The sequence below is a fragment of the Alkaliphilus sp. B6464 genome (assembly GCF_018141165.1).
GTDB lineage: Bacteria > Bacillota > Clostridia > Peptostreptococcales > Natronincolaceae > Alkaliphilus_B.
Window position 1 is genome coordinate 1,787,814 of the sequence record NZ_CP058557.1, and the last position, 230,686, is coordinate 2,018,499.

The following is a 230,686-nucleotide window of genomic DNA, read 5'->3' on the forward strand; positions in this document are numbered from 1 at the left end:
CAGACAGGGAAATATATTCACAAAAATCCTTATTCAAATTTTAGAGCATATTCACTAATTTTGCTTTAGCATAGTGATAAAAAAGGGCACATCCCGATGTTTCTTTGATATGCAACGCAAAGTTGACAGGAAGAAACGCTAACTTGGTTGTATATTCATGCTGTGTTATTTATAATTTAAGTACAGAAAAGGGGGTGAACATATATGACATTTGGCGAAAAATTAAAAGCTCTTAGAAAAGAGCATGGATATTCACAAGAGGAATTTGCACAGCATTTAGATGTATCGCGCCAAGCCGTGAGTAAATGGGAAAGCGACAGGGGGACACCGGAAACAGAAAAATTATTGCGGATTAGTACAATATTTGGTGTTACTTTAGATTATCTTCTGAAAGATGAACATACAGAGGATAATCAATATAATGGAGGGTATTATGTCAGTCGTGAAATGATAGACGGATTTCTCTCTTATAAACGTCAGGGAGCCAAAAGAATTGCAGTGGGTGTTGGATTGATAGTTCTGTCAAATATCTTCGGTTGTGTTCCTGTTTACAGGCAAGTTGCACTGGTATTCTACTGGGTAACAATGGCATTGGGAATAGCTGTATTGGTATGGCATATTTTTCAGCCTAAACGTTATCAAGAGATAGGGGAAAAAACGCTTTTGTTTGATGACACAACAATCAAAGAGTTTAGGATAGAGCATGAAAAGAATAGAAAAAGATATGCTTTGCTGATAATTCTTGGAGTTATTATCTTAATTCTAAGTCCGCAAATTACCTTGATTGCCGAAAATTATTTTGACAGCGATGTAAGAAATGGATTGTCATGGATTTTGCATACTGCTTGGGCGGCCCTCTTTATCCTGTCAGGGCTTGCACTTCGTGCGGAAAATGTGATTGCACAAAACGCAAAGTATATCTCTAAAAAAAACAGCAAAGGTTGGTTTGCATGGGTCTATATAGCCCTGCCTGTTACTGTAATAGCAGTGGTAATCGGGATAGTTACAAATGCTTGGAGTCCAATTATACCTATAATTGCCTTGTTTTGTATTTTGTTGGCAACAGTATGTAAATTGTTGATAGAGGGGAGAAATTCTAAATGAACAAAAAAATAATTATTACCATAGCATTGTCACTAATTACTATTTTAAGCGGTTGTTCTATTGGTACAACTACAAATGATAAAGAATATACTTCTCAGGACTTGCAACGCCTTTCCTGTATAGAGGTCTATTCGGCAGAAGATAATGTATTGATTAACACTATTGAAGATAGCGAAGTGCTATTCCAGTTCAATGAGTTAGATAGTGAAGTTTCAGGCTTTGCAGGTAAAGGGAAAGAAATAGAGAAAATGCTGGAAGATAGCATACCAATGTATAAGATTGTAATTTATAAAACTCCTGCCGCAACTTATAATGACGGCAAACTAGAAAAAATAGTTACAATTACAACCTATAAAGATATAAACATGATTAAGACGGAAGTGTCAGCGGAAACAATCAAGTCCTTTTCTGTGCCATCCAAATACTTAACATTTTATGAGGATATTACGGACGAAAAAATGGAATTTCTTGTTTCGTTGGCAAGTTTTTAACCCAAGAATGATGAATCAGACGATATGGAGGGTGCTAAACAATCCTATCACTTAGGAAATCCTAATATTGCTAAAATTGAAATTTATTCTGAAAACATCTTGATTAAATCGATTACAGACCAAGATAAATGTGCTGAATTTCAAGATAAGTCAGCCGGTTCTGAAAGCAACTATAAAAATGACAAATTTTATGATGTGCTTTCCGACTTAAATCAAGAATATGTTTTTGTTGTCTACAAAGAGGAAAAAACACTATTAGGGGATTCTCAGTATGAAAAGATGTTTGAATTAACAGTTTATGAGAGTTCTACTGTTATGAAAATGTATACTCCCCAAGAAGCCTCCCCATTTGGTTTGCAATTGTCGGAAAAAGAAAAAAACGTTGCTCGATGGTAGTCAGTTGTGCCCTAATACTGTTCTAGTCATGACCGCCAGCTAAGCCGGCGGTCATGATTACCATTTCATAAAACCTTTAATGATGATCAGATTAGGGATATTGTGCCTCTAATAAGCACAACAGGTTAAACATGCTTAATTAATTATTATTTTATGTTGTGATACTGAGACAAAAGTTGATCAAGTAATTCGCTCAGTTTAACTACCTCTGAGTCAGTGAGATTGTATTGTTTTTTACATATCAAGTCATGTAGTTCAACCTTAACAATTTCTATTTCATTGATTAATTCTATCAATTTATTTTTGTTACACAAAATACATACCCCTTTTCGATAATTATTACATTTAACCTGTTGTACTATGGAAATTTTACAGTAGAAATAAGGTAAAATATAGGAATATAAATAAAAAACTAAAAAATACTTAGGCCACAGCAGAAGATGGATATAAATGAACTAATACTTATGCTGATTCAATTTCTAAATTTGATCTATTGACAATTCTACTTGAATATGATATTCTTTATCAATAAGAGCGAGATGAGTATATAATGTAAGAAGGGACGAGATTGTGATGTTATTATCAAAAGCAAAGATCGGCCAGACATTTAATATTAAACAAGTTGAAGGTAAAGAAAATATAAAAAAGTTTCTTTTTACTTTGGGATGTTTTGAAGGGGAAGAGATTACTCTTATTTCCAAACTTGCAGGTAATTATATAGTTAATATTAAAGACAGTAGATATGCACTTGATGAAAAAATGGCAAAATCTATTGTGTTAGAAGCATAATGTTTAGTTTTGTATTAAATATTACATCATAGATATGCTATGTATCATAGCATATTATATTTGTTCTGTTATTGATAATGATTATTAATATTAAACAAACTTTTATAATGAGGGGGATTCACTATGAAAATAGCATTAGCGGGTAATCCTAATTCAGGGAAAACTACGTTGTATAATGCAATTACAGGGAAGGCTGAGTCTGTAGGAAACTGGCCTGGTGTTACTGTAGCAAAAAAAGAGTCAGATCTTAAAAAAAAGTATAATCCGAATGGAATTGATGTAAGAATTGTTGACCTTCCGGGTACATACTCTATTTCGCCATTTACTGGCGAAGAAGCAATTACTAGAGACTTTATCTTAGGGGAAGAGCCAGATGTAATTATTAATATTGTCGATGGAGCTAACGTTAGTAGAAGTTTATTCTTTACAACTCAGCTTTTGGAATTAGGGATTCCTGTCATTATTGCCCTTAATAAGAATGATATTGTATCTAAAAGAGGAGATATTGTAGATCAAAATGCTTTAAGTAAAGCTTTAAATTGTAAAGTCGTGGCTACTACTGCTACATCAGAAAATGGATTATTAAATTTAATTAGTGAAGCTATTAAACTTGGCAAGGAAAAGAAACCTCAAATTGAACCTAATTTTGTAGGTAAAGATTCCAAAGACCCTGATACCGCACGACAAAAATTTGTGGATGAAATTGTTAAAAAATGTCAAGTTAAAAAAAGAGATGCTAGCCAAGTTACTTTTTCTGATAAAGTTGATAGAATTGTAGCACATAAATGGTTAGGATTACCGATATTTTTCTTGATAATGTGGGCAGTATTCTCATTTTCTATAGAAGGACTTGGTGGATATTTATCAGAGTATTTTAATGAAACCCTATTTGGAGAAATAGTACCAGATTTAGCAAATGGTTTGTTAGAAGGACTGGGAGTTAGTCCGCTTTTGCAAGCTCTTATTGTAGACGGCGCTATTGGCGGGGTCGGAGCTGTTATAGGCTTTTTACCTCTAGTTATGGTATTGTTTTTTTGCCTATCACTACTTGAAGATTGTGGATATATGGCTAGAGTAGCAGTAGTAATGGATCGATTCTTCAAAAAAATCGGATTGTCTGGTAAATCTATTATACCAATGATCGTAGGTTCTGGTTGTGCCATTCCTGGTGTTATGGCAACAAGAACAATTGAAGATGTTAATGAAAGAAGAATGACCACAATTCTTACTCCTTTTGTACCTTGCGGTGCTAAACTTCCAATTATAGCTCTTTTTGCAGCAGTATTTTTCCCGGAAAATATTTGGATTGGACCTAGTATGTATATTATTGCTATTGGAATGATTGTAGTTGGTGGACTTTTATTAAAGAAAATTTTTGTGTGGGAGAATACATCTCAATTTATTATGGAGCTTCCAGAATATAAATTACCTAGTTTTAAATATGCTTTTCTACAAATGATAGATAAAGCAAAGGCTTTTATTTATAAAGCTACAACTATTATACTTGTATGTAATACACTTGTATGGTTTGCACAGGCATATAGTTGGGGACTTAGACCAGTAGAAGACCAAAGCTTAAGTATACTTGCTTCCATTGGAACATTAATTGCTCCTATTTTGATTCCACTTGGATTTGTTGGATGGCAACTTGCGGCAGCCGCAATAACAGGTTTTATTGCAAAAGAAAATGTTGTTGCTACGTTTGCAGTGCTTTTAGCTGTGGCTTCAGAAGAGGCTCTGCATTTACCAGGAGGTGCTTTAACAGAATTTTTTACACCTGTAACAGCATTTGCTTATCTTGTGTTTAATCTATTTACTCCGCCTTGTTTTGCAGCAATTGGAGCTATGAATTCAGAAATGGGTTCTAAAAAATGGTTATTTAAAGCTTTAGCTTTCCAATTTGCTGTGGGATATATTTTAGCTATGTTAGTAACTCAAGTTGGCTCTTTAATAGTGTATGGAACGCCAGCAGTAGGGTTCGTACCAGCTATAATTATAGCTGCTATTACTGTAATTTATCTTATTATAACTATTAGAAAAACGGATTCCAAACGTGCTGAATTAGGAGTTGAGGTATAATGTCAGGAAATATAATAGTTGGTTTAATTTTTGGAGGTATTTTAATATTTGCTTTAAGAAAAGTATATAATGACGCTAAAAATAATAAATGTAGTTGTGGAAGTAGTTGTTCCGATAAAAGCAAATGTAACAAATATTAGTTAATATCTAGAAAAAAGGGGCTACGGATCAAAAATTTGATTCATAGTCTCTTTTTTATTAAATTTCAAGATTTTTTTAAATATATAGCTTACTGCGATGTGAGCTTTTTTATCATAAAGCAAAAGAACAATAAATTATTGACAAATATATTTCTGTCATTTATACTGATAATAACAATCATTATCAATTACGAAATGAAGGTGAGTAAATGTTAGAGTGTAATAAAAATTGCTTGTTTTTTAATCAAGATCAGAACGATGGATTTGAAAAGTGGATCGTTCAACTGCTAGGACCTGTTTTATTAGGAGAGAAACCTGCAGAAATTGTTAGTTTTCCTAAAAAAGATAATTTAGAACTTAGGAGAATTAAAGATATTTTTAGTAAGTGTAATAAAGTATCCTATAAGGAATTTGTAGCTTTTAATGGATGCAAAAAGATACTATTTTATAATAGTAAGCTATTAGATTCGACCTTGTTGGATTTAAGGAACTTAGTGTTTTTAAAAAAGTTGGGATATGGAGAGGAATATTCTTTAGACAACTATTTAGGACATTTAATAAACAAAATGGAAGAAGATAGCATACCTCATGAAATTGGTGTTTTTTTAGGATATCCTTTAAAAGATGTTATCGGATTTATGGGTCATCCTTCTTTAAAACTTACTAAAATAAATGGTTGGAATGTATATGGAGATAGCAGGTTATCTGATGAAAAATACATAAAATTTAATAATGCAAAACAACAAATACGTAGGATGTTAGAAAAAAGCTCACCTGAAATGATTGTACAGTCAGCATAATAAAAGCTGATTTTAAAAGTATGTTTGAATTAATGGTTTAAATTCTATATTTGTGAAAGCTACATATTTAGCAATATATAATATAAGAGGAGGCTTATTTAAAATGAAAAAAGTAACTGTTATTTATTGGAGTGGTACAGGTAATACTGACAAAATGGCTGAGGCAATTGCAGAAGGTGCTAAAGTAGAGGGCATAGATGTAATCTTAAAGAATGTTAGCGAAGCATCTTCAGAAGATATTTTCGATGCAGATGCTGTAGCTTTAGGATGCCCATCTATGGGAGCAGAAGAGTTAGAAGATAGTGAAATGGAACCATTTGTAGAATCATTAAATAATGACAAAATTAAAGGAAAGCCCGTTGTTCTTTTTGGTTCCTATGACTGGGGAGATGGAGAATGGATGAGAAATTGGGAAGAAAGAATGAAGGGATATGGAGCTAATGTAATAGCGGAAGGACTTATTATTAACTTAACTCCAGAAGAAGACGGATTGAACAAGTGCAAGCAGTTAGGAGAAAACTTAGCTAGATATTAGACTTTGTGAACTTAATAATATCGAGAATATATTTTATATTAGAATAAAATATATTTGTACAAAACCTGTAATCATACTGATACAGGTTTTATTTTTATTACAAGATGTTTGGGAAATAACAAACTTTATTGCCCTCCTACCTATATTATTATAGAATATAAGTATATATTGAAACATTGAATAAAATATTTAAGTATTAGTATCGTAAAATAAATTAAAAAAATGACAGATTGTTTGTATAAAGGGAGATTAACTAATGAAGAAAAGAATGATATTCGTGTCTTTATTTATAATTTGCATAGCTATCTTGATATTGTATTATTCTACGTATATACAAATAAATGCTGAAGAAAAAGAATGTGAAGTCTATAAAATAGGTGTATTGACCGTTACTGATGAAAGACTAGTTAAAGTAGAAGGGATGTATGAGGGATTAAAACAATACGGTTTCTCAGAGGATAATGTAGATATTATTATAAAGAATGCTTCAGGAGATGTTGAAATCTTAGATGAGCTAGCACAAGAAATAATGGACATTGGAGTAGATGCAATTGTGACTACAGGCACTTCTGAAACTGCTGCAGCAAAAAAAGCTACTATGAACAAGGAAATAAACAAAGAAATTCCAGTAGCATTTATTGGCGTTGGATGTACTGTAGAGCTCGGTTTTGTGGAAGGTAATATTTCTACTGCCTGTAATATTACTGGAGTAGATAGTCATTATGTTCAATTATCAGGAAAACGACTTGAATTTTTAAAAAGGTTAGTTCCAGACACTGAAGAGGTATTAGTCTTATATAATCCAGAAACAACACCATTTGGACCCAGCTCTGAATTTTTATATGATGCTGCCGAAAAATTAAGTATACAATTGGATATTGTTCCTGTAACTAGCCAGAAAGAGGTCGTCGAAGTTTTAAATGAAAAAAGTGATTATGTAGATGGCGTAATGCTAATGTGTAGTTTGTTATTTGAATCTATGATAGATTCGATAGTTGAAATTACTCTTGAAAATCAAGTGCCAGTTATGGGAATTACTGATCGACAGGTGGAGAAAGGCATATTGGCATTTTACGGAAGCACTAGTCAAAATGAAGGGATACAGGCTGCCAGAATAGTGGCGAATATGCTAAAAGGACAAGATCCTAGGATAATACCAATAGAATCTCCAGAGAAGTTAGAACTGTATATTAATGTAGACACAGCTAGGCAATTGGGGGTAGATATTGAAACCACAAAAATGCCGTTTGTAGACCACTTTGTACACAACAGCGAAAGGTAATTTATTATGAAAAAACAAACTAGAAGTTATTGGTATAATAGCATCAAATTAAGACTGATGCTTATGATGATAATTATTTCCATAATTCCTTTATTATTCTTAGGTTTTTATAATATGAAAATTATCAAAAAAGAGGTAGAAGCATCTATTCACAAGCAGCATGCTTTAACTGCATCTAGAGTTTCCTATGCAGTTTCTGATTTGGTCAAAACTTTACAAACGTCTCTAGAAACTATTTCTCTAACTAATTCTGAAGTCTTTGATGGAGATGATGTAAAACAAAAGGAAAATCTTCTTTATAGTGTATTAAAAAACTTTCCACATTTAGAGGAAATTGTAATGGTATCATCTCATGGTGAGGAAGTAGTAAAGGTTTCAAAGAGATATGCTATTTCTTCTAAAGACCTAAAATTAATGCCTGAGGAAGTTCAGTTTCAAAAACTTAAACAAGGAAAATTTTTTATCGGAAGTCCTAAAATAGATATAGATAATCAAATTGTTTTTGATTTAGGAGTACCTGTTGGAGGCATTAATGAAGATTTTAGAGGAGGATTTATTGCTAAAATTAGTTTAAGACAAGTAATGCAGGAAATATCATCTATAGAGATTTCAGATGGAAGTTATATTATGTTGGTTGATGAAAAAGGAGAATTAATAGGACATTCTGACTATAGTCAGGTGTTGAGAAGACAGGATGTATTTAAAAGCAAGGGAGTAGGAAATTTACTAAAAAGTAAAACTGATGATGGAAGTCATTTTAAAACGCTGGAATTTAATCCAATAACCTATAAGTCTTATACAGGGGAAGATGTTTTAGGTGTGTATGGATTAATCCCAATGGTTGGTTGGGGTGTAGTAGTAGAACAACCTCTAGTAAACGCCTATGCTACCCTTAGTACAATGCTTTCTCAACTAAATTTGGTTTTGTTTCTTATTATTCTCACAATTACAAGTTTAGGACTATTTTTTATATTTCAATTTATTAGGCCGGTAGAGGAATTAGCTGCAGGTGTAGCTTCTGTTAAAAGAGGAGATTTAGATTATCAAATTCCTAAACAGTCAAATGATGAATTAGGATTAGTAATAGAGGCATTTAATGAAATGATTGGGGAAATTAAGAAAAAGCGTGATAATGAAAAAGTAGCAATCCAAGCTGAAAAAAGAGCTGCTGTAGGAGTTTTAGCCGCTGGTGTAGCCCATGAAATTAATAACCCTATGAACAATTTAGGGTTTTATGCTGATGATTTATTAGAACGTTTAGAAACAGAAAATATAGATGAGCTTAAAGAAGAAGGGGTATTTAAGGAATATTTACTAAGCATAAGAGAACAAATACACCGATGTACGGATATAACTCAAAGTTTGTTAAACTATTCTAGGGAAGTAAAATCACAGGACAAAGAAGTCTATATTCCTCATATAGTGAATGAAGTATTAAAGTTAGTTAAATACCCTATTAATAAACAAAATATAGAAGTAGATTTACAATGGCAGGAGCCCTTACCTTATGTTTTTGTAGATGAATCCCAGTTACAGCAAGTTATATTAAATTTAGTTACTAATGCTTTGGATGCAATGTCTGGTGGAGGTGTGTTAACCATTAGGCTAATATATGAAGGAAAATTAATTGGTATAGAAGTAGTTGACACAGGAGAAGGAATTTTAGAGCAAAATTTAAAGCATGTTTTCGATCCGTTTTATACTACTAAACCTGTTGGGAAAGGTACGGGTCTAGGTCTTGCCATTAGTCAAGTTATTGTAGAAAGAATGGGAGGCATTATTAGTTTGGAAAACAACAAAGAAGTAGGTATAAAGGCCAATGTTTGGTTACCGATAGCAGCCGAGGTGATAAAAAATGAGACCATTTAGGGTTTTACTAGTAGATGATGAAGAAAAATTTATTACATTATTACAACAAAGGCTAACCAGAAAAGGTTACTCAGTAGAGGTTTCTAATTGTAGTTTAAAAGCACTAAGTATTATTGAGGAGACTGAATTTGATGTGGCTCTGTTTGACATAATGATGAGTGGCATGGATGGATTGGAGTTATTAGAAAAGGCTAAGAAAGTTCAGCCTAATCTGGAAATAATTATGCTTACTGGCTATGCAACTGTAGACACTGCGATTGAAGCAATGAAAAAGGGTGCTTATGATTACTTAACAAAACCAATTAAGCCTATTGAACTGGAGCTAATCTTACAAAAGGCAATAGATAGGAAGAAATTGCAGGAGTATAGTAACAACCTAATTGAAACTATTCAAAGAACAAATAGAAAACGTGAGATAATAGGAAATAGCGATGTTATGATTAATTTGAAGTATATGATTGACAGGGTATCTGATAGTCCATTGCCAGTTCTTATTTTAGGTGAAAGTGGTACGGGAAAAGAGCTGGTTGCCAATGCTTTACATTATAGTAGCTGCCGTGCACATCACCCATTCGTGCCTATAAATGCCAGTGCTATTCCTAATCAATTATTGGAAAGTGAACTATTTGGACATGTAAAGGGAGCTTTTACTGGTGCTCAGGTCAATAAGAAAGGGTTAGTTGAATTAGCAAATGAGGGGACTTTATTCTTAGATGAAATTGGAGATATGGAGGCTTCTCTACAGGTTAAATTGTTAAGGTTTCTAGATACAGGAGAGTTTAGACCAGTAGGTGGAACGGTAACCAAAAAGACAAATGTAAGGGTTGTAGCCGCAACTAATATTAATTTAGAACAAGCGATAGAAGAAGGGCGATTTCGAGAAGATTTATATTATAGATTAAGTGTTGTAACATTAAGCGTTCCTCCACTACGGGATAGAGGGAGAGATGCCTTATTATTAGCTGAACATTTCTTAAGACAGAGTAATACTAAGAAAAAGTTAAGTAAAGAAACAGAAATATTTTTATTGAACTATAATTTTCCTGGTAATGTAAGGGAGTTAGCAAATTTGATTGAGAGAGGAATTCTACTATCAAAGGAAAAAGAGGTAATGCCTCAAGATTTTTTCGCTGGAGAAATTTGTGGTAAAAATAATGTTAAAAGTCTAGCTTTAGAGGATATAGAGAAGGAGCATATAGGTCAAGTTCTTGATAAAACAGGATGGAATAAAACTGAAGCGGCAAAAATATTAAAGATTGGATTAAGGACCTTATATAGGAAAATTGAGGAATATGAACTACGACAATAAGCTAGATTGGATCTGCATCTTGTCGTTTTGGTAGAACATTTTGTCATTTTGGCAGGGCGCTTTGTCATTATGACATAACGAGCATTGCTTTTATTGGATAATAGATATTAAAGAAATAAGTCTAATTTTATCTGATTTTGTCTAAAAATCAACATTAGAGCTCAAGGTTTTGAAAGGAATTATTATAGGAAAATATATCTTTTAAAGTTGGCATGGAGGTTGCATATTATTTAACAATGTATGGTTATGATAATATATCAATGTCGAGGTGATAAAGTTGAAACGAAGGACGTTTTTAAAGCTTTCAGCACTTACTGTAGGTGCAACCGCTTTAGGTCTAGGAGTAACTGGATGTAGTAAAGAAACCGATGTTTCTATTGATGGGTTTCCAGATATGCCTGAAACTTTAGGACAAGAGGTGGAGGCAACAGTAGATTTACAAAGTGGAGAGGTTAAAATAAACTCTGATATTTTAGTTAAAAGCAGCGTATGCATGGGGTGTTATAGCTCCTGTGGAGTTAGAGCTAAGATTGATAAGAAGACTGGAAGAATTATGAAGCTTACTGGTAATCCATATCATCCTAAATGTGCAGAGCCAGCACTTCCTTATGATACAACGATAAAGGAATCTTATCAGGCTTTCAGCTTACATGGTGATAAGGGACTTACTCATAGAGCTACAGTCTGTGCTAGAGGAAACTCTACTTTTGAACAGGTATATGATCCAATGAGGATTACAACACCACTAAAAAGGGCTGGAGAAAGAGGAAGTGGAAAATGGAAACCAATTTCTTGGGAACAGCTTATTGAAGAGACTGTAGAGGGTGGAAAAATCTTCGCCGAGTTAGGTGATGATACTGTAATTGAAGGTTTTAGAAAAATACATAATCAAGATGAATTAATTAATCCTGATTCTCCAGAGATGGGACCAAAGAGCAATGGTTTAGTTTGGATTAGCGGTGGTTCCTACGGACGTATTAACTTTGCTCAAAGATTTGTATTAAATAGTTTTGGATCAACCAACTTCTATGGACATACAGGAACGTGAGGTGGCGCATGGAGACCTGCGTGGCAGGTTTTATATGATAATGGTCCTGGTGGAGTATACAAACCAGACCTTCAAGATGCAGAATTCTGTCTGTATCAAGGAGCATATCCGGGACATAGTGGTATGAGCTTCCAAGCCTTAGCACGAAAGACAGTAAAGGGAGTCATGGAAAACAAATTAAAGTTGGCAGTAATTGATCCGTTTATGCAAGGGGGTACAGATATTCCTGGAAAAACAAAATGGATACCGATTAAGCCTTCTACAGATGGAGCCCTAGTATTAGGAATGATGCGTTGGATATTTGATAATGAAAAGTTCGATGGCAAATTCTTAGAATGTCCAAATGAAGAAGCAGCTAAAGCTATAGGATTTAAAAGCTATACTAATGCTACTCATTTAGTAATAGTAGATGAAAAACATCCAAACAATAGAAAATTCCTTAAGCCTGAAGATTTGGGTCTAGAGGGAGAAGAATTCTTTGTAATTGATAAGAAAACTGGAAAGCCAGAGCTTAATAGCAAGGCATCAGCTGGTAATTTACTTTATAATGGAGAAGTTCAAGGAAAAACAGGCACTATTAAAGTTGCTACTTCCTTATATTTATTAAAACAAGGGGTAGAGAGACACTCTATAGACGAGTATGCCGAAATTTGTGGTATATCCGCTAATCAAATAGCAGAAATTGCTAAGGAGTTTACAAGCCATGGTCATAAGGTTGCAGTAGATACCCTTGGTGGAACAAACTCAGTTAATGCATTACCTTTTACAGTTGCTTTATGGATATTGCCAGCATTAATGGGAGCTTATAATATGAAGGGTGGTATGGCAGGAAACGGACCATCTTTCAAAGCCTTTGCAGACGGACCTAAATACGATTTAGCAGCATTTGAAGGTCAAATTAAACCATCAGGAGTTAAAATAAGTAGAGAACAATTCCATTATGAAAATACAACAGAGTATAAGAACAAGGTAGCCCAAGGTAAAAAACCTTATCCTTCTAAATTGCCATGGCATACAAATGGTATGTCTTTAGATGGACAAGCAATGTTCTCTGCACTAAATAAGTATCCTTACCAATGTAAAATACTTGTAAACTGTTTTGCAAATCCAATATATGGAACACCATCTTTATATCAAGAGGCTATGCTGGAGGAACTTAAGAAAACATCTAATATACCTCTAATTATTAGTGTTGATATAGTAATGGGTGAAACTACTGCTTATGCAGACTATATTGTTCCAGATACATCTATTTATGAGCAATGGGCTATGGTTCCAGTAAGAGCTAATATTAATACAAAAATGACAGCTGTTAGATATCCAATTATTGAGCCAATGACTCCAAAGGTAGGCAGTAATAACCAACCAATTAGCATGGAAACCTATTTAATTGAGGTAGCTAAGAAAATAGGTATGCCAGGTTTTGGTGACAATGCTATTAAAGATGCTGATGGAAAAATGTGGCCTTTAAACACAAGAGAAGACTATTTTATTAAGGCTATTGCCAATATGGCATATGATGGTGATGCTGTAAATGGTATAACCGAAGAAGATGATAAGATTACGGGTCTAGACTCTATTCCATCAGATTGGCAGGCAGCAATTAAACCAGATGAGTTGTTTGTTGTTAAAAATATTATTGCTAAGGGTGGAAGATTTGAGGCCGACACAAATTATCATGACGGCGAATTTATGAAATATGGAGATCCAGTTAAGGTTTGCTTCTATAGTGAAAATCTTGCTAATAGTAGAAATAGTATTACTGGAGCTTATAATGAAGGTGCACCAGTGTGGACACCAGAGACATTAGCAGATGGAACTTTAGTAGATAAGGCTTATCCTTCTGAAGAATATCCATTTAGAGTATGTTCATCTAAGGCTAAGCTTAGAGGGGTTTCTATGTTAAATAACTGTCCTACTTTACAAGTTCTATCTGATACAAATTACATTGAAATTAATGCATCGGATGCTAAGGAACTAGGGCTTAATGATGGACAGGAAGTAATGGTAGAAACACCAAGCAATAAGGCTAAAGGAGTATTAAAAGTTAGACAAGGTGTTGCTAGAGGAAGTTTGGGAATTAGCTTTGGATATGGTAAATGGGAGTATGGTAGCAAAGATACTACTATAGATGGAAAGGTAATAACAGGAGAAAGTCTGAGAGCTACTGGAATCGCATCTAATCCTCTTGCCCTTATTGATAACTCTGTTAAAGGAAAATATGGATTATCAGAAGTTATAACTGGTACACATAATAGAAATGGTATTAGAGCAAAAATTGTTCCGCTATCCTAAAAAGTAGGGGGGAAGTACAATGGATAAAAATCAAATACAGTCCTTTGAAAGAGCAGCGTTATACGAGATGTTTGCTTCATTCTATTTGCAGATACCTACTATAGATACTGTACAAGGGATTCCGTCAATGCTAGAGGAAGCTAGTAAAGTACTATCTTCTGTTGATTTTAAACCATTGATAGAAGAAGCCCAAGGACGAAATAAGTTAGTGGATGACGATGATAAACATATTAAATTTCTTCAGCAACAATATTACGATCACTTTTTTATTCCTTCGACGAATAATTATATTCCTCCCTATGAATCGGCCGTTGTAGAGGCAGTTATAAAAGAGGGGAGAAAAAATACAAAATGGAAATATGGTAGTCTGTGGAGTAACTCCACCTACCATGTATCCATGTGTTATGATTCTGTAAGATTTAATCCATGGGATTTAAATATTGAAGAAGGATTAAAACAATCTAAAGTTCCTGATCATATAGGATTCCAATTAGCTTTCATGGCTTATTTGTGTCATAAAGAGACAATTTGTAATGAGCTAGCATTGGAAAATAACGCTAAAGTAGAGAAAGAAAAAGAAGCTGCAGAAAAGTGGAATAAATTACAGAAGCAGTTTTTAGAGGAACATTTACAGAAATTTGTATTGTCATATTATGAAATTGCTAAGGAAAAATGCAACCCATTCTATTTACAAGTAATTAATACTGTAAGAGATTATATAAAATGGGACTTAGCTGCTAGAGTAATTTAGGAGGTGAATGAAATGAGTAGAAAATGGGGAATGGTCATAGATGTAAGAAAATGCGTTGGTTGTCATGCTTGTTCTGCTGTTTGTAGAATTGAAAACAACGTAACTAAAGAAGGTAACAGATCTTGGGTAATAGAAGAAGAGGTAGGTATTTACCCTGAGGTACATACTTTAAAAGTACCTCAATTGTGCAATCATTGTGATGAGACTCCCTGTGTAAGTGCTTGTCCTGTAGGAGCTACAGCTAAAAATGAAGAGGGCATTGTTTTTATGGACAGAGAAAAGTGTATAGGATGTTTTGCTTGTGTAGGTGCTTGTCCATATGGTGCTCGTATTAAAGAAGAAGAGGCTAAGAAAGTAGATAAATGTGATTTCTGTGCTCATAGATTACAACATGGATTATTGCCAGCCTGTGTTACCACATGTCCAACACAAGCCAGATTCTTTGGGGATCTAAATGATAGCAATAGTTTAGTAAGTAAACTATTGAAGGAAAATAAATATGAAGTGTTATTGCCTGAAAAGAAGTTAGGTGCTAATATATATTATATTGGGGTTAATGAGTATAGAAGTCTAAATAAATAAATTAGCATAACTCTATGGATAAAGAGGAGGATATAGGATGTTTGGAAAATTAGGAACGTCTGAACTAATTGTTATTTTAGTTATTGCTCTTGTTATATTTGGGCCGGCAAAACTCCCAGAAATCGGGAAAATGTTTGGACAAGCTATAGGAGAGTTTAAAACTCATATGAAAAAAACCTCGGAAGATGTTCAGTTAGATGACAAGTAAATAATGCAAAAAAGGTGCTATATATAAATAGCACCTTTTTGCCAATATTATAATTAAACGGTATAGATTCAATCTTAAATTCATGAATTTAAAATTATAATGTATATAGAGATGGATGATAAAAATGGATAAAAAAAGGATTTCCGCAGTGGTTTTAGCAGGTGGGAATAGTACAAGAATGGGACAGAACAAGGCTCTGCTAGAATTAGGGTCCAAGACAATAATAGAGAGAGTAGTAGAAATATTAAAAACTACGTTTGAAGAGATTATTATAGTTACAAATACACCAAAAGTATATAGTATGTTAAAAGATGTACGATTTGTACCGGACTGCTTTGAATCAAGAGAAAAAAAATCAATAATCGGACTATATACTGGAATTTTTGAAGCTGAAAATAATTATGCATTTGTTGTGGCCTGTGATATGCCTTTTTTAAATACTGACTTAATTAATTATATGATAGATAATATAGGAGATGAAGATATACTTGTTCCTTATATAAATGGCTATTACCAACCACTACATGCAATTTATAATAAAAATTGCTTAAGGTCTATTCGGACTTTGATTGACTCGAAGAATTATAAAATCATTGATTTATTTAACTACTTTGATAATCTTAAAGTAAGAAAGATTAATGACGAAATTTTAGATAGATTAAATATAACAGATAGTTGCTTTTTAAATATGAATACCTACCAAGAATATATAAATATAAAAAAGACTTGCCCTAGCGACAAATAATATAATTAATAAATTTTATAAAAAGTATTATAATTATATAAATAATCTATTTTATAAATATAATACAGTATATAGGTTTCCTATAGAATAAACGTTATTAAGACAGAAAAATTGTACTTTTCATAACAAGTATTTTGGAAAGTGCTAAGGAGGATGAATATGAGAACTAATATATCTTTAGAAGAAGCACTAGATATACTTTTAAAAGAAAACAAGCAGACGGAACCTATTCATGTACCACTGTTAGATAGTCTAGGAAGCGTTTTAGCAGAAGATATACTATCAGATATGAATATGCCACCATTTGATAAATCTCCTCTTGATGGATATGCTGTACGAGCAGAGGATATACAAGGAGCTTCACAGGAAATACCTGTAACACTTCAAGTAATTGATTTTGTTCCAGCAGGTTATGTTTCTTCTCAGAAACTAGAAAAAGGAGAGGCCATGAGAATCATGACAGGGGCTAAAATTCCTGAAGGAGCTGATGTTGTAATTCGTTTTGAAGATACTGACTTCACTGAGAAACAGGTGAGAATATACACTCCTTTGTGTTCAAACTCAAATATTAGCAAATTGGGAGAGGATATGAAAATTGGGGATGTAGTTATGAAAAAGGGAATGCTTATTGATGCACCAGAAATAGGTATCCTTGCAACCTTAGGAAAAAGTTTTGTTCAAGTCTATCGTAAACCTCGAGTAGCAATCCTCTCTACTGGAGATGAGCTAGTAGATATACAGGATGTACTGACCGATGGGAAAATACGAAACAGTAATTCTTACACTATCGCTGCTCAAATCAAAAAAATAGGTGCTAAGCCATTGATGCTAGGAATCTGTGATGATGGAATAGAATCTATTAAAGAAAAATTAAAAGCGGCTTTAAGTTGGGCTGATATAATTATTACAACTGGTGGGGTTTCTGTGGGAGACTGTGACTTAGTAAAGGAAGCCTTTCAACAAGTAGGAGCAGAAATGTTGTTTTGGAGAGTAAGAATGAAACCAGGTACACCAATAGCTGTTGCCAAATATGAAAACAAGTTATTATTTGGACTCTCAGGTAACCCAGCCGCTGCCTATATTACTTTTGAGCAATTTGTAAGGCCTATTGTATTAAAGAAAATGGGCAGAGAAAAGTATAAGCTCATGAAGGTTGAGTCTGTTTTAGAAAGCAGTTTTTCAAAAATAAGTAATCAAAATCGTTTTGTGCGTGCCAATACGTATTATCGAGATGGAAAATACTATACACAATTTCCTAGTAAACATAGTTCAGGAGTGCTTTCGAGTTTATCTGGAACTAATTCTTTATTCTATATTCCAGCAGAAACAGGTCCGTACAAAGAAGGTCAAAAAATTACCGTTCAATTATTAGATTATCCAGAGGTGTTAAAATGATACCAGTATTTTCAATAGTAGGAAAAAATTCTAATACAGGTAAAACTACAGTGTTATGTAGTATTATTGGAGAATTAAAATCTCGGGGCTATCGTGTAGCTACAATTAAGCATGATGTTCATGGATTTGATATCGATCATCCGGGAAAGGACACTTGGAAACATGGACAAGCTGGTTCTGATATTGTTATGATTTCATCACCAAAAAAATTTGCTATGATTGAGAAGGTACAAGTAGAATACACACTAGATGAGGTACTTGAGAAAATTAGTAATGTTGATATTATAATTACTGAAGGATATAAGAGAGAAAACAAGCCAAAATTAGAGGTTTACAGAAAAGAAGCTGCAGACGAGCTTTTATGTGAAGATGATGAGCTATTTGGAATTGTTACAGATGTTCAATTTGATAAAGATATTCCTCAGTTTAGTTTTGAACAGGTGAAAGAAGTGGTGGATTTAATTGAAGGAAAATTTTTAAAAAAATAGTTTTAAGTTTGATGTTAGCATATAATTATAAACAAATAATAAACAAAACCTGTAACCTAATGATTACAGGTTTTATTATTTAATATTTTATTTAGCACATTTTTTTACTTACAGCATAATATAAATTAGAGTACATTATTTTTAAAGGGTCTAGCAAGATTTAGTAGAAGTAGCACCAATTGCTACCTGTCTGTTTTGTAAGATTTTAAGAGTAAGAGTTATAACCATCTTCTCTTCAATTTTTGTAAATAGCTTTTCTCCTACAGGTAGGTGCATATGATGTGGACGTTCACGGTGTAAAAATTCATCAAACTCAACGATTTTAGCACTTATTAATTCGCAGAATGGTAGTTCGTTGAAAAATTCAGTACTAATTTGATTAAATTCTGATAAATCTCCGGATAACAATCTATCTTTTTCAGCAAAGGTATTTGGTAGCTCGTTTGTTCTAAAAAATTCAAATTCACTGGATGTATTGTTAGCAATAGGTGCTGGATTTGTGCCATTAAATTTAACTACTGTTGTACATTCAAAAGGAACATCTACTGTACAATGACGGATATCTCCGCATATTCCATTATGACTTGAGCAATCTCTTGTTGCAAAGTCAATGTTTTTACGAACAAATCCTTTAATAAATAAAATGTCAGTATCTTGTATAAGCATACATTGAGTTACTTTTACCTTTTTCTTAATATTTTTAATTTCCATTGCTGGTTCAGGCAGATTAATTAATGAAGTAACATTAAAGCGAACTGCTAACTCAGCTAAAACAACTGGTATCTTAGCTACAGCACCTGTTGTAATTGGAGATAGTGATACTGGGCTATTGTCACAATCACCTAATGTTTCAGCTTTTACATCAACACAATATGATTTACATTCTGATTTTTCTTGTATATTAATATTATCAGATTTGACAGAATAAGCTGACATATCTATTTTATTAACAGAAACTTCTCTATTATCCATACTGATTTCCTCCTATTGATTTTTATGATATATGAAGACATCCTATATTCTTTCCTAGTACATCTTATTCCGTTATTGTATTTTTGTGAATATTTTTTAAAATTTTAATGATATTTAGTTGAAAAGATCATTAAAATTAATAAATATTTAAATGCTATACAGATGATATCGGGGGTATAATATACAAGGGAATAAGTTTTATACATAGGCTTAGCTTTAGATTTGATAAACATTAATATAATCTAAATAAAAAGGGAGTGGATATGGATGAAAGTTAGTAAAATAGGAATTTTTAAGAATAGAGTTCCTTTACTTTTAATTAGTATGTTATTAGCTATAACTATAACGGGTTGTAATATAAGTAAAGGGCCTACTCCTTCTGAAAAACCAGAAGATAAAATTGACAATAATATAGATAAGGATAAAGAAGCTATGGAATCAAGAAATACTATAGATGAAAGTATAAAGAATAAGATGAAAATAGTAGAGGAAGAGTCAATATTAGAAGCTGCTAAAGAGTGGTTCCATGAATTTGATAAAATAGAAGGCGCTTATGTTTTTCAGCACCCTGATGCTACCTATATTAGAATAAACTCTAAAGAGAGACCTACTGGAGGCTATTCTATTCATATAAAAGATTATTCAGGAGAAGAATATCATAGAGTTATTAAATTTGAAATAGTAGAGCCGAAGGAAGGGGAGATAGTTAGTCAAGCTATTACATATCCTTCAGTTATATTAGAAATTCCTTCAGATTCAGTCGGTCAATATGAAATAAGAACAAAAAATGAGGAAGTATTTAAATCTAAAGAAAAACTTATATTAGCAAAACTTGAATTGCCTAAAGAAAATGAAGGTATAAGCAATCCAGTAAGAATTAAAGGTAAGATTATTGCCTTTGAAGGTGCATTTTCTGTAAGAGTTTTAGATGATAAGGATAAAGTGATTTATGAAGAGCATTTACAGGCAGATGCAGGTGGACCTAATTGGGGGAAATTTGATACTGAAATAACTTATCCTAAGCCTAATAGTGAGTCTGGTAGTATAGAGATTGGAGAGTATACCGCAAAGGAAGGGGAATATGTAGCAAGGGACAGGGTTTCTATTAAATTTAGTGAATAGATGAAAGATATTGCTTCAAAATTTAAAGTGTGATTTAACCATTATATAGTAAAAAATAATTTTAGGCTGTTAGCAATATTAATTGCTGGCAGCCTAACTCGTATTGTCTAAGAAAACATAAAGTTTTTAATCTTTTACCTATACATATATTCTACAATACCTTCTGCTATTGCTTTTGCCATGATTTGTTGGTAATCATTAGTTTGTATAAGCTTATTATCTATAGGATTGGTTATAAAACCAGTTTCTATTATAACTCCTGGAGATTTAGATGTTCTCAATATATAATAATTACCAGTTGCTATTTCAGCCTTTACATTTGTTATATTTAAAAAGTCTTTAAAAACCATTTTGTTTACGCTATTACAAATACTTTGGGCTAGTTGTTTACTTTCCTCTGATTCGGAGTAATAGAATATTCTAACACCTCTTACACTGGACTTTTTATATGAATCCATATGGACACTTACGAAGGCTGTAGAATTATTACTATCTATAATTGTTCTCCTAGCATGTAGGTCTCTATTATATCTTGAAGACTTTAAATTGCTTTTAGACTCCAATGATACATCAGAATTTCTTGTCATAACAACATTTATACCCTTATCCTTTAGTATCTTTCTTAGTTTCAAAGAAACCTGTAAGTTTACAGTTTTTTCTAACAGACCCGCGCTACTAGATCCTCCATCTATGCCGCCATGTCCTGGATCTACCACTATAATTTTTCTGTTGGTATTAAATACAGCAATAGGATTGTTTGAAATAAAAAGAGGAATAAGAATTAATAGTAATATAAATACAATAATTGCTGTTACAATTTTTTTATTAACTTTAATAACTAGAAAAATTGTTTTGTTAAACATAATAAATCACCTTCTTAATAAAATCATATAATCCATTATACTCTTAGAAAGATTCATATAGAATTTAAAAGTAAAAATAAACTAAGTCATTATTAAGGGAAAACCCATAGTGCATCTAAAGGTTAAGTTATATAACTAATGAAAAGATTGACAATTTAAATAGCCCTGTTGTACGATGTAAAGGAAGGTTAAAATGTGCAAAAATTAAGAACATATATAGAAGGGGCATAAGTCTAAAATGAATGATATAATACTATATATTCTTATGGTTTTTATGGGATTAGGAGCATTGGATAGGGTATTTGGATATAAATTAGGGCTTGGGCAAAAGTTTGAAGAAGGGTTTATGGCAATGGGGAATTTAGCCTTATCAATTATAGGAATTTACTCCATAGCACCTCTATTATCTACAAGCTTAGAAAAAATAGTAGGACCTGTATTTTCTTTTTTAGGGGCAGATCCTGCAATATTTCCTGCATCTATTTTAGCTTCTGATATGGGAGGATATCTTTCTGCGATAAAAATGGCTGAAAATCAGGAAATTGGTCTTTTCGCAGGTTTAATATTATCTTCTAGTTTAGGCACAGCTGTTATTTTTACTATACCAATAGGGGCCGGACTTATTCAAAAACAAGATTATCCTTATTTTACAAAGGGAATATTAGCAGGACTTTTAACTGTTCCTATTAGTGGATTTGCAGGGGGCATATCTATGGGCTTACCAATAGGAATATTAGTTAAAAATCTTCTGCCTATTATTTTTATTGCACTTATTTTAGGTATAGGCTTAAGTAAATGGCCTCAAAAAATGATTACAGGATTTTATTGGTTTAGCAAGTCAATTGTAACCTTAGGGACATTAGGTCTTGTAATTTCAATTATACAAAATGTAACAGGAAAAATAATAATAACGGCTATGGAGCCTTTTGAGGAAGGACTTAAAATTGTTGGAAGTATTTCTATTATTTTAGCTGGTGCTTATCCTATGGTACTTGTTATGACCAATGTATTTAAAAAGCCTTTAGCAAAAATGGGTAATGCTTTGGGTATATGTGATAAGGCTACCACAGCTTTAATTATGAGCTTGGCAAACAATATACCGGGGTTTGCTAATATGCACGATATGCACGAAAGAGGAAAGGTAATGGTTTCGGCCTTTGCCGTAGGTGGAGCCTTTGTATTAGGTGGACAACTGGGATTTGTTGCAGGAATAGATAAGTCTATGCTTACACCTTTTATTGTAAGCAAAGTTGTTGGTGGTGTAGGGTCTATAACTATAGCATATCTGATTACAAAGCCAAATCAAAAAAATATATCTAATTATGAGGAAGAAAAAATATTGGAGTTAGCTATCGAATAAATGTGATCTTTTCTGCAATTGTTACAGGATATGGTAGGGGCATATCAGAAGTTGGTGCTATAATAATTGTAGGTGGTAATATAAATGGAAAGTTGTGTGAGTTGCACAAATTAAGAAACCTATTACTAGGTTGACAATGATATTGTAACTAAACTATAATAAGTTTATAATATAAAATTAAATAATTTCAAGGTGCTTTGTTTATAAAGTTAAAAGGGAAAGAGGTTGAAATCCTCTACAGCCCCCGCTACTGTGAGCAGGTATGAAATCTTCGTATCCACTGGGAAACTGGGAAGGGAAGATAGTAAATAGATCTGTAAGTCAGGAGACCTGCCTTGAAAAGGAAAGAATCACAGCTTCGGAGGGAAGTATGGAAGGTTCATCATATAATCATATCTAACTTTATCTTATCTGATGAATTCAACACATAGACACTCTATGTGTTTTTTTGTTTTCCAAGACAAAAGAAAAATAAAATCCTAAAGGAGGTGTCAAATTGGCTAAAAATATTATGCTTCAGGGAACATCCTCTTCAGTTGGTAAAACAATACTAACTGCTGCACTATGTAGAATTTTTAAGCAAGATGGTTTTTCAGTAGCACCTTTTAAATCTCAAAATATGACATCTAATTCATTTATAACTAAAGATGGTAAAGAGATTGCAGGTTCCCAAGCTATACAGGCAGAAGCGGCTGGAATTGAGGTTACAGTAGAAATGAACCCTATCTTATTAAAGCCCACCAGTGACAGAAAAAGCCAAGTAATAATAAATGGAGTTTTAACTAGTAATATGCCAGCTTCACTTTACCAAGAGAAAAAGATAGAACTAAAAAAGGTAATAAAGAATGCATATGATGTTTTAAGTAGTAAATTTGATATTTTAGTAATTGAAGGTGCAGGAAGTCCAGCAGAAATTAATTTAAGTAAAAATGATATTGTAAATATGGGGTTAGCAAACTTAGTAGATGCTCCTGTTATTCTTATCGGGGATATTGATAGGGGAGGTATTTTTGCTTCTATATATGGAACTATTATGCTCCTTAATGAAGAAGAACGAAATAGAATAAAAGGATTTATTATAAACAAATTTAGAGGAGATTTGGAGATTTTAAAACCAGGCATAAAAATGCTAGAGGATTTGGTGAACAAGCCCTGCTTAGGTGTAATTCCATACTTTGAAATTAATATTGAAGACGAAGATAGCTTGGTTGATCCTGAGGAAGCCGGTAGAAGAAAAGATATTAAAGAGAAATCCAGTGCAGAAGATTATAAAAAAATAAAGGAATTAGAATATGATAAGCTGGCTACTACTGTTAGAGAGAATATTGATATAGAAAATATTAGAAGTATTATGGGGATTAATAATGGACAATAGCATTTTGTTACTAATTGTAGTCGCATTAGACTTTGTATTAGGTGATCCACCAAATTGGCCTCATCCAATTAGGTGGATAGGATTGAGCATAAGTAGATATGAAAAAATCATCAGAAAAAGCGGATTAAATTTAAAGCTGGGAGGATTTATATTAGCTTTACTATCTTTAGCTACCGTTTTGACTGTGTCTACATTAATACTTAAAGTAACTCAGCTTATACATCCATTATTTGAAACCATAATTATGATATATTTACTCTACACTTCTATAGCTGCTAAATGTTTAGATGTGGAGGCAAAAAAGGTACACAAGGCAGTGTATGAAAAAGATATAGAAAAAAGTCGAAAAATGCTATCCTATTTAGTTGGAAGAGATACTTCCCAATTAGACTTTGAAGAAGTAATAAGAGGTGTTGTTGAAACAGTGGCAGAAAACACCATCGATGGAGTACTAGCTCCGCTATTTTACATGGGCATTGGATTTTACTTCGGAGTTCCAGTACAGTTTGCTCTGGGCTATAAAGTAATAAATACTTTAGACTCTATGGTTGGATATTTACAGGAGCCTTATATAGAAATAGGCTATGCATCTGCAAAACTAGATGACATAGCAAATTATATTCCTGCTCGTATAGGTAGTCTTTTTATGGTCTTAGCGGGAGGATTACTAGGCTACAATGTTAAGCAAGGCTTTAAAATTCTAATAAGAGATAGAAGAAACCATAAAAGTCCAAATTGTGGCTATCCAGAGTCGGCTGTAGCAGGACTACTTAAAATACAGCTTGGAGGAACTAATACATACTTTGGTCAAAGAGTATATAAACCAACTATAGGCGATGAAGATACTCCTTTAACAGCGAAACATATAATTAATACTATTAAAATTATGTATGGTGCAGAGTTTTTAATGGTAGTAGGATTTATTTTAATGAATATTTAAAGCTAAACATAGTATAGAAGGGGAGTCAGAAAATTGAATAAGCATGGGGGATATTTTGGTCACAAACAAAGAGAAGTAATAGACTTTAGTGTAAATATTAATCCTTTAGGGGTACCATCTAAGCTTATGAAAGAGCTAGAAAAGGAGCTACCAATGTTAATACGGTATCCGGAAATAGATGGTAAAACAGCTAAAGAAACTTTGTCTAAGTATTTGGACAAGGAAGCTGATAAAATAATTTTGGGAAATGGTGCGACGGAGCTTATTTATCTATTTGCTAGAGCTATAAAGGCATCTAAAGTTTTGTTGATACAGCCAACTTTTACAGAGTATGAAAGGGCTTTTCAAGTTTCAGGTAGTAGTATTTTTCATTTTTATACACATGAAAAGGCTGGATTTCGTATAGATATGCCAGAACTATTAGCGAGTATAGAAAATCTAAATCCCCAAGTAGTGGTACTTTGTAACCCAAACAATCCAACAGGTGTATTTTATGAGCCAGAGGAGCTTATGCCACTATTGGAAGTTATTAAGAAGAAAAATTGCTATCTATTTGTAGATGAGTCCTTTATAGATTTTACTGAAAAAATTTCTTTAAGTAGCTTTGTAGAAGAGTATCCAATTTTTATTTTAAGATCTATGACTAAAACTTATGGAATACCTGGTCTAAGACTAGGATATGGACTTGGAGACACAGATATTATTAAAGAACTTAACTATATAAAAGAGCCATGGACTATTAATAGTTTGGCCCTAAAGGCAGTAGATATTTTACTTATGGATAATGATTATTTTAATCGTACACAGAAATGGTACGAAGAAGAAAAAAACTTTTTATTAAATGGATTATCTTCGATTAATAATATAGATGTTTTTCCTAGTGAAGGAAACTTTTTTCTGTGTAAACTAAAGAATTCTTCTGGGGAGAATGTAAAAAGTACTCTACTGAATTATGGTATATATATTAGAACATGTACCGATTTTAAAGGATTAAACGATCAATTTATACGTCTTGCCGTAAGAGGTAGAGAAGAAAATGAAAAATTAATACATAGTTTGTATAACTTGATTTAGATTTGAATATTTTAGGAGGAAAATTAATGAAAAAAATATTAAGAATTACATCATTTACTTTAATGCTAGTTATGCTACTTACTAGTTTAAGTTTTGCTTCGGCAAGTAATTTTACAGTGGCTGGAAGTAAAAAGTCTGTTGTTATGGAGAACCTAAATGGAAGAACCTATATTGCAGGTAAAAGTCTTAATACATTAGGACTGAATATTTCTGTTAAAAATAATGTTGCTACAGTTAAAAATAACCAAGTTACTTTTGAGTTTACTATAGATACAAACCGTATTAAAGTAAATGGAGTTCCAATGACTTTAGATGCAAAAACCTATAAAAAAGGACAGGAAGTATATCTTCCTCTACGTTTTATTATGGAAACCCTTGGTTATGAGATTAAGTGGGATAATAATACAAGAGGGATTAGTGCTATTAAAACTAAAGAAATAACCTATCCTATAACCTTTGAAGGTGAAGGAAAGAAATATACAGTAACTAAGGCGCCGAAAACTATAGTATCTTTAGCACCAAGTGTAACAGAAACATTATTTGCAATAGGTGCAGAAAATATGATTAAAGGTAGAACTCAATATTGTACATATCCAGTAGCAGCAAAGTCAATTAAAGATGTTGGAACTATGAAAGATCCTAGCACAGAGGTTGTTGTTTCTATAGGAGCAGACTTAGTTATTGCAGGTACCCACTATAAAGAGGAAGTATTAAAGCAATTTGAAAAGGCAGGAATTAATGTAGTAGCTAAGAATTCTCCTAATACATTAGATGAAATGTATGATTATACTTTAAAAATGGGTGCTATTGTAGGGAAAAACTATGAAGCTAGGGCTTTAGTTTCTACTATGAAAGCTAAAGTTGATACTGTAGAAGCTTTTACAGCGAGAATTAAAAATAAGCCAAATGTGTATTATGTAGTTGGTACAGGGCAAGGTGGAGAGTACACAGCAGGGAAAGATACATTCATAGCAGATGTAATTAAAGTTACAGGTGGAGTTAACGTAGCTAATGATATTACAGGCTGGAAATATAGCTTAGAAAAGCTAGTGGATAATAATCCAGATATTATTTTTGGGCCAGCTGATGGATACAATACTATGGCAAGTAATCCTAATTATGCTGGACTAAAGGCTATAAAAAATAAAAAATATATTACAGTAGATAGAGATATATTTAGCAGACCATCTCCAAGACTAATAGATGAAGGGCTTAAAGTTTTAGTTAGAGCATTCCATGGAAATTTAGCTGATCTATTAAATTTCTAATAAGCTTGGACAAAAGTATTTAAGGTAAGGGATAATAAATGTCGAAAAAAAATGGCTTTAAAATAATAATATTATTAATAGCTTTATTTCTATGTATGATTATTGCAATAACATTGGGGGCAGTTAGAATTCCTGTAATGGATACAATAAATATTATTGGAAGTCGTATTGGAATTTTAAACTCTAAGATTGACTTAAGCAAAATAAAGGAATCTAATATATTTATTGTACTTAACATAAGACTTCCAAGAATTATATTAGCTGCATTGGTGGGAGCTATACTTGCTTCAGTAGGGGCTTCCTACCAAGCTATTTTTAAAAATCCAATGGCAGATCCCTTTGTCATGGGGGTATCCTCTGGGGCAGCTTTTGGAGCAACAATTAGCATTGTTTTAGGATTAAATCAAGGAATATTTGGCTTTGGGTTTACATCGATAGCCGCATTTCTAGGGGCATTGGCAACAACAGCTATAGTTTATAATTTGGCCCGTATTGGCCATAAAATATCAACCACTTCTATTTTGTTGGCAGGTATTGTTATGAGCTCCTTATTATCATCAGGAATTTCTATTATGATGATTTTTAATCAGGATGAACTAGCTAACATAGTTTCATGGACCATGGGGAGTTTTAATGGTGCCAATTGGAACCAAATTATTATAATTGTATTCCCAGTACTAATAGGGCTTTTATTTCTATCTTCCTTAGCCAGAGAAATGAATGCCATAGTTATGGGAGAGGAAGATGCGCAAAACATGGGAGTAAATGTAGAGTTAATTAAAAAATTAATCTTAGTGGTAGCATCCCTTCTTTCAGCATTAGCTGTTTCAGTTAGTGGTATTATTGGGTTTGCAGGAATTATTGTTCCGCATCTTTTTCGTATAATATTTGGGTCAGACCATAAAGTATTGATTCCAGTATCTGCAATAGGTGGAGGTATTTTTCTACTGCTTTGTGATACCTTAGCAAGGACAATTGTTCCAGGACGAGAATTACCTGTCGGAGTAATTACCTCAGTGTTAGGAGGACCTTTCTTTTTATATTTATTAAAGAAGGCAAGAAACAAAACCATGATGTAGCGAGGGATAAAATGAATTCAATTTTAAATGTGGAAAATGTAGAATTTAGTTATGATAAAGCACCTCTGCTAGAGGATATAGACTTTAATGTTCCGAGTGGAAGCTTTGTTAGTATACTTGGGCCAAATGGCTCTGGTAAAACCACACTACTTAAAAATCTATGTGGACTTTTAAGCCCTAGAAAGGGTACAATATCCCTAAGAAATAGAAAAATAGGTAGTTTTAAGCATAAAGAGTTTGCAAAGACTGTGGCGGTTGTACATCAATCAAGTAGCATGGGTTTTTCCTTTTCAGTTTTTGATACGGTGCTTATGGGAAGATTCCCATATGTAAAAAAGCTTCAGGGCGAAACGACCGAAGATATACAAGCTGCCGAGGAAGCTATGAAAAATACAGGCGTATGGCATCTAAGAGAAAAGGATATAAGGGAAATAAGCGGTGGTGAAAGGCAGAGAGTTATGATAGCTAGGGCATTAACTCAAGAGCCAGAACTTTTAATATTAGACGAACCTATTTCCAATTTAGATATAAAGTTTCAAATAAACATACTTCAGGTCTGCAAGAAGCTAAATAAGGAAAAAGGTATAACAATTGTTACTACACTACACGATATAAACTTAGCAGGGCAATATAGCGATTATATTTTACTTTTAAATAAGGGAAAATTAGTTTCACAGGATGAGCCTAAAAATGTTCTAACAGCAGAAAACATTGAAAAAGTATATGACATAAAGGTAGAACTATTAAATAGAGATGGACATGAGTTTCCATATATTGTTCCACAAACTAGCTTATAAGCAGGTAAAAATATATAACAAGGAGAACATAAATGAAGCCTTTAATATTAATTACGGGGGGAGCAAGGAGTGGGAAAAGCACTCTAGCAGAAAAAAAGGCATTGGAGCTTGGTAAAAATGTAGTTTATATAGCAACAGCCATAGCATTCGATGAAGGAATGAAGGATAGAATAAAAAAACATAGATTAGATAGACCGAAAAATTGGGCAACTGTAGAACTGTATAAAGGATTTTCAGCAATTGTAGAAGACGAAAGCTTTAAAGCAAGCGATCTAATTCTTTTGGATTGTATGACATTAATGGTAACAAATTTAATGCTAGAAAGCAATTTAGATTTTGATAATTGTTCTATGGAAGAAGTAGATAGACTAGAAAAAGATATATTTAAAGAAATAGATGAGCTGTTAAATATAATTATGGATAACAATAAAACAGCTATTATAGTTACTAATGAAGTAGGTATGGGCCTTGTGCCTTCCTATAGAATGGGTAATATATTTAGAGATATAGCCGGAAGAGTTAATCAATATATAGCCAATAAATCTAAGGAAGTATATTTTACAGTTAGTGGAATAGAAATAAAAATAAAGTGAGGAAATTATGAAGAGTTTATTGTTAATGATCACATTTTTTACAAGGATACCTGTTAATTATACATATGATTATGATGAAAGAGACTTTATAAAGGGAATAAAACTATTACCAATTATAGGATTGATGGTAGGAATATTTCTATATGTCCCAACTTTACTAGAAAATTATTTCCACCGATCTATTTTAATAGTATTTATTTGGACCATATATTTATTTATAACAGGTGGACTTCATATTGATGGTTTGGCAGATACTTTTGATGGTATATTTAGCTATCGTCAAAAGGAAGAGATGCTAAATATTATGAAAGATAGTAGAATTGGAACCTTTGGAGTTATAGGTATTCTTTGGTTATTATTATTAAATTTATCTCTATCATATTATATAAAAAACATATTTTTAATAATTGTTCCCATAGTAGGAAGAGCCTCAGCCTTGCTTTCTGCTAGTATTAGTAGCTATGCACGAAAAGAGGGAGGTATGGGGACTGCTTTCATAGAAAACTGCGGAATTAAGGAAGGTTTATTAGGTATTATATTATCTCTTGTTTTAGGATTTATAATAGGAGATTCTCCAATGATTGCATCATTATTGGCAACTTTTATTACTGTTATTATATTGACAAAGAATATATCTAAGAAGCTTGGCGGAATGACTGGAGATACTATAGGCGCAATTATTGAAATTTCACAGACTTTGTTCATGTTTTTCTGTTATATTGCAGAAATTTTTATCCGATAGCTACAGCTTTAATACTTGTCTGAAATAAGTCTTTGTTTAAATAAAAGGAGGATACGCCTATGAAATTTATTTTAGTTAGACATGGCGAAACAATGGCTAATATCGGTAAAATCTATAGTGGATGGTCTAATTATGACCTTACAGAAAAGGGAAAATTGCAAATAAAAATATTAGCCGAAGAATTGAAGGGCTACAAAGTAGATGCTATTTATGCAAGTTCTTTGGGAAGAACTATGGAGACTGCTAAAGAAATTGCAAGAATAATTGGCAAAGAAGTAGTGGTTAATGATAATTTAAGGGAAATAAACTTTGGTGTATTCGATGGAAAAACTGCTAAGGAAATAGAAGAAAATTATCCAAATGAGTGGGAAACATGGCTTAATGACTATGAATCCTACAGAATACCCGAAGGAGAATGTCTACAGGATGTGCTAAATAGAGCAAAGGGTTTTATTGACTCTATTAAGGAGAAGGATGGAACGTGTATTATAGTTAGCCATGGAGGTGTTATTCAGTCTATTATTACATATCTATTAGACCTAGAACTTAAAAAAATGTGGCACTTTCAATGTCCACCTGGTGGCTATGTAGAGATCGATTATACAGATAACTTTGGTTATTTAAGAAAATTAATTCCATCATATATTTAAGAAAAGGAGAATACATATGAAGGGTGATACTGAAAAAATAAGCATAGATAATATTAGGGTTATTACAAGAAGTGGACTATTAATAGCACTTTCAGCCATAGGTGCCATGATTAAAATACAGGGGACAATAGCCTTCGATTCTATGCCAGGATATTTTGCTGCTTTATTTATAAGTCCTATGGCTGGTGGTTTTGTAGCTGCTCTAGGTCATTTACTGACTTCCATTACTAGTGGATTTCCATTAACAGTTCCAATGCACTTAATTGTTGCACTAGAGATGGGGTTATTCGCATATATCTTTGGAATCCTAGGAAGAAAAGGCAATGGCGTTATTGCTTCTATTGTAGCTATATTATTAAATGGACCTATTGCAACCTTTGTTGCATCTATTACTGCAAAGATGTTAGGTTTACCATTTAATGGGCCTGCAATGTTTAATGCCCTTGTAATTCCTTTAACTATAGCTTCATCAGCTAATATTATTCTTGCTTATGTTATATTTAAGATAATAAACAAACAAAAAAGATAGGTGAATTTAGATGGTTAAATATAGAGATTTAACAATAGTTGATGTTACACCAGATCATAGGATAGTAATTTCCTGTGATTCCTCTGGTGGTATTGGGGACAAGGATATGGATGTTGTAAAGACAGACCCTGAAACTGTAGGATATTTTACAACCCAAGTAGCACTTATGGAGCTTTTAGCAACAGGAGCTACACCTGTTACTATTGTTAATACTTTAGGCGTGGAGATGGAGGAAACAGGACAAAAGATAATTAAGGGCATAAAAAAGGCATTAAAGCCTTTAAACTTACAAAATGATATTGTAATAACGGGAAGTACGGAGGAAAATATTCCTGTATGTCAAACCTCTATGGGGATTACTATAATCGGAACAATTGAAAAATCTAATTGGAGACGGAAAAAGGCTAGAAAAAGAGATTTAGCAGTTGTTATAGGAATACCGAAAGTAGGTCATGAGGTATTGGATGATAGAGGAAGAGAAACAATGTCCGTATCTATATTATTAGAATTACTTAACAAACCATACATAAATGATATTTTACCTGTAGGATCTAAAGGAATAGCTTATGAACTAAAAGAAATGGCAAATACTAACGGATTGAGTTGTAACATATACGATAAATCAGATATTAATCTAGATAAGTCAGCAGGCCCTGCTACCTGCGCTATCCTTGCTGTTGATAGAGAAGGCTACGAAGACTTAAAAAAATCTATTTCTATTCCGGTTAAATTTATTGGTATTTTTGTTTAGTTGGATATTGATGCAAACCAACCTCTTTTGATTTTCGTTAGAAGTATAAAATAAATGCTCTTTTCTGGTTTTTGTATATTCACATGTTCCAGATTAGAGCATTTTTTTATTCTTGTTCACTCCCTATACGAATAACTTCCTTCATTTTAGACATAACGTGATCATATCCACCTTCACTGTGGGGTAGGGTACAATTAGTACAATTTTTTATTCCACTATCTGTATATGTAAACCCACCACCACATTTATCTTTTAACATATAAAGTGGACAGTAGCAAAATAAACAATTGAATTTCGTTAAATCACTAACATTATGACAAGGGAAGAATTCACATCTACTATTTTGAACAAATTTATAGTTTTCTGTATTAGTCAAAATATCACCTCTAGTTTCATCATATTATATATTTAATATCTAAATAATATGATTCTCCAAAGACTTTGTAATTCCTGCTAATAAGCTATTCAAGAGTCTTAAAATATATAAGATTTTAAAACAAGTTAAAATTGCAGATTAGAACTAAAGTTCTATTTACTAGTTTAAGACATTGGATTTAGGATATATATTGGATTGTATATATACATAATCGATTTTGACATGGGGGATGGATATGATGAAAAGTATAAAGCTAAAGTTAATAGTTTATTTTGTATTAATATTACTAACTACATCTACAATATTGGGGAGTATTTCATATAGAAGTGCTTCAAAAGCTATTGTTAATGAAGCAAGCCATGCCGTAATAGACCTTGCGACATCAGCTTCCGCAGTAGTGAAAAGTAGAATTGAAAGTCGGTTAATAGAGTTAAAGTCAATTGCTAGAAAAAGTGAAATAGAGGGTATGCAGTGGGAGATTCAGAAAGAAACATTAGAGGATGAAAAGGAATATTTTGATTTTTTAGCATTGGGAGTCGTTTATCCTGATGGGACTACTTTATATAGTGATGGTTCAATAGCTCAGTTAGGTGATAGAGATTATGTAAAAAAAGCTTTTCAAGGAGAAACAAATGTTTCAGATCCAATATTAAGCAGGGTAACCAATGAAATGGTTTTAATGTTTGCAACTCCAATAGAGCACGATGGCAAAATAGTAGCAGTTTTAATTGGTAGAAAACCTGCAAATGCTTTAAAGGATGATATTGCTGATATGGGATATGGTAATAAAGGTTATGCGTATATTATAGGGAAAGATGGTACAATGTATGCCCATGAAAATCAGCAATTGGTACTAGAACAGCGAAATGTATTTAAAGATATAGAAACAGGCGGGGACTTTAAAGAACTTGGTCTAGCTATGAAGGACATGGATATGACATCTCGACAAATAGTTACATATGAATTTTTAGGAGATAGACGTTATATAGGAATGGCTCCAATAGAGAATACTGACTGGTTGGTCGCAGTCGGAGGATATGAAAGTGAAATATTAGGCGGTATCAATCCAATGAGGATAAAAATTTTAATTACATCTTTTTTAATTACTGTATTTGGTGGTATAGCAATATCTATAATAGGTGCTACAATTGTTAAACCTATAGTTTTGGCAGCTAAACATGCTGAAGAAATTGCAAATCTAGATATTCGCAGAGATGTACCAGTAAAGTATTTAAAGAACAAAGATGAGACAGGAATATTAGCAAGATCTATACAGTCCACAAGCGAAAACTTAAGACAGATTGTTGGTCAAGTTACAGAAGCTTCCCATCAAGTTGCTTCTTCTTCTGAGCAGTTAACGGCGACAACTCAAGAATCCGCTATGGTTTCTGAAGAAATAGCTAGAACTGTAGAGCAAATTTCTAGTGCGGCAGAGGAACAGGCCAGTGATACTGAAAATGGGGTCAATAATGCTAAGGTTCTAGGTAAAATGGTGAAAGAGAACCAAGAGCATGTTCGTAAGCTAAATACCTTTGCAGATGAGGTACTGGTGTTGAAAAATGAGGGAAATATTTTGATGGATGAATTAAATGAAAGGACTAAGGATAGTGATTTAGGAATTAAAAAAGTATACGAAGAAATTAAGAATACTACACTTAATTCTGCTAAAATTAATGATGCTAGTAATCTAATCAAAAATATTGCAGAGCAGACAAACCTACTAGCATTAAATGCAGCTATTGAGGCAGCTCGAGCAGGAGAGGCAGGAAGAGGATTTGCAGTTGTAGCTGAAGAGATTCGAAAGCTAGCTGAAGAATCTAAAACATCTACTATAGCTATAGAAAATATAGTTGATCAACTTCAACAAAGCACAAGTGATTCTGAAGCTACTATTAATGATGTAATAAAAGTGGTAGATATTCAGCAGAAAAGTCTTAAAGAAACAGAGAGTAAATTCATAGGCATTACTCATGCTGTAGATAGAATAAAAGAAATGATTAATCAGTTAGATGATGCTAGTGAGATAATAAATCAAAATCAAAATGATGTTATTGCGGCATTATATCATTTATCTGAGATAGCTGAAGAAAATGCAGCTAGTACTGAGGAAGTATCAGCCGCATCAGAGGAGCAAAGTGCTTCTATTCAAGAAATAGCTAATTCTAGTGAAGGGTTAAGTCATTTAGCTCAGGAAATGATAAATTTGGTGAATAAATTTAATATTTAAGGAAAAAGTGCCTATATTTTGAAGTATAGGTATTTTTAGAGAATCAAGAGAAAGCCTATTGTTCTACTCTTCGCCACAAGCATATGCTCCAATAATACAGCATTCAGAACATATGTTTGTGGCTATATATTATATTTAAGGTAGGAGTTATGGTAAACAATATATAAACAAAATAAAAAATAAGTTGTCTTTTATTAGTTTTTGTATAATAGAGTTAATCACATTTTATAGATAGCTGGAATATAATGGTTAGTAAAGATTAGTATTCGTCTCTATATCTATGATGCTTACATTTATGACGTTTATTCTTATGTTTACATCTATGATGTTTTTGTTCATCTTCACATCTATGATGTTTGTCTTCATCTTTACACTCAGCATTTTCATTTTCAATTTTCACATCAGAAAACCAGAAATTAAATTTTAAAAAGTCAGGACAACAACATTCTTTACATTCTTTATGTTTTCTATGATGTTCGCATCTGCAACGACGCTTTAATGGTATTGTTTCTTCTTGAAAATTAAATAATTGTCTTAATTTATCCCAATTATCAGCTACCGCTTCGATCATCTCAGGTGTTAACATTTTAGAAGTTTCTACTTCACGCATTAATAATCCTCCTTTAATTAATAATAATGTTTGTGTTTATCTTCACATTCAGCATTCTTGTTTATAATTTTAACATCACAAAAGAAGAAATCGAATTTTAAGAACTCAGGACAACAGCATTCTCTCTCTTTATGATGTTTGCAACATGATTTTTTATTTTTAAATCCAAAATCAGATTCATTAATAGCCCCTATAACATTTATCCTTGCCATATTTTCATCTCCCTCTCCCTTTGGTCAGTAATAAAATATGCAGGTTGTCGATATGTGTGCCAAGTATAAAAAATAAATTTAATATAAAAATGGCCTAAAACAAGTTTTGAAGAATTTAAAAATGGAAATTGACCAGATCTAGATCTGGCCAATTTCAGTCATATATTATATTTAAAGCAGGAGTTGTGACAAACAATATATGAACAAAACAAGTTGCCTTTTATTAGTTTTCGGATAATAGAGTTAATCACATTTCATAGATAGTTGGAATATAATAGTTAGTACAGATTAGTATTCGACTCGACATCTATGGTGTTTACATTTATGATGTTTGTGTTCATGTTCACATCTATGGTGTTCGTGTTCATCTTCACATCTATGATGTCTGTGTTCATCTTCGCATCTATGATGTCTGTGTTCGTCTTCACATCTATGACGTCTGTGTTCTTCTTCACATCTATGATGTTCGCGTTCATCTTCACATCTATGACGTCTGTGTTTATCTTTACATCTATCATCTTTGTTTTCATCTTCACACTCAGCATTTTCGTTTTTAATTTTCACATCAGAAAACCAGAAATTAAATTTTAAAAACTCAGGACAACAACATTCTTCACATTCCTTATGCTTTTTATGATGCTCGCATCTGTGATGACGTCTTTCTTCTTCAAAATCAAATAACCCTCTTAGTTTATCCCAATTATCCGCTACTGTTTCGATCATCTCAGGTGTTAACATTCTAGAAGTTTCTAATTCGCACATTAATAGTCATCCTCCAATTAATAATTTTTGTGTTTATCTTCTTCACATTTAGCATTCTTATTTATAATTTTAACATCACAAAAGAAGAAATCGAATTTTAAGAACTCAGGGCAACAGCATTCTTTCTCTTCATGATGCTTGCAACATGATTTTTTATTTTGAAATCCAAAATCAGATTCATTAATAGCCCCTATAACATTGATCCTTGCCATGTTTTCACCTCCCTCTCCCTTTGGTCAGTAATAAAATATGCAGGCTGTTGATATGTGTGCCAATTATAAAAAAATAATTTTTATATAAAAATATCCTAAAACAAGTCTTGGAGAATTTAATAGAATTATATAAAAATTCTTAATAAGGTAGGTTGCTACCATTATTTTTTACATTTCTTCTCATAGAATCCTCTTATTAAAATACTATTCACAAAAATAGAATAAGAGAATATTATGTACTAGGCAAAAGGCCAACAGAAGCTTATCATCATAAAAATTAATGGGAGGAAATAAAATTGGATAATAGAGAAGTTTTCATAAATAACAAAGATGTTGAGATTATTATTAAGAGCAAAAATGCAGAAGACTGCCATAGTAAATTTGAAAATACTATAGCACATAAAAAACCTGAAAGTAAGACATCTTGCGTTGAAGTTAAAGCTGAAACTCTAGGAGATTGTGACAATAATCCAGTAAGATTAAACCCAATTACAGCAGGTGTTGTAGCAAAAATACCAGTAGTTTTAGCTGAGTTAACAGTTCGGTTCAATGTTAATGCAAAAATTGATCTACCTGAGCCGGCTATTGAAATTAAAAGGATTAAGAAAAAGGTAAAAGTAGTTCAATGTATGCTTATACAAGGTACTGATATTTTATTTATTAAAGGATTTGTTCGTAAAAACATTGAATTTGCTACAAAAGAATGCTCACATCATCACGGAATGTGCGGAGACATTCGTCATTGCACAGTAGATGTTCCTTTTGAATGTACAACTGTTGTTAAATTTAATGGTACACGTCCAGCACCTCTTGTTACTAATACATCAGATGAGTTTGAATTTTTTACATCAAAAGAATTATCAAATGATTTTGCTGAAAAAGATAGACTATTATCAGGAGATCTATCAGAATTTAATCAAATCAGCACAGAATTCTTTAATGAACTAACATTTTGTGAATTAATAAGTGCTAAAGTTGTTGAATTCGATGAGTTTTTACATCGTGAACGTCCAAAGCATGCAGATTTACCTGTAGGAGAAAAACTATTCACAAAAATTGAAGAAAAAATGGTTATAGCTATTACGCTTAAGCTTTTACAAAATAGACAGGTTGCAATTGGTCCAACTCGTAGAGAGTGCCCAACAGAGCAAGAATGTCATAGACCTTGCTAAACATATCAAGAATAATATTTTATCAATAGGGTGTGTAAAACTGCATACCCTATTTTACTCTTATATAGAAAAGAACACTAGATAAAAATATATTGTACTTCCATACTATGTTGCATATAAAAATGTGTGAATGATTTGTTGAAAATATATTAAAGACAGAACAGGATATAGCTTAGGCTTTACCCTGTTTTTTATGCATATTTTTATTTGAAACGAGCTACAGAATTGAGCGTATTCAATTGTGTTATGCATATCTATATGCTATATCTTTTCAAGGATAAATTTACTTAAACCTGATTTTAGGACATTAAAGGCATATTTATAAAAATTAATAAATAAATTAATAAGAAAGTATCACTCAGAAATTGCATCCGTGGATATTCATACATCAATATATTTTAATATTAAATAATGAAGGAGTTGGGAATATGATCAACGTCATTTGGTTCTTGATGATTGCTGTAGGGGTAATTGTGGGCGCTGTTAATGGTAATATTCTTGCCGTAACAGATGCAGCCATTAATAGTGCAAAAACTGCAGTAGAAATCTCTATTGGACTAATAGGTGTAATGGCATTGTGGCTTGGAATAATGAAAATTGCGGAGGAATCAGGTCTGGTTAAATCATTAGCTAAAGCATTAAGATTTATAATGGTTCCGCTTTTCCCAGATGTACCAGAGGATCATCCTGCAATGGGAGCAATGATTATGAATATAGCCGCTAATATATTAGGGCTAGGAAATGCTGCTACACCACTCGGATTAAAAGCGATGCAGGAGCTTCAAGAACTTAATCCCACCGATGATACAGCTACCGATGCAATGGTTACTTTTTTAGCTATTAATACTTCCTCCGTTACACTGATACCTGCATCTGTTATAGCTATTCGTGCAGCAGCAGGATCTGCTAATGCAACAGAAATTATTGGGCCTACTATTGTAGCCACAACTGCTTCTACTGTGGTAGCACTTATAGCAGTAAAGCTACTACAAAAGTTACCAGTTTTTCAAATGAAACTTCAAAATCAAAAACTAAATAATTAGTAGGAGGAGAAAAATGCTAAAGTTTATTCAAATAATTTCTGATTTTGCAATTCCATTTATTTTATTAGCTATACCTGCCTATGGATTTTTTAAGAAGATAAAGGTATATGAAGTATTTACCGATGGAGCTAAAGAAGGCTTTCAAACTGCTGTTAGAATAATTCCATATTTAGTTGCAATGCTGGTAGCTATTGGGGTTTTTAGAGCATCAGGGGCTATGGATATACTTACATCAATATTAAAGCCAGTTACAGAATTAATTGGTATGCCATCGGAAACACTACCTATGGCATTCATGAGACCACTGTCAGGAGGTGGGGCTACTGGTATAATGACTGATTTAATTACAACACATGGACCAGATTCTTTAATAGGTCGCATAGCTTCTGTTATGATGGGATCTACAGAAACAACATTTTATGTAATAGCAGTTTATTTCGGAGCTGTATCTATTAAAAAAACAAGACATGCATTACCAGCAGGGTTAATAGCGGACGTTGTAGGATTATTGACAGCGGTAATTATAACTACATTAATATTTTGAAATTATTAGGAAAAAGGGGTTTTGAATCCCTTTTTTAATATATTAAAAGAAAATTAGCCTTAATATTGATAATAATGCTTATTTACCTATAGATATTACTTTTATAGATGAAAATAGCAAATATATGGGAACTGTGGAAGTTACACAAAACATTAAGCCTATACAGGGTATTACTGGAGAGAAGAGATTGCTTTCAGATATAGAATAGAAAAAAGGACTTGCAATTTAACTGCAAGCCCTTAATTTTTATTTTTTGGTCTTTAAATAGAAATAGAAAGGTAAGCCTAATAGCGCAATACCAATTCCTATAAGAGAATTTACTGGTGAACTTATTAATGTGCTATATAATATATAAGATCCTCCCAAAATACCTATTAAAGGAACTATAGGAAAAAGAGGAACCTTATAGCCTGCATTTGGAATATTTTTTCTTCTTCTTAATATAAATATACCGCATACAGTCATTACAAAGAATATCCATAATATAAAAATAGTTAAATCCGTTAGTGTGTTAAATGAACCAGATAATATATATAATACAGCTAAAAATGATATAGTAATTAATGAATTAGCTGGTGTATTTAATTTAGGATGGATTTGTTTTAAAAAATTAGAAAAAGGTAATTGTCCTCTTTCTCCCATAGCCAAAGGAACCCTTGCACCGGTTAATATATATCCATTTAATGCTCCAAATACAGAAACTAATATTCCTATAGTTACGAATGTAGCACCACCTTGTCCAAAAAGTATAGTAGCGGCATCGGAGGCTGGTTTTGAAGATTGGATAATTTCATCCATAGGCAAAACTTTCAAAAGGGCTAAATTAAATATTACATAAATTCCTATTACGGAAGATACTCCTAAAATAATTGCTCTAGGAAGTTCCTTGCTTGGATTTTTCAGCTCACCAGCTATAGTTGTTACACCAGCCCATCCGTCGTATGCCCATAATGTACCAAGTAAAGCTGCACCAAAACCTAGACTAGGAGCTGTAGTAGTACCTATAAAGCTAAAGTCATTGGCTGTTCCTTTTATTAGTCCAAATACAATAATAACAACAAGAGGAATAAGTTTGCCTATAGTTGAAATAAGCTGTATCATCCCACCAAATTTAGTGGCAATAACATTCATAATTACAACGAATATTAAAATAAATATTGCTAGTAGTTTTTGCTGTATATCAGTTAAAGGAACAAAAAACGTTGTAAATGTTGAGAAGGCTATGGCGAGTGCTGCGGCTGAGGCTGGGTAGGCTATTATAGTTTGTACCCAGCCTAAGAGAAATGCCCAAACATCCCCATATAATACTTTTAAATAAGTATATATTCCTCCGGTTTCAGGAATGGCGGAAGAAATTTCAGCTATTGTTAAAGCTGATGTTAGTGTAATAATACCTCCTACAAACCAAGCGATAACGCCAAGATAAGGTGATCCTGCATTCTGAAATACAGACCCTGTTTTTAGGAAAATACCAGAACCTATTATGACTCCTACAACAATAGAGATAGCTTGTGAAAATGTGATTGATTTTTTCAAGTTTTGCTGAGACAAATACTTCTCCTCCTTGTTTGGAAATTCTTCATTTAGTGATAAACTAAGGCTCAGTTTAGAGGGAGTTAAAATTAATACTGAACGCAAGTCGTGTTATCCAGGTACTATGTAATTCTAAATGTTTACTTATAATAGGTGAAGGTTTAGAATTACAGGTCAATGGGCAAATAAGTAAGAATATTACTATTATTATCTGTAATACAAGTTAAAATTATAACATTTGCTAATTTATTAAGCAATATATAATAAGGACCATTTTTGTAGATGAGTTATATAGAATTTAGAAAATATCAACAGAAATTATTAATAATAGTATTATTTTGCAAGTTTTATTTGAAAGTATGCAATAATTGTAGCTTTAGTGAAGCTAATAGAGAAAAAGATAGACTACATCAGTAAAATGGGATTATGGTCAAGATTACAGCTTATTATTAAAAACTAGAAGATTTACAACTATATTGGTGAAGAATATAATATATATAATTAAGATGAACTATGCTAGTTAACAATTAACAAAGCTTGAAATAGTAAATGTCCTTTGAGAGGTAGGATGAATTAAATGAAAAGTCTAGTGTATATGGGCTTAGATGTGGGATCAACGACTGTTAAATTAGTTATTTTAGATAAGAACTATAAAATTATATATAGCCGGTATGAAAGACACTTTGCTGACATTAAAAAGACAATACAGCAACTTATAAATGATGCCTACATTAATTTAAAAGACCGAGATGTAGTTATAATGACAACTGGATCTGGTGGATTGGCTGTTTCTAAATGGCTTGATATTTCCTTTATTCAAGAGGTAATTTCCAGCACAAAAGCAATAGAGCGGTTTTGTCCACAGACAGATATTGTAATAGAACTAGGTGGAGAAGATGCAAAGATCACCTATTTAGCAGGGCAAATTGAACAAAGAATGAATGGAACATGTGCAGGTGGAACTGGAGCCTTTATAGATCAGATGGCGGCCCTGCTTCATACCGATGCTATGGGTCTAAATGAATTAGCAAAAAAACACAATACGATATATCCTATTGCTTCTAGATGTGGGGTTTTTGCTAAAACTGATGTACAACCTCTATTGAATGAGGGTGCGGCAAAGGAAGATATTGCAGCATCAGTTCTTCAAGCAGTTGTAAATCAGACTATAGGGGGGCTTGCATGTGGAAAGCCTATTAAAGGAAATGTAGCCTTTTTAGGGGGACCTTTATACTTTTTATCAGAACTTAGGAAGCGATTTATAGAGACCTTACAGTTAAATGAAAAGGAAATAGTATTTCCGAAGGATTCTCAGCTTTTTGTAGCCATAGGTGCAGCACTAGCTTCAAAGGAAGAAAAGAGAATTTCATTTCATAATTTAATTGAAAGAGTCAGCTTATTAGAACATGAAATAAGTAATGAAGTTGGTACATTAAGACCACTATTTCAGAATGAAGATGAGCTTATAGAGTTCAAAAATAGACATAGTAATAATGTGGTAAAAAGAAATAATTTAGAAGAGTACAAAGGAAAGTGTTATTTAGGAATAGATGCAGGCTCAACTACTACAAAACTAGCATTAATTGGTGAGGACGGATCTTTATTATATTCTCACTATGGGAGTAATGGAGGAAGTCCATTTAGATCTACTGTAGATGTACTAAAACATCTTTATAATAGATTACCTGAGCAAGCTCAAATAGTTTACTCTGCAGTAACAGGGTATGGAGAAGCTTTGTTAAAGGCGGCTTTATCAATCGATATTGGAGAGATTGAAACGGTGGCCCACTACAAGGCATCGGAGTTTTTCTTGCCTGGGGTAGAGTTTATTTTAGATATCGGTGGCCAAGATATGAAGTCTATGAGGGTCAAGGATGGGATTATAGATAATATAATGCTAAATGAAGCATGTTCATCTGGATGTGGATCATTTTTAGAAACCTTTGCTCATTCAATGAATTTAAAAATTAGTGAGTTTGCGGAGATTTCATTAAAATCAAAGGCGCCAGTTGACTTAGGCACAAGGTGTACCGTATTTATGAACTCAAGTGTTAAGCAGGCTCAAAAGGAAGGGGCTACCATATCAGATATTGCAGCAGGACTTTCCTATTCTGTAATAAAAAATGCCCTATTTAAAGTAATTAAGATTAGAGATCCTAAAGAGCTTGGGAAAAAGATTATTGTACAAGGAGGAACCTTCCATAATGATGGGGTCCTAAGAGCTTTTGAGTTAGTATCTGGTAGAGAGGTTGTAAGACCTGATATTGCAGGAATTATGGGAGCCTTTGGAGCGGCTTTAATCGCTAGGGAGAGGTATGTTGAGGGAGTTAAAACCAGCCTTCTTAATGAAGAAGACCTGAGAGTTTTTAATATGGAAACCAGTACTAGTAGATGCGGGTTGTGTGGTAATAACTGCCTTTTAACCATTAATAATTTCTCCGATGGCACCAAATTTATTACTGGAAATCGTTGTGAGCGTGGAGCTGGTATTGAAAAGAAAAAAGAAGCTATACCAGATATATATGACTATAAATATAAAAGGGTATTTGCATATAAACCACTAAAGATAGATGAGGCTAAGAGAGGCTCGGTAGGTATTCCAAGAGCATTAAACTTATTTGAAAACTATCCATTTTGGTTTACATTCTTTACAGAGTTAGGCTTTAGAGTAGAATTATCTTCTAGGTCATCTAAGGATGTATTTGAAAAGGGAATAGAAACAATCCCATCTGAATCTGTATGCTACCCTGCGAAGCTGGTACATGGGCATATTATGGGACTTGTAGAAAAAGGACTAAACTTTATTTTTTATCCATGTATTCCCTACGAGAAGAAAGAGCAACCAGGAGCAGACAATCACTATAATTGTCCAATTGTAACATCATATCCAGAGGTTATTAAAAATAATATGGAAATATTAAGGGAAAGAGATATTTTATTTATGAATCCTTTCCTTCCTATAGATGATAGCATAAGGCTTAAGCAACGGCTTTTAGAAGAATTTGCATTTATGAATATTTCTAAAGAAGAAATAAATAAAGCTGTAGATAAGGCTTATGAAGAAGACGAGAGATTTAAGTTAGATATTCGAAACAAGGGAGAGGAAGTACTGAAATATATTGAAGATACGGGCAAAAAGGCAATAGTGCTGGCAGGAAGGCCTTATCAAACAGATCCTGAAATTCATCATGGTATTTCAGAGTTAATTACCTCCTTCGACATGGCTGTTTTAACAGAGGATTCTATTGCACATTTAGGGAATGTAAAAAGACCTTTGGGCGTAGTAGATCAATGGGTATACCATTCAAGACTATATGCTGCTGCCAGTTTTGTAGCAAAAGAGCCTAATCTAGAACTTATTCAGCTTAACTCCTTCGGTTGTGGATTAGATGCTGTTACCACAGATGAAGTAAAAGCAATTTTAGCTAGATGGGGTAAAATATATACTGCATTAAAGATTGATGAAGGAAATAACCTAGGTGCAGCTAGAATTAGAATAAGGTCATTAAAGGCGGCTCTTGATGAAAGAGAAAGAAATGGATTTGTTCCTAAAGAGTTAGATGTGGCATCAGAAAGGGTTATATTTACAAAAGAAATGAAGAAGAATCATACAATTTTAGTACCCCAGATGTCACCTATGCATTTTCAGTTTTTAGAGTATGCTTTTAAGGCTTCAGGATATAATTTGGAAGTACTACCTTCTGTAGATAAAGCAGCGGTAGAAGAAGGACTAAAATATGTAAATAACGATGCTTGCTATCCATCTATTATAGTGGTTGGTCAAATAATAGAAGCTTTAAAGTCTGGAAAATACGATACAAATAATGTTTCTGTAATGATATCTCAAACAGGCGGTGGCTGTCGTGCTACGAATTATGTTGGGTTTTTAAGAAAAGCACTAAAAGATGCAGGTCTAGAGAACATACCTGTAATTTCTATAAATGCTGTAGGATTAGAAAAAAATCCTGGTTTTAAATTAACACCATCTCTACTGCATAGAAGTATGATGGCATTATTGTATGGAGACTTATTTATGAGACTGGTTTATAAAATTAGGCCCTATGAAAAAATACCAGGCTCTACTAATATCTTATATGAAAGTTGGGTAGCAGTATGTAAAGATGCAGTAACTAAGGGTAGTTTTAAGGAATTTAAGCGTAATGTAAGGAATATTGTGAAGGACTTTGATAATTTAGAAATTAAGGATATACAAAAACCACGTGTTGGCCTAGTAGGGGAAATTTTAGTAAAGTTCCATCCGACAGCTAATAATAATATTGTGGATATTTTAGAAGCTGAGGGCGCAGAGGCTGTAATGCCAGACCTAACTGACTTTTTATTATATTCTGCATATGATCATGATTTTAAGTATAGTCATCTTTCTGGAAGTAAAAAAGCTAGAATCATGGGACTTACAGTTGTAAAGATTATAGAATATTATCGTAGGGAAATGAAAATAGTCCTAGATGAAAGTAATAGATTTGAAGCTCCAAAGTCAATTAAAGAGTTGGCCAATAGTGTATCTAAGGTTCTTTCATTAGGAAACCAAACAGGAGAAGGATGGTTTTTAACGGCTGAAATGATAGAATTAATAGAAGGTGGAGCTCCTAATATACTATGCATGCAGCCATTTGCATGTTTACCAAACCATGTAACGGGTAAAGGGATGATTAAGGAGTTAAAAAATAGATATCCTAAATCTAATATTGTTGCTGTAGACTATGATCCTGGTGCCAGTGAGGTTAATCAGCTAAATAGGATAAAACTAATGTTAGCTGTTGCTTTTAAAAACCTAAGTCATGAAGAAGACCATGAGAATGTTTCTGTACAAGGCAAGAATATTGAGAATATTGTACAAGGTTCTTAAAATTCATGTATAATTTTGCTTGACTTTTGTAATACTTCAAGTGTATAATAGAGCATAAAAATAGGTCAATATATTATAGGCATAGAAGAGGACAGTAGTAAAAGGGATCTGCTTTCAGAGACATAATCGGTTGGTGAAAGATTATGACAGTACTTTTTATGAATATCACCTCGGAGCTAAAGGTCTGAAATAATAGTAAGATCTTTCGTAAGCATACGTTACATGCATTGAGTGGTAGAATAGTAAATTATAGTACTTTTAATAGGCTATGGTTTAAGCATTATTCTATAATCAGGGTGGTACCGCGATAAATTCGTCCCTAAGTCTTTAGACTTAGGGATTTTTTATTTGAGCACTTGAAATTCTAAGCAAAGCTTAGAATTGAGTGCGACATAAAGTTTGTGAGTGTGAACGAGCAAATTTTATTTTATGACCTAACCCGATTTGCAAAATTACGCAACTAAAGTTGCTCCATGGCGCACTCAATTTTTAATGGTAATTAAAAATTTCAAGTGCTTAAAGGCAAATCGATGGTAGGTCAAACGCAATGAGCACCAAATTTATACGACCAAAGGAAGTAAATAAATTTGAGTTGCGAAACTGCGTAAATTATAAAATTCTTTGCTACACCTAAATAATATAACCACAGAAAGGATGAGATAAATGAAGGGATTTAAATCACTATCAAATGACCCTATTGCTCAAAGAGAAAATAAGACATCTCAATATTGGGAAGATAATAAGATACTCGACAAAAGTATTGAAAACCGTGAAGGCAAAAAATCATTTGTATTTTACGAAGGACCTCCAACAGCTAACGGCAAACCAGGAATTCACCACGTTATTGCTAGAACACTAAAGGACTCTGTATGTAGATATAAAACTATGACAGGTCACCAAGTAAAGAGAAAGGCAGGATGGGATACCCATGGCCTTCCAGTAGAAATTGAAGTAGAAAAGCAATTAAAGCTTACAAGCAAGCATGAAATTGAAAGCTATGGTATAGATAAATTTAACACTAAATGTAGAGAGTCTGTATTTACCTATGAAAAGCAATGGAGAGAAATGACTAGAAGAATGGGTTACTCCATCGATTTAGATAATCCATACATTACATTAGATAACGATTATATAGAATCTGTATGGTGGATTTTAGATAAGTTCTTTAAAGAAGGTTATATCTATGAAGGACATAAGATACTACCTTATTGCCCACGTTGTGGAACAGGTTTAGCTTCCCACGAAGTTTCACAAGGATATAAGGAAATAAAGTCTAATACAGTTATCGTTCCTTTCAAAGTAAAGGATAAGGATGAATATTTCCTAGTGTGGACAACGACTCCGTGGACATTAGCTGCAAATGTTGCACTAACAGTCCATCCAGAAGTAACATATGTAAAAGTAAAGGCTCAAGACAAGGTTTATTATGTGGCAGAAAAATTAGCTAAAAAATTACTTGGGGAAGAGTTTGAAGTCATTGCAGAATATAAAGGTAAGGATTTAGAGTATATTGAATACGAACAATTAATGCCATTTGTAAAGCCAGATAAAAAGGCATTCTTTGTTACATTGGCAGATTATGTTACAACAGAAGACGGTACAGGAATTGTTCACTCTGCTCCAGCCTTTGGAGAAGATGACTACCAGACAGGAAGAAGATACGATTTACCTGTTCTTCAACCAGTTGATGAGGAAGGAAAATATACAACAACTCCATGGGAAGGCAGATTTGTTATAGACTGTGATGTAGATATTATTAAATGGCTACATGCTGAAGAAAAGCTATTCCATAAGGAAAAGTTTGCTCACAACTATCCACACTGCTGGAGATGTACAACACCACTTTTATATTACGGAAAACCAAGCTGGTATATTGAAATGACTAAGCTAAAAGATCAACTGATTACTAATAACAATTCAGTTAACTGGTACCCAGATTATGTAGGAGAAAAGCGTTTTGGAAACTGGCTAGATAATTTAAATGATTGGGCGATATCAAGAAACCGTTATTGGGGAACACCACTAAACATTTGGAGATGTGAATGTGGTCATACAACATCAGTAGGTTCTAGAGCCGAGCTTGCAGAAAGAGCTATTGAAAATGTAGATGAATCTGTAGAACTACACAGACCTTATGTTGATGATATACATTTAAAATGTGACAAATGTGAAGGTAGGATGACTAGAGTAACAGAAGTAATTGACTGCTGGTTTGATAGTGGGGCTATGCCTTTTGCACAACATCATTATCCGTTTGAAAACAAAGATAACTTTGACGAATTATTCCCAGCAGACTTTATTTGTGAAGGTATCGACCAAACACGTGGTTGGTTCTACTCACTATTAGCTATTTCTACATTTGTAAAGGGAGTTTCTCCATACAAAAATGTACTTGTAAACGACCTTATACTAGACAAAGAAGGTAGAAAGATGTCTAAGTCTAGAGGAAACACAGTAGATCCATTCGAACTATTCGACAAGTACGGAGCAGATGCTCTAAGATGGTATTTACTGTTTGTGTCTCCAGCTTGGACACCAACAAAATTTGATATTGAAGGACTAAAAGAAGTACAGAGCAAGTTCTTTACAACAATCCAAAACGTATATGCATTCTTTACTTTATACGCAAATACAGATGAAATTAATCCAAAGGACTTCTTCATTGAATATAAAGATCGTCCAGAGTTAGACAGATGGATTTTATCTAAATATAACAGCCTAATTGCAGAAGTAACAAAAGAACTAGAAATCTATGACTTAACAAAAGCAGTTAGAAAGATCCAAGACTTCTTAAATGAAGATTTATCTAACTGGTATATTAGAAGGGCAAGACGTCGTTTCTGGGCAACAGAGTTAACAGAGGATAAGAAAGCAGTATATAATACAACCTATGAAGTTTTAGTAGGTATAGCAAAGATGGTAGCACCATTTGCACCATTTATATCTGATGAGATATACCAAAATCTAACAGGTGAAGCATCAGTACATCTAGCGGACTACCCAGTAGTAAACTATGAATTAATAAGTAAAGATGTAGAAGAAAGAATGGACTTGGTTAGAGACTTAGTAGGACTTGGTAGAGCTGCAAGAGCTCAAGCTAAAATTAAGGTTCGTCAACCGCTACAAAAGATACTTGTAGATGGTAAATATGAAGATCTTATTTCAGATTTAGTTCCATTAATAGAAGAGGAGCTAAATATAAAAGAAGTTATATTTGAGAAAAATTTAAGAGATTTTATGAACTTTAGTTTAAAACCAGATTTTAAAACAGCTGGACCTGTACTTGGAAGTAAAATCAAATCATTAGGTAAAGCTTTAGCACAGTTAGAAGCATCTGAAGTTGTACCAAAGTTAGAGGCTGGGGGAAATATAGAACTTGACTTAGATGGTGATATTACTACAATTACTAAGGACTATGTAATGATTACAATTGCGGCTAAAGAAGGCTTTACTGTAGAAATGGCAAATAATTTATTTGTTATTTTAGATACTACATTAACGGAAGAATTAATTAATGAAGGTTTAGCAAGAGAGTTTATTTCTAAAGTACAGCAGATGAGAAAAAGTAGCGGTTTTGAAGTTGCAGACAATATTAATATTTACTTTGATGGTAATGATGAAGTTGCTAAAGCAGTAGAAATTCATAAAGACTATATTATGCAAGAAACCTTAGCTATAACTGTTGAAAGAGTTAAGGATGATAGCTTAGAAAAGCAAAATCTTAATGATCATGATACCGGTATTAAAGTAGAAAAAATTTAATTAATAAAAATAAAACCACACTCCTAGAATATATATTTCAGGAGTGTGGTTTTATTTTTATAGTAAGAAGTTAAATTAATTTCTTCTTGTCAAGAATGTAAATAATTATGCCTCCTACAACAATAAAAGCAAATGTAAATAATGCTTGTTGCCAAAGTTTCATATATATTCCTCCAATTTTTAATATAATACACATTACTGCTTATTTAATTACAAAGTTATAGACATAATATATAAAAGGGCAATATGGCAATATATATTTCGTCATTAGTATAAATCTAAAATAAATATCTATACATTGGAGGGCTATTTATGAAGTTGGCTATTGAAGTAGTATTACAAACCTTTCTATCTTTTTTTGCAATACTATTTATTACACGAATACTGGGAAGACAACAATTAGCCCAGTTAACCATGCAGGAGTACATAAATGGAATAACATTTGGCTCTATTGCTGCAACCTTAGCTACTGATGTTAGTCAAAGAACCTGGCAGCATATGATAGGATTATTTTTATTTGGGATTTTAACTTTCTTAGTATCTTACATATCAAGTAAAAATATAAATATTGCAAGAATTATACAGGGAGAGTCAGAACTAGTTATTAAAGATGGACATATTTTAGAAAAAAATCTTAATAAATTTCATTATACTATTGATGAATTGCATCATTTGTTAAGAAAAAAAGATATATTTAATATTAAAGATGTAAAGTACGGAATATTAGAAACTACAGGAGAAATCAGCGTGATTAAAGTTTCTCATAAAAATAATGTTACTTTAGAAGATTTAAACATGTTAGGACAGCAGGATGATATTAAAGCAGAAGTGATAGTAACGGGAAACATAATATATGAAAATTTAATAAATAGAAACCTAACAGCTCAGTGGCTAATTGATCAGCTAAGAATGTATGGCATATCGGATATTAGAGAGGTTTTTTATGCTAATTTAGATGGAAATAATAAATTATATGTAGATAAATATAAAGACAATGTGGAAGAGAATTAGCATATTATTTACGAAAGGATGGTGGTGAATGTTTGTTTAGAAAACTATTTAGAATGTTTATAAGCATAGGCCTTAGCAAAATCAATAATAAAAATAGTAATATAGAAAGTGAAAATCAGCAAGAAAATATCCCTAAATCTATAAGGGATGTTAAGAAAAAATTAGAAACAACCTTTGCAGAAAGTGAAGATTTTGTTTTAAGAGAGATAGAGGTAGGTAAAGGAGTTTATCGTAAGGTTATTATTGCTTATATGGATGGACTAATTACTAAGAAAACATTAGATGAAAGTATAATAAATCCCTTAATATTTGAAACTAAAAATAACTTAAGTGATGAAGAGATAATGAGTAAAAATGTTATTGATATTTTTACCAAGAAGCTAATAATTGCATCCAGCTTGAATATTACTAATGATTTTAAGGATACTATTATGGGCATTCTATCGGGTATGGCAATTGTTTTTATCGATGGGCAGGATAAAGCAATTAAAGTGCCTGCTCAGGGAATTGAAAAAAGAAGTGTTACCGAACCAGAAACTGAAATGACTTTGAAGGGACCACGGGAAGGATTTATTGAATCTTTATCTACCAATATAGCACTACTAAGACATAAGATTAAAAATCCAAAGTTTAAATTTGAGACTATGCAGTTGGGGAAACAGACAAATACGACAGTAGGTATTTGCTATATTAAGGGAATTGTTAATGAAAATATTTTGAATATAGTAAAAAGTAGATTGAAAAAAATTAATGTAGATTCAATTTTAGCGTCAGGATATATAGAACAATATATAGAAGGAAAGCCATTTTCAATTTTTCCTACTATAGGTAATAGCGAAAAACCTGATAAGGTAGCGGCTAAAATATTAGAAGGAAGAATCGCTATTATTGTTGATGGAACCCCTACAGTGCTTACAGTACCAAATCTGTTTATAGAAAACTTTCAAACTTCAGATGACTACTATTCAAGATTATATTTTGCATCATTTAATCGAATTTTAAGATTAATAGCTCTATTTATTGCTACTGTATTGCCTGCATTTTATGTGGCAGTAATTGTTTTTCATTTTGACGTTATACCTATGCAACTATTATTAGCGATTTCTGCTACTAGAGAAGGATTGCCTTTTTCACCCTTTGTGGAAGCTTTATTTATGATGATAGTTTTTGAACTTTTACGTGAGGCAGGAGTTAGAATGCCAGGTGCTATTGGACAAACTATTAGTATTGTGGGGGGCTTAGTAATAGGTCAGGCAGCGTCATCTGCAAAAATTGTGAGTCCTATTATGGTCATTATTATTGCTTTGACAGGAATTACAAATTTTATCATTCCTTCCTTATCTGATACTTTGCCAATCATTCGATTTATATTGCTGCTTGCTGCTCAAATATTCGGATTCTTAGGAATACTTGTTGGATATATTATAATTTTAATTCACCTATGTTCCCTAGAATCCTTTGGGGTACCTTATATGTATCCTTTATCTCCAGTAGATAAAGATGGCTTGAAAGACAGTTTTATACGGTTTCCATTGTGGATGATGAGGACAAGGCCTAAAGCTTTTACATTGCAAAATTGGGATAGAAATAAGTATAGAGTAAGTGGCGATAACCATGTAACTGAGGAGGAGTAGTAATTGAGGTCATATTTTAAAAACATATTTATGTTTTTAGCAACTTTACTATTATGCATGAGTCTAATTGGATGCGTGCATGAACAAGATCTAACCCATAGAGCTATTATAGTAGGTGTAGGTATAGATAAAGCAGAAGACCAAGAAATTGAACTAACATTACAAATAGTTAACCCCTCTGGTCTTGGAATAGAGGAAGCTGGTGATGGTCGTAATATACAGCCTATATGGGTTAATTCTACTAAAGCAAAAACTGTGTTTGAAGCTGCTAGAGAACAACTAAAGACAGTTAATCGTAGACCTTTTTATAGTCATGTACAAGTAATGGTAATTAGTGAAGAATTAGCTAAAGAAGGAATAAGGGATGTATTAGATTATTTTACTAGAGACTACGAAGTAAGGTTAAATTCCAGTGTAATAATTGCAAGGGGAACCACGGCTAAAGAAGTGATTAGTGCCCAAAGTACGCTGAAGAATATTCCTGCAATACATTTGAAAGAAATTTTAGAAGACAATTTACATAGTGGTGTTATTCGAAATATAAACACTTTTAAAGTGGTAAGGGATCTAAATGAAAATATATTGAATACTACAATCGGGGTAGTTAAATTTAAAGAAGGAGAAAAACAGGGTCTAATAAAGAATATGGAACTGGAAGGAACCGCTGTTTTTAAAGAGGATAAACTAGTTGGCTGGCTAGAAAAGTATGAAACAGTAGGACTATTATATATAAAAAATGAAATACGTGACAGAGTAATTGGTATTAAAGATCCTTTGAATGAAAATAAAAGAGTAGTAATAGAGCAACTGCGTTCTAATGGGAAGGTTAGAGCTAAAATTGAAAATGAAAAACCTAAAATTTATATTAGTATTAAAGCAGAAGGAATAATTGGAGAACAACAGGGACAAGATGATTTGATGATGGAAAAAATACTAAAAGATCTAGAAAGAGAAGTGGAAAATACAATTAAACAAGATATAAAAAAAACGATAGATATAGCTCAAAATCAATTTGAAAGTGATATTTTAGGGTTTGGAGAGGAAATACGTAAAAAACATTTAGATTATTGGAGAGAAATCGAAGATAATTGGAATGAAATATTTCCAGAAGTGCCTGTTGAAATTGATGTAGAATTTAAAATAACAAGATCAGGATTAACGGGACCGCCATCTAAGGCACGTTAAAATGGAGGAGATAGTTAATGGTAAGGGATGTAATAAGTATAATTGCGATTTTTTGTATAATTATTAGTATTGATTTAAATATGTTAGCAAAAGCTAAAAATGCTAAGAGAACTATGTCCATATATTTTACAATATTAATAGTTAGCTTTGCAATTAGTTTATTGCAAGCCATTGATAAGGCGCCTCCTAGTCCCGACATATATATAGAGAAGGCTATTGATAGCTTTCTATCGAGGTGATTGTATGATAAAAGAAGAAAAGATTTCAATAAGTGAATTAAATTTGCTCATTATAGGTTTTGTATTTGGCGGTTTAGCAGTAACTTCTCCAGCAAAGGCTGCATATCAGAATGCCTGGTTAGCTCAGATATTGAGTTGGATAGGAGGTTTTATATTAGTTACTATTTATTTACTTATAGCTAAACTTAATCCTAAAAAAACACTTACACAAATGCTAAAAGAGCATTTTGGCAAATATTTAGGAAGTATAATTGGAGTACTTTACATAATATTTTTTATTCATTTTGCATCTTTAACCATGAGAATTTTTGGTGAATATATGGTTACTGTAAGCTTTATTGAAACTCCTACAGTTTTTGTTATTTGTTTTGCTTTTTTACCAATTACCTATGCTTTGAAAAATGGAATAGAAATAGCTGCTAGGGTTAATCAGCTAATTATACCGATTATGATTTTTGTTATAGTATTAACTATATTATTAAGTGCGAAGTCCTTTAAGTACGATAATTTTCTACCATTTTTAGAGGGCGGATTTCTGCATGTTTTAAAGATAGGGCTTAGAATATTATCTGTATCCTTTGGTAATATGATAGTGTTTTTAATGATATATCCTATTGTACAGGAAAAAAAATATATAGTTAAAACAACTTATTTAGGTGTAACAATAGTAGGGTTTGTTTTGCTAGGAGTTTTAGTAAGAGATTTACTGGTCCTCGGTCCCTATATGATGTCTCTTCAAACGTTTCCACCCCATATAACCCTATCTTTGATTCCGAGGGCAGTTATAGAGCCGATGGTAGGGGTTAATCTACTAATAGGAGTTGGAATTAAGGTTGTCGTTTTTATTTATTGTGCTCTATTAGGAATTACACAAATCTTTAATTTAGAAGATCATAAACTTCTTCTATTGCCTGTAGTAACCCTAGTTATATCTCTATCTATGTGGCTACATCCTAACTATCCTGATCTATATCGATGGGTAGAAAGAAATATGGTATACTACTCTTTACCTTTTCAGGTAATAATACCTTGTATATTGCTAATAATATCTTTAATTAAAAATAAAACACCAAGTAGAGAGGAGGTCAGTTAACTATGGAAGCTTGGAAGGCAAATTTAATGGATTGTATTAAATCTATAGAAGAAGCACAACAAAACAGCATGATAGACACCGACAAAAGAAATGAACTAGATGATATTATTGTAAGAATACAAGAGATTATTGAAGATTGATAAATCAGTTTTGTTAAAAAAGGAAGCATAAGACTAGTCTTATGCTTCCTCCTCAAATAATATTGGAATTCTCATTGCGTGTTGTGCTTCAACAGTTCTTGTTTCAAAAAATAAATCTTTAAGGTATTTATTAGGCGCTCTTAAATATTCATCACCGTATTTTTTGTAATCTTTTGTCTCAGCTAATATTCTTATTTTTAAAGCTTCTTCATAATCTTCGATTACAACAGGCTCTAAAGGTTGTGGCATAAAATACCTACCTGTTATCATAAAGTAAGCTCTTTGGAAGTTTTCAGCATGCATTGCTTCATCTGCGCTAAACTCCATTATTAAATCTTTTGCCCTTTGTGTAGGAGCAAGTTTGGCCAAAGTCTTATAGTAGGCAGAATCTTGTAATTCATCTTGAATATACTCCTCTAGTCTAGGAATCAGCTCCATATAATAGATATTACAGTTATGATTGTAATTTGAATAATTATTATAGCTTTGATACATTTTATATACACCCCCCTAATACATAATATTCTAACTAGAGGGAGCATATTACTATACTATCCTTTAACTTTAACAAAATCCTTTATATAGGCTAGAACTTCTCGCATATAATACTTAATCGTTAGTGCTAAGTTAGGATAGTTTTTTGTAGGACCTGCACTTACATCCATATCTAGACGGTTAGCAATCATTAATGATCTATGAACATGGAAGTTATTTGATACAATAACAGCGCTCTCAAGTTCATTTTCCTTCATAATCTTATTACTATAATATAGATTTTGGTATGTACTATAAGAATTATCTTCTTCCAATATTACATCTTCAGGTACACCATTTTCTACAAGGTAGTTTTTCATTGCAAGGGCCTCTGTAATTAGCTCATCATGTCCTTGGGCCCCACTAACTATAATCTTATTGCCATATCCCTCATTATAAAGTTCCAATGCCCTTTCCAATCTATACTGTAACATCGGCGCAGGTTTATCTCCCCATAATTTAGCTCCAAGTACAATAATTGCATCAGATTTTTTAGGGGTTGCCCTAAAGGGAGTTATTATTATTGAAAGTTGAATAATAGCGAAGACTATAATACCTAATGAAATAGTTATTAAAATAGGTTTTTTAAATTTCATCTTTAAACCTCCCTTGGATTGTTATCTTTGTAGTTATATTATAACAGGAAGCTGGACGAGATGATAAGGTATAAAGAATTTAATGTAATTAGCTTGGATTTTTTATATGAGTTTGTAATTGCAATAATAATTTCATTATATTTTAGAGTTGTCGAAAATAACTAAATGAATATTAGAGGATATTTTAATTATTAAATAAATAGTTTCAAAGAAATACCTTTTCAATTTTTTTCGAATTAATTATATCTAGCAACATAAAATTTAAAAATCTTCTCGACTTTATTAAAAAGTAATTAGTTCAAGGTTATAATACAAAATATCACCTCTCATAACCACGATTTAAAAAGGGTTTATTTATATTGATCTATAGTATACCATAGAAGTATAAGGATGGTAAAACTGTTAATAAAAAGGAGTGATGATATAAGAAAATATTTATTAATCACCCTAATCGCTTTACTATTATTGGACATACTTTATCTTTTACAGAAAGAGATTTGTTTATTGCTGGAGAAGACGACCTTATTGATGTACATAATTATAAAGGCTTAGTAGAATTAAGTGAATCCATCTATATAAACATCAATGGTTAAACTGATAGTATTTATGATTTTAATCGTTAGTCTTTAAAACAGTAACTTTTAGTAATAGGAGGTATATATGATTTATCACTTTTTAATATATATTATGTTGATTACTATATTGGCATATAAATTTTACAATATTTTCAACAAGAATAAACTGCATAGTTATACTTATGATTTTATTATAAAATGTCGTGAAAGAAATACCATAACTACTATTAGTTTAGTTGCATCAATGTTGTGCCTCTGTTACTTAATATTTTGTATTAAGGTTACTATGGACAATATAAATGGGTTATCCTATAAAGGAATTAATATAGGTTTGTTAGATTTATTAGTTCCGAATAAATTTAATTCTTTGATAGAACCTCTTTCAAATAATATCAGAGCTAATATATTTGAATTTTCGTATTTAAATACTGCACGTGAAAATTTATTTTCTTCATTTTATTCAATTTTGTTTATTTTTATAGGAATCTATTTTTACTTTATTAATTCTAGATTTGTATATATTAAAAAAGATGGAATTGTCAGGTTAGGAAAGTTGTATAAATGGGATGCAAATAAACTACATCGGTGGGAAAAGATTTTTGGTAGAGATATTTTAAATGCCAATGTTATAGATGTGAATGGAAGGTCAATGATTATAAGTTTTATAGTTGATAATGATAGTAAAAACACCTTAGAAACTTTAATTGGGACAGAGAGCTTTACTGATACTTTTGACTAAACGTTAAAAAAATCTAAGATCTTGCTCATTTCATGTAGATGGGAGCTAAATGTTGGACAGGTCTGTTCTTCTTCACTCAGACGATACTCAATTACCTCTACCGGAAGGTCTTCAAAAGACTTTTTGTTTAAGCCTTTGGATTTTCTACGCTTATATGTAATTTCTTTAATGGTATGTTCCTCTTTTTCAGGACGTGATTCTTTCTCAGCCTCATTGAAGATTGATAATTGATTTGAATCCATTTTTTCACTTGATGCAGCAAAACGCTTTTGTTGATTAAGTTTAAATTGCTCTTCATACAGTTTAATTTGGCAGTTAATTTTTCTACTTGATGTGTCAAGACCTTATTTTGGTTTTGAAGTGTTTCAAATTCTTCATTAATATTAAATTGTTTTTCTATTGGTTTATTTACTTTTTTATCTAATTTTTTCATATATCAATTATGAATTTTGCTTCTGATTTTGGTGCAGCCTCAAGTCATATGCTCATATGTACCTATTAAAGTGGCTAATGTTAAAGAAGAAACCTTTGATAGCATATGGGAGAATAACTAGGTATTTAAAAAACTTAGAGATTTTCAAAGCTATAAAGGCAACTGTGGAAACTGTAGGTATATTAATATTTGTGGTGGATGTAGAGCAAGAGCTTTTAATTATTAAGGCGATTGGCTTGATGAAGACCTATTTTGTCTTTTAAGAGAAGGGAGAGCAATATGATGAAAAACAATATGAAATGGAATATGAATGTAAAAGATATAACGACAATAGGAATATGTGTTGCTATAGCAGTTGTATTAGGTAAATTATTAGCAGTACTTTATAGAATAATGCCTTTTTCAAGAGGAGTTATTAATGCTCCATTTTATAGTTTTCTTATAGCATTAATTTTATATAGAGTTATAAAACCTGGAGTAATGACATTATTTGCATTGGGATATGGTATTATAATGGCTAGAATATCAATATTTAGTACTATATCAATAATAATCGGTGGAGTCTTGGCAGACCTTATAATTCTTATATTTGTAAAAGAATATGACTCCAATGTCAAAATAGCTTTATGTGCTCCCATATGTTCGGCAGGTGGAATTATAGGTACATTTTTTATGGTCACATTTTTAGTAAAAAGTCGTTTATATAATATTACTTGCACTATACAGAATTGTGCTGAAATTTTGACATTAATCTAAAAAAAGAGTAGAATATAGTATAAATATACAAAAAGGGTGATTATATAAAGATTTGGAGTTGATGAAATTGAGTAGTTTATCAGTTCAAAAATATTTAGAAGATAGGAACCTTCCACACAAAATAATGTATTTAGATGAAAGTAGCGCCACAGTAGATTTAGCTGCCAAAGCTATTGGAGTAGAACCAGCAATGATTGCAAAAACATTGGCCTTTAGGCTAAAAGATAGAGATATTGTTGTGGTAACCTGTGGTATAGCTAGAATTGATAATAAGAAATATAAACAAACCTTTGGATGTAAAGCTAAAATGATGAATTTTGACGAAACATTAGAGTTAACAGGACATCCTGTAGGTGGAGTGTGCCCTTTTGGATTGCCAGAGGACATTGAAATATATATGGACGAATCACTTAAGAAATTTGAAGTAGTTTATCCAGCGGCAGGTAGTGGAAATTCTGCTATAAAAATGAATGTGGAAGAAATGCATGAGATTACTGGAGCTAGATGGGTGGATGTTTGTTAGAGATATAACTAATTAAGAGATTAAGTTTTTAAAAATTTATTAATTAATGCGTAATTTTAACATAGTGGAAGACTGTTCTGTTTTTGATTAAATAGAATTCGAGAAGTATTGTTGAAATTTTATATATCCTAATATATATAAATCATATGGATAAATAATAAAATTTATGGCATAATAGACAATGTAAATTAACCTTAACATAGTAATGTATTTAAATATAGTCTAAGTATAGAATTGCTGCATTGATTAACCGTAACATAAGATGTATGTATTATAATTACATTTAAATTAAGTTAGATAGTGTGAGTGTAGAAATTTATAATTCAATAGTATAAGTTTAAAATTACTAAGAATATTATTGATTTTTAAATTTTTAGTGATATAATTATAACATAGATAGGAGATGGAAAAATTTATTATATAAAATACATGCTGAAATCCACACAATTTTCAAAAAAATATATTTATTATAAAAAAACCTCCATCTGCTTTAAAAAAGGTTCGCCAACCACTTAAAAACAAAAGGAGGTATCCAATTTGGATAATAATAGTTTAACACATACTGTATGTAATTGTAAATATAGTGTAGTTTTTGTACCAAAATACAGAATTCAACCGTTTTATGGAAAACACAAAAGAGATATAGGAGGAATTTTAAGAACATTATGTGACCAAAAAGAAATAGAAATTTTTAAGGCAATAGCTTCTGCTGACTATTTACATATGGTTATAAGTATACCATCTAAATACAGTATATCCGATATAGTTAAATATTTAAAAAGAAAAAGTTCGATTCTAATATTTGATAAAAATTTAAATTTAAAAAATAAATATGGAAATAAGCAGTTCTGGTGTATAGGCTATTATATTAATACAGTAGAATTTGATGAAAATCTAATAAAGGAATATGTAAAAAAACAAATACAGAATGATATATCTAACCAAGATTAAATTTCAATAATTACGGTATTTTTAAATCTATAAATTTTTTAATATAAGTAGACTACCCTGAATGGGTAGTTTACATCAAATTAAAAGATAGGAGGTGAAAAAAATTATGGTATATGAATTAAAATTAAAAGTCTTCCTTTTAAAAAATATTGACAGTAAAAATGCACTAGAAAAAATAAGCGAATTAATCGATAAATCATTAAGCAAAAATCCAGAACTCTATGAATTTCACAAAAAAAATCAGTTTAAAAATTATTGCTTTAATTCTTTATATAATTTAGAGCAGGATGGAGTTTATAAAGAGGGTAGTATATACTCTGTAATAATTAGAACAACAGATGAAAAATTATCGCAATATTTTAAAAAAAATCTTGTGAATGAATACACTCAATACATAAAGGCATTAACATTTGAAAATAAAATAATACCTAAAAAGCACATAGAGAAAATATATAGTATTACACCTTTAGTTGTAAAAACAGACAATGGGTACTGGAGACAAGAACTATCTTTAGAAGCTTATGGACAAAGAATAACAGCAAATATAATAAAAAAATACAACGCCTATTTCAACACTAGGTTAGACGAAAATTTCGAACTATTTAACATGATTGAATTTAATAATAGAAAGCCTATAGCAACGCCATATAAGAATGTTTCTTTGATTGGAGATAAACTAACATTTTATATTGCAGATAATGAAACAGCACAAAAATTAGCATATTTTGCTCTTGGAGCAGGAGTTGGAGAAATGAACTCAAGAGGTTTTGGTTTTATAAACTATACGATGATTTAAATAGGAGGTGATAACTTGCTAAAGGATGTTATTAAAACCTTTGAAAAGGTATATAAAAAACGTGGCGAAGAATATATTACCGATGCTCACATTCCTGCTGATGGAGATTATGTCATAGTTTTACCTAAAGATGATGGATTTGAAATATTAGATACGATTAATATTAAGCAGGATAAAAAAACTAGGGAAATTGATAGGACGAATCCACATTTTGACTTTATTCAGCAAGCAGACTATATGAGCAGATATTTAGAATCTAATAAAGCCATAAAAGATAAAAATATACACAGTAACAATTACCTAACCTTTTTTGTAAAGAAAGAGAACTTGCATAATGGAAAAATAAACGATAGAGTCATATCAGAATATTATGAAGTATTCAAGAATCCATTGGGAAAATATAGCAAACGAGAACAAAGAGAAGCGTATGAGAAGATAGAAGCTAAAAATGGTAAGTCCGATATAGCTGAAATTGAAAAGATAGAAGAATGGATAAAAAGTAATATCTATGCAATTTCCGAAGGAAACGATAAAAGCTATTTAAAAATATTTTTTAAATATGATATCGATAAGTACAAAAAAGAAAGTGAAAAATACATACTAACAAATATTTATAATAGCTCTGACTATAATATTGTTATAAAGAATGAAATATTTGGACTACCCAATGACAATATGGGGTTAAACGCTAAAAAACCTTATCTAGAAAATAAAAGTAGAAAAAGCAAAACCCCTTACCTTTTATCTCAAGATGAAGTATTACTACAAAAAAAATTCTTTGACTTTTTAATGAACCAAGTTACAACAGGTAAAACCAATGTGTATATCAATGATGAAGGAATAAATGCAATAGATAATGATGGATCGTCAGAAAATAACTTTAGTGGATATTTTCTAAGAATAAAAAAAGGAATGGAAGTGGAAATACTAGATTTTGACACTGTGGTTTTATATAAAGACGAAATAGAACCTTTTAATTTAGTAAATGTTATGGAATTAGAGAAATCTAGATTGGAATATAGAACCATATATAAATTAGAGAACTTAAAAAATCTTATCAACGAAGTGTTTTTTAGTAAATTTTTAACTTCCAATTATTTTACAGAGCCAAAAGACATAAGAATTAATGATTCTGCACTAAAAAGAAACTTACTATTAGCTAGAACAACATTATTTAACTGGTTTTTTAAAAATGTAGATTGTAACGTACCTAAAATTTTAGATCATATTAGCTTAGATTTGATAAAAGGTTCTATTGATAATGGATTCTTGTTAAAGGCAAGGGAGCAATTTAATTTAGCTTTTTCTCTAAAATATTATTTTAAGGGGTGTAAGGATATGCCAGATATTTTAAAAGACTTGAAAAATAAGCTGAAAGTCAAAATAAACTATGGAAACAATGAAAATGGCAAAATTAAAAATAAAGAGATAGAAACAGCGTCTATAGAAAGTGATGAAGAGTATTACTTTGCAGTGGGACAACTTAGTAGTTACTTTATATCTTTAAGTAAATCTAAAATTAGACCACATTCTTTGGCGAACCCTATTTTTAATGCTAAAAGTGATGAACGAATAAAGGAAGAGCTAAAAAAGTTATACAAAAAATACAACTATACGATTTTAGATGGTAGAAGATTTAACAACATGTACGCTATGGTTTCTTCATATGTGCCAGAGGAAAAAATTATGGATGATCTAATTATAGCAGGATATTTACATAGTAATTTAATATATAAAAAATCTGACGATAGTGATGATACAAATACAAGTGTAGAAAATATAGAGAATGAGGGGGGTAACTAATGAATAAGAGAGTTTTTGGAGTTTTAGGAATCGTATCTAGAATGAGCAACTGGAATGCCGATTTTACTGGCTACCCAAAGACAACTTCTGACGGAAGTATATTCGGAAGTGATAAAGCATTTAAGTATCCATTGAAGGCTATGTGGAATGAACAAGGAGAAAAAGTATTATATATTAAATCTCTTAAATTACAAGAAAATAAAAAGGGAGAAGTAGAAATTATACCAAGGTCTCTAAAGGAGCGATATGAGTATATTTTTAATGTGGAAGATTTAAAAGAAGTAAAGGATAAAAAAACAGTTCTAAAAAATTTATTTAGTGCAATAGATGTTAAAAACTTTGGAGCCACGTTTGCTGAGGAGAAAAATAATATATCCATTACGGGAGCAGTTCAGATAGGACAGGGTTTTAATAAGTATGAAGGGTCTAGAGCAGAAGAGCAACAAATATTATCACCTTTTAGAGATGCTTCTGAAAAACCAGAAAGCAATAAGAAGAAAGGTAAAGATAAAGAAGAAGAAAAAGAAGATGCAAAACAAACTACCTTAGGTACAAAGATTGTAAGCAATGAAGCACATTATTTCTATCCGTTTACTATAAATCCTACTGCATATGATGAATATAAAAAACTAGGAGCTACAGAAGGATACATGGAAGAAGATTACTTGAAATTTAAAGAAACTGCATTGGTGGCAGCTACTTCATTTAGTACGAATGCAAAAATTGGATGTGAAAATGAATTTGCTCTATTTGTAGAAACAGAAAAAGATCTATACCTTCCAGATTTGTCGCAGTATGTGGAATTTGAAAAAGGTGATAGCAAAAATGTGATTCATATACAATGTGAAGCCCTTATTAATAATTTAAGAAATAAGATTAAAAATATAGAAATATACTATAATCCATATACAACAAAAATAAAGGATCAAATAGAAGGAGCTAGATACTTTAATATTTTTACTAAAGAAGAGGTGCAATAATGAATGTCTTGAAATTTACCCTTAGTGGTAGAACAGCGTTTTTTAAAAAGCCAGACGTTAATGCTTATTACTATTTTACATATGGGCAAATTCATAAAGTAGCTTTATTAGGGATTTTAGGGGCTATTATGGGATATGGAGGATATAATCAGCAAATACAGGATGATAAATTAGTGTTTCCAGAGTTTTACGAAAAACTTAGAAATATTAAAGTAGGAATTGTACCTAGGAATGATAAAGGTTACATAACAAAAAAGGTACAAAACTTTAATAACACAGTAGGTTATGCGAATAAAGATGGAAACCTTATCGTTAAAGAACAGTGGCTTGAAAATCCAGCATGGGATATATATATATTAATTCAAGGTGAGCTGGAAGAGCAATTAGCTGAAAGGATTCTTGAATATAGGTTTAAGTATATTCCATATCTAGGGAAGAATGATCACATTGCTAACATTACAGATGCAAAAATTATATGTGATGTAGAAAATATAGAGGATATAGAAAGATTAGATAGTTTATTTATAAAGGAGCATTTTGAACTACTATATCATAATGAGCTAGATTTATCTGACCTTGACCTCGACGAAGAATATGAGACTCCATATAAATACGAAGAGATGTTGCCAGGAATGTTAGAAGAAACAACGAATAAATATGAACTTCAGACTTTTGTATATACCAATCAAAGCTTAAATAGCGTAAAGGACACTACTGTATATAAATGCAATAAAAATTTAGTATTTTTCTTTTAAAATTAAGGAGGGGATAACCCTCCTTTCATAAAAGGATAGGATATATGGTTCATTCTATTTCAATAATGCAAAATATGGTTACTACACTAGGGGGAATCTATATGGATTTTAGAATAGTGGATAAATTTAATGTAAATGAATTTATTTCAAACTCTGATAAGATATATGCACATACTCACGAAGATAGAAGAGAAACATTGCAGGTGCATAGTCAATTGTCTATATATTATTTAGAAAAAATAATAAGATTAAAGCAATTGGAAAATGTATTGGATAATTTTCAAGATGTTTTTTTGGGAGATATAACAGAAGAAGGTAAATCTATTTTCTGGGATATGTTTTATAATACCATTGGTATGCATGATTTGGGGAAAATTAATTGTAATTACCAATATCATAAAATGAAGAATCAATATTTTAAAAAAAGCAAAGGGTTGCAGTGTAACAATACGAAACATTCTATGTTGTCTTCTTTGATTTATATGAATCACTATCTTAATGTAATTAGAAATCATAGTAATAAAGGGGATCAAAATTTACTTTATACATTTATGCTACTTAATGCTTATGCTATATCTAAGCATCATGGATCGTTAGACAGATTTTCTGATTTTGAAAATAAATTTTTAGAGAATGGCGGAGAAGGAAAACTGCTATATACGGAGCAATCAAACATATTTACAGAAAACTATGATACCCCTTTATTATTTACTCAAAGGAATAAACTTTTAGATAGAATTTTTAAAGTTGTGAAAATAACTTTAAGTAATATGGAAAAATTAGAAAATGAAAGTTCTTTCTATATATACATATATGAAAAAATTTTAATGTCTTTATTATTCTCTTGTGACTATTATGCTACATCACATTTTAAAAACGAAAAAGAAGTTGAAAATTTTGGAGAGATCAATGACATAGAAGAATTTTATAAAATATATAAGGATACAAAAATATATAAGGGAATTAGAAAATATGAAGAAAACGAGTATGGAAATGTAGAGGTTTTTGATGATGTTACAGACATTAATATTATGAGAAATGAGCTATTTCTTGATGCAGAAAGTATGCTTTTGAAAAATATGGATAAAAATATTTTTTATTTGGAAGCTCCTACTGGCAGTGGGAAAAGTAATGTTAGCTTCAATTTAGCTTTTAGAATGGTAGAAAAATTTGAAAATATAAATAAAATATTTTATATTTATCCGTTTAACACGCTTATTGAGCAGAATATTGCAACTTTAAACAACATTTTTAAGGGAAGCAAAGTAGAAGATGAAATAGCAGTGATAAACTCTATCGTACCTATAAAAACACATATTAATTTAGATGATAATGAAGATAGTGATGCTATTAATGAAAAACATAAAGATTATGTTAGATCTCTGCTTTCTAGACAATTCTTGCATTACCCTATAGTTTTAACGACACATGTTAGTATATTTAATTATTTATTCGGAACTTCTAAGGAAAATTTATTTCCATTATCACAAATCGCTAATAGTGTAATTATTTTAGATGAAATACAGAGTTATAGAAATGATATATGGAAAGAAATAATAACTTTTTTAAGCCACTATTCAAAAATATTGAATATTAAAGTCATTATAATGTCAGCTACATTACCTAAGCTAGACAAGCTTGTCAATACAAAAACCAATACTGTAAATCTAATAGAGAACAGAGAAAAGTACTTTAATAATAAAATATTCAAAAGCAGGGTTCAATTAGATTTTTGTTTGCTAAATATAACTGAAAATGTATTTGAAAATCTTTTAGATCATGTTATAAACATTTCTGAGAAAGAAGATGTAAACATTCTAATTGAATTTATAAAGAAAAAGACTGCTAATAAATTTTTTGAGTATTTAGGTGAACTTAAAGCAAAAAGTAATGGTGCATTTCCTAAAGAAATAAGGTTGATCACAGGGGATGATAATAGTATCGATAGAAATAGAATTATTGAGGAAATTAAAAACAATAAAAATATTATTTTAGTAGCTACTCAGGTTATAGAGGCAGGGGTAGATATAGACATGGAAATCGGTTATAAAGATATATCTATGCTTGATTCAGAGGAACAGTTTTTAGGGAGAATTAATCGTTCATGTAAAATACCAGAGGGAGGAATTGTTTATTTTTTTAATCTAGATAATGCAGCAACGATATATTTAAAAGATGTTAGAAAAGAAAAAACTTTAACGCTTTTATCGGATTATATAAGAGATATTTTGGTAGATAAAAATTTTAGCAATTATTATGATTATGTATTAGATTATTTAAATGATCGATCTACAGACCATACTGATAAAAATTTCGGTGAATTTATCAATAAATATATAAACAAACTTGATTTTACGGAAGTAGAAAAAAGAATGACGCTTATAGATGAACGTTATGAATATAGTGTTTTTCTAAGTAGAAAAATTGAAATGCTAGATGGAGAAATATTAGATGGTGAGGAGGTTTGGGATCAATATATAGAATTATTGGAAGATAATGAAATGGATTATGCTGAAAAGAAGGTTAAATTATCAGAGGCAAAATCCAAGCTAAATTATTTTATATACAAAGTTGAAGAAAATGACTTTGTATATGAAAAAAACATAGGTGATTTGTATTATATATCTGATGGGGATAATTATTTCAAGAATGGAAAATTCGATAGAGAAAATTTTAAAAAAGGGATAGGGGTTTTTATATAGGAGGTGCGTATGAGAGTTAATGGTACATTAATTAACTATTATTTTCACTGCAAAAGGCAATGCTGGCTTCATGGAAACCGAATTAATCTAGAAGATAATAGCGAAGATGTAAAGATAGGAAAGTCAATTCATAAAATTAAAGAAGCAGAAAATAAGCAAGCAGAAATTAGTATTGATAATATTAAGATAGACAAATTAACTAAAGATTATTTAACGGAAATTAAAAAATCAGATGCAGATATAGAGGCATCTAAATGGCAGTTATTATTTTATTTAAAAGTATTAAGAGACAAAGGAATTGAAAGAAAAGGAAAGCTCGAGTTTATAGAAAAGAATAAAAGTAAAAATACAATTATTGTAGAATTGGACGAAGATACTTTAAGTGAACTGGATAAGGTTGTTGAAAATATTGAAGACCTACTATTGAATACAAATATACCAGGTATTGAAAATAAGCCTAAATGTAAGAAATGTGCTTATTATGAATATTGCTATATATAGGAGGATAATATGGGGAGTACAAGATATATTACATCTATGGGAGAGTTAACAAGGAAGGATAATTCTCTATGTTTTAGAAAAAACAATAAAAATGTATATATTCCTATTGAGAACACAAAAGAAATTTATTGCATGTCTGAAATTAGCATTAATACTAAGCTTTTAGATTTCATATCAAAAAATAATATAGTTATGCACTTTTTTAATTACTATGAGGGATATAGTGGAACTTTTTATCCTAAAGATAACTATAATAGTGGAAAAGTGCTTGTAAAACAGGTTGAAGCTTATAATAACAAAAGAATGATTTTAGCTAAGGCATTTGTTCAGGGAATTGCTGATAATATCCATGAGGTTTTATATCATTACTATAAGCACAACAAAAAAGAAACGAAAGTAACTTTAGATTGGATAAAAAAAGATATGCCTATAGCACTAGGAGAAGTAGATAATATTAAACAATTATTGCAAATTGAAGGTGAACTATGGCAGAGGTTTTATGGAGAGTTTAAGCATATATTACCAGAAGATTTTATTATGAATAGAAGAGTTAAGCGTCCACCTGATAATCCAATAAATGCACTTATTTCGTTTGGAAATACATTGTTATATGGAAAAACAATAACTGCTATATATAATACACATTTAAATCAGACCATAAGTTTTTTGCATGAACCATCTGAAAGAAGATTTTCTTTGAGTTTAGATATCAGTGAAGCATTTAAACCTGTTATAGTTTTTAAAACTATATTTGATTTGGTCAATAATAGAAGGCTACAGGTTGATAAACATTTTGATAAAAAGCTTAATTATTGTTTATTAAATGAAGAAGGAAGAAATATATTTATAACAGCCTTTGAAGAAAGAATGGAAAGTGTTTTTCTGCATAGTAACCTTAACCGAAAAGTAAGCTATAAGACAGCTATAAAACTAGATTGCTATAAATTAATTAAGTTTGTATTAGAAGATAAGGAATTCAAACCTTTTAGTTTAAAGGAGAAATCTTAAATGAAGATAAATAAAAACTATAATTATAACTATGCATTTGTATTTTATGATGTTAATGAAAAACGAGTAAATAAAGTATTTAAGATATGTAAAAAATATTTGTCCCATTTTCAGAAATCAGTATTTAGAGGTGAGACAACTCCATCTAAATTATTATTACTGAAAAATGATTTAAATAAAATAATAGATGAAAGTGAAGATTTTATATGCATTATAAAACTAATGAATGATAATGTTTATGGAGAAGAAATACTAGGCAGTAAACAAAATGATACAGGAGAAGACCTAATATTATAATAACTTTATAAAAAGATTTAAATTTACCAAGCATTTTTTTGAAACAGTTTATCTGAATACAGATTTTACAACACATTTGGTAACATTGTTATTGAATAATATATTTTTTAAAAACACTTGGTAAAAAAATTAAAAATTATTGATATTATAACGTTTACTGATTTATAATTAAATTTAGAATGGCTAAATTGCTGTGATTGAACTATAACAAGAGTTGTATTTAAATTTAGTGACTTAAACCACTCCATCGGATATCCTAGAATTGAACTATAACAAGAGTTGTATTTAAATTCATCTATTTTACAAGGTACTTTATCCCATCCTAAATTGAACTATAACAAGAGTTGTATTTAAATGACGTAGGGTTTAAATAATCAAGTAACTCTAAGAATATTGAACTATAACAAGAGTTGTATTTAAATGTAAGCAAAGTAACAGGTTTATCAACAACAGGCTTAATTGAACTATAACAAGAGTTGTATTTAAATATAATTTTTTCGTTATGACTCTCTAAAACAGAAGTATTGAACTATAACAAGAGTTGTATTTAAATAGGATATTCAAGATAAAAAGATAGATACCCTATTTGATTGAACTATAACAAGAGTTGTATTTAAATTTTTTATATCCTAATCATTTATAAAATAATAATGAATTGAACTATAACAAGAGTTGTATTTAAATTCTTGTAATCTCCGTTCCATACCTAAACTTAGTCCTATTGAACTATAACAAGAGTTGTATTTAAATGTAGCAAACTCAGATAGACCAGATTGAAAAACATATTGAACTATAACAAGAGTTGTATTTAAATGAAGATTTAAAATTAAAACTATTAGTACCAGTAAATTGAACTATAACAAGAGTTGTATTTAAATTCCGTTATTAGATGCTATTGACTTTCAAAATGCGGGATTGAACTATAACAAGAGTTGTATTTAAATACAGTTACATCTACCTTATCTGTAGGCTTAAATCCATTGAACTATAACAAGAGTTGTATTTAAATCCATATTTCTTATCACCTCTTTCAAGCCCATAATAAATTGAACTATAACAAGAGTTGTATTTAAATTTCATATTGCTTGATGTTACTAACTTAAAACCTACATTGAACTATAACAAGAGTTGTATTTAAATCTTGAAGGTATGACGGAAATTGAAAAGACTAATGTAATTGAACTATAACAAGAGTTGTATTTAAATAGATCATCTAAAACTATTACTAATTTGCTTTGTGATTGAACTATAACAAGAGTTGTATTTAAATGAGATGCAATAAATAATAATATGAGAGCACTTACTTATTGAACTATAACAAGAGTTGTATTTAAATATAGAAAAATGTTAAGGCATACAGAGGATGGAGCTGATTGAACTATAACAAGAGTTGTATTTAAATTTTTTCTATTACACATACCACAAGTTATAATCCCAATTGAACTATAACAAGAGTTGTATTTAAATACCAGCAGGTGGCAAAATGCTAACAGAAATGTATGGATTGAACTATAACAAGAGTTGTATTTAAATGAACCTTACTAGCTGATGAAATAGAGTGTAGAGTCCATTGAACTATAACAAGAGTTGTATTTAAATAATAGACCTAGCTATAGTTTACTATAACAAGCAAGATTGAACTATAACAAGAGTTGTATTTAAATGAAGAAATAGAAATGTTAGAAAAACATGGCAGGGTTAATTGAACTATAACAAGAGTTGTATTTAAATACGCTTACACAGTATTAGTTTTAGCTGAGAAGAAAAATTGAACTATAACAAGAGTTGTATTTAAATAGTAAAACACCCCTTTTTATTAATTAACACCCGGTAATTGAACTATAACAAGAGTTGTATTTAAATTAAATTATTTTAATCATATAGTCACTTGCGGATGTATTGAACTATAACAAGAGTTGTATTTAAATTGTAAGATGTTGTTACAAGTGGTACATAACATAATGATTGAACTATAACAAGAGTTGTATTTAAATAATATAGAATGGGCTTCTTTTTCTTCTTCTGTATTAATTGAACTATAACAAGAGTTGTATTTAAATTTATTGTTAGGTGTTAGGTCTTTGTTAGGTGTTTGATTGAACTATAACAAGAGTTGTATTTAAATTATTTACACCTCCCTAGTATCCATCCACTTGTCTTATTGAACTATAACAAGAGTTGTATTTAAATCCAAACTACACACCTGCCTTTACAAATCTATATTCTATTGAACTATAACAAGAGTTGTATTTAAATAATTTTTCGGCTATATTACCAACGATTAGAGCCATTATTGAACTATAACAAGAGTTGTATTTAAATAAGGTATAGGTTCTATTTAAAATAAGAGGCACCCAAATTGAACTATAACAAGAGTTGTATTTAAATACTTTTTGGCTTATAACGATATTTGCACCAAAGCCATTGAACTATAACAAGAGTTGTATTTAAATGCACTAGGCAATAAATTTAGAACTCCTAAAAAAACATTGAACTATAACAAGAGTTGTATTTAAATACTTTTTGGCTTATAACGATATTTGCACCAAAGCCATTGAACTATAACAAGAGTTGTATTTAAATTATAATATAATACGTAGTACAAAAAGGAAGGGGTATTGAACTATAACAAGAGTTGTATTTAAATTTCTATTCAAACTGCTGCTAGATGGATGGCTAATGATTGAACTATAACAAGAGTTGTATTTAAATAGTTATGGTTGACGATGCTAGAAAAGGTGTATCTATTGAACTATAACAAGAGTTGTATTTAAATGCTATTGGTATGGTTAATGCACGAAATACAACCCAATTGAACTATAACAAGAGTTGTATTTAAATATAAAAATGGGATTACCTAACATGTTTAGTCCCTCATTGAACTATAACAAGAGTTGTATTTAAATTACCTAATTGGAGCGCTTTAACTGCTAAAAATACATATTGAACTATAACAAGAGTTGTATTTAAATTGTCTAGCATTTACTTAGCCCCCTCGTACATTTCCCATTGAACTATAACAAGAGTTGTATTTAAATATCTTGGTAAATATTACTACCCTCTTTAGGGTAGATTGAACTATAACAAGAGTTGTATTTAAATGCGATGCTTAAGGTTGATATAGATACTATTTACGAAAATTGAACTATAACAAGAGTTGTATTTAAATTTTATCTTCCTCCTTTATTTATTCTGTGCAACATCATTGAACTATAACAAGAGTTGTATTTAAATGAGTGTTAAATTTAACATGACAGGTGGAAATATTCACATTGAACTATAACAAGAGTTGTATTTAAATGATACGATTGCAGACTATGAAAAAGCATATTTTGATTGAACTATAACAAGAGTTGTATTTAAATGAATATAGAAGGTTTAGATAGAATTAGAGAACAAAATTGAACTATAACAAGAGTTGTATTTAAATATTACAAAGTCAACATTCTCCCTAATTTGAATAACCAATTGAACTATAACAAGAGTTGTATTTAAATCCATAGATTTTAAAGACAGTATCGGGCCTAACTTCATTGAACTATAACAAGAGTTGTATTTAAATTCAAAAGAAGGAAAAGCTGATGAAATAGAGCAACAAATTGAACTATAACAAGAGTTGTATTTAAATACTAGCTCTAAATTAACTTGACTTATCCAACCATCAATTGAACTATAACAAGAGTTGTATTTAAATTTAATTCATGTTCCAGTATTTCTGCATATAATGGATTGAACTATAACAAGAGTTGTATTTAAATTTTGTTTCAGCATTAAAATATTCCTCGCCACATTCAATTGAACTATAACAAGAGTTGTATTTAAATAAATATTAGGTTATAACAATACCTTTAGACCATAAAATTGAACTATAACAAGAGTTGTATTTAAATGTACCAGGGTTAGGGTTCTCTCCTGGATTAGGGTTCATTGAACTATAACAAGAGTTGTATTTAAATTCTAAAACAGAAGTTAAATTAACACCTGATAGATTATTGAACTATAACAAGAGTTGTATTTAAATCAGGGAATATGAGGTGCTTATTTTAGTAGAAATTAAGATTGAACTATAACAAGAGTTGTATTTAAATATTTATCCGGTACTCCTACATCCATTCTGGCAGCATATTGAACTATAACAAGAGTTGTATTTAAATTTTCTACAAAATCCGAAAATACCTTCCATGTGCTATTGAACTATAACAAGAGTTGTATTTAAATTTAAAACAATACATATAATAAGATTAAGAAACAAACATTGAACTATAACAAGAGTTGTATTTAAATAAGAAGTTAAGCAAAATAAAGATGTTGTTGCTATATTGAACTATAACAAGAGTTGTATTTAAATGCCAGTTGATGATGTTATTTGGTATGATGTATATTATTGAACTATAACAAGAGTTGTATTTAAATTTTATAACAGATTTAAATCTACATCACGATAACTTATTGAACTATAACAAGAGTTGTATTTAAATAAGATATAGAAATCTTGATTTTTTTCTGTTGTTCTGGATTGAACTATAACAAGAGTTGTATTTAAATGACATGATTATATACGACACTGTAAGATATGAAAAATTGAACTATAACAAGAGTTGTATTTAAATGAAGTTAAATAAAACACCTTAGTATTTTCACCATTAAATTGAACTATAACAAGAGTTGTATTTAAATTTCTGCCATTTTGGTGGTGGGTTGTTTCCTTCGCCATTGAACTATAACAAGAGTTGTATTTAAATACTATAAGAATATAGGTATGTTCTGCTTTTCTAATTGAACTATAACAAGAGTTGTATTTAAATTCTCCTGCTACAGCTGGATTAGGCATAAGAGTAGCTATTGAACTATAACAAGAGTTGTATTTAAATAATCTGAGATAATGTCAGATAAGTATTGATTCTCATTGAACTATAACAAGAGTTGTATTTAAATTGTGCAGAACTACATAAGCTAGGTATATACACCATAATTGAACTATAACAAGAGTTGTATTTAAATATCTTATGAAAAGGATTATATTCAACTAGTTTCTCAATTGAACTATAACAAGAGTTGTATTTAAATTCAGTTCGACAGTAAAATACCAAATTCGACTATTTTATTGAACTATAACAAGAGTTGTATTTAAATTTTTTATTTTTTGAGCTAACCATCTTACACTTCTTCCATTGAACTATAACAAGAGTTGTATTTAAATCCTTAATTAAATCTATTTCTCTAAAGCCCGTCCATCATTGAACTATAACAAGAGTTGTATTTAAATTCTACTACAAATATACTAGTTTCAGTGGCTTCGGATTGAACTATAACAAGAGTTGTATTTAAATTTCAGCAGTCCTAATAATTATAGGGTATGGGATATTATTGAACTATAACAAGAGTTGTATTTAAATAAATCTTTGTCAGATAAGAAGTCATCCTGCCAACGATTGAACTATAACAAGAGTTGTATTTAAATTCTGGCAACAGTCCAGATTTGTCGGTCATTTCAGATTGAACTATAACAAGAGTTGTATTTAAATTTGCATACATTATTCTACTTTGAATCTCTTTTTCTATTGAACTATAACAAGAGTTGTATTTAAATGACGTACTTACAGTTAACAATGATACAGAGCCAAATTGAACTATAACAAGAGTTGTATTTAAATTTACAGATGGAGAGAACTTTGATAAAAAAGAAGCAATTGAACTATAACAAGAGTTGTATTTAAATAATTTATTATCATTAATTGGAGTGATTTCATTGTAAATTGAACTATAACAAGAGTTGTATTTAAATAGTGGTTCTCGTTATATAGATGAATTATATGGTTATCATTGAACTATAACAAGAGTTGTATTTAAATTCTACTATCTTCCACTTTCTTTTCTGAAGGGCTCCCCATTGAACTATAACAAGAGTTGTATTTAAATTAATACTTAGGGGGAGTACTACTTAGGGGGATAAAATTGAACTATAACAAGAGTTGTATTTAAATCTCTTCACTTGACATCTTGTCTCCATCAGAAATCATTGAACTATAACAAGAGTTGTATTTAAATCACATATATTGACCTCCTTTTAGTTACTCATGATTTATTGAACTATAACAAGAGTTGTATTTAAATTCCGGAATCAAAGCTATCTCTAATGTTCCTTCATATATTGAACTATAACAAGAGTTGTATTTAAATTTAAATTGACTAGGAATGTTATAAGGGGGTAGTTCTAATTGAACTATAACAAGAGTTGTATTTAAATCCATGAACATTCGGGACAGTAAGGGTTATAAGATAAATTGAACTATAACAAGAGTTGTATTTAAATTAGATGAATTGCATTTTTTACATCGAATTATACCGCATTGAACTATAACAAGAGTTGTATTTAAATTAACAATATATTGTGTTTTGGGAGCATCCACATAATATTGAACTATAACAAGAGTTGTATTTAAATCTTTTACCATTTATTCTAATTGCATTCCTTTTAATATATTGAACTATAACAAGAGTTGTATTTAAATGAGAGTTCTACAAAGAGATAAAGGATGAAGTTAGATTGAACTATAACAATAGTTGTATTTAAATAGAACCTATAGAAAAGGAGGCACAGGAGCAGAAATCATTGAACTATAACAAGAGTTGTATTTAAATTTGTCTTTAGTTTGGGATTTGCTTTCTTTCTTGCCCATTGAACTATAACAAGAGTTGTATTTAAATATTATAGTCGAATATAGACCTAAAAATGATGAAATAAATTGAACTATAACAAGAGTTGTATTTAAATTTAGAATATAATATAAAATTCATAAAATTACTATCAATTGAACTATAACAAGAGTTGTATTTAAATGTCTGCTGTTGAGTTAAATCTTCATTAACCTTATGAATTGAACTATAACAAGAGTTGTATTTAAATAAATCATAAATATATGTTTTTTCAATTACTGTAGATTGAACTATAACAAGAGTTGTATTTAAATTTGGGTAGGCTATATCGTGTATAGACTGTGCAGTAATTGAACTATAACAAGAGTTGTATTTAAATTGGGCAACTTTTCCATTAACTCATTCGCCGCATTTATTGAACTATAACAAGAGTTGTATTTAAATATCCCTGCAAAAAAATATGGAATAACAACAGGTGAACATTGAACTATAACAAGAGTTGTATTTAAATAGGCTGTAAAGGCTCTATTAGACTTAGACAAGGTAATTGAACTATAACAAGAGTTGTATTTAAATAGAACAGCAGGATTATTTACTCAATGGGTATTTGGTATTGAACTATAACAAGAGTTGTATTTAAATTTGTCTACTCTACCAATATAGTAAGTGTAAAAAGTCATTGAACTATAACAAGAGTTGTATTTAAATATCCAGATGGGACGAAAGGGAAGCATGTTTTAGAATTGAACTATAACAAGAGTTGTATTTAAATTTTTCAAAATATAAAATAGTATTATAAAGGGTAATAATTGAACTATAACAAGAGTTGTATTTAAATCCGGGATTAGGATTTTCTCCCGGATTAGGATTTTCATTGAACTATAACAAGAGTTGTATTTAAATTTAATTGAACTATATAGTTTGGAAATTTCTTCTTCGCATTGAACTATAACAAGAGTTGTATTTAAATACATTAAGAGATTATGAAACAAAACATAATGTAAAAATTGAACTATAACAAGAGTTGTATTTAAATAACTTGGCAGATGCACGAAGATGCTTCTTTAGAGGGATTGAACTATAACAAGAGTTGTATTTAAATGTTAAAAAGTATACATTTTCAATTTGTTCCGCCTTAATTGAACTATAACAAGAGTTGTATTTAAATGTTTCCTCTTTCCAGTGTTCTATGATTGCCTTAGGTATTGAACTATAACAAGAGTTGTATTTAAATAAATAATAATTATTTATAATAGATTCTTCCATAGAAATTGAACTATAACAAGAGTTGTATTTAAATCCTCTTGTTGACTGGTTTGGAGAAAAGGTAGAAATTGAACTATAACAAGAGTTGTATTTAAATAACATCAAAATAATAGAAAAAAGATGGAATGAAGTGATTGAACTATAACAAGAGTTGTATTTAAATAGTGTTAAGGCCATGAGTGGAGCAACTGGTGAAGAAATTGAACTATAACAAGAGTTGTATTTAAATGCACTGTACAAAAATGGGGTAGCTGAAAATAGGGCTAATTGAACTATAACAAGAGTTGTATTTAAATATTGAATACTTATTCATACTTAATTCCCCCTTCTAAATTGAACTATAACAAGAGTTGTATTTAAATGAAATTTACTCCAGAATTTCTAATTCAATATGCGAATTGAACTATAACAAGAGTTGTATTTAAATTATATCTTGGAATACTTTTTAGAATATGTATAAAATTGAACTATAACAAGAGTTGTATTTAAATGTCGGAGCCGGATTAAAATTAGGACTAGGAAATTGGATTGAACTATAACAAGAGTTGTATTTAAATAACAATGCAATGTTATATTCCATCCCACCAACTCCATTGAACTATAACAAGAGTTGTATTTAAATTATCAAGAGAAATGAGTAAAGAACAAGTAGCAAAAATTGAACTATAACAAGAGTTGTATTTAAATACCTAACTAATCTATATCAAAGTGGCAGGCCTAATACTATTGAACTATAACAAGAGTTGTATTTAAATCATAATATTACTAGATGGTTGGCTAGGTTGTATTTATTGAACTATAACAAGAGTTGTATTTAAATTAATACTGCTCTTGTTTAATAGAACTGTCATCTCGATTGAACTATAACAAGAGTTGTATTTAAATTCGGCTATTATATCTAAGATGTGGTATTTCTTTGATATTGAACTATAACAAGAGTTGTATTTAAATTGGAACAGGTAAAACATATCTGACATCTTGCATAGCATTGAACTATAACAAGAGTTGTATTTAAATGAAATAATAACAGGATTAATATACTCTAACTGTGATAATTGAACTATAACGAGTGATTGAACTATAACAAGAGTTGTATTTAAATAAGAAAACTTATGAATATGTTTTACAAAGAGCCACAAATTGAACTATAACAAGAGTTGTATTTAAATGCTAGTTCATTTAGATCTTCTTGAGCTTCTTGGAATTGAACTATAACAAGAGTTGTATTTAAATATACCAGAACACTTAGATGATGACATAATGTTAAATATTGAACTATAACAAGAGTTGTATTTAAATCTATTTTGGGGTATTGGTCTTGTTACTATTACATTATTGAACTATAACAAGAGTTGTATTTAAATGATATTGCCCCTGTCTGCACTGGATTAGATGCATTATTGAACTATAACAAGAGTTGTATTTAAATTTTCCTTTTTCATCCCTAATGAACTTTCTTGTATAATTGAACTATATATTTATGGAGTGTTCTGAGTAAATTAGATAAGTAGAAAGTACGATTTTCTTTAATTTACGTAGTATTTCGTGTCAATAGATAATCTATCAAGATATTTGCATTAATTCAAAAATATGTAACCCGAGAGTATACTTTACCAATTTGAGATAAAGCGTTTTTAAAAACTACGCTGCTAATTTTTGCTTAGAATAATAATCTTTTTTATACTCTTTTGGAGACTTATATCCTAAAGTTGAATGAAGCCTTCTAGGATTGTAGAATAACTCTATATATTCAACTATTGCTATTCTAGCTTCATTTCTAGTTCTAAATCTACGTCCATATAGCTTATCCTTTTTTAAAGATGCAAAAAAAGATGGTTAGACATGTGAATATCTATTAGATAACATAAAAGGAATTTAATAAATAAAAACAGCCAATAATATAATATGACATACTCCATTAATTATTTTTTAATATATGTTAAATTACAGTTTATAAAGTCAAATAAAATTTAAAAATACAAATAAGGTGATCCTAAACATGAAGAAAGAGGCTTTTTTAAACAGCACCATTAATATAGATTATGTATTAGATAAAATTATAGATATATCTATTTTAGAACAACCTTTTGAGAATGATTTAGTAGAAGCAATTTATATAAACAAAGAGCAGTTTAAAAATCTAGATCAATATAAACTTAAGTATTTATTCAAAAAAATCTTAATGTCACAAAAACCAAGTTTCGGTATTAGGTTATTAGAGGAAGTGAATCTATTAGGAATTTTTATACCAGAGCTTCAAAAATGTGTAGGTTTTAATCAAAGAAATCCTTACCATAATTATGATGTTTTTGATCATATACTTAAGGTTTTAGATAATACACCTTTAGATTTAACACTGCGCTGGGCGGCGTTGCTCCATGATATAGCAAAACCTGCAACATTTTTTCTTGATAAGAATGGAAAAGGAAGATTTTTTGGGCATGATATAAAAGGTGCACAAGTAGCAAGAAAAATTTTGGGTAGATTAGGATATCAAGAAGATTTTATAAAATCTGTGGCTGCACTAATAGAGACCCATATGTCTAGGTATAATATTATGAAGGAAAAAGGTATAAAAAAATTAATAGATAAAGTTGGGGAGGAAAACATAGAAAAGCTATTTCAGCTTCAAAGAGCAGATATTAAAGGTAAAAGAGAACCTTATGATTTTACTAATGTTGAAGTTATAGAGAATATGGCAAAAAAATTTATAAGTAGCAAAGAATAGTGAAATTATTAAGGCATAAAAAACAACATAACTGCTTATCCTATATATTAGCAGGTTGTTAAAATTTAATCTGCAACACATACATCTAATAGGATAGTTAAAACCTGATAGCCTACAGGAGGTGAACCATTAATGGAAAATAACCGTATTACAGTGAAATGTGGAGTTGATACATGTAACTTCTATAAAAACAACTACTGTTATGCTAACTCTATTGAGGTAAATCCTCAAGGAACTGGTAAGTCAAAAACAAGTGATGAGACACAATGTACTACTTTTATACCTGGAAAATAACTAACATATAAACTAAAAAAATATTTTTGTCTAAACAAGTGAAGAAACTACCTGAATAAGGGAACAAACTAAACATCCTCTCATCTAAAAATGTAAGAATTAAAATTTTAGATGAAAGGATGTTTTGTATGAAAAATAATCTACTTAGAAATACAATTATGGCAGGAATATTATGTATAGTTTTAGTAATTCTATTATTTGTACAAGATAAGTTCTTTACACGAGCCCTTGTTTTTAAGACACTTGAACCTAGTAAAACTATAAAGTGATAGGATGAATGGTATATTAATGTATTAAGATTTAAAAAATGAAAAAATTTTCAAAAGTTTTTCTGTTAATTGTTGACAGTTTCGAAATTAGGTGTTATTATACAAGAGTAAGTAATTACAGAATACGAATTTTGGAGGATTTAATTAATGAAAACAGGTATAGTAAAATGGTTTAACAACGAAAAAGGATTTGGATTTATCTCTGTACAAGGAGAAGAAGATGTATTCGTACATTTCTCAGCTATTACAGGAGAAGGTTTCAAAAGCTTAGAAGAAGGTCAAGAAGTACAATTCGAAGTAGTATCAGGAGCTAGAGGACCTCAAGCTGCTAACGTAGCTAGAATATAATAGAATATAAGTAATTAATATTTTATATATATAGACTACAAAAAAAACCCTGATTATATCAGGGTTTTTTTGTTGATAATTTTTTACAAAAACATCAGATAATGTTGACAATAAGAAATGAATTAGTTAGTATTATAATGATAAGCTATAAGTCTATATTTTTTAAACATCCTATGATGATATGGATGTTTTTTTATAGTTTTTTTTATAGTTTAACAAAGTATATTTTGGTATACTATAAAAAACAGGAGTTGAAATAAAAATATTTCTATTACCTATATAGGATTATTACTTAATTAACAATGCTTAAGTTTTACAAAATATAATAAAAGCTAATAGAGGAGGATCATTAATGAGTTCAGAAATTATAAAAAAAGAAAATACTAAAGTGACATTAAAAGTAGTTGTAGAGGCTGCACAATTTGAAGAGGCTATTAATAAAGCTTATAACAGAATGAAATCTAGATTTAATATCCAAGGATTTAGAAAAGGAAAAGCACCAAAAAAGATTGTTGAAAGATATTATGGTGTAGAGATTTTTTATGAAGAAGCTTTTAATATAGCTTTTCCAGCAGCTTACGAGGCAGCTTTAAAAGAGCATAATATTGATCCTGTAGATCATCCAGAAATTGATATTGAAGATATTAAGGCAAATGAAGATGTTATATTTACAGCTGTTGTAGAAGTTATGCCTGAGTTTGAAGTTAAAGACTACAAAGGTATAGAAGTAGAGAAAAAAGAGTATAATGTACAAGAAGAGGATATTCAAAAAGAGCTAGATGCCCTAGTAGAAAAAAATGCTAGAATGATTACCGTAGAAGATAGAGCAGTAAAAGAACAAGACATGGTTATTATCGACTATAAAGGAATGGTTGATGGAGTAGCATTTGAAGGTGGCACTGCTGAAAGACAAAGTCTTACAATTGGATCAGGCCAATTTATACCTGGTTTTGAAGAACAATTAGTTGGTAAAAATATTGGAGATGAAGTAGAAGTAAAGGTAACATTCCCAGAAGAGTATCATGCTGAAGAGTTAGCAGGACAAGAGGCTATTTTTGAGGTAAAAATTCATGAAATTAAAGAAAAAGAACTTCCTGTGTTAGATGATGAATTTGCAAAAGATGCTTCTGAATTCGATACATTAGAGGAATTAAAAAATGATATAAAAAACAACCTAGAAGAAAATGCAAAAAATAGAGCTGAGCAAGATTTAAGAAATAGCGTTATAGGAGCTATAGCTAGCAAGGTTGATATTGAAATACCAAAGGCTGTAATCGAAAGACAAATCGATAATATGCTAGCAGATTTTGACTATCGTCTACAATACCAAGGATTGAACTTAGAGTATTACTTACAATTAACAGGTACTACAGAAGAGAATTTAAGAGATCAAATGAGAGCCGATGCTACTCAAACAGTTAAAAATGAATTAGTACTAGAGGAAATTGGAAAGCAAGAAAATATTGTGGCTACAGACGAAGAATTAAATGAACAATTAGAAAAAATGGCAACACAATATAATCAAGAGTTGGAAAAATTAAAATCTAATTTAAGAGATCAAGATTTAAACTCTATTAAAGAGGGTATTGTTATTAGAAAGACTATTGATTTCTTAGTAGAAAATGCTAAAATAGCTTAATTAAAGATATTAAAGAAATACAGATTGGGAGGAGACAAAATGGCATTAGTTCCTGTTGTTGTAGAACAAACTAATAGAGGAGAAAGATCCTACGATATTTATTCTAGATTATTAAATGAAAGAATTATTTTCTTAAGTGATGAAGTAAATGATGTTACTGCTAGCTTAGTAGTAGCTCAATTACTATTTCTAGAAGGAGAGGATCCAGATAAGGATATCCAAATATATATTAACAGTCCAGGGGGATCAATTACTGCTGGTATGGCTATATATGATACTATGAACTATATTAAGTGTGATGTATCTACTATTTGTATTGGTATGGCTGCAAGTATGGGAGCTTTTCTTTTAGCAGCTGGTAAAAAGGGCAAACGTTTTGCACTTCCAAATGCAGAAATTATGATCCATCAGCCTCTAGGAGGAACAAGAGGTCAGGCAGAAGATATTCGTATTCATGCAGAGCGAATTCTAAAGATGAGAGACACTATAAATAAAATACTAGCTGAAAGAACAGGTCAACCATTAGAGAGAGTACAAAGAGATACAGATAGAGATTTCTTTATGGAGGCAAATGAAGCAAAGGAATATGGTTTAATTGATGAAGTTATTACCGCGAAGAAATAATCGGAATTTGAAAGAGGTGTAAAGATGTCTAGATTTGATGAGAAGAAGCAGCTAAAGTGCTCCTTTTGCGGTAAGTCCCAAGACCAGGTAAGACGACTTATTGCTGGTCCAAATGTTTATATTTGTGATGAATGTATTGAGTTATGCCAAGAGATCATTCAGGAAGAATTTGATGAGAATATAGAAATTGATTTAATGGATTTGCCAAAACCAAACGAAATAAAAGATACATTAGACCAATATGTAATTGGACAGGAACAGGCTAAAAAAGCGTTAGCTGTAGCTGTCTACAATCATTACAAGCGAATCAATGTTGAAGATGCTAAGGGTGAAGATATTGAACTTCAAAAAAGTAATATTTTAATGTTAGGACCTACTGGTTCTGGTAAAACTCTTCTGGCGCAAACATTAGCTAGAATAATAAATGTTCCATTTGCTATTGCAGATGCTACTTCTCTGACAGAAGCTGGATATGTAGGTGAAGATGTTGAAAATATTTTACTTAAACTTATCCAAGCAGCAGACTACGATATCGAAAGAGCAGAAAAAGGTATTATTTATATAGATGAAGTGGATAAGATTGCTCGAAAATCTGAAAATCCTTCTATTACTAGAGATGTAAGTGGAGAAGGTGTGCAACAAGCATTACTTAAAATATTAGAAGGAACAGTAGCGAGTGTACCGCCACAGGGTGGCAGAAAACATCCGCATCAAGAGTTTATTCAAATAGATACTACTAATATTTTATTTATTGTTGGTGGAGCTTTTGATGGTGTAGAGTCAATTATTCAAAAACGTACTGGTAAAAAATCTATGGGCTTTGGTGCAGAAATTGAAAGTAAGCAAGTAATAGATTTAGGAGCTCTACTAAAACAAATTCGGCCTGAAGACCTATTAAAGTTTGGACTTATTCCGGAGTTTGTTGGTAGATTACCAGTAGTGGTAACATTGGACCAATTAGATGAGGAAGCTTTAGTCAAAATTTTGACAGAGCCTAAAAATGCCCTTGCTAAACAGTATAAAAGACTATTTGAAATTGACGGGGTAATATTAGAACTAGAAGATGCAGCCCTTAAGCTAATAGCTAAAAAAGCTATTGAGAGAAAGACTGGTGCCAGAGGATTAAGAGGTATTATAGAAGGTATAATGATGGATATTATGTATGAAATTCCATCTAGAGATGATATTGAGAAGGTTATCATTACAGAAGACACTATTGTTAATGGTAGTGAGCCGACAATTATTTTAAAGACATCGGATAAAACCAATTTAGATAAAAAGAATTCTAAAGAATCTGCATCATAGAAAAATGTCTCAACTTAGGTTGAGACATTTTTAATTTTTGTAAGGTTATAAAAAGATATTGGGTGCACATACTACTAATGAAGAGAAAAGGAAAGGAGGGTTTATTTTGCCCAATGTCTTTTTTTTGGTGCAATTCTTTTTTGCAATAATTATAGGGCTCTATTTTTTGAGTCTATTAAAAAGTCAGCAGGGGAATAAGAGTGCCATAGAAAAAGAATCAAAAAAAGAAATGGATTATTTAAGGGAAATGCGAGAGCGCTCGTTAACAATCCCTTTATCTGAATACACAAGACCAGAATCCTTAGAAGATATAGTGGGACAAGAGGATGGATTAAAAGTATTAAGAGCTGCGCTTTGTAGTTCAAATCCACATCATGTTTTAATCTATGGACCACCTGGAGTAGGCAAGACAGCGGCGGCCAGGGTAGTATTGGAAGAAGCTAAAAAAAGCAAACTATCTCCTTTTAATAGCGACTCTAGGTTTATTGAGATGGATGCTACTACATTACGCTTTGATGAAAGAGGAATAGCAGATCCATTGATGGGATCTGTACACGATCCTATTTATCAAGGTGCTGGTCAAATGGGGCAGGCAGGTATACCTCAGCCAAAGCCTGGAGCAGTAACAAAAGCCCATGGTGGAGTTTTATTTTTAGATGAGATTGGAGAGTTACACCCAGTACAAATGAACAAGCTACTTAAGGTTTTAGAAGATAGAAAGGTTTTTTTAGAAAGCTCATACTATAATTCTCAAGATAAGAATATCCCAGAATATATACATGAAATATTTCAAAAAGGTCTACCAGCAGATTTTAGATTGATTGGTGCAACTACAAAAACATCATCTGATATACCTCCAGCCTTAAGATCTAGATGTGTTGAGATTTATTTTAGACCTCTTTTAGCAGAGGAAATAGGGCTAATTGCCAACAATGCTTGTAAAAAAAGTAATTTAGAGATTGAAGAAAGAGCTATAGAAGAAATAAAAAAATATGCTTCAAACGGTAGAGAAGCGATAAATATGATACAAATAACTGGTGGGTTAGCGCTTACACAGGATAGACGTAAAATTACATTAGAGGATATTCAGTGGGTTGTTGAAAGTGGGTATTATTCCCCTAGACCAGACAAGAAAGTAGGCGAAACACCATCTGTTGGTTATGTCAATGGATTGGCTGTATTTGGACCCCAGATGGGCACAATGATAGAAATAGAAGCATCTGCTATAAAGGTTCCTATTGATGGTAATGGAAGAATTATTGTAACAGGAATTGTAGATGGAGAAGAAACAAATTTACCTGGAAGAACGTTGAAAAGAAAAAGTACAGCTTCAGATTCTGTAGATAATGTATTAACAGTAATTAGAAAGTTTTTAGATGTCAATCCAAGAAACTACGATATTCATTTAAATTTTCCTGGCGGTGTACCAATAGATGGCCCTTCTGCAGGAATTACAATAGCTACTGCAATATATTCTGCTATTGCAGAAAAGGTAGTTGATAATAAAGTTGCTATGACCGGAGAGATATCTATTAGAGGAAATGTAAAGCCTGTTGGAGGAATACCAGCTAAAATAGAAGCAGCAAAGAGGGCCGGCTGCACAAGAGTTTTAATTCCAAAGGATAATTATCAGGATAGGTTTAACGCATTAAATATAGAAGTAATTCCTGTAGAAAACATAAGTGAAGTTATAGAACTAGCTATATACAAAGAAGAAATTAAGGATAAAAATAGAGATGGAAATATATCAGAGACACTTCCTTTTGTTGCGGCTTTAGGAAATGAAAATTTAATTAATAAATAATATAAATAGAGCATAGCACGTTGCAAATGCAACGTACTATGCTCTATTTTAGTCTACTATATAGCATCAGACGAATTTTATAGCAATTCATCTAATCTTTGTTTATCAAAACCAACAATTGCTTCGTCATCTACCATTACTACTGGTACTCCCATAAAGCCTTTAGACATAAGTTCTTTTCTGTATTCCGGACTTTCAGATACGTTTTTTTCGGTATACTCAATACCTTTAGAAGTTAAATAGTCCTTTGTAGTAAAGCAATGTGGGCAAGTATTACTTGTATAAACAATAACTTTTTTATCCATTTATGATATTCCTCCTCGGCTATTTTATAAATAAATGTTTATATTTATTATATACCGTACTAATAGAATAATAAACAATAAATATTAAAGTGAATAGTAGATTAGATAGAAGGTTTATTCTATTTGTATTGTATTATTTTGATATATTTACTTGAATTGGGGTAAAATATTGAAAAAAGATAAGTGAAAGGATATAATATTAATCAACTGCGATAAAATAAAAATGTAAGTTATATATTAAATTAATATACTACACTGCACAATTATAATATAGGACATAGTGAGGAGATGGTAATATGGAATTAAACGAAAATAGTACAACAATACGTAAATTGCCTTTAATCCCTTTACGTGGTATAACTGTTTTTCCATATATGGTACTACATTTTGATGTAGGTAGAGAAGCTTCTATTAATGCTTTAGAGGAGGCAATGGTTAATGATCAGTTGATCTTTTTGGCTTCTCAAAAGGATGCAGAGATAGAAGAGCCTACACCAGATGACTTTTATAATGTAGGTACAATTTCAAAAATAAAGCAGATGCTTAAGCTTCCTGGAGATACTATTAGAGTGCTAGTTGAAGGAATTTCAAGAGCAAAAATAGTTAATATGATGCAAGAAGATCCTTATTTCGTTGTTGAAGTAGAAGAACAAAATCATCAGCGAGAGATAATTAAGGATAAAGAAATTGATGCTTTAATGCGTGGGGTTATGGATTCCTTTGAGAACTACATAGAGGTTAGTAACAAAGTTTCTCCAGAAATTTTAATAAATATATCTGAAATAGATATGCCTGGTAGGCTTGCGGATACTATAGCTTCAAATGTTATATTAAAGCCTGTTGATAGACAAGAGGTATTGGAAGCCTTTGATCCCAAAATTAGATTAGAAACTTTATATCGTATTTTGTTAGAAGAAATAGAAATTTTGGAGATCGAGCAAAATATAAGCAATAGAGTTAAAAAGCAAATTAATAAAGTGCAAAAAGAATATTATTTAAGAGAACAGTTAAAGGCAATACAAAAAGAATTAGGAGAAGATGAAGATTTAGTAGAAGAGGTAGATGAATATAAACAACAACTTGAAAAACTAAAGCTACCTAAAGAAATAAACGAAAAGATTGAAAGGGAAATAGATAGATTAACTAGGCTTTCATCATCTTCTGCTGAAACTGGAGTTATAAGAAATTACATAGATTGGACTTTAAATTTACCTTGGCATAAAGAAACAAAGGACAGGCTTGATTTGAAAAAATCTGCTGAGATTTTAGATGAGGATCATTATGGATTGGAAAAAGTAAAAGAAAGGATATTAGAATACTTAGCTATTCGTCAGCTTTCTAAAACTATGAAAGGTCCAATCCTATGTCTTGTTGGCCCACCAGGGGTTGGTAAAACATCTATTGCAAAGTCAATAGCAAAATCTTTAAACAGAAAGTTTGTAAGAATGTCTCTAGGTGGAGTAAGAGATGAGGCTGAAATTAGAGGTCATAGAAGAACTTACATAGGTGCTATACCTGGTAGAATCATTTCATCTATTAGACAATCAGGAAGTAAAAATCCAGTATTTTTATTTGATGAGATTGATAAATTAGCCAGTGATTTTAGAGGAGATCCTGCCTCTGCGCTACTAGAAGTTTTAGATCCAGAACAAAACCACGATTTTACAGATCATTACTTAGAGCTTCCTTTTAATCTTTCTAAGGTAATGTTTATTACTACTGCTAACAGCTTAGATACTATACCAAGACCTTTGTTAGATCGTATGGAGGTAATTAGAATTGCTGGATATACAGAAGAAGAAAAGCTTAAAATTGCACAAAAATATTTGCTTCCAAAACAAATTAAAGATCATGGATTAAAGCCAGAGAATCTACAGGTTTCTGAAAAAGCTATAAGAGATGTTATTAATTACTATACTAGAGAATCAGGTGTTAGAAATCTTGAAAGACAACTGGCTAATTTATGCCGTAAATCTGCAAAACGTATTGTTGAAGAAAAAATTACAGCTATTCGTATTGCGCCAAATAACCTAAAAAAATATTTAGGTAATCCTATTTATAGATATGAAATGGCAAACTTAAAAGATGAAGTAGGTATTGTAAGGGGTCTTGCTTGGACTCAAGTCGGTGGGGATACTCTATCCATTGAAGTTACTCCTATGAAAGGTGATGGCAAGCTTGTACTTACTGGACAGCTTGGTGACGTTATGAAGGAATCTGCAAGGGCGGGTATAAGTTATATACGCTCAAAAGTGGAGGATTATAAAATAGATCCAGATTTTCATAAAAATTTAGATATACATATTCATATACCAGAGGGAGCTATTCCAAAGGATGGGCCTTCAGCTGGTATAACTATGGCTACTGCTGTAATATCTGCTTTAACTAATATTCCTGTATATAAAGATATTGCAATGACTGGGGAAATTACACTAAGAGGTAGGGTTTTAGCTATAGGTGGAGTTAAAGAAAAGGTGCTTGCAGCTAATAGAGCAGGCATAAAGAAAATTATTTTACCATTAGATAATAAAAGAGATTTAGAAGATATACCAGATAACGTAAAACGTAAGCTCGATTTCGTCTTTGCAGAATATATGGATGAGGTGCTAGAGCATGCATTAAAAAGGGGCGAAACAGATGAAAGTAATTAGTTCGGAAATAGTTATGAGTGCAGTGTCTCCAAAACAATATCCAGAAGATGGAAGACCAGAAATTGCTTTAGCTGGCAGATCAAATGTAGGTAAATCATCTACAATAAATACTATTCTTAATAGAAGAAAGCTTGCTAGGGTAAGTTCTTCGCCTGGAAAGACACGTACTATCAATTTTTATTTAATTAATGAAGAGTTTTATTTAGTGGACCTGCCTGGTTACGGATATGCTAAAGTATCTAAAAATGAAAAGGCAACTTGGGGTAAGATGATGGAAACATATTTAAGCAGCAGACAAAATCTATATGAGGTGGTGCTTCTAGTAGATATTCGTCATGAGCCAACAAATGATGATAAGATGATGTATGACTGGATAAAGCACTACGGATATGGGTCAATAGTTGTTGCTACAAAATCCGACAAAATATCTAAAGGTGCTTACCAAAAGCATTTTAAGGTTATTCGAGAAAAGCTTGGAATGTCTCCAGAAGATAAAATAATACCAATATCTTCTCTCAAAAGAGAAGGAATAGATAAGTTATGGGGTAGTCTAGAGGATCTATTTATGGCTAATGATCTACCTATAACAATGGAAGAAGCTCCAGAGTAGTTAGCTACTCTGAAGCTTCTTTTTATTATCCTTTGATGATAGTACTGTTTTCCAATCTAACTCAGAAACAATCATACCAATCAATATTAAAACACTACCTAAAATAGCACGTCTTGTTAATAGTTCACCAGCTACAAAATATGCAAAAATTGCTGAGAAAACAGGTTCTCCTGAATAAATAAGGGCAGTATGTGTAGGAGATGTAAACTTCTGCATAACATTTTGAATAATAAAAGCTCCCGAAGTACAAAGTACAGAAAGAACAAAAATAGTTACCCATATTTCTGATCCCTTAGGTAATATAGGTTTTTCTGTAGCAAAGCTAAAAAACAAGCTTAATACACCTACTACTCCAATCTGGATTATAGCCATTGCAATAGAGTCGACCTTAACGGTATATTTACCTACTGTAATAATGTGTAATGCAAACATAAGAGCTGAAATCAATGTATATAGGTCCCCAATATTTAGTGCTAGAGAGGAATCTAGTGTTAAGAAACCTAGCCCGATTATGGCAAATACAACACCTATAACTGCAGATTTATGAGGTTTGACCTTCAACAAAAATGCTGACAAAATAGGTACTATAACTACGGAAAAACCAGTAATAAATCCGGATTTAGATGCACTAGTGTAATTAAGACCTACTGTTTGAAAAGCATAGCTTGTAAATAAAACAGCACCTATTAATATACCATATTTTATAGTATCTTTATCTAAATTAATTAGATTTTTATAAAATATAATTGCAGATATAAGTGCTGCTAATAAAAAACGTATAGCTAAAAAATTATAAGTCGATAAATGATCTAAAGAATTTTTAGATAGAACAAAAGAAGATCCCCAAATTACTGTAACTGCCAGTAATGATAGATCTGCCTTTAATTGCTTTGACATTTACACATACCCCTCTCTTAAGCAAATAGATTAGTAAAATATCCCTCTTATAATTGTACAATATTTTTCGAATAATAGAAATCCTTCTTTTTACTTAGCAACTAAGATTTAAGTAGAAAAACCTACTATTAATTATATTATTTTCATTGATCCTGTTTCTAAGTAGCGACTATGCCAGGAAAGTGCTTCCTCTAATATATGAGGAGTATGTTTAAATTTTCTATTTTCAGCTCGATTAAAGTAGTCAAGTAGCATAGGTCTATAGTCAGGATGTGAGCAGTTATTAATGATAAGCTTTGCTCTTTCTTTGGGACTTAAGCCTCTTAAGTCTGCAGTTCCTTGTTCCGTTATAATAATCATAACATCATGCTCAGTATGATCAGTATGGGAAACAAAAGGAACTATAGAAGAAATAGTACCATTTTTTGCTGTGGATGGTGTGGTAAATATTGATATGTAAGAGTTTCTGCTAAAGTCCCCAGAACCACCTATACCGTTCATCATTTGAGAGCCCATAATATTAGTGGAGTTTACATTTCCATAAATATCTGCTTCTATGGCGGTATTCATTGCAATAACCCCTAATCTTCTTATTATCTCTGGGTGGTTACTAATTTCTTGGGGGCGTAATATAATTTTATCTTTATAAAAATCAATTTTATCTTTAAATCTTTTTAACCCTTCTTCGGATGGTGTAATAGCTGTACCTGATATATGTAGTGCTTTTCCAGCATCAAGTAGATCTAGCATAGAATCTTGAATAACCTCTGTATAACATACAAGATTGTTAAATTTAGAATGTAATAATCCTCCTAAGACCGCATTAGCAACATTTCCGACACCAGATTGTAAAGGCAATAAGTTTTCTGATAGTCTACCTTTTTTTACTTCATTTTCTAAGAAATCTATTAGATGTCCTGAAATTTGGTTAGAAATGTCATCTATTGGTGCTAGGGGTTTAACATTGTCTTCAATATCAGTTATAACAATTGCAGCAATTTTTTCTATATTACAAGGAATGTAAGTTGTACCTATTCTTTGACTAGCATTAGTCAGACCTATAGGTTTTCTGTTTGGAGGTGCTTCAGGAATATATATATCAGACATACCTTCTAACTCAAGGGGTTGGCTTGTATTAATTTCAATTATTACCTTTTCTGCTAAATCTATAAAGGTAGGTGAACAACCTATAGATGTAGAAGGTATAATATACCCCTCTTTTGTTATGGCCACAGCTTCTACAATAGCTATATCTATCTTTCCTAAAAAACCATAGTTGGCATATTGAGATACATGACTTAGGTGCATATCTAAATATTCGCAGCCCCCATTATTTGTATAGTCTCTCATACTATTATTAGTTTGATAAGGTAACCGCTTGCTAATAATTTCTGATCTTGCTAAAGTACCATCTAACTCGTCGCCTACAGAGGCTCCAGTGTACAATTTGATTTTTATTTTTTCCTTTGTTTCTTCTGCTATTTGTGCTAATGCCAAAGGTACAGCTTTGGGATATCCAGAAGGTGTAAATCCGCTGGTAGCTACAGTCATACCATCTTTTATTAACATAGCAGCTTCTGTAGCTGAAACAACTTTGTTCATAAGGTTATAGTTTCTAATTCTACCTGTTATCATATAGTTTCCTCCTAAAATTTTATATACTAAAATGGCATATTATGCAGGATTATTGTAAAAATAACTATTCCTAGCAGTGCAAATGGATATATTGCTCCATAGCCTTTTGCAGGATCATCGCTACCCACAGCATCTATAGCTGCTCCTAATCCAGGGGTAGATGTTCCGCAAATAGCCCCAGATAACATAACCCAGTTAATTTTAAATATATATTTTCCAACAATTAGTCCAGTAAGCATTGCAGTGGTTTTTACAACTATTGATACTATAGCTAATATAGCGCCTGAACCTGTTAAAGCACTAAAAACCTCAGACCCATATCTCAAACCTACAATTGCCAGAAAGAAAGCTAGGGATAATTGTCTTATAATAGCTAACAATTTATTATTCATTCGGAAATTTAAAAATCCTATTTTACCTATATATCCAAGCAATAGGGAAGCTATTAATACACCTCCAGTAATCCCTAAGCTAAAGTTACCTAGAGGACCTAAAGATACTTTAATACTTCCTAAGGTAAATCCAGTAAGGCAGACTATTATAAAAGCGGTTAAATCAAATTCTACCTCTTGAATTACATTTTCATTAGAATATTTTTGTAATTCCTCTATTTCTTTTATAAATAATTTTTTTTCATTATTTATATCAATGTTAAAAAGTCTTGGAAATAAATTAACGGCAATAATAACAATCATTACACCAAAAGGGTAGGCTACGGCGTGGCCAATTCCAATTCCTGCTTCAGCAATTTTTATTAATTCCTGTTTTTGGTCATCTGTTAAACTAGCAGTATTTTCAGTTGTCAGATTTCCTGATGGATCTAATAATTTAAGTAGCTCTGTTTTTTTCTGTGAATTTAATGTTTCGTATTGATTTGCCCAATCGGATGCATGACTATTTGCAGTTTCTATGGCAGCAGCAAGTCCTGGAGAGCTAGTTAAAGCTCCTGTATATACACCAGATACTTCATAAGGATTTGAGCTAGAACTTAGTAAGGTAACACCATAGGTAGCAATAGCACCCGATAATGTCATTAAAAACCCTAATACAATAAATTTCCATCCATATTTTTTAAATACTACCCCCATATCTTTAGCAGCTAATAGTCCTACAGATGCTATAAATAAAATTAAAAATATATTAAAAAAATCCTGAGAAATAACATTTGTTTCTATTAAAGATTTTGCTGCCTTATATCCATAATTTTCTGTATTTAATTGTTTTGCATAATCAACTACTAACCATCCTACAATCAACCCTAAAAATAATGTTCCAGATACGCCAAATCTAAATTTACCAAATTTTATCTGTCCAAATAACATACCTAAAAACACTGCAATAAACATAAGTATAAACGGATTAAGTATCCACGAAATACTATCAAAGCTCACTAATATTCCTCCCTATTTATTTAGTAGTCAATGGCTTCAAAACTACCGTTAAAATTATTTGTGTTTTATGCTCTTAGGTGTCAAAAACATAAAAAACCTTTTTCCCTAAGGAAAAAGGTTATAGACAACACACAATATTAATTAAAGGATATTAATTTATTAATTTCCCTTAATGCATGGCCCATAACACCTCCTTATCCTCGTAAGTTATTGCGGTATTGTTCTTTATGGCAGGTCTCCTGGCTTAGAATCATAACACATCTAATACCTTCCCATTTTTTACAAAACAGTGGCATAGTTATAGATGTACTCCTCTTTACAGTGGCGGGACCGCGTCGGATTTTAACCGAACTTCCCTTTTAAGCTGTTAATTTAATTAAAACAGCACCATAAATCTATGTATTTACTTTTTCACAGTTATTGTATCAGACAATCTATATATAGGCAATATCTTTATTCGTGTGTTGAAATTAGTATCTAGCTATAAATAATAAAGGAAGGACAATTGTCCTTCCTTTATTATTTATATTTTATGTATTTTTAATTATTCTTCTGGCTCAAACATATCTTTGCTAACGCCACAAACTGGACATACCCAATCCTCTGGGATATCTTCAAAAGCTGTTCCTGGAGCTACTCCTCCATCAGGATCTCCTAACTCTGGATCATAAACATAGCCACATGGTATACATACATATTTCATAATTACATGTCTCCTCTCTCTTAAAATGATATTTAATTTAATTATGTATTTCAACATTACCATTATACCCAATAATATGCAACAGTAAACAAAAAAAGAATATAAATTAGCTAGTATAGTTGTTCCAAAGATGTAACTACTTTTAGTATTATTAATAAAATGTAATTAACTCAATCATTTAATTTGAGAGGAGAAAAAGTTATGGATAAAAGATTTCCGGTTTATATTAGTACAATGAAATTAACAATGCCAAGATTAGAAGTGTATTATCCAGTAGTAAGTGGATTAGATAATATAAATGTACAGAAAAAAATAAATAGTAACATATTAAACTTAGTCTATCAAATGATAAAGGATCAAGGATATTATGAAAATCCACAGACTACAATTACAGGTTATTATGAAATTAAGACAAATGAGAGAGGTATACTAAGTATTGCATTAACCAATTATGCCTTCTCTGGAGGAGCCCATGGATTAACAATTATGAAATCACTTACTTTTGATGTGGAGACAGGAAAACTATATTCCTTAAAGGATTTATTTAAAGATGGCAGTAATTATGTAGATGTGTTATCAGCAATTATTGAAGAACAGATAGGAGAAAGAGATATTCCGCTAATAACAAAATTCGATAAAATTAGACCAGATCAAGATTTTTATATAGCGGATAAAGCCTTAGTTATATATTTTCAACTTTATGATTTAGAGCCATATGCATATGGCTTTCCGCAATTTCCTATATCGGTTTATGAAATTCAAGATATAATAAAAGAAGATGGGCCTTTAGGACAAATGCTATACTAGCATATATTAAAAAAATGTATAAACTAAAAGATGCTAATAGGCATCTTTTTGTGCGACGGGCAGTCGCATGGGGTGCTAAGTCAGTTAGCACCCTTCATATCTTTAATGGACAGAGACGTCATTTCGATGAAACGACTGGCAGAAGTTAATAGATGTTGAATCCCAGATGGTGAAAGTCCATCCCCGAGGAGACTGACCTAGCTCGGGAAGCTTAATCTAGGGCATTATCGTGAGGTATTGTCTGAAGGAGATGCGGATAATCGAGAGACCCGTAGGCGAAACAATAGACCCTAATACAATAAGTGTGAAGCACGGCGGCGGGTTAAGTTGGCGACTTTGCGAAAAATGAGGAAGCCCACTAAAAGACATTTCTTTTAGACGTCAGACCAAGGAAATGTGACTTAAAACGTGATGGTGCAGGGTATGTTGTGAAGGGAAATGCGATAACCCCGTGAGGTCTCCATCTTTCCAAACAGGTAGGGTTCTAGTCTATAAGGGTAATCCGAAGTGACAAAGAACAGATGGAGAAGTCAGACGTTCTCATAGTACGGAAGTAGTTTGATGACCATAACATCAAATGAACGGAAGGGGAGCGACCTATGGCTCCAAGTCATGAATTGGATGTAATGCTAACAATCATGTTACCGTGGTAAAACCGTTTAAAAGTACATCAAGGAAAGGCGTGGAATAATAAATGAATCAAGAGTGGAAATTCAAGTTACATAGTGTATATGGACAACTGTTGTTTGATCGTAAATTAACCCAAAGCTTTGAGCAAGTAAAGGCGAATAAAGGCGCTGGTGGAATAGATGGTCAAACAATAGAAAGTTATGAGGCTAAATTAGAAGAAAACATCATGGAACTGCTAAATAATCTTAAGACAAAAACTTACCAAGCTCAACCAGTTAGAAGAGTATACATTCCAAAGAAAAATGAAAAGAAACGTTCATTGGGTATTCCAACTATAGAGGACCGAATTGTTCAGCAAAGTGTAGTAAATGTACTTCAACCAATATTTGAAGATAAACTTTTTCATAACTGGTCCGTAGGATATAGACCTAATCGCGGAGTCGAAAGGGCACTGCAAATAATCCTATGGAATATTGAACAAGGATATAACTATATATATGACTGCGACATAAAAGGATTCTTTGATAATATTTCTCATAAGAAGCTCATAACAGTTCTAAAGAAATATGTATCCGATCGGACAATATTAGGAACAATTGATCAATGGCTTAAAGCAGGATTCTTGGAAGAAGGAAAACTCATACATTCTGACTACGGGACACCGCAAGGCGGGGTAATTTCACCACTTCTTGCCAATGTATATCTAAATGAATTAGACTGGGAATGGGATTTACATGGTATAAGATTTGTTCGCTATGCTGATGACTGTGCGCCACGAAGGCGTGTCCAAGTAGCGTAGCTACTTGAAGACAGCTATGCTGTGCAGATGATGGCGGTAGGCCCGCCGAAATCGCCATACAGGTGGAGGTTTCAAACTACCTTAAGGTGCTGTGGTCAAAAGCCATGGTATTGAGCGTTAAGGAAAAGGCAGTATCTAAACTGTCAAGTGCGTATTAAGGAGATGAACGAGCAAGTGAACCACTTACGAAAATGTCGAAAGCGTAGAGATTCCATCAAAACCAGGGGGTTGTCGTTAATCTGGGATAAGTCTAGGGGAAACCTGTTTACTGCCTAGATGGTGGGCGGCATAAAGGTGGCATGAACTTAATACAGGCGTCTGTACGGAACGTGGGAACCCACGGACTGATGTCAAGGGAGTATATCAAGCGGAAGAACCGCAAGATAAGAGTACCAATGCAGTCATGGGGGCAGATTGGGTTGTAGTAGTGAGGAAGTTTCTGTAATGGGAATGGAGTGAAGAACCCGAGTTATTCAGTTTCAAGAATAAGTCAACTTTGAAAGGAGGAGGAGCTTATGCAAGAAACAAAGCCATATAATATTTCAAAATGGAAAGTGAAAGAAGCCTACGAAAAGGTGAAAGCAAACAAGGGAACATACGGAGTCGATGAACAATCAATTGAAGATTTTGAGAAGAATCTAAATAATAATCTATACAAAATCTGGAATAGGATGTCATCAGGGAGTTACTTCCCCAAACCTGTAAGGGCAGTAGCAATACCTAAGAAAAATGGAGGGACTCGTATCTTAGGAATACCAACAGTAGAAGATAGGGTTGCACAAATGGTGGCTAAAATGTACTTTGAACCCTGTGTAGAACCAATATTCTATGAGGATTCCTATGGATATAGACCGAATAAATCAGCGATACAAGCATTGGAGATCACAAGAGAAAGATGTTGGAGAAAAGATTGGGTGTTAGAATTTGATATTAAAGGTCTTTTCGATAATATACGGCATGATTACCTAATAGAAATGGTAAGTCGGCATACAGAAGAAGCATGGATAATTATGTATATTAAACGCTGGCTGGTTGTACCATTTCAAATGGAGGATGGAACAGTCATCGAAAGAACTTCTGGTACACCACAAGGTGGGGTAATCAGTCCAGTACTCTCAAACTTGTTTCTACACTATGTATTTGATGACTTTATGACAAAACAGTTTCCAACAATACCTTGGGCAAGATACGCAGATGATGGAATAGCACATTGCGTATCTTTAAAGCAGGCGAAGTATCTTCAACGAAGATTAGAAGAGCGATTTCTGATGTTTGGACTTGGATTGAACTTAGAAAAGACAAGAACCGTGTATTGTAAAGATGAAGACCGAAAGGGGAATCATGAATATACATCTTTTGACTTTTTAGGGTATACATTCAGACCAAGACATGCAAAGAATAAGTATGGAAAATTCTTTACAAACTTTCTTCCAGCTATTGGCGAGAAAGCAAAGAAATCTATACGGAAAGAAGTCCGAAGTTGGAAATTGCAACTGAAACCTGACAAAGATTTATGGGATATAGCAAATATGTTCAATAGTAAGATACAGGGTTGGATTAATTATTACACGCATTTCTACAAATCAGAGATATACGATGTATTAAGGTATATCAATGGATGTCTTGTTAACTGGGTTCGTAGAAAATATAAGAAGCGAGGGTCAAGGCGACGTGCTGAGTATTGGCTTGGTATAATAGCAAGGCGTGATAAGAATCTGTTTGCACACTGGAGGTTTGGAATATTACCATCGGCTGGATAATGGGAGCCGTATGAGCTGAGAGGTTCACGTACGGTTCTGAGAGGGACTTAAGGGGAGGTTCCTTAGGTCTACTCACTTTTTACTGTTTGCTAAATCAAAAGAAGCTATTGAAAGGGCAGAAGCTCTAACTAAAGAAAAGTTAGATGAATTAGAATTAGAAGTCTCAAAAGAGAAAACAAAAATAGTTAACTTTCAAGAAGAAGATTTCGACTTCTTAGGATTTACTTTTCATCATTGGAGGCCAGGAAAAAAGGGTAATAATCAAATTTTCCATGTTACTCCTAAGAAAGATTCTATTAAGGACTTTCGATTGAAAATTAAAGAAAAGACACAAAAGAGACTAACCCTAAGTAAAGAACAGTGGATAAACCGAGTTAATCCAATTATTCGGGGAAAAGTTAACTACTATACAACTGTAATAAAAGCTATTAAAACTAATGAGCAATACGGCCAAAAGAGCCGATGCGTAACTAGATGGATGAGAACAATACTATTATCTGTAGATGGTTATATAAGAAGGAGATTACGCGTAGCGTTTATTCATAAACATCCCTCTCAAAAGAAAGGAATGAAGATGAATTCCAAATGGAATAATGCTTTCTTTGTGGGAATTAAACTTATACCTAGCTATTGGCTATATCTAAATAAAGCATATGGATATACACTACAAGATTATCTAGAAGAATTAAAAAGCAAATCAAAGCAAAAAGTACAGCGTGCCATAGAAAGAACACATGAAAAGGGTGAAGAGTATTACACTCCCCACCGACTCCAGAAGATGCAAAATGCCTGGAATGCATCCTCTTGATAAACATTTTAACATTTGGTAAGCCGTATGCCTTAGTAGGGCACGTACGGTTTGATAAGGGGGGAGCTATGAAAATAGTTTCCCTACTTTATTATTGCTTAGAAAATTATAAATTTTTTAATTTTGACCTAGGTCAAGGTTTAATAACAAACTTATAGCTATAATAAAGATATAAAATAAAAGATAAAAAATAAAAAATATTAAGGAGGTTGTCTATTATGATAACAAAAACATACCAATTGGAAACATTAACATGCCCTAGCTGTGCAATGAAAATTGAAGCTTCCGTAAAAAAAATGATTGGGGTAGAAAAGGTAGAGGTGCTTTTTAATTCGAGTAGAGTAAAGGTATATTTTGATGAAGCAGTTCAAAATAGTGATGAAATCAAAAATACTATTGAAAAAGTAGGTTTCGATGTTTTAGGTATAAAATAGCAAAGAAGATTCGATTCATAAGAAGTATTAGCTCCAGCTGAATTAGAGTTAACCTAATATTATTAAACCGTAAAGGAGAGATGACTATGTTTAAAATAAGTAAATTTCAAAGAATAGTTGTATCTGGAGTTATGATAGTCATCTCCCTATTACTTAATTACTTAGCTTTATATAAGACATTATCTAATATGCTTTTAGTTGTAGCTGCTATTATTTCAGGTTATCCAATTGCACTTAATGCTATTAGAGCATTAAGATATAAAATTTTAGGTATCGATGCTCTTGTTACTACAGCTGTTATCGGTGCCTTTTTTATACAAGAATACTTTGAGATGGCAGCCGTGACTTTCTTATTTATGTTTGGAAACTATTTAGAGTCTAGAACATTAGAAAAGACACGATCTTCAATAAAAGCCCTGTTAGATTTGGCACCAGATAGAGCTAGAGTAATTCGGGATGATATGGAAGTTGAAGTTTTACCCGAAGAAGTAGTAAAGGGAGATATAGTAATAGTAAAACCAGGAGAAAAAATACCCGTCGACGGTACTGTTATAGAGGGAAAAGCATATGTAAATCAGGCTGCAATTACAGGCGAATCTGTTCCTATAAGCCGTGAAAATGGCGAAGGTATATTCTCGGGTACAATTATAGAGTCTGGATATCTTAAAATAACAGCAGATAGAGTAGGTGAAGATACAACATTTGCTCGTATATTAGAAATGGTAGAAGAGGCTCAAGACAAAAAAGCAAAAACACAAAAATTTTTAGAAGTATTTTCAAAATATTATACACCAGGAATTATAGTATTAACAGTTATAGTATATTTATTAACTAAAGACATTGAACTTGCCCTTACACTTCTAGTCATTGCTTGTCCAGGTGCTCTTGTAATATCAGCTCCGGTTTCTGTAGTAGCTGGTATTGGAAATGGAGCAAAGCATGGAGTTTTAATTAAAGGTGGAGAAATAATAGAAAAAATGGGAAAAGTTAGAGTAATTGCTTTTGACAAAACTGGAACCCTTACAATAGGAAGACCTCAAATAACTAATATAAAATCATACGGGTTAGGTGAAAATGAGATTTTAAAATTAACTGCAAGTGGAGAACTATATTCAGAACATCCTCTAGCCAAGGCCATATTAGAAGGAGCGAAGGATAGAAATATATTAGGCTTAATAAAACCAGAATATACGGAAATTATAACTGGTCAAGGGCTAATAGCTAAAATAGGAGACACAAATATTCTAATAGGTAATAGAAAACTACTTCAATCTAATGGAATAGCAATATATGAAGAAGTAGAAAAATATATACAGAAGGAAGAGTCAGAAGCGCAAACTGTTGTGTTGGTAGCAGATTCTGAAAAACTACTAGGCGTAATATCTATTGCAGATAAACTTAGACCAGATGGCGCAGAATTAATAAAGAAACTAAAGTCCCAAGGTATTAAAAAGGTAGTAATGCTAACAGGTGACAACAGACTTGCAGCAAAATCAATTGCAAACAGGCTAGGTTTAGATGATTACTATGCAGAATTATTACCAGAAGATAAAGTAACAAAATTAAAAGATCTACAAGAAAAACATGGTATGACAGCAATGGTTGGTGATGGAGTTAACGATGCTCCGGCTCTAGCTACAGCGGACTTAGGTATTGCTATAGGTGGCGCTGGAAGTGATGTAGCTATGGAAACAGCTGATGTAGTTTTAATGTCCGATGAGTTGAATAAAGTATCTTATGCGGTAGGCCTTAGTCGTGCTACAGTAAGAAATATGAAACAAAATATTTATTTTGCAATAGTTGTAGTAATAGGTTTGATTATAGGAGTCTTAGGAAAAACTGTTTTTCTTTCAGCTGGAATGCTAATACACGAAATGAGTGTTTTATTAGTAATAGTTAATGCAGTTAGACTTTTAAAGTATGAAGAAAAGTAGATGATTTATATATGAAGTATATAGGGGTGGAAGATCTAGCCACCAACTTAACTAGAAGGGCTTAATACCTTTCTAGTTTTTTATTTTAAATAAAAATTAAAGACTTTTTAAAAAATATTGTTGCCAAAAATATGTAGATATAATATACTATAACTGAACATATGAATATACGTTCATATATAAAGAAAGGATGATATCATGTCTATAAATCAAGTTAATACAGAGTCGTGTAACTGCAATGTTATACATGAAGATGTAGTTAATAGAGTTAAGCAATCAATGCCTCAAGAAGAAAAATTATATGACTTAGCTGAATTATTTAAGGTTTTTGGAGATACAACAAGAATTAAAATTCTTCACGCATTATTTGAAGCAGAGATGTGTGTTTGTGATATAGCTGTATTACTGGGAATGAATCAATCAGCAATTTCCCATCAGTTAAGGGTACTTAAACAAGCTGGACTTGTAAAGTTTAGAAAAGATGGAAAGGTAGTTTATTATTCCTTAGATGATGAACACGTAAAAAATATTTTTGAGCAAGGCTTTATTCATATAAATCATAAATAAATGGGGGGAAAAACATGAGTGCAGGACTGCGTAAAGAATTTATTTTAGAGGGATTAGACTGTGCAAACTGCGCGTCTAAGATAGAAGTAAAGGTTAATGAATTAGATGGTGTAAGATTAGCTACTGTAAATTTTGTTACTAAAACTTTAGGTATTGAGGTAGATGATATATCAAAGCTAGAATCTATTGTTAACGATACAAGAGGTATAGTGAAAAAACTGGAGCCTCATGTAGTTGTAACAGAAAAAATAAAAAATAAAATCAAACATAATAACCATAATAATCATGATCATGGACACTGTGATGGGCATTGTGATGGACATAATCATGAAGATAGTCATGGACATAGCCATAGCCATGGAAACGGAGGTAATAAAAAGGAGCTTATAGGATTAGGAATAGGAGCTCTGTTATTTTTCATAGCCATAGCTTTTAAAATGCCAAATACTGTGGAATTTATACTCTACTTTATAAGTTATCTTCTTGTAGGTGGTGAAGTCCTACTCAGAGCAGGAAGAAACATATTAAGAGGTCAAGTCTTTGATGAAAACTTCCTAATGGGTATTGCAACAATAGGTGCTTTTGCTATTGGAGAATTTCCAGAAGGGGTAGCAGTAATGCTTTTCTATCAAATAGGAGAGTTTTTCCAAGATCTAGCGGTTAACAGATCTAGAAAATCTATTGCAACACTTATGGATATTAGACCAGATTATGCAAACCTTAAGATAGGAAATGAAGAGAAAAAAGTTTCTCCAGAAGAGGTTGCAGTAGATGATTATATTATAATTAAGCCTGGAGAGAAAGTGCCTTTAGATGGGGTAGTTATAGAGGGGAAATCTATGGTAGATACTTCTGCTTTAACAGGGGAATCTGTACCAAGAGAAGTTGAAGAAGGAAGCAATGTGCTAGGTGGATTTATTAATAAAAATGGTTTGCTGACAGTTAAGGTAAGTAAAGAATTTGGAGAATCTACAGTGTCTAAGATTTTAGAATTAGTAGAAAATGCTAGTAGTAAAAAGGCACCTACAGAGAACTTTATAACTAAATTTGCAAGATACTACACACCGGTAGTTGTATTTGCGGCCCTAGGTTTAGCGGTGATTCCACCACTAGTAATCGAAGGTGCTACTTTCTCAGAATGGATCTATAGGGCACTTATATTCCTGGTAATATCTTGTCCTTGTGCATTAGTAGTATCTATACCACTAGGATTCTTCGGAGGAATTGGTGGAGCATCTAAAAATGGAATTCTAATAAAGGGTGGAAATTACCTAGAAGCACTTAATAATGTTGATACAGTGGTATTTGATAAAACAGGTACATTAACAAAGGGTGTATTTAAAGTAACTGAAATAAATGTTAATAAAAATATTTCAAAGGAAGAACTATTAGAGTACGCTGCTTATGCAGAAAGTCATTCTAATCATCCTATTGCTATATCTATTTTAAAGGCATATGGAAAAGATATAAATAAGGATGAAATTGAAAACTATGAAGAAATATCAGGACATGGAATTAAAGTAAAGGTAAAAGATAAAGAAATTTTAGCTGGAAATGCTAAATTAATGGATGAGAAAAACGTTGCATATGACTCAGTAGAAACTATAGGAACTATAGTATATATAGCTGTTAATGGGAAATTTGCAGGTTCTATCATTATTTCCGATGAGATAAAGGAAGATTCACAAAAAGCAATTAAAGAATTAAAAAATATTGGTGTTAATAGAACTGTTATGCTTACAGGAGACAACAAACAGGCAGGAGTAAGAGTAGCGAAGGAATTAGGCTTAGACGAAGTACATGCAGAACTTTTACCTGACCAAAAAGTCGAGAAGCTCGAAATGTTAGATAGACAGAAGTCAGAAAAAGGAAAGTTGATTTTTGTTGGAGATGGAATCAACGACGCACCAGTGTTAGCCAGAGCAGATATAGGGGTAGCAATGGGTGGATTAGGTTCTGATGCAGCTATAGAAGCAGCTGATGTTGTTTTAATGACCGACGAACCAATGAAGCTAGTGAGTGCAATAAAAATAGCTAAAAGAACTAGACGTATTGTATGGCAAAATATTATATTTGCCTTTGGAGTAAAGGCTATTGTATTGGTATTAGGTGCGGGTGGTCTTGCAACTATGTGGGAAGCAGTATTTGCAGATGTAGGTGTAGCTCTTATTGCAGTATTAAATGCTATGAGAGTTTTAAATGTGAAAGATATTTAAACTTTTTTTAATATATGTAAAAATAAGACTCTTTTATGAGTCTTATTTTTATAAAATAAAATGAAAAGATAAGAAGAAATATGGAGCAGGAAATATATTTTTAATACTTAAATTTATTAAAATATACTAAACTATATACGCAATTAAACTATCAAAGTTCCAGTCTTTCCTTCTATACCTTCTTTGGCTTTCTCTAAAGAAGTAATAAGGGCTTTTCTGCCTTCTTTACTTTCAGCAAACTTTATGGCCGCTTCAACCTTAGGAAGCATAGAGCCTCTAGCAAAATGACCTTCTTTTATATATTGTTTAACTTCATTAATACTTAGTGTATCAAGAAGCTTTTCGTTTTCCTTTCCGTAGTTAAGGGCTACTTTTTCTACTGCTGTAAGGATTATTAAATAATCTGCTTCAACAACTTCAGCTAGTTTTTCACTGGCAAAGTCCTTATCGACTACGGCGGAAACTCCGATTAGACTATGTACTTCTTCTATTACCGGTATCCCACCGCCACCTACTGCTATAGCAATATGGCCTGCCTTAGTTAAGGTTTTTATAATATCCTCTTCAACTATCCCAATAGGAAGTGGAGAAGGAACTACTCTTCTATATCCTCTACCTGCGTCTTCTACTACTACATAACTTTTTTCTTTTTCTAATATTTCAGCTTCTTCCTTTGTATAAAATGCACCTATTGGTTTTGTAGGGTTTTGGAAGGCCGTATCATTTTTATCTACTATAACTTGAGTAATAACAGTTGCAACAGGTTTGTTAATATCTCTTTTTATAAGTTCTTCTCTTAGGGCATTTTGTAGATGATATCCAATATAACCCTGGCTCATAGCGTTACATTCGGGAAAGGGTATTTCAGGAATAATTACATTAGATTTAGAAGCTTCTTCTATTGCTAGGTTAATCATACCTACTTGTGGACCATTTCCATGGCATATTATTACTTCGTATCCTTCTTCTATTAAATCTACTATTGGACTTGCTGTACTTTTCACTGCTAAAAGCTGTTCTTTAGGATTATTCCCTAAGGCGTTACCACCCAGGGCAATTACTATTCGTTTGCTCATATTTGCACCTCCGGCTAATAACTACTAGAGTTTATATTCTGTCAGCTCTTCACAGTAGTTACAACGATATTGAACTTTTCCGTTAGGTACTAATGTGAATTCTGATATAGCATAATCATCTACAGTTGTTATACAACGAGGGTTTTTGCACTGAAATAGTCCTTTTATTTTTTTAGGTATTTCAACTTTTGATTTTGAAGTAATCTCTCCATTTTTTATAATATTCACAGTAGCATTTTGATCAATAAGCCCTAGTATAGTCATATCTATATTCACATGGTCTTGTATTTTAATAATATCTTTTTTACCTAGTATATGGCTATTTACTTTCATTAGCAAAACTACAGGTGCATCTATTTTATCTAATTTTAATTTGTTGAAAATTTTAAGCCCATTTCCTGATGTAATATGGTCTATTACAATTCCTTGTGTAATTCCGGTTACTTTAAGCATTAGTATCCCTCCCTAAAAGTAGCGCCATTAGAGCCATTCTTGCAAATACTCCAAGCCTTGCCTGCTGGAAATATTTTGCTCTAGGATCCCTATCCACATCATAGCTTATTTCGTTAACCCGTGGCAGTGGATGCATTAGCAGTAAATCTCCTTTAGCATATTTGAGCTTTTCAGGAGTTAAAATATAACTATCCTTTAACTTAACGTAATCGTCTTCGTTAAAGAACCTTTCTTTTTGAATTCTGGTCATATATAAAACATCAATATCCTTCATATGCTCATCTAAAGAAGTAGTTTCAATAATTTTTACATTATGTTTTTCTATAACATCATTTTTTAAGTGAAGGGGAATTTTTAATTCTGGTGGAGATATTAATATGAATTCTATATTAGGAAAGCGACTTAAAGTTTTAAGCAAAGAGTGTACTGTTCTTCCAAAGAGCAGGTCCCCACAGATAGCAACCTTAAGATTTTCGATATGATTTTTATAGTATTGTATGGTTAATAAGTCTGTTAAAGTTTGAGTAGGGTGTTGATGGCCACCATCGCCACCATTTATAATAGGAACTGTAGAATATTGTGATGCTAGAAGGGGTGCTCCTTCCCTTGAATGACGCATTACTATAATGTCTGCATAGCCATCTAAAACCCTTATAGTATCTGCAACACTCTCTCCTTTCTTTACTGAGCTAGTTTCTGCATCTGCAAAGCCAAGAACGGTGCCCCCCATTCGAAGCATTGCGGATTCAAAGCTTAAACGTGTTCTTGTGCTAGGCTCATAAAACAAGGTTCCAAGAATTTTACCTTTACATAACTCACTGAATCTTGATGGATCTTTGTATATTTCAAGTCCTAGGTTGATAATAGCTTGAAGTTCTTCCACAGTAAAGTCGTTTACATCTATAAGATGTCTGCCTTCTAATTTCATTGCATTTCCTCCCTTTTCATTTGGGAGCGTTAACTCCCTTTCTAGCCTCACTGGACTAAGTTAAAGGCAAAATAGAATAACCCCATTGGCTTATGAAATAACCAAAGGGGTTAGAAAGTAACTCAAAGTAATATATTTTTTCAAATAATATACTTAGAGTTTATATCCGATCCTTTTTGGTCTCGCAGTACCAATTTAAAGGCATATTCTTTTTTAAAAATATACCATGAAAATAGTATTAAGTCAATAAACAATAATAATAAATTTAATAAGTATTGGTGGAACTATGAAGGAAAAACTATGGTATTGTAGAATATTTGAGATATAGAATAATATAAAGGGGGTGCATGGGTTATGTATATAAGTTTATTGGAGGAAGTATATAACTTTTTAGTAGAAAAGATAGGTATGCCTGATTTAAATACACGTACTGAAAATGTGAACCTAGTCCCCTTATCAAATATAGATTATAGAGATAAAATTAGAGGAGCGATGGTGAGCTTAGCTATCGGAGACGCCTTTGGAAGTTCGTGGGAAGGTCAACAGCCAAAGGAGATTGAACATATAAATCATTTTTTAAAGGGCGAAAGAAATACTGCTTCTTTAAAGGGAACATGGCAAACTACAACTGTTATTTTATTTGCAGAATCCTTAATTATTAATCAAACCTTTAATCCAGAGGACTTAGCGAATAGGTTTATTCGTCAACCTATTGTTGGAATGGACAAAGTAATGGAGCAATTTACTTTAAATTATAGAGACCACAGAATGGAATGGTATAGATGTGGTATAGCTTCTGTAGAAGCTGGAGCAGCTATTAGAGGAGTGCCCTTAGCATTAGTAAACTATGGAGATTTTACTACATTAAAATTAATTGGAGGAATTCAGACAATTATTACCCATATGGATGAAACTGCTGTTGCTGCCAGTATTTTATTTTCCTCGGCTGTAGCATACTTATTAAATACTCCTGCTTTTTCCATGCAGAGTAAAAATGATTTTAATCTATTTATAGATACCCTTTGTAAGAGTATAAAAGGAATAGAAACTAAAGTATATCCTACAGGTAAAAACGGAGAAATTGCGAACTTATATATAATGGTTAATCGTATATTAAAGGAATGGATTGATAAGAGTATTTCGATTGAAGAAATAAAAAAGCAGTGGGGTAGTAGTGCTAATTCTCTAGAGGCAATTCCTTTATCCCTATATATTTTTTTAAAAAATCCTAACGACTACGAGAAAACATTAAAAGAATGTTTAACTATGAGAGAAACCGATATAATAGTGACCATGGTGTTAGCCTTGCTAGGAGCATATTTAGGGTTTAATAATATACCCAAGGGATATATAAATAAATTAGATATAGATAAAGAGATTTTAACTTTATCTGATAGACTATTTGAGCTTTCGTTGAAAAATAAGAGCAATAACCCTTATAGAAGAATGAGAGATCAAATAGAAATAGAACGATCTCAAGATGAATTAGATAAGTTATTATGGCTAGGAATTAAATATAATAAAGAAGAAGAATATGAAATGTCTATTAAATACTTCGAAGAGCTTATAACAAAAAGCCCTGACTTTAAGAAAAATGAAAGAGTAAAACTTCATATTATAGAGGCATATGAAGGGTTGGGAAGCAAGCTTTTAGACAATGAAGCTTATGAGGATGCCTTAAGGTGTTTTAAAAAAGCCCTTATTTATGATTTAAATCATCCGACAATTTTATGTGATATGGCGGTTACTTATTTAAACATAGATGATTTAGATAAGGCAGAAAAGTATGCCCGAAGAGCAGTTGAAATTGCACCAGAATATGAAATAGGTAGAGAAGTATTAGAAGGTATTAAAAGTTTGCAGAATAAGAGCTGAAATTATTTTTAGCTCTTGTTGTATTTTTATAGTATAATAAAAAACGTAGAATATTGTCGAAAATAAGGTTGTGTTGTCGAAAACCAGAAAAATATATCAGAAAAATACGAATGTAAATAGGAAAATAGACCCATTTTTTCCTATCATTATAAAGATAAATAATATATAATAAATGCGTAAGTTATTATGAGAGGATAAAGGTATGAAAAAACTAGTAATAGCAGAAAAACCTAGTGTAGCTAAAGATATTGCAAAGGTTTTAAATTGTAAAGATAAAAAAGATGGTTACATAGAAGGAGATAACTATATAGTTACTTGGGCCATAGGTCATTTAGTTATATTATGCAACCCTGAGGAATATGATATTAACTATAAAAAGTGGGCATTTAATAATTTACCTATTATACCAGAAAAGATAAAGCTTAAACCTAACCCTAAGACATATAAACAGTATCAAATTGTAAAAACTCTGATCAAAGCTTCACAAGTTGATGAAATAATATGTGCTACTGATGCTGGTAGAGAGGGAGAACTTATTTTTAGATATATATATGAGCTTGTTGGTTGCAGAAAGCCTTTCAAAAGGTTATGGATATCATCACTTACAGAAGAAGCAATTAAGGATGGATTTGCTAAGCTACGGGATGGTAAAGCATATGATCCATTATATTACTCAGCAAAGTGTAGAAGTGAAAGTGATTGGTTGGTAGGAATGAATGGGAGTAGGGTATATAGTATAAAATATAATAGCTTACTTCCCATAGGTAGAGTGCAAACACCTACTTTAAAGATTATAGTTGATAGAGATATGGAAATCGATAACTTTACTCCTGTTGATTATTGGGAGGTAAAGGCAGATTTTAAAGAGTATAGTGGTACTTGGATAGATTTGGAAACTAAGGAGAGTAAAGTAGATACTATTGAAAAGGCAGAATATATAAAGAATAAAGTAGTAGGTAAAGAAGGCGAAGTTACAGATTGTCAAAAGAAAAAAGTAGTTAAAAAACCACCACTATTATATGATTTAACAGAGTTACAAAGAGATGCAAACAAACGATATGGATATACAGCCCAAAGAACTTTAGATATAGCTCAAGCTCTTTATGAAAAAAGAAAGGTAATTACATATCCAAGAACTGATAGCCGTTATTTATCCAAGGATTTAATTCCAAAATTAAAAAACTTAATTAAAAAAGTAGGATTGGAAGGGTATCAAGAATATACAGGGAATTTAGAAAAAATAGAGAAATTACCAATTACTTCTAGGATTGTTAATGATAGTAAGGTTTCGGATCATCATGCTATTATCCCTACGGAAAAAAAGGCAATATTGGACAAATTCTCTGAGGAAGAGAAAAATATTTACGACATTATTGCAAGAAGATTTTTATCGGTTTTTTATAATGATTATGAATATTTTAGTATAACTATAATAACTAATGTAGAAGAGGAAAACTTCAAAAGTAACGAGCAGCAAACTATAAATCAAGGCTGGAGAATACTCTATAATGAAAAAGAAAAAGGTATAAATACAAGTTTATTAGCTAATATACAAAAAGGATATACAAGCTTGGTAAAAAATGCAAATATAGAAAAAAAACAAACAAAACCGCCGGACAGATATAATGAAGCACTACTTTTAGGTGCAATGGAAAATGCGGGAAAGTTTATTGATGATGAAGAATTAAGAGAACAATTAAAAGCAGGTGGTATAGGTACACCAGCTACTAGGGCTTCAGTTATTGAAAGGATTATAAATGTTGGATATATAGAAAGACAGGGGAAAAATTTAATATCTACAGAAAAAGGGAGAAAACTTATACAGGTAGCTTCTAATGAATTATCATCCCCCGAGCTTACAGGTAAATGGGAAAAGGCCCTAGATAAAATTGCTAAAGGTCAACTAGATTCTAAAAAGTTCATGGATGGTATTGTTAGATTTACAACATTTATAGTAGAAGATGTGATTAGAAATAAGGAAGAGGTTATATTTGAAAGATATAATAAAGGAAAAAATCAAACAGATTTTAAGAGTAACTCTTACAACAATACTTTAGGTATATGTCCAGCGTGTAAAGTTGGGAATGTAATGGAAGGACCTAAAAATTTTTACTGTAGTGAATATAAGCAGGGATGTAAATTTGGATTGTTTAAAGAAGATATACTTATGAAAAAATTTAAAAAGAAAATGACTAAAACCATAGTAAGTAAACTGATTGAAAATAAAGTAGTCATTGTAAAAGGTATGGTATCGCCCCAAACTAATAATAAGTTTGATGGCAAAATTCGTTTAAAAAAATCAAGCAATGGTTACTGGGGTTGGGAGTTTGCAACAGGGGAATAGATATATTTGAGCACTTGAAATTTCAAAACGTAAGTTTAAAAGTTTAAGTGCGATGGAGTCTATGCAATAGCATCAGACGACTTTGATAAGTAAGTGGGGGAGTTAAGTGGTGAATAGAGAATATCATAAAGAATCCCAAGTATTAAATGGACATGAAAAACATAGTATGCAGCTATATAGAGCGCTAAATAGACAATATAGTAAAGAGGCTGCTATTAATGTTGTGGTTAATTTTATTTACAAAAGGCTAGGCTATAGGACTATGTATCTAGATATTGTAGAAAATAACAAAAAGGTTATGATCAAAGATTCATCATGTAAAGATATTAATGAAAAGGGCAATACAGCAGATACGGCGATTTCAGGTGTTTTTAATTTAAGCTTATCTATGAACGAGTATAAAAAGCCCTTATGCTTGGAGGATACAAATAGTATAGAAGAAGCATTTCCGTATTTAAATAGAATGATCCAACCACATAAGTTATTGTCTACACCTGTTTTTGCTCAAAATAAATTAGTAGGTCTTTTAATCATCTATGACAAAGAAAAAGAAAGAAAAATTTCTTGCGAACTTAAAAATATAGCACAATTAGTTGCTAGAGAACTTACAGCCGTATTTTCTAGAATTGAGAGACAGAATCTAGCCTTTGAAAATATGCTCGGATTAACAGCTCTAGAGAATATATTACTATATAACCCAGAAGATAGTTTGGATAATACAAGTGACCCACTGCAAAAAATAGTTTCAATAATTCCTAGTGCTACAGGTATGAAAAAGTGTACTATAGCGCTATTAGATGAGGATGAGGAGTTTTTATTACCTCATTACTCTACCTTTGATAAAAGCGCCAAGATTAAAGAAAAAAAATACCCACTAGATAAAACTAAGACAAAGGATCATACGGCTATTATTGCTATAGATACCAAAAAACCTGTTGTTGTATATGATGCACTGACAGATCCTAGATGTGATTCTGAGCTTTCTAAGGAGTTAGGTGTTCGTTCCAATGTAGTATTACCTATCCTTAATGTTCATGGAAAACCTTTGGGCGTAATGTACTTAGATAACGGAGAGTACGAAACTTTCTCTGATAGACAAGTTCGATTTTTAGAAATTATAGCTCGTCATATAGGGCTTATTATTTCTAACATAGAGTATATTGGTGATTTAAAGGCATGGTCAAAATATGATGGATTAACAGGATTACTTAATCGTAGAACATTTGAGAACATATATGAAGAAGTATACAGAATATACAGGTATAGTGAAGAAAAATTCTCTATTTTAATGATTGATATAGATGATTTTAAGTCAACTAACGACAATTATGGCCATCAAATGGGAGATATAGTCTTGAAAAATGTGGCAAACTGTATAAGGGAAAATGTAAGACAAAAAGATATAGTTGCCCGATATGGAGGAGAAGAAATAATAGTTATATTAAAGGATATTGGTAAGGAAGAAGCTAAGATTATAGCAGATCGTATTCGGCACTTAATTGAGACTCTTTCTGTACATAATATAAGTGTTACTGTATCTATAGGCCTTTCAACATTTGGTATAGACAGCTATAACAAGGAAAATTTAATTCATATTGCAGATAAATGCTTGTATGAGGCAAAAAGTATAGGTAAGAATCAGGTAATCTGTAAATAAAAAATTAATATAGTATTTTAAAAAATTAAGAATTCAACCAAAAAAAAGCAGCTTAGCTGCTTTTTTTGTGTGTATATAAAAAAATGTATCTAAAAAATAAGTATTAAGGTTAAAGATAATAACATTGGACATGATTATATATTATATAGTTTAATCTTTGGAGGAGACAAAATGCTAATCAATTTTTATATGAAGTTTTTATTATTACTACTAACAACTTTAGTGTATTTTAATCTATTTATACTAGTTAAAGATGTTGTTTTTGTAAGCATATATCCGTATTTATTAGGATTTACAGCTTTATTTATAATATTTCTTTTAATGTTACAATTTTTTCAAAATGAAATAATTATAAAAATTATATATGTTATAATGACACTCTTTTTTATTCTTTTTATGTTTACTTTCTTTCAAATATGGAAAAACACAAGAGTGTCAAACAGCTATCAAGTAAAGAGAAGTAAGTATATGGATCAATTAACAGAGATTGACAAAAACAAAAGAATGACAGATGTAACTTTAGAACAAAGCCAACAGGGAATTGGAAAGCTTATAGAAGAAAATACAGGTATGCCTATTTCGTTTTATAATGAAGCATTACTAATATATGATAGTGCCACTATGTTTGATGAAATGGTAGAGGAAATAAGTAAAGCTAAAAGCCATATACACATCGAGTTTTTTATACTTAGAAATGATAATATAGGGCAAAAGTTTAAAGATCTATTAATTAAAAAAGCTAAAGAAGGTGTAGAGGTTAGAGTTATTTATGATGGATTAGGAAGCTGGAGTTTAAAAAGACACTTTCGTAAGGAACTAATTGAAGCTGGAGTAGAGATAAAGGCATATGATAGTATTTTTAAGTCTGTTATTAAAGGGAAGCTTAACCATCGTAACCATAGAAAAATAGTTATAGTAGATGGTAAGGTAGGCTTTACTGGAGGAATTAATATAGGTGATGAATATTTAGGTAGAGATAACACCATAGGAAACTGGAAGGATATTTTAGTGAAAATAAAAGGTGAAGCGGTTAAGGGCATGCAGAGAGTATTTTTAGGGGACTGGTATTATGTTAGTGGAGATAAACTGTTAGATAATAAGTATTTTCCAGAGTGGGAGGGAGAAAACATTTTACCTGTACAAATAGTTAGCGGCGGATATGACACCTATTGGAATGAAATTAGTCAAGCATATTTTTCTATAATAACTTCGGCAAAAAAGAGATTGTATATTGCAACACCATATCTTGTACTAAGCGACAGTATGATAAATGCTCTTCAGACAGCGGCTTTAAAAGGGGTAGATGTAAAAATAATAATACCTAAAAATCCAGATTTATTTTTAGTTGGATGGGCTAATTCATCATTTTTCAATAAACTTTTAAATAGTAAAGTGAAAATATATTTGTATGAAGATGGTTTCATACATTCAAAGATTTTTGTAGCAGACGATAAGGTCGTATCAGTCGGATCTGCTAATTTGAATACACGAAGTCAATATTTAGACTGTGAGATGAATGCCATATTATTTGATCAAAGTCAATCGGAGCTTATGATTAGAGAACTTTATAAAAACATAGGAGATAGTGATGAAGTTATGCTAGAAGATTACAGCAAACGTCCGTTAATACAGAGGTTTAAAGAAAAGATAGGTATGTTAATGATACCTTTAATTTAGTCAAGTATATAAACAATAATAGTTGTCAATAATACTGAATGTGCTAAAAAGGAGGGGTTTTATGGCAATAAAAATTGGTATTCCAAGAGGATTATGGTTTTATGACTATTATCCCTTATGGAAAACATTCTATGAACACTTAGGGGCAGAGGTTATTTTATCTAAGCCTACAAACAAACAAATATTAGACCAAGGTGTAAAAAATACAGTGGATGAGGCTTGTCTTCCTGTAAAGATTTTTAATGGTCATGTTATGGATTTAAAAGATAGGGTAGATTATATTTTTGTTCCTAAGATGATGAGTGTTTATGAAAAAGAATATATATGTCCGAAGTTTTGTGGATTGCCGGAAATGGTAGTACATTCAATTAAGAATCTACCACCTTTAATAGATGTGGAAATAAACTTTAATAAGTCTAGAAAAAACTTAGATGAAACAATATATAAATTTGGATACTACATTACTAAAGATAGAGGGAAAATTAAAAGGGCATATGCTGAAGCTTTGAAAAGTTATCAAAAGTATAAGGATACAATAAAAAGTGGTAATCTACCTGTAGATGGAAAGTTTATAGAGTCCAATAATAGTGATATATCTAATATAAAAAATAAAAAGAAAATAGCAGTAGTAGGACACACATATAATATGTATGATAGCTACAGCTCTATGAATTTACTTAATAAGCTAAAGGAGAATCAGGTTGATATCCTTGTTCCAGAAATGATCGATTTTAATATTATTAACAAATACGCAAACGAACTAGAAAAAAAAATGTTTTGGAGCTTTGGAAGAAAACTTTTAGGTGCTTCTATGTATTTAGCTCAAGCTAAAAATGTGGATGGTGTTATTTATGTATCATCATTTGGATGTGGTATTGATTCAATAATACAGGACCTATTTGAAAGAAAATCCAGAAGAGAAGGTAAAATTCCTTTTCTACTATTAACTATAGATGAACATACAGGAGAAGCAGGAATCAATACAAGAATAGAAGCATTTTTAGATATGATTGAATGGAGGAATCGAAATGAAGGTAACCTTTCCGCACATGGGTAATCAATATGTGGCTACAAAAGTATTATTAGAAGAATTAGGAGTTGATATAGTAGTTCCACCCCGGTGTAGCAAAGATACTCTAAATATTGGTGTAAAACATTCTCCAGAGTCCATTTGCCTTCCACTAAAGGTCAATATAGGTAATTATATAGAAAGCATAAATATGGGAGCAGATACCATAGTATTAACAGGAAGCTGTGGGCCTTGTCGTTTTGGATACTATTCAATATTACAAAGAGAATTACTGAGTGAAATTGGTTATGATATAGATGTTATATTACTTGATCCTCCTCAAGGTGATTATAAAGCATTCTTTAATAGAATCTTTAAATTAACAGGAACTAAAAATCCTTATAAAATTATCAAAGCTTTAAAAAAAGCAGTGCGGGTATTGAATCAGGTGGATGATTTAGAGGATATAGCCTACTATAAAAGACCTAGGGAAAAGGTTAGGGGTAGCGTAGATAGGTATTATGATCAATTCCATAAGGATATAAGGATGGTATATGGGTATGAAGGAGTTTCTCGACTAATGAAGGAGACAAAGGAAAAAATACTATCTGTAGAGGAAGACTCTAATAGAGAAATTATTAAAATTGGTGTTGTAGGGGAAATTTACACTATTATAGAGCCCTTTGTAAGCTTAGATATTGAAAAGAAGCTAGGGAGTTTAGGAGTAGAAATAGATAAATCATTAAAAGTAAGTCGCTGGCTAAATGAACATCTCTTCCTAAATCCTCTAGGATTAACTAGTGAAAAGGAAACCAGAAAGGCAGCTGAGCCATATTTGAAAACTATGATAGGTGGACATGCTAGAGAAACTATAGGCTATAGTGTTAAATTTGCTAAGGAAGGTTTTGATGGAATTATACAAGTTTATCCTCTAACTTGTATGCCAGAAATAGTCGCACAAAGTATTCTTCCCACAGTAGAAAAGGATTATAATATCCCATACCTATGTCTTATTGTAGATGAAATGACAGGAGAAGCTGGGTATATGACTAGATTAGAGGCATTTGTCGATCTTTTACGGAGAAGAAAGGAGATTAGTAAAGGTGAAAAATTGTTATCTGGGTATTGATGTAGGCTCCGTTAGTACTAATATCGTATTAATGGATGAAAATAAAGAGATTATGGGTAAAGTTTACACAAGAACTAGTGGAAAACCAATAGATGCTGTGCAGAGGGCTTTAAAGGAAATAAAATCCCAAGTAACAGAAGATATTAATGTAAAGGGTGTTGGAACAACAGGAAGTGGTAGACATTTAGCTTCTATGATAGTGGGAGCAGACGTTGTTAAAAATGAAATTACTGCCCATGGTATAGCTGCACTTAACTTTGTTGACGGCGTAAGAACTATATTGGAAATTGGTGGACAGGATTCAAAAATTATTTTACTTAGGGATGGAATAATTAGTGATTTTGCTATGAATACTGTATGTGCTGCGGGAACGGGATCCTTTTTAGATAGACAGGCAGCTCGTATGGGTATTGATATTAAAGATTTTGGAGGCTTAGCATTACAGTCAACAAATCCTGTTCGTATAGCAGGAAGATGCGCTGTTTTTGCTGAGACAGATATGATACATAAACAGCAATTAGGGCATAATCAGGAAGATATTATTAAGGGACTTTCCGATGCAATGGTAAGAAATTTTTTAAATAACTTAGCTAAAGGAAAGGAAATAGTAGGTCCTGTTGTATTCCAAGGTGGAGTAGCTGCCAATGTAGGAATTAAAAAATCCTTTGAAGAGGCTCTTGGACTAGAAGTATTAGTACCACCCCATTATGATGTTATGGGTTCTATAGGGTGTTGTTTATTGGCTCAAGAACATTCTGCAAAAGGAAATAAAACGAGTTTTCAAGGCTTTGATATTATTAACTCTGGCTATAATGTAAAGGGCATAGAATGTGCAGATTGTTCTAATATGTGTGAGGTTATTGAAATATTAAGAGATGGGCAAATTATGGCACGTTGGGGAGACAAGTGCGGAAAATGGAACGATTTAATTAAAAGTGATATAGAAAAATTAGCGTAAAGTAAAACAAACCAATTATTCTTAGATAATAAGAATGATTGGTTTGTTTTACTAGTGAATGTATAGGCAATTCAATTAAAAAGCTTCGATAAGTACATCTATTGTACCACCACAAACCATACCTTCTTCTTCTGCCACAATACCTGTCATATCCACATGCTCGATAGAATAGCCTTTTGTTAATATAACATCACGAGCTAATGTTATTATATTAGCTTCACTACAGCCTCCACCAATACTTCCTATAACTCTACCATCCATCCAAGCTATCATTTTAGCCCCAGCCTTTCTAGGCACGGAACCTTTAGAAGCAATTATTGTAATAAGGGCCCTAGGAATTTCGGACTGTTGAGATATTTCTTTAATTACATCACTATCAAATTCTGGCCAATTAAACTTTTTTAAATTATTATTTAAAATGGGACCTTTAGATCTTCTAAAACTAATAACCTGCGATATTATGGAAATTGCTATTTCTTCAGGTGTAACTGCACCTATATCTAATCCAATTGGTGAATTAACATTGTTTAACTTTTCTTTACAATAACCTTCGCTTACTAATTCGTCCATCATTGTTTTTACTCGGCGCTTTGAGCCTATCATACCTATATATGATGAATTATACTTTAAAGCATTACGTAAACAAACTCCATCATGTCTATGGCCTCTAGTTACAATAACTACAAAATCTGACTCTCTTAAATTTAGCAAATCAAAGACTTTTTCGAAATCTTCACAAATGACTTCACTAGCTTCAGGAAAGCGATCAGGATTAGCAAATGAAGGTCTATCATCTACTACAACAACAGAAAATCCTACTTTATGTCCAAATTCGGCTAAAGGTTTAGCTATATGGCCTCCACCTAAAATTACTAATCTAGGCTTTGGAAAATAAGGTTCAATTAAAATAGTTCTATTCTGACTATTGTAAAGCATAGGACTTCCTGTTTTAAAACTATCCAGTATTTTATCTTTAAGATCCTTTGTAATACTAGGTAGTTCTTTTTCTAAGTTATGTCTAGATAAAAGAAGTTTTTCTTCAATAGTTCCTCTTTTTTCATCACTAGGATTCATAAAAGTTAATAGAGTAGTTTCATGTCCATTGAGTAACTCATTTAATAAATTTTGATATATATCTTTAAACATAATATAAAATCACCCAATCTATTTTATATTTTAAATATGGTAATATTAAGCAAAGCATTGTTTGTTATATAACTAATAATACTTAAATATATTATAACAGGTTTTAAAATCAAAACAATAAAAAGTTGAACATACAAATATATATAGTTTGGTATGGTATTCTATTACTGAGATTTACAAAAGAATTTTGAATTTAAAATTAAATATTTATTAATAAAGAATATTGACTGAAAAATAATATTGTGATATATTTAACACAGTAATGAATGAGTATTGTTCTTAAAGAGGAATACATGTATTTAAATTAATAAAACTTAATGTGTGGCTTTAGGATATTAATTACTCTATATGATTTTTAGTAAACATGGAGGAATTAGCTATGAAAGAAATAGATATTAAGGGTTTAGAAAATGATATCGACAAGGAAATAAATAAACAGGATATACTGCTAGAACAAAATATGGTAGATGAAAATAACAATAGCATATATGAACAAGAAGATAAAATTTCTTTAATGGGTGATTTAGTACGCTTAAAATCTTCTGAAGGTAAACTAACAAATGGAGAAGACTTTTTTGAAGATCCCATTGCTTTAGAGGTAGAAGATATATTACCTAGTATTGAAGAGCTAAAAGTGAGAGAAGAGTATGGGGATATATATACTATAAAAGGAGCTAGTTCTATATATTTATTTTCAGATAAGTATATTACCTATAACTATGCACAGATGATGGTAAGGGTGGAGGAAAAAGATTTAATTAGTCTAATTGCAGAGACAGTTAGACACGAATCTAAAACCTATCCAAGACCCACTGACGTAAGACTATTTTCATATAATCCTTTTAACTTCACTAAGGAACAGTTTAGTGATGTTCTAACCCAATTAAAGACAAAGAAAGAATATGAGGATATAAAAGAAACTAGAGCTTCAAATGCTGCTCTTTATCTATATTCGGATAAGTTTATGGTAAAAGCTCATGCAGTTTCTTTAGCAGAATGGATAGAGGTAGAGCATGACCAAAATCCATAGTTCAGTATATAACAAATTATTATAAATATATAAAAGCTTTACTTTAAAATGTAATGCAAGGAGGCGATACAAATGTTTGGTAGATTAGGGACTACGGAGCTAATATTAATCTTAATAATCGCATTGGTAATTTTTGGACCGTCAAAACTTCCGGAATTAGGAAAAGCCTTAGGCAAATCTCTTAAAGAATTTAAGGATCATGCAGATAAAATAACCGAAAATCCGGAAAAGGAGACTATAGAGAAGTCAGAAACATTAGATAAGAAGGAAGAAGAATAATAATATTTATTTCTTTAAAATGTTATAGATATAATTTTTAAGGAAGTATATTTATAGATTTTTATTTATTGACAAGTTGTAAATGTATAAAGTATAGTTAAATTGTAAGCGATAAATATATTTTATGTACATAAGTAAAACTTATGTACTGTGCTGCATTAAAAAAGTTAAATATACGAGACATTATCTACGAGCCTAATTACCTAAGGATAAATATCTAAGGTTTTAGACCGATAGGTAGACTTGGAAACGAGTATGCCTCCCATTTTGTAAAGTAGATTAGTGAAAATGATGCATAGTTATCTAGAATTAATGCTTTTGTTAGCGTTTTCTGGTGTTGCTGATTTTTTACTAATCTAAAATTGTTTTTGTAGGCATTTATCTTTCGGAAAAAGTTTGTTATTTAACAAATTAAGGATAAATTTGCCAGCACTAATCTATTTATAAAGCAATAAAGAAGAAAATATGACGTACATTAACAAATATTTATTTAGGAGGGAGAGTTATTATGTTTGAAAGAGAAATTGAAGATTTTTTAGAGAAATTGAGAACTAGACGAGAATTTTTAAAAGTTAGTGGAAAAGGAATAGTAGGTATAACTGTTACTGCTTCTGTACTAAATTTATTAGGATGTTCTAATCCAGATGTTGGAAGTGCTTCCGCTTTTGTAACTGCTAAAGGGATACTTATTGCTGAGAGGAATAAATGTACTGGATGTCAAAGATGTGAGATGGTTTGTACAGTAGCAAATGATGGCAAGGTTCATCCGCTTATTTCAAGAATAAAAATTAGTAGAAACTTTAACTATGGAGATGAAATTACAGATAATTATCGTAATGAAGATGGCTATTTTGGAAACTTCCTTATGACACCTGAAACATGTAAGCAATGTAAGGAACCTAAGTGTGCTGAATCCTGTCCTGCCGATGCGATTAGTTTAAATGAAAAACTAGGGGCTTGGACAGTAGATAAAGATAAGTGTGTTGGATGTGGAGCATGCGCAGCAGCCTGTCCATGGCATATGCCTACAATAGACCCAGAGAGTAAAAAATCTACAAAATGTATTTTATGTGGAGCATGTGCGGAAAACTGCATTACAGGAGCATTAAAAATAATTCCTTGGGAAGAAGTAGCAGCAATGTTTACCAGAAAAGGATATCGTTTTTCATAATATAAATTATTAGTAAAAGCAAACTTTATTTTAACAATATAAATAAATAGAAACTTAAATATTTATCATATTGATTTATAGATAGGAGGAATAATAATGTCTAAGATCACTGGATGGACAGGTAAGATGTTGAGGGTAAACTTAACTACAGGTAGTATTGCTGTTGAAGATACTATGAAATATAAGGACTTTATTGGAGGAGCAGGTATTGGTTATAAGGTTATATTTGATGAAGTTCCTCAAGGTACAAAAGCTTTTGATGAAGCAAACAAAATAGTAATTGGTGTTGGACCTTTTACAGGTACAGGTGTGCCTTGTAGTGGAAGAACAAATATTACTTCTCTTGCACCTACTAACCCTTACAATGCTATTACTGATAGTCATATGGGTGGAAACTTTGGAGCATTCTTAAAGTTTGCAGGATGGGATGCTATCATTGTTGAGGGAGCTTCAAAAACTCCAGTATGGTTACGTATTGAAGATGATAAAGTGTCTATAGAAGATGCTTCTAATCTATGGGGAAAAGGAGTAATAGATACAACTCATGAGCTAAACAATGTTATGGGGAAAGAAGCCTGTATTGCCTCCATTGGACAAGCGGGTGAAAATTTAGTTCACTTATCTTCTATAGTAAATAGTGTTAACCACTCTGCTGGTGGACATGGTGGAGTATTTGGTTCTAAAAAACTAAAAGCTATAGGTGTTAGAGGAACTCAAGCAGTTCATATTGCTGAAGGTAAAGGACAAGAATGGTTAAAACTTAATGAATATATGTTGAAGGACATAATAGGTGCAAACAATCAACACGTTGTACCTAGCACACCACAGCCATGGGCGGAGTATCATGATAAAGGAAGCCGCTGGACTGCACAAACTGCTTTATTCTGGGGAGCGGCAGAGCCGAAGGTAGAAACAGGAGAATGTCCTGCTGGAGATAAGAATAAGGTTGGTCTTCGTACACAGAAGGCAATATTTGACTTAGGCCCTGTAGCTGAAGCAAGAACAATTAAAATGGGTGGATGCCACTCCTGTCCAATACGTTGTCAATCTAATTTAAAGGTTCCAGAACTTGAAAAGTATGGTTTATCAGGATATGCTACTAGTACTTGTATAGGATTTATTAATCCAGGTACAGTTATGGTTAATGGATTTTCTGATGGTGAAAAACAAGGAGAAGTAGCTCTAATCGCTAAAAGCTTAGGATCAAGACTTGCTGATGATTATGGTATTTGGAGTAACTATGGTCAGCTTGGTAGAGATTTTAAATATAGCTATCAATCCGGAAAATTAAAAGAAGTACTTCCAAAAGAAGAATACGACAGCATACCATGGGATTTAGTAGAATCAGGAGATCCTGGATTTTTAGTAGAGTTTTATAGAAGAATAGCTTTAAAAGAAGGAGAATTTAGTAAATTAGGTCTTGGACCTTATTGGTTAGATAAAGAATGGAACTTAGGAAAAGAATACTGGACTGGATATGGAAACAATGTTTGGTCGAAAATGGCATTTCCTAAGCATCATAGTAATGAGGCTGGTGCACAAGTAGGAGTACTTGTTAATGTAATGTTTAATAGAGATGCTAACTCTCATACTCATATGAATATGATAGGCGCAGGACTTCCTATAGAAATATTAAAAGAAGTTGCTGGCGAAGTATGGGGTTCCCCAGATGCACTAGATGCTCCAAATGATTATACTCCAATGAATGAGTATAAAGCAAAGTTTGCGAAATGGTCACTAGATAGAAACTTCCTGCATGACTCTATTACATTATGTAACTGGGTGTGGCCAATGACGGTTTCTCCTTCTAAATCAAGAAACTACAGAGGAGATACAGCATTAGAAGCTAAATTCTTTAGTTTAGCAACAGGCATAGAAACTTCTGAAAAAGAATTAGATTTAGCTGCTGAAAGAATCGCTACTATGCATAGAGCTGCAACTATTAAGGAAATGGAAACTATCGATATGCGTAATGAGCATGATATTATACCAGAATGGGTATTTATAGATTCAAAAAATCCTGATGCTAAGCCTTTCACCCCAGGAACAGTTATGCTTGATAGAGAAGATATGCAATTGGCTCTAACTATGTTATATAAAGAATATGGCTGGGATGAAAAAACTGGAGCACCTACAAGAGCTACATTAGAGAGATTAAACCTGAAAGATGTAGCAGACGAGCTAGAAAAACTTAATCTGCTTCCAAAATAAACAAATTTTATACAAAGATTAATAAAAAATAGAAGAGTTTACTCTTCTATTTTTTTGTTGTTAATTTTTACCTTGATATCAAAACAAGTAAATAATCATAGAAAAAAACAATAGTAGTTTCACAACACATAGATAATTATAATTGGTAGCTATTTACTCATAATGATAAAATTTAGTTGGAAGTTGCTAAATTTAAATCAAGATATAGGGGGATGTAAAATGAGACCAGAAATTATGGAAGAAGTAGAAGCTCTAAGAGGAGTTAATTCTGTAAAAATTAAAGAAGCACACGAGGCAGGTAAAAAAGTAGTAGGAATGTACTGTGTATTTTCACCTCAAGAAATCGCATTAGCCGCAGATGCAATTTCAGTTACATTATGTGGAACAGCTCAAGCACCTATAGAAGATGCGGAGAAAGAGTTACCAAGAAACCTATGTCCACTTATTAAGTCTAGTTATGGTTTCGCGATTACTGATAAATGCCCTTATTTCTATTTTTCAGATGTATTATTAGCAGAAACAACATGTGATGGTAAAAAGAAAATGTACGAGCTAATGGGTAAAATAAAACCTATGCATATAATGAACCTACCACAAACTGCTGAGGGTAATGATGCTCTAGAAATGTGGAAAAATGAAATGATTAAATTTAAAAGCTTCTTAGAAGAAAAATTTGGTGTAGAAATTACAGATGAAAAGTTAAAAGATGCTATTAAATTAATGAATAGAGAAAGAAGTGCAATGAGAAGATTACATAAACTTAATGCGCATAAGCCTGCTCCGCTAACAGGTGTAGATATGATGTTAGCACAATGGTTAAAAGGTTTTAATGTAGATAAAGAAGCAGGTATAGAGCTTATCGAAAGGTTAATTTCTGAAGTTGAAGAGAGAATGGAAAATGGTATTTACGCCTTCGATGAAAATGCTCCACGTATTTTATTAACAGGATGCCCTATAGGAAGTGGATCAGAAAAGGTATTAAAGGTTTTAGAGGAATCTGGTGCAAGTGTAGTCGCTCTGGAAAATTGTACAGGATATAAAGGATTAGACGTATTAGTAGATGAAAGTAAAGATCCGATTACTGCTCTTGCAGAAAAATATTTATCTACACCATGTTCTTGTATGACAAATAACAATGGTAGATTAGACCTTATTAAAAGATTAGCAGAAGAATATGAAATAGACGGTGTAGTTGATCTTACATGGCAGGCCTGTCACACATACAACATAGAATCCTTTACTGTTCGTAACTTTGTTAAAGACGAGCTAAATCTTCCATTTATTCAAATAGAAACTGACTACTCCGATTCTGATGTAGGACAAATTAAAGTTAGGGTAGAAGCGTTCTTAGAAACTATTGGATCTACAGTTACTGCTTAAAACTAGAATTATATACTGTAAGGAAGTGATTTGGTGATCAGTATTGGAATTGATGTAGGTTCAGTAGCAGCAAAGGCAGCAGCCTATGATGGTGAAAAGATTATTGCGACAGCACTTCTACCTACAGGATGGAGCCCTAGGGAATCTGGAGAACAACTACTTAAGGAAATAATGGGCGATCTCAATATTACTAGAGATGATATCAGTACAATAGTAGGTACTGGATATGGTAGGGTGTCACTTTCTTTTATAGATAAAAAGGTTACAGAAATCACCTGCCACGGAAGAGGGGCTCACTATATAGATCCTAATATTAGGACTGTTATAGATATTGGGGGACAGGATAGTAAGCTTATTAAGCTAAATGATAAAGGTACTGTTATAGACTTTCTAATGAATGATAAGTGTGCAGCTGGTACAGGTAGATTTTTGCAAGTAATGGCAAATGCCCTAGAGGTAGGTGTAGGAGATCTTTCAGAGCTAGCATCTGGTACAGAACCGGCCAATATAAATAGCATGTGTACAGTTTTTGCAGAATCTGAGGTTGTAAGTCTAATGGCAGAAGGCGCTTCTAAAGAAGCAATTGCTTCAGGACTCTTGCATTCTGTATGTAATAAAACCTACTCTTTAGCAAGTAGAATGGGAGTGGAAGACAAGGTGTTTTTCTCTGGAGGAGTTTCTAAAAATAAAAAACTTGGGCAACTTCTTAGCAATAAGCTTGGAGCTGAAATTATTTCATCCAATGAGTCTCAATTTTTAGGAGCTATTGGAGCGGCGATTATCGGATATAAATAGATTAAGCTTAAACAACTATGTAAATCCTATCCTGTTATAAAGAATAGGATTTACATAGTTATTTTCAAATTATTAACTATAGTTAATAATTTTTATAATAAATAGTGATTGCACAGCCATTAGTATAGATGTTATAATAAATCCATGCCTAATACCAAGTAAACAGATATGAATTACGGGGAATTAAAATTGGTGCAAATTTACTTATTAAGGGGGATTTTTAATGCAAATTAAAAGATTTTTAATACTTATGATGGTAGCAGTTATGGTATTTTTAACAGCATGCGGTGGTAATAAAACACAAGTTGATCAGCCAAATACAAAAGAAGCTGTTGTTAATGAAATAAAGGATGGTGGAACAATTATATTTGCTATTGGCTCCGATCCAAATGTACTAAATCCACTTTATGCTGGTGACAGGGTAACAATGACAATTAATAATGCTTTGTTTGCACCTCTATATGTAATTGATGAAGAGGGAACACATTTTTTCTTAGCAGAGAGCATCACTCCTTCGGAAGACTATTTAACTTATACACTTAAATTAAAAGAGGGAATAAAGTGGCATGATGGTGAAAAAATTACAGCAGATGATATTGTATTTACAATAGAATCATTACTTGACCCAGCTCAAAACAGTCATTTAAGAGATTCATTTATTATTGATGGAAAGCCTGTTGAGGTAGTTAAGATAGATGAAATCACTGTAGAATTTAAACTTCCACAAATATCTATGCCTTTTATTAGTAATGTATCAAAAATATTGCCTATTCCAAAACATGTATTTGAAGGAGAAATTGACTTAGCTAAGAGTGATAAAAATGCATCACCAATTGGGTCCGGTCCCTTCAAATTTAAAGATTCTAAGAGTGGAGAAAAAGTTGAACTAGTAAGATTCGATGAATATTTTGATGGTAAAGCCCATTTAGATTCTGTAGTTTATAGAGTAATATCTGATCCAAACGCAGCAAATATCGCTCTGCAAAATGGAGAACTAAGTGCTAGATATATTGATCCAAAAGATGCAGCTAAATTTGAAGCAGACCCTAATCTAAATGTAGTAACATACAACGAAGGTATGTTAAATAATATGGTATTTAACTTAAATAGTGATACTTTGAAAAATAAAGATGTAAGAAAAGCTATAGCCTATGCTATAAATAAAGAAGAGGTTATAGTCGGTGCATATGAATCTACAGATTATGCAGAAGAAGCTTACTCTGTTTTTGTACCAAATACGATCTACTATACAGATAAAGTTGAAGAATATAACTTTGATGAAAATAAAGCAAAAGAGCTTTTAGCTAATGCAGGTGCAGAAAACCTAAAACTTAAATTAGCTTATATTAACTCTAATAAAGCACAAGAAAATCAAGGTTTAATTATGCAGCATCAATTTAAAAATGTAGGAATAGAGCTGGAGCTAATTGCTATGGAAAGAGGAGCTTTTTATCAAAAATTACTGGATCCCAAAAATAAGGATTTTGACTTAGCATATAATGGTTATGTAATGGGAAGTGAGCCAGATGGATACAAAGGTCTATTCACAGTTGGAAGTATGAATAACTTTATGAACTATGAAAACCTAGCAATGGATGAATTATGGAATAAGGCAGTTATAGAAAAAGACGAAGTTAGAAGAGGAGAAATCTATACTAACATACAGGAAGAAGTTATTGAAGATATGGTAGTGTATCCAATTGCATATCCAAAATCAATAGTTGCTATTAATGCAGCATTTGGCGGCATTGAAGAGGCTAAGCCAGTTCCAATTTTTATGTTTAGAGACTTATCCAAGCTGTATATGAAATAAATAAAAACAATATGAAGGTAAACCTGAATCTGGGTTTACTTTCATGTCTATGTTAGGAGATGTAAACAGTGGGAAAATTAACTATTAAACGATTAATTCAAGCTATACCTATGCTTATAGTTATTTCCATAGTGTCTTTTTCGCTTATTAAGTTGGCTCCAGGAGATCCAGTGCAATCTTTTATTACACCTGCTATGAGTGATAATGATATATTACGTATAAGACAAAATTTAGGACTAGATAGACCAGTGTATATTCAATATATACAGTGGTTAAAAAACGTAATTACAGGGAATTTAGGCTATTCATTAATTAATCATAGACCAGTTTTAAATCAAATATTAGAAAGAATTCCAGCAACCTTAGGATTAATGGGATCATCATTACTTTTATCAATATTAGTTGGTATTCCCCTAGGACTTATTTCAGCAGCTAATAAAAATAAATGGATTGATAATATATCCGCCATTTTTTCTTATGTTGGAATTTCTATACCAAGCTTTTGGTTTGCAATGATTTTAATTTATACTTTTTCACTAAAGTTAAATCTTCTTCCAAGTATAGGTATGCGGACGGTTGGAATAGATACTACTTGGGATCTTATAAAACACGGAATTATGCCTACTATAGTTCTTAGTCTACAAAATATTGCAGTTATTACTAGATATATTAGATCTAGTACTATTAGTCAATTAAAGGAAGATTATGTTATGGTAGAATATGCTTCAGGAGCAAGCAAGGCAGAGGTTCTTTACAAGTATGTATTAAAAAATTCTATTTTACCTGTTATTACGATTGTAGGGATGTCATTACCTTCACTTGTTTCTGGTGCGTTTATTACAGAGACGGTTTTTGGCTGGCCAGGAATGGGTCAACTAGGCATTAATTCTATATTTAGTTTTGATTATCCAGTTATTATGGCAATTACTATGTTTTCATCTTTATTATTAATTATAGGTAATTTACTATCGGATATTTTATACGGAATTGCTGATCCGAGAATTAAGGAGTTGAGATGATCAGATGAATAATAGATCGCTAGCAAATTTAAAATATCAATTAAAAGAAAATAAATTGGGAATAGTTGCAATCGCAATAATTGCAATATTAGCTATATCATCAATTTTTGCTTTTTTATCTCCATACGATCCTAATGCTATTAATATAACCAATCGGTTGGGGAGTCCAAGATTACAAAATATATTTGGAACTGATGATATGGGAAGAGACTATCTTACAAGGGCATTGTACGGAGGCCGAGTTTCTTTAACTGTAGGTTTTTCATCTATGATTATTTCTACTGCTATCGGCACTATTGTAGGCACTATAAGTGGATATTTTGGTGGTAAAGTTGATAATTTAATAATGAGAACTATTGATATTTTAATGTGTATACCGACATTTTTCTTAATTTTAATATTAAATGCATATTTAAAGCCTGGTATTCAAAATATTATCATTATTATAGGTGTTTTTAGTTGGATGGGCATAGCACGAATAGTTAGGGCAGAGACATTGACTGTAAAGGAAAGAGAATATGTTTTATATGCTAAGGTTTCTGGAGAAAAGCCGAAAAAAATTATATTAAAGCATATTATTCCTAATATTTTTTCAACAGTTATTGTAGCATCTACAATTAACATAGCTACCGCAATATTAACTGAGTCTTCTTTAAGCTTTTTAGGTTTGGGAGTACAACAACCCAACTCATCTTGGGGCAGCATGCTTAAAAATGCACAAGGTTATATAGGAGAGGCTCCGCATTTAGCTATTTTCCCTGGTATGCTGATTCTTTTAACAGTGCTGAGCTTTAACGTTTTAGGAGATATATTTAGGGTTGCCTTTGAGCCTAAGGTAAATAATGATTAGGAAAGGAGGCTATAAAAGTGACAGAGCGTTTATTGGAATTAAATAACTTAAAAGTTTCTTTTTTTACTAATAATGGTGAAGTACAGGCTGTTCGAGGAACTTCTTTCTATTTGAATAATGGAGAAGTGCTAGGTGTTGTTGGAGAATCGGGAAGTGGCAAAAGTGTAACTTCCATGGCTATATTAAGGTTGCTAAAGCCAACTGGAAGAATTGTAGGTGGGGAAATTAACTATAAAGGACAAGATTTAATGGATATATCAGAGAAAGAAATGATGAAAATAAGAGGTAATGAAATTGCCATGATTTTTCAAGACGCTATGACCTCATTAAATCCTGTGTTTACTATTGGCTATCAAATATCAGAAGTTATAAGAAGGCATCAAAGAGTAAATAAAAAGGTGGCCCGTAAAAAGACTATTGAGATGCTTAGACTAGTGGGTATTCCATCTCCAGAGGAAAGATATAATAATTATCCTCATGAGTTTAGTGGTGGTATGCGACAAAGAGCTATGATTGCCATGGCATTGTGCTGTGAGCCAGATTTATTGATTGCTGATGAACCTACTACTGCCCTTGATGTAACTATACAAGCACAAATTCTTGAGCTTATGAAAGAATTAAAGGATACAATTAATACTTCTATTATTTTAATTACCCATGACTTAGGTGTGGTAGCCGATGTTTGTTCTAGGGTAATTGTAATGTACGGTGGTTTGGTTATGGAAGAAGGAACTGTAGATGAAATCTTCTATAATCCTCAGCATCCATATACAAAAGGTTTACTTGAGTCTTTGCCTAAAATGGAAGATGGGCAGAAACAAAAGTTGATACCTATAGAAGGTAGTCCACCAGACCTTTCAAAGCCTCCTATGGGTTGTCCCTTTGCCGAGCGTTGTCCTTATGCAAAGGATATTTGCAGAGAAAAACAGCCTTCATACTATGAAGTAGAAGCAGGACATAAGGCTATGTGTTGGCTTTTGAGTAAGGATAATTAAGAATAAGTAAGGATATCTGCAAGGTTGTGAAAGGATGAAGATATCATGGATAAAGTTAGAAAAAATATAGTATTAGAAAAAAACATACTAATTGAAGTAAAAAATCTAAAAAAGTATTTTCCAGTTAGAAAAGATATTTCTTTAGGCAAAGTACAATATATAAAAGCTGTAGATGATATTAGTTTTCATATAAATGAAGGAGAAACTTTAGGATTAGTAGGAGAATCTGGTTGCGGTAAGTCTACATTAGGAAGAACTATCATAAGGCTTTATGATAGCACTGAAGGAGATGTATTCTATAAAGGACAAAATATTAGTAGAATGAAAGAAAAAGATATTAAGCCTTATAGAAGAAAAATGCAGGTTGTTTTTCAGGATCCCTATGCATCCTTAAATCCTAGAATGACTGTAGATGAATTAATTAAAGAACCTCTATCTATACACAACATAGGTAGTGAAGAGGAAAGGTCAGATAGGGTATATGAATTATTAGAAAAGGTGGGATTAAACCCTTCTTATTTTAATAGATATGCCCATGAGTTTAGTGGTGGACAAAGACAACGGATTGGTATAGCAAGGGCTCTTGCCATTAATCCAGAGTTTATTCTTTGCGATGAGCCTATTTCTGCCTTAGACGTTTCAATTCAGGCACAGGTTGTCAATATGTTAGAGGAACTACAAAATGAAATGGGGCTTACTTATTTATTTATAGCCCACGACCTTTCCATGGTACGACATATTTCCCATCGTATAGGAGTAATGTATTTAGGTAAACTGGTAGAACTTGCAGATAGTAATGAACTTTATAATAGGCCAGCCCATCCATATACACAGGCATTACTATCATCTATACCTGTACCGGACCCGAGACTGGCAAAAAGCAAAATAAAAACTATATTAGAAGGGGATGTACCAAGTCCGCTAAATCCTCCCTCTGGTTGTAAGTTTAGAACAAGATGTAAGTATGCAACTGCTAAATGTGCTGAAATAGAACCACAAATGAAAGATATTGGTGGTGGACATATGGCAGCTTGCCATTTGTTTGACTAAGGGTGTTAAATAATTAGGTAATAATAGTGTTTATTACCTAAAATTAATTAGATATAAAATTGACAAAGTATAGTTTTTGTTCTATTATAAATATGAACTTAACAAATCTCCGAGTTGTGGTTTTATAATGTTGTTATCTGCGAAACTTCAAACTGGACCAAAGGGTCCACAGGGGGTATTTGGCAACACTTATGCCTTCACCATATGTTGCAAAGGAGATATGAACAGACTTATACTTGTACGTAAGTCCTAGTATTGCATTTGCAATCTAGGGCTTTTTGTGTTTTAAAATTATATATTCTTCTGTAATGATAATTGGTAGAAAGGAGGGTAAAGTATTGTTACTAAACTTTTTTATAGAAAAATTGACGGAAGAGCATTATCCAGGGATACAGCTAAAAAAGTGTATTAATTTCCATGGCATGCCAAATGGTTGTAGTAAATGTAAGGATTTATGTCCTGAAAGAGCTATTACATTTAAATCAGGAAAAATTATGTTTGATGAGAACATGTGTAACAGATGTGGCATTTGTAAAGCTGTTTGTCCTACTCAGGCAATTACAGTTAAAGGATTAGGTGAAGAAAATATTTTACGCACAATAAAAGATAAGGATAATATTATATTTTCTTGTTCTAAAAAGAATGGAGTAGGAACATTAAAACTAAGTTGTTTAAATGGTTTCCATAGCGAACTATTAGCTGCTTTGTTTATATTATTTAAGGATAAAAAGTTTTATTTTAATTTAAGTAGGTGTAACGATTGTCAAATAAGTAACAATTCTTGTGTATTCCAATCATCATTAAATATTGCTGTTGATTTTGTAAAATTACTTGAAATAAATCCTCAGTATGAAATTATTAATAATGAAGAAGACCTTTGCGATTTATCAAATGAAAATATTTCACGTAGGGAACTTTTTTCATTATTAAAAAAAGAGTCTAGCTATCTTGCTGCACAAACTGCAGATACAATCATTGGTAGTAAAGATAATCAAGTATCAATACGAAGGATTTTATTAAAATCTATAGAAGAAATAGAAGGTTCACATGAAAAAGCAGAATACGATAACCTACCTTTCTTTGGTTTTTGGAATGTAAATAATAATTGTGATGGCTGTGGATTTTGTCAGTCTATTTGTTTAGGGGGAGCTTGGAAAGTAGAAAAGAAAGAAGAAAAAGTTAGGGTATTCCATAATAGCGGAAAATGCTATAATTGTGGCATATGCGCCAACTTATGTTCAAAAAAGGCAATAATAAAGGGAACTTTTTCAGTAGATGCCTTGAAATCATACACTATAAAGTATGAGAAAAACTTAATTGTATGTTCAATATGTAAGAAAAAATTTGTGCCTTCTAGTGAAGATAAAAAATACTGTACAATTTGTGAAAAAAAGGAGGCACTTAGAGCTACAATCAGCAAGATATAATATATAGGCAGAATTTTAACTTGATTTATGAAGCATAAAAAATAATTATATATTTTAGTATATAATTTATTTAAAAAATTTTATAGCTCTGGTATAATATAATTAAGTTAATAATTTTTTAACAAAGAATCCTTCTTATTTAAATTTCGAAATATACGAAAAGGTGGGATTAATATGTTTGGTAAAATAGGTACAGGTGAGTTGGTTTTAATATTGGCTATTGCTTTAATAGTAGTAGGACCTGGAAAACTTCCTGAGTTGGGAAAAGCTTTAGGGAAATCTATTAGTGAATTTAAAAAATTTTCTAATGAAATAAAAGAAGATATATCTTTAGAAGATAAAAAAGCTAAGTAGGTATATAATAGAAGCTAAAAAGATCATAATAACATGGAATCGTTAATATTTGTCTATTAGCGATTGGATAGAGGTGGAAAAATGCAGGTTGTGAAGACAGAAGAAGCTGTAGGAATGGTGCTTGGACATGATATTACGGAGATTGTTCCAGGAAAGTTTAAGGGAGTAGCTTTTAAAAAGGGTCATGTCATTCAAGAAGAAGATATTGAAAGACTATTAAGAATTGGTAAAGAGCATATATATATATTTGAATTAAAGGAAGATGAGCTTCACGAAGATGAAGCAGCTATTGCTTTAGGTAAGCTAATTTGTGGTGAAGGAGTCTTATTTACTGATCCTAAAGAAGGAAAGATAAATATTATAGCAAAGCAAAAAGGTTTGTTGAAAATAAATAGAGATTTATTAGATGATGTAAATGATTTAGGAGATATATGCTTAGCTACAATTCATGGTAATAGACTAATAGATGAAGATGAGCTTATTGGAGGATGTAGAGTCATCCCTCTTATAATAAAGAGTGAAAAAATAGAGTCAGTTAAAAGTATTTTACAAGAAAAAGGCCCTATTTTTAAAGTTAAACCTTTTAAGCCTCTAAATGCTGCTTTAATTGTTACTGGTAGTGAGGTTTATAAAGGAAGAATCGAAGATAAATTTGGACCAGTAATAGAAAAAAAATTGAAGAAATTTGATACGGAAATTTTTTATAAAACAATAGTACCAGACGAGTTGGATCAGATTAAAGAGGCAGTTATACAATGTAAAGATATGGGCGCAGAGCTTATTGTAGTTACTGGAGGCATGTCAGTAGATCCAGATGATAAAACTCCCGGCGCAATTAAGGCAACAGGAGCTAGTATTGTTTCCTATGGCACACCTGTATTGCCTGGGGCAATGCTTTTATATGCTTATTTAGAAGGTATTCCAATATTTGGGCTCCCAGGATGTGTTATGTTTTCTGATACTACAGCTTTTGATATTTTATTACCAAGAGTAATAGCAGGAGAAAAAATTGTAAGACGTGATATTACGAGAATGGGTTATGGTGGACAATGTCTGAAATGTGAAATTTGTACTTTCCCAAATTGTCATTTTGGTAAATATTAAGGAGGAGATAATATGTTTGGTAGATTAGGTACAGGTGAATTAATTTTAATATTAGGGATTGCTTTAGTGGTAGTTGGACCTGGAAAGCTTCCTGAACTAGGTAAGTCCTTAGGTAAGTCTATTAGCGAATTTAAAAAGTTTTCTAAAGAAGTAAAACAAGATATATCTTTAGAAGATAAAGAATCTAAGTAGAGGGTAAATATTAGGAGGCCAAGCAATGACGGATGACGCACGCTTAACATTAGTGGAACATCTAGGAGAATTAAGAAAAAGATTAATTATTTCCAGCATAGTAATTATTTTAGGTTCACTGTTATGTTACAATTATATAGATATAATTATTCAGTTAATTGTAAGACCGGCTGAAGGATTGGAGTTTATTTATCTAAGTCCTCCAGAACTTTTTATTGCTTATGTTAAAGTTTCTTTAGTTTTAGGTTTGTTTGTAGCTTCACCCGTAGTATTGTTTCAAATATGGATGTTTATAAAGCCAGGGCTGAAGGTAAAAGAGAGAAAATATGTACTTTTTGCAATGTTTATGGGCATTATTTTTCTTTTAATTGGTATATCATTTGCTTATTTTATAATTATTCCTATGACAATTAAGTTTTTTATTAAGATGTCTGTGGATCAAATTGCACCATTATTTTCTTTCGCTAACTATATTAGCTTTATTAGCTCCTTACTTTTATCATTTGGCTTAGTATTTGAACTACCATTAATTATTATTTTGCTGACCCAATTAGGTTTAGTTGCTCCAAATACTTTTAAGAAATATAGAAAAATGGTTATTCTAGGAATATTTATAGTTGCAGCAATACTAACACCACCAGATGTTGTTTCTCAAACTATGATGGCAATTCCTATGTTATTTTTATATGAGTTTAGTATTATAGTTTCAACTATAATATATCGAAAAAAGAAGGAAGAAAAGCAATCTAAAATAAATGACGAGTCATAATATAAAAGTCTGCCTAAGGCAGGCTTTTATATTTTAAAACCCGCGTTTTTTAGCTATACTATCTAAGTTTATACAAAGGACATAAAAATATTTTAAATATATAAGAAAAAGGATATAATCTATATTAAGAGGAAAAAAGATAGCACTGAATAGTGAATTTTGGGGGTATATTATGAAAACTAAAATGCTGAAGATACTTATATTTTTAATTATTACTGTAGTAGTATTGGTAGGTTGTGCTGGAAAGCCAGATACAATTGGAATTATAGAAGGAACAGATGAGAAAGAAGATTTACTAAAAGTATATACTAGCTTTTATCCCTATTATGATTTTGCTAAAAATATAGGGGGAGATAATATTCAGCTCGATACAATAGTACCTACAGGTACAGAACCTCACAGCTTTGAGCCTTCTCCTAAAACCATTGCAGAGCTGGAGAAGGCAGATGTTTTTATTTATAATGGTCTTCATATGGAGCCTTGGGTAGATAGAGTACTTAATTTATTAGAGGGGAAAGATATTTATATAGTTGACGCTAGTAAAGCAGTGGAACTAATTAATTATGATACAAAGCATAATGATGATCACGATCATGAAGATAAGCAGGAACATAACCACGACCATGGAGAATATGATCCTCATATTTGGGTAGATCCTGTTAATGCAATACATATTTCTAAAATGATTAAAGAAGCTTTTGTAGATGTAGACCCTAATAATAAAAATATTTATGAAGAAAACTTTAATAATTTTAAAGGTGAATTAGATAAGTTAGATGAGTCATTTAGAGTAGGACTAAAGGATGCTACTGAAAGAAAAATAATTGTATCTCATTCTGCTTTTGGATATTTAGCTAGGAGATATAATATAGAAGAAATCTCAGTGGCTGGCATTTCTCCACATGCGGAGCCAAGTCCTAAACGACTTGCACAGTTGACTAAAATTGCAAATGAGAATAAAATTAACTATATATTTTTTGAAGCTTTGGCAAATGTTAAAACCGCAGAGGTTTTAGCTAAAGAAGCTAACTTAGAAGTTTTGACGTTGTACAACGTAGAAGGATTGACATATGAACAAAGTAAAAATGGAGAAGACTATATTTCTCTTATGTATAAAAATTTAGAGACATTAAAGAAAGCTTTGGTGAAGTAGATGGATAAGGTTTTAGAAGTAAAAAAAATATATTTTGGCTACGATGAAAAATATATATTAGAAAATATAAATTTAAATATTTATAAAGGTGATTTTTTAGGAATTGTAGGGCCAAATGGCTCTGCTAAAAGCACATTACTTAAAATTATGCTAGGAATCTTGAAACCACAAAAAGGTAGTGTTAGCTTATTGGACTTACCTATTGAAAAATTTAATCAATGGGGTAAAATAGGCTATATATCTCAAAGGGTAAGGGATTTTAACTCTGCATTCCCTGCAACGGTTGAAGAAGTCGTAGGGGCTAACTTATACACTCAAATGGGTTTTCTAAAGTTTTTTAATGCAAAGCATAAAGAAAAGATAAAAGAGGTATTAGAGGTAGTTAATATGTCTAATTATCAGAAACATCTAATTGGTAATTTATCAGGGGGTCAACAACAAAGAGTTTTTATAGCTCGTACCCTTATTAGTAATCCTGAAATTATTTTTATGGATGAGCCCTTAATTGGAGTAGATGTACAGTCCCAGGAACAGTTTTACGGGCTGATGGAAAAGTTAAACAAAGAATTAGGAATTACTTTAATTATGGTATCTCACGATATAGGTGTAATTACTAACCGGGCCAATAGAGTAGCATGTGTTGGCAATAAACAGGTGTTTGTACATTCTTCACAGGACTTTAATGAGCAGGAATACATTAAAGAGGTTTATGGAGAAAACTCAAGTCTATTAAATCATAGACATTAATAAAGGGGAATAGTTATGTTAGAAATGTTGACTTACAGTTTTATGCAAAGGGCGTTTTTAGCTGGTATTATGGTTGCAGTTATTTGCCCCGCAATAGGTATTTTTCTTGTTTTAAGAAGAATGTCAATGATAGGTGATACATTATCTCATGTAGCCTTGGCAGGGGTTGCTGGAGGTATGCTAGGGGGTATTTATCCTGTGTACTCCGCCCTAGGTTTTTCAGTCTTAGCTGCTTTAGCTATCGAAAAACTTAGAAAAGAATACGAACAATATGCAGAACTATCTATTGCAATTATGCTTTCAGCGGGTATAGGATTAGCTACTATATTTATTAGTTTGGGGAATTCTAATTCTGCTATTTTTAGTTATCTATTTGGAAGTATAGGTTTAGTATCAAATCATGATATTTTGGTTATTTTTATTTTAGGATTTTTTATACTTTTATCTATAATAGTTTTCTATAGATCATTATTTTATATGGCCTTTGATGAGGAGGCTGCAAGGTTAGCTGGAGTGCCGATAAAATGGATTAACCTTTATTTTACTGTCTTGGTTGCAATGACAATTGCAGTATCTATGAGGATTGTTGGAGTGCTTTTAGTATCATCTCTCATGGTTATACCTGTAGCTACTAGTTTGCAAATTTCTAAGAGCTTTAGACAGACTTTTATGTACTCTATATTGTTTGGTGTGATATCTATATTAATAGGACTTTCTGTATCATTTTATGGTGATTTAGCTCCAGGGGGAACTATTGTAATGTCATCGGTATTATTATTATTTATCATACTTATTGCTAAAAATACTAAAAAAAGAATAAGACTCTAGAAAAAATAATATATTATATAAAAATAGCCAAAAATAAAACTCCATAATTATGGAGTTTTATTTGTATATAATATATTAGTGCTTGTTAGAAGATTTTTGTTGAACAACATCTTGTCTACAAGCAACTCTTTCTTTTAATGTTGAAAAAGAGTTACAGTGATCCATATCTGATGTGATTTCCCAATGAAGAACATAAGTAAGAGCGACCCTTATAACAACAATACCTGCAATTGTAAAAATATGCTTTAAGTCTTTAGCGAATAAAGTTGATAAAATTTCTCCGCCCAATAAAAATGTAAGTCCAAGAGATAGGGCTCTTGCAAGTTCAATCTTGATAACGTCATCGCTAAGGTCAAATCCTCTTGCTGCATATCTAATAAAGCACTTTAATGAAGTAAAGGTAATTATAAATACACCAAGGATTTCTAATAAATAGATGATATTAGGTACTACTAGTTCAATAAAATGGTGTAACATGTAAAATTCCTCCTATATTGTAGTAAAATTAACAAAATAATTGCCCAACATCTATTATCCTACTCTATACTCATTTTGTCAATATCATTTCAGCGGATTATATACAAAGGTTAATAATTCACATACTTAATAGGTATATGTACATTAAACACGCGTAATTATATACTTTCATAATGATGTATTTTTGATATAATAGATAATGGTTATCAATATAAATGATATGTGTTATTTATATAGGGGGTAAACATTGTAGGAGGAGGAAACTAGTGTGGAGAGAGCAGACATTGATATATTAAAAAATGCACCTGTATTTAGAGATTTAGGTGACAAGGACCTCGAGCAAATTAGTAGTGTGACTATAGAGAAAAATTTACGTAAAGGTACAATTATTTTTATGGAAGGTGATAGGGGAGAAGCCTTTTACTTTATCAAGTCTGGAAAGGTAAAGGTATATAAAACAACTCCAGACGGAAGAGAACTGATATTTGCTATTCTTTCAGATGGTGATGTATTTGCTGAGGTTGCACTGTTTAACGATATTGCGTATCCAGCTGGGGCGGAGGTTTTAGAAGATTCATGTATAGGAATGATACGTAATGAAGATCTTGAAAACCTTATTAAGAAAAATGCAGATATAGCACTTCACATTATAAAGGTATTTAGTAAAAAACTGTATAGTTCTCAACAAAAGGTAAAAGAATTAGCTTTAGGTGATACCTATGCAAGAACTGCTCAGACAATTATTAAGCTAGCTCAAAATAACGGTAAGCAGACACCTAAAGGTATAGAGCTACAATTGAACCTTTCGAGACAAGATTTAGCTAACTTAATAGGAACTGCAAGAGAAACTGTTAGCAGAGCTCTAAGCCAGTTTAAAAAGGAAGGATCTATAGATATTGATAGAAAGAAAATAGTTATTAAAGATATGAAAAAATTAAAAGCTTGGACACAATAGCTATCAAATAGAAAATAATAATCTATTAAATAAGCTTAGATGATGTTTAAATTTACATCTTCTAAGCTTATTTTCTATTCCAAGGACATCAAAATTGGTGCTGCATTGGGATCAATCCTTAAAATATCACCTATAAGCATTCCTCTAGTAATTTTCATAAAATCCTCCTATTATTTTATATTTGCTTAGTTAGAAACTAGTAAGTATGTTTATAATTTATTTTATTATATATTTAAATTTCAGATTACAATATGAGTAAAGAGATAGAGTCAAACCGCTTTTCATTGTATATTCCATGAAAATTTAGGAAAACTAAGGTATATAAAAATAAAGCTAATATATTTTGTAAAGGAGGATATAAATTGATATATAAAAATATAAAAGATTATATAGGATACTTAGATAAAGAGAAGAAGTTTTTTAATAATGTAAATGAGATAAATCAATATAACATTGGATCTATTGCAGAAGTTATCCAGTATTATAACATTAAAGAATATAACGATCCTATATATAGTAAAAGTGAAATTAGAAGGGGGATTAAAAGATATTTCTCATGTTAATTAGCTGAGGAAATTGCATAATTCAAAGTCTGAAATTAAAACAACTATATATTGTATGTTGATCGCTTTAAATATACAGTATATATAAAATTTTTTATAAAAAGTTAAATATGCAATTTCCTCAGCTAAGAAAAATTTTGTCATATATCAATAATACTCTAATATAAATTTATAATTATATAATTAAAATATAGGAGGGATTTAAATGTCGAAAGAAGTTATAGTTTTTACAAGTAGCACATGCTCACATTGTCATACGGCCAAAGAATATTTTTCAGATAAGGGTATTCAATTTATAGAAAGAAATATTCAAACCGATACATCAGCTAGAAAAGAATTGATGCAAAGAGGAATTATGGCAGTGCCTGTAATTCAAATTGGAGAAGAAGTAATAGTTGGATTTGATAAAGAGAGAATAGAGGAATTATTAGCAAAATAATAGAGGAAATCAAAAGGAGATGTGAATATTCACATCTCCTTTTGATAGTATAAGAAACTATACTTTTGTGCTGACAATATAGGACCTTTATATTTTATATTTTTTAAGTTGATTTTTAAAATTATTAATTAATGTTTCAAACAGACCTATACTGTCGGATAAGTCACTAACTTTTTCGGTATATTGAGTTACGTTGGCACTCATTTCCTCAGAAGCAGCAGAATTTTCTTCAGCAATAGACGCTAGAGAGTGAATATTTTCAATTACAGCATTTAGTCTATCAGTTTCTGATGATAGTTCATCTATCAATCTTACTATAACACTGGATGCATCCAAAATCTTATTAGTGGAAACTTGATTATTAATAGTTACCTTTTCTAATGTTTCGTTACTTGTTTCTAGTTGGTCATATTGGGATTGTATTTTATATACTAAGCTTTCAATTTGCTTTATAAAGAAAATTAAATTGTTATTTATCTCTCCTACCGCATTTTTGGAATGCTCAGCTAACTTTCGTATTTCCTCTGCAACTACGGTAAAACCTCTACCAGCTTCACCAGCTCGTGCTGCTTCTATAGCTGCATTAAGAGCTAAAAGATTTGTTTGATCTGCAATAGCTTCGACAGTAGAGCTTATTTCCATAATCTTACTAGCCTGTGATGAAATCTCTCTACCTTGATGATTGACATCAGAAAAATTATCTTTTACATCATTGATTAATTCGGTAGCCTGTTTAATTTCATGGAATGATTTTTGCAACCCTAGACTGGCTTCTTCTAATTGATTTTTACTTTCAGTTTCTTCGGCTACAATATTAGATAGTCTAGTAACGTATTCATCTAACTGATACACAGACTCTCCTGTCTCCTCCGCCTGATGAGTCGCACCTAGAGCCACCTCATGAACAATAGATGATATGGAATCTGAAAAAATTCTCATAGTTTGCGCAATTTCTGTAAACTGTTCTACAAACTTTGTCAAATCATCTGTACCGCCTTTAAGAAAAAGAAAATCCTTTTTTAAAACTTCTTTTGTTTCGTTCAGTTCATTAACTATGGTTTCTATAGTATCTTTTGTTTTTAGTGTAGTTTTACTTGCAAAATCATAATCCTTAAGTTTTGTAATTTCTTGGTTTACAATATTAATGGGTTTTGTAACTATAAAAGCCACAACGTAAGTAGATACGAGTGTAATTAAGGATATTAATATATTTGAAATCCAATTCGTACTATTACTTAAAAATATTAAAGATAAGAAAGTAATAATACTTGGAACTATACTAACTTTTAAAGGAATATTCTTAAAAATACCAAAACCAAATAGTTTTGAAGAAAAAACATTAACTATAGTATCTGGAGATTTTTCTACTTTAATATGTACTCTCATCTTTTTGCGGCCATCTTCATGGGTTCCAGTTTCTAAAATAGAGAACTCTAATTTTTCATTAAAAAATGATGAGCTTCCTTCTAAAAGACCTAAGAAATAGTCAAAAAGACCACGTTTAGAAATATAAGTAATTTCTAGCTCGTTCTCACTAACATCTTTAGCAATTAATCTTGGTGGAGTAGCTCCCTTTATTAATTTTGTTAACTGGCTATGTACATCGTCCATCATCATTAAGAAACCTTTAAGGCTTCGTCTTTCAAAATAGGATGGGAACCATTTGTGGAATGAACTTATGTTTTGTTTTCCTACTTTACGCCAAATTTCATTAGTAGGTATATTAGTTAGTTTAGAAACTTGATTAAAAACTTCAAATATCTCTTCATCAGCTATATCTTCTAATGGCGTTATAATTTTGGTTTTATCCCAATTAGTAAATTGTAGTGCTGTATCCACAGTATTATCATCAAATATATCTCTTAGACTGGTTAACCATGTGGATACAATTGTTCCCTTCATAAAAAAGCCCCCTTACATTATTTTTAACTCTATATCAAAGTATATAATATTTTATATACAATATTATACATTTAATTACTTTATTATATCATAAAATCCAATATTTACGAATCAGATTTTATAAATGAGGGTTTAAGTTATATTGAGTTTTAGAATTATTATATATTGCATAAATAGAGAAATTTAATGTACTATAAATATAGTATAAGATAATGTTTACGAGGATTTTATTTTGAAATAATATATATGAGGGAAAAAAAGCATTTAAAATATGGTAGAATATTCAAAAATATGATACAATACAATGGACTATGAAATGTAACCTATCATTAATGGAGGTGTGTTTAATGAAAACAGATGTACAAATTGCGCAGGAAGCAAAAATGCTACCTATTATCGACATCGCTGATGGATTGGGAATTAATGAAGATGAGTTAGAGTTTTATGGAAAGTACAAGGCAAAGGTTTCGCTGGATATTTTGGACAGATTAAAGGATAAACCTGATGGGAAGTTAATACTAGTAACTGCTATAAACCCAACTCCAGCAGGAGAAGGAAAGACTACTACAAATGTCGGCTTAAGCATGGGACTAAATAAAATAGGAAAGAAAACTATTACAGCACTTAGAGAGCCTTCATTAGGACCAAACTTTGGTGTAAAGGGCGGAGCGGCAGGCGGAGGATATGCACAAGTAGTTCCTATGGAAGATATTAATCTTCACTTTACAGGAGATATTCACGCAATGACAACAGCTCATAATCTTTTAGCTGCTTTATTAGATAACCATCTGCACCAAGGGAATCAATTAAACATTGATTCGAGAAGAATAGTGTGGAGAAGGGTATTAGATATGAATGACCGTGCCCTTAGAAACATTGTAGTTGGGCTTGGAAGCAGAGCGGATGGAGTACCTAGACAAGATGGGTTTGATATTACTGTTGCTTCAGAAATTATGGCTATTCTTTGTTTAGCAACTAGCTTAGAGGACTTAAAGGAAAGAATAGGTAAGATAGTTGTAGCATACAACTTCGATAATCAACCAGTAACTGTAAATGATTTAAATGCAACAGGTGCATTATCACTGTTACTTAAGGATGCAATTAAACCTAATCTAGTACAAACTTTGGAAAATACACCTGCATTTATTCATGGAGGTCCATTTGCTAATATCGCTCATGGCTGCAACAGTGTTTTAGCTACTAAACTAAGCTTAAAACTTGCTGATTATGTAGTAACTGAGGCTGGTTTTGGAGCCGACTTAGGTGCAGAAAAGTTCTTTGATATTAAATGTAGATTTGCAGATTTAAAACCAGATTGTGCTGTTATTGTTGCTACTGTTAGAGCTCTTAAAAATCACGGTGGTGTTCCAAAGGCTGAATTAAATCAAGAAAACTTACAGGCTCTTGAAGTAGGCTATGGCAACTTAGAAAAGCATATTGAAAACGTTCATAAGTTTGGTGTGCCAGTTGTTGTTGCTATTAACAAGTTTCCAACAGATACAGAAGCAGAAATTGATTTCCTACGTAAGCATTGTGCTGCTATGGGGGCTGAAGTAGTTCTTTCGGATGTATGGGCAAACGGTGGAGATGGTGGAGTTGAAATGGCTAAGAAGGTAGTGGAAATTACTGAAACTCAAACATCAAATTTTAAACCTATTTATGATGTTAATTCCAGCATTTCTGAAAAGATCAACACAATTGCAAAAGAAGTTTACGGTGCAGATGGAGTTGACTTTACTAAGAGTGCCCAAACTCAAATAAAGAGATACGAAGATCTAGGATTAGATAAAATGCCTATTTGTATGGCGAAAACTCAATATTCCTTATCTGACGATCCATCGCTAATTGGTAAACCTTCAGGATTTAGAATTACAGTAAAAGAAATTAGATTATCAGCTGGTGCAGGATTCTTAGTAGCGTTAACAGGTGACATTATGACAATGCCAGGACTGCCTAAGGTTCCAGCAGCAAACCATATGGATATTCTTGAAAGCGGAGAGATAGTAGGGCTATTCTAATACAAAAATATAATAGTATTACATATAACAAGAAAGTCTGGAGTTATCCAGACTTTCTTGTTATTATATAATCATTATATTAATTATAAATGGAGGTGTTAAAATTGTCGTTCCTATATTCGGTTATGAGTTTAATATTAATTGCAATTGCATTGGGAATACCAGTAGTTATTACAATATTATTGTTAAGACGTTTTAGCAAAGAACCAAGTAGCCATGAAGATTATTTATTAGAGAAAATAAGGGAACTAGAAGGTCGTATCAAAGCTTTAGAAGATGAAATGTTTTAATAGATATTCAACTATTTAAACTTATTTAATAAGTTTTCAAATTCATCCTTACTAATTTTTAAATTTAAATCTGTAAGCGGCTTTGCGTCCTTACCTTGAAGCCTATCTAGAAATGAAGGCTCATTTTTTTGATAGATAATACCTGAGCATAATCCGTCGGTTTCTATTAGTTTGTTCATAGCGGCCTGGTAGTTACTAGAATCATAGGTGGAATCTTCATCAATGTTTTTAATATTTTCTCTATACCACTGATAAGTATTTACTTTATTAAAAGTTACACAAGGACTAAAAACATTAATTATAGAAAAACCATCGTGTTCTATTCCCTTTACTATTATATCTATTAGTTGGTCTTGTAACCCTGAGAAACCTTGGGCCAAATAAGTTGCGCCAGCGGCAAGTGCTGTAATACCAGGTTTTAGTGGGTTATCCATAGAACCAAATGGAGTGCTTTTGGTTTCAAGGCCAGTATCACTTAAAGGAGATGTATGTCCTTTGGTAAGTCCGTATATTTGATTATTTAATACTATATATGTCATATTTAAGTTTCTTCTTATTGCATGTAGTGTATGACTAGTTCCAATTGCAAAACCATCACCGTCTCCACCGGCAGCTATAACCACTAGCTCTTTATTAGCCATTTTAATACCTTGTGCTATTGGCAATGAGCGTCCATGTATACCATGAAAGCTATAACCATTTAAGTAGCCAGATAGTCTACCAGAGCATCCTATTCCAGTTATACTGGCGAATTTATCTATAGGTATTTCTAGCTTTGATGCAGCTACTTGGATTGCCCTTAGTATTGAAAAGTGCCCACAACCAGGACACCAAGTTGGTGTTACCTTATTGCTATAATCTTGCATAGTAGCCATTACGCCCACTCTCCTATCTTCTCGACAAGTTCATTTATTGTAAAATTAGTACCGTCATACTTTGTAATGCTATGAATTTTACTATGATATCCTAACTCTTCCTTAATAATGGAAGCCAACTGTTTACGATAATTATTTTCTACAACAACTATTTTGTCGTAATTTTCTAATAAAAAAGTCAATTGCTTTTTAGGTAGAGGACGAATCATTCTAATTGCTCCAAAATCTATTTTTTTACCGCTTAAATATGCAGCTTCTTTTATAGCACCGAATATTGATCCGAAAGTCAAAAATAACGTATTATTGCCATTATTTGTTCTATAAATATCAATAGATTCGTCATTTTCTAAAGGAGCAGTCTTATTTAATCGTTTTTCCATCATATTTTTCCGATTCTCTGGTTTTTCAAGGGGAAGACCTAGCTCGTTGTGTTCTATTCCTGTAACATGATGTCCACCATTTATTATACCTGGGAAGCTTCTAGGTGAAACACCATCCTTGGTAAGCTCATATCTTTTGAAGGTTCCTCTTTCAATGTTGGAAAGTTCATCTTTTATAACTATTTTTCCTCTATCAATCACAACCTGATTATAATCTAGATCATCAATTGTCTGCGGAGAAAGACCTAAAGATAAATCGGACAAAATAAATACAGGGCACTGATATTTATCTGCTAGGTTAAATGCTCTAATTGTATCGTAAAAGCAATCTTCTACTGTGGAAGGAGATAAAATAATATTAGAATATTCTCCATGTCCTCCATAATATATGGCAAATAAATCACTTTGCTCATGTTTAGTTGGAAGTCCTGTACTAGGGCCTCCTCTTTGAATATCAGCTATTACAACGGGAGTCTCTGTAATTCCTGCAAGTCCGATACCTTCCATCATTAAAGATATACCAGGTCCAGAAGTAGCAGTCATACTTCGTACACCACCATAAGAAACACCTACAGCCATTGTAATTGCAGCAATCTCATCTTCAACTTGTACCATAGCTCCTCCATAACGTGGAAGAACCTTCCCCATATATTCCATTACCTCAGAAGCAGGAGTAATTGGATATGAAGGTATAAATCTACAACCTGCCATTAAAGCACCAAATCCTATAGCTTCATTCCCCATCATAACTGCTTTGGATGATTTTTTTTCAGATATGGATAAAAAGTACTCTTCTTTATTGAATATATCACCATCATAATTATAGGATTCTTTAAGTGCCTTTAAGTTTTTTTCAACTATTTCATCACCTTTAGTATGGTATTTTTCTTTTAATGATTGGGACAATTCGTTCTGCTCAAGGCCCATTAACCGACCTAAAAAACCTAGGGCACGGGTGTTTTTTATTATTGGAGCACTTAAGTCTTTTGCTATTTCTGTAATAGGTAGCGGAATTAATGAGTCTTCTTTGTAGTTTAAATCCTTAGAAGATAATATAGAGTCGAATAATATCAAGCCATTTGGCTTTAGCTTGCAATTGAATAAGTCAATTGTTTCTTTATCTAATGCTAATATAATATCTAATCCATCTTTAGAACAAAGCTGTTTTTCCACACCAATAGATATCGTCATTGTAGTGTTACCGCCTTTAATTCTAGAAGAAAAATTTCTATTTCCATAGGTGTAGTACCCTAAATTAGATAGAGTTTTCATTAAGTTAGTGCCTAGGCTAACTACGCCTTCTCCTTGAATGCCTCCAATTAATAAAGTTAAATTTTTTTTCAAATAACTCACTCCTAAGAATATAATATATCAATAATTATCTACTATTATTTATATTACTACCATATTTTAATCATGATTAATCATGTATAGTTACATATATAAGGTAAACGCAAGACTATTATTTAACATATTAATATTCTGAATTTTAATTAAATTACAGCACGAAATAATATTTAGTTGACAGGATGATACATAACCTATAAAATATTGTAAAACATAAGATATAAAGCGATGAATAAGAGTAGTAGCTATAGTGTTTTTCTAGAGCGAGCCGAAGATGGTGGAAGTTCGGTGTTGAGCATATAGTGAATGGACTTATGAGTGCTGGCTGAAATAATAGTAGGCTAAGACGGTATTCCTCCGTTATAAGGAAAGTTGAATTATAAACGACAAGTAGGATGCTTTGCATCAACTAGAGTGGTACCGCGGAGAATAACTCTTCGTCTCTAAGTAATTAATTAGAGATGGAGAGTTTTTATTATTAATAAAAGGAGGTATATAAAATGAACAATCAAGGTAAAAAACTAGTATTTAGTGGTGCACAGCCAACAGGAAGCTTAACATTAGGTAATTATATTGGAGCTGTACAAAATTGGAAGATTTTAGAAGAAGAGCATGACTGTTTGTACTGTATTGTAGATTCACATTCTTTAACTATACGTCATGATCCAAAAGAATTTCGCAAAACTTCATTGTCATTTTTAGTACAGTATTTAGCAAGTGGCCTAGACCCAGAGAAGAACATTATTTATTTTCAATCCCATGTTCCACAACATGCAGAGCTAAGTTGGATCTTAGGTTGTAACACATATGTAGGAGAATTAAGCAGAATGACTCAGTTTAAAGATAAGTCAGAAAAAAATAAGGATAATATTAATTCTGGTTTATTTACTTATCCTGTACTTATGGCAGCAGATATATTATTATATAGAGCTAATCTTGTGCCCGTTGGTGATGATCAAAAGCAACATTTAGAGATAACTAGGGATATTGCTATGCGTTTTAATAATTTATATGGAGAAACTTTCCCAATACCAGAAGTTTATACACCAAAGGTAGGAGCTAGAATTATGAGTTTACAAGAGCCAACTAAGAAGATGTCAAAGTCTGATGATAATGTTAATGGAACAATATTTTTAATGGATTCTGATGATGTTATTATGAAGAAGATGAAAAGAGCAATTACGGATAGTGAAAATCTTGTAGCTTATAGAGATGAACAACCAGGAGTTAAAAATTTAATTACCATATATTCTAGGCTATCAGGCTTATCTATAGAAGAAATAGTATCTAAATATGAAGGTAAGGGATATGGTGCCTTTAAGAAGGATACAGCAGAAGTGATTATAGAGTTTTTAAGACCATTTAAGAAGAGTTATGAGGATTACATGAATAATTTGGATTATGTAGAAAAAATATATAAAACTGGTGCAAAAAGGGCTTATGAATTAGCAGAAGATACTATGAGCTCAGTACGCGATAGAATAGGATTAATACAAAAATAATAATAAGCTGAGAAATTATCACATTTCTCAGCTTATTATTATTTTGTGATTCTAATATAAGTTGAAAGTATTATTGACGAATTGAAAAACCAGCGTTTTCAATCATTTTTTTAACTTCATCAATATTATCAGTTTCAATCCTAACAATAATTTTTACTACTTTAGTAGGTACATTAGGATCGTCTATTAGTAAACTTATAATATTGGCACCCGCTTTAGAAATAACATCAGTTAAAGCTGCTAATCTTCCTTTAATATCATAGGAAGTAATTACAAGTTTATGTCCCTTATCTATTCCATAAAGATGTGTATAATGTCTAAAAATAGTTTTATGAGTAATAATACCTAAAAATTCTCCTTCGGTATTATTAATAACAACAAATGGAATATTAGTTTCTGCAAGAAGCAGAGCAGCATCTTCAACACTATCGTAAAGTGTAAGACTCGGTATGTCTGTATGAATTAAGTCATTTACGGTTACGTTGTTATTATTTTCTTCCATCATAGCCTTTAAAAGCTTTACCTTTGCAATTACGCCCACAAATTTATTGCCCTCCACAACAGGTAATGATAAAAAGTTTCCTTCCTCAATTACTTTTAGTGTGGATTTTAAATCTAGACTAGGATCAATCAATATTAGCTTTTCTTTAGGTACAATAAAATTAATAGAAATCATAGTTATCCCCCTTTTAAATATACTCATTTAAATATATAAGGCTATTTAGAAAATATGTATATTAGTATTTAAAAAATAGAATTCTACTTTATAAATACCCCTTAAATTAATAGACAAACATATCGATAGAAGAAAATACCACTAATAAACAATTAGTATATAGAAAAAATATATATAAGTGAGGTGATATTATGATAGACAAGAATAAAGTAGTTATCCCGGAGGCTAGACAAGCATTAGAATTATTCAAAGAGGAAATTGCTAATGAACTTGGATTGGAAAATGAAACTAGAGCTGGGTATGTAGGTGGATATATGGTTAAAAAAATGGTAGAGGATGCTGAAAAATCCTTAGTGCATTTAGGAAGGTCATAGTACCTTCCTTATTTTTTTAGTACCATAATATTGACTGAATTGAATATAAAAGGTATGCTTATTATTAATAGGTATTATTGCAATCTAAAGCAAGAAGTAAGTATATATAGTAGGCTAAGGGAAGTGGTAGATTGAAAAAAACTAGTAAACTAATCGTTCTTATATTTTTTACTATATTCGGTATAACAATCGGTATTCAATTTAACTCAATGATAGGTGGAGATTTTACTTCTCCACACAAAAATGAAATAGAGGCTCAGGAAGTATCCGATCTAAGAAAAACTACTGAAGATATGAAAACAAGAATAATTGATTTAAAAAAACAAGTGGATACACTAGAGCAAGAGCGGGCTGTTGAAAGTGTTCCTTTACAAAAGTTAAAAACAACTGTTGATGAGTATAAATTTTTAGCAGGGTATTCATCAGCTTCTGGGCCAGGAATTACTATTGTTTTAGATAGTGACTTACAAAAGAATATCGCTGAAATTATTGAAGGAAGAAGGTATTTAATAAGCTTGGTTAATGAGTTGAAAGCTTTCGGAGGAGAAATTATATCGATTAATGATTATAGAGTTGTTGGGCGTAGCGAGATAACATTAGCCGGAAATCATATTAATGTGCATGGTAAGCCTATTGCGCCCCCATATATTATTCAAGCCATTGGAAGTCCAGACTCACTCAAACGTTATGTAGAACGTGGAACCCTTATATTTGAACTTATGGCATCTAATGGGATTACTTCAAATATAAAGTTTTCAGAGGATATTAAAATACCTGCATTAGCAAATGAAAAACCATCACAATTTTCAAATATAGTGGAAGATTAGTGATTTTGGATGGTTTGCAATTTTTTACAAAATAAAAAACAATAAGCCATAAAGCCTTATTGTTTTTTATTTTGTAATTGTGATAATATCAGATGACTATTAACATCCAATTTTATAAAAGCATTCTGTATTGAATGTATTAATAGATTCATCAATAACTAATAACTTAGAATTATATCCACTATAAGCATCTATGTCTTGAAAAGCTGGTAGTGTTATAGAAACTAGAACTAAAAGCATTATTAAGCTCTTCTTCACTAAAATCTACCTCCTTTAAGAATAGGTTTTTAAAAATCTTCAACAAAAATCTTGTTTAATATATTTTTTGTAAAGTAGCTAAAAATATTACAGTAGTTTATGGAAGTTGAATTGGCTTAAAGATTATATTGTATGTTTTTCCTGGGAAATTATTTGTCGTAAAACCAAAAAATATTATAAATTATGTTAATATAAAAGGAGAAGTCAAATTATGAGAGTAAGGAATATTTCAAATGCAAAAGAATTATTGAAGGAATATACTTATTATATAGAAAATCCAAGTTTATCAAAAGGTAATTGGAAGGCTTATTTTAAAAATCATAATCCTATTCATATAGAGATAGGAATGGGAAAAGGACAATTTTTAACTACTCTAGCTAAGACATATAATTCTATTAATTATATTGGTATCGAAAAAATTGAAGAATTAGTACTAAAATCTGTTAGAAATTTAGAAAGTACAGAAATTAGCAATATGGCGTTAATACATTTAAATGCATTGAATTTGCAAGATGTTTTTTTGAAAGGCGAGGTTAAAAGAATTTACTTAAACTTTAGTGATCCTTGGCCAAAGGCGAGACATGAAAAAAGGAGATTAACGCATAGTAATTTTTTGAAGATGTATAGAAATATTTTAAGTGAAGATGGAGAAATACACTTAAAAACTGATAGTCTAGATCTATTTGAATTTTCACTTGAAGAGATCAATAGAGAAGGTTTCTATTTAAGTGAAATAATATATGATTTATACAATAAACAAGATAATGAAATAGCTAAAACTGAATATGAAGAGAAGTTTATATCTCAGGGAAAACCTATTTATAAGTGCATTGCTTCGATAAACAAAGACTAAGTTAATATGGAGTTTTAACTCATCTGAATGCGTGTTGCGTTTTACCACTGAGAACAATTAGTCTTGGTATGTATATTTCTAAGAGATGGACAGCTTTCGCTCCATCTTTTAGAATATAGAGGCTTAGAATTGTTAGCTATCGGATTAAAGTGAAGGGTGGGTAATGAATGAGCATAGAAAGTAAATTTGAAAACTTAATTAATAATGCACAAGACGGATTTAAAATGTCTACTACACAATACTGCCTAAAAAAATTAAACCCTAGAACTTTAATTTCTAAAAATAAATTTGTGAGAAATAGTTATATATCTTCTCCTAATGAGGGCGTAAATCATTTTTATGAAATTGATACTGAGGGTAATCTAGCTTTTTATTTAGTGTGTGATGGACAAAAAAGCCTGGAATGGATTCTAGAAGATTTAATTTATAAGATTTCAAAAGAAAATAACTGTATTTATTTAAAATTTATAGTAGGAGCTAAGTCCATAGTTATTCCATTTATGTTAAAGGATACTTACTCTCTATATTGTCTTACAAGAATAGTAATACAGTCTAATATTATGTTGTACTATTTAATGGAAAATAAAAAGGAATATATTTATTTAGGATACAATGAGATAAATATTTCTAAAGAAATTAAAGAATATATAATTAAAAACATAAATTATGAGATTGAAACTAAGAAAATAGAAGCTAAATAAGGCTCTTAACAACTATCTCCAAAATACCTATTAAAATTATATGACAAATTCCCCATGAAATATTTACTAATGCCTCGCTTAGTTTTATATCCTTTTCTTCTCTTAAAACATCCATTATATTAGAATGATCTACTAGTCTATTGGATTTTTTTAGACGTATTGGCACAAAAAAACCAAAGATTCCAACTGCTATAATAATTGTAGAAACAATATAATTAGCATTTAAAATTGTTGGGAGTAAGTTATTACCTTTTATAAAACCAAATAAAGCTGCTAATAGAGAAGTTAGCAGAATGCTTCCTATAGAATAAGAAAAGACTTTTTTAAATCTTTCAATAATAGTTTTCATTTGATCACTCCTGTTTTATTATCTAATGAAGTATAAAATTTCTAATTATTAATGGCGCATAAAACATATTAGGTTAATTAAGTACATATATAATTTTACACTATTTATGGTATTAAATAAAGGCTTCTTAGGTTAAAAATGCTACTAGTAGAAGCCCTTATTTTAAAAAATTCTTATCATATTAATAAATTACTAGTAGAGATAACAAATACCAATAGCTTCTAACCCTAAGTGAGAACCAATAACTGGACCTAGTTCATATATTTCTGTATTAGCATTTGGAAAACGCTTCTGAATCATTTTTTCATACTCTTTTGCCTCGTCTAAAATACCTATATGGCATATACCAATAGTAGAAGCATTGGATGGAATATCTTCAAGCATTTTGTCCATTGCTTTTTTCTTTCCTCTAACTTTACTTAAAGGCTCTAATTTTCCGTCTATTAATCCAATAATAGGTTTAATATTCAATAAAGAACCTATCATTGCTTCGGCTGTTGAAAGACGTCCACCTTTTTTCAAGTAGTCCAAGGTTGCTACTGTTAAACGTATACCAGTATGTTTTTTTTGTTCTTCAATCTCGTCTACTATTTGTTGCCTTGATAATCCTTGTTCTGACAATTGAATTGCTTTTTCAACTAAAGCTTTTAGATTGGCAGCAGCAGTTAATGAATCTATAATGGATATTTTAGATGGATCTACAATGCTAGCTGCTGCATTAGCACTGTTAAATGTGCCACTTAACTTTGAAGATAGGGTAATAGCAATTACTTCATAGTTTTCTTTTATTGCTTTATTAAACACCTCGGCAAAGGCACCAATAGATGGCTGAGATGTGGTTGGAAAATCTGAAGATTTTGAGAGCTTTTTAAAAAATACATCAAATTCTCCTGGCAAACCTTCATTTTTCACAGAACCTTCAAAATTAACAGATAGTGGAACTATATCAATATTATATTTTTCTATAAAAGATTTATCTATATATGCTGTACTATCAGTTACAAATTTAATTTTAGACATTTAATCAACTCCTTATAGACTGTAATAATTATATGAATATAATATCAGGTACTAGTACCTGTTGTAAAGTATAATTATGATATCTTGCATTAAAACGTATGTTCGAAGTATAATGGTATTACATCTATGAAGAAAGGAAGGATATAATGTTAGGGAGAACTCATGTTACTTTAGGTTTGATGTTATCATTATTAGTAGTTCCAATTTTAGGGTCCTCCTTAACTATTGGTAAATTTAACTTGCCTGCTATTATAGTGTCGATAATAGGAGCTTTATTACCAGACTTAGATATGGGGACATCTTTTTTGGGAGCCAAATTTGGTTTTATTAAGGCCAAGCATATAAAAAAAATATGGATTGCTATTTTAACTTTAACGTCAATTGTTGCGATTATTTTTTTAAAGGATACTCCTGTTTTTTATGGTATTGCTTTTATAATTTTTCTAGGATTTGTATTTGCTGATAAATTTGCACGAAAAGGGTACTATACAATTAGAAACTTTGTACAATCTATAGTAGGTATATCAATTATTTTATTTTCTTACTACTATCAGCACTATGTTTTAGTTTTTGTCGGGATTATTCTAATTTTATTATTATTCAGTAAGCATAGGGGATTATCCCACTCTATTGTTTTTTTAATTGGATCCACATTTGCGGTTAGAAAAATAAGCTTATTTTATGGAGATGTGGACTATAGTATAATTTTCGCAGTGAGTATGGGTAGCCATCTATTAGGAGATATGCTCACAAAATCGGGGATAGGACTGTGGGTACCTTTTAATAGCAAACGTATTAAGTTTCCATATACTATAAAAACTGGTGGAAAGGTAGAAAAACTCATCTTTATAGCGGCTTTATTTGCAATATTTAATATATTGAAAGGGTTATAATTATAGATTGAATAGAGCCTTTATTTGTAAAAAGAAAAAACAAGCTTTTTTGTTGAAATATTGTTATACTAGTATGGTATAAACTATTATAATCCTACATAAGAGGTGATTTAGTGAATATGATAAAAACTAGAAATATAGTAAACGGTGCAATGTGTATTGCACTAGGAGTACTGCTACCCCAGGTGTTTCATTTAGTAGGTGGTGCTGGGCCTGCATTTTTACCAATGCACATACCTGTTTTATTGGCTGGTTTTTTAGTTAGTCCAATTACAGGTTTATATGTAGGAATATTGACTCCAATTTTAAGTCATTTAATTACCGGTATGCCACCTGTTGCACCAATACCTATGCTTCCGATTATGATATTTGAGTTATCTACATATGGATTTATTGCCGGTATATTATATAATAAACTGAGGATGAATATATTTATATCTTTGGCTGGATCTATGTTGGCAGGTAGGATTACTTATGGACTTATTGTTTATATTATGCTCACATTTTTTCATGTTAAAATGGCAGGACCTATAGCTGCTGTAATAGGAGCTGTTAATAATGGTATATTAGGTATAGTTCTTCAAATAGCATTTATACCTGTACTTGTGAAGTTATTGGAAGGGGAGTTAATTCATGTCAGATCGAATATTAGCCCAAAATAAACTGACGGAAGGAGAATATTCCTGTGTTTTAGTAAAGGATGGAAATATAATAATGACTTCCTACGATAAAGGAATTAAACCGTTACTTACTAAGCTAATAGAAGATGAAAAATTTTTAGAAAATGCCGTGTTGGCTGATAAGGTTATTGGAAAAGCAGCTGCTTTATTATCGATATTTGCTGGTATTAAGTCAGTATATGCCCATGTAATAAGTGATTGTGCTAAAATGATATTGGAAAAAAACGGAATAGATGTTGAATATAATCGTATTGTACCATATATTATGAATAAAGATGGAACAGATAAATGCCTTATGGAAAAACTTATCGATGATATAGAAGATCCAGCAGAAGCTTTTACAGTATTTAAGAATTTTTTTAAAGTATAGTGAAGTGTGTTTTCTTATACTTAAAAAACAGACAAAAGCAGCTTTGCTGATTTTTTAAACAAATATGATAGCTACAGTTAGTAGGGAAGTGATAAAATGGGATGTTGTAAAGGTACAAAAAGAAATAAACAAGAAAATAAAAAACCATGTCCACTTTGTAATACCCTTGGAAATAATATTCACTATTTGGCTGTGGAGATGGTAGTAAAGGAAGATATAATTTCAGCAGTAACAAAGGAAGATTATTTTGTATGTATTAATAATAGCTGCGATGCTGTTTTTTATAATGAATCTGGCGACAGGATATTTTTAGCGCAGGATATAAATATGGGATCAAATTTTGATGAAGTAACGAAACAATATGGTTGTAAATGTAATTCTGATAGTAAATGTGGAAGCTGTAATAATAAATAAAGTGTATTGAAGAAAACTATAATCATAATGAAGAAACTTAAGAAGAAAAAGAGGTGAAGTTAATGAAATTAAACGTGGGTAAGGTAAATAGGCTAAAAATATTTGAAATCGATCAAAGAGGTGCTCTGTTAAAAAACGAAGATGGTGGTAAGGGTATTCTGCTTTCTTTAAAAGAACTTCCTAATGATAAAATGGTAGGGGACTTTATAGATGCTTTCATTTATAGAGATTCTAATAATCGTTTGGCAGCTACTCTAAAAAAACCATATGGTGAAGTTGACGAAATTGCTTATCTTAAGGTTGTAGATGTAACTTCGATAGGTGCATTTTTAGATTGGGGTTTAGAAAAAGACTTGTTTATTCCTATGCGTGAACAGGTTTGCAAGATTCAGAAGGATAAATATTATCTAGTAAAGATCTATTTAGATAAAAGCGAAAGATTATGCGCAACCATGAAAATTGATAATGACTTAAAAACTCATCCATCCTATAAGCCAGGAGAAATGGTGCAAGGTACAGTGTATGGATATAATCCTAGACTAGGTGCTTTTATTGCTGTTGATAATCAGTATTATGGATTTGCTCATATATCAGAGATATTTAATGATTTAAGAATAGGTGATAAATCAAGTTTTAGGGTTGTTAAAATTCGTGAGGATGGACGGGTAGACCTATCTACAAGACAGGTGGCCCATAGACAGATGGATAGTGATGCGGAAGATATTTTACAAATTCTAGCTATTAGAAGAGGCTTTTTACCATTAAATGACAAAAGCGAACCTGAAGAAATAAAAAAATATTTATCTATTAGCAAAAATGCTTTTAAAAGAGCCCTGGGAAGATTATTAAAGGAGAAGAAGGTAATTCAGACAGATGAAGGAATTAAATTATTAGTTAATGTGAAGATAAAAGAATTAGAAGAAAATGACTAGGTTTTAAAACCTAGTCATTTTCTTTGTTAATTATTTCCAAATTCTGATATATTTCCTTTGTCTAAGCTTTTTTCAAAGTCATTTGTAACATTTACAACTAAAGAAGCTAACCCTAATAGAGCAATAATATTAGGTATAACCATTAGACCATTAAATGTATCTGCTAATTCCCATACTAGCTCAACCTTCATTGTAGTGCCTATAACAATACATGCTAAAACTAATACTCTGTAAATATTGATTGCGTTTTTACCAAATAAGTATTTTATGTTAGATTCTCCAAAGAAATACCATCCTACTATAGTGGATAAAGCAAAGAAGAATAAACAGACTGCTACAAACGAATTACCAAAGCTACCAAATCCTTTTACAAATCCTTCTTGAGTTAATAATATTCCGTTGTTTCCAGAGTAAAGGCTACCACTTGTTAAAATTACTAGAGCGGTTAATGTACATACAACTCCAGTATCTATTACAACACCCATAGTTGCCACTAGTCCCTGTTGTGCTGGGTGTTTGACCTTAGCTATAGCATGTGCATGAGGAGTAGACCCCATTCCTGCTTCATTGGAGAAAAGCCCTCTTGCTATACCATAACGAAAGGCTCCTTTTACTGTTGAACCTAAAAATCCTCCCGCTGCCGCCATCGGAGTAAATGCACTTTTAAAAATTAATTGAAATGATGGTCCAATTTGGTTAAAATTTGTTAAAACAATAACTAAGCTTCCTAAAATATATAAGGCCGCCATAATAGGTACTATTTTTTCAGTAAAGGATGCTATTCTTCCTATTCCTCCAATAGTAATAAGACCTACTATAAAGGCAATGATTATACCAGTTACAAGCTTGTTTATATTAAAAGCGCTATATACAGCCTCTGCTATAGAGTTTGACTGCACCATATTTCCCATAAATCCTAGAGCTAAGACTATTGCTATTGCAAAAAAACCTGCTAAAAATTTACTACCTAAGCCTTTACGAATATAATAGGCCGGTCCACCTGTAATTTCACCGTCTACTCTTTCTGTATGGATTTGAGCTAATATAGCTTCTGCAAATATAGTACCCATTCCAAAAAAAGCGCTAATCCACATCCAAAATACTGCACCAGGACCTCCAGTTGCCATCGCGGTGGCAACTCCAGCTAAGTTACCTGTTCCTACTTGAGCAGCTATTGCAGTTGTTAAGGCCTGATATGAAGACATACCATCTTCGTTAGCCTTGGAGCTTTTTTTAAACATACCTCCAAATGTTTCGTTCCAAGCAAGCTTAAACTTTCTAACTTGAATTACACGAAGCTTAATAGTAAATAAAATTCCGGTACCTAGAAGGAAAAATAACATAATAGGTCCCCATAAAACGCCATTAATTTTACTAATGATTTGTAATAAGTCCATCTAATAGCCTCCCCTTAGTTTAAAATTGTTTAATAGGTGCCTGTTAAAATAAAGTAAGAAATTATGTCTGTGCACTTTTCAAGTTTATGATACAATATTGTTAAAAAAATATCAAGTACAAAATATTCTAACTAAATCTATTTAATTCGAAATAGCTATGAGAACATACAATTATCAGTCTTTATTATAATGATTTATATAAAATATTCTTCTAGTAATAATTAAAATTGGAATATCTATGATATAATAAATTAGATGCAGTAATCAATTATCTATTTTTACTAAGGGTTATAAATATGTTTTAAATTATAATTGTAGCTAAATAAGGGGATGATAATTATGATTTATAGCAGGGTTACTGCTGTTGTACTATACTCAGGATTAATAGAAAGTAAAACAGACCACATATTTGTTATAGCATGTGATATGCCTTTTATTAATACTAAATTAAGTGAATATATGGTTGACTTATTACAGGATGAAGATGTTATAATTCCTTTTGTAGATGGACACTATCAACCACTCTATGCAATATATGGTAAGTGATGTATACCAGAGTTTGAAAAATTGTTTCAAAGAAGGTGGTATAAGATTATAGATGCTTTTCAAGATTTAAAGATTAGAAAAATAACTAGGGAAGAGGTTTTAGAACTGGATTCTTCTATGTTATGTTTTGAGAACGTTAATACTTACGAACAGTATTCACGTCTAAAAGATGCTTTTGATTAAAATGATCGAATATTTCGACTACATAAAATAACATACTATTATATTGGAGGTAAAATTATGGAGGTTGTTTCTGGACAAGGAAAAATAAGAATTTCTAATGATGTTATTATGCTAATTGCTAAGAAATCAGTGGAGGAAGTAGACGGAGTTGTTTCATTTAGTGGTGGACTGCCTGTAGGCATAACGGAGTTTTTCAGTAAAAATACTGCTACGAAGAAAGGAGTAAAGATTAAAAATGAAGAAACACAAGTAGTTATAAATCTTTCGGTAGTAGTGAAATATGGAGTTATTATTCCTGAAGTGATAAAAGCAGTACAAGGCAAGGTAAAGAAGTCTATTGAAGCCATGACAGATATTGAAGTAGGAAAAGTGAACGTATTTGTTCAAGATATTCAACTATAGATAAAAAAAGGTATAAATAATAAAGAAACAGGCTCTAGATGAGCCTGTTTCTTTATTATTTATCTCTTAGCAATCTTCCATTTCCATATGATGTTTACAATGGCAATGCATCATTTTATGTCTATATGCCTCAGTTTTATTCATTGCAGCCATGTACATATGCATACAGAACATTTTCTCCATGTGATGGAGCATTTCTTTATCACATTTTTCCATTGGCATAGGCATTGGTGGACAAGGCATTGGCATATGTCCAGGCATACCGTGCATTGGTGGGCAAGGCATAGGCATAGGGCATGGATGAGGCATACCGTGCATTGGTGGGCAAGGCATAGGCATAGGGCATGGATGAGGCATACCATGCATTGGTGGACAAGGCATAGGCATAGGCATTGGCATTGGGTCAGGCATAGGCATTGGGTCAGGCATAGGCATAGGCATAGGCATATGTCCAGGCATACCGTTCATTGGCTGATAAGGCATTACCATATCTTCATCGTTACAACCACATAACATATTATTTCCAAATATTTCCACAAAATAACCTCCTCAACTAAAATATAATTAACTCCTTTAATTACAAGATATGTATCGAGGAGGAATTTTGTTACTTTTTTTAATAATAAAAAGGTAGTATGCTCGTAAGCAATACTACCTTTTTATTATTTATTAGATTCTACGTATTCAACTATGTCTCCGATATTTTTAAAGCTTTCAGCTTCTTCATCAGGAATTTCTACACCAAACTCGTCTTCAATAGCCATAATGATTTCTACTGCGTCTAGAGAGTCAGCTTCTAAATCACTCATTAGAGAAGTCGTAGAAGTTATAGACTCAACATCATCAACGCCTAATTGATCAGCAACAATTTCTTTAACTTTTTGTAATACCATATGTAATTCCTCCTTAATATACTTTACTTATTTATTATTATAATCAAAAAGTCCAATTTTAGAATACCATAAAACATTTTGTTTGTGTATATATTATTTATTAAAAGTTTAATAAATATGGATCTTATTATCAATTGAAAATAAAAGCCGAATAGAAAATACTGATTTTTAAGGGTTTACAAATTAGATATAGTTACATATAATGATGATATATATTTCAATTGATAATAGGAGGTATTATTTATGATGAATGAAAAACAATCTAAAACTAAGGAAATTAATAGAATAATAATTATAACTATTGCTCTAAATATATTGTTGCTAATTATTAAGGTAGTAGCAGGCATACAATCTAATAGTACTGCATTAATAGCGGATGGTCTTCATTCTGGGTCTGATGTAATAACATCTATAGGAGTTATTATAGGAATAGCAATGGCTCAAAAACCTAGGGATGAAATGCATCACTATGGTCATGAAAAGATCGAAGTAATAGTAACGTTTATATTGGCAATAATACTGATTTATATAGGTGGAAAAATTGGATACAGTGCACTTATAGCTGTAATAAAAAAGGAACAGGTATATTTTAGTTATTTTGCTCTGTTTGCAGCCTTCATCTCCGTAATTGTTAAGGAAATACAATATCAGGTTTCATTTAGAGTAGGTACTAGAGAGCAAAGCACTGCTTTAATAGCTGATGCGTGGCATCATCGTTCAGATGCTCTTTCTTCAATAGCTTCATTCATTGGAATATTAGGAGCAAAGTACGGGGTATATATTTTGGATGCTTTAGCAGGCTTAGTTGTTTCCGCAATCGTAATAAAAGTCGGTATTCAAATATTTATAGATTGCTTTCAACAACTAATAGATGTATCTATACATCTTGATGAAATAGATAGTGTAAAGGAAATCATAATGAATGAAGCTTATATTAAGAATGTGAGTGATATACGAACTCGTAAGCATGGATCAAAGGTTTTTGTGGATATCAGAATATGTGTAGATCCTCACATTAATGTATACGAAGGACATGAGGTTGCAGAAAGAGTGGAAAGTATAATTAAGACAGAAATAGGAAATATAAAGGATGTAATTGTACATGTGGACCCATATTGTGTTAATAGTGAAGATGGACCAAATTGCAAAGGAAGTAGTTGCGATTGTTAACTAGATTAACACTGTGTTAAATTATTTAACATGGATTTAACATTCCCATAACATTTCATTAACCAAAAGAATAATCTAATGCATTAATATAATGAAGGATATATTATACTAATAGACAAAATGTTGTGATGGGAGGATTTTTAATGGAAATCTTTTTTGGTATAGTTGGAGGGCTGGGGTTATTTCTTTACGGAATGACCATTATGAGCACGGGACTTCAGAAAGCTGCAGGTAATAAGTTAAAATCTATTATTAGTATGCTTACTAGTAATAGATTTATGGCTGTTACCGTTGGTGCTATTATAACTATGATCGTCCAAAGTAGTAGTGCTACTACTGTTATGGTAGTTGGTTTTGTTAATGCTGGAATGATGAATCTGGCTCAGGCTGTAGGAGTTATTATGGGATCTAACATTGGGACAACCATCACAGCTCAAATAATTACATTTAAAATTGATAAATATGCACCACTTATTATAGGACTTGCTGTAGCAGTTTGGTTATTCACTAATAATAGGAAAGTTAAACAATTTGCAGAAGCCTTTATTGGTTTTGGTATCTTATTTTTAGGTATGAAATTTATGGGAGATGCATTAAAACCGCTAGGGGAATATGAGGGTTTTAGAAATCTTTTAGTAAGCTTTGGACAACATCCATTTTTAGGTATCTTAGCTGGATTTGCGATTACAGTGGCTGTTCAAAGTAGTAGTGCATCTACAGGTATACTATTGGCTTTATCTTCCCAAGGACTAATCCCTATTTCATCCGGATTACCTATTTTATTTGGTATTAATATTGGTACAACTATAACAGCGCTACTTTCAAGTATAGGGGCTAACGGTACTGCTAAAAGAGCTGCAGCAGTCCATGTTATGTTTAACTTATTTGGAACTATAATCTTTATTGTTTTCTTGCAAGGACCATTATATTGGGCAATTACTATGATAGATCCAGGAACTACTGCATATGCTGTTTCAAGACAAATTGCCAATGCCCATACAATATTTAATATTGTAAATACAATTATTATGTTCCCTTTTATTGGGTTACTAGTTAGGCTTGCTACTAAGATTATTCCTGGAGAAGAAGATAAAGGAGAAGGAATTAAATATATTGATGAACGTATTTTAGAGACACCTCCAATTGCTTTAGCTAGTGCTATGAAAGAGACTCTTCATATGGGTAATGTGGCTAGAGAATCTTTAGAAAGTGCATTAGAAGGATTTTACAATAAAGATCAAAAGAAAATAGACGAAACAATGCGGATAGAAAAAGTGGTTAATGAAATGGAACGAGAACTTGCTGCATACTTAGTAAAATTATCTAATACTGATATTTCTGTGGAGAACAGAGAAACTGTAGATGGACTTTTTAATACAATCAATGATATTGAAAGAGTAGGAGATCACGCTGAAAACTTAGCAGAGTTGGCGCAATTTACTATAGATAATCATTTGGTGTTTTCTGAAACAGCTATGGATGAATTAAGACAGATGTCTGGATTAGTTTTACAGGCATATATAGACTCTTTAACAGCCTTAAAGTCTTTAGACGGGGGATTAGCTATGAAGGTAGTTAAAACGGAAGGACGTATAGACTATTTAGAGAAGACTCTAAGGGCAAACCATATTGGTAGACTAAGTGCCCAACAATGTATTCCAAGTTCAGGTATTATCTTTTTAGATATCATTAGTAATTTAGAGCGTATTGCAGATCATGCCTCTAATATTGCTATGGCTGTAATGGATAAAATTAAAGCTGTAAAGTAGTGTGGTTCGTTAACTATACTTTAAGCTTTTAACTAAAAATAAAGGTCCATGGGGATTTGCTTACTCATGGACCTTTATTTTTAAAAAGATTTCAAGTGTTTCTAGGATTATTAGTTGATAAGTAATCTGTAGATTTACAGTATTTTATGTGCTTGAGATTTTTAACACAGATTTAAAAATTAAGTAGGTGGGAGTCGATGTGACGGTATCTGACGCATTTCACCATATTTAATGTTACGGTTTTGTAATTCATTTCGACAATTATTCCTTTATAATAGTAATTGAAATAATTATTATAATTACTTACATAATGTGAAGTAAGTTAAGGGGGAAGGACTAGAATGAAAAAATGGATATTTCTTATTGTCGTAGTAAGTATTTTAAGTATGTTATTTGTAGGCTGCACAACAGTTGGTGCGGTAAACCTCCCGGTCGATTTAAATGATGATGAAAAGCAAATCGAAAATATTCCCCCGGATAAAATTGAAGGCATAGATGATAATAAAATAAATGATGAGGAAAAAACGAATCAAGATGAAATAAATGTAGAAATTGAAATAGATGAGAAAAATAATAATGATAAAATAAATGATACAGCTAATCAATCAGAAAGTGAAAATAAAGCAGATCAAGATAAAAAGCCAGACATTGTAGATTCTAAAATTCATTACTCAGGGGACGGTAGCAAAAAATTAGTTGCCCTTACCTTTGATGATGGACCAGAATCCAAATATACTTCGCAAATTATGGATATATTAGATCAATATAATATTAAAGCTACATTCTTTGTTATAGGACAAAATGCTGAAAAATATCCTGAAGTATTAAAGAGTATTCATGGAAAGGGTCATGAAATAGGTAACCATAGTTGGAGTCATAAATATTTCCCAAAGCTATCGAAGAAAGAAGTAGAAAAGGAGATATTAATGACCGAGGAATTGATAACAGATATACTAGGTGAGCATAGTGCATTATTCAGACCTCCCTATGGTGCACTTAAAAAGCAAGGAATAGAATTTGTTAACTCTTTAGGATATAACGTTGTTAACTGGTCAGTAGACACTAGAGATTGGGCTGGAACATCGGGTGAACAGATGATGAAATATGTACAGCAGCAATTAAAGCCGGGTGGGATTGTTTTAATGCATAATGCAGGTAATCCAAAATCAGTAAAAAATACTGTAGATACATTACCCAAAATGATAGAGTGGATTAAAGAACAGGGATATGAGTTTGTTACTGTTTCTGAGATATTAGATTTATAAAATTTTTAAAAAATAAGCCAAAATAAATCCTTAAAAAAGGATTTATTTTTTTATAAAAATTTAGAAAGTTAAATGAAAAATAACTTTAAATTATAAAAATTGAATATTTGAATCATTATGGGAGAAAATAAAAATAGTTTGATCTTCGGTGTGCCGCTAAGAGCTTTCACTTTATACAAGTGAGAGATCAAACACTACATCCTCGGAATAAAAGTCGTCAAATCAAGTTTTCTTTATCGAAAGGGGTATATTATGGCTAGAGAAGAAAAAACAAGATTGATAATTATCGGTGGTGGCGAAGATAAAAGGGCTGATAAGGAAATACTTAAGGAAATTGTTTATTTATCTGGCGAAAAAAATGCCCATATTGCTGTAGTTACCACAGCTACAAACTACCCTTTAGAGGTTGGAGAAGAATATAAAAGGATTTTTTATGAATTAGGTGCAGATAAAGTAGAAACAATTAATATTGTATGCAGAAAGGAAGCGAATAGAAGGCAAATAACTAGAACCTTGGAAGAAACAACTTGCATTTTTTTTGTTGGTGGAGATCAGCTTAGAATTTCAAGTATACTAGGAGGAACAGAATTTCATAATCAGATTAAACGTAGGTTAGAAGAAGGAGTAATTATTGCTGGAACCAGTGCAGGTGCTTCTATGATGAGTGAGGTAATGGTAGTAGATGGAGAGGAAGAGGATGCCCCAAGAAAATGCACTTTGAAAATGGCTCCTGGAATGGGTTTGTTGGAAGAGGTAATAATTGATCAGCATTTTAACCAAAGAGGTAGGATAGGTAGACTATTAGGGGCTGTTGCACAAAATCCGCAAACTATTGGTATCGGAATAGATGAAGATACAGCAATTATAGTTAGTGACACAAGAGAAATAAGTGTAATAGGTTCTGGTGTAGTAACTATAGTTGATGGCAGAGAAATTGACTACACTAATATTTCAGAACAATATCCTAATGAACCTTTAGCTATTACTAATGTTAAAATTGATATTTTGCCAACGGGATATGGATATAATCTGTTGAATAGACAAGCAATTACCCAGTTTGACATAGATAAAAAATAATATAATAGTATACAAGAAAGTACTCTTTAAAAAGATTTGAAAGTTAATATTTTGAAATACATTACGGAAATTATAGCTTATCAACAATTTCGTAGGGTACATAATTTCCTATGTGTGATAAGGTAAGTCATACTAAAATAAATGGTGACCTAAATTGTTTGAGGAGGACCGTAAATGAAATTATTAAGTACTAGGGTATATTCCGGGAGAAATATATATAGTCATTGGCCTGTAGTTAGGGCAGATGTAAATTTAGGTAAATATGTGGATATACCAACTTGTGACATAGAAAATTTTAATGAGAGGCTGCTATCTATGTTGCCAGGATTAAAAAAACACAAATGCTCTAAGGGCTATATTAATGGATTTTATGAAAGACTAGAAAGAGGAACTTATTTAGCTCATGTAATGGAACATATGGCCTTGGAGATTCAAAATATATTAGGATATGATGTAAAATTTGGAAAAACAAGATACTTACGAGATGATACAGTATATTTCATGGTATTTTCTTATATTAATGAGGTTGTAGGATTAGAATCTGCAAAACTGGCTTTTGATATAATAGACGGTTTGCTAAATAACAAGGAAATAGATATAAATGAACGTTTATTCTATATTCAAACAAAGGCCAATGAAAATGAACTAGGACCTAGTACATCGGCTATTGTTGAAGAAGCACAAAAAAGGAAAATACCTACAATGCGTATTGGTGAAAACAGCATAGTACAGTTGGGATATGGCAAGTATCATAAAAAGATACAAGCTACTATGACAGATCGAACTAGTTGTATGTCAGTAGATATAGCATGTGACAAGGAACTTACTAATTATATTTTAAGAGCCCATGGGTTACCAGTACCAGAAGGTAAGGTTGTTACTACTTTGGATGAAGCAATTGTTGAAGCGGAGAAATTAGGACTACCTGTGGTTGTAAAACCTTATAATGGTAATCAAGGCAAAGGGGTTTCTTTAAATCTTTCTTCTAAGCTTGAAATAGGTAGAGCTTTTAAAATAGCTAAACAGTATAGTGACAGAATTTTAATAGAAAAATTTGTTGACGGAAAACACTATAGAATCGCAGTAGTAGGAAACGAAGTAATTGCAGCTTCTGAAAGAATAGCAGCTCATATCATAGGTAATGGTATTAATACTATTAAGGAGCTTATAGATATAGAAAATAGAAATCCATTAAGAGGAGAAGGTCATCAAAAACCTTTAACTAAAATTAAAATTGATGATGTTATGCTCTTGATTCTAGATAAAGTAAAAATGAATCTTACCAGTATACCCAAGGATGGAGAAATAGTTTATCTTAGAGAAAACGATAATTTAAGTACAGGTGGAATCGCTATAGATGTTACAGATGAGGTACATCCTAATAATATCAAATTGGCATTAAGGGCAGCTCAAATTATAGGACTTGATGTAGCTGGTATTGATATTACTGCTAAAGATATTAGTAAATCTATTGTAGAAAATGATGGTGTTATTATTGAGGTGAACGCTTGCCCAGGCATAAGAATGCATCATTATCCTTCTAAGGGTCAGCCACGAAATGTAGCAAAAGCTATTGTGGATTTATTATTTCCACCTGGAGTTAAGCACTCTATACCTGTAATATCTGTCACTGGTACTAATGGAAAGACTACAACAACAAGAATGATCGCGAAAATACTTAGAAGTAATAATATGACTGTTGGTATGACTAGTACGGGTGGCATATATATTAATGATGATCTAATAGTACAAGGAGATACTACAGGACCTAGAAGTGCAGAAGTTATTTTAATGGATAAAAATATAGATGTAGCTATTTTAGAGACAGCCAGAGGCGGTATAGTAAATAAAGGATTAGGATATGACCTAGCAGACGTCGGATTAATTACTAATATTGGAGATGACCATATAGGAATAGATAGTATAAATACATTAGAAGATATGGCTGATGTTAAATCTCTTATTGTAGAAGCTGTTAAACCAGATGGATACTCTATAATAAATGGAGATGATATCTATGCTGAAAGAATTGCTAAAAGGGCTAGAGGTAATATTATTTATTTTTCTCAAAACCCTGATAATAAGTTAATAGTTCAGCATAAATACAATGGAAAAAAAGCAGTATATTTAAAGGAAAATATTATTTATATATTTAACGGAGAGAAGGAGTTACCGGTAATTAATATTGAAAATATACCTGCTACCTTTGGTGGGGCCTTGGAACATAACATAGAAAATAGTTTGGCAGCAGTAGCTGTTAGCTATGGTATTGGAATTGACACGACTATTATTAGTAAAGGACTAAGCGAATTTCATACAGATGTTACTAATAATCTAGGCAGGTTTAATGTATTTGAAGTTGCAGACTTTAAAGTTATAATTGATTATGGTCATAATATTGCTGGCTACAGTAGAGTGCTTAGTGGACTAAAGAAAATGAAAATCAATAAATTGATTGGTGTTATCGGTGTGCCGGGTGATAGGACAGATATAAGCATTTTAAAAGTGGGAGAGTTATCTGGTAAATCCTTTGATCAAGTTTATATAAAAGAAGATAAAGATTTGAGGGATAGAAAACCGGGAGAAGTGGCAGAACTATTAAGAAAAGGGTGTATGTTAGGAAAACTAACAGATCAACAAATTACTATAGAGCTAGATGAAAAAGAAGCCTTAATTAAAGCGATGGAAAATGCTAAAGCTGGAGATACTATTATTGTATTTTATGAAGATTATCAGCCTTTATATGATGCAATTAAAGATTTTAAGGCCAAATTAACATCTGATGTAATAAATGAAATACCTGCAGTAGTTGGTAAGGTGTAAAAAGTATTCTGTTAAATGCTATAGGATTATAGGGACGAATTTTATATTCGTCTCTTTTTAATATTAGGAGTTTACATGATAAGATAGTTAACATATACTAAATAAAATAATAGATATACCTATTGAGGGGTTTAATAGTCCTTGGATATGTGTATTAATAAATAATATACTTTTTACGTAGAGAGAAGGGGTAAAATGAAAAATATAGGTGTGTTTTTTGATATTGATGGAACTCTGTATAGAGATTCTTTAATGGTGGAACATTTCAAGAGTTTAATAAAGTATGAAGTAATAGATCCTATTATTTGGCATACACTTGCTAAAAATGCATTTCATGATTGGGATATGAGGCAAGGAAATTATGATAATTATTTAAATGAAGTATCTCAAATATATCTTAAATCTATGAAAGGTCTAAATAGAAACTACATGGACTTTATATCAAATCAAGTAATAAATTTAAAAGGCGATAGAGTGTACCGTTTTACTAGAGATAGAATTAACTGGCATAAGTCTCAGGGGCATAAGGTTGTTTTTATTTCGGGTAGTCCAGACTATTTAGTATCAAAAATGGCAGAAAAATATGGAGTAGCTGATTATCGCGGAACAGAATATATAGTAGATGAAAATAATAATTTTACTGGCGAAATTATTCAAATGTGGGATTCAGACAGTAAGCACACAGCTATTATGGAATTTGTTGATAAATATAATATAGATTTAGATAAAAGCTATGCATATGGCGATACAAATGGAGATTTTTCAATGCTAAAGCTAGTCGGTAGTCCTATTGCAATTAATCCTGCTAGAGAACTACTACAAAATATTAGAAATGATAGGGAATTGCGTAAAAAGGCTACAATAATTATTGAAAGAAAAGATGTAATTTATAAATTAACCGCCGATGTGGAATTTTTATAATTTTAGCTTAATATTAAATAGTGGAGCTTATAGGCTCCACTATTTAATTAGCTATTTTAAAGTTATTATCTAATATTTCAACTGCGTCTTTTAACCCTGAAGAAACATATACTTGTCTGTCTTTAGTAATTAGCAAACCTTCTACACCTGGACGACTTTCTATTAATTTTAGTCCCTCATCTAAACCTAATATAAATGAAGCGGTTGAAAGGACATCTCCATCTATAGACTTATCTGAAACAATAGTTACACTTACTAGACCATTATTTGCCGGAATGCCAGTTTTAGGATCTATAATATGGTGGTACCTTACTCCATTTTCGATAAAGTATCTCTCGTAATCTCCAGAAGTAACTACAGATTTATCAGATATAGAAATACGGGCAATGGAATTACTCGATCCAATTTCAGGATTATTAATACCAATTCTCCATTCGCTACCATCGGTTTTTGTACCTAGGGCATATACATCTCCACCTAAATTAACAACACCGCTTTTAATTCCATTTTCTCTTAGAATACGAATACTTTCATCGACCGCATATCCCTTTGCAATACCACCTAGATCCACTAACATTTTATGATCTTTAATAAAAGCAGTATTATTTTCCTTTGAAAGTTCCAGTTTATTTAAGTCTATATGTTTTTTTGCATCTGCTATTTCTTCTGATGTAGGAACTTTCTGCGAGTCCTTTCCTATTCCCCAAAGCTCTATTAGCGAGCCAAGACCAATATTAAAAGCCTCTTTAGTTATAGAAGAATATTCAAGACCTTCTAACAGTACTTCCATAGTAGAAGGATTAACAGCTATAGCTTCAACCCCAGCTTTTTTGTTCATATTATATACATCGCTGCCTTCTATAGAAGTGCTCATTAGATTTTCAATTTCTTTTATGCGATCATAAGCCTTAGAAATAGCTTCATTCCCTTCCTTTTCAGAATTACTATAGGCACTAATTGATCCAAAGGTACCTAAGATTAACTGCTCCTGTTTAACAAGGGTTAATTCTTTAGGTGATTTATTAGAAGTACAACCTGCTAATGTTATAGATATTATTAGAAATAATAGCAATATGTTTGATTTCTTATTATTTATCATCTTATTACACCTCTTCTATAAAGATTCTTATTAATCATATCAGCTGATTAATTATATCAATTGATTTAATAAAAGTAAAGAATAGTAAAATATCAGTATAAAAGAATGAGAGATGTTATTTATTGTTAGTAAAAGATTTAAATTATAATCTTATAATATAGAAGCTGATACATTAATCGTTATTTAAATATCTATTGGTAACATATATAGGAAATTATATGTTATTATATGTAAACAAACATAAAAAAAACTTAATTTTGATACTATTTTTAAAATAATATGTAGAATAAAACTGTATTCCCAGCATATTTCTTGAAAACATAAGAATATATAGATGTTAAATTTAAATTAATCTATACAAAAAGTAAGTAAAAAATACCAAAATATAGTTGCATTGGTAATGAAAAAGATGTAAAATAATTGTAAAGTTATAAGTTATTAATTTAACATTTTTGTTTAGTAATAGTAATTGTTAAATTAACGATTATTATTTAGTAAGCAGAATAACATTATTAAGGGGGAGATTTTTAATGAAAAAAGCGTGGGCATTAGCGTTAGCGGCATTGCTAGCTTTACCATTAGTAGTACCAACAAATGTAAATGCTGCAGATCCAGAACCAGCATTAGAAGGTCCTGGAGTTAAGAGTGCTGTTGTTTTCAACAATGGTGAAAAACTTACTTTAGAAGAAAAGACAACAATCAAAGGTGGACGTGTATTTGTTCCTCTGAAAGAGTTAACTGAAAAATTTGGTCTACATATTAAATACGATGCGGCTACACATACTGCGTATATTTTGGACAAAGAAGATGCAACACTTGCAAAGGCTGAAAAGGGCGAATCTATGAACCTTTTTAGAAACGATGTAAAGCTTGAAACAATTGTAGATGTTAACGAAGAAAACCAATCATTTGTTTCAGCTGCTGATTTTGCAGAAGCTTTAGGAAGATATTACTATGAAGATACATTAAGTAATAGCTTATACATGTTTGATGATGCAGCTCCGATGAAAGATGGGGAATATGTAGCTGCTGGCTTAGCAAGTAAAGGATGGGTTCCACAAGTTAACCTAACCGTTAAAGGTGGAAAAATTGAATCTGTAGTTTACAACGAGTATAATGCTGAAGGAAATGGTAAAAAAACTGACGAAGCTTATAATACAAGCTGGCAAGCAAAGTATCCAGAAGTAATTCTTTCAGAGAAGATAGATACATTACAAAGTGATTTGGTTGCTAAGCAAGATCCAAACAAAGTAGATGTGACAACTGGTGCGACAGGAACGCATAAAAGCTTTGTAGCTTTAACTAAAAAGGCAATGGCTCAAGCTAAAGCTGCAAGTGTAAGCAAAGCAGTAAACTTTGATTATAAAGACGGTAAATATGTTGTTGTTGGATTAACAGATTCCAGGGGATGGACACCACAAGTTGACATGGAAGTTAAAGATGGAAAAATTATTTCTGTAGAATATACAGCACTTAATGATAAAGGTGAAAGTAAAAGATTAGATGGAGCAGGATATGTAACTAATTGGAAAAATAAATATGAGGGTGTAGACCCAGTTGCAATTATTGCTGAAAGAGAAGCTCAATTAATTAAAACTCAAGATCCAAACATGGTAGATGTAGCAACAGGTGCTACAGGCTGGGGAGATGACTTAAAGCTTTTCACAGTTGGAGCATTAAATCAAGCTAGAATGTCTGACATCGAAGTAACAGAAGGTTCTACTATTTATGTATTCCATGGTGAACCTACAGCTAAAAGTGCATATTATGTACAGTTATTAGCTCTTGCTAAAGATAATGAAATTCTAGATGTAGATTATGTAGAATATCAAACAGGATCAGATTTGGCTAAGCCTCACAACCCAACTTACATTCAAAATTGGGCTAGTAGAACACCTGATGTACTTCAAGGAAGAAATCAATTAGATATCAGAGAGGAAATGCAAGACTTCCTATTAAACAACAAAACTGTTGAAGGAATCGATACTATTACAGGGGCTTCTAACTGGAGAAAAGGTATCGTAGAATTAGGACCTAAAGCAGTAAAAATGATTGAAAAATAACACATTACTATTTAATAAACATATGAAAAAATAATAAACTTAACTGATAAGGCTGGGGAATACCTCGGCTTTATCCTTGTTAATATAGTTATAAAACTATTATGAAATTAATTATTTCAAGGAGGTAAATTTATGAAAAAAAAATTAGCCTTAGCATTAGTAGTTGCATTAACAATTGGAGTATTTGCAGGTTGTTCTAAGCCATCGAAAGAGACTTCTGGTAATTTTACTGATGGTGAATATGAAGGCGTTGGTGAAGGCTTTAAAGGAGACATCAAAGTAAGTGTTAAAGTTGAGAATGGCAAAATTACAAATATAGGTATTATTGAAATTGATGAGACGCCTGGTATTGGCGATGAAGGTGTAAAAGAAACTATTAAAAAAATTATTGAAGCACAATCAACAGAAGTGGATACACATTCTGGTGCTACAATTTCAAGCAATGGAACTATGGAAGCAGTAGCAGTGGCATTAGGTTTGAAAGAAGCTAAGATTGCAGAAAAACCTGTAGAAGATGCTAAACCTGATCCAGAGCCTATGACATTTGTTGATGGAATATATGAAGGATCTGCAAAGGGATTTAAGTCTGACATCAAAGTAAAAGTTATAGTAGAAGGAAGTAAAATTACAAGTATTGATACCTTAGAGATTGGCGAGACAGAAGGAATTGGTGACGACGCCTCTAAAGAAATTATTGATAATGTAATTAAGTTTCAGTCAACAGAAGTAGATGCAAAATCTGGAGCGACAGTTTCAAGTAATGCTACTATTGAAGCTATATTAAATGCTTTAAATAGTGAACCTACTAAAGAAACTGCAGAAGAGACAGCAAAACCAGCAGAAAAGTCTGCCGATAAGCCAGCGGAAAAACCTGCTGATAAGCCGGCAGAAAAATCAGCAGAAAAGCCTGCTGATAAGCCAGCAGAAAAACCGACAGAGAAACCTGCTGATAAGCCAGCGGAAAAACCTGCTGAACCTGCTGAACCAGCTGCAAGTGGTTATAAAGATGGAACATATGTAGGAAAAGGTGAAGGATTTTACGGCGATATCGAAATAAAGGTTACTATAAAAGATGGAAAGATCACAGCAGCTACTATAAATAAGATGGATGAAACAGAAGGTGTAGGAGACGTAGCTGTTAAAAAAATTGCTGAGCAAGTTGTATCAAAACAAACAGGTGATATAGCTGTAGTATCTGGTGCTACAATTTCAAGTGAAGGTGCAATTAAAGCTGTAAAGGATGCATTAGGCCAAGCGAAATAGGAACATATTAAAATTTGATTTATATGATAGGTTTATTTTTTTATATATATGTCAATATTAGTCCTATAAAGGCTAAATATATTTTTATAATGATGTTGCATTATTTATTAAAAAGATGTAAAATTATCTCGAGTTACTTATTAATCCAGAATTATTGATATGGACAAAACATTACTTAAAATTTATATTGTATTAAGGAGGATTTTAAAATGAAAAAAAGATTAGCATTGGCATTAGTTGCTACATTAGCAATGGGAGTATTTGTAGGATGTTCTAAGCCAGCACCAAAGGCAGAAGCATACAAAGATGGTACTTATGAAGGTGTAGGAGAAGGTTACAAAGGAGATATCAAAGTAAGTGTAGAAGTTAAAGATGGTAAAATCAGCAACGTTGCAATAGTAGAACAAGAAGAAACAGAAGGTCTTGGTGATACTGCAGCAGAAGAAGTAGCTAAAAAAATTGTTGAAGCTCAATCTACAGAAGTAGAAGCAGTATCTGGCGCAACAGGTTCAAGTAACGGAACTATGGAAGCTGCTAAGGATGCATTAAGCAAAGCTAAATAGTTTAATTTAAACAATAGAAAAAGCAGCCTTGCTGCTTTTTTCATATATTTAGAAAAAACATGATCCATATTATGGATCATGTTTTTTTATTGAGAATAATAATGTTATAAAAAGATATTTATGGATATATAAATAATAACGAATATCAATATTAATTGATAAGGAGGTAATATAATGCTTTTTAAAAATTATAATCCATTGGATAAAAAGATGTTTCAAATTATGGACGAAAATTCTAACATTAAAAATGAAGAGTACATGCCAGATTTAAATAAGGAAGAACTATTAACGATGTATGAAAATATGATACAAACTAGAGAGGCAGATTTAAAAGCCCTTATGTATCAAAGACAGGGAAGAATGCTTACCTATGCACCTAATATTGGGCAAGAGGCAGCTCAAGTAGGCAGTGCTTTTGCGCTGGAAAAGAAAGATTGGATGGTGCCATCTTTTAGAGAGCTTGGAGCATGGCTAACTAGAGGAGCAGATCTTAAAATGATATATCTTTACTGGTACGGTAATGAGTTTGGTAGCCATATTCCAGAAGACTTAAAAATTTTACCGGTATCAGTACCTATTGCAAGTCACCTTAACCATGCCGTAGGTATATCATGGGCATCTACACTACAAGGCAAGGATGAAGTATCTATTGCTTATTTTGGTGATGGTGCAACTTCTCAAGGAGATTTTCACGAAGCTATGAATTGGGCCGGAGCCTTTAATACACCAACAGTATTTTTATGCCAAAATAACCAGTTTGCGATTTCTGTTCCTAGAGGAAGTCAAACTAGTTCAGAAACAATTGCCCAAAAAGCAGTTGCATATGGAATGCCCGGAATACAAGTGGATGGTAATGATATATTAGCTATGTATGTTGCAACGAAAACAGCTATAGAAAGAGCTAGAAGAGGTGAAGGACCAACATTAATTGAAGCCTACACCTATCGCATTGGAGCCCACACAACTAGCGATGATCCCACACGTTATAGAACAGATGATGAAGTTGAAGTTTGGAAGAAGAAAGATCCTATAGATAGAATGAAAAAATATTTAATAGATAAAGGATATTTGAATGAGGAAGAAAACGATAGATTAGTTGAAAAGTGCGGAAAGATAGCAGAGGAAGCTTTTAAATATGTAGAAACTAACGGAAAGACAAAACTGGATGATATATTTAAATATCATTATAAGGAAATAACACCTCAATTATTAGAGCAGATGGAAGAATATAAAGAATTTTTAAATGAGAGAGGTGAATTATAATGACCACAATCAATTTATTACAAGCTGTTAATTTAACATTAAAACAAGAGATGGCAAGAGATCAAAGAATTATTGTATTTGGTGAGGATGTAGGATATGAGGGTGGTGTATTTAGAGCAACTGTAGATTTACAGAAGGAATTTGGAAAAGACCGTTGCATGGATTCACCATTATCAGAGTCTTCAATTGTAGGAGTAGGAATTGGTATGGCGATTAACGGAATGTTGCCAGTAGTAGAAATGCAATTTATGGGATTCTCTTACCCTGCTTTTAATCAAATAATTAGCCATGTTGCCAGAATGCGGAACAGATCTAGAGGTAGGTTTAGTGTTCCTATGGTGATAAGAATGCCTTATGGTGGAGGAATTAGAGCGCTGGAACACCACTCCGAAAGCACAGAAGCTATATATTCACATATTCCAGGACTAAAGGTAGTTATACCATCTACTCCTTATGATGCAAAAGGATTATTGGCTGCTGCAATTAGAGATGAGGATCCAGTAATTTTCTTAGAACCAAAACGTATTTATAGAGCATTTAAACAAGAGGTACCTGATGAGGAGTATATTATACCAATTGGTAAAGCTAATGTAGTAAGGGAAGGCAAGGATATAACTCTAATTTCCTGGGGTGCCATGATGCGGGAAGCTTTAAAAGCTGCTGATCTAGCTAAGGATAAAGGTATTAGTGTTGAAGTAATTGACCTACGGACAATATCACCGATTGATAGGGATACCATTATTGAATCAGTTAAAAAGACAGGAAGGGTAGTTATTGTACATGAGGCGGCAAAAACTTTGGGAGTAGGCGCTGAATTAATTTCTATTATTAATGAAAAGGCATTTCTATATTTAGAAGCTCCTCCACTTAGAGTAACTGGCTTCGATACTCCTTTCCCATTGCCTCAGGGAGAGCATCATTACCTACCAAGTCCAGAAAGAATATTTAATAAGATTATGGAAACTGTCAACTACTTGACATAAGGAGGTGTTAATATATGTTTAAATTTAAGTTCCCAGACATTGGGGAAGGAATAACGGAAGGAATATTAACTAAGTGGTTAGTTAAGGTAGGAGATAATATAAAGGAAGGAGACTCTTTATTCGAGGTCGAAACAGACAAAGTAACCACAGAGATTCCATCTCCCGCTTCAGGTATAATAGATAAACTGAATGGGGAAGAAGGGGAAGTCATATATGTTGGAAATGTAGTGGTAGAGATTGTAACTGATAATAAAGGTGAAAGTGCTATAGACATATTAGAAGAAGGGCAAACTGTAAAGTCTGAAAAAGTTGAAGAGGAAAATGCAGGTGTTGTAGGTGCTTTGGAAGTATCAAATGAAATAATGGAAAGTAGTACAGAAGGCAGAAATACAGAGGTTAAGGAAGAACTAAAGAAAAAGGTATTAGCTACACCAATGGCTCGAAAGATAGCTCACGATTTAAATATTAATATTAATGAAATTATTGGAACAGGTCCACAAGGTAGGGTAATGAAGGCTGATATCCAAAATGAATATAATGTACAAGATAACAAATTAAAGGATAATGAAAATATTATTGTAGATAATAAAGAAAATATAAGTGCTAATGTTAAGGAAAATACAATAGCAGGATATGAACAAAGAATTAAACTCACTTCCTTAAGAAGAACTATTGCAAAAAATATGGCAAAGTCAATGTATACAGCTCCACATGCATTATGTATGGATGAAGTTGATGTAACAGAGCTTGTAAATTATAGAGAAAAGGTAAAAAATTTATTTATAGACGATAAGGATATTAAGTTTACCTATTTACCATTTATTATAAAGGCCGTAACACTTGCATTAAAGGATAATCCCAAATTTAATGCTCAGCTAGATGAAGAAAATGATGAGTATATCATTAAAAAATATTACAATATAGGTATAGCGGTTGATACAGAAGATGGTTTAGTTGTTCCTATAATAAGAAATGCGGATAAAATTGGTATGTTAGAATTGATGGAGGAAAGTATCCGTCTTAGTAAAGCAGCTAGAGATAAGAAACTAAAGCTTGATGAGATTAAAGGAAGTACATTTACAATAACTAATTTTGGCTCATTAGGTCTAAGTACTGGAATGCCGATTATTAACTACCCAGAGGTAGCTATTTTAGGAGTTGGAAAAATTGAGCAAAAACCAGTTGTAATTGATGGTGAGATTGTAATTAGGTGGATATTGCCATTAGCATTATCTATAGATCATAGGGTGCTAGATGGAGGAGATGCAGGAAGGTTCATAGATTCATTGAAAACATATATAACAAATCCAGATAGACTTATTTTGTATTAATATTAACGAATCTATTAAATCCTTCTTAAATTTAAGAAGGATTTAATTTGATCATAGAATACTATAAAAAACAAGTATAGAATAAATTAATAGAATAAAAGAAGGAGTTTGACATATCTAAGTAGAAAATATAAAACATTTCGCAAATTTCAAAAAATAGTGCTATTAGAATAGCTGGAGGGAGGAAGTTTAGTGAAAAACTATGATGTAATAATATTAGGTGCAGGACCTGGGGGATATGTAGCTGCTATTAGAGCTGCACAATTAGGTGCTGCTGTAGCATTAATAGAGAAAGAATCTATTGGTGGAGTTTGTTTAAATTGGGGATGCATACCTACAAAAACCCTTTTAAAAAGTGCGAAAACCTATCAGAATATTTTACATGGAGAGTTTTATGGTATTGAAGGAATAGAGCCAGACAAAATAAAAGTAAATTGGCGGGCAATGGTAGATCGAAAAGATAAAGTAGTAGAAAAACTAGTTAGCGGTATAGAAGTATTACTTAAAGGTAATAAAATAGACATATATAAAGGTTTTGGAGAGTTTATTGACAAAAATCATATTAAAGTAGGAGACGAAACACTATATGGAAAAAATATGATAATTGCTACAGGTACAAGTCCAAAAGCTCCTAATATTCCAGGAATTAAGGAGTCTATTGATAATGGCTATATGATTACAGCTAAAGGACTACTTTCTATGGAGGAACTACCAAAATCTATGGTTATACTTGGTGGAGGAGTTATAGCTGTTGAGTTTGCTACTTTAATGAATGCTCTAAATGTAGATGTAACGTTGATTCAGCGATCTGGTAGAATACTGTCTGGTATGGATGCTGAAATGGCTAATACTTTAACTAGACAATTAAAGAAAAGCAAGGTAAAGGTTGTTACAAATACATCCTTAAAGGCTATTGATGGCAAAAAGGTAATTGTAGAATTAAAAGGTAAAGAAGAAATTTTTGAGGCAGAAAAAATTCTTTTATCTCTTGGAACTACACCTAATTTAGATGGATTACAAAAGCTAGATCTTAAAGTAGGATCTAGTGGAATAGAAACAAATGAGAAAATGGAAACTAATATTGAGGGAGTATATGCTATTGGAGATATAAATGGAAAATACAGCTTGGCTCATGTTGCTAGTGCAGAAGGAATAGTAGCAGTTGAAAATGCTATGGGTGGTAATGAAATACTTAATTATAATGTAATACCATCTTGTGTATATACTTTTCCAGAACTAGCTTCAGTAGGATTAACTGAAGAAGAGGCAATAGAGAAGGGACTCGATATTGTTGTAAACAAGTTTCCAGTTAATGCTAATGGTAAAGCTATGGCTGAAGGAGATACTATTGGTTTTCTAAAAATTATAGCAAACAAAGAATATGGAGAAGTATTAGGCGTCCATATTATGGCTTCTACTGCTACAGATATGATATCAGAAGCTGTTATGATAATGGAGTTAGAAGGAACAGCGGAAGATATTGCTAAGGCAGTTCATCCACATCCTACTTTGTCCGAGATGATGATGGAGAGTGCCCATGGTATATTGGGATATCCTATACATTCACTAAATAGAGGTAAGTGATATTTAAAAACTAAAAATCTTATTTTTAAAAGAGCCAAATAGGCTCTTTTTTGTTTATTTTTACTATTATATGGATAAGGTCTAAAGTCCTAAATAATAAAGAACATTATTGATTTTATAAATAAAGTAGGAATTTATCAAAAAATGTAGAATTAAATACTGTAACATAAATTTAATATAACTAAGAGTTTTATCTAAGATGCTGATTTTAACGAATAGACAAAGATTATTTTTAAATATCTACATATAAGCCTCATAGTTTCTAGGAAAAATTTAGAGTATAATATTGTTACATTAAAAACAAAGGGGGCAGATAAATGATTACTTATAAAATTCTTATACTTGATTTCGGAGAAAATTCATCTACAGATATGAAGAACTTACTTAGAAAGCACGGATATGAGGTAGTACAAAGATCTATAGAAGATAGTTACATAGAGAATATATTAAAAGAAATGCCCCATATCGTTTTAATAAATTGTTTTTCCGATGATAAAAAAACAATAAAAGTATGTAATGTCTTGAAAAAGGACGAGTATACAAGAAGAATACCTATTATCACAACAATTAATTCCCATAATATAGAGCAAAAGAAAAAGTGTATTTCATTAGGAATAGATGACTATATAACCTATCCTTTAGAAGAAGAGGATTTTATTTTAAGAATAAAAAACCAGACTAAATTAATAGAAGTGCAAAGACAATTAACTATGTGCCAAAATGCCTTAGAAGAAAGTTTAGATATGGTTGAAAAGCAAAAAAATGAGTTAGAAATAAATCTAAGCTTAGCTTCAAAGATACAAGAGGCTCTTATACCTAAGTCTCTTGGAAACATACCTAATTGTTCCTTCACTTGGACTTATCAACCATCGGGAAGGGTTGGTGGAGATATATTTGACGTTTTTATGCTCGATGATGATCATCTTGGTTTATATATGATTGATGTTATGGGTCACGGAGTTGCTTCTTCCATGTTAGCTGTTACATTATCAGAAACATTAATTCTAGATGTAGATAGAGGATCACCTTTGAAAAGAAAGATAAACTATCCGCCATATTATGAAATTATATCGCCACTGGAAGTTGTTAATTATTTAAACAAGAGATTTCCTTTTGTAAAGTATAATCATTACTTTACTATATTTTATATGGTTTTAAACATAAAAACAGGGGTAATGAAGTATGTAAGAGCTGGCCATCCTACTCCTTTGCTAGTGAAAGATACAGGTAAAATAATAGAATTAGATGCGTATGGTACTCCAGTAGGTTTTGAATTTAGTGAGGGCTATGAGGAGAAAACAGTATACTTTGACTCAGGAGATAGTCTAATTATTTACACAGATGGTTTGATGGAAGTAAAGGATGAAGCTGGTAATCCAATTGAATATGAGGGTATCGTTAATTATATTCAAAGAGAAACAGACTTTGTTAATGGGCACTTAACTATGGAATTAAATAAATTAGTAAGATCACAATCTAGTTTAAAGGATGATTTGTCAATACTAGAGATGCGTTGGATAAAGTTTATTTAGTGCTCTAAGTAACAACTATGACAACTATAGATAGTAAAATAATATTAATAGGAGAGGTATAATGAAGTTAAAACATAAACTGCCATTAGTTAGTATTTTATTATTAATAGTCGCTTTTGTTTCTTTGTGGTTAGGAACCCAAAGAACAGCATTAAATTTTATTATGGATTATCAGCATAAGATGTCTCTTTTAAATATTGAAACACGAACCAAAGATATAGAACATAGTATTGAAGATGGAAAACATAAATTGGAACGTATTATCAATAAATTAGATATTACTGATTTAAACTGGCAGAAAAATTCACCTTATTTTTATAATGAATTAGAAGGTAGTGCATTTGATAAAATAGGTCTAGTTTATAGTGATAGAACCTATAATATTACAGGAAGTGATGTTTTACGAGATCTTTCTGATAGAGAATATTTAGACCCAGTATTTGAAGGGGAAATTGTTATTTCTGATCCCATATATTCTAGATCTGATGGAACATATCAAATTGTTATTGGTATCCCTGTAAATAATAATTACGAAGTAGTAGGAGTGGTAATTGGTACAATTCCTATGATCAATATTGGAGAAATCATTCATTCCTTAAATATAGAAGGACGTGGCTATGGATTTTTAATAAACAAGCATGGAAATGTGATTTTACATCCCAAATCTGATGAGATTCTATATGACAATTTTTTTCAATATAGTGGTATAGATCGTTTTCATGCCAGAAACGGCTATGTACCTTATGAAAATTTTAATAAAATTAAAAAGTATGCTTTTTTTAAGGAATTAGAAGGAACAGAGCTTTTTATAGTAATATCGATTAATCAAAGCGATTTGTACTCACCTATTACAAGGATTTTTAATAAGAATCTTAAGATCTTTTCACTTGTTCTCATACTAGTTTTATTTTTGACTAATATACTTATAAAAAAGATGCTTAAACCTATCAATAGCTTAATAAATGGAATGAAAAAGGTTGAAGAGGGAGAATATACTCTGCAAATACCAGTAGAAAAAATGGATGAAATTGGAGATATCGCAATACAGTTTAATAAAACTATAGAAGCAATTTCTTTTAGAGATGAAGAATTGCAGGCATTAAATGAAGAGTTAGCGGCAAGTTTTGAAGAAATTAATCAAACCAGTGATAAATTATTACAGTCTTATTTTGATATAATTAGGGCTTTAGTAACAGCCATGGAGCTAAAAGATAGCTATACTAAGGGACATAGCGAAAGAGTAATGGAATATAGCTTGATGTTAGGCAAAAAAATAAATTTAACAGGTAAAGAGTTAGAGATACTACGGCATGGTAGCATTCTGCATGATATAGGAAAACTAGGAATTCCAGATAATATATTGTTAAAACCCGACAAGTTAAGTGATGAGGAATATCAACTAATACAAAAACATCCAGAAAAAGGTGAGGCATTTATCGGAAATTTAGAGTTTTTACAGGATTCTCTATCTGTTATACGCAATCATCATGAACGTATAGATGGAATGGGTTATCCAGATGGTCTTAAAGGTGACGAAATACCACAATTAGTTAAAATTGTCACTATAGCAGATTCCTATGATGCAATGATTACTAACAGAGCATATAAAAAACCTTTAAATAAGGAGGAAGCTATTAAAGAATTAATAAAATATAAAGGAATTCAATTTGATTCTTATTTAGTGGATAAATTTATTGAAGTAATTTTAGAATCTTGACAAAATTTCATGTTTTGGATATTATAATAGCATTAGATAGCTTTTAAATTTAATTATCCACAGGAGGAATAAGAAGGTGTACATTATTAAAAAAACATTAAATAATAATGTAGTAATTGCTACTAAAAATGACCTTCAATACATTTTGGTGGGTAAAGGTATAGGATTTGCTAAAAATGAAAACGACATAATTAATAATGAAAATAGCATTGAGAAGGTATTTGTTTCGTTAGATATTTTTAACAATAAAGATATTGATGAGGCGATTTTAGGTGTAGCTCAAGAGATTATTGCTATAGCAGAAAATGATTTAGGTGAAAATTTAAATAATCGTATTCATGTTGGGTTAACTGATCATATTCACTTTGCTATTAAAAGAATCTATGATGGAATAAATATTACTAATCCTTTTTTAAGTCAAACTAAGGCTTTATACGAAGAGGAATATAATATTGCTGCTAAGGCTGTTGAACTAATACGTGAACGCATAGGAATAGATGTCCCGGAAGATGAAATAGGGTTTATTGCTCTTCATATTCGTGCAAGTAGACCTAATATGGAAGATTAAATAAAATTTAGTATTATTTTAAATTAAATAAACAATAAAAGCGTGTTACTGACCAAATCAGGCATGAGCTTTAAGAAAAGCCCATGATATAAATATATCTATTATAGATTGATATATTTATCTTATGTTTTTTCTTATGCTCATGTCTTTCTTATTTTATAGAAAAGTATAAACTTTTTTATTATTGAAGGTTTCTAAAAAAGGTATCATGCTGGAAATACGCTAAGCACAGCGTAATTTAAAATGCAACAGAGTCAACGCAATAGCGTAAGATGACCTTTGTTATATACAAAGTTTTGTACTATAAATGTATAAAGTGTGTTGCAAAAGATACAATCAATTAATAGTGTATTACTAAATTAAACTAACAGGAGGCGAATTAAATGTTTGGATTATTTAAGAATAAGAAAAATGTACTAGTAGTTGGAGCACCATTAACAGGAAGGCTGATTAATATTGAGGAAGTGCCAGATGAGGTTTTTGCAGGTAAAATGGTTGGGGATGGTATGGCTATTGAGCCTGTAGAAGGTAAAGTAGTGTCACCAGTGGATGGTGAAGTGATACAAGTGTTTCCTACAAAGCATGCAATCGGTATAAAGTCTACTAATGGTGTAGAAATATTAATCCATATTGGTTTAGAAACAGTCTCACTAGATGGAAAAGGTTTTGAAACTCATATAAATGTTGGAGATGAAGTTAAAAAAGGCCAGCTTATATTGACCTTCGATTTAGAATATATAAAAAGTAATGCTAAGTCAACTATATCTCCTATCGTTATTACTAATATGGATGATCTAGAAAAACTAGAAAAAATGAAATTAGGAGAAGTAAGCCAAAGTGATGCAATTATGAATATAACTAAAAAATAAGGAGATGGTATTGTGTTAGAAAAGAAAATAACTATTAAAAATGCTACAGGAGTACATGCTAGACCAGCGAGTTTACTGGTTAAGGAAGCTACAAGATTTAAGTCAGATTGCTTTCTAATTAAGGGTGACAAAGAATATAACTGCAGAAGTATTATGAGTATAATGGGTATGGGTGCAAGACAAGGAGACGAAGTTATTTTGAAGGTATTAGGAGAAGACGAGAAAGAAGCCTTTGAAGCAATATCAGATTTAATCGAAAGAGGCTTCGATGAATAAAGTAGGGAGGAAAATTTATGTTTAAAGGAACCGCAGCTTCACCAGGTATTGCTATAGGAAAAGCATTAGTTTATAAAGATGTGGATTTAAACATTGACAAATTAAATATTTTAGAAGTAGAAAATGAAAATAAAAAATTACATGATGCTATTGAAAAAACAAAAATACAACTAAGGGCTATCAAGGAAGAAGCCACAAAAAAACTTGGAGCGGAACAAGCTCAAATATTTGAGGCACATTTAATGGTGCTAGAAGACCCAGAGCTACTTTCTCAAATAAAGGACAAAGTTAATAATGAAAAAATTAATGTAGAATATGCCACAAAAGATGTAATAGATAACTTTGTTTTGTTATTTGAAAGTATGGATGATGAATATATGAGGGAAAGGGCAGCCGATATAAAGGATGTAGGAATAAGAATATTAAAAAATCTATTAGGTATTGAAATAGTTAACTTAGCATTATTATCAGATGAAATTATTTTAGTTGCGCATGACCTTACACCTTCAGACACTGCTACAATGAATAGGGATAAGGTACTAGGCTTTGTAACAGACATAGGAGGAAGAACAAGCCATACGGCTATTATGGCAAGATCTTTAGAAGTGCCAGCAGTTGTTGGATTAAAAAATATAACCTCTACTATCAATGATGGAGATACAATAGTATTTGATGGAGAAGAGGGAGTTGTGCATGTTAATCCAACAGAGAATGTATTATCTTTATTCCAGCAGAAAAAGAAAGATTATGAGATAACAAGAAGAGATCTTGAGGCTTTAAAAGGAATGCCAACGGTTTCTAAGGATGGGAGAGTTGTAGAGTTAGCAGCTAATATTGGGACACCAAAGGATATAAAAGGTGTTATAGAAAATAGTGGAGAAGGAATTGGTCTTTATCGTACAGAGTTTTTATATATGAATCGTAATAGTATGCCAACGGAAGAAGAACAATTCCAAGCATATAAGGAAGTTTTAGAAGGTATGGAAGGAAAACCGGTAATCATTAGAACTTTAGATATTGGTGGGGATAAAGAATTACCGTATTTAAATCTTCCAAAGGAAATGAATCCATTTTTAGGATACAGGGCAATACGCATATGCTTAGATCAAACGGAAGTTTTTAAAGTCCAATTGAGAGCATTACTTAGAGCCAGTGTTTATGGTAACCTGAAAATTATGTATCCGATGATTTCATCTGTAGAAGAAGTAAGGGATGCTAATAGAATTTTAGAAGAAGTTAAAAATGATCTAGATAGAGAATATATTTCATATAGTAAGTCTATTGAAGTTGGAATAATGGTAGAAATACCAGCGGCGGCAGTAATTGGAGACCTTTTAATTAAGGAAGTAGATTTCTTTAGTATAGGAACCAACGATTTAATTCAATATACTAAGGCAGTAGATAGAATGAATGAGAAAATAAGTTATTTATATGATCCTTTTAATCCTGCAATTTTAAGAATGATAAAAATGATAATAGATTATGCCCATGAAGGTGGCAAGTGGGTAGGTATGTGCGGTGAAATGGCTGGCGATAAAAACCTTATTCCTATTCTACTTGGATTAGGATTAGATGAGTTTTCTATGAGTGCCGTATCTATTTTGCCTGCAAGAAAGATTATAAGTGAGATTTCATATAGTGATATGAAAAAAATTGCTGAAGTAACTTTAACGCTTCCTACTTCAGAGGAGATAAAAGAATATATAAAAGATCAGCTTAAATAAGGATTATATGTAATTTAATATAATAATTTTTAAAAATACATCTGTTGTAAAATAGGTGTATTTTTACATATTTAGGCATAATTATGCATTTACAATTTAATACAATTAATATATAATAAATATTAAAAATTTTATTTAAAAGAGAAAATATTAATTGGAGGGATAATTATGAATGAATTACTAGAAAAATTATTGATGGAGCCTATGCTATATTGTCTGCCCCCATGGACACATAGCAGAGAAAATCTTACTGTACTATTAAAGGCTCATCCTTCAATTCAATTTGTTTCTTTAGTGGCTGTGGATTTAGGAGGAAATGATACAGATGAAAAAATTCCTATTTCTTTATTTATTGATGAAATGGAAAGATTTTTTAATGTGGGTGTTCAAACCGATGGATCTAGTGTTGTTCTCCATGGTATTGCAACATTAAATAATGCAAAGGTAGACTTAGTTCCAGATCTTTCTGTTAATTGGTTTGTTGATTATAATTATGATCATATTTGTACTTCTACTGGGCTACCAATAGGAACATTGAGGATACCTGCATTTTTAGTGCATAATTCAAAAAAGGTAGATTCGAGATCTATATTGAAAAGAGCTATAGATTGTTTTACTTCAGAAATTAAAGTATTATTTAACCAATATCCTCATATTAGAGAGGATTTAGATATATCTATGGAAGAAAATATTGATGATATAGTTTTAACCTCTGCTACAGAATTAGAGTTTTGGGTAAAAACCCCTGGTGATTCAGCAGATGAAGAAAAATTATCAACATCACAAGTGTTGAAGGAGCAATATTGGAAGCGCACTAAGGGGAGTGTACGTACTGCATTGGAAGAAACCATACTTTTACTTAATAAGTATGGCATAGAGCCAGAAATCGGACATAAAGAAGTTGGGGGAGTTAGTGCCAAAATAGGAGTAAATGGTAAGTTGAATCACGTAATGGAACAGCTGGAAATAGTTTGGAGATATAGTACAGCTATTCAAGCTGCAGATAATGAGCTGTTTATTAGAGAAATTATAGAGGAAACATTTAAACGACACGGGTTAGAGGTAACTTTTATGGCAAAACCTATTGAAGGTGTAGCTGGTAGTGGAAAGCATATACATGTAGGTGTAGGAATTAGGCTTAACAGTGGTAGATATATTAATATTTTTACACCTAAAGATAAAAATACTGATTATATGAGTATTTTGGGTTGGGGAGGACTTTCAGGAATACTTAGAAACTATGAGGTGGTAAATCCTTTTATAACTTCCACTAATGATGCTTTTAATCGATTAAAGCCAGGTTTTGAAGCACCAGTGTGTATAGTAAGTGCAATAGGCCATAGCACAGATATTCCATCTAGAAATCGTACAGTATTAATTGGTCTAATTAGAGATATGAATAATCCAAGGGCTACAAGATTTGAGATAAGATCATCAAATCCAAGCACTAACACTTATTTAGCCTTAGCCGCACTTTATCAAACTATGATTGATGGAATTAAGGCTATGGTAAAGTCGGGTATGACATCAAAAGAATTAGAGATAGAATTTTCTAAAGGACAAGGAGAAGAAAAGTTTTATCTCGAAAAGGATAGAGTGTATAGAAGTGAAGAAGATGTATTCGAATATTACACAGAAGAAGAAAGAAGTAGCATGTTTGGTATACCACCTGTAACAGTATGGGAAAATATTAAGAACTTTGATTTAGAGCCATATAAAATACAAATATTATGTGCAGGGGAGGTTTTTAGTCAAGCAATTATTGATTCTTATCGTCAAGCTACTGTTACACAATGGGTTACAGAGCTGATAGGTAGAATTATTCCTGATAATATAGATTTAGTAAGAAGTTGTAAAAAGATTCATAGCGGAGATACAACAAATGAATTGGATGATGTAAATTGGAAGAATGTTAATGAGTTAAGAAATTGTTTAATGAAGGATAGCCTAGATAGAAAGGCTTTATTTTCTCGGATGAGAGGGGAAATTGAGTTAGGGAATTATGACTTAACTTCGAAATTACAATTAGAAATGAATGAAAAAATAACCTTATTAAAACAATTATATATAACATATCGTAGAAATTTATTTGAAGAAGGTAGTGAAGAAGGTAGTTATTTTTGGCATTAATTTAAAAGTTTGAGTTATTTAAGTGAAGCTTGCTTTCTCTCGGCATTTGAGAGATATTAAGCTTTGCTTTTTTATTGTGGAATAAAGCATAGAATGATATTTGTCTAAACATATGAAAATTTTAATAATTTCAAAGGAGGAAAATTATACCTAAGTGGAGAATAATAAATAGGTTAAAATCATTGTTTTCTAGTTCATATATTGGGTATAACAGGAAATATGGAGTATTAAATAATTATATAAAAAGGAGTGGTAATTATGCGTATTAAAGAACTACAGAAAAAGGTGGAAAATATACGAAGAAGATTAGATCCTGAAGTAATTGAAAGAGAAAAAAGAATAGAGAAGACAAAGGGTTTAGCAAAGGGTGTGGCTATAGGCAGCATTGTAGCTGGGGCAACAGCTTTATTTGTTTCGCCTGATAGTGGAAAAAATAATCGTAAAAAGGCTAAAGAAGAATTAGAGAAAGCTAAGGAGATTTTAGAAACAAACCTTAATGAAGGTAGAGATAAGTTATCTAAAGTCTATGAGTTAAAAAAAGAAACAATAGAAGCTAAGAAAAATATGTTAAAAGAAAAACTAGACCTAAATGATAATATGAATATTATAGATGATATAGACTTAGAAGAAATAGAAGAAATAGAAGAAATAGAAGAAATAGAAGAAATAGAAGAAGAATTAGCTACAGATGAATATTAATATAAACTATACATAGGAAAAGGGAAGGGATAATATGGATGCTCAAATAACTATTGGACAGCTGATTACCGTACTATTTGCTATAGCTGGCGGTGGTGTACTAGTTGTTCTATTTAAAACATTAGCGAATCTTAACCAAATTTTTAGCAATATAAATAAGATTGTACAGCGTAATGAAGTAAATATTGATAGCGCTTTAAATAGCCTACCTAATATACTTGTAAATACTGAAGAAATTACTAAAAGTGTAAATGAAGAAATGCAGCACGTTTCAGGAGCAATTAAAGCTATAGAAGAAACTGTAGAATATACAGCTTCTGCTGCACAGGTTGTTACTGAAGATATCGTTTTGCCAGTAAAAGATATATTAGAAATATTAGCATTAGTAAAAAGTATTTTTATTAAAGATAAGAAAAAAGGTTGGTTTGAGAAATAAGCAGAAAGAGATGTTGAAATGATTAATTTTAAGAAACTTAAAATTGAAAATATAGTAAAGTGTATAAGTTGTATAGCTGTAATATCAATTATTTTATTTGCTACAATAAACTTTACTGTTATTAAAAGCCTGAATGAAAGATCTAATATAACTGAGGAAATATTTAGTAGATATGTTGTATTTTCCATAGCAATAGTAATGGTATTATTAGCATTACTTGTGTTTGCATTAATATTTATTAGGAGAATCGTAAATACTGATATTCCTTACATACTTCGTAGTTTCAAAAATTTAAGCAATTTTAGCTATGATGTGGCTACCGTAGATAGCTTAGTCCCTTACTTTAGTGAAGAAAAAGATTTAAAAAGGTTTGTTGGAGATGTATTTAGGGAGCAAATATTTTTACAAGAAATTAAAAACATTGCTGCTAATGAATACGTTTTAGATGATGTGTTAGAAAAGATATTAAAAAAACTAAACGCTTTTGTTAGAGTAGACAGAATAGGAGTAGCATTTGTAGACTATGAAAAAAGGCGAATTGTAGCTGAAACTGGAAAGATGAACTACGGAAATGTATTATTAGGACCTGGATTTGAGGTAAGTATGGACCAAACATCTTTAACTGAAATGCTTATAAGTAAAAAACCTGTATTTAGTAATGATCTTGTAGCAGAGTTAAATAAAAAAAAATCTAGAAATAGATCTTTAGATTTAATTGTGAATGAAGGGATTAAATCTAATATGATACTGCCTCTTATTATAGGAGATAAGGTTTTTGGTTTTTTATTTTTTAGTTCCTTTGAAAAAGGAAGTTATAATAAAAAGAGCCTTAGAATAGGAGAGAATATTGCTAATGCCATAGCTACAATAATAGATCAAACTTATTTAACTAAAAAAATGCTAAATAACATTACTTTAACTTTTGCAGATTTAGTTGAGAAAAAAGATTTAGAAACGGGAAATCATATTAATCGTATGACAAACTACTCTAAAGTAATTGCAGAAGGTCTGCTAAACTACGAAAATGAAAATTATAGAGTAAATAATTCCTTTGTTTATGATATGGAGCTTTATGCGCCTCTTCATGATATAGGAAAGATAGGTATACCCGATAAAATTTTAGGTAAGCCAGCAAGACTAACAGCAGAAGAATGGATGGTTATGAAAGAGCATACAAATATTGGGGCAAACATATTATCAAACCTAAGGGATAGTTTGAAGATTTTTAGAAAAGAATTCTATCAAATGGCAATCGATGTTACAAGATACCATCATGAAAAATGGGATGGGAAAGGTTATCCTTATGGACTAAAAGGAGAAGAAATACCACTGGCGGCTAGGATTGTGGCTGTTGCAGATGTATTTGATGCATTGTCATCTAGAAGACCATACAAGGAACCAATACCATTTGATAGTGCTGTAGATATTATTAAAGATGGAAGTGGGACTCATTTTGATCCTGTACTTGTTGGTGTATTTATAGATAATCTACCCCAAATAAGAAAAATATATGACAGAGATTTTGGAAATAACAATTTTAATAGTAATAAAATATTATCTTAATAATTAAGTTAGAAGTAATAGAATGTATTGTTAAATAGTAATAAAATAGGCACTAGAGAAATTTCTCTAGTGCTTATTTTATTACTGTCGCCATTTTAAAAATTTATCTTCTAGCCATGATATTAACTGGTACATTATAGCTGTGGCAACTGCTAAAATAATAACACCCGCCATCACAATATCTAATCTAAATACTTGACCACCATATACAATTAAATATCCTAAACCAGACTTTGATACAAGAAACTCTCCTACTATTACACCAACCCAAGTCATACCAATATTTATTTTAAAAGTATTTATCATAGTAGGTATGCTTGCAGGAAAGATTACTTTTTGGAGTATTTGAAATTTGGTTGCACCAAAGGTAGTCAACATTTTGATCTTTTCCGCATCTACTTCTCGAAAACCATTATAAGTTGCTAATATAGTTACAATAAGAGAAATGGTTAAGGCAGTTACAATAATGCCGCTCATACCTGCCCCAGCCCATATAATTATAATAGGTCCTAATGCTATTTTAGGTAGTGCGTTTAATACAACTAAATAAGGATCTAAAACCTTAGCTGCAAAGTCAGACCACCATAAAGCAATAGCAATAACAGTTCCTAAAATGGTTCCAAGCCCCAGTGCAATTAATGCTTCCAAAACAGATACTAATGTATGCTTAAAAAGAGAGCCGTCTACAGTAAGTCTACCTATCAACATAGCAATATCAGAAGGTTTACTTGTAAAGAACGGATCGATCCATTTAAGGGTAGCAGCAACTTCCCAGAGCACTAAAAAACCGATTAAAACTCCTATTTGCCATAGAAGAACCTTCACATTATAACCTTTAACAGAACGAAGGTATTCTAGATGATTATTAGAGTGTTGTTGCTCTATAACCTTTGTATTATTTGACATATACATCCAGCTCCTTCCATATTTTATTGAAGTAATGTCTAAACTCGGGAGCTTCACGACATTTAATAGGACTTTTTTCGCCGTTGCAGGTAAGTTCAATATTATGGATGCTTTTTATGCGAGCAGGGCGATTAGATAATACTGCTACCTTATCAGCCATAGAAATAGCTTCTGTGATATACAACAAAGGGTTACCGAAGATAAATGTTTAAATCATGCCCATTCCACACAATTCGGCTGACTATAGCTTGTACTAATTTTCTTCTCTCAAATATATCTGCATCATCAAACCGATCATGAAATCTATCAATTGACTGTAATAATATTTTTACATTTTCTCTTTCTAAAGCAGAGTGTGTTTTTTCATTTTCTAGATTTTTTAACTTTTTCTTTAGATCGTTTATTTTAGAGTCCAATCCTTCAATTTGCTTAATAATATATTTAGATGCGACCGAGCCTTGGTTTTCAGATAGTTGCATAGTTAAATTTTCTATAGACTTTTCATGTTTTTCAATTTCAGATATATATTTATCTGATCCACTGATGGTCGACCTTGATGTTTTTTCTATAGAAACAACCTTTTCTCTTAGTTGATCAGCTAATACACCCTTATTAAATTTTAATTGTTTTAAAGCATTTTCTACTATTTCATCTGTTTTTATTCCGTTTAAGTTTTTCATATTGCATCTAGTACTATGTGACTCTTCCTTTGTTCTGCATTTATAATAATAATGTTTAACTTCACCGTCAGTATATTTTAGTGCAATTCTCATTCTTGATCCACATTCGCAATATAGAATAGGGCCTATTAAACCATTTTCCCCAGTGCCAGTTCGTGGAGCCTTTTTTGAGTTAGCTTGTAGCATCTCCTGCACTTTTACCCAGTCTTTAGAGTTAATTATACCTTTATGTTTCCCAATAGCTACTATTTGTTCAGAAATATCTTTTATTTTATGGCTCTTATTTCGTCTGTTTTGATACTTATTATATGTAAACACACCATTACCCTTATAATCCTTCTTTTCGTTAGCTATGTCATACCCTTGCTTATCAAACCATTCATATAAATATTCATCGGTCTTAACATATACTGTATTAGTTAATATAGTTTTAAGTGCGACCATGTCAAAGTCTTTACCATTTTTAGATTTTATGTTGTTCACTAAGGTCCAGGACATCAAGCCAGAAAGAGAATCTAGTTCAATATATTTTTTATATAAAGTAGTTACAAGATCTAATTCATCTTTTACTGGAACTAACATCATAGAACTTTTCTTTTGCATTTTTTCGTCATAATAATATTCTCTTTTTCCTTGATAACCAGTAGGAGCAACTCCACCAAGCCAACGGCCAGTACGTGCCAACTTCATTAAGTTATCCTTAATACGTTCTGCAATAGTTTCTCTTTCTAATTGGGCAAATACAGACGAAATAAACATCATAGCACGACCCATAGGAGTACTAGTGTCAAATTGTTCTCTAATAGATACAAAAGCAATATCATTTTCTTCTAATATTTCCATTATATTTGAAAAGTCAACAATACTTCTACTAATACGATCTAATCTATAACATACAAGAATATCAAACATTCCTTTTTCAGCAGCGGCAATCATATTCTGAAACTCAGGCCTATCTGAATTGCCACCAGAAAAACCTTCATCTTCATATAAAATAATTTCAGGATTATTAAGGTGCTTATTAACGTAATCCTTACACATTTCTATTTGGTTTTCTATAGATTCACCCTTGCCAGTAAATTTTGATTTTCTAGCATATATTGCAATCTTTTTCAAGCTAATCACCCCTTAGATATATTATAGAGGATTTTACAAAAACAAAAAGCCCATAAGGGCTTCAACTACTATTTTTTGATTTTAATTAGTTACGGATTACACACTTATTGTCGTTGTAAGGGTTTAAATTTATCATAACATTTTTTCCATCAATTCAAAGTTGTAATGTCTGCAAGTTGATATCTTATAACCTTACTCAAGTCATCAAGTGTAATTTCTACTTGATAACCAATTTTGCCAGCACTAAAACAGAATGTACTAAAATTTTTGGCTGACTTATCAATCGTCGTCTTGAAAAACTTTTTCATTCCAATCGGTGAGCAACCACCATGAATGTATCCTGTTAAGGCCAATAAATCGTTAGATTTAATCATTTCAATAGATTTTTCCCCTACGACTCTAGCAGCTTTTTTTAAATCAAGTTCTCTGTTTACAGGAATGACAAAAACATAGTGTTCTTTTGTTTTACCTATTGTCACTAACGTTTTGAAAACTTGTTCGGGATTTTGTCCCAATGTTTCTGCAACATCAGTGCCACTCACAGCTCCAGTATCAGCGTAATCATAGATACCATATTTAATCTTTTTTTTATCCAACACTCGCATTACATTTGTTTTTTCGCTCATACTTGTTCCTCCTATTCAAAATTCTACTAATATTTTAGTAGAACCCATACTCTGCTAAATTTCAATTTATATCTTATTAGCCAATTCCTCTTTGAGTTCTCCATAATCGACTAATCCGACTTATCTAACAAGAAAATTATACCATATTTTCTACATTGCTATAATAAATTCTTAATTCTTAAATACCGTATTACTCAGTTTTCAAAGGACACTATGCTTACTTTAAATTCTAACACTTATGTCGTATTTTCTTCATTAGTTGCAGCCAATTATTAGACTGCCTTACTTAGTGTACAAAATCAACGATTAAGTTTAACAGAGCCAAAAATAAAAGGCCCATAAGTGCTTTAACTATTATTTTTGATTTTAATTAGTTATGAATTATAAGATAAATGCCTTAAGTAAAATAGAAATTTGCTATAACAATATAGAAAATATGGTATAATTTTCTTGTTGGATTTAGATAAAGATGTATTATGCGAAGTAAATAAAGGGGGTAATATATCATGATTAATAAGAAGAGAGTAACCCTAAGGAAAATCAAGTTGAAAATTCAACATACTGGCTAATAGATAATAATAAAGTTATAGGTGCTGTAAATATTAGACATAGATTAAATGACTATTTACTAAGAATAGATGGACATATGGGTGGAGCAATAAGACCTAGTTATAGAGGAAAAGGATATGGCGGTGTAATGCTATCTTTAGCATTAGAAGTTACTAAAGATATGGGGATGAAAAGAGTTCTTGTAACCTGTAATAAAGATAATATAGTATCTGAAAAAACAATTGTAAAAAGCGGCGGGATTTTTGAATCTGAAGAAATAGAAGATAATGGAAATATTATAAGACGGTTTTGGATTGATTTATAATGAATGGGTAATTGTTAAAACTATTAATGAACAATTTAATCTTTGTTCTATTTAGAGAAAGATATAAATCTAAAATAAATGATGCTGAATGATTGATGAATTATGCTAGGTAAGGAAAGGGAAATTAAATTATGAAAAGAAAAATCTGTTTTTTTACAAGTATTATAATTATAATAAGTTGGTTTGTATTAGTAGGATGTGGAGAAAAAAATGAGTCCATTAATGAGTCAGAAGAAGCCTTTGAAATGATTAAAGACTTAGGGACTACTTTTCAAGAGAATACTTTAGATAAAAGTTTTTATGAGATTATTGATGGAGAAGTCGCAGATATTTTATCATATAATTATCAGGATAGGTCAATATATGTCGCTGGATTAAAAGTTTTTGAGGAATTTGGTATATCGAATGAGGGTGGAGTTTCAATAAGCGCGGATGGGAAAATTTTAACCTTATCTATGATTAAATCTACTGGGTCTGTCACAGGAGCTCTTGACGGTCCTTATGTGTATTTCAAAATAAACCTTGTTACAGATGAAATTATTGAAAAGAAATTTGAGCCCGCTCCAGATTATACTGAATTAGGGAGATTAGAGTTTGCTGAATATAGCAATGAAGTGATTGAATTAAGCGATGAACAGATTCTTCAAGTTGGATTATATTTCAAAGATTTAATTAGAGAGATAGAAGCAAATTGACAAGTATGCATTATTTTTTTAGACGTAACAGTTATATATTATTCATTAAGAAGAGGGGGAAAGTTGATGAAACATATCTTGAATTTATCTCCATCAGAAGATGATATATTAAAAATTTGTAGAAAGTTACAAGATTATAATTCTCATTTTTTTGAAATAAAAGATGAACCTAACTTTACTATTTCAGAAATAGATGAATATAATGAACTAATAGGTGGAATTGTGTGTACTATTGTTGGACGATGGTTAGAAGTTGATTTTTTATGGGTCAAAGATGACCAACGTGGAAAAGGATTAGGTAAGAAACTATTATTTGAAGCAGAAAAAATAGGAATGAAAAATAAGTGTACAAAGGCATTTTTAACTACTATGAATTTTCAAGCGAAGCCATTTTATTTAAAATACGGGTATAAAATAGTATATATCCAGAAGGGTTATCCGTTAATAAATGAAAAGTATTTTATGGAAAAGACATTAAATGAAACATAAAACATATAAAATAAATATGATGTTATCTGATTTATTATCATAGAAACTAATATGCTTAAATTACGAAATAGTAATTCATATTTTTTATAAATTAAGCCGTAGTTGTAGAAAATTATCAACTAATGTTGGAATACAAAGGAGTTTATATGAAAAACAAAAATTGGAAAGATATATCTTATTTAAATTATGGAAATGTTAAACAAAAGAAGATTTATGAAATACTTATAAATACAAAGGTTTTAGATATATTAAATGATTATATACCTATATTGGTAGGAACAATACCTATAGAGATTGACATAGAAAACAGTGATATAGACATAGTTTGTAAAGTTGATAATTTTGATGTGTTTGAGGAAGTATTAGTAAGTAATTTTAGAAAATATATAAACTTTAAAATTACACATAAGGAAGATAAGGTGTTAGTATGCAGTTTTATAGTAAATGATATTCAGATAGAAATTTATGGCTCTAATGAAGATACAGATAAAACAAATGGATATAGGCATATGATTATAGAAGATAGACTAATAAATTTGTATGGAGAGGCTTTTAAAAAAGAAATAATTAGTTTAAAGATTAAGGGCTTGAAAACAGAGCCAGCATTTGCAAAAGTATTAAATTTACAAGGCAACCCCTACGAACAATTATTAGTGCTTGAAATGTATAGTGATGAAGAATTATATAAGATGTATACTAAATAATAACCTAATATGTTTCGTAATCTTCCTAAATTGCAATAAATAAGATAGTCTAATTAAACTATCTTATTTAATGTACCAAATCAACAATTAAGTCTAACAGAGCGAAAAATAAAAATCCCTTAATGGCTTCAACTATCATTTTTTGACTTTAATTAGTTGCGGATTACACACTTTTGACGATAGAGATTAAAGTCGACCTTAATATTTTTAGGTATATGCGGAAATGGCATTTTTAAATTTAATATAATGTAAATCTTACTATAGATTACCTAGGATTACCTTAGGTAATCTATAGTTTTTATTGCCGATTATCTGATTTGTATTTTGATTTTAACAAATTTTATTTTTGTATAAGTATTTACTATATGCGTAGAAACAATGTATCATAAAGCATTTTAGAGCCTATTTTAAGGTTCTACTGGGTCTACTATTTTTGATAAATGAAAGTTAAGTTTAAATAAATCAATTTCATCTTTGCAGTTAGTACATTGAATAGATTTTACTTTTTCAATAATCTCAAAATCTGAACATTTACAAGTTTGACATGCTAATATATACTTTGCCATCTGTTTGCATCCTCCTTACTTACTAGTTTACTTTAATAATGTAACATTAGTTGTATATCTTTATGTTTACCCAGAAAGATGTTTGTAATGTAATAAAGTTTAGGATGAAGGCAACATAAATGCTGCATTGCAAGTTATTTTTCATAGAGCTATAAAAAGTCCAAATAACATTACCTTTGCCATATTCTCTATAGCGAACATGATATGTGCTATTGTCAAGCTAATATAATAATTAAGCAGAAGGTGGTAAAATTAATGTAAAAATAGAAAAAAGGATGGTTCTATGCCAACATTGTATTTAAAAGATTACAGGAAAATGAGAAAAATGACAATCATATTGGTTGTCATTTTTGATTTTCTTAATATCTTCTATCATTGTTTCGACTTCTTGAGGAGTTAAACATTTTTCCTTGGTTCACTTAGCAAGAGTTATATATTCAACACCGATTCCTCTTAACTCAACAGGTATCTGCTCTTCTTTTAATTTATGTGTATGTCAAATCAAATATATGCAATAGATAGCAACATGCTAATGAATAGTACAATCTAGCAGATTCATATGTTTTAATAGGGGGTGCTAATATGCAAGAAATTAATGTAAGGATCATACCGGGAGAGCATGATGTCGAAGTATTAAAAGCGATGGCTATGGCTGATTTTATTGAAAGACAAGTAGCGCACTTAGATTTAGAAAATAAGCTTCAAGTATATAAAAGCTTACTAGAAGATTTAGAAAGAAAGGATGGGAATAACTAATGTTTAAGCTATTACTTGAACTAAAGAGATTAATTAGAAACAAGAATGGAGGTATATTGTCTGATTTTGAGATAAGAAAGTGTTTAGGTGAGAAGTATTAATCGTTTATTATATTGTACTACACAAAATGGAAATCTAAGCAAAAGTTGACGAATTGGAAATTAGAAAGGAGATTTTTTAAAAATGTACATCGGATAAGTTTTACGAGACGTAAGGGTAGAAAAAGGAATTTTAATTACACAGTTAGAGGACAAGCTATATCTTACAAAATCGGCAGTCAGTAGGCTAGAGACTGGTAAGAGTCAACTAAATGATATGGGGGTAATCGTTCGCTGGGCAGAAGCTTTGCAAAGTAAATAAGCACTAAAGAGCACTTGCGACATGTGCCATGTTTTTACAGCGATGTGTGGACGTGAATTTTATGATTGTAAAAGATAAAGGGAGCATAATTGGGGTAGGGCTTAGGCTCTATCTTTTTTTTATTTTTACGCAGATATATCACAATTTATATGAAATTTCATAGTATATATTACAGCTAAGTATACTCCTAAAAGATAAACTAAGTTGTGTATTTAGCAGTACTTAAAATAAGAAAAGGTAGGTGTCATAAATGAGCGAAATTCTTGGAAAGGGTGGAGGTTGCGGCGGTGGTTTTTTTGGAAATCGAAGTAGCTTACTTTTCTTCTTTTTGATCTTAGTAATAATTTTCTGTAACTGTGGTCTTTTTGCAGAATCTGGAGATAGTTTACTATTCTTCTTCCTACTACTTGTTGTACTATTTTGTAGTTGTGGACGTGGCTTTTTCTTTAACTAAATAGATAGACTAACAGAATTAGGGTAGAGCTTAGGCTTTACCCACTTTTCTATTTCATGTTTAAAATAAACATTAATATTTTTAACTTAAATTTTTAGTAGTCATTTAATGTATATCACATCTGATATATCGTGAGTTACCATTATGGCTGTCTTTTTTTCTCTACGTAAAATGTTAGTAATATCGTCACTAACAGCAAGTCTATTCTGATAATCTAATGCGGAAAAGGGTTCGTCCAATAGCAATAAATTTGGTTCAATTGCTAGAGTTCTAATTAATGCAACTCTTTGCCTCATTCCACCAGATAACTGATTGGGATAATGATCTTTAAAATCAGCTAATCCATAAGTATCAAGTAGTGATGTAACACGCTTTATTGACTCATCATTTACTTTATTTTGGATTTCTAATCCAATCATTACATTTTCAATAATAGTTCGCCAAGGGAATAGATGATCATTTTGAAACATATATCCAATACTCTTGTTTGTTCCATCTATCTTATTACCATCAATAAATACTTCGCCCGAACTAGGCTTTATTAATCCGGCAATTATAGATAAAATCGTTGACTTACCGCAACCACTGGGACCTACGATAACAAGGATTTCGCCCTTATTAACATCGAAAGTAAGGTCATCAAGTGCTTTTGTTTCTCCGTCCAAAGTGTGATAGATTTTAGATACATTTCTTATTTCAACAAATTTTCCATTGTTCATGTAGTTACCTCCTCTAGACAATATCAATGCATAGTAAATCTATATGCTATATAATATGAATAGGGAGATATTGTGTTCCTCTCTACTATTCTTCATTAAACAATTGGTATAGTTCCATAATATCCCTTCATCAATTGATATACAAATACAAGTATTGAGACTAGGTACTAATACTTGGTAATGTTATTATATACTATTGTTTTATTTTGTAAATATTATTTTAGTATTAAAACCTACATAAGTTAAATACCATCCTACAAAATACATATAAATATATGTAAAATATTTCTATAATTACAGGAATATATAATTTATTGTCGAATACTTATACCATCTATATAGAATATATAATAAAGACTTCTACAAAATCTTTTAAATCAATGAAGCCTTCATTGTAGTTAATTTTATGAAAAGTGTATATTAATAAAATTTATACTTGTATATGCATTATAAAGAAATTAGTCATTTTATAGGGAGGAATTAAAAATGCTAGTCACAGGGGGACAAAGCGATTATAGTGAAGACACCACAGTGCATAGCTGCAATACAGCTAGATTATTAAGTAGTTACCTTAATGATAAAGAAAATGGAACATGTGAAACAGATAGTTGGCATTTTAGTAATGGGGATTTAATTATGATAATATTTGAAGCAACTACTAGAAAAATTGTTAGTGTTAACGATGCTGCCTGTAAATTTTATGGCTACAGCAAGGAAGAATTTTTATCTAAATGTATTAATGATATTAACACTTCAACATATGAAGAAATAGGTGATAGAATTGAAAAGACAAGAAATAATATAGAAAAAAGATTTACTACGCAGCATAGAGTCGCTAGTGGAAAGGTTAAGGATATCGAGGTTTTCAGTAATCCATTTACACTAAATGATCAAGAATTAATTCACAATATAGTGTTTGACATTACAAAGAGGATACAATACGAAAAAGAGCTAATGGAAAGTAAGGAAAGATATAAAAGATTAGTGCAACTATCTCCTTATGCTATTATGGTGCATACAGGTGATAGATTTATCTTTGTAAATAAAGCTGGAGCTAATTTATTTGAAGTATCTAATAGAAAGCAATTAATTGGAGTATCTATCAAGGATTTTATTCATGAAGACTTTAAGGATGTTATAATAAAAAAAATTGATAAAATAAAAAAGTCAAAGGAGAAAGTATTAGAGAAGGAAATTAAAATTGTAACCACCACTGGAAAGGTGGTAGATGTTAGTATGAACTTAAGCCTTATACAATATGATGGCGAAGAGGTTATAATGACAATTTTGACAGATATTACAGAGCGAAAAGAAAAGGAAAGGCTTTTAAAAAAGGCTGAAGAGGACAAAGAAAAGATGAATGAAATGATGGAATATGATAAATTAAGGACTGAATTCTTTGCTAATATATCTCACGAACTTAGAACGCCGATTAATGTAATTTTAGGTTCACTGCAGTTAGTAGATAAATATGAGGATGAATTTATCTTAAATCCGCATAAATTAAAGAAACTAGTCGGAACTATGAAACAAAATTGTTTTAGGCTTTTAAGATTAATAAACAACTTAATAGATATTACAAAAATTGATTCGGGATTTTTTACATTAACCCTACAAAATGTTGATATAGTAAAAGTTATAGAGGACATAGTACTATCGGTGGCCAACTATTATACTGGGAATATAGGAGTAGAAATAATATTTGATACTGACATAGAAGAAAAGATAATGGGTTTTGATCCGGATAAGTTAGAAAGAATTATGTTGAATCTTTTATCTAATGCTTTAAAGTTTACAGATAAAGGAGATAAAATAGAGGTTTATGTATATGATAAAAAGGACAAACTAATGATTTCCGTTAAGGATACGGGAACAGGAATTCCAGAAGAAAAATTAGATATCATATTTGATCGTTTTAGACAAGCAGACAAGTCCTTAACTAGAAATCATGAGGGAAGTGGTATTGGTTTATCTCTAGTAAAATCCTTTGTAGAGATGCATGGCGGCAGCGTTAGTGTTAAAAGTGAATATGGTAAGGGCAGTGAATTTATTATAGAAATGCCAGCAAAACTAGTTTCTGATTCTAATAATAGAAAAGATTTTGGAATGATGAGCCAAGATAATAAAAATATAAAGAGACACGTAGAACGAATTAATATTGAATTCTCTGATATTTATACATAGAACATAACAGGAGAAGAACCTTTTAAAAAGGGGTTCTTTTTTATATGTTTAACCTATAGTCTAGAGGGTAAAAAGCTTATAATTATACACTATAATCATATAAATAGCAAAAAAAGAACATATGTTTGAAAAATTGGGTAATAAATGGTAATATGGTAATATGGTAATGTAGAGCTAATAGGAATTTGCAGACTCTTTTAACCTAAATTTATTAAATCTTATTTTAGAGTTAACATTTATAGGCTTATATTTGAACTGGTCTTTGGTTACGGAATATGCGATAAATTGGTAAAAATAAAAGACTAAAGGAGTTTGGACACAATGAAAACTAAAGAAAAAAGTAAAATCCAGTTAGATATATTAAAAGATGAATTACATAGAATGTTGGATGACAGTAATGGAATAATTACAGATGAGATAGTTAAAATTAGTCAAGTTTTAGATGAGATAATTATTCAAGAAACAGAAAGATATAATTATGCTAAAAAAAATAATACCACTCATGAATGAGAGGTATTGGGTTTAAATTTAATTAGCTTTTCCACCATTAATTTCACCAGATTTTTGGATAGCATATTTAGCTAATACTGGTCCGAACACTTCATAAAATAGTACACCACCGAGGACTACTGTTGTTAATGCAACGCCTATCTGGGGTAATTCCTGGCGTACAATCATAGATAGGCCAATAGCTACACCAGCCTGTGGTAAAAGTCCAAGACCTAAATATTTTACAACATTATCATCGCATCCCGTAGCTTTAGCAGATAAGCCGGCGCCAATAATTTTACCAAGAGATCTAGCTACAATATAACCTATTCCTAAGGCACCAACTTTTGTAAGAACATTTAAATGCAAGCTAGCCCCTGCTAATGTGAAGAAAAACAAATATATTGGAGGAGTAAAGTCGTTAATAAGAGAAAATACGCGTTTGGAATTATGCATTAAATTAACAAGCGTTGCTCCCATCATCATACATGTAAGTAAAGCAGAGAGATGAAAAACTGAAGCTAATCCACTACCTGCTACAATAGAAGCTAAAACTAAGGCTAATAGTTCTTCTTGATTTTGGGCTTTGTTAGCTAAGAATGTAAGAAGTACTCCTAGAATAAAGCCTATACCAAGTGATCCTAGGATTTCTATAATTGGTTGCAACATCATTTGAATAAATGGAGAGTCACTTGTACCAAAGGATAATTTAGCAATGGCCATTGCAATACCAAATGCTATAACGCATACAGCGTCATCGATGGCTACAACAGGTAAGAGGGTTCTAGTTAGAGGACCTTCAGCCTTATATTGTCTGATTATCATTACTGTTGCTGCAGGAGCTGTAGCTGCTGCAATAGTTCCTAGTACAAGACTAAATGCAAAAGACTCTCCTAATATATAATGGCTTGTTAAAAATACCAATAAAACTGCGGTGAGAGCTTCGGCTAATGTAATAATAACAATTCTTTTTCCTACCTTTGCTAGATCCTTAAGATTAAATTCACTACCTATGCTAAATGCAATTGATGCTAAAGCGACTTCGTTAACAACTCCAAAACTTTCTACATCTAGATCAGAAACTATCCCAAGAATTGATGGACCTATCAACAAACCTCCCACTAAATAACCAGTAACATAAGGGAGATGGAGGTACTTAGCTAATCTACCTCCTAATACTCCAATCAACAGGATGATACCAATTTTCAACAACAAATTCAATTCTAATACGCCTCCATATTTTAAGATTAATGCTACTTAGTATTTTTCGGTAAGCCATAAACGTTTCCGACAGGAACTGTAAACATAAGGCCTATACCTGGCTTACAGATATCACCAATAACACCGTTAATAGCATTAATAGCTTTGTCTAGAAGTTCTTGGCTTTCAACTACTGTAAAAACCGTTTTATTGTATGGTCGTGAGCTATCTAAAAAGCTTTTTAATGATCCAAACAGAGGAATTTGTCGGTTTACATTGCTAGCAATAGCACTTGCCATTCCCTGACTATCTAAAATAGTCGCGCCTTTTACTCCAACTTCTACAAATGCAGATAAAATATCATCTAGGTATTCTGTTTCATTAAGAACTAAAAATAATATATGCATTTCATCACCTTCTTTCAGTATCGTAGTCACTATTTTTATTGTATACAAAATATTAATTTTTTTCAACTTCTTTAGATGCAATACTACATAAGCTAATATATATCTTTAAATCAGAAAAATGTAAAAAGCACCTAATATAATAAGTGCTTTTAAGTAATATAATAAGAAAAAACTTCTATACTAACAGGCTTGTTCTATAGTTTTTTCTAATATACTATCTGTGGCTCTTTCTGCTCCGTTAATTTCTCCAGCTTTCTGAATTGCAATCTTCGATAGAATAGGGCCAGAAACTTCATATACAAATACACTAAAAAGAATAACAGTGGTTATGGCTTCACTAAATTGAGGGAGTTGCTGTCTAACAATCATAGACAAACCTATGGAAACGCCACCCTGTGGCAATAGGGCAAGTCCTAAATATTTAACAATTACATCATCTGCCTTTACTGCCTTTGAGCCTAAGGCAGCCCCTACCATTTTACCAGCAGCCCTTGCTATAATGTATCCTATACCTAATGCTCCAACCTTAGCTAGAACACTTAAATGTAAACTTGCTCCTGCCAATGTAAAGAATAATAAGTAAATTGGAGGTGTGAAATCATTTGCAATTGTAAATACACGGTTTGAATTGTGCATTAAATTTACAAGTGTTGCTCCAAGCATCATACAAGTTAAAAGAGGTGATAGAGCTAGTGCATTAGCTATGCCTGTTCCAGCAAAAATTGATGCTAGCATCATTGATAACAGCTCTTCTTGACTATTTGCTCTGTTTGCTACATATGTTAATAAGATTCCTAATATAAAGCCTAATATAAGAGAACCAAAAATTTCAATAAGTGGATTGCCAATCATCTGTAAAAATGAGCTGTCCATTGATCCAAGTGATAATTTAGCCATAGACATTGCAATACCGAAGGCCATAATACCAACAGCATCATCTATTGCGACAACTGGTAATATAGTTCTAGTTAAAGGGCCATTAGCTTTATACTGCCTAATTACCATAATTGTAGCAGCGGGAGCTGTAGCAGCTGACATTGATGCTATTACAATACTGAATACAAAGGATTGATCAAATATATAATATGTCACTATAAATACTAAAAGTATTGCTCCAATAGCTTCAGCTAATGTAATAATAACAATACTTCTACCTACTTTTAGCATATCCTTTAAGTCAAACTCACTACCTATACTAAAAGCAATAGCAGCTAATGCAATTTGATTGATAATTGAAAAAGCCTGAACATCTTGGTCCGTAATTAACTTAAAAAAAGATGGACCAATAAATAATCCAGCTACTAAATATCCAGTTACATTAGGAAGACTAAAGCGTTTAGCTAATCTTCCGCCAAGAATACCTACTAATAATACGATGCTTATTTTAAAAAGTACATCCAATTTATATTTCCCCCTATGTAGTAAATTAATATGTGTAATACAGCAGTTATAAAGCTAAAAATAAAAAGAATAAATCTCTAGTTTTACTTAAGCTAGAAGGTAACGCATGCATTTTAATCACCAGCTTTCTAAATTTAGCATCTCAATTAACATTGTATACAATATATCAATCTTTTTCAACTACCTAAGTTATAATAAAGTATGTGGTTATTAAAATTTCAAGTGCTTAAAATATTATTAACCTTATACTTCTTTAAAAACCTCTCAATAACTAAAAATTTATACTTTCCTAAGCAATAAAAAACATCCATAGGGATGTTTTTCAAAAGTCTATACAATAGCATCAGACAGATTTTTTATTCTGCTGGAGGAACGAAAGTTCTTTGAGCTAGTTCGTTATCTAGCATATAAATTCCTTCAGGACTATTTGTTACTCTTTTTATCTTAGCAATAAGTGCAGAGAACATAGCCTCTTCTTCTACTTGCTCATCAATAAACCAATTTAGGAAGTTAACTGATGCATAGTGTTTTTCTTCTAATGCTAAACTCATAAGATTGTTGATTTGTGCTGTAACTTTTTGTTCATGCTTTAATGCTGCAGTAAAAACATCTTCTAGTGAATCATAGGAATTGTTTGGATTGTCGTAACCAGACATAACTATTCTTTCTCCTATTTCATCGATGAAGTTAAAAAATTTCATAGCATGGAATCTTTCTTCCTCAGCTTGAACTATGAAGAAGTTAGCAAAGCCTTCTAAATCCTCAGCCTTGCAATATGCTGCCATAGCTAAATAAATATTAGCAGCTTCAAATTCATACTTTAGTTGTTGATTAAAAGTATCTAATAATTTTTCTGAAACCATAATATAACCCTCCCAATATAAGTTTATTTTATTATGTATTTTGTTATTATTATATCATAGGCTATCAAAATATCCTATGAATATACCTGTATTTTAATGATTCCTATATAATATTTACACAAAAAAATTAAAAATAAACACAAATCAGATATTTTTACTAAATTTATGTTTATTCAAATCAAGCACAGTATTACTACTTAAAGGACTATTTAATTAATATGGTAGTTATTTAAAATATGATAGTATTTGGTATTTTAACATAAAAAAGCTATAATGTATATAGAGAAGATTACAGGAGGATATGAAAATGTATAAACCATACAGGATTTTTGCAACCGATATGGATGGAACATTGCTAAATTATAGGAAGGAAATATCGGAAGTAAATTTAAAGGCTATGAGAGATTTGCATAAGGAAGGCATTGAAGTTGTCGTATGCACTGGAAGATCCTTTGCCACAGTTAAGCAGTACTTAGAACAACTAGATTTTCCATGTTGGCTTATTAGTAATAATGGATCTGTTATTAGAAATAAAAGCAGACAAATAGTTTCAACTACTTATATGAAACAAACGGTTTTACAAAAGGTGATTAGAATATTGGAAAAAGAAGATGTATATTTCCATGCCAGTGATGAGGAATATTACTACATTAAAAGTATATACGAGCGAATTAAAATGGTTAGTAACTATGTATCTAGGGTAGAAAAATCTAAAATTAAGGCGTTTTGGCGTCCTATTTATGAAGTTTTATTTTCTAATACCCATAAAAAAGTTAATTTTAACTCTTTTATTCATAATGGTGGAAAAATAACGAGTATATTTGTAGTAAGTAGAAACAGTGAAAAAATTAATAGTATAAAGGCAAAACTAGCTAATGTAGAAGGTATTGATGTGTCTAGTTCTGGTAAAGACAACATAGAAATCTTAGACAAAGGAGCTACTAAGGCTCACGGTCTTGCAAAATTATTATCAAAGTTAAATATTTCTTCAGATGAAATAGTGACGGTTGGAGATAACTTTAATGATCTTACTATGATAAAATATGCGGGTTTGGGTGTAGCCATGGGAAATAGTGAAGCAGAAATAAAAGAACATGCAGATTGGATTACAAAAACTAATGAAGAAGATGGAGTGGCTCATTTAATATATGAAAAGGTAATTAAACTCAAGGAAGTTGCTATGGAATAATTTAAATAGATATATTTGTTTCAAAACTTGAAACAAGTTTACTTAGTAATTAGAGAGGGGATAAAAAACAATGAAAGAAAAGATAAGAGATTTAGAGAATATGCCACTAAATATTAAATTAATATATAGCAAAATATTAAGCCTTATGACTTTGACGGATGAGAATTACGATCAATTAAAAATATCCAAGCTTTATACAATCATAAATAAAATTCAATTACCGTCCATGGAGCGGATACAGTTAATGAAATTTATTATGGAAAAAGAAATAGGTTTTATTGAAATATCTAAAGAAATAGATTTAGATACGCATTTAAATGATCAAGAAAAAAATATTTTCCGTTTTTCTTTAATGAAGGATCTAATTATTATTATGAAGGCTAACTATATTGAAACAGAAGATGAAAAAAGACTTTTAAAAGATATTCAAGATTACTTTGATATTTCTAAGGAACAACTTTCTTTCTTTGAAGAAGAATATGAACTAGACCGTTGTTTTTTTGATGATGCTATAAGTGATAATAAATTTAAAGAGATAACTAAAAAGACCATATCGACTGCTACCGCATTAGGTATTCCGCTAACCATTATATACTATAGCGGGACATTTAAGGGACTAGGACTTTTAGGGACAATTTCAGGGCTAAGAGATTTAGGTATGAAAAGGAGGACAGGTAAGTATTCATTAATAATAGGGATAGGTACATCCATTGCATTAGGAGTTATAACATATAAAACTTTAGAATATATATTAAAAGTTAGAAAAGATGAAAAAACTAAGTTAGCCCACTTGATGAAGAAAAATATGGAAGCTTTACACGAGGCCACAAAGAATACTTTATACAAGGATATTGAGTATTTTACATACCGTATGATTGAAACTAAAGATAAAAATGGGAAGTATGCAGAGGATGTATTAAAAATAATAAATCTTTTGAAAAGAACTGTAGCCACTTTAGAAAATACGGAGGCTGTAATTATTTAAATTTTTAAAATATTTAAGAGGGTTTTTAAAAGTAATGTTTAATAAGTACTAAAAAGGAGGGAGTATATGTTAGATAAAAGGCTTATAGAAGACATAATTATGGCTGCATTATCAACAGGGGGAGATTTTGCGGAGGTATTTGTAGAGGACAAGTACAATACAGGTATCACTATGATAGGTGGTAAGGTGGATAGCAGTATTTCTGGTAGAGATTTTGGTATTGGAATTAGAATTTTTAAAGGGTTAAATAGTGTATATGCATATACAAACCAGCATACTAGAGAAGTGTTAATAGATACAGCTATTAAAGCTAGTGGAGCAATCCAAGGCTTTAAACAAGATATTGTGTTGGATTTTACAAAATATAATTATGAAAATATTAATCCAATAAAATACTTACCAAATACAATTAGTAAAAGTAAAAAGGTTAATGTAATGAGGGAAGCCAATGAAGCTGCCAATAGTTATAGTGATCGTATTTCTCAGGTTACTATAAGATACATAGATGAGGATCAAAAAATATTAGTTGCTAATTCTGAAGGTAGATTTGCAGAAGACCAGAGGGTTAGAACAAGAATTGCAATTCAATCTATAGCTTCTAAAAATAATGAGATGCAAACAGGTTCATATGGTCCAGGTGCACATATGGGATTTGAATTCTATGATAAAATAGATGTTAAAGAGTACGCAAGAGAAGCATCTAGAATTGCAATTACAATGTTAGATGCAGAGCCTTGCCCAAGTGGTAAGTTTCCAGTAATAATAGATAATAAATTTGGTGGAGTTATTTTTCATGAAGCTTGTGGTCATGGGTTAGAAGCAACTTCCGTGGCCAAAAAGAATTCTGTATTCGCAGATAAAATTGAGGAAAAGGTGGCATCTAGCGTTGTTACTGCTATAGATGACGGAACAATTCCGAATGCTTGGGGATCTTCTAATATTGATGATGAAGGAGAACCGACTAAAAAGAACATATTAATAGAAAATGGTATTCTAAAAGGATATATGATAGACAAATTAAATGCTAGAAGAATGGAAATGGATGTAACAGGTTCATCACGTAGACAATCCTATAAATTTGCTCCTACATCTAGAATGACAAATACATATATAGCAGCTGGTAATTCCACTCCAGAAGAGATTATTGCCAATACAGAGTTTGGTATTTATGCAAAATATATGGGAGGAGGATCGGTTAATCCTGCTACTGGAGACTTTAACTTTGCCGTTATGGAGGGGTATTTGGTTAGAAATGGTAAAATAGACAAACCATTAAGAGGAGCTACTTTAATAGGAAATGGTCCTAATATACTTCATAAAATTGATATGGTGGGAAACAACCTGGATTATGGTCAAGGTATGTGTGGCTCTGCTAGTGGATCAATACCTACAGATGTTGGCCAGCCTACAATTAGAGTAAGCGAAATTACTGTCGGTGGCAGAAAGGGGGAGAAATAGTATGGATATAGATAAACTAAAGGAACTAATCTTTGAACATGGAAAAAATGAAGGTTTTACTGATATGGAAGTATATTATCAAAGTAATAGTGAATTTAGCTGCAGAGTCTTTAAAGGAGAAGTAGATGATTATTCAACATCACAAGAAGGAGGTATATCCTTTAGAGGACTTTATAATGGACAGATGGGATATGCCTACACGGAAAAAATTGATGAAAGTGCTACGGAAATTTTGATAGAAATAGCTAAGGAAAATGCTGAAATTATTGAAAGTGATGATAATGAAATCATATTTAAAGGATCAAAACTTTATAACAAAATTGATTTATATTCAGAAGAGCTAGCAAATATACCTACAGAACGTAAGCTTGACTTTATAAAGGAAGTAGAAAAGAAAGCCTATGAATTAGATAAAAGAGTTGTAAATGTAGGCTATTGTACATACAAAGATTATGAGAATGAGAAGATGCTGTATAATACTAATAAACTAAATAAAAAGGAAAAATCAAATATTGCTGTGGCATACTTGTCGGCTGTTGTCCAGGAAAAAGAAGAAATTCAAAGTGCTGACGCATTTAAGGTAGGTCAAAATTTTAGAGATTTTGATGCCGAGTCTCTAGCAAAAAAAGCAGTAGATAGAGCTATTTCTTACTTAGGAGCAAAGCCTGTTGAGAGTAAAAGCTATACTATATTATTAGAAAATACCGCAGCTGCAGATTTACTAGGAACTTTCGTAGGTGTCTTTTCAGCAGAAAACGTTCAAAAGGGCCGCTCTTTATTAAAAAATAAGCTTGGGGAAGCAATCGGAAGTTTGCCACTTACCATTATAGATGACCCATTTATGGTTGATGGAGTAGCAAATCGATCTTTTGATAGTGAAGGTGTTGCAAGTGAGAAGGTGTCAGTAATTGAAGAGGGAATATTACATAGTCTACTTCACAATTTAAAGACTGCTGAAAAGGAAGGAGTTCAATCTACTGGACATGGGTATAAAGCTTCATATAAAGGCACAATTACAATAGCACCTTCGAATTTTTATATACAACCAGGACTCAATACATACGAAGATTTAATGAATTCAATTAATGAAGGTCTAATTATTACAGAATTAGAGGGGCTCCACGCTGGTGCAAATCCTGTTTCAGGAGATTTCTCATTAGCAGCTAAAGGATATTACGTTAAAGATGGCAAGATAGAAAGACCGGTTAATCAAATTACAATTGCTAGTAATTTTTATGAAGTATTGCAAAATATTGAAGCTGTTGGTGATGACCTTGCATTTACATTCCCAAGTGCTGGATACATAGGTTCACCTACTTTAAAGATAAAAAATATATCTGTAGCAGGAGAGTAAAAAAACAAAAGCTAATGTTGAAGCATACATTAGCTTTTGTTATTATTAACCAATTAAGAAAAATGAGTGCACATAAGCTTCTAGTTGTTCTATTAAATTCAGATTCAATTAAAGTATTTTCTAGATTTTTTACAAACAACCTTCCTAAATCATGTTCTGCAAGCATACCAAAACATAATATGTTCTCTTTTTTTAAATGATAAATTAGGCTATACTATAGAGTATATATTCAAATATTAGAAAAGTAGGATGTGTAAATATGAAAATAGGTGGATATTCTCACTTTAATGGGATCACTTTTTTTTGTGATGTATTTAAAATTAAGGGAAGTAGGAAGAATAATGATATTATTTATGATATAGAATGGATAGTGCCTCCAAAGTGGCTAAGAAAATTAGAAAATAAATTTATTCTGGGAGGAATTCTAGTAGCGTATTATCAATGGAAGGTATTAGACAAAAAAATAAAAAGCTTATTTTTGTTTTTAATAGGATTTTATCTAATGGACGAAATCATGGATTTAACTTTTATAGATAAGTATTTAGACTACTATGGTAGTAAATTGGGTATTTATTTTATTATAACTACTTTAATTATAGTAGCATTAAATTATAAAAGGATATTGAGAGTATTTAGATATCATGGTGCAGAGCATAAGGCAATTAATTGTTTTGTGGAACATGGATATGTAGACCTATACTTAATAAAAAAGGCTTCTAGATTTAACAAAAGGTGCGGTTCTAATATAGCTAGTATATTTCTATTATTATATATACCAATATGGGTTTTAAATGTAGATTCATTAACAGCCATAGTTATTATTTTTTTAATTGCTCTTCAAATAACAAAAATTTTAGCACTAAAAAATTTTAGGTGGGATAAATATATTCAAATTCTTCAGTGGGTTACTGCACTAGAACCTAGAGAAGAGGAAATTGAGGTTGCTATAGGTACTTTTAATCAATTACAGAGAGGATACTATATATATCAATCTGAAGTAACTAAAGGTATAAGGAAAATTTGATTTAGGTAGAGTAAAATTCCACCTAAATCAAAATTATACTTTAAGCACTTTATATCTTTGATTTTACCGTTTTATTTTAGGCTGTGGTGATCCTTATTACTAGTTAAACTGGAACTAGCATTATTTTGAGGTTGGTTTTGTAGTCCCATAGATTCTTGTAAATATTGAGGTTCTTCGCTTGTTACAAAATCCATACGAGATTGTAACAATTGAACTGTATTTTCTAAGCTTGTTGATAATTGGTTAAACATTTGCTGAGCTTGTTGATCTTCTGTATCTAATGAAAATGTTTTAAGATCAGATTGAAGACCTTTAGCGGAAGTTAAAGCTTGTTCTAATTTATTCAGTGTAGTCATTATTAGACCCCTCCTAATATTATATTATCAAATATTTAAATTAAAATATTTGTGGATTTGTATCCTTTATTAGTATGGTAATATATTTAAGATTTATTACATTGTAAAAAAAACCATAAAAACAGACTGAGATTTATATAGTCTGTTTTTATGGTTTTTATAAAAAACTCAATAGGTTAATACTATTTTTAAAAAATTTTATTAAATAGCCAATAATGTATGAGTCCTAAAAAAGCACTCATGTATAATCCTACTTAAAATTTACTCTATAACTATAATAATTTACTTATTATAAACTTTATATGACAGAAATCACAAAATCAAATAAATAATAGTTATCACATTTTATTGAATTCTGCATAGTATGAAATAGATATGAAAATATAAATATAAATATAAATATACGGAGGGGTGTAAATATGGCTGAAGCTAATAAAAATGACTTTTTAAGTTCATTGTTCGGGGGATTTGGTGGAAGAAATAATAATATATTTCTAATACTTATTGTAATTTTCATTTTATTTAGTGGAGGAAGTTGCGGTATAGGTGGAATCTTTGGCGGATTTGATAATAGTCTACTACTTATTTTCTTAGTGATAATACTAGTCTTTGGCGGAGGAAACTTTTTTAAATTTTAATTCAGTTGAAAGATGTCAGACAGTGTCTGGCATTTTTTATTTAAATACCTTTTTATTTTATCAAAAATCAAATACAATATAGGATAGACCAGATAAATTACAGGAGGATAAAAGATGAAAAAATACCAAATTAATATATTAATTGCGATTACATTTTTTTCTATGATCTTGTTAGGAATTTTAGAAAGTATTAGAGGTGTGTTAATACCGTCTATTCAAAACTTTTATCATATAGATTATAAAGAGATAGGTATTTTTTTATTTATAGCTAGTTTAGGATATGTTATAGCGAATTTTTTTGGTGGGAATACTGCAGATTCATTAGGACAAAAGAGGCTATTATTGTTAGGCGTTTTACTTATAACATTAGGAACATTGGGAATGGCTGTTTCAAGAAGTTATATTTTTTTTATAGTTTCTGTAGCTATACTAAATTATGGTTTTGGAAGCATAAGTATAGGTGCAAATACACTTACACCTGTTGTATTTAAAAACAATCAGGGTATGATGATGAATTTATTACATTTCTTTTATGGATTAGGCGCTACAATTGGACCACGTTATGCAGGTGTAGCCTTAGACTATAAATGGTCTTGGCAAGAAATTTACAGTGCAACTTTAATAATAATAGTAATCTATACAATATTTGTATTAACTAGTACTTTTCCAAGGATAGAAGGAGTACGTTCTGAAGAAAAGGTTCCTTTAATGGAAGTATTACGTAATAAGAAAGTTTTATTATTTTCATTTGTACTTGGATTTTACGTAGCTGCCGAGTTGGGTGTTGCAAACTGGCTAACAACTTATCTTCAGATTAGCAAAAATATTGATTCATTAAAAAGTGCAACATATCTTTCTTTATTTTTTGGAGTTTTTACCTTTGGAAGGCTTATAGGTGGTTTTATAGTAGAAAAATTGGGGTATTTTAGAAGTATAATTGCATTTTTAATAATAGCTTTACTACTATTTATTATAGGTACTACAGCCTCAAAACAATTAGTTATCCTTATTTCATTATCTGGATTTTTTTTCTCAATCATTTATCCTACTACATTTGCTTTATTATTAAAGGAATTTGATAAGGGAGCGAGTACAGTTATTGGAGTAGTTATAACTATTAGTTCTGCAACAAATATGATAGGGAATGCAGTAATTGGTCAGATTAATGATATGTTTGGAGTAAACGTAGGATTTAGACTAGTTGCTTTATTTTTACTTATAACTGTTGCATTGGTTTTGATATTAAAGAAAGATATTACTTTTGAAAATCAAATTTAAAGGTACTATATTATAAAATAGTTATTTTAATAGATTTGGTGGTAATACTATGGACAAGGTTAAATCATGTAGTTTACACTGTATGAATTGTTAGCATAAAATGTGTGCCAAAAAAGTGCCGATTTTTTCTAATTTAGAAAGTAAGCAATTAGAAATGATTACAGGTGCTATCATTAGAAAAAGTATAAAAAGGGAGAAGTTGTTTTTTACAATGTAGTCTTTTAGATGGACTATATATTATTAATAATGGTAAAATAAAAATTTTTAGATATACTAAAAAAGGTAAGGAATAGATACTGTATATTCTTTCTGAGGGTGATTTTTTCGGTAAACTAAGTTTATTAAAATATAACCTAAATTTTACTTTTGTTAGCAAAATTTACAATGTGTAAAAGTAGAAAGACTACAGATAATATGAATGTAGCACTCAGCTACTAATATTTTAAATGTAAAATTAGAGAGGAGACATAACATTATGACAGATAACAACAGAAGTTCTAACAAAATAGTAGTTCCTGAAGCTAGACAAGCTTTAAACTCAATGAAGGCAGAAATCGCTAGCGAACTAGGATTAAGCAACTATGAGAGTACTGATAAAGGTAACCTAACATCTAGACAAAACGGATATGTTGGCGGTTACATGACTAAAAGATTAGTTGAGACTGCTCAAAGACAATTAAGCGGAAAATAATATCTATTAATAACAAAAAACAAAGCGAAGCTAAACATGCTTCGCTTTGTTTTTTATGGTTTAAGGAAATATAATTTTTCTAATAGAGAGGGTTCGTAATGTAACAGGACATTGATAATATATGGAGTACTTAAAAATTTAGTATAAATTTTAATTGCAATATGAAGCGTTGTAGAGCAATAGTGTAATTTTAGGGTTGAAAGATAATGATATTTCAAGTAAACTATTTATGTAAGAAGAAGTAAAAACTCTCTAATTACTAGAGAGTTTTTTGTGGTGGATGAAATGATTTATGTTGCATATTCTCTGTAAAAAGGAGGGAATTACTTGAGAATTGATACTAGATTATTTAAGAAGATAGATTTTGGATTAATAGTAGTTGTACTATTAATATGTATTATAGGAGTGGTTGTAGTTGGTAGTGCTACTTATAGCCTAGGAAGTGAGCGTTATATAAGAACTCAGGTTATTTCGATATTGATAGGCGTAGTAGCTATTGTTGTTATTATGTTTATAGATTACAATACATTTGCAAGAATGTATATACCAATATATATTGCATGTAATACTATGCTTTTAGCCGTATTTATATTTGGACAAGGAAGTGAGTCTTGGGGAGCAAATCGTTGGATTAGAATTGGTAGCTTTGGTTTTCAACCTTCAGATTTTGCTAAGTTAGGTATAATTATTTGTTTGGCAAAGTTTTTAGATGATAAGAAAAACGATCTTCATAAACCTATGGTTCTTTTAAAAGTATTATTATTTGCTGGATTTCCAATGGTATTAATATTGGCGCAACCAGATTTAGGAACAAGTTTAATTTTTGCAGCATTTGTATTTGGAATGATTTTTGTTGCAGGATTAAAGTATAAATATATAGTTATTGCAGGTGTCGTCGGATTAGTGTCAGCCCCTCTAGCTTGGTTTGGAGTGTTACGTCCATATCAACGAAAGCGTGTTTTAATATTTTTAAATCCAGAGCAGGATCCACTAGGTGACGGGTACCATACCCTTCAATCCAGAGTTGCAGTAGGAGCAGGACAGCTTTGGGGTAAAGGATTATTTAATGGCACATCTAATCAATTTGGATTTTTACCAGAAAAGCATACAGATTTTATATTTTCAGTAGTAGCTGAAGAATTAGGTTTTATAGGAGTTGTGGTACTTATTCTTCTTTATTTAATTATGCTGTATAAGTGTATAAATATTGCAAGAGAAGCAAAGGATGACTTTGGTGCCTATTTAGTTACAGGTGTTACATTTATGCTAGCATTTCATATTTTTCTAAATATTGCTATGACTATAGGTCTTGCCCCAGTTACAGGAAAACCATTACCATTTGTTAGCTATGGTGGAACATTTATGTTAACTAATATGATGGCACTTGGTATTGTGTTAAATGTTAATATGAGAAGGGATAAAATAAACTTTTAATGTATATAAAGTTATATACATTATAAAATATTTTATAGGATATACTCTTAGAAAGGTGGTGGTAGAAATGGATTCTAGTCCCGAGGGTTGTCGGTACGATTTACTAGGATATTTAAAATTGAATAAGGAAGATGAAGTTTCTATCATAGAGGATAAAGACCCATCTTTCTAGAGAGAGGTGTAAGGATGAATGAAAAAATATTAGAACTTATTCATGAGAAGAAATTTGGGCTATTAAAAGAGGAATTAACAGAAATTATGCCTGTGGATATAGCAGAAATATTCGACGAGTTGGATAAGAAAAATACTATCATACTTTTTAGGCTATTACAAAAGGACCAAGCAGCAGATGTATTTTCCTATTTAACTTCTCAACAAAGAAGAGATATTGTATCAGCGATACATGAAACACAGTTAAAAGAAATATTAGAGGAATTATATTTTGATGATAAAATAGACTTCCTTGAGGAAATGCCGGCTAATGCAGTTAAAAAAATTCTGGCATCTTCTACAGAAGAAGAAAGAAAGTTGATTAATCAATTTTTAAACTACCCAGATAATTCTGCAGGAAGCATTATGACTATTGAATATGTTGATCTTAAAAAAGAGATGACTGTAAAAGAAGCACTTGCAGACATAAAAAAAACTGGTGTAGATAAAGAAACAATATATACCTGTTATGTATTAAACAAAAAAAGAAAGCTTGAGGGTATTGTTTCTTTAAGAAAATTAGTACTATTGGATGAAAATCTACTTATTGAAGAAATTATGAATGAAGATTTCATTGTAACCCATACTATGGATGATCAAGAAGAAGTTGCAAATTTATTTAAAAAATACGATTTGATTACATTACCAGTAGTAGATAAAGAAGATAGATTGGTTGGTATAATTACAATAGATGATATTATGGATGTCATTGACCAAGAGGCTACGGAAGACTTTCAAAGAATGGCTGCTATGGAGCCAACGGACGTGGAATATCTACATGCAGGAGTGTTTTCATTAGCAAGACAAAGGATTGTTTGGCTATTGGTATTAATGCTTTCAGCAACATTGACTGGTGGAGTTATTAAAAGGTATGAATCTATACTTGAAACTGCGGTATTATTAATGGTCTATGTACCTATGTTAATGGATTCTGCAGGAAATGCAGGGTCTCAATCTTCAACATTAGTTATTAGAGGATTAGCGCTAGGCGAAATAAGACTAGAAGATTATCTAAAAGTATTTTGGAAGGAACTGCGAGTAAGTTTAATTGTTGGGGCTTCCTTATCAATTGTAAATTTTGTTAGAGTTATAGCTATAGAAAAAGTAGCAATAAATATTGCTCTAACAGTTTCAATTACTTTATTAATTACTATAGTGATGGCAAAGGTGATTGGTGGGATATTACCAATTGCAGCTAAAAAACTAAAGTTAGATCCAGCAATTATGGCTGGACCACTCATTACCACTATTGTAGATGCATTAGCATTAATTGTATATTTTAATATTGCACATTTATTGTTGGGACTTTAAAAAGCGATCATTGGATCGCTTTTTTTATGCTCTAGCATCAGACAATTTGTTGGATAATTTTATAGGCTTCAGTTAAAAATAATAATACTATTAATGAAATAGGAGGAAAGCTTATGAAAAAATCCATTGCCATATTTTTAATGGTTATATTAAGTATATCATTTATTAGCATTTTATACTTAGAGACAAGTAATGCTCAAACCCTTGCTTGGGGATCGAGTGGAGAAGATGTTAGACTAGCACAGTCAAAATTAAAACAATGGGGATATTTAGAAGGTAGTATAGATGGCGTTTATGGACAATCTACTTATAATGCTGTTATAAAGTTTCAAAAAGCAAATGGACTAGCTGCCGATGGTGTTATAGGTTCTCAAACTAGAACTGCATTAGGTATGCCTTCAAAAACCACTAAAACCACAACCCCTGCTAGTCACGGTGTCTCAAGAAGCGACGATATACATTTGTTAGCAAGGGCCATTAATGCAGAAGCAAAGGGAGAACCATATTTGGGTCAAGTAGCTGTTGGTGCTGTAATATTAAATCGAGTAAGGCATCCATCCTTTCCAAATACAATGGCAGGAGTAGTTTACCAGCCCTGTGCATTTGAACCAGTAAAAAATGGTACTATAAATGAAACACCAAGTGATTCGGCATACAATGCGGCTAGAGATGCACTAAATGGATGGGATCCTACAGGAGGAGCTATATATTTCTGGAATCCAGCAACCGCCACAAGCAAATGGATTTGGAGCCGAAAGATTACACTAACAATAGGTAAGCATGTATATGCTCATGATTAAGAAGATTCACGAGTTATTATTTATTAAAATAAAGAGTTCAATTAAATTATTAGGAGGGATAGAATGAGAAGATATGCACTTCCTATTGCATTAGTAATAGCTTTAGTGGCTGTGTTAGGTTGGGGAGTATATCAGTATAATGAAAAAAATGATTATCATACATATTTAGATATACATTTTCAAAGACAATTCTATGACTTAATAGGTCATGTAGAAAATGCTCAAGTAAATTTATCTAAAGCATTAGTATCTGCATCACACAAAGATATAGCAAAGTTTTTAAATGATACTGTACAACAGTCATATATGGCTCAAGAAAAATTAACACAGCTACCTTTTCACCATGGAGCTATTCGTGATACTGAAAAGTTTTTAAGCCAATTAGGGGACTACTCTACTGCTATGGCGAATAAAAACCTAGATGGCATTACTCTAAGCGATGAAGAATTAAATACAATGGTGCAGCTTCACGATTATGCTAATTATTTATCGCAGCAATTAGTAGAACTCCAACAAAAAGTTGTAGCCGGTGGAGTAAACTTTGGAGATTTAAGAAGGGAAGGTAATAGAGATTTAAATCGTGTTGAAGATCAAATGAAGGACTTTAACTTAATTAATTTTGAGGAACGGATGCAGGAATATCCTGAGCTTATATATGATGGTCCCTTTTCTGAACACTTAAAGGATGTAAAACCAAGATTAACAGGCAATGAAATAAGTGAAGAGGAAGCTGTTAATATAATAGCAAATGCCTTTGAAAACCATAGGCAGAATAACATTAGAGTAACAGGCAAGGTCGAAAATCAGCCAATAGAAGGATATTATGTAAGTATAGCTAAAGAAAATACACCTAATGGGTATGAGGCTACTGCAGCCGTTAGTAAAATTGGTGGTAAAATAATATGGTATATGGATCCAATATTAAAGGGTAAAAGCAATATTGGTCGTGAGGAAGCTATACAAAAGGCGGAACAATTTCTGAAGAAGATTGGGTATAATAATATGAAAGCAACATATTCAATAGCATATGAAGGTCAAATAGTTATTAACTTTGCTTACGAGCAAGACGAGATATTAGTGTATAGCGATTTAGTTAAAGTCAAGGTGGCCTTAGATAATGGTAATATTATTGGACTTGAGGCCCAAGGATATTTAATAAACCACCATAAAAGAGAAATTGAAAAGCCAAAAATATCAGAGGAAGCAGCTAGAGAAAGATTATCTAGTGCTGTTACAGAGGAAAGTGTAAGACTAGCAATAATTCCCATAGCTGGAGGGAAGGAAGTATTAACCTATGAGTTTAAAGTAAAGTTTGGTGAAGATGATTACTTAGTCTATATTGATGCTAATACAGGAGACCAAAGGAAGATTCTACTTATGGTAAATCAAAAGGATGGAACCCTTGTAATTTAATAATTATATTATAATAGAACAGAAGGTACGCTAAAAACTTATTAGGCACCTTCTGTTTTATTATTGGTACAGTTTTTAAAGTATTGAATAAAAATGTAATATATAGTATAAATAGGGGAGGAAAAACTATGAGCCTTTTAGAAAAGCTTTCCAATACATTATCTGAAACAGCAAAGTCATTAGGCAAAAAATCCTCAGAGTTTGTTGAAATTAGTAAGTTAAGTCTAGATGCACAAAGAAAACAGGATAAAATACAAGATAAATATGAACAAATAGGTAAATATGTATATAGTAAATTAAAAAGAGGTAGTTATATTACAAAGGAAGAGCTGGAACCTTGGATCAATGAAATTGATGCATTAGAAGGAGATATAGAAATACTAGAGAAGATGGCTCTAAATATTAGAAATATAAAGCACTGTACCTATTGTAATATAGAACTTGACGATGATGTAAATTACTGCCCTTTATGTGGCAAATACCTTAATTAGTAATATATTTTGTGCTAATTATCACATACATTTATTGTTGTTATTATTATAATTAACTTATGATTAAATAGAAGGAGTGAATAATATGACATCACGTATGATTATTGAAATTAATGAGGAGAGATGTGTTGGATGTGGCCTATGTACATCTAATTGTGCCGAAGGGGCAATAAAAGTAATTGATGGTAAAGCAAAGCTAATTAGTGATAGCTATTGTGATGGACTAGGTAAATGTTTACCACATTGTCCAATGGATGCTTTAAAATTAGTAGAAAGAGAAGCAAAGGCATTTGCACATGACAAGATTGAATCTCAGAGCCAAGACGAACATAATAAACAAAGCATTAGTTTGCAAGGTCAAGGTTCAATGGGTGGAGGGTGCCCTGGTAGCAGAATGCTAAAATTTGATGAGCCAATATTAGAAAAAAAGAGAGGAAAGGTTGATAGTGGAGATATTGAGATAAGTATAAAGCCACAGCTAAGACAATGGCCAGTTCAATTAAAATTAGTTTCTCCTAATGCACCATATTTTGAAGATGCGGATTTGCTTGTTACTGCAGACTGCGTTCCATTTGCTTACCCAAACTATCATTTAGATTTATTAAAGGGAAAGGCTGTTGTTGTTGGCTGTCCTAAACTAGACGATATTCAATACTATACTGAGAAACTAACAGAGATTATTGCTAGCAATTCAATAAAATCAGTTACAGTTGCATTTATGGAAGTTCCTTGCTGTCAAGGTATAGTAAGAGCTATAGATATTGCATTAAGTAATGCTAATAAGAATATACCGGTGAATAAACTGAAAATTGGTATACAAGGTCAGATATTATAGAAAAAAGTGTAAAAATGGATGGTAAGTTTATTAAACCTATCATCCGTTTTATTTATTATTGAGAGTTTTTAAGAAAGTCGGAGAGTTGGCTAAAATACATATAGATAAGCTATATATTAAAGGTAAATAAAAATATTATTAGCAAAGATTAAAAAATCAAGCTAATGTATATAATATTTTAATAAAAAGATGGTTAAAAATCGTGGTGCTACCCATCTTTTTTGTTATAATATAATGATAATACAATATTATTATAGTATATAATAAAAGGTTGGTGGTTGTATAATGAAAGAAGGGTTATCGAATCTACCTATTGGGGTTTTCGATTCTGGAGTAGGTGGTATTAGTGTTTTAGCAGATTTGGTACACCAACTGCCAGATGAAGAATATATTTATTTTGGAGATTCTGGTAATGCCCCCTATGGCGTTAAAAGTAAAGAAGAGATAAAAGAATTATCCTTTAATGTGGTAGACTACTTGTTAAACTTTAAAATAAAAGCTTTAGTAGTTGCGTGTAATACGGCTACTAGTGTGGCAATCGAAGAATTAAGAAGTAATTTAGATATTCCTGTTATTGGGATGGAGCCTGCTTTAAAACCTGCAATTGAATTAAATAGGTATGGTAAAATAGTGGTAATGGCGACTCCTGTAACACTTAGGGAAAAAAAGTTTAATGATTTAATAGAAAAGTTTAAGCATACTACGAATGTTGTTAAAATGCCTTGTCCAGGCCTAGTAGAAATAATTGAACAAGAAGGTAAGTATGCTAGTGAAATAGAAGAATATATTAAAAAAGTTTTTTTACCCTATAACTTAGATGAAATAGGGGCAATAGTTTTAGGCTGTACCCATTATGTATTTATTAAAGATATAATTGCGAATATAGTTGGTGAAAATATATCTATAGTAGATGGCAATCTTGGTACAGCTAGGCATGTTAAGCACTTATTAGAGAACAATGGAACTCTAACACCAATTAGTGAAGAAAATTGTAAAGTCACTAAAATTAAAGTAATAAATTCAAGTAATGATATTAAAATGGTTTCTCTTAGTAAAAAATTAATAGAGGAAAGATTAAAAGATTTAGAATGGTGTGGGACTATTAAATACATTTAAGGAGGAATAAGGCGATGGAATCTGTAAAGTTATCGCTTTACGAAAAAGACAAAGAAACAGGAATATTAGAAAATTTATTGGGGAGTTACTTAATAGAAGAATATATGGAGCTTATAGATAAAGCCTATGCAGTTAAAGATGAAACATTAAAAGTACATCTATATTTAACTGTAGAGGGGGATATAGAGGACTCGGAATATGAGGCTATATTTGATAATTACGATGGCGATGCATTTAACGACATACAAGTATCAATAGAGGAAGTAGAAGATAGCTACAATCCAACTTGGTTATTCATTTTTGATTTTATTAACTCGCCTGGTGAAATGGAGAATAAAATTACAGAAATTTTATCTATACATAATAGTGAATTAATAAAGGTATTTGAAAAAATTCGAACTATAGAGTAAGATTAATATAAAAATGTGCACTGCCTATAATTTAAGAGCAGTGCATATTTCTATTTATTATTTAACTTGTGGCCTCATTACCTAATCTTTCAATAGCCATGGCATACATAAGTACACTTTTTATTAAATCATCTAAATCTACATACTCATTGACTTCATGGGCAACTTTAGGTTTTCCAGGAAAAAGAGGCCCAAATGCAACGCAATTATTTAAGGCCCTTGCATATGTTGCTCCTCCAGTTGATATAGGTGTACTATCTAAACCTGTAACCTCTTTAAAAATTTCACTTAATGTTTTAACTAAAGGATGATCTATGGGAACATATAAAGACGGTAAACTATCTATAATTTCAAGATCGAGTCCATAACTAGATGCTTTGTTTTTAAGCAGAGTAATTACTTCTTTTTCATCTTTAGTTACAGGGTAACGGATGTCTATAAAAAGCTCTTGTTTTTTATGATTTATAGAAACACTTCCCATATTAATCGTTATTTTACCAGATGCATCATCTTCGAAAATGCCAAAAATTCTTTCTCCATGGCAATCTTCACCAATTTCCTTCGCCATAAAACTTACTAGAGAAGATGTAATATTTTCTTTGTGTAATAAAATAGCCATTCTTCCTATGGCATTGATACCTTGAAAAGCCTTAGCTGAGTGTGTAGATTTTCCTATAGTTTTAAAAAAGTTATTAGAGGATTCGAAGTTAAAATCTAATAAATTAGCTCTATCTTCTAATTGTTGGATATTAAGACCTTCATATGTACAACTATCTGGCACACTATTGAAAGATACACCACCTTTTAATGTAAATGTACTTTTCTCAATGGAAGATAGTTTAATCTGTAAAAGTCCTTTTTCTGCATTTATTAAAGGATAGTCGGAATCTGGAGTAAAACCGCAGGAAGGTACTTCCTCTAATGTTAGATATCTTTTAATTCCTTCCCAACGAGTTTCTTCATTAGTTCCAAGGATTAAACGAATTCTTTTATTTAGTTTAACACCACTTTGCATAACTGCTTTCATAGCGTAAAGTGCGGCTAATAAAGGCCCTTTATCATCTACTGCACCTCTTCCATAGAGTCTGTTATTATGTATTTCTCCACTAAATGGCGGATAAGTCCAACTATCAGGGGTTACAACAGGAACAATATCTAGGTGTGCTAAAATACCTATTAAATCTTTACCCTCTCCCATTTCTATGTATCCATAATACCCGCCCCCATAAAAAGTTTTAAATCCTAACTCTTTAGCTAAGGATAATGTAAATTTAAGTGCATCATCTACTCCTTTTCCAAAAGGCATTCCATCCTTAGGCGTATCTTCTACACTATTGATACTTACGAGTGCCTGTATAGATTTAATTAAATCATCCTTTAGACTATAAATAATATCTTCAAATTTTTTCATGTATTTCTCCTTTTATAAAGTGTTATATATTTTTATACTATATATTATAAAGATATCTGCTATCTTTATACCCATTGTATAAAGTCTAGAGGTTTGCTACCATAGTCATTATAAATATTGTACACAATAGTTGCAGTTAAAACAAACAAATAATACAATATAGATATAGAATATATAAATACAGTAAGGAGACTTATATGAACTTAATAACGGTGGAAAACATTAGTAAAAGCTATGTTGATAAAAAACTTTTTGAAAGTATTACATTTGGAATACATGAGGGACAAAGAATAGGCCTTATAGGAGTAAATGGAACAGGTAAATCTACACTCCTAAAAGTAATAGCTGGAATAATAGAGCCAGATAGTGGTAAAAGAACGGTGGCTGGTCAGACAGCTATTGAATATTTACCACAGAACCCAGATTTTGAAATAGGATCTACAGTGCTAGAGCAGGTTTTTAATAGTGCAAACCCATTGCTTCAACTAGTATACCAATATGAAAAAACTTTAAAGGAATTAAACGATAATCCAGAAGATAAAAATTTACAACAAAAACTTGCAGGACTAAGTCAACAGATGGATAGCAAAGGAGCATGGGATCTAGAATCAAGTGCTAAGGGAATTTTAATAAAGCTAGGCATTAATAATTTTACTATGGCCGTAGAAAATCTATCTGGCGGACAAAGAAAAAGAGTAGCACTAGCTAGGGCACTAATTCAGCCATCAGATCTTCTAATACTAGATGAGCCAACAAACCATATTGATAACGATACCGTGGAATGGCTAGAGGAGTATTTATCTAAGTGGAAAGGTGCTCTGCTTTTAATAACTCATGATCGTTATTTCTTAAATCGTGTTGTTAACAATATTTTAGAGCTGGACGAAGGAAAACTTTATAGCTATGAAGGTAACTACGAGCAATTTTTAGAAAAAAAGGCAGAGCGAGAAGAGAACTACTTAGCTCTTCAAAGAAAACATGCTTCTTTATTTAGAAAGGAATTAGCTTGGATAAAGCGTGGAGCTAAAGCAAGAACAACTAAGCAAAAAGCGAGAATAGATAGATTTGAAGAATTACAAAACAAGAGCTTTAAAACCTCTGAAGATAAAGTTGATATTACACTTGGAGCGAGTAGATTAGGCAAGAAGGTTTTAGAACTAAAAGATATAAGCAAGAGCTATGGTAAGACAAGTATTGTTAAAGATTTCAACTATGTTTTTAAACCAGGAGATCGGATTGGTATAATAGGTAAAAATGGATTTGGAAAATCTACTCTATTAAATATTATAGCTGGTAAAACACTTCAAGATAGTGGAGAAATAGATGTAGGACAAACCGTAAAAATGGCTTATTACGATCAGGAAAGTGAAGAGCTGGACACTAACATGAGGGTAATAGACTATATAAAAGAGGTTGGAGAATTTATACAAACTGAAGATGGAAGTAAAATTAGTGCTTCTCAGATGCTAGAGAGATTTTTATTTTTACCAAATGCCCAGTGGGCACCTATTGGTAAGTTATCTGGTGGAGAGAGAAGGCGTCTTTATTTACTAAGAAAATTAGTAGGAGAGCCCAATGTCTTATTACTAGATGAACCTACCAATGATTTAGACATACAAACATTAACAATACTAGAAGACTATCTAGATCATTTTCAAGGAACTGTAATAATAGTTTCTCATGATAGGTACTTTTTAGATAGAACTGTGGAGCAATTATTTGTATTTGAAGGAAATGGTCAAATAAGAGAGTATACAGGCAACTATTCAGATTATATGAGAAATAGGAAACTGAATATAGAATTAGAAAATAAAGAAAAATTAAGTCATGAAAAGAGGGAACAGATAGAAATTAAAAATATAAATACAAGGCCTGTAAAATTGTCCTATAAAGATCAGAGAGAATACGATGAAATAGAAGGAATTATAGCAAATCTTGAGAATAAGCTGGAGAATGTTGCTAGCAAAATTGATGGAGCTTCTAATGATTTCGTACTACTTCAGGAATATTTAGAGGAGCAGAAGACATTAGAACAGCAGTTAGAATTAAAGATGGAAAGATGGATGGAATTACTAGAGCTAGTAGAACAAATTGAAAAAAACAAAGAAGAAAAATAGGTTACAATTACTAGAACCACAATTTTACTACATGCATATATCACTATGGTTTTAATATGAGTGTTGACCAAGCAGGATAGCAAAGATTTATAAGAGATATAAAATAACCTTCTTTTTCAATCATACAGTATATTCTATTTGCATAAATACTATTGTATGATTTAAAGGAGGAGAGAAAATTGAAGAAAAGGCTGAAACCAATATTTATTGTTTTTATTTCTATTTTTCTTATAATAATAGGAATTATTAGTTGGATAGGAATAAAAAATAGTAGGTTTTCAAAACATAATTTTGTATTTATGGATATTAGGGGCAGCTACACACAGGTGATTACAGAAGGAACGCGAGAAGAAAAGGTTATAGCTTTAACATTTGATGATGGCCCTCATCCTGAATTTACACCGCAAATATTAGATTTATTAAAAGAATACGAAGCTAAAGCTACCTTTTTTATATTAGGAAAACAAGCAAAGTTGTATCCGGACTTAGTAAAAAGAGAGGTAGAAGAGGGACATGAACTTGGAAATCACACTTTTTCCCATATAGATGTAAAAAAAGCTTCTAAAGAAAAGATAAGAGAAGAATTTCAAAAAACTCAAGATACAATTTATTTAATTACAGGAATTAAGCCTAAAGTATTTCGTCCCCCATATGGATTTTATAACGAGAAAACTATAGATGTGGCTAATGAAAATGGGTGTAAAATTATATTATGGTCTCGCAATCAAGACTCAAAGGATTGGAGCAGTCCTGGTGTAGATAAAATTGTTAATACTGTAATTACCAAAACTGAAAATGGAGATATTATATTGTTACATGATTATATAGAAGGTAATAGTCACACCGTGGATGCATTAAAAGTAATTTTGCCTCATTTAAAGAATAAAGGATATAGATTTGTAACTGTATCTGAGTTATTAGATTTATCTTCAACTTATTAAAGAGTATAAAGAGATCTAGATTTATTGCATGATACTGTAAATAAAAAGAATAGGTTAACCTATTCTTTTTTGCTTATATAGTTAAAAATCTGCTTCATTTAAATAAATAGCATTTAGCTTTAGTTATAAAAATATAAAATGCATACAGTAACCTAATTTAAAATGTTAGTTTTAATTAATTCATATTGTTTCTATCTTATAAATATATTTAAGTAGAACATTTCGTTATGAAGGAGAAAACTTATGTCAAATAAGAAGTTGCTTAAAGGTGCATTTATTCTTGCTTTTGCAGGACTTGCGGCAAAGTTTCTAGGGGTTTTTTTCAAAATTCCACTACAGAAATTAATCGGTGATGAAGGAATGGGACTATTTGGTTTGCCTTACCCACTTTACACCGTAATGCTTTCTATATCTATTACTGGGTTTCCAGCTGCTGTATCTAAGTTAATATCAGAAAAGCTGGCTAGTGAAGATGTATATGGAGCAAACAAAATATTTACAGTATCTCTTATTATGCTTATTTCAATTGGGTTATTTTCTTCAGCTTTTTTATATTTTGGAGCACATTATATTATAGATTTATTAGATTGGCCTAGAGATGCTTACTACTCAATTGTAGGATTATCTATAGCTCCATTATTTGTTTCTATTATGTCTGCTTTTAGAGGATACTTCCAAGGTATGCAGCTAATGGGTCCTACGGCTATTTCGCAAATTGTAGAACAAATAGGAAGGGTTTTAATCGGGGTTGGATTATCCTATTATACAATTTCAATGGGAGTAGGATATGCAGCAGGTGCAGCATCATTTGGCGCTTCAGCTGGATCAATATTAGGAGTTATCGTGCTTGTTATATGCTACTTTATATTTAAAAAAAGCTATAGAATAGATAAGAAAGAAAAAAACTATACTAGAGTTTCATCATGGAGCATTGTAAAGCAAATTACATGGTTTGCTATACCTATTTCTATAGGAGGTATATTAAGCTCTATAATGACATTAATAGACGCTATTATGGTACCTTCTAGGCTTTTACGAGGGGGCTATACTGTAGAGGGAATTACTGTTCTTTATGGACAGTTAACAGGAAAGGCTGTTACATTAATGAATGTTCCACTTACCTTTAGCGTAGCTATGGCTGCTAGCATTATTCCTGCAATAGCGGAGTCTTATAGTAGGAGAAATTTAGATGAGCTTAGGGAGAAGACAAAATCAGCTCTTAAAATTACAATAATTATAGCTTTACCTGCTGCTATTGGTCTTTCCATATTAGCTCCACAAATTATTCATCTTTTATGGGGTAAAGGAGAAGCGGGAGGGGAAATTTTAAGGGTTCTATCTTTAAATGTTATTTTTATTTCATTAGCACAAATATTAGGTAGTATTCTGCAAGGTACTAACAAGGTGTACACACCTTTAAGAAATCTTCTAATAGGAGTTATAATTAAAATTATTGTTAGTTATTATTTATTAGTTAGCAAGATTAATATACTAGGTGCTGTTGTGGGATCTATTATTGGATATTTAGTAGTTATGGTACTTAACTACATTGAAGTAAAAAGATCTATTAAATTTAAAATTGGAATAAAAAATAGTATTTTAAAGCCTGTAGTTGCATCTGCTTTTATGGTTATTACTATTTGCTTTATATATCCATATATATATTTGAAGTTTTTAAGTGAGAATATAGCTACTCTAATCTCTATTATGATGGCAATGTTAGTTTATTTTCTAATTATTTATTTTTCTAGGGCTATAGATTTAAGCGAAAATATGATTATAAAAAAATAAATACTAATAAAACTTTTTTGTCAAATATTTATATATAAAATCAGCGTGCGGTTACAAAATATGTATGCTAATTTTTTATTATAAAAAGAAAATTTATAATTGAAATCTAGGAAGGTTGGTGCAGAATGAAGTAGAAATTTTTCGAATTAGATCTAATATGAGGATAACGGAATATTGCAAAAAACAGTCATAATATTGTATGATGTACAATATGTAGTATAAAAGGAAATAAAGAAGCAATAGGAGGGGTACAATGGCTGTTTCTAAGGTTCAGAAGAGGAATGGAGAGATTGTAGACTTTGATGGTAGCAAAATTAAGGATGCTATATTTGCTGCAGCAAAATCTGTAGGGGGAACTAATGAAGTTAAGGCAACTAAATTATCAAAAGTGTCAATTGAAATAATTAATGAAACCTATGGTGCAGGTGTTCCTTCGGTAGAGGATATACAAGATATCGTAGAAAAGGTATTAATTGAGGAAGGCCATGCTAAAACAGCAAAGGCTTATATACTATATCGTAAAAAACAAGAAGAAATAAGGGAAGTTAAAAACCTATTTATGGATGCAGAAAGAATGATAGAAGATTATGTAAACTTAGAAGACTGGAGAGTAAATGAAAATGCCAATATGGGTTTTTCTCTACAAGGTTTAAATAATCATATTGTTGAAAGCATTAGTAAAAAGTATTGGTTAAATAAAATATATCGTAAAGAATTAAGAGATGCCCATATTAAAGGGGATTTACATATACACGATCTTGGATTATTAGCGCCATATTGCTGTGGATGGGATTTAGAAGATTTCCTAAATAGAGGTTTTAAAGGTGCAAAGGGAAAGGTAGAATCAAGACCTCCAAAGCACTTTGAATCGGCACTAGGTCAGTTAGTTAATCTATTATATACATTACAAGGCGAAGCAGCAGGGGCTCAGGCGGTTTCAAGTATTGATACATATTTAGCACCATTTATTTATTATGATAACTTAGGTTATGAACAGGTAAAAAAATCTATGCAAAGATTTATATTTAATTTAAACGTACCAACAAGGGTTGGTTTTCAAACACCATTTACTAATATTACATTAGACATAACGCCCCACGAGTTGTTAAGGAAACAACCGGTAATGATTGGTGGAAAGTTAATGGACAAAACATATGGAGAATTTCAAAAAGAAATGGATATGTTTAATCTTGCCTTCTGCGAGGTAATGATGGGAGGAGATGGAGCGGGCAGAGCCTTTAGCTTTCC

At 31.5% G+C, this 230,686-nt stretch carries 218 protein-coding genes, 1 pseudogene, 1 CRISPR repeat array, 4 riboswitches and 2 other annotated features (1 of these 226 running past the window's edge); of the genes and pseudogenes, 172 read left to right on the forward strand and 47 right to left on the reverse strand.

From position 1 onward, the window contains the following. Positions 1-204: 204 nt before the first annotated feature. The 3 genes from HYG84_RS08680 to HYG84_RS08690 are packed head-to-tail and all read left to right on the forward strand — an operon-like array spanning position 205 to position 1,991. Entirely contained in the window at positions 205-1,104 is a 900-nt protein-coding gene (locus HYG84_RS08680; RefSeq protein ID WP_212375829.1) for a helix-turn-helix domain-containing protein, read from the forward strand. Beyond that, positions 1,101-1,595, forward strand: coding sequence for a hypothetical protein (locus HYG84_RS08685; RefSeq protein WP_212375832.1), 495 nt, complete (start codon positions 1,101-1,103; stop codon positions 1,593-1,595). Before HYG84_RS08680 ends, HYG84_RS08685 begins: the two co-directional genes overlap by 4 nt. A 24-nt stretch (positions 1,596-1,619) precedes the next feature. After that, on the forward strand, positions 1,620-1,991 hold the full coding sequence (locus HYG84_RS08690; protein ID WP_212375835.1) for a hypothetical protein: 372 nt from the start codon (positions 1,620-1,622) through the stop codon (positions 1,989-1,991). A gap of 146 nt (positions 1,992-2,137) precedes the next feature. On the opposite strand, the gene HYG84_RS20855 is transcribed toward HYG84_RS08690, so the two are convergent. Then, positions 2,138-2,305, reverse strand: a complete 168-nt coding sequence (locus tag HYG84_RS20855) for an aspartyl-phosphate phosphatase Spo0E family protein (RefSeq protein WP_212375838.1) — start codon at positions 2,303-2,305, stop codon at positions 2,138-2,140. A gap of 259 nt (positions 2,306-2,564) precedes the next feature. Between HYG84_RS20855 and HYG84_RS08700 the strand changes: the two genes are divergently transcribed. The 16 genes from HYG84_RS08700 to mobB all read left to right on the forward strand — a co-directional run bounded on the left by HYG84_RS08700 (position 2,565) and on the right by mobB (position 18,306). After that, on the forward strand, positions 2,565-2,780 hold the full coding sequence (locus HYG84_RS08700) for a FeoA family protein (protein ID WP_212375841.1): 216 nt from the start codon (positions 2,565-2,567) through the stop codon (positions 2,778-2,780). A 123-nt stretch (positions 2,781-2,903) separates the two neighbouring features. After that, a complete protein-coding gene (gene feoB, locus HYG84_RS08705; RefSeq protein WP_212375844.1) occupies positions 2,904-4,859 on the forward strand; it encodes a ferrous iron transport protein B in 1,956 nt (651 codons plus the stop codon). Next, positions 4,859-4,999, forward strand: a complete 141-nt coding sequence (locus HYG84_RS08710; RefSeq protein WP_212375847.1) for a FeoB-associated Cys-rich membrane protein — start codon at positions 4,859-4,861, stop codon at positions 4,997-4,999. Before feoB ends, HYG84_RS08710 begins: the two co-directional genes overlap by 1 nt. A gap of 209 nt (positions 5,000-5,208) precedes the next feature. Beyond that, positions 5,209-5,799: a DUF3793 family protein gene (locus HYG84_RS08715; protein WP_212375850.1), complete on the forward strand. Its 591-nt coding sequence runs from the start codon at positions 5,209-5,211 to the stop codon at positions 5,797-5,799. 103 nt (positions 5,800-5,902) lie between these two features. Next, positions 5,903-6,334, forward strand: coding sequence for a flavodoxin (locus HYG84_RS08720; protein WP_212375852.1), 432 nt, complete (start codon positions 5,903-5,905; stop codon positions 6,332-6,334). 256 nt (positions 6,335-6,590) lie between these two features. Next, positions 6,591-7,616, forward strand: a complete 1,026-nt coding sequence (locus HYG84_RS08725; protein ID WP_212375855.1) for an ABC transporter substrate-binding protein — start codon at positions 6,591-6,593, stop codon at positions 7,614-7,616. Positions 7,617-7,622: 6 nt separating this feature from the next. After that, the gene (locus HYG84_RS08730; protein WP_212375858.1) at positions 7,623-9,485 is read left to right on the forward strand and encodes a sensor histidine kinase; all 1,863 of its coding nucleotides are present in this window, start codon (positions 7,623-7,625) and stop codon (positions 9,483-9,485) included. Further along, positions 9,472-10,794 carry a sigma-54-dependent transcriptional regulator gene (locus HYG84_RS08735; RefSeq protein WP_212375861.1) on the forward strand — a complete coding sequence of 441 codons (1,323 nt, stop codon included), beginning with the start codon at positions 9,472-9,474 and terminating at the stop codon, positions 10,792-10,794. Before HYG84_RS08730 ends, HYG84_RS08735 begins: the two co-directional genes overlap by 14 nt. A gap of 268 nt (positions 10,795-11,062) precedes the next feature. Beyond that, a complete protein-coding gene (locus HYG84_RS08740) occupies positions 11,063-11,842 on the forward strand; it encodes a twin-arginine translocation signal domain-containing protein (protein ID WP_212375863.1) in 780 nt (259 codons plus the stop codon). A 123-nt stretch (positions 11,843-11,965) separates the two neighbouring features. Further along, a complete protein-coding gene (locus HYG84_RS20755; RefSeq protein WP_249168566.1) occupies positions 11,966-14,137 on the forward strand; it encodes a molybdopterin dinucleotide binding domain-containing protein in 2,172 nt (723 codons plus the stop codon). A 19-nt stretch (positions 14,138-14,156) separates the two neighbouring features. Beyond that, positions 14,157-14,888 carry a TorD/DmsD family molecular chaperone gene (locus HYG84_RS08750; RefSeq protein WP_212375869.1) on the forward strand — a complete coding sequence of 244 codons (732 nt, stop codon included), beginning with the start codon at positions 14,157-14,159 and terminating at the stop codon, positions 14,886-14,888. 12 nt (positions 14,889-14,900) lie between these two features. After that, complete coding sequence (locus HYG84_RS08755; protein WP_212375872.1) at positions 14,901-15,470, forward strand: 4Fe-4S dicluster domain-containing protein; 570 nt, start codon at positions 14,901-14,903, stop codon at positions 15,468-15,470. 37 nt (positions 15,471-15,507) lie between these two features. After that, a complete protein-coding gene (locus HYG84_RS08760) occupies positions 15,508-15,678 on the forward strand; it encodes a twin-arginine translocase TatA/TatE family subunit (RefSeq protein WP_212375875.1) in 171 nt (56 codons plus the stop codon). A 124-nt stretch (positions 15,679-15,802) separates the two neighbouring features. After that, complete coding sequence (locus HYG84_RS08765; RefSeq protein ID WP_249168567.1) at positions 15,803-16,423, forward strand: molybdenum cofactor guanylyltransferase; 621 nt, start codon at positions 15,803-15,805, stop codon at positions 16,421-16,423. Positions 16,424-16,582: 159 nt separating this feature from the next. Next, positions 16,583-17,818: a molybdopterin molybdotransferase MoeA gene (locus HYG84_RS08770; protein WP_212375882.1), complete on the forward strand. Its 1,236-nt coding sequence runs from the start codon at positions 16,583-16,585 to the stop codon at positions 17,816-17,818. Continuing rightward, positions 17,815-18,306 (forward strand): molybdopterin-guanine dinucleotide biosynthesis protein B, encoded by a 492-nt coding sequence (mobB, locus tag HYG84_RS08775; protein WP_212375885.1) that lies wholly within the window; start codon positions 17,815-17,817, stop codon positions 18,304-18,306. The genes HYG84_RS08770 and mobB overlap by 4 nt, the downstream gene beginning before the upstream one ends. Positions 18,307-18,456: 150 nt before the next feature. Here the strand turns inward: mobB and HYG84_RS08780 are convergent, their stop codons facing one another. Then, the gene (locus HYG84_RS08780; RefSeq protein WP_212375888.1) at positions 18,457-19,278 is read right to left on the reverse strand and encodes a CsxC family protein; all 822 of its coding nucleotides are present in this window, start codon (positions 19,276-19,278) and stop codon (positions 18,457-18,459) included. A gap of 267 nt (positions 19,279-19,545) precedes the next feature. On the opposite strand from HYG84_RS08780, the gene HYG84_RS08785 reads away from it, so the two are divergent. Further along, positions 19,546-20,400, forward strand: a complete 855-nt coding sequence (locus HYG84_RS08785; protein ID WP_212375891.1) for a Gmad2 immunoglobulin-like domain-containing protein — start codon at positions 19,546-19,548, stop codon at positions 20,398-20,400. A gap of 134 nt (positions 20,401-20,534) precedes the next feature. On the opposite strand, the gene HYG84_RS08790 is transcribed toward HYG84_RS08785, so the two are convergent. Further along, on the reverse strand, positions 20,535-21,263 hold the full coding sequence (locus HYG84_RS08790) for an N-acetylmuramoyl-L-alanine amidase family protein (protein WP_212375894.1): 729 nt from the start codon (positions 21,261-21,263) through the stop codon (positions 20,535-20,537). 238 nt (positions 21,264-21,501) lie between these two features. Here HYG84_RS08790 and eutH point away from each other — a divergent pair, with 238 nt between their 5' ends. From eutH to HYG84_RS08855, 13 genes are all read left to right on the forward strand, one after another. Further along, positions 21,502-22,623 carry an ethanolamine utilization protein EutH gene (eutH, locus tag HYG84_RS08795; protein WP_212375897.1) on the forward strand — a complete coding sequence of 374 codons (1,122 nt, stop codon included), beginning with the start codon at positions 21,502-21,504 and terminating at the stop codon, positions 22,621-22,623. Between the two features lie 2 nt (positions 22,624-22,625). After that, positions 22,626-22,757: a hypothetical protein gene (locus tag HYG84_RS20520; RefSeq protein ID WP_256442525.1), complete on the forward strand. Its 132-nt coding sequence runs from the start codon at positions 22,626-22,628 to the stop codon at positions 22,755-22,757. A 39-nt stretch (positions 22,758-22,796) separates the two neighbouring features. Next, positions 22,797-22,975, forward strand: a riboswitch (cobalamin riboswitch). Positions 22,976-23,119: 144 nt separating this feature from the next. After that, positions 23,120-23,998 carry a cobyric acid synthase gene (locus tag HYG84_RS08805; protein WP_330655422.1) on the forward strand — a complete coding sequence of 293 codons (879 nt, stop codon included), beginning with the start codon at positions 23,120-23,122 and terminating at the stop codon, positions 23,996-23,998. Next, complete coding sequence (cbiB, locus tag HYG84_RS08810; protein WP_212375900.1) at positions 23,988-24,938, forward strand: adenosylcobinamide-phosphate synthase CbiB; 951 nt, start codon at positions 23,988-23,990, stop codon at positions 24,936-24,938. The genes HYG84_RS08805 and cbiB overlap by 11 nt, the downstream gene beginning before the upstream one ends. A 33-nt stretch (positions 24,939-24,971) precedes the next feature. Beyond that, positions 24,972-26,012 (forward strand): threonine-phosphate decarboxylase CobD, encoded by a 1,041-nt coding sequence (gene cobD, locus HYG84_RS08815; RefSeq protein ID WP_212375903.1) that lies wholly within the window; start codon positions 24,972-24,974, stop codon positions 26,010-26,012. Between the two features lie 26 nt (positions 26,013-26,038). After that, a complete protein-coding gene (locus HYG84_RS08820) occupies positions 26,039-27,280 on the forward strand; it encodes a helical backbone metal receptor (RefSeq protein ID WP_212375906.1) in 1,242 nt (413 codons plus the stop codon). Positions 27,281-27,318: 38 nt separating this feature from the next. Further along, positions 27,319-28,359 carry a FecCD family ABC transporter permease gene (locus tag HYG84_RS08825; RefSeq protein ID WP_212375909.1) on the forward strand — a complete coding sequence of 347 codons (1,041 nt, stop codon included), beginning with the start codon at positions 27,319-27,321 and terminating at the stop codon, positions 28,357-28,359. 11 nt (positions 28,360-28,370) lie between these two features. Continuing rightward, positions 28,371-29,156 carry a heme ABC transporter ATP-binding protein gene (locus tag HYG84_RS08830; RefSeq protein WP_212375911.1) on the forward strand — a complete coding sequence of 262 codons (786 nt, stop codon included), beginning with the start codon at positions 28,371-28,373 and terminating at the stop codon, positions 29,154-29,156. 32 nt (positions 29,157-29,188) lie between these two features. Then, positions 29,189-29,749, forward strand: a complete 561-nt coding sequence (cobU, locus tag HYG84_RS08835) for a bifunctional adenosylcobinamide kinase/adenosylcobinamide-phosphate guanylyltransferase (protein ID WP_212375914.1) — start codon at positions 29,189-29,191, stop codon at positions 29,747-29,749. 7 nt (positions 29,750-29,756) lie between these two features. Continuing rightward, positions 29,757-30,491, forward strand: a complete 735-nt coding sequence (cobS, locus tag HYG84_RS08840; RefSeq protein ID WP_212375919.1) for an adenosylcobinamide-GDP ribazoletransferase — start codon at positions 29,757-29,759, stop codon at positions 30,489-30,491. A gap of 59 nt (positions 30,492-30,550) precedes the next feature. Beyond that, the gene (gene cobC / locus HYG84_RS08845; RefSeq protein WP_212375924.1) at positions 30,551-31,141 is read left to right on the forward strand and encodes an alpha-ribazole phosphatase; all 591 of its coding nucleotides are present in this window, start codon (positions 30,551-30,553) and stop codon (positions 31,139-31,141) included. Between the two features lie 16 nt (positions 31,142-31,157). Further along, the gene (locus HYG84_RS08850) at positions 31,158-31,670 is read left to right on the forward strand and encodes an ECF transporter S component (RefSeq protein ID WP_212375927.1); all 513 of its coding nucleotides are present in this window, start codon (positions 31,158-31,160) and stop codon (positions 31,668-31,670) included. A 10-nt stretch (positions 31,671-31,680) separates the two neighbouring features. Next, positions 31,681-32,421, forward strand: a complete 741-nt coding sequence (locus HYG84_RS08855) for an AIR synthase related protein (RefSeq protein WP_212375930.1) — start codon at positions 31,681-31,683, stop codon at positions 32,419-32,421. A 106-nt stretch (positions 32,422-32,527) separates the two neighbouring features. Here the strand turns inward: HYG84_RS08855 and HYG84_RS08860 are convergent, their stop codons facing one another. Continuing rightward, complete coding sequence (locus HYG84_RS08860) at positions 32,528-32,797, reverse strand: cysteine-rich small domain-containing protein (protein WP_249168568.1); 270 nt, start codon at positions 32,795-32,797, stop codon at positions 32,528-32,530. Positions 32,798-33,032: 235 nt separating this feature from the next. On the opposite strand from HYG84_RS08860, the gene HYG84_RS08865 reads away from it, so the two are divergent. Continuing rightward, a complete protein-coding gene (locus HYG84_RS08865; RefSeq protein WP_212375933.1) occupies positions 33,033-35,024 on the forward strand; it encodes a methyl-accepting chemotaxis protein in 1,992 nt (663 codons plus the stop codon). A gap of 259 nt (positions 35,025-35,283) precedes the next feature. Here HYG84_RS08865 and HYG84_RS08870 read toward each other — a convergent pair whose 3' ends face one another. From HYG84_RS08870 to HYG84_RS08885, 4 genes are all read right to left on the reverse strand, one after another. Then, positions 35,284-35,595 carry a hypothetical protein gene (locus HYG84_RS08870; protein ID WP_212375936.1) on the reverse strand — a complete coding sequence of 104 codons (312 nt, stop codon included), beginning with the start codon at positions 35,593-35,595 and terminating at the stop codon, positions 35,284-35,286. Between the two features lie 56 nt (positions 35,596-35,651). After that, positions 35,652-35,846: a hypothetical protein gene (locus tag HYG84_RS08875; RefSeq protein WP_212375939.1), complete on the reverse strand. Its 195-nt coding sequence runs from the start codon at positions 35,844-35,846 to the stop codon at positions 35,652-35,654. A 288-nt stretch (positions 35,847-36,134) separates the two neighbouring features. Then, positions 36,135-36,608, reverse strand: coding sequence for a hypothetical protein (locus tag HYG84_RS08880; RefSeq protein ID WP_212375942.1), 474 nt, complete (start codon positions 36,606-36,608; stop codon positions 36,135-36,137). 17 nt (positions 36,609-36,625) lie between these two features. Beyond that, a complete protein-coding gene (locus HYG84_RS08885) occupies positions 36,626-36,820 on the reverse strand; it encodes a hypothetical protein (RefSeq protein ID WP_212375945.1) in 195 nt (64 codons plus the stop codon). A gap of 296 nt (positions 36,821-37,116) precedes the next feature. On the opposite strand from HYG84_RS08885, the gene HYG84_RS08890 reads away from it, so the two are divergent. The 3 genes from HYG84_RS08890 (at position 37,117) to HYG84_RS08900 (ending at position 39,579) form a co-directional block, all read left to right on the forward strand. Next, positions 37,117-37,992, forward strand: coding sequence for a CsxC family protein (locus tag HYG84_RS08890; RefSeq protein ID WP_249168569.1), 876 nt, complete (start codon positions 37,117-37,119; stop codon positions 37,990-37,992). 428 nt (positions 37,993-38,420) lie between these two features. Beyond that, positions 38,421-39,035, forward strand: a complete 615-nt coding sequence (locus HYG84_RS08895) for a nucleoside recognition domain-containing protein (protein ID WP_212375947.1) — start codon at positions 38,421-38,423, stop codon at positions 39,033-39,035. Positions 39,036-39,048: 13 nt separating this feature from the next. Next, complete coding sequence (locus tag HYG84_RS08900) at positions 39,049-39,579, forward strand: spore maturation protein (protein ID WP_212375950.1); 531 nt, start codon at positions 39,049-39,051, stop codon at positions 39,577-39,579. A 246-nt stretch (positions 39,580-39,825) separates the two neighbouring features. On the opposite strand, the gene HYG84_RS08905 is transcribed toward HYG84_RS08900, so the two are convergent. Further along, positions 39,826-41,130 (reverse strand): APC family permease, encoded by a 1,305-nt coding sequence (locus HYG84_RS08905; protein WP_212375953.1) that lies wholly within the window; start codon positions 41,128-41,130, stop codon positions 39,826-39,828. A 559-nt stretch (positions 41,131-41,689) separates the two neighbouring features. Between HYG84_RS08905 and HYG84_RS08910 the strand changes: the two genes are divergently transcribed. The 8 genes from HYG84_RS08910 (at position 41,690) to HYG84_RS08945 (ending at position 55,043) form a co-directional block, all read left to right on the forward strand. After that, positions 41,690-45,979 (forward strand): 2-hydroxyacyl-CoA dehydratase, encoded by a 4,290-nt coding sequence (locus tag HYG84_RS08910; protein ID WP_212375956.1) that lies wholly within the window; start codon positions 41,690-41,692, stop codon positions 45,977-45,979. 73 nt (positions 45,980-46,052) lie between these two features. After that, positions 46,053-46,303: a binding site (T-box leader), on the forward strand. Between the two features lie 339 nt (positions 46,304-46,642). Then, positions 46,643-49,741, forward strand: coding sequence for an isoleucine--tRNA ligase (ileS, locus tag HYG84_RS08915; protein WP_212375958.1), 3,099 nt, complete (start codon positions 46,643-46,645; stop codon positions 49,739-49,741). Between the two features lie 312 nt (positions 49,742-50,053). Next, positions 50,054-50,752: a DUF421 domain-containing protein gene (locus tag HYG84_RS08920; protein WP_212375961.1), complete on the forward strand. Its 699-nt coding sequence runs from the start codon at positions 50,054-50,056 to the stop codon at positions 50,750-50,752. A gap of 53 nt (positions 50,753-50,805) precedes the next feature. Further along, positions 50,806-52,386: a spore germination protein gene (locus tag HYG84_RS08925; protein WP_212375964.1), complete on the forward strand. Its 1,581-nt coding sequence runs from the start codon at positions 50,806-50,808 to the stop codon at positions 52,384-52,386. A gap of 30 nt (positions 52,387-52,416) precedes the next feature. After that, a complete protein-coding gene (locus HYG84_RS08930; protein WP_212375967.1) occupies positions 52,417-53,571 on the forward strand; it encodes a Ger(x)C family spore germination protein in 1,155 nt (384 codons plus the stop codon). Positions 53,572-53,588: 17 nt separating this feature from the next. Further along, positions 53,589-53,810 carry a hypothetical protein gene (locus HYG84_RS08935; RefSeq protein ID WP_212375971.1) on the forward strand — a complete coding sequence of 74 codons (222 nt, stop codon included), beginning with the start codon at positions 53,589-53,591 and terminating at the stop codon, positions 53,808-53,810. 4 nt (positions 53,811-53,814) lie between these two features. Continuing rightward, complete coding sequence (locus HYG84_RS08940) at positions 53,815-54,903, forward strand: GerAB/ArcD/ProY family transporter (protein WP_212375974.1); 1,089 nt, start codon at positions 53,815-53,817, stop codon at positions 54,901-54,903. A gap of 2 nt (positions 54,904-54,905) precedes the next feature. Further along, positions 54,906-55,043: a hypothetical protein gene (locus HYG84_RS08945; RefSeq protein WP_212375977.1), complete on the forward strand. Its 138-nt coding sequence runs from the start codon at positions 54,906-54,908 to the stop codon at positions 55,041-55,043. A 39-nt stretch (positions 55,044-55,082) separates the two neighbouring features. Here HYG84_RS08945 and HYG84_RS08950 read toward each other — a convergent pair whose 3' ends face one another. Next, positions 55,083-55,538, reverse strand: a complete 456-nt coding sequence (locus tag HYG84_RS08950; RefSeq protein WP_212375980.1) for a ferritin-like domain-containing protein — start codon at positions 55,536-55,538, stop codon at positions 55,083-55,085. 56 nt (positions 55,539-55,594) lie between these two features. After that, positions 55,595-56,173, reverse strand: coding sequence for a YdcF family protein (locus tag HYG84_RS08955; protein WP_212375983.1), 579 nt, complete (start codon positions 56,171-56,173; stop codon positions 55,595-55,597). Positions 56,174-56,833: 660 nt separating this feature from the next. Here HYG84_RS08955 and HYG84_RS08960 point away from each other — a divergent pair. Beyond that, the gene (locus HYG84_RS08960; protein WP_212375986.1) at positions 56,834-57,487 is read left to right on the forward strand and encodes a hypothetical protein; all 654 of its coding nucleotides are present in this window, start codon (positions 56,834-56,836) and stop codon (positions 57,485-57,487) included. Here the strand turns inward: HYG84_RS08960 and HYG84_RS20860 are convergent. Together HYG84_RS20860 and HYG84_RS20315 are read right to left on the reverse strand one after the other, a co-directional pair. Beyond that, the gene (locus HYG84_RS20860; RefSeq protein ID WP_442860794.1) at positions 57,484-57,729 is read right to left on the reverse strand and encodes a hypothetical protein; all 246 of its coding nucleotides are present in this window, start codon (positions 57,727-57,729) and stop codon (positions 57,484-57,486) included. The genes HYG84_RS08960 and HYG84_RS20860 overlap by 4 nt on opposite strands. Next, positions 57,615-57,920 carry a hypothetical protein gene (locus tag HYG84_RS20315; RefSeq protein ID WP_249168570.1) on the reverse strand — a complete coding sequence of 102 codons (306 nt, stop codon included), beginning with the start codon at positions 57,918-57,920 and terminating at the stop codon, positions 57,615-57,617. The genes HYG84_RS20860 and HYG84_RS20315 overlap by 115 nt, the downstream gene beginning before the upstream one ends. A gap of 56 nt (positions 57,921-57,976) precedes the next feature. On the opposite strand from HYG84_RS20315, the gene HYG84_RS08970 reads away from it, so the two are divergent. From HYG84_RS08970 to cas2, 12 genes are all read left to right on the forward strand, one after another. Next, on the forward strand, positions 57,977-58,183 hold the full coding sequence (locus HYG84_RS08970; protein ID WP_212375989.1) for a hypothetical protein: 207 nt from the start codon (positions 57,977-57,979) through the stop codon (positions 58,181-58,183). Between the two features lie 19 nt (positions 58,184-58,202). Continuing rightward, complete coding sequence (locus HYG84_RS08975) at positions 58,203-58,676, forward strand: hypothetical protein (protein WP_212375991.1); 474 nt, start codon at positions 58,203-58,205, stop codon at positions 58,674-58,676. A 67-nt stretch (positions 58,677-58,743) separates the two neighbouring features. Further along, positions 58,744-59,199: a YbaK/EbsC family protein gene (locus HYG84_RS08980; RefSeq protein WP_212375994.1), complete on the forward strand. Its 456-nt coding sequence runs from the start codon at positions 58,744-58,746 to the stop codon at positions 59,197-59,199. Between the two features lie 537 nt (positions 59,200-59,736). After that, positions 59,737-60,150, forward strand: coding sequence for an IS200/IS605 family transposase (tnpA, locus tag HYG84_RS08985; RefSeq protein ID WP_212375997.1), 414 nt, complete (start codon positions 59,737-59,739; stop codon positions 60,148-60,150). 106 nt (positions 60,151-60,256) lie between these two features. Then, positions 60,257-60,946: a CRISPR-associated endoribonuclease Cas6 gene (cas6, locus tag HYG84_RS08990; RefSeq protein WP_330655423.1), complete on the forward strand. Its 690-nt coding sequence runs from the start codon at positions 60,257-60,259 to the stop codon at positions 60,944-60,946. A gap of 15 nt (positions 60,947-60,961) precedes the next feature. After that, complete coding sequence (gene cas8b, locus HYG84_RS08995; RefSeq protein ID WP_212376000.1) at positions 60,962-62,749, forward strand: type I-B CRISPR-associated protein Cas8b/Csh1; 1,788 nt, start codon at positions 60,962-60,964, stop codon at positions 62,747-62,749. After that, positions 62,749-63,729 carry a type I CRISPR-associated protein Cas7 gene (locus HYG84_RS09000; protein ID WP_212376003.1) on the forward strand — a complete coding sequence of 327 codons (981 nt, stop codon included), beginning with the start codon at positions 62,749-62,751 and terminating at the stop codon, positions 63,727-63,729. Before cas8b ends, HYG84_RS09000 begins: the two co-directional genes overlap by 1 nt. Then, on the forward strand, positions 63,729-64,484 hold the full coding sequence (gene cas5b / locus HYG84_RS09005; RefSeq protein ID WP_212376006.1) for a type I-B CRISPR-associated protein Cas5b: 756 nt from the start codon (positions 63,729-63,731) through the stop codon (positions 64,482-64,484). Before HYG84_RS09000 ends, cas5b begins: the two co-directional genes overlap by 1 nt. Positions 64,485-64,585: 101 nt before the next feature. Beyond that, on the forward strand, positions 64,586-67,186 hold the full coding sequence (cas3, locus tag HYG84_RS09010; RefSeq protein WP_212376009.1) for a CRISPR-associated helicase Cas3': 2,601 nt from the start codon (positions 64,586-64,588) through the stop codon (positions 67,184-67,186). A gap of 9 nt (positions 67,187-67,195) precedes the next feature. Beyond that, complete coding sequence (gene cas4, locus HYG84_RS09015) at positions 67,196-67,687, forward strand: CRISPR-associated protein Cas4 (RefSeq protein ID WP_212376012.1); 492 nt, start codon at positions 67,196-67,198, stop codon at positions 67,685-67,687. A 9-nt stretch (positions 67,688-67,696) separates the two neighbouring features. Beyond that, positions 67,697-68,695: a type I-B CRISPR-associated endonuclease Cas1b gene (gene cas1b, locus HYG84_RS09020; protein ID WP_212376015.1), complete on the forward strand. Its 999-nt coding sequence runs from the start codon at positions 67,697-67,699 to the stop codon at positions 68,693-68,695. Continuing rightward, a complete protein-coding gene (gene cas2, locus HYG84_RS09025; protein WP_330655424.1) occupies positions 68,696-68,992 on the forward strand; it encodes a CRISPR-associated endonuclease Cas2 in 297 nt (98 codons plus the stop codon). A gap of 196 nt (positions 68,993-69,188) precedes the next feature. After that, positions 69,189-78,344: a CRISPR direct-repeat array (repeat unit 30 nt; unit sequence ATTGAACTATAACAAGAGTTGTATTTAAAT). A 212-nt stretch (positions 78,345-78,556) separates the two neighbouring features. Here cas2 and HYG84_RS09030 read toward each other — a convergent pair. Then, positions 78,557-78,688, reverse strand: a pseudogene (locus tag HYG84_RS09030) (IS3 family transposase); the annotation flags it as partial. Between the two features lie 226 nt (positions 78,689-78,914). Between HYG84_RS09030 and HYG84_RS09035 the strand changes: the two are divergent. The 8 genes from HYG84_RS09035 (at position 78,915) to lonB (ending at position 85,926) form a co-directional block, all read left to right on the forward strand. Continuing rightward, complete coding sequence (locus tag HYG84_RS09035) at positions 78,915-79,643, forward strand: HD domain-containing protein (RefSeq protein WP_212376018.1); 729 nt, start codon at positions 78,915-78,917, stop codon at positions 79,641-79,643. A 132-nt stretch (positions 79,644-79,775) separates the two neighbouring features. Next, entirely contained in the window at positions 79,776-79,937 is a 162-nt protein-coding gene (locus HYG84_RS09040) for a DUF1540 domain-containing protein (protein ID WP_212376021.1), read from the forward strand. Positions 79,938-80,065: 128 nt separating this feature from the next. Then, the gene (locus tag HYG84_RS09045; protein ID WP_212376023.1) at positions 80,066-80,206 is read left to right on the forward strand and encodes a hypothetical protein; all 141 of its coding nucleotides are present in this window, start codon (positions 80,066-80,068) and stop codon (positions 80,204-80,206) included. Between the two features lie 147 nt (positions 80,207-80,353). Continuing rightward, entirely contained in the window at positions 80,354-80,554 is a 201-nt protein-coding gene (locus tag HYG84_RS09050; protein WP_212376026.1) for a cold-shock protein, read from the forward strand. 352 nt (positions 80,555-80,906) lie between these two features. Further along, on the forward strand, positions 80,907-82,193 hold the full coding sequence (gene tig / locus HYG84_RS09055) for a trigger factor (protein ID WP_212376028.1): 1,287 nt from the start codon (positions 80,907-80,909) through the stop codon (positions 82,191-82,193). Positions 82,194-82,232: 39 nt separating this feature from the next. Then, positions 82,233-82,817, forward strand: coding sequence for an ATP-dependent Clp endopeptidase proteolytic subunit ClpP (clpP, locus tag HYG84_RS09060; protein WP_212376030.1), 585 nt, complete (start codon positions 82,233-82,235; stop codon positions 82,815-82,817). 24 nt (positions 82,818-82,841) lie between these two features. Further along, positions 82,842-84,122, forward strand: a complete 1,281-nt coding sequence (gene clpX / locus HYG84_RS09065) for an ATP-dependent Clp protease ATP-binding subunit ClpX (RefSeq protein ID WP_212376033.1) — start codon at positions 82,842-82,844, stop codon at positions 84,120-84,122. 166 nt (positions 84,123-84,288) lie between these two features. Beyond that, the gene (lonB, locus tag HYG84_RS09070) at positions 84,289-85,926 is read left to right on the forward strand and encodes an ATP-dependent protease LonB (protein ID WP_334301079.1); all 1,638 of its coding nucleotides are present in this window, start codon (positions 84,289-84,291) and stop codon (positions 85,924-85,926) included. 77 nt (positions 85,927-86,003) lie between these two features. On the opposite strand, the gene HYG84_RS09075 is transcribed toward lonB, so the two are convergent. Continuing rightward, complete coding sequence (locus HYG84_RS09075; protein ID WP_212376038.1) at positions 86,004-86,231, reverse strand: glutaredoxin family protein; 228 nt, start codon at positions 86,229-86,231, stop codon at positions 86,004-86,006. 296 nt (positions 86,232-86,527) lie between these two features. Here HYG84_RS09075 and lon point away from each other — a divergent pair, with 296 nt between their 5' ends. Then, positions 86,528-88,882 (forward strand): endopeptidase La, encoded by a 2,355-nt coding sequence (gene lon, locus HYG84_RS09080; RefSeq protein WP_212376040.1) that lies wholly within the window; start codon positions 86,528-86,530, stop codon positions 88,880-88,882. Next, positions 88,869-89,492, forward strand: coding sequence for a ribosome biogenesis GTP-binding protein YihA/YsxC (yihA, locus tag HYG84_RS09085; protein WP_212376043.1), 624 nt, complete (start codon positions 88,869-88,871; stop codon positions 89,490-89,492). Before lon ends, yihA begins: the two co-directional genes overlap by 14 nt. Here yihA and HYG84_RS09090 read toward each other — a convergent pair whose 3' ends face one another. The 4 genes from HYG84_RS09090 to rd form a co-directional block, all read right to left on the reverse strand. Next, complete coding sequence (locus HYG84_RS09090) at positions 89,493-90,389, reverse strand: DMT family transporter (RefSeq protein WP_212376046.1); 897 nt, start codon at positions 90,387-90,389, stop codon at positions 89,493-89,495. A gap of 132 nt (positions 90,390-90,521) precedes the next feature. Continuing rightward, a complete protein-coding gene (locus tag HYG84_RS09095) occupies positions 90,522-92,024 on the reverse strand; it encodes an acetyl-CoA hydrolase/transferase family protein (protein WP_212376050.1) in 1,503 nt (500 codons plus the stop codon). Between the two features lie 26 nt (positions 92,025-92,050). Then, a complete protein-coding gene (locus HYG84_RS09100; protein ID WP_249168571.1) occupies positions 92,051-93,415 on the reverse strand; it encodes a hypothetical protein in 1,365 nt (454 codons plus the stop codon). Between the two features lie 212 nt (positions 93,416-93,627). After that, positions 93,628-93,822, reverse strand: a riboswitch (cobalamin riboswitch). 137 nt (positions 93,823-93,959) lie between these two features. Then, positions 93,960-94,121 carry a rubredoxin gene (rd, locus tag HYG84_RS09105; RefSeq protein ID WP_256442592.1) on the reverse strand — a complete coding sequence of 54 codons (162 nt, stop codon included), beginning with the start codon at positions 94,119-94,121 and terminating at the stop codon, positions 93,960-93,962. 198 nt (positions 94,122-94,319) lie between these two features. Between rd and HYG84_RS09110 the strand changes: the two genes are divergently transcribed. The 8 genes from HYG84_RS09110 (at position 94,320) to HYG84_RS09145 (ending at position 104,073) form a co-directional block, all read left to right on the forward strand. Further along, positions 94,320-94,925, forward strand: coding sequence for a DUF3298 and DUF4163 domain-containing protein (locus HYG84_RS09110; protein WP_212376055.1), 606 nt, complete (start codon positions 94,320-94,322; stop codon positions 94,923-94,925). Between the two features lie 694 nt (positions 94,926-95,619). Beyond that, positions 95,620-96,354, forward strand: coding sequence for a reverse transcriptase domain-containing protein (locus HYG84_RS09115; protein ID WP_212376056.1), 735 nt, complete (start codon positions 95,620-95,622; stop codon positions 96,352-96,354). A 515-nt stretch (positions 96,355-96,869) separates the two neighbouring features. Beyond that, on the forward strand, positions 96,870-98,114 hold the full coding sequence (ltrA, locus tag HYG84_RS09120; RefSeq protein WP_212376060.1) for a group II intron reverse transcriptase/maturase: 1,245 nt from the start codon (positions 96,870-96,872) through the stop codon (positions 98,112-98,114). A gap of 310 nt (positions 98,115-98,424) precedes the next feature. Beyond that, the gene (locus tag HYG84_RS09125; RefSeq protein ID WP_212376063.1) at positions 98,425-98,922 is read left to right on the forward strand and encodes a group II intron maturase-specific domain-containing protein; all 498 of its coding nucleotides are present in this window, start codon (positions 98,425-98,427) and stop codon (positions 98,920-98,922) included. A 218-nt stretch (positions 98,923-99,140) separates the two neighbouring features. Continuing rightward, the gene (locus HYG84_RS09130; RefSeq protein WP_212376066.1) at positions 99,141-99,356 is read left to right on the forward strand and encodes a heavy-metal-associated domain-containing protein; all 216 of its coding nucleotides are present in this window, start codon (positions 99,141-99,143) and stop codon (positions 99,354-99,356) included. 86 nt (positions 99,357-99,442) lie between these two features. After that, complete coding sequence (locus tag HYG84_RS09135) at positions 99,443-101,290, forward strand: heavy metal translocating P-type ATPase (RefSeq protein ID WP_212376069.1); 1,848 nt, start codon at positions 99,443-99,445, stop codon at positions 101,288-101,290. A gap of 198 nt (positions 101,291-101,488) precedes the next feature. Next, the gene (locus HYG84_RS09140) at positions 101,489-101,857 is read left to right on the forward strand and encodes an ArsR/SmtB family transcription factor (RefSeq protein WP_212376072.1); all 369 of its coding nucleotides are present in this window, start codon (positions 101,489-101,491) and stop codon (positions 101,855-101,857) included. A 14-nt stretch (positions 101,858-101,871) separates the two neighbouring features. Next, positions 101,872-104,073, forward strand: a complete 2,202-nt coding sequence (locus HYG84_RS09145) for a heavy metal translocating P-type ATPase (RefSeq protein WP_212376075.1) — start codon at positions 101,872-101,874, stop codon at positions 104,071-104,073. Between the two features lie 143 nt (positions 104,074-104,216). Here HYG84_RS09145 and arcC read toward each other — a convergent pair whose 3' ends face one another. From arcC to pyrB, 3 genes are read right to left on the reverse strand one after another with little or no spacing between them, the layout of a single operon-like run. Further along, complete coding sequence (arcC, locus tag HYG84_RS09150; protein ID WP_212376078.1) at positions 104,217-105,149, reverse strand: carbamate kinase; 933 nt, start codon at positions 105,147-105,149, stop codon at positions 104,217-104,219. A gap of 24 nt (positions 105,150-105,173) precedes the next feature. Beyond that, complete coding sequence (locus tag HYG84_RS09155) at positions 105,174-105,602, reverse strand: aspartate carbamoyltransferase regulatory subunit (protein WP_212376081.1); 429 nt, start codon at positions 105,600-105,602, stop codon at positions 105,174-105,176. Continuing rightward, entirely contained in the window at positions 105,595-106,530 is a 936-nt protein-coding gene (gene pyrB / locus HYG84_RS09160; protein ID WP_212376084.1) for an aspartate carbamoyltransferase, read from the reverse strand. The genes HYG84_RS09155 and pyrB overlap by 8 nt, the downstream gene beginning before the upstream one ends. 354 nt (positions 106,531-106,884) lie before the next feature. Between pyrB and HYG84_RS09165 the strand changes: the two genes are divergently transcribed. The 7 genes from HYG84_RS09165 to HYG84_RS09195 all read left to right on the forward strand — a co-directional run bounded on the left by HYG84_RS09165 (position 106,885) and on the right by HYG84_RS09195 (position 117,179). Then, positions 106,885-108,405, forward strand: coding sequence for an ADP-ribosylglycohydrolase family protein (locus HYG84_RS09165; protein ID WP_212376087.1), 1,521 nt, complete (start codon positions 106,885-106,887; stop codon positions 108,403-108,405). Between the two features lie 202 nt (positions 108,406-108,607). After that, positions 108,608-110,749, forward strand: coding sequence for a DNA topoisomerase III (locus HYG84_RS09170; RefSeq protein ID WP_212376089.1), 2,142 nt, complete (start codon positions 108,608-108,610; stop codon positions 110,747-110,749). A 106-nt stretch (positions 110,750-110,855) separates the two neighbouring features. Next, positions 110,856-112,406: a sensor domain-containing diguanylate cyclase gene (locus HYG84_RS09175; RefSeq protein WP_212376091.1), complete on the forward strand. Its 1,551-nt coding sequence runs from the start codon at positions 110,856-110,858 to the stop codon at positions 112,404-112,406. Positions 112,407-112,595: 189 nt separating this feature from the next. Further along, positions 112,596-114,083, forward strand: a complete 1,488-nt coding sequence (gene cls / locus HYG84_RS09180; protein ID WP_212376094.1) for a cardiolipin synthase — start codon at positions 112,596-112,598, stop codon at positions 114,081-114,083. Positions 114,084-114,144: 61 nt separating this feature from the next. Next, positions 114,145-115,140 carry an acyl-CoA dehydratase activase-related protein gene (locus tag HYG84_RS09185; RefSeq protein ID WP_212376097.1) on the forward strand — a complete coding sequence of 332 codons (996 nt, stop codon included), beginning with the start codon at positions 114,145-114,147 and terminating at the stop codon, positions 115,138-115,140. Continuing rightward, entirely contained in the window at positions 115,112-116,221 is a 1,110-nt protein-coding gene (locus tag HYG84_RS09190) for a 2-hydroxyacyl-CoA dehydratase (RefSeq protein ID WP_212376100.1), read from the forward strand. Before HYG84_RS09185 ends, HYG84_RS09190 begins: the two co-directional genes overlap by 29 nt. Beyond that, the gene (locus HYG84_RS09195; protein WP_212376103.1) at positions 116,196-117,179 is read left to right on the forward strand and encodes an acyl-CoA dehydratase activase; all 984 of its coding nucleotides are present in this window, start codon (positions 116,196-116,198) and stop codon (positions 117,177-117,179) included. The genes HYG84_RS09190 and HYG84_RS09195 overlap by 26 nt, the downstream gene beginning before the upstream one ends. Before the next feature lie 75 nt (positions 117,180-117,254). Here HYG84_RS09195 and HYG84_RS09200 read toward each other — a convergent pair whose 3' ends face one another. Next, the gene (locus tag HYG84_RS09200; protein ID WP_212376106.1) at positions 117,255-118,325 is read right to left on the reverse strand and encodes an XdhC family protein; all 1,071 of its coding nucleotides are present in this window, start codon (positions 118,323-118,325) and stop codon (positions 117,255-117,257) included. Between the two features lie 379 nt (positions 118,326-118,704). Here HYG84_RS09200 and HYG84_RS09205 point away from each other — a divergent pair, with 379 nt between their 5' ends. The 19 genes from HYG84_RS09205 (at position 118,705) to HYG84_RS09295 (ending at position 137,492) form a co-directional block, all read left to right on the forward strand. Further along, a complete protein-coding gene (locus HYG84_RS09205; RefSeq protein ID WP_212376109.1) occupies positions 118,705-119,355 on the forward strand; it encodes a YdhW family putative oxidoreductase system protein in 651 nt (216 codons plus the stop codon). Positions 119,356-119,427: 72 nt separating this feature from the next. After that, positions 119,428-119,634: a twin-arginine translocase TatA/TatE family subunit gene (gene tatA / locus HYG84_RS09210; RefSeq protein WP_212376112.1), complete on the forward strand. Its 207-nt coding sequence runs from the start codon at positions 119,428-119,430 to the stop codon at positions 119,632-119,634. Positions 119,635-119,809: 175 nt separating this feature from the next. Continuing rightward, positions 119,810-119,928, forward strand: a riboswitch (molybdenum cofactor riboswitch). Between the two features lie 214 nt (positions 119,929-120,142). Continuing rightward, positions 120,143-120,805 (forward strand): ferredoxin-like protein, encoded by a 663-nt coding sequence (locus tag HYG84_RS09215; protein WP_212376115.1) that lies wholly within the window; start codon positions 120,143-120,145, stop codon positions 120,803-120,805. A 96-nt stretch (positions 120,806-120,901) separates the two neighbouring features. Then, positions 120,902-123,016: an aldehyde ferredoxin oxidoreductase gene (locus tag HYG84_RS09220; protein WP_212376117.1), complete on the forward strand. Its 2,115-nt coding sequence runs from the start codon at positions 120,902-120,904 to the stop codon at positions 123,014-123,016. Between the two features lie 219 nt (positions 123,017-123,235). After that, complete coding sequence (locus HYG84_RS09225; RefSeq protein ID WP_212376120.1) at positions 123,236-124,396, forward strand: double-cubane-cluster-containing anaerobic reductase; 1,161 nt, start codon at positions 123,236-123,238, stop codon at positions 124,394-124,396. Positions 124,397-124,429: 33 nt separating this feature from the next. After that, on the forward strand, positions 124,430-125,191 hold the full coding sequence (locus HYG84_RS09230) for an acyl-CoA dehydratase activase (RefSeq protein WP_212376122.1): 762 nt from the start codon (positions 124,430-124,432) through the stop codon (positions 125,189-125,191). A 223-nt stretch (positions 125,192-125,414) separates the two neighbouring features. Beyond that, the gene (locus tag HYG84_RS09235) at positions 125,415-127,004 is read left to right on the forward strand and encodes an ABC transporter substrate-binding protein (protein ID WP_212376125.1); all 1,590 of its coding nucleotides are present in this window, start codon (positions 125,415-125,417) and stop codon (positions 127,002-127,004) included. A 68-nt stretch (positions 127,005-127,072) separates the two neighbouring features. Beyond that, positions 127,073-128,023 carry an ABC transporter permease gene (locus HYG84_RS09240; protein WP_330655425.1) on the forward strand — a complete coding sequence of 317 codons (951 nt, stop codon included), beginning with the start codon at positions 127,073-127,075 and terminating at the stop codon, positions 128,021-128,023. A 4-nt stretch (positions 128,024-128,027) separates the two neighbouring features. Beyond that, positions 128,028-128,873, forward strand: a complete 846-nt coding sequence (locus HYG84_RS09245) for an ABC transporter permease (RefSeq protein WP_212376128.1) — start codon at positions 128,028-128,030, stop codon at positions 128,871-128,873. Positions 128,874-128,890: 17 nt separating this feature from the next. Continuing rightward, positions 128,891-129,868 (forward strand): ABC transporter ATP-binding protein, encoded by a 978-nt coding sequence (locus HYG84_RS09250; protein WP_212376130.1) that lies wholly within the window; start codon positions 128,891-128,893, stop codon positions 129,866-129,868. Positions 129,869-129,913: 45 nt separating this feature from the next. After that, positions 129,914-130,918: an ABC transporter ATP-binding protein gene (locus tag HYG84_RS09255; RefSeq protein WP_212376133.1), complete on the forward strand. Its 1,005-nt coding sequence runs from the start codon at positions 129,914-129,916 to the stop codon at positions 130,916-130,918. Positions 130,919-131,013: 95 nt separating this feature from the next. Then, a riboswitch (molybdenum cofactor riboswitch) is annotated at positions 131,014-131,152 on the forward strand. 104 nt (positions 131,153-131,256) lie between these two features. Then, positions 131,257-132,345, forward strand: coding sequence for a 4Fe-4S dicluster domain-containing protein (locus HYG84_RS09260; RefSeq protein ID WP_212376136.1), 1,089 nt, complete (start codon positions 131,257-131,259; stop codon positions 132,343-132,345). A gap of 174 nt (positions 132,346-132,519) precedes the next feature. Beyond that, a complete protein-coding gene (locus tag HYG84_RS09265) occupies positions 132,520-132,699 on the forward strand; it encodes a twin-arginine translocase TatA/TatE family subunit (RefSeq protein WP_212376139.1) in 180 nt (59 codons plus the stop codon). Positions 132,700-132,780: 81 nt separating this feature from the next. Beyond that, entirely contained in the window at positions 132,781-133,803 is a 1,023-nt protein-coding gene (locus HYG84_RS09270) for a molybdopterin-binding protein (RefSeq protein ID WP_212376142.1), read from the forward strand. A gap of 12 nt (positions 133,804-133,815) precedes the next feature. Then, entirely contained in the window at positions 133,816-133,995 is a 180-nt protein-coding gene (locus HYG84_RS09275) for a twin-arginine translocase TatA/TatE family subunit (protein WP_212376144.1), read from the forward strand. Between the two features lie 25 nt (positions 133,996-134,020). Continuing rightward, entirely contained in the window at positions 134,021-134,764 is a 744-nt protein-coding gene (gene tatC / locus HYG84_RS09280; RefSeq protein WP_212376147.1) for a twin-arginine translocase subunit TatC, read from the forward strand. Positions 134,765-134,936: 172 nt separating this feature from the next. Next, positions 134,937-135,917, forward strand: a complete 981-nt coding sequence (locus tag HYG84_RS09285) for a metal ABC transporter substrate-binding protein (RefSeq protein WP_212376150.1) — start codon at positions 134,937-134,939, stop codon at positions 135,915-135,917. Then, on the forward strand, positions 135,918-136,664 hold the full coding sequence (locus HYG84_RS09290) for a metal ABC transporter ATP-binding protein (RefSeq protein WP_212376153.1): 747 nt from the start codon (positions 135,918-135,920) through the stop codon (positions 136,662-136,664). A 15-nt stretch (positions 136,665-136,679) separates the two neighbouring features. Then, entirely contained in the window at positions 136,680-137,492 is an 813-nt protein-coding gene (locus HYG84_RS09295; RefSeq protein ID WP_212376156.1) for a metal ABC transporter permease, read from the forward strand. A 75-nt stretch (positions 137,493-137,567) separates the two neighbouring features. Here the strand turns inward: HYG84_RS09295 and HYG84_RS09300 are convergent, their stop codons facing one another. After that, the gene (locus HYG84_RS09300; protein ID WP_212376158.1) at positions 137,568-137,969 is read right to left on the reverse strand and encodes a DUF1622 domain-containing protein; all 402 of its coding nucleotides are present in this window, start codon (positions 137,967-137,969) and stop codon (positions 137,568-137,570) included. Positions 137,970-138,237: 268 nt separating this feature from the next. On the opposite strand from HYG84_RS09300, the gene HYG84_RS09305 reads away from it, so the two are divergent. The 3 genes from HYG84_RS09305 (at position 138,238) to HYG84_RS09315 (ending at position 139,926) form a co-directional block, all read left to right on the forward strand. Then, positions 138,238-138,924 carry a Crp/Fnr family transcriptional regulator gene (locus HYG84_RS09305; protein ID WP_212376161.1) on the forward strand — a complete coding sequence of 229 codons (687 nt, stop codon included), beginning with the start codon at positions 138,238-138,240 and terminating at the stop codon, positions 138,922-138,924. A gap of 362 nt (positions 138,925-139,286) precedes the next feature. Further along, the gene (locus HYG84_RS09310; RefSeq protein ID WP_212376164.1) at positions 139,287-139,487 is read left to right on the forward strand and encodes a hypothetical protein; all 201 of its coding nucleotides are present in this window, start codon (positions 139,287-139,289) and stop codon (positions 139,485-139,487) included. A gap of 205 nt (positions 139,488-139,692) precedes the next feature. Then, the gene (locus tag HYG84_RS09315; protein ID WP_212376167.1) at positions 139,693-139,926 is read left to right on the forward strand and encodes a glutaredoxin family protein; all 234 of its coding nucleotides are present in this window, start codon (positions 139,693-139,695) and stop codon (positions 139,924-139,926) included. 87 nt (positions 139,927-140,013) lie between these two features. Here HYG84_RS09315 and HYG84_RS09320 read toward each other — a convergent pair whose 3' ends face one another. Then, positions 140,014-141,828 (reverse strand): heme NO-binding domain-containing protein, encoded by a 1,815-nt coding sequence (locus HYG84_RS09320; RefSeq protein WP_212376170.1) that lies wholly within the window; start codon positions 141,826-141,828, stop codon positions 140,014-140,016. A gap of 347 nt (positions 141,829-142,175) precedes the next feature. Here HYG84_RS09320 and HYG84_RS09325 point away from each other — a divergent pair, with 347 nt between their 5' ends. Together HYG84_RS09325 and HYG84_RS09330 are read left to right on the forward strand one after the other, a co-directional pair. After that, positions 142,176-143,846 (forward strand): formate--tetrahydrofolate ligase, encoded by a 1,671-nt coding sequence (locus HYG84_RS09325; RefSeq protein ID WP_212376173.1) that lies wholly within the window; start codon positions 142,176-142,178, stop codon positions 143,844-143,846. Between the two features lie 125 nt (positions 143,847-143,971). Next, complete coding sequence (locus tag HYG84_RS09330; protein WP_212376176.1) at positions 143,972-144,136, forward strand: hypothetical protein; 165 nt, start codon at positions 143,972-143,974, stop codon at positions 144,134-144,136. Positions 144,137-144,147: 11 nt separating this feature from the next. Here the strand turns inward: HYG84_RS09330 and HYG84_RS09335 are convergent, their stop codons facing one another. Together HYG84_RS09335 and HYG84_RS09340 are read right to left on the reverse strand one after the other, a co-directional pair. Continuing rightward, positions 144,148-145,011: a 2-oxoacid:ferredoxin oxidoreductase subunit beta gene (locus HYG84_RS09335; RefSeq protein ID WP_212376178.1), complete on the reverse strand. Its 864-nt coding sequence runs from the start codon at positions 145,009-145,011 to the stop codon at positions 144,148-144,150. Beyond that, entirely contained in the window at positions 145,011-146,735 is a 1,725-nt protein-coding gene (locus HYG84_RS09340) for a 2-oxoacid:acceptor oxidoreductase subunit alpha (protein WP_212376181.1), read from the reverse strand. Before HYG84_RS09340 ends, HYG84_RS09335 begins: the two co-directional genes overlap by 1 nt. Positions 146,736-146,957: 222 nt before the next feature. After that, positions 146,958-147,186 (forward strand) — a binding site (T-box leader). 52 nt (positions 147,187-147,238) lie between these two features. Here HYG84_RS09340 and trpS point away from each other — a divergent pair. Further along, complete coding sequence (gene trpS, locus HYG84_RS09345; protein WP_212376184.1) at positions 147,239-148,240, forward strand: tryptophan--tRNA ligase; 1,002 nt, start codon at positions 147,239-147,241, stop codon at positions 148,238-148,240. Positions 148,241-148,310: 70 nt separating this feature from the next. On the opposite strand, the gene HYG84_RS09350 is transcribed toward trpS, so the two are convergent. Further along, positions 148,311-148,916, reverse strand: a complete 606-nt coding sequence (locus HYG84_RS09350) for a CBS domain-containing protein (RefSeq protein WP_212376188.1) — start codon at positions 148,914-148,916, stop codon at positions 148,311-148,313. Between the two features lie 191 nt (positions 148,917-149,107). Here HYG84_RS09350 and HYG84_RS09355 point away from each other — a divergent pair, with 191 nt between their 5' ends. Together HYG84_RS09355 and HYG84_RS09360 are read left to right on the forward strand one after the other, a co-directional pair. Further along, positions 149,108-149,290, forward strand: a complete 183-nt coding sequence (locus tag HYG84_RS09355; protein WP_212376191.1) for an alpha/beta-type small acid-soluble spore protein — start codon at positions 149,108-149,110, stop codon at positions 149,288-149,290. Positions 149,291-149,421: 131 nt separating this feature from the next. Beyond that, the gene (locus HYG84_RS09360) at positions 149,422-150,117 is read left to right on the forward strand and encodes a DUF881 domain-containing protein (RefSeq protein ID WP_212376194.1); all 696 of its coding nucleotides are present in this window, start codon (positions 149,422-149,424) and stop codon (positions 150,115-150,117) included. Between the two features lie 99 nt (positions 150,118-150,216). Here HYG84_RS09360 and HYG84_RS09365 read toward each other — a convergent pair whose 3' ends face one another. Beyond that, positions 150,217-150,375 (reverse strand): hypothetical protein, encoded by a 159-nt coding sequence (locus tag HYG84_RS09365; protein ID WP_212376196.1) that lies wholly within the window; start codon positions 150,373-150,375, stop codon positions 150,217-150,219. 211 nt (positions 150,376-150,586) lie between these two features. On the opposite strand from HYG84_RS09365, the gene trmB reads away from it, so the two are divergent. Beyond that, positions 150,587-151,228, forward strand: a complete 642-nt coding sequence (trmB, locus tag HYG84_RS09370; protein ID WP_212376199.1) for a tRNA (guanosine(46)-N7)-methyltransferase TrmB — start codon at positions 150,587-150,589, stop codon at positions 151,226-151,228. 167 nt (positions 151,229-151,395) lie between these two features. After that, a complete protein-coding gene (locus HYG84_RS09375; protein WP_212376202.1) occupies positions 151,396-151,929 on the forward strand; it encodes a hypothetical protein in 534 nt (177 codons plus the stop codon). On the opposite strand, the gene HYG84_RS09380 is transcribed toward HYG84_RS09375, so the two are convergent. Together HYG84_RS09380 and HYG84_RS09385 are read right to left on the reverse strand one after the other, a co-directional pair. After that, on the reverse strand, positions 151,922-152,278 hold the full coding sequence (locus tag HYG84_RS09380; protein WP_212376205.1) for a hypothetical protein: 357 nt from the start codon (positions 152,276-152,278) through the stop codon (positions 151,922-151,924). The two genes, HYG84_RS09375 and HYG84_RS09380, sit on opposite strands and share 8 nt — an antisense overlap. Before the next feature lie 192 nt (positions 152,279-152,470). Then, a complete protein-coding gene (locus HYG84_RS09385; protein ID WP_212376208.1) occupies positions 152,471-153,298 on the reverse strand; it encodes a DegV family protein in 828 nt (275 codons plus the stop codon). Between the two features lie 146 nt (positions 153,299-153,444). Between HYG84_RS09385 and HYG84_RS09390 the strand changes: the two genes are divergently transcribed. From HYG84_RS09390 to HYG84_RS09410, 5 genes are all read left to right on the forward strand, one after another. Continuing rightward, the gene (locus HYG84_RS09390) at positions 153,445-154,191 is read left to right on the forward strand and encodes a metal-dependent hydrolase (RefSeq protein WP_212376211.1); all 747 of its coding nucleotides are present in this window, start codon (positions 153,445-153,447) and stop codon (positions 154,189-154,191) included. Between the two features lie 119 nt (positions 154,192-154,310). Continuing rightward, the gene (locus HYG84_RS09395) at positions 154,311-154,853 is read left to right on the forward strand and encodes an ECF transporter S component (protein ID WP_212382173.1); all 543 of its coding nucleotides are present in this window, start codon (positions 154,311-154,313) and stop codon (positions 154,851-154,853) included. Then, the gene (locus HYG84_RS09400) at positions 154,825-155,241 is read left to right on the forward strand and encodes a DUF1893 domain-containing protein (protein WP_212376215.1); all 417 of its coding nucleotides are present in this window, start codon (positions 154,825-154,827) and stop codon (positions 155,239-155,241) included. The genes HYG84_RS09395 and HYG84_RS09400 overlap by 29 nt, the downstream gene beginning before the upstream one ends. Before the next feature lie 96 nt (positions 155,242-155,337). Next, complete coding sequence (locus HYG84_RS09405) at positions 155,338-155,655, forward strand: hypothetical protein (protein WP_212376217.1); 318 nt, start codon at positions 155,338-155,340, stop codon at positions 155,653-155,655. Between the two features lie 62 nt (positions 155,656-155,717). Next, positions 155,718-156,587 (forward strand): CvfB family protein, encoded by an 870-nt coding sequence (locus tag HYG84_RS09410; RefSeq protein ID WP_212376220.1) that lies wholly within the window; start codon positions 155,718-155,720, stop codon positions 156,585-156,587. Between the two features lie 26 nt (positions 156,588-156,613). On the opposite strand, the gene HYG84_RS09415 is transcribed toward HYG84_RS09410, so the two are convergent. Beyond that, entirely contained in the window at positions 156,614-157,984 is a 1,371-nt protein-coding gene (locus HYG84_RS09415) for an alanine/glycine:cation symporter family protein (protein WP_212376224.1), read from the reverse strand. A gap of 339 nt (positions 157,985-158,323) precedes the next feature. Here HYG84_RS09415 and mobA point away from each other — a divergent pair, with 339 nt between their 5' ends. Genes mobA through HYG84_RS09430 form a run of 3 tightly spaced genes read left to right on the forward strand, consistent with a single transcriptional unit; the run spans position 158,324 to position 159,115 of the window. Continuing rightward, entirely contained in the window at positions 158,324-158,530 is a 207-nt protein-coding gene (gene mobA / locus HYG84_RS09420; RefSeq protein WP_212376227.1) for a molybdenum cofactor guanylyltransferase, read from the forward strand. A 21-nt stretch (positions 158,531-158,551) separates the two neighbouring features. Then, a complete protein-coding gene (locus HYG84_RS09425) occupies positions 158,552-158,713 on the forward strand; it encodes a hypothetical protein (protein ID WP_212376230.1) in 162 nt (53 codons plus the stop codon). A 57-nt stretch (positions 158,714-158,770) separates the two neighbouring features. Then, positions 158,771-159,115: an Asp23/Gls24 family envelope stress response protein gene (locus tag HYG84_RS09430; RefSeq protein ID WP_212376233.1), complete on the forward strand. Its 345-nt coding sequence runs from the start codon at positions 158,771-158,773 to the stop codon at positions 159,113-159,115. Between the two features lie 66 nt (positions 159,116-159,181). Here HYG84_RS09430 and HYG84_RS09435 read toward each other — a convergent pair whose 3' ends face one another. Together HYG84_RS09435 and acpP are read right to left on the reverse strand one after the other, a co-directional pair. Then, on the reverse strand, positions 159,182-159,652 hold the full coding sequence (locus HYG84_RS09435; protein ID WP_212376236.1) for a hypothetical protein: 471 nt from the start codon (positions 159,650-159,652) through the stop codon (positions 159,182-159,184). A 125-nt stretch (positions 159,653-159,777) separates the two neighbouring features. After that, positions 159,778-160,008: an acyl carrier protein gene (acpP, locus tag HYG84_RS09440; RefSeq protein ID WP_212376239.1), complete on the reverse strand. Its 231-nt coding sequence runs from the start codon at positions 160,006-160,008 to the stop codon at positions 159,778-159,780. Between the two features lie 243 nt (positions 160,009-160,251). Between acpP and HYG84_RS09445 the strand changes: the two genes are divergently transcribed. The 6 genes from HYG84_RS09445 to HYG84_RS09470 all read left to right on the forward strand — a co-directional run bounded on the left by HYG84_RS09445 (position 160,252) and on the right by HYG84_RS09470 (position 169,033). Next, positions 160,252-161,178 carry a cation diffusion facilitator family transporter gene (locus tag HYG84_RS09445; protein WP_249168572.1) on the forward strand — a complete coding sequence of 309 codons (927 nt, stop codon included), beginning with the start codon at positions 160,252-160,254 and terminating at the stop codon, positions 161,176-161,178. Positions 161,179-161,321: 143 nt separating this feature from the next. Beyond that, positions 161,322-162,947, forward strand: a complete 1,626-nt coding sequence (locus HYG84_RS09450; protein ID WP_212376242.1) for a Na/Pi cotransporter family protein — start codon at positions 161,322-161,324, stop codon at positions 162,945-162,947. A 341-nt stretch (positions 162,948-163,288) separates the two neighbouring features. Then, the gene (locus HYG84_RS09455) at positions 163,289-164,212 is read left to right on the forward strand and encodes a polysaccharide deacetylase family protein (protein WP_212376245.1); all 924 of its coding nucleotides are present in this window, start codon (positions 163,289-163,291) and stop codon (positions 164,210-164,212) included. Between the two features lie 252 nt (positions 164,213-164,464). Next, positions 164,465-165,289 (forward strand): cyanophycinase, encoded by an 825-nt coding sequence (locus tag HYG84_RS09460; protein ID WP_212376247.1) that lies wholly within the window; start codon positions 164,465-164,467, stop codon positions 165,287-165,289. 174 nt (positions 165,290-165,463) lie between these two features. Beyond that, complete coding sequence (gene cphA / locus HYG84_RS09465; protein WP_212376250.1) at positions 165,464-168,112, forward strand: cyanophycin synthetase; 2,649 nt, start codon at positions 165,464-165,466, stop codon at positions 168,110-168,112. A 195-nt stretch (positions 168,113-168,307) separates the two neighbouring features. Beyond that, positions 168,308-169,033: an HAD family hydrolase gene (locus HYG84_RS09470; RefSeq protein ID WP_212376253.1), complete on the forward strand. Its 726-nt coding sequence runs from the start codon at positions 168,308-168,310 to the stop codon at positions 169,031-169,033. Between the two features lie 43 nt (positions 169,034-169,076). Here HYG84_RS09470 and HYG84_RS09475 read toward each other — a convergent pair whose 3' ends face one another. Next, on the reverse strand, positions 169,077-170,132 hold the full coding sequence (locus HYG84_RS09475; protein WP_212376256.1) for an FAD:protein FMN transferase: 1,056 nt from the start codon (positions 170,130-170,132) through the stop codon (positions 169,077-169,079). A gap of 530 nt (positions 170,133-170,662) precedes the next feature. Between HYG84_RS09475 and HYG84_RS09480 the strand changes: the two genes are divergently transcribed. From HYG84_RS09480 to HYG84_RS09560, 17 genes are all read left to right on the forward strand, one after another. Then, a complete protein-coding gene (locus HYG84_RS09480; protein WP_212376259.1) occupies positions 170,663-172,195 on the forward strand; it encodes a stalk domain-containing protein in 1,533 nt (510 codons plus the stop codon). Positions 172,196-172,327: 132 nt separating this feature from the next. After that, on the forward strand, positions 172,328-173,458 hold the full coding sequence (locus HYG84_RS20565) for an FMN-binding protein (RefSeq protein ID WP_212376262.1): 1,131 nt from the start codon (positions 172,328-172,330) through the stop codon (positions 173,456-173,458). Positions 173,459-173,667: 209 nt separating this feature from the next. Then, complete coding sequence (locus HYG84_RS09490; protein WP_212376266.1) at positions 173,668-174,021, forward strand: FMN-binding protein; 354 nt, start codon at positions 173,668-173,670, stop codon at positions 174,019-174,021. Positions 174,022-174,195: 174 nt separating this feature from the next. After that, entirely contained in the window at positions 174,196-175,284 is a 1,089-nt protein-coding gene (gene pdhA / locus HYG84_RS09495) for a pyruvate dehydrogenase (acetyl-transferring) E1 component subunit alpha (protein WP_212376269.1), read from the forward strand. Beyond that, positions 175,284-176,267: an alpha-ketoacid dehydrogenase subunit beta gene (locus HYG84_RS09500; protein WP_212376272.1), complete on the forward strand. Its 984-nt coding sequence runs from the start codon at positions 175,284-175,286 to the stop codon at positions 176,265-176,267. The genes pdhA and HYG84_RS09500 overlap by 1 nt, the downstream gene beginning before the upstream one ends. Positions 176,268-176,281: 14 nt before the next feature. Further along, the gene (locus HYG84_RS09505) at positions 176,282-177,598 is read left to right on the forward strand and encodes a dihydrolipoamide acetyltransferase family protein (RefSeq protein ID WP_212376276.1); all 1,317 of its coding nucleotides are present in this window, start codon (positions 176,282-176,284) and stop codon (positions 177,596-177,598) included. A 192-nt stretch (positions 177,599-177,790) separates the two neighbouring features. Further along, complete coding sequence (gene lpdA, locus HYG84_RS09510; protein WP_212376278.1) at positions 177,791-179,182, forward strand: dihydrolipoyl dehydrogenase; 1,392 nt, start codon at positions 177,791-177,793, stop codon at positions 179,180-179,182. Positions 179,183-179,499: 317 nt separating this feature from the next. Continuing rightward, positions 179,500-180,714 carry a response regulator gene (locus HYG84_RS09515; protein WP_212376281.1) on the forward strand — a complete coding sequence of 405 codons (1,215 nt, stop codon included), beginning with the start codon at positions 179,500-179,502 and terminating at the stop codon, positions 180,712-180,714. 61 nt (positions 180,715-180,775) lie between these two features. Then, the gene (locus tag HYG84_RS09520; RefSeq protein ID WP_212376284.1) at positions 180,776-182,431 is read left to right on the forward strand and encodes an HD domain-containing phosphohydrolase; all 1,656 of its coding nucleotides are present in this window, start codon (positions 180,776-180,778) and stop codon (positions 182,429-182,431) included. 76 nt (positions 182,432-182,507) lie between these two features. Further along, on the forward strand, positions 182,508-182,999 hold the full coding sequence (locus HYG84_RS09525; RefSeq protein WP_212376288.1) for a PRD domain-containing protein: 492 nt from the start codon (positions 182,508-182,510) through the stop codon (positions 182,997-182,999). Positions 183,000-183,382: 383 nt separating this feature from the next. Next, on the forward strand, positions 183,383-183,868 hold the full coding sequence (locus HYG84_RS09530; protein ID WP_212376291.1) for a PTS sugar transporter subunit IIA: 486 nt from the start codon (positions 183,383-183,385) through the stop codon (positions 183,866-183,868). 12 nt (positions 183,869-183,880) lie between these two features. Next, the gene (locus HYG84_RS09535; RefSeq protein WP_212376294.1) at positions 183,881-184,144 is read left to right on the forward strand and encodes an HPr family phosphocarrier protein; all 264 of its coding nucleotides are present in this window, start codon (positions 183,881-183,883) and stop codon (positions 184,142-184,144) included. A 17-nt stretch (positions 184,145-184,161) separates the two neighbouring features. Next, positions 184,162-185,868, forward strand: a complete 1,707-nt coding sequence (gene ptsP, locus HYG84_RS09540; protein WP_212376297.1) for a phosphoenolpyruvate--protein phosphotransferase — start codon at positions 184,162-184,164, stop codon at positions 185,866-185,868. 168 nt (positions 185,869-186,036) lie between these two features. Next, positions 186,037-187,998, forward strand: a complete 1,962-nt coding sequence (locus tag HYG84_RS09545) for a glutamine synthetase (protein ID WP_249168573.1) — start codon at positions 186,037-186,039, stop codon at positions 187,996-187,998. Positions 187,999-188,256: 258 nt separating this feature from the next. After that, a complete protein-coding gene (locus HYG84_RS09550) occupies positions 188,257-188,697 on the forward strand; it encodes a YtxH domain-containing protein (protein ID WP_212376299.1) in 441 nt (146 codons plus the stop codon). Positions 188,698-188,731: 34 nt separating this feature from the next. Next, complete coding sequence (locus HYG84_RS09555; RefSeq protein ID WP_212376302.1) at positions 188,732-189,133, forward strand: hypothetical protein; 402 nt, start codon at positions 188,732-188,734, stop codon at positions 189,131-189,133. An 18-nt stretch (positions 189,134-189,151) separates the two neighbouring features. Further along, positions 189,152-190,696, forward strand: a complete 1,545-nt coding sequence (locus tag HYG84_RS09560) for an HD domain-containing phosphohydrolase (protein WP_212376306.1) — start codon at positions 189,152-189,154, stop codon at positions 190,694-190,696. 81 nt (positions 190,697-190,777) lie between these two features. On the opposite strand, the gene HYG84_RS09565 is transcribed toward HYG84_RS09560, so the two are convergent. The 4 genes from HYG84_RS09565 to ybaK form a co-directional block, all read right to left on the reverse strand. Further along, entirely contained in the window at positions 190,778-191,602 is an 825-nt protein-coding gene (locus HYG84_RS09565; RefSeq protein ID WP_212376309.1) for an ABC transporter permease, read from the reverse strand. Next, on the reverse strand, positions 191,592-191,789 hold the full coding sequence (locus tag HYG84_RS09570; protein WP_249168574.1) for a sulfonate/nitrate/taurine transporter ATP-binding protein: 198 nt from the start codon (positions 191,787-191,789) through the stop codon (positions 191,592-191,594). Before HYG84_RS09570 ends, HYG84_RS09565 begins: the two co-directional genes overlap by 11 nt. Before the next feature lie 4 nt (positions 191,790-191,793). Beyond that, positions 191,794-193,398, reverse strand: coding sequence for a recombinase family protein (locus tag HYG84_RS09575; RefSeq protein WP_212376312.1), 1,605 nt, complete (start codon positions 193,396-193,398; stop codon positions 191,794-191,796). Between the two features lie 149 nt (positions 193,399-193,547). Further along, positions 193,548-194,024 (reverse strand): Cys-tRNA(Pro) deacylase, encoded by a 477-nt coding sequence (gene ybaK / locus HYG84_RS09580; RefSeq protein WP_212376315.1) that lies wholly within the window; start codon positions 194,022-194,024, stop codon positions 193,548-193,550. Between the two features lie 601 nt (positions 194,025-194,625). Here ybaK and HYG84_RS09585 point away from each other — a divergent pair. From HYG84_RS09585 to HYG84_RS09600, 4 genes are all read left to right on the forward strand, one after another. Beyond that, positions 194,626-194,898 carry a GNAT family N-acetyltransferase gene (locus tag HYG84_RS09585; RefSeq protein WP_249168755.1) on the forward strand — a complete coding sequence of 91 codons (273 nt, stop codon included), beginning with the start codon at positions 194,626-194,628 and terminating at the stop codon, positions 194,896-194,898. A 131-nt stretch (positions 194,899-195,029) separates the two neighbouring features. Further along, positions 195,030-195,593, forward strand: a complete 564-nt coding sequence (locus tag HYG84_RS09590; RefSeq protein ID WP_212376318.1) for a hypothetical protein — start codon at positions 195,030-195,032, stop codon at positions 195,591-195,593. 66 nt (positions 195,594-195,659) lie between these two features. Next, complete coding sequence (locus HYG84_RS09595; protein ID WP_212376321.1) at positions 195,660-196,082, forward strand: GNAT family N-acetyltransferase; 423 nt, start codon at positions 195,660-195,662, stop codon at positions 196,080-196,082. 122 nt (positions 196,083-196,204) lie between these two features. After that, on the forward strand, positions 196,205-196,786 hold the full coding sequence (locus HYG84_RS09600; protein WP_212376323.1) for a DUF4269 domain-containing protein: 582 nt from the start codon (positions 196,205-196,207) through the stop codon (positions 196,784-196,786). A 407-nt stretch (positions 196,787-197,193) separates the two neighbouring features. Here HYG84_RS09600 and HYG84_RS09605 read toward each other — a convergent pair whose 3' ends face one another. Then, a complete protein-coding gene (locus tag HYG84_RS09605) occupies positions 197,194-197,352 on the reverse strand; it encodes a hypothetical protein (RefSeq protein WP_212376325.1) in 159 nt (52 codons plus the stop codon). Between the two features lie 582 nt (positions 197,353-197,934). Here HYG84_RS09605 and HYG84_RS09610 point away from each other — a divergent pair. The 3 genes from HYG84_RS09610 (at position 197,935) to HYG84_RS09620 (ending at position 198,922) form a co-directional block, all read left to right on the forward strand. Then, positions 197,935-198,108 (forward strand): hypothetical protein, encoded by a 174-nt coding sequence (locus HYG84_RS09610; protein ID WP_212376327.1) that lies wholly within the window; start codon positions 197,935-197,937, stop codon positions 198,106-198,108. Between the two features lie 234 nt (positions 198,109-198,342). Further along, positions 198,343-198,468 (forward strand): hypothetical protein, encoded by a 126-nt coding sequence (locus tag HYG84_RS20865; RefSeq protein ID WP_442860805.1) that lies wholly within the window; start codon positions 198,343-198,345, stop codon positions 198,466-198,468. Between the two features lie 250 nt (positions 198,469-198,718). Next, entirely contained in the window at positions 198,719-198,922 is a 204-nt protein-coding gene (locus HYG84_RS09620; RefSeq protein ID WP_212376329.1) for a hypothetical protein, read from the forward strand. 101 nt (positions 198,923-199,023) lie between these two features. Here HYG84_RS09620 and HYG84_RS09625 read toward each other — a convergent pair whose 3' ends face one another. Then, positions 199,024-199,641, reverse strand: coding sequence for an ABC transporter ATP-binding protein (locus HYG84_RS09625; protein WP_212376331.1), 618 nt, complete (start codon positions 199,639-199,641; stop codon positions 199,024-199,026). A gap of 486 nt (positions 199,642-200,127) precedes the next feature. Between HYG84_RS09625 and HYG84_RS09630 the strand changes: the two genes are divergently transcribed. Together HYG84_RS09630 and HYG84_RS09635 are read left to right on the forward strand one after the other, a co-directional pair. Further along, positions 200,128-201,825, forward strand: coding sequence for a PAS domain-containing sensor histidine kinase (locus tag HYG84_RS09630; RefSeq protein WP_212376334.1), 1,698 nt, complete (start codon positions 200,128-200,130; stop codon positions 201,823-201,825). Positions 201,826-202,137: 312 nt separating this feature from the next. Beyond that, positions 202,138-202,335: a Spo0E family sporulation regulatory protein-aspartic acid phosphatase gene (locus tag HYG84_RS09635; RefSeq protein ID WP_212376336.1), complete on the forward strand. Its 198-nt coding sequence runs from the start codon at positions 202,138-202,140 to the stop codon at positions 202,333-202,335. 18 nt (positions 202,336-202,353) lie between these two features. Here the strand turns inward: HYG84_RS09635 and HYG84_RS09640 are convergent, their stop codons facing one another. The 4 genes from HYG84_RS09640 to HYG84_RS09655 all read right to left on the reverse strand — a co-directional run bounded on the left by HYG84_RS09640 (position 202,354) and on the right by HYG84_RS09655 (position 206,185). Next, positions 202,354-203,535, reverse strand: a complete 1,182-nt coding sequence (locus HYG84_RS09640) for a cation:proton antiporter (protein ID WP_212376339.1) — start codon at positions 203,533-203,535, stop codon at positions 202,354-202,356. Between the two features lie 32 nt (positions 203,536-203,567). Next, positions 203,568-203,951 carry a hypothetical protein gene (locus HYG84_RS09645; RefSeq protein ID WP_249168575.1) on the reverse strand — a complete coding sequence of 128 codons (384 nt, stop codon included), beginning with the start codon at positions 203,949-203,951 and terminating at the stop codon, positions 203,568-203,570. A 150-nt stretch (positions 203,952-204,101) separates the two neighbouring features. Continuing rightward, positions 204,102-205,322, reverse strand: coding sequence for a cation:proton antiporter (locus tag HYG84_RS09650; protein ID WP_212376342.1), 1,221 nt, complete (start codon positions 205,320-205,322; stop codon positions 204,102-204,104). 356 nt (positions 205,323-205,678) lie between these two features. Then, a complete protein-coding gene (locus tag HYG84_RS09655) occupies positions 205,679-206,185 on the reverse strand; it encodes a ferritin (RefSeq protein WP_212376344.1) in 507 nt (168 codons plus the stop codon). A 307-nt stretch (positions 206,186-206,492) separates the two neighbouring features. Here HYG84_RS09655 and HYG84_RS09660 point away from each other — a divergent pair, with 307 nt between their 5' ends. The 5 genes from HYG84_RS09660 (at position 206,493) to HYG84_RS09680 (ending at position 212,195) form a co-directional block, all read left to right on the forward strand. Then, on the forward strand, positions 206,493-207,374 hold the full coding sequence (locus HYG84_RS09660; protein WP_212376347.1) for a Cof-type HAD-IIB family hydrolase: 882 nt from the start codon (positions 206,493-206,495) through the stop codon (positions 207,372-207,374). 70 nt (positions 207,375-207,444) lie between these two features. Next, complete coding sequence (locus HYG84_RS09665) at positions 207,445-208,359, forward strand: hypothetical protein (protein ID WP_212376351.1); 915 nt, start codon at positions 207,445-207,447, stop codon at positions 208,357-208,359. Between the two features lie 66 nt (positions 208,360-208,425). Next, a complete protein-coding gene (locus tag HYG84_RS09670; RefSeq protein ID WP_212376354.1) occupies positions 208,426-209,817 on the forward strand; it encodes a TldD/PmbA family protein in 1,392 nt (463 codons plus the stop codon). Between the two features lies 1 nt (position 209,818). Next, complete coding sequence (locus tag HYG84_RS09675; RefSeq protein ID WP_212376358.1) at positions 209,819-211,171, forward strand: TldD/PmbA family protein; 1,353 nt, start codon at positions 209,819-209,821, stop codon at positions 211,169-211,171. Between the two features lie 259 nt (positions 211,172-211,430). After that, a complete protein-coding gene (locus HYG84_RS09680) occupies positions 211,431-212,195 on the forward strand; it encodes a DUF1385 domain-containing protein (protein ID WP_212376361.1) in 765 nt (254 codons plus the stop codon). A gap of 71 nt (positions 212,196-212,266) precedes the next feature. Here HYG84_RS09680 and HYG84_RS09685 read toward each other — a convergent pair whose 3' ends face one another. Beyond that, positions 212,267-212,551 (reverse strand): DUF1657 domain-containing protein, encoded by a 285-nt coding sequence (locus tag HYG84_RS09685; protein ID WP_212376364.1) that lies wholly within the window; start codon positions 212,549-212,551, stop codon positions 212,267-212,269. 419 nt (positions 212,552-212,970) lie between these two features. Between HYG84_RS09685 and HYG84_RS09690 the strand changes: the two genes are divergently transcribed. The 11 genes from HYG84_RS09690 (at position 212,971) to HYG84_RS09740 (ending at position 223,178) form a co-directional block, all read left to right on the forward strand. Next, positions 212,971-213,189: a hypothetical protein gene (locus HYG84_RS09690; protein ID WP_212376367.1), complete on the forward strand. Its 219-nt coding sequence runs from the start codon at positions 212,971-212,973 to the stop codon at positions 213,187-213,189. 114 nt (positions 213,190-213,303) lie between these two features. After that, a complete protein-coding gene (locus HYG84_RS09695; RefSeq protein ID WP_212376370.1) occupies positions 213,304-214,467 on the forward strand; it encodes an MFS transporter in 1,164 nt (387 codons plus the stop codon). 475 nt (positions 214,468-214,942) lie between these two features. Continuing rightward, a complete protein-coding gene (locus HYG84_RS09700; protein ID WP_212376373.1) occupies positions 214,943-215,158 on the forward strand; it encodes an alpha/beta-type small acid-soluble spore protein in 216 nt (71 codons plus the stop codon). A gap of 327 nt (positions 215,159-215,485) precedes the next feature. Beyond that, entirely contained in the window at positions 215,486-216,592 is a 1,107-nt protein-coding gene (gene rodA / locus HYG84_RS09705) for a rod shape-determining protein RodA (protein ID WP_212376376.1), read from the forward strand. A gap of 186 nt (positions 216,593-216,778) precedes the next feature. Beyond that, complete coding sequence (gene mgtE, locus HYG84_RS09710) at positions 216,779-218,113, forward strand: magnesium transporter (RefSeq protein ID WP_212376379.1); 1,335 nt, start codon at positions 216,779-216,781, stop codon at positions 218,111-218,113. Positions 218,114-218,226: 113 nt separating this feature from the next. Further along, complete coding sequence (gene sleB / locus HYG84_RS09715) at positions 218,227-218,913, forward strand: spore cortex-lytic enzyme (protein ID WP_212376382.1); 687 nt, start codon at positions 218,227-218,229, stop codon at positions 218,911-218,913. Positions 218,914-218,976: 63 nt separating this feature from the next. After that, the gene (gene ypeB / locus HYG84_RS09720; RefSeq protein WP_212376386.1) at positions 218,977-220,326 is read left to right on the forward strand and encodes a germination protein YpeB; all 1,350 of its coding nucleotides are present in this window, start codon (positions 218,977-218,979) and stop codon (positions 220,324-220,326) included. Positions 220,327-220,454: 128 nt separating this feature from the next. Then, a complete protein-coding gene (locus HYG84_RS09725; protein ID WP_212376389.1) occupies positions 220,455-220,817 on the forward strand; it encodes a hypothetical protein in 363 nt (120 codons plus the stop codon). A gap of 85 nt (positions 220,818-220,902) precedes the next feature. After that, positions 220,903-221,652 (forward strand): ATP-binding protein, encoded by a 750-nt coding sequence (locus HYG84_RS09730; RefSeq protein ID WP_212376392.1) that lies wholly within the window; start codon positions 220,903-220,905, stop codon positions 221,650-221,652. Positions 221,653-221,937: 285 nt separating this feature from the next. Further along, entirely contained in the window at positions 221,938-222,768 is an 831-nt protein-coding gene (gene murI, locus HYG84_RS09735; protein WP_212376395.1) for a glutamate racemase, read from the forward strand. 14 nt (positions 222,769-222,782) lie between these two features. Further along, complete coding sequence (locus tag HYG84_RS09740; protein ID WP_212376398.1) at positions 222,783-223,178, forward strand: DUF6762 family protein; 396 nt, start codon at positions 222,783-222,785, stop codon at positions 223,176-223,178. Between the two features lie 61 nt (positions 223,179-223,239). Here the strand turns inward: HYG84_RS09740 and HYG84_RS09745 are convergent, their stop codons facing one another. Then, positions 223,240-224,589, reverse strand: coding sequence for a M20 family metallopeptidase (locus HYG84_RS09745; protein WP_212376400.1), 1,350 nt, complete (start codon positions 224,587-224,589; stop codon positions 223,240-223,242). A 197-nt stretch (positions 224,590-224,786) separates the two neighbouring features. On the opposite strand from HYG84_RS09745, the gene HYG84_RS09750 reads away from it, so the two are divergent. From HYG84_RS09750 to HYG84_RS09765, 4 genes are all read left to right on the forward strand, one after another. Beyond that, positions 224,787-226,706 carry an ABC transporter ATP-binding protein gene (locus HYG84_RS09750; RefSeq protein WP_212376403.1) on the forward strand — a complete coding sequence of 640 codons (1,920 nt, stop codon included), beginning with the start codon at positions 224,787-224,789 and terminating at the stop codon, positions 226,704-226,706. A gap of 179 nt (positions 226,707-226,885) precedes the next feature. Then, the gene (locus HYG84_RS09755) at positions 226,886-227,647 is read left to right on the forward strand and encodes a polysaccharide deacetylase family protein (RefSeq protein ID WP_212376406.1); all 762 of its coding nucleotides are present in this window, start codon (positions 226,886-226,888) and stop codon (positions 227,645-227,647) included. A gap of 243 nt (positions 227,648-227,890) precedes the next feature. After that, complete coding sequence (locus HYG84_RS09760; RefSeq protein WP_212376409.1) at positions 227,891-229,438, forward strand: putative polysaccharide biosynthesis protein; 1,548 nt, start codon at positions 227,891-227,893, stop codon at positions 229,436-229,438. A gap of 253 nt (positions 229,439-229,691) precedes the next feature. Next, a protein-coding gene (locus tag HYG84_RS09765) for a ribonucleoside triphosphate reductase (protein ID WP_212376412.1) crosses the window boundary here: on the forward strand, positions 229,692-230,686 show its beginning. It continues 1,138 nt past the right edge of the window; 995 of the gene's 2,133 nt are visible here — the first part of the coding sequence; the start codon lies at positions 229,692-229,694; its stop codon lies off the right edge, out of view.

What these genes read in the sequence shown, in the direction of transcription:
- HYG84_RS09400 (WP_212376215.1), top strand. Translation starts at nt 154,825, where the DNA reads ATGTCAGATCGAATATTAGCCCAAAATAAACTGACGGAAGGAGAATAT.
- HYG84_RS09460 (WP_212376247.1), top strand. Translation starts at nt 164,465, where the DNA reads ATGGCTAGAGAAGAAAAAACAAGATTGATAATTATCGGTGGTGGCGAA.
- HYG84_RS09505 (WP_212376276.1), top strand. Translation starts at nt 176,282, where the DNA reads ATGTTTAAATTTAAGTTCCCAGACATTGGGGAAGGAATAACGGAAGGA.
- HYG84_RS09090 (WP_212376046.1), bottom strand. Translation starts at nt 90,389, where the DNA reads ATGTCAAAGCAATTAAAGGCAGATCTATCATTACTGGCAGTTACAGTA.
- HYG84_RS09330 (WP_212376176.1), top strand. Translation starts at nt 143,972, where the DNA reads ATGAGTTTAATATTAATTGCAATTGCATTGGGAATACCAGTAGTTATT.
- HYG84_RS09140 (WP_212376072.1), top strand. Translation starts at nt 101,489, where the DNA reads ATGTCTATAAATCAAGTTAATACAGAGTCGTGTAACTGCAATGTTATA.
- trpS (WP_212376184.1), top strand. Translation starts at nt 147,239, where the DNA reads ATGAACAATCAAGGTAAAAAACTAGTATTTAGTGGTGCACAGCCAACA.
- HYG84_RS20755 (WP_249168566.1), top strand. Translation starts at nt 11,966, where the DNA reads ATGAGCTTCCAAGCCTTAGCACGAAAGACAGTAAAGGGAGTCATGGAA.
- clpX (WP_212376033.1), top strand. Translation starts at nt 82,842, where the DNA reads ATGTCTAGATTTGATGAGAAGAAGCAGCTAAAGTGCTCCTTTTGCGGT.
- HYG84_RS09350 (WP_212376188.1), bottom strand. Translation starts at nt 148,916, where the DNA reads ATGATTTCTATTAATTTTATTGTACCTAAAGAAAAGCTAATATTGATT.
- tig (WP_212376028.1), top strand. Translation starts at nt 80,907, where the DNA reads ATGAGTTCAGAAATTATAAAAAAAGAAAATACTAAAGTGACATTAAAA.
- HYG84_RS09670 (WP_212376354.1), top strand. Translation starts at nt 208,426, where the DNA reads ATGTTAGATAAAAGGCTTATAGAAGACATAATTATGGCTGCATTATCA.
- HYG84_RS09745 (WP_212376400.1), bottom strand. Translation starts at nt 224,589, where the DNA reads ATGAAAAAATTTGAAGATATTATTTATAGTCTAAAGGATGATTTAATT.
- HYG84_RS09630 (WP_212376334.1), top strand. Translation starts at nt 200,128, where the DNA reads ATGCTAGTCACAGGGGGACAAAGCGATTATAGTGAAGACACCACAGTG.
- murI (WP_212376395.1), top strand. Translation starts at nt 221,938, where the DNA reads ATGAAAGAAGGGTTATCGAATCTACCTATTGGGGTTTTCGATTCTGGA.
- HYG84_RS09045 (WP_212376023.1), top strand. Translation starts at nt 80,066, where the DNA reads ATGAAAAATAATCTACTTAGAAATACAATTATGGCAGGAATATTATGT.
- HYG84_RS09625 (WP_212376331.1), bottom strand. Translation starts at nt 199,641, where the DNA reads ATGAACAATGGAAAATTTGTTGAAATAAGAAATGTATCTAAAATCTAT.
- HYG84_RS09675 (WP_212376358.1), top strand. Translation starts at nt 209,819, where the DNA reads ATGGATATAGATAAACTAAAGGAACTAATCTTTGAACATGGAAAAAAT.
- yihA (WP_212376043.1), top strand. Translation starts at nt 88,869, where the DNA reads ATGAAAGTAATTAGTTCGGAAATAGTTATGAGTGCAGTGTCTCCAAAA.
- HYG84_RS08760 (WP_212375875.1), top strand. Translation starts at nt 15,508, where the DNA reads ATGTTTGGAAAATTAGGAACGTCTGAACTAATTGTTATTTTAGTTATT.
- arcC (WP_212376078.1), bottom strand. Translation starts at nt 105,149, where the DNA reads ATGAGCAAACGAATAGTAATTGCCCTGGGTGGTAACGCCTTAGGGAAT.
- HYG84_RS08850 (WP_212375927.1), top strand. Translation starts at nt 31,158, where the DNA reads ATGAAGGGTGATACTGAAAAAATAAGCATAGATAATATTAGGGTTATT.
- mobB (WP_212375885.1), top strand. Translation starts at nt 17,815, where the DNA reads ATGATACCAGTATTTTCAATAGTAGGAAAAAATTCTAATACAGGTAAA.
- HYG84_RS08770 (WP_212375882.1), top strand. Translation starts at nt 16,583, where the DNA reads ATGAGAACTAATATATCTTTAGAAGAAGCACTAGATATACTTTTAAAA.
- HYG84_RS09455 (WP_212376245.1), top strand. Translation starts at nt 163,289, where the DNA reads ATGAAAAAATGGATATTTCTTATTGTCGTAGTAAGTATTTTAAGTATG.
- ptsP (WP_212376297.1), top strand. Translation starts at nt 184,162, where the DNA reads ATGTTTAAAGGAACCGCAGCTTCACCAGGTATTGCTATAGGAAAAGCA.
- HYG84_RS09590 (WP_212376318.1), top strand. Translation starts at nt 195,030, where the DNA reads ATGAAAAGAAAAATCTGTTTTTTTACAAGTATTATAATTATAATAAGT.
- HYG84_RS09300 (WP_212376158.1), bottom strand. Translation starts at nt 137,969, where the DNA reads ATGTTACACCATTTTATTGAACTAGTAGTACCTAATATCATCTATTTA.
- HYG84_RS09520 (WP_212376284.1), top strand. Translation starts at nt 180,776, where the DNA reads ATGAAGTTAAAACATAAACTGCCATTAGTTAGTATTTTATTATTAATA.
- HYG84_RS09335 (WP_212376178.1), bottom strand. Translation starts at nt 145,011, where the DNA reads ATGGCTACTATGCAAGATTATAGCAATAAGGTAACACCAACTTGGTGT.
- HYG84_RS09320 (WP_212376170.1), bottom strand. Translation starts at nt 141,828, where the DNA reads ATGAAGGGAACAATTGTATCCACATGGTTAACCAGTCTAAGAGATATA.
- HYG84_RS09295 (WP_212376156.1), top strand. Translation starts at nt 136,680, where the DNA reads ATGTTAGAAATGTTGACTTACAGTTTTATGCAAAGGGCGTTTTTAGCT.
- HYG84_RS08715 (WP_212375850.1), top strand. Translation starts at nt 5,209, where the DNA reads ATGTTAGAGTGTAATAAAAATTGCTTGTTTTTTAATCAAGATCAGAAC.
- sleB (WP_212376382.1), top strand. Translation starts at nt 218,227, where the DNA reads ATGAAAAAATCCATTGCCATATTTTTAATGGTTATATTAAGTATATCA.
- HYG84_RS09265 (WP_212376139.1), top strand. Translation starts at nt 132,520, where the DNA reads ATGTTTGGTAAAATAGGTACAGGTGAGTTGGTTTTAATATTGGCTATT.
- lon (WP_212376040.1), top strand. Translation starts at nt 86,528, where the DNA reads ATGGAATTAAACGAAAATAGTACAACAATACGTAAATTGCCTTTAATC.
- HYG84_RS08735 (WP_212375861.1), top strand. Translation starts at nt 9,472, where the DNA reads ATGAGACCATTTAGGGTTTTACTAGTAGATGATGAAGAAAAATTTATT.
- HYG84_RS08945 (WP_212375977.1), top strand. Translation starts at nt 54,906, where the DNA reads ATGGAAGCTTGGAAGGCAAATTTAATGGATTGTATTAAATCTATAGAA.
- HYG84_RS09430 (WP_212376233.1), top strand. Translation starts at nt 158,771, where the DNA reads ATGGAGGTTGTTTCTGGACAAGGAAAAATAAGAATTTCTAATGATGTT.
- HYG84_RS08690 (WP_212375835.1), top strand. Translation starts at nt 1,620, where the DNA reads ATGGAGGGTGCTAAACAATCCTATCACTTAGGAAATCCTAATATTGCT.
- eutH (WP_212375897.1), top strand. Translation starts at nt 21,502, where the DNA reads ATGAATGATATAATACTATATATTCTTATGGTTTTTATGGGATTAGGA.
- feoB (WP_212375844.1), top strand. Translation starts at nt 2,904, where the DNA reads ATGAAAATAGCATTAGCGGGTAATCCTAATTCAGGGAAAACTACGTTG.
- HYG84_RS08900 (WP_212375950.1), top strand. Translation starts at nt 39,049, where the DNA reads ATGCTAAAGTTTATTCAAATAATTTCTGATTTTGCAATTCCATTTATT.
- HYG84_RS09685 (WP_212376364.1), bottom strand. Translation starts at nt 212,551, where the DNA reads ATGACTACACTGAATAAATTAGAACAAGCTTTAACTTCCGCTAAAGGT.
- HYG84_RS08780 (WP_212375888.1), bottom strand. Translation starts at nt 19,278, where the DNA reads ATGGATAATAGAGAAGTTTCTGTTAATAAAATAGATATGTCAGCTTAT.
- HYG84_RS09730 (WP_212376392.1), top strand. Translation starts at nt 220,903, where the DNA reads ATGACATCACGTATGATTATTGAAATTAATGAGGAGAGATGTGTTGGA.
- trmB (WP_212376199.1), top strand. Translation starts at nt 150,587, where the DNA reads ATGAGAGTAAGGAATATTTCAAATGCAAAAGAATTATTGAAGGAATAT.
- HYG84_RS09255 (WP_212376133.1), top strand. Translation starts at nt 129,914, where the DNA reads ATGGATAAAGTTAGAAAAAATATAGTATTAGAAAAAAACATACTAATT.
- HYG84_RS09095 (WP_212376050.1), bottom strand. Translation starts at nt 92,024, where the DNA reads ATGATAACAGGTAGAATTAGAAACTATAACCTTATGAACAAAGTTGTT.
- HYG84_RS09450 (WP_212376242.1), top strand. Translation starts at nt 161,322, where the DNA reads ATGGAAATCTTTTTTGGTATAGTTGGAGGGCTGGGGTTATTTCTTTAC.
- ileS (WP_212375958.1), top strand. Translation starts at nt 46,643, where the DNA reads ATGAAGGGATTTAAATCACTATCAAATGACCCTATTGCTCAAAGAGAA.
- HYG84_RS09215 (WP_212376115.1), top strand. Translation starts at nt 120,143, where the DNA reads ATGTTTGAAAGAGAAATTGAAGATTTTTTAGAGAAATTGAGAACTAGA.
- HYG84_RS09130 (WP_212376066.1), top strand. Translation starts at nt 99,141, where the DNA reads ATGATAACAAAAACATACCAATTGGAAACATTAACATGCCCTAGCTGT.
- HYG84_RS08765 (WP_249168567.1), top strand. Translation starts at nt 15,803, where the DNA reads ATGGATAAAAAAAGGATTTCCGCAGTGGTTTTAGCAGGTGGGAATAGT.
- HYG84_RS09220 (WP_212376117.1), top strand. Translation starts at nt 120,902, where the DNA reads ATGTCTAAGATCACTGGATGGACAGGTAAGATGTTGAGGGTAAACTTA.
- HYG84_RS09680 (WP_212376361.1), top strand. Translation starts at nt 211,431, where the DNA reads ATGAAAATAGGTGGATATTCTCACTTTAATGGGATCACTTTTTTTTGT.
- HYG84_RS08910 (WP_212375956.1), top strand. Translation starts at nt 41,690, where the DNA reads ATGAAAAGTCTAGTGTATATGGGCTTAGATGTGGGATCAACGACTGTT.
- HYG84_RS09610 (WP_212376327.1), top strand. Translation starts at nt 197,935, where the DNA reads ATGCAAGAAATTAATGTAAGGATCATACCGGGAGAGCATGATGTCGAA.
- tatA (WP_212376112.1), top strand. Translation starts at nt 119,428, where the DNA reads ATGTTTGGTAGATTAGGGACTACGGAGCTAATATTAATCTTAATAATC.
- HYG84_RS09530 (WP_212376291.1), top strand. Translation starts at nt 183,383, where the DNA reads ATGTTTGGATTATTTAAGAATAAGAAAAATGTACTAGTAGTTGGAGCA.
- HYG84_RS09235 (WP_212376125.1), top strand. Translation starts at nt 125,415, where the DNA reads ATGCAAATTAAAAGATTTTTAATACTTATGATGGTAGCAGTTATGGTA.
- cobU (WP_212375914.1), top strand. Translation starts at nt 29,189, where the DNA reads ATGAAGCCTTTAATATTAATTACGGGGGGAGCAAGGAGTGGGAAAAGC.
- HYG84_RS09200 (WP_212376106.1), bottom strand. Translation starts at nt 118,325, where the DNA reads ATGTTTAAAGATATATATCAAAATTTATTAAATGAGTTACTCAATGGA.
- HYG84_RS09750 (WP_212376403.1), top strand. Translation starts at nt 224,787, where the DNA reads ATGAACTTAATAACGGTGGAAAACATTAGTAAAAGCTATGTTGATAAA.
- HYG84_RS08875 (WP_212375939.1), bottom strand. Translation starts at nt 35,846, where the DNA reads ATGGCAAGGATAAATGTTATAGGGGCTATTAATGAATCTGATTTTGGA.
- HYG84_RS09660 (WP_212376347.1), top strand. Translation starts at nt 206,493, where the DNA reads ATGTATAAACCATACAGGATTTTTGCAACCGATATGGATGGAACATTG.
- HYG84_RS09165 (WP_212376087.1), top strand. Translation starts at nt 106,885, where the DNA reads ATGTATATAAGTTTATTGGAGGAAGTATATAACTTTTTAGTAGAAAAG.
- acpP (WP_212376239.1), bottom strand. Translation starts at nt 160,008, where the DNA reads ATGGTATTACAAAAAGTTAAAGAAATTGTTGCTGATCAATTAGGCGTT.
- HYG84_RS09415 (WP_212376224.1), bottom strand. Translation starts at nt 157,984, where the DNA reads ATGGACTTATTACAAATCATTAGTAAAATTAATGGCGTTTTATGGGGA.
- HYG84_RS08925 (WP_212375964.1), top strand. Translation starts at nt 50,806, where the DNA reads ATGTTTATAAGCATAGGCCTTAGCAAAATCAATAATAAAAATAGTAAT.
- cas1b (WP_212376015.1), top strand. Translation starts at nt 67,697, where the DNA reads ATGGGGAGTACAAGATATATTACATCTATGGGAGAGTTAACAAGGAAG.
- ltrA (WP_212376060.1), top strand. Translation starts at nt 96,870, where the DNA reads ATGCAAGAAACAAAGCCATATAATATTTCAAAATGGAAAGTGAAAGAA.
- HYG84_RS09620 (WP_212376329.1), top strand. Translation starts at nt 198,719, where the DNA reads ATGAGCGAAATTCTTGGAAAGGGTGGAGGTTGCGGCGGTGGTTTTTTT.
- HYG84_RS09490 (WP_212376266.1), top strand. Translation starts at nt 173,668, where the DNA reads ATGAAAAAAAGATTAGCATTGGCATTAGTTGCTACATTAGCAATGGGA.
- HYG84_RS08940 (WP_212375974.1), top strand. Translation starts at nt 53,815, where the DNA reads ATGATAAAAGAAGAAAAGATTTCAATAAGTGAATTAAATTTGCTCATT.
- HYG84_RS09145 (WP_212376075.1), top strand. Translation starts at nt 101,872, where the DNA reads ATGAGTGCAGGACTGCGTAAAGAATTTATTTTAGAGGGATTAGACTGT.
- HYG84_RS08785 (WP_212375891.1), top strand. Translation starts at nt 19,546, where the DNA reads ATGAAAGTTAGTAAAATAGGAATTTTTAAGAATAGAGTTCCTTTACTT.
- HYG84_RS08755 (WP_212375872.1), top strand. Translation starts at nt 14,901, where the DNA reads ATGAGTAGAAAATGGGGAATGGTCATAGATGTAAGAAAATGCGTTGGT.
- HYG84_RS09515 (WP_212376281.1), top strand. Translation starts at nt 179,500, where the DNA reads ATGATTACTTATAAAATTCTTATACTTGATTTCGGAGAAAATTCATCT.
- HYG84_RS08710 (WP_212375847.1), top strand. Translation starts at nt 4,859, where the DNA reads ATGTCAGGAAATATAATAGTTGGTTTAATTTTTGGAGGTATTTTAATA.
- HYG84_RS09205 (WP_212376109.1), top strand. Translation starts at nt 118,705, where the DNA reads ATGAAAGAAATAGATATTAAGGGTTTAGAAAATGATATCGACAAGGAA.
- HYG84_RS09560 (WP_212376306.1), top strand. Translation starts at nt 189,152, where the DNA reads ATGATTAATTTTAAGAAACTTAAAATTGAAAATATAGTAAAGTGTATA.
- HYG84_RS09135 (WP_212376069.1), top strand. Translation starts at nt 99,443, where the DNA reads ATGTTTAAAATAAGTAAATTTCAAAGAATAGTTGTATCTGGAGTTATG.
- HYG84_RS08880 (WP_212375942.1), bottom strand. Translation starts at nt 36,608, where the DNA reads ATGTGCGAATTAGAAACTTCTAGAATGTTAACACCTGAGATGATCGAA.
- HYG84_RS08725 (WP_212375855.1), top strand. Translation starts at nt 6,591, where the DNA reads ATGAAGAAAAGAATGATATTCGTGTCTTTATTTATAATTTGCATAGCT.
- HYG84_RS20860 (WP_442860794.1), bottom strand. Translation starts at nt 57,729, where the DNA reads ATGGATTCAAATCAATTATCAATCTTCAATGAGGCTGAGAAAGAATCA.
- HYG84_RS09700 (WP_212376373.1), top strand. Translation starts at nt 214,943, where the DNA reads ATGACAGATAACAACAGAAGTTCTAACAAAATAGTAGTTCCTGAAGCT.
- HYG84_RS09470 (WP_212376253.1), top strand. Translation starts at nt 168,308, where the DNA reads ATGAAAAATATAGGTGTGTTTTTTGATATTGATGGAACTCTGTATAGA.
- cphA (WP_212376250.1), top strand. Translation starts at nt 165,464, where the DNA reads ATGAAATTATTAAGTACTAGGGTATATTCCGGGAGAAATATATATAGT.
- HYG84_RS09545 (WP_249168573.1), top strand. Translation starts at nt 186,037, where the DNA reads ATGAATGAATTACTAGAAAAATTATTGATGGAGCCTATGCTATATTGT.
- cas2 (WP_330655424.1), top strand. Translation starts at nt 68,696, where the DNA reads ATGAAGATAAATAAAAACTATAATTATAACTATGCATTTGTATTTTAT.
- HYG84_RS09725 (WP_212376389.1), top strand. Translation starts at nt 220,455, where the DNA reads ATGAGCCTTTTAGAAAAGCTTTCCAATACATTATCTGAAACAGCAAAG.
- HYG84_RS08700 (WP_212375841.1), top strand. Translation starts at nt 2,565, where the DNA reads ATGTTATTATCAAAAGCAAAGATCGGCCAGACATTTAATATTAAACAA.
- HYG84_RS08950 (WP_212375980.1), bottom strand. Translation starts at nt 55,538, where the DNA reads ATGTATCAAAGCTATAATAATTATTCAAATTACAATCATAACTGTAAT.
- HYG84_RS08720 (WP_212375852.1), top strand. Translation starts at nt 5,903, where the DNA reads ATGAAAAAAGTAACTGTTATTTATTGGAGTGGTACAGGTAATACTGAC.
- HYG84_RS08865 (WP_212375933.1), top strand. Translation starts at nt 33,033, where the DNA reads ATGATGAAAAGTATAAAGCTAAAGTTAATAGTTTATTTTGTATTAATA.
- mgtE (WP_212376379.1), top strand. Translation starts at nt 216,779, where the DNA reads ATGAATGAAAAAATATTAGAACTTATTCATGAGAAGAAATTTGGGCTA.
- HYG84_RS09410 (WP_212376220.1), top strand. Translation starts at nt 155,718, where the DNA reads ATGAAATTAAACGTGGGTAAGGTAAATAGGCTAAAAATATTTGAAATC.
- HYG84_RS09275 (WP_212376144.1), top strand. Translation starts at nt 133,816, where the DNA reads ATGTTTGGTAGATTAGGTACAGGTGAATTAATTTTAATATTAGGGATT.
- HYG84_RS09155 (WP_212376081.1), bottom strand. Translation starts at nt 105,602, where the DNA reads ATGCTTAAAGTAACCGGAATTACACAAGGAATTGTAATAGACCATATT.
- HYG84_RS08820 (WP_212375906.1), top strand. Translation starts at nt 26,039, where the DNA reads ATGAAAAAAATATTAAGAATTACATCATTTACTTTAATGCTAGTTATG.
- HYG84_RS20315 (WP_249168570.1), bottom strand. Translation starts at nt 57,920, where the DNA reads ATGAAAAAATTAGATAAAAAAGTAAATAAACCAATAGAAAAACAATTT.
- HYG84_RS09170 (WP_212376089.1), top strand. Translation starts at nt 108,608, where the DNA reads ATGAAAAAACTAGTAATAGCAGAAAAACCTAGTGTAGCTAAAGATATT.
- HYG84_RS08855 (WP_212375930.1), top strand. Translation starts at nt 31,681, where the DNA reads ATGGTTAAATATAGAGATTTAACAATAGTTGATGTTACACCAGATCAT.
- HYG84_RS09475 (WP_212376256.1), bottom strand. Translation starts at nt 170,132, where the DNA reads ATGATAAATAATAAGAAATCAAACATATTGCTATTATTTCTAATAATA.
- HYG84_RS08935 (WP_212375971.1), top strand. Translation starts at nt 53,589, where the DNA reads ATGGTAAGGGATGTAATAAGTATAATTGCGATTTTTTGTATAATTATT.
- cas4 (WP_212376012.1), top strand. Translation starts at nt 67,196, where the DNA reads ATGAGAGTTAATGGTACATTAATTAACTATTATTTTCACTGCAAAAGG.
- HYG84_RS09355 (WP_212376191.1), top strand. Translation starts at nt 149,108, where the DNA reads ATGATAGACAAGAATAAAGTAGTTATCCCGGAGGCTAGACAAGCATTA.
- HYG84_RS08975 (WP_212375991.1), top strand. Translation starts at nt 58,203, where the DNA reads ATGAAAAACAATATGAAATGGAATATGAATGTAAAAGATATAACGACA.
- clpP (WP_212376030.1), top strand. Translation starts at nt 82,233, where the DNA reads ATGGCATTAGTTCCTGTTGTTGTAGAACAAACTAATAGAGGAGAAAGA.
- cls (WP_212376094.1), top strand. Translation starts at nt 112,596, where the DNA reads ATGAAGTTTTTATTATTACTACTAACAACTTTAGTGTATTTTAATCTA.
- HYG84_RS09550 (WP_212376299.1), top strand. Translation starts at nt 188,257, where the DNA reads ATGCGTATTAAAGAACTACAGAAAAAGGTGGAAAATATACGAAGAAGA.
- HYG84_RS09555 (WP_212376302.1), top strand. Translation starts at nt 188,732, where the DNA reads ATGGATGCTCAAATAACTATTGGACAGCTGATTACCGTACTATTTGCT.
- HYG84_RS09690 (WP_212376367.1), top strand. Translation starts at nt 212,971, where the DNA reads ATGGCTGAAGCTAATAAAAATGACTTTTTAAGTTCATTGTTCGGGGGA.
- tatC (WP_212376147.1), top strand. Translation starts at nt 134,021, where the DNA reads ATGACGGATGACGCACGCTTAACATTAGTGGAACATCTAGGAGAATTA.
- HYG84_RS09050 (WP_212376026.1), top strand. Translation starts at nt 80,354, where the DNA reads ATGAAAACAGGTATAGTAAAATGGTTTAACAACGAAAAAGGATTTGGA.
- HYG84_RS08895 (WP_212375947.1), top strand. Translation starts at nt 38,421, where the DNA reads ATGATCAACGTCATTTGGTTCTTGATGATTGCTGTAGGGGTAATTGTG.
- HYG84_RS09325 (WP_212376173.1), top strand. Translation starts at nt 142,176, where the DNA reads ATGAAAACAGATGTACAAATTGCGCAGGAAGCAAAAATGCTACCTATT.
- HYG84_RS09500 (WP_212376272.1), top strand. Translation starts at nt 175,284, where the DNA reads ATGACCACAATCAATTTATTACAAGCTGTTAATTTAACATTAAAACAA.
- HYG84_RS08930 (WP_212375967.1), top strand. Translation starts at nt 52,417, where the DNA reads ATGTTTTTAGCAACTTTACTATTATGCATGAGTCTAATTGGATGCGTG.
- HYG84_RS08685 (WP_212375832.1), top strand. Translation starts at nt 1,101, where the DNA reads ATGAACAAAAAAATAATTATTACCATAGCATTGTCACTAATTACTATT.
- ybaK (WP_212376315.1), bottom strand. Translation starts at nt 194,024, where the DNA reads ATGAGCGAAAAAACAAATGTAATGCGAGTGTTGGATAAAAAAAAGATT.
- HYG84_RS08680 (WP_212375829.1), top strand. Translation starts at nt 205, where the DNA reads ATGACATTTGGCGAAAAATTAAAAGCTCTTAGAAAAGAGCATGGATAT.
- pyrB (WP_212376084.1), bottom strand. Translation starts at nt 106,530, where the DNA reads ATGAAATTAGAAGGCAGACATCTTATAGATGTAAACGACTTTACTGTG.
- HYG84_RS08730 (WP_212375858.1), top strand. Translation starts at nt 7,623, where the DNA reads ATGAAAAAACAAACTAGAAGTTATTGGTATAATAGCATCAAATTAAGA.
- HYG84_RS08750 (WP_212375869.1), top strand. Translation starts at nt 14,157, where the DNA reads ATGGATAAAAATCAAATACAGTCCTTTGAAAGAGCAGCGTTATACGAG.
- HYG84_RS09185 (WP_212376097.1), top strand. Translation starts at nt 114,145, where the DNA reads ATGGCAATAAAAATTGGTATTCCAAGAGGATTATGGTTTTATGACTAT.
- HYG84_RS20565 (WP_212376262.1), top strand. Translation starts at nt 172,328, where the DNA reads ATGAAAAAAAAATTAGCCTTAGCATTAGTAGTTGCATTAACAATTGGA.
- HYG84_RS09075 (WP_212376038.1), bottom strand. Translation starts at nt 86,231, where the DNA reads ATGGATAAAAAAGTTATTGTTTATACAAGTAATACTTGCCCACATTGC.
- HYG84_RS09270 (WP_212376142.1), top strand. Translation starts at nt 132,781, where the DNA reads ATGCAGGTTGTGAAGACAGAAGAAGCTGTAGGAATGGTGCTTGGACAT.
- HYG84_RS09665 (WP_212376351.1), top strand. Translation starts at nt 207,445, where the DNA reads ATGAAAGAAAAGATAAGAGATTTAGAGAATATGCCACTAAATATTAAA.
- HYG84_RS09760 (WP_212376409.1), top strand. Translation starts at nt 227,891, where the DNA reads ATGTCAAATAAGAAGTTGCTTAAAGGTGCATTTATTCTTGCTTTTGCA.
- HYG84_RS08955 (WP_212375983.1), bottom strand. Translation starts at nt 56,173, where the DNA reads ATGAAATTTAAAAAACCTATTTTAATAACTATTTCATTAGGTATTATA.
- HYG84_RS09285 (WP_212376150.1), top strand. Translation starts at nt 134,937, where the DNA reads ATGAAAACTAAAATGCTGAAGATACTTATATTTTTAATTATTACTGTA.
- HYG84_RS09565 (WP_212376309.1), bottom strand. Translation starts at nt 191,602, where the DNA reads ATGTCAAATAATACAAAGGTTATAGAGCAACAACACTCTAATAATCAT.
- HYG84_RS08960 (WP_212375986.1), top strand. Translation starts at nt 56,834, where the DNA reads ATGATTTATCACTTTTTAATATATATTATGTTGATTACTATATTGGCA.
- cas5b (WP_212376006.1), top strand. Translation starts at nt 63,729, where the DNA reads ATGAATGTCTTGAAATTTACCCTTAGTGGTAGAACAGCGTTTTTTAAA.
- HYG84_RS08920 (WP_212375961.1), top strand. Translation starts at nt 50,054, where the DNA reads ATGAAGTTGGCTATTGAAGTAGTATTACAAACCTTTCTATCTTTTTTT.
- HYG84_RS09390 (WP_212376211.1), top strand. Translation starts at nt 153,445, where the DNA reads ATGTTAGGGAGAACTCATGTTACTTTAGGTTTGATGTTATCATTATTA.
- HYG84_RS09395 (WP_212382173.1), top strand. Translation starts at nt 154,311, where the DNA reads ATGATAAAAACTAGAAATATAGTAAACGGTGCAATGTGTATTGCACTA.
- mobA (WP_212376227.1), top strand. Translation starts at nt 158,324, where the DNA reads ATGATTTATAGCAGGGTTACTGCTGTTGTACTATACTCAGGATTAATA.
- HYG84_RS09605 (WP_212376325.1), bottom strand. Translation starts at nt 197,352, where the DNA reads ATGGCAAAGTATATATTAGCATGTCAAACTTGTAAATGTTCAGATTTT.
- cobC (WP_212375924.1), top strand. Translation starts at nt 30,551, where the DNA reads ATGAAATTTATTTTAGTTAGACATGGCGAAACAATGGCTAATATCGGT.
- HYG84_RS09695 (WP_212376370.1), top strand. Translation starts at nt 213,304, where the DNA reads ATGAAAAAATACCAAATTAATATATTAATTGCGATTACATTTTTTTCT.
- HYG84_RS09655 (WP_212376344.1), bottom strand. Translation starts at nt 206,185, where the DNA reads ATGGTTTCAGAAAAATTATTAGATACTTTTAATCAACAACTAAAGTAT.
- HYG84_RS09740 (WP_212376398.1), top strand. Translation starts at nt 222,783, where the DNA reads ATGGAATCTGTAAAGTTATCGCTTTACGAAAAAGACAAAGAAACAGGA.
- HYG84_RS09385 (WP_212376208.1), bottom strand. Translation starts at nt 153,298, where the DNA reads ATGTCTAAAATTAAATTTGTAACTGATAGTACAGCATATATAGATAAA.
- HYG84_RS09035 (WP_212376018.1), top strand. Translation starts at nt 78,915, where the DNA reads ATGAAGAAAGAGGCTTTTTTAAACAGCACCATTAATATAGATTATGTA.
- cas6 (WP_330655423.1), top strand. Translation starts at nt 60,257, where the DNA reads ATGGTATATGAATTAAAATTAAAAGTCTTCCTTTTAAAAAATATTGAC.
- HYG84_RS09290 (WP_212376153.1), top strand. Translation starts at nt 135,918, where the DNA reads ATGGATAAGGTTTTAGAAGTAAAAAAAATATATTTTGGCTACGATGAA.
- HYG84_RS09405 (WP_212376217.1), top strand. Translation starts at nt 155,338, where the DNA reads ATGGGATGTTGTAAAGGTACAAAAAGAAATAAACAAGAAAATAAAAAA.
- HYG84_RS08830 (WP_212375911.1), top strand. Translation starts at nt 28,371, where the DNA reads ATGAATTCAATTTTAAATGTGGAAAATGTAGAATTTAGTTATGATAAA.
- HYG84_RS09595 (WP_212376321.1), top strand. Translation starts at nt 195,660, where the DNA reads ATGAAACATATCTTGAATTTATCTCCATCAGAAGATGATATATTAAAA.
- HYG84_RS09480 (WP_212376259.1), top strand. Translation starts at nt 170,663, where the DNA reads ATGAAAAAAGCGTGGGCATTAGCGTTAGCGGCATTGCTAGCTTTACCA.
- ypeB (WP_212376386.1), top strand. Translation starts at nt 218,977, where the DNA reads ATGAGAAGATATGCACTTCCTATTGCATTAGTAATAGCTTTAGTGGCT.
- HYG84_RS08790 (WP_212375894.1), bottom strand. Translation starts at nt 21,263, where the DNA reads ATGTTTAACAAAACAATTTTTCTAGTTATTAAAGTTAATAAAAAAATT.
- HYG84_RS09375 (WP_212376202.1), top strand. Translation starts at nt 151,396, where the DNA reads ATGAGCATAGAAAGTAAATTTGAAAACTTAATTAATAATGCACAAGAC.
- cobS (WP_212375919.1), top strand. Translation starts at nt 29,757, where the DNA reads ATGAAGAGTTTATTGTTAATGATCACATTTTTTACAAGGATACCTGTT.
- HYG84_RS09040 (WP_212376021.1), top strand. Translation starts at nt 79,776, where the DNA reads ATGGAAAATAACCGTATTACAGTGAAATGTGGAGTTGATACATGTAAC.
- HYG84_RS09190 (WP_212376100.1), top strand. Translation starts at nt 115,112, where the DNA reads ATGAAGGTAACCTTTCCGCACATGGGTAATCAATATGTGGCTACAAAA.
- HYG84_RS08825 (WP_212375909.1), top strand. Translation starts at nt 27,319, where the DNA reads ATGTCGAAAAAAAATGGCTTTAAAATAATAATATTATTAATAGCTTTA.
- HYG84_RS09115 (WP_212376056.1), top strand. Translation starts at nt 95,620, where the DNA reads ATGAATCAAGAGTGGAAATTCAAGTTACATAGTGTATATGGACAACTG.
- HYG84_RS09245 (WP_212376128.1), top strand. Translation starts at nt 128,028, where the DNA reads ATGAATAATAGATCGCTAGCAAATTTAAAATATCAATTAAAAGAAAAT.
- HYG84_RS08870 (WP_212375936.1), bottom strand. Translation starts at nt 35,595, where the DNA reads ATGATCGAAGCGGTAGCTGATAATTGGGATAAATTAAGACAATTATTT.
- HYG84_RS09445 (WP_249168572.1), top strand. Translation starts at nt 160,252, where the DNA reads ATGATGAATGAAAAACAATCTAAAACTAAGGAAATTAATAGAATAATA.
- pdhA (WP_212376269.1), top strand. Translation starts at nt 174,196, where the DNA reads ATGCTTTTTAAAAATTATAATCCATTGGATAAAAAGATGTTTCAAATT.
- HYG84_RS09225 (WP_212376120.1), top strand. Translation starts at nt 123,236, where the DNA reads ATGAGACCAGAAATTATGGAAGAAGTAGAAGCTCTAAGAGGAGTTAAT.
- HYG84_RS08970 (WP_212375989.1), top strand. Translation starts at nt 57,977, where the DNA reads ATGTACCTATTAAAGTGGCTAATGTTAAAGAAGAAACCTTTGATAGCA.
- cbiB (WP_212375900.1), top strand. Translation starts at nt 23,988, where the DNA reads ATGGACAATAGCATTTTGTTACTAATTGTAGTCGCATTAGACTTTGTA.
- cas3 (WP_212376009.1), top strand. Translation starts at nt 64,586, where the DNA reads ATGGATTTTAGAATAGTGGATAAATTTAATGTAAATGAATTTATTTCA.
- HYG84_RS09600 (WP_212376323.1), top strand. Translation starts at nt 196,205, where the DNA reads ATGTTGGAATACAAAGGAGTTTATATGAAAAACAAAAATTGGAAAGAT.
- HYG84_RS09380 (WP_212376205.1), bottom strand. Translation starts at nt 152,278, where the DNA reads ATGAAAACTATTATTGAAAGATTTAAAAAAGTCTTTTCTTATTCTATA.
- HYG84_RS09110 (WP_212376055.1), top strand. Translation starts at nt 94,320, where the DNA reads ATGGATAAAAGATTTCCGGTTTATATTAGTACAATGAAATTAACAATG.
- HYG84_RS08885 (WP_212375945.1), bottom strand. Translation starts at nt 36,820, where the DNA reads ATGGCAAGGATCAATGTTATAGGGGCTATTAATGAATCTGATTTTGGA.
- HYG84_RS09000 (WP_212376003.1), top strand. Translation starts at nt 62,749, where the DNA reads ATGAATAAGAGAGTTTTTGGAGTTTTAGGAATCGTATCTAGAATGAGC.
- HYG84_RS09315 (WP_212376167.1), top strand. Translation starts at nt 139,693, where the DNA reads ATGTCGAAAGAAGTTATAGTTTTTACAAGTAGCACATGCTCACATTGT.